The following is a 185,416-nucleotide window of genomic DNA, read 5'->3' as shown; positions in this document are numbered from 1 at the left end:
GTCGGCGACGGTCCTGCGCTTCACGGCTCAACCCTTCTCATCTGCTGTCCTTGTACCTTCATCACAGCTCCGACGGTGGTGCGCCTGGTAGGGCCCTAAGTCCCGACGGCGATGGTCGTTGGTCAGCGCAGGCGGCGCAGCAGCGGAGACTGTGGCGGAGCGCAGGGCGCGATCCTGATCCGCACGTCCACCGTCGTGGCGCCGTCGGTCGTGACGATGACCGGGTTGAGGTCGAGCTCGGCCACCTCGGGCAGGTCTTCGAGCAGCTTGCTCACCCGTACGAGCTGGTCGGCTAGGGCGTCCACCCGGACGAGCGGCGAGCCGCGGTAGCCGTGCAGCAGCGGCGCGCAGCGCAGCTCCTCGATCATCTCGGCGGCGTCGGTGACCGGAGGGACCCGGAAGGCGCGGTCGGCCAGCAGTTCCGCTGTCACACCGCCCATCCCGACCATGACCAGCGGCCCGAAGAAGGGATAGTTGACGCCGCCGATGATGATCTCGACCCCACCGGGCAGCATCGGCTGGAGGACCGCGCCGGTCATCTCCGGGCCGATGCGTGACGACATTTCGTGATACGCCTGGCGTACCTCCTCGGCTGTCCGCAGATTCAGGCGGACACCGCCGACGTCGCTCTTGTGCACGGGACCTGTCGCCTTGAGTACGGCCGGCAGCCCGAGACGGGCGGCGGCCCCGGCGGCATCGTCCGGCCCGTTCACGTCCGCGGACTCCACCAGGCTCAGGCCGTAGCAGCCGAGCAGCCGGAGAGCGGCGGCGGGGGAGAGCCAGCAGCCGTCCGGGTGCACGGCCAGCTCGGCGTGGACGAGCCGGCGAGCGGCGGCGGTGTCGGCGGGCGGGGGTTCGGCGGCGGGCTCGGCCGGTCGGGTGCACCATTCGGCGTAGCGCACCACGTGGGCGAGCGCCTCGACGGCCTGTTCCGGGAACGCGTAGACGGGGATCCGGCCGTCGATCAGTCCGTCATGGCCGACGACGCAGGCCAGCACGGTTGTGGCGGCGTCCTTGGTCGCGGCGGCGATGGCCTGGCGGGTCTCCTCCAGACCCGAGCCGAACGGCGGGGTGTAGATGACGAGCACCACGTCCACCTCGGAAGCCTCGACGAGCGCTTTGACAGCGTCACCGATCTCGTCGGCGGTCGCGTCGGCGGTGAGGTCGACGGGGTTGCCCAGCGCGGCGGCGGTGCGGGCCGCCAGCAACCCAGAGGGCAGCTCGGGTACGACCAGACCGTGCCGCTCGCAGGCGTCGGCGGCCATCGCCTCCGGCCCGCCGGAGTTGCCGACGATCGCGATGCGGCGGCCTCGGGGCAGTGGCTGCGCGGCCAGCAGCCTCGCGGTGTCGAGCAGCTCACCGACGCTGTCGAGGCGGATCACCCCGGAGGCGCGGGCGAGCGCGTCCACCGCCACGTCCGGCGTGGCCGCCGCCGCGGTGTGCGAGCGCACCGCGCGGTCACCCGCGCCCGAGCGGCCGCTCTTGACCAGCAGGATCGGCTTCTTGGCCGCGACGCGCCGGGCGATGCGGGCGAACTTGCGCGGGTTGCCGAACGACTCCAGGTACAGCGCGATCACGTCGGTGTGCTCGTCGTCCTCCCAGTACTCCAGCAGGTCGTTGCCGCTGACGTCGGCCTTGTTGCCGACCGACACGAACGACGACACCTCCAGCCGTTCCAGCAGCGCGGCCCCCACCGCACCCGATTGCGACATCAGCGCGACGCGGCCCGTGGCGGGGGAGCGCGGCAGGAAGCTGGCGTTGAGGCGGGCGGCGGTGTTGACGATGCCCAGGCAGTTCGGGCCGACCAGGCGCATCCCGGCGGTGCGGCAGATCGTCAGCAGGTCCGCCTCCACATCGCGCTGCCCGCTCTCGGCGAACCCGGACGTCAGCACGACGAGCCCGGCCACTCCCGCCTCGGCGCAGTCGCGGGCCACCTCCAGCACGTGTCTGGCGGGAACGGCCACGACGGCCAGATCCACGTCATCGGGAACCCTCGCGTGGCAGGTCAACCCGGCCACTTCGGTCGCGTTGGGGTTGACCGGGAAGAGCGGACCGGTGAAGCCGCCGTCGAGCAGGTTGCGCAGCACCCGGTGCCCGACGCCTGACGGGTCGCGGCTCGCGCCGATCACCGCCACCGACCGCGGTTCCAGCACACGGGTCAGGGAGGCCCGCTCGGCCTCGTGGTCCCGCTCCTCGACGCCCGCGGCCAGCCGTGCCGTCGGTCGCGAGGCGATGGTGAGGTGTAGCGTGCCGCCGTCGCAGCGCCGCGTCACGTCCAGGCCGAGGTCGCGCAGGACATTGATCATCGGCCGGTTCTCGGTGAGCACGTCGGCCACCAGTTCGCGCACTCCGTGGTCGGCCGCGTCGATGGCCACGTGTTCGAGGAGGAGCGTGCCGAGCCCGTGGCCGTGTACGGCGTCGTCCAGGAGGATCGCCAGGTCGGCGCTGCCGTCCTGGGCGGGGATGTACTCGGCGACGGCGACCAGCCGCCCGCGCATGGTGGCGACCAGCGCGTGGCCGCCGTACTTCGCCGAGGTGATGCGGTCCATGTAGGAATGGGCGGTGTTGCGGCCGCCGGTGAAGAAACGCAGGTAGGCCGAGCGTTCCGAGGAGCGGTCCACGAGCTTGTGCAGGTCTGGGCGGTCGGTGGGGTGGAGCGGGCGCACGTGGGCGATGCCACCGTCGCGCAACAGCACGTCATAGCCGTCAGGCATGGTGAGTCTCCAGTTCGGTGGCTGGGCGGCGCGGGGGGCGGGCCACGTACGGGCCGTATCCGAACCTGATGATCATTTGGGGGTGGCCGCGCCGGTGGTGCGGGTCTCTGCGGTGGCGCATGTCGCGCAGGTCCAGCGGCTGGTTGAGGAACGCCGCCGACAGCCCGTGCTCGGTGGCGACCAGGAGCAGCCGCTGCGGCGCCTGCCCGGCGCGCAGCCAGTCGAGCGGCCGGTCGCCGGGAGTGGTGAGCACCGCGAGATGCGGATGGCGTTCGAACGGCGCCTTTCCGGCGCGCCGTCCGAAGTCCCGCGTCGCCGCCGAATCCTTGAGGGGACGTGGCCCCTGCACATAGCCCGGGAGGCCGTCGAAGCGGGCCCCTGGCATCGTCCACGCGGCCAGCTCCGCCTGGTAGTCGTGGTCTCGGGCCAGCTCATCCTCGGCCATGGCGGCATAGTCGAGCGTCTCCGCGGCGCCGCGCCGGTCGAGGGGCAGCAAATGCGCGCCCTCGCGGGACGCCGGGCTCCTCATCAGGGTCTGGCAGCAGCCAGACCAGCGACCGCCGCCCGCTCACCCGCACCGCCAGGCGCAGGTTGAACAGGGCCGCGCCGCAGCTCACAAGCTGGGACCGCCCTCGCGAATCGCTCACCCGCAGTCGCCGGTCGGGATCGGCCCGCAAACTGATCTCCTCACCGGACACGGCGAAGCGCCACGACTGGGTGTTGTGCACGGAAGGCGCCTGACCGGCCGCGACGAGCAGCCGCCTGACGCCGAGCTTGGTAGCGAGTGATGGGGACATGACGCACCTCCCGCCATCCACGCTGTCGCAGGTGCCGAGCCCTGCGGTAGTGCCGTCCGGCCCCCGCCTTGGTGCCGGAGGTCCCTGCCCATCGGGTGCGCGGGAAGCGTTCACTGAGGGCCGTCGCATCTAACGGGGCGGGACCTTTGGCCCTGTCCGGCTGCTTCCCCTGTGTGATGCCCTGGTGTCATCACCGAGTGGAGGTGCTGTCATGGCCGCTTGCACGACACAGCATCGAGAGCACGCCATCGAGACGGCATTGAAGGCCGCCCGTTGGGGCCCTTCCGTACACAACACCCAGCCCTGGTCTTTCGGTGTCTCCGGTGAGGAGATCAGTTAGCGGGCCGACACCGACAGGAAGCTGCTCATCGGTCGAGCACACGCGGGCGCTGGGCGCGGAGATCGAGCGCCGCCGCACCCACCGCGCCGGCTTCACTGACCTGCCGGTGCCCGAGCGGCTGCTCGAAGCGCTGGTCAAGGACGCGAGCAACGAGGGGGCCAGGCTGACGCCGGTCGGTTCGCCCGTTGCGGTGAGCCTCATCGCGGGGCTCACTCAGGCCGCGCAGGCGGTGCAGTCTCAGGACAGGGTGCTCACCCTGGAGGTGATCCGCTGGGCCCGCCTGCCGGGCAGCGCCCGCAAGGACGGCGTGCCGGCCGAGGGCTACCCGCGGCAGGCGGCCCGGACCGGCCCGCACTTCCCGCAGCGCGACTACGCCTGGCGCCACGATTGGGGCAGTCAAGCCGATCAGAGCGCCTCCACGGCGCCCGGAGTTGGGGCCCTGCTCACCACCCCGGGCGACACCCGCCAGGAATGGACCGCGACGGGGCAGGCACTGCAGAGCGTTCTGCTGCGTGCTTGGGTGTACGGGGTCAGCGCCGCCTTCCACACCCAGGCGCTGGAGATGTACCACCTGCGCGAGTTCCTCAGACAGGAGCTGTGCTCGCAGGAGTACCCCCAGATGATCATGCGGCTCGGGATCACCTTCGACGACAAGGAATCGGTCCGCCGCCCGCTGTCTGACACGCTGGAGTGAGAGCCGAGCGCTTATCGACCCGTGGGAGGTGGTCGTGGGCGTGTCGCGGTGTAACACTGATCTCCATGACGGAAGGCGAGCATCGCCCGTTGATGCCGAACACGCGGCTGGATGAGTTGCTGGCCGAGTTGCAGGTGCGGCTGAACGCCGTGCTGTCGACCCGCGACCGGGTGCATGCGTTGCTCGAAGCCGTTGTGTTGGTGGGCAGTGATCTGGATCTGGAGACGGTGCTGCGCCGGATCGTGGAGACCGCGACCAGGTTGGTGGACGCCAGCTACGGCGCGCTGGGCGTGGTCGGGCAGGAGAACACGCTCGTCCAGTTCATCCCGGTCGGGCTGAGCGAGGAGGAGATCGCCCGCATCGAGCACTGGCCGCACGGACTCGGTCTGCTCGGGCTGCTGATCAAGGACACCCGCCCGCTGCGGCTCGGCCGCATCTCCGACCATCCCGAGTCCTATGGGTTCCCTTCCGGGCATCCGCCGATGGGCACCTTTCTCGGGGTGCCGGTACGGGTGCGCGATGAGGTGTTCGGCAACCTTTACTTGACGGAGAAGCGGGGCGGGGCGGAGTTCGACGAGGAGGACGAGGCCATCGTCATCGCCTTGGCCGCCGCGGCCGGCGTCGCCGTGGAGAACGCCCGCCTGTATGAGGAGACCCGGCGGCGCGAGACGTGGCTGCAGGCCTCCTCCGAGGTCACCACCAGCCTGCTGTCCGGGGCCGACCCGCGCGAGGTGCTCACTCTGATGGCGGCCCGCGCCCGCCAGATGAGCGATGCCGACCTCGTGAAGATCCTGATGCCGGAGGCGGGCGGCCGGTCGCTGGTGGTGGAGTACGTCGATGGCGAGCACGCCGAACAGGTGGCGGGCCTGACCTTCGATCTGGCGGCCACCGCGGCGGGTCAGGTTTACACCCGAGGCGAGGCGGTGTCGGCGGAGGACCTGAATGAGACGAACTCCCCGTTGCGTCATTTGGGCTTCGGCCCGGAGCTGCTGATGCCTTTGGGGGTGGGGGAGAAGGTACGTGGCGTGGTGGCGGTGGCGAAACGGTCGGGCCGGCTGCCGTTCAGCGCCGCGGATCTGCGCATGCTGGGGGCATTTGCCGGGCAGGCCGCCATCGCGCTGGAGCTGGCCGAGGCCCGCAAGGACGCCGAACGCCTCGGCCTGCTCGAAGATCGCGACCGTATCGCCAAGGACCTGCACGACGTGGTCATCCAGCGGCTGTTCGCGATCGCGATGACGCTGATGAGCACGGTCCGGCTGGTGGACAAACCCGAGGTGTCGAACCGGATGCAGTACGCGATCGACGAGCTGGACGCGACCATTCGGCAGATCCGCTCGACCATCTTCGCCCTGCAGGGGCCGCGCGAGACGGCCGGGCCCAGCCTGCGCGCGCAGATCGTGGAGTTGGGGGAATCGGCTCGTGGCCATCTCGGCTTCATGCCCGGCCTGCTGATGGAGGGCCAGCTCGACAACCGCGTGCCCGAACCCATCGCCGAGCACCTGCTGGCTGTTCTGCGCGAGGCGCTGTCCAATGTGGTCCGCCACGCCAAGGCCTCCAAAGCAGATATTTCTGTCGAAGTGGCGGATGACGTTCTCACGCTGGCCGTTCAGGACAACGGCGTCGGGCTGCCCGCCGGTGGCAGGCGCAGCGGCCTGCGCAACCTGCACGAGCGTGCCACCACGCTTGGCGGCTCCTTCGACGTCACCTCTCCGGAGGCAGGGGGGACCGCTCTTCGCTGGAGCGTCCCCCTCTGACGCTGGGCCTGCCCTTATCGGCGAAGGTCTCGCTCATTCCCGCCGATCTGCGCGCAGCCGTGCCGCGAGTGCCGCTGCCTGAGTACGGCGTTGCATGTCGAGCTTGGACAGCAGGTTGGACACATAGTTCTTGACCGTCTTCTCGGCCAGGAACATCCGCTCGCCGATCTGCCGATTGGTCAGCCCCTCGCCGATCAGGTCCAGGATGTGCCGTTCCTGCTCCGACAGCGCCGCCAGCGGGTCCCTCCTGGCGGCCTGCTCCCGCGGCCGCTGCAGCATCGCCGCGGTGGTCTGCGGATCGAGCAGCGACTGCCCCGAGGCGACCGTACGCACGGCGCCGACCAGGTCGGAGCCGTGGATCTGTTTGAGCACGTAACCGGCCGCGCCCGCCATCACCGCCTCGAACAACGCGTCATCGTCGGCATAGGAGGTCAGCATCAGGCACGCCAGCTCCGGCAGCCTGGAACGGGCCTCGCGGCACACGTCCACACCATTGCCATCCGGCAGCCGCACGTCCAGCACCGCCACGTCCGGCTTGAGCGCCGGAATACGGGCGATCGCCGACTCCGCGGTCCCGGCCTCGCCGATCACCTCGATGTCGTACTCGGAGCCCAGCAGGGCAGCCACGCCCCGCCGCACCACTTCATGGTCATCAACGAGGAACACCCGAATCATGCTCCGACGCTAACCGGCCGGGCCCACCACAGAGAAGGGACCATAGTCCCTAATCAGCAGCACAGCGGTTTCCCCGGGGTCGCGAGCTCGTTCCTCCGAGCCTTCTCATGGCCGCGTGTTCTTCGTCTACGGGGCCTTCGGCGCTACATCCGCACCTCCCAGAAAGACAGAGCGCCAATGACGTCTTTCACCGTGATCGGCATGTCGGACCCTCCTTCGGATACGTCTCGATCCCACAGCCAGGCGCTCTGGACTGACAGGGGCGGAAGTCCCAGAGCATCCGGTCCTTGGTCCGTACGGCGGATGCGGTGACGGTGAAGAACCACACCGAAACCGGCTTAGCCGTACGAAGTGCCAAAGGTCCCGGTATGGCGGGCCGTATGGCACTGCCCGCCGGTCACCGGAAACGGTGTGATCGGGGTGTGAGCAGAGCAGCCCATCCGCATGGAAAGGGGGCCGTCATGGCGACCACACGTTCAACCCCCATGAACGTCGACACGAGGGACAACGCCACTCGCCCAGTCGACTATGTCTGGGCGATCGCCCGGATCTCGATCGGCTGGATCTTCCTGTGGGCGTTCCTGGACAAGACCTTCGGCTGGGGCTTCGCCACCCCCGCCAACCGCGCCTGGATCTCCGGCGGCAGCCCCACCACCGGCTTCCTCAAGGGCACCGGAGAAAACGCGCTCGGCGGGCTCTTCTCCGGCCTGGCCGGACAGCCCTGGGTGGACTGGCTGTTCATGCTCGGGCTGCTGGGCATCGGCCTCGCGCTGATCCTGGGTGTCGGCCTCCGGGTCGCGGCCGTCACCGGCGGCCTGCTGCTGGTCCTGATGTGGGCGGCCGAACTGCCCCTGGACACCAACCCGTTCATGGACGAACACCTCATCTACGCCGTCGTCCTGATCGGCCTCGCCCTGGCAGGTGCCGGCACCACCCTGGGCCTCGGCAAGCTCCCCATCATCCGACGCAACCCCTACCTGAAGTAGTGCGCCCCGCGCTCGTGCCCACCCTTCGGCCCAGGGTGGGCATCGCGCTGTGCCGCTCCCAGCACACACCCGTTCACGGATAGGCATAACGGCGAGCCGTCCGGGACCTTGTGCCCTGGCCGCCTTGCCGGCCCGAGACGACGGTGGGGGCACGTCGACGAACACAGAGGTGAGACGGTCATGGCCGATCACATGAGCCCGCTGGATGCGGCATTCCTGGATCTCGAAGACGAGGAGCCCGAGGTGTCCATGGCGATCTCGTCGGTCGCCGTCTTCGAAGGGCCGGCGCCCGTCCCGGAGGAGTTCCTCGCGGCGATCAGGGCCCGGCTTCCGCTGGTGCCGCGCTACCGGCAGAAGGCCCGCCAGGTGCCGCTCGACCTCGGCTCGCCGGTATGGGTGGACGACCCCGCGTTCGATCTGAGCTATCACGTCCAGCGCGTGGCCCTCGCTCCACCGGGTGACGACACAGCGCTCCACGACCGGATCGGCGACATCATGTCGCAGCGACTCGATCGCGCCCGGCCTTTGTGGGAGTACTGGGTGATCGAGGGGCTGTCCGGCGGCCGATGGGCACTTGTGTCAAAAGTGCACCTTTGCATGGTCGACGGGGTGTCCGGCACGCACCTCTACCAAGTGATCCTCGACGAGACACCTCAAGGTGGAGCGGAGCCGCCACCGGACGTGTGGGCTCCGGCACCCGAGCCGTCCACACTGAGCCTGACCGCGGGCGCGCTGCGCGACCTGCTCCTCAATCCGGTCGAGCAGACGCGCATGATCGGCCGAGCGCTCGCCGCGCCGCGCGCCACCGTCAGGCGCGTCGCGAACACCGCGCGCGGGCTGATCGCCCTGACCAGTGCGCTGTGGCCCGCGAGCGCCTCCACCCTGACCGGCCCGATCGGCGAGTACCGGCGATACGCCGTGGGCCGCGGATCGCTGACTGACGTCAAGGAGATCGCTCATCGGGCAGATGCCACCGTCAACGACGTGGTGCTGTCCGCGATCAGCGGCGCTTTCCGCCACCTGCTGCTCCAGCGCGGCGAGGAGCCGCACGCGCACGCGGTGCGCTCGCTGGTCCCGGTGTCGGTACGTGCCCGCGGGGAGGAGGGCGTGTGTGAAAACCGGGTGTCGCTGATGCTGGCGTTCCTGCCGGTACACGTGGCCGATCCGGTCGCGCGGCTGCGCGCCGTACACGAGCACCTCGCCGAGCTGAAGGCGAGCGGGGAGGCTCAGGCGGGGGAGGCGATGACCGCGCTGGCTGGCCACGAGCCCTTCCTGCCCATCTCCTGGGGGTTGCGGCTGGCCGCGCACCTGCCACAGCGCCACGTCGTCACGGTCACCACGAATGTGCCCGGGCCGCGCGGGCCGCTGTACCTGCTCGGCCGGCGGGTGCTTGAGATCCTCACGTACGTCCCGATCGCCTTGCGGTTGCGTACCGGCGTGTCGATCTTCACGTACGGCGATCAGGTCACTTTCGGCGTCACCGGCGACTACGACAGCGCGCCAGAGGTCGAGCCGCTCGCCCGCACCATCGAGAACGAAATTCAAGCGCTGAGCCTCGCCTACCGCCCAGGCCCCGCCCCGCCGGTGGTCACGCCGCTGCGTCCCAAGGGCGGCCGGCCACGAAGGGCGGTCGGGCGTCTGGCTCGCCGTGGACGACGTAGGTGACCAGCGCCTGGCCGCCGACTGGGGCCGAGCGCAGGCCTTGGCGGGCAGGAACCCGGGCCGGGCCTCGCTCCATCCTCGCCTGTCGGCCGGAAAGGCCGAAAGCCTCCTTGAACAGGGACTTTCGCCGCTGTCGACGGGTGCGTTCCGTTGCGACCCTGACCTTGAGCGGAGGCTTCGCTCAAGGAGGAAGACACTTAAGGAGGATGACATGGGAGTCATGATTTCCCCCGCCGGCCCTTGGAACGGATGGAGCCACATGTGGGGCAGTGGATCGGGATTGATGTGGGGCGGCTTCATGATGCTGCTCTGGATCGGCCTCATCGCCCTGGTGGTATGGCTGGTCGCGCGGGCGTTCACAGGCCAGGACCTCAGCTCGTCGCCCGAACGCTCTGGTCTCGAGCGGCGCATGAGGTGCTCGCCGAGCGGTACGCCAGCGGCGAGATCTCCACCGATGAATACCGGGACAGGCTCGATCATCTCGACCATACGGGATAGCCCGGCAAGGACGTGGACGTGATCGTCCGGGTTTCCGCCTCAGGAGACGAGGGGTGAGATCGTCGCCGGTTCGACAGGTTCACCATCCCGGCCTGGCGGCGGGGCGGCTGGTGGCCTGGGCCGAATGGTGGGCTGAGGGCGATTTCACCCGGTTAAGCGTCGAGGACGCTGTGTTCCGATAGGGGTCGAAGGTCCCATCCGGGTGGGGACCGTGGCCTCTGAACGCCGAGGCCGGTCCGCCGGACGATGGTGGCATGAGAATCGGAATCAATGGATTCGGCAGGATCGGCCGGGCCGTCCTGCGTCGCGCGCTCCGCACCGACCTGGAGATCGTCGCCATCAACGACATCACCGAGGCGGCCGCACTGGCCCACCTGCTCAAGCACGACTCCACCTATGGCGCGCTCGACCTTCCCGTCGCCGCCTCCACCGACGCTCTGACCGTCAACGGTACGAGCATCGCGATCAGCGCCCACGCCGACCCCGCCGCGATCGACTGGCGTGCCCAGGGCGTGGAACTGGTCATCGACGCCACCGGTCGCTTCCGGACCAGGGATGCGCTGGCCGGCCATCTGAAGGCGGGTGCCCGCAGGGTGCTGTTATCGGCTCCCGGCAAGGGCCTGGACGTCACCATCGTGCACGGCGTCAACGACGCCGCCTACGACCCGGCCCGGCACGAGATCGTCTCACTGGCCTCGTGCACCACCAACTGCGTCGCTCCCATGGTCAAGGTGCTTCACCAGAGCTTCGGCCTGGTGCGCGGGTTCATGACCACCATCCACGCCTACACCGGTGACCAGATGCTGCTGGACGGGCCGCACAAGGACCCGCGCAGAGCGCGTTCGGCCGCGGTGAACATCGTGCCGACCACCACCGGCGCGGCCCGCATGGTCGGCCAGGTGCTGCCCGAGCTGGACGGCAGGCTGGACGGCATCGCCATCAGGGTGCCGGTCGAAGACGGCTCGATCACCGACCTGAGCGCCCAGCTCTCCCGACCGGTCACCGCGCAGGAGGTCAACGACGCCTTCGCCGCCGCTGCCGCGGGCGAGCTGCACGGCATCCTGCGCTACAGCACCGATCCGCTCGTCTCCCGTGACATCATCGGTGACGCCGCCTCGTGCGTGTTCGATTCCGGGCTCACCCAGGCCGGCGGCGATCTGGTCAAGGTGTTCGGCTGGTACGACAACGAGTGGGGTTATGCCAACCGGCTGGTCGAAATGGCCCAGCGAATGGCATGACGCTCGCCTTCTGGTTCGAGACTTTCGTCCCTTCGGTTCACCGGCCGTGGATGCGGCGGCCGGTGATCTGGTGCGGGACGATGCGGATGTAGAGCTGCCGGTCGCCACCGGCCCACGGGGTGACGTCGGAATCGGTGACCTTGGCCAGTTCATCCGGCGGTACGTGGTGGGCGGGGCCCTGGATGAGGACGCTCCATCCCTCACTCTGGGCCTCGTCCATCCTGTCGACCTCGAAACCGATTTTGATCTCCACGCCTGCCAGGCCGGTGCGCAGGTCCTGGTCCATCGGTCCGCCCGGCGAGGTGCGGAACACGATGGCGCCGTCGTGGAGCTTGTAGTTGACGGGCAGCACCGTCGGTCCGTGCGAGCCGTTGAACGCCACTCGGCCGACACCGCCGGGCGCGACCAGGCGCAGGCATTCCGCAGGCTCAAGCACTTCCGGGACCGGGTCGGCCGAGGCGGGGCCACCACCTGGCGGACGATCTTGACCGCCGCCCAGCAGGTCTTGAACGGTGGTCTCCAGCGCGGCGGCCAGGCGGGTCAGTGTTTCGATGTTCGGGGGGCTCAGATGCCCTTCCAGGTACTGGACGTACCCGGTGGACATCTCCGCGCGGTCGGCGACCTGCTCATGGGTGAGGCCCAGCCGCTCGCGATGGTGAATCATGCGACGTCCGAAGTCGCCGGTGCCTGTCATGAACGTCTCCTCGTCCTCGGTGGTGAAGGTGCGGCTGGTGCCGAGTGGCAGGGTGACGCCGTCGACACGTGTTTTGTCGCGATCAACGTCGATGACCAATTGATGGCCGCGGTAGCGGATCGGCAGCGACAGCGCGGCGAGCCGGTCGGGCAGGAGCGGGTTGAGGTGCAGGCCGTCGGGGTGGATCTCCAGGCCCAGGTAGCAGCGCTGCAATATGTCCAGCGTGCCGGCCATCGCGCCGAGGTGGATGCCCTCCGCGGTGGTGCCGCCCTGGATGTCGTTGATGTCGCTGAACAGCGCTTCGGCGAAGTACTGCCACGAGCGGGCCCGGTCTGAGCGGGCGAGTACCCAGGTGTGTACGACGGCGCTGAGGGTCGAGCCGTGGCTGGTGCGGTCCAGGTAGTAGCTGATGGTATGAGGGATCAAGTCCGGCGTGGCCGAGTAGCCGAGCCGGTCCAGGATCGCCAGTAACTCCTCGGCGCTCAGCAGGTAGCACAGCATCAGCGTGTCGGCCTGCTTGGCCGCCTTGTAGCGGTTGACGTCGTCGCCGTCGGCTTCGAGCGCGCGGTCGAGGCGGCGCACGCCGCGGTAACGATCCCAGTCCAGCTCTGATAAGTCCGCGTACCCGGTGAACTGGCTGAGCACGCCGTCGTGGAAGTCGATCCGCATGCGGCGGGTGATGTCCTCCCAGCGCGCCGACTCCTCAGGACCAACCTTCCCGGTGTCGAGCGCGCGCGACAGCAGCCACACGGTCATGACATTGGTGTAGGCATTGTTGTTCAGGCCGGGTGAGGAGGCGCCCGGGTAGGCGGTGTGGTATTCGTCGGGTCCCATGACGCCGTGGATCTCGTACCGTCCCGATGTGGGGTCGAGCACGGACAGCGAGGCGAAGAATCTGGCGATCTCGATGAGCAGTTCCGCGCACCACGTCGGCATCGATCCAGTCGCCAGGTAGTACTGCCACACGTTGTAGGCGATGGCCAGCCCCACATGCCGCTGCAGATGAGACACGTCCGGAAGCCAGCGGCCCGAAGAGGGGTTCAGGTGCAGCGTCTGGGTCTCCTCCTGCCCGTCACTGCCGCTCTGCCAAGGAAACATCGCGCCGTCATACCCCGCGTCGCGGGCCGCTGCCCTGGCTTCGGGCAGCCGCCGCCACCGGTAACGCAGCAGGCCGAGCGAGATCTCGGGGAAACGCAGGTTCAGCCATGGCAGGACGAACAGTTCGTCCCAGAACACGTGCCCGCGGTAGGCCTCGCCGTGCAGCCCGCGGGCGGGCACACCCGCGTCCAGGTCCGCGGTGTGCGGGGAGAGGGTCTGTAACAGGTGGAAGATATGCAGGTGGACGATCTGCGCCAGTTCCGGGCCGTCCACCTCCAGCCGGGCGTCCTGCCACAACCGCTCCCATGCCGCTACGTGCCGGGCGAGTAACTCTTCGAAACGCGGCGCCGGCCGTAGCCGGCGCAGGGCCGCCGAACGGGCGTCGTGGATGGCGGGATCGCGTGAGGTCACCAGCGCCACGACCTTGGTCACCGTCGCGGGCACACCCTCGACGACGTCGAAAACGTGCTCGGCGGTGATCCGGTCAGCCGAGCTGGTCACCTCGGGCACCGCCGGCGCGTCCATGTGCGCGGCGAGCGCGACCGCGATCTGAGAGGAGCGCGTGACCGCGGTGAGCCAGGTCAGCTCGCCTTGCGTACCGGTCGCGTGGCCGGTCAGATGATCGCCGCGCAGGTCACGGTAGCGGGCCACGCCGCTGTTGGTCACCCCGCCGTCCAGGGTGGCGCGGACGCGCAGCGGGCCGGACCAGTTCTCCGCGGTGAAGGTGGTCTCCAGGGCGGCCAGGTATGGGTCGGCCATGGACACCAGACGGCGTTGCCGTACGAGAGTGACGCGGCCCGCCTCGTCACGCCAGCGTAACTCGCGCAGCAGCACCCCCTGCCGCAGGTCGAGCTCCTGCCGGTAGTCCAGCAGGTCGGCCCGCTCCGGGCGGAACCAGTCCGAGCCGGGGGTGGCGAACGTCAGTGGCAGCCAGTCGGGCAGGTTGACCAAGTCCTCGTTGGTGACCGTGCGGCCCGCGACCGTGGAGGCCAGCCGGTCGTAGCAGCCCGCGGCATAGGTGCCCGGCGTCCGCACCTCACCGTCGGGCGTCGCGCCGCGCGTGGCGAACCGGCCATTGCCCAGCGTGCACAGCGCCTCGCGCAACCCCTCCGAAGCCAGGTCGAACCCCTCGTAGGCGAGCGTCCAGGGATTCATCGCCGCAACACTGGGACGCTGCCGGTAACGGCCAGTTCGGCCAGGTCCGTCACCACGATGTCCGCTCCGACGCGGCGCATCGCGGCGCCCTGGGAGCCCGTCCGGTCCACCCCGACGACCAGGGCGAAGCCGCCTCTGCGCCCCGCTTCGACACCGGGAAGCGCGTCCTCCACGATCGCCACTTCGCCTGCCGCACGCTCCAACCGCTGGGCGGCTTCCAGGAACAATGCCGGGTCAGGCTTTCCCGGCAGGCTCAGCCGCGCGGCTTCGTTGCCGTCGACCAGTACGTCGAACAGGTGCGTCAGTCCCGCGGACGAGATCACCGCGCGGCAGTGCCTGCTGGCCGACACCACGGCGGTACGGCAACCGCGCTGCCGCAGCTCGTGCAGCAGATCGACGGTTGAGCCGAAGGCGGCCACCCCATGCTCGGCGATCTCCTGGACGAACAGCGCGTCCTTGGCCAGCCCGAGCCCGTGCACGGTCGGCGTGCCCGGCTTGTCCTGTGGCCCGCCTTCGGGCAGGCAGATGCCGCGGGAGGCCAGGAAGGTGCGGACCCCGTCCAGGCGCGACCGGCCGTCGACGTAGCGCAGGTAGTCGGCGCGGATGTCGAAGGGGGTGGAACGGCCGCGCAGGAAGGCGTCGAACACGTGCTTCCACGCGGCCGCGTGGACCCTGGCGGTGTCGGTGACCACACCGTCGGTGTCGAAGACGACGGCACGGAGCCGCGTCAGGTCGATGGCTGCCATGCCCATGACGCTACGCACCCGTCACTGGGGCGAACAGGGTCCTTCGGCTCTTGCCTGACGGACTTCCGGCCCTGCAACGACGCTCTGGGAGCGAGTCCGATGGGAGGTGACGAAGGAGGGGCAGATCATGATCATCGTAGGGGTGGACGGCTCGGTGACGGCGCGGGCCGCGGTGGAGTGGGCGGCCAACGACGCTCTGCGGATGAGAGAGCCGCTGCGGATCGTGCACGCCGTGGACCGCTCGCCGTACCAGATCGACAGGTTCCCCAATACCGGGCTGCCCGACACGCTGCTGCGCGATGGACAGCGGATCCTGCGCGAAGCGCTGGCCCTGGCCCATGAGCGTCAGCCGGGCGTCGAGGTCACAACGCGAGACATCGAGGGCGCGCCCGCCGAGGTGCTGCGCGAGCAGGCCAAGGAGGCGACCGAGATCGTGGTCGGCAGCCGGGGGCTGGGCGGGTTCGCCGGCGCGTTGCTGGGTTCGGTCAGCACGCACGTGGCGGGCCATGTGGACTGCCCCGTCGTGGTCGTGCGCGGCGATCGCCAGCCGGTGCACGGGGAGATCGTGGTCGGCGTGGACGACTCGCCCGCGTGCGAGCCCGCGCTGGCCTACGCCTTCCGGCAGGCCGAGCTGCGGGGGAGCGCGCTGAGGGTGGTGCACGCCTGGCAGCCGGTGCATGCGTTCGCGCCCGGGGTGCCGTACGACATGGACGAGGTTCGCGCCGCGCAGCACCAGGTGGTCCGCGATCGGCTGGAAAGGTGCATGAAGGACTACCCGCAGGTGACGGTCGTCGAGGACGTCCAGCCGGCGCAGCCGGTGGAAGCGCTCACCGATGCCTCCGCCCGAGCCGATCTGCTGGTGGTGGGCTCGCACGGCCACGGCGCGGTGGGTGCGCTGCTGCTCGGCTCGGTCAGCCGCGGCGTTCTGCACCACGCCCGCTGCCCGGTGGCGGTGGTACGCGCATAGAGGCCCTCTGCCGACGGGGAACGTGGCGCGGTTGATGCACGAGAAGCGGATCAAGCAGCTGCCGGTGATCGATGTGGTCACCGGTCGCCGACTTCCCCTGCACGCGGGTGGTGTCGTCGTCCAACCCGTCGAGGATGCCTGATACAGGCTTGTGTCATAATCTGGCGAATCTTCATGTACGGCACAGCCCGCCCGGCCAAACTCAGTCATGACAGCCAACGCCCACCGGCACACCATGACCATCACGACATGACCATCACGATGGGGCACCCAGCACAGGGTCCGGTGCGGCGAGGTCGGCGATTGCTGGCGGCGTGTTCCACGCCTGTCAGGCTCATGCCGGTGTCCGTAGTTCTTCGCGTGCGTAGCGTTCGACGAGGACCGGGATGAAGTCCCTGATGGGGCGTCCGTCGAAGCGGTGGTGTACCCGCTCCACGGTGCGGGTAACGGTGTCGCTGCCGAGAGTGCCGCCATAGGTGTGCCTGAGACGTTCGTTCACTGCGCTCATGGCCTGCTTTTCGCGTCGTTCCTGATCGACGCCCCTATCGTGACCCGTGGCCCGGTCCTGGCGAGTTATCACATCGACTCCCGTCCATCTCAATGAACACGACACGGTGTGGTTCATGCGCCGCTTGTGTAGCGGTCTTGATCGCAGCCCTGACGCGCCCACCCGGACCAGCACGCCTTGTTGTACTGCTTGACGGTCCGTACCGCCAGCGCGAGCACCAGCACGGCCGCGATGGTCACAGGGATGGTCCAGCCGTTCATGACAGGCTCCGTTCGGCCCGCAGGGCCCACAGCGCCGACGCTGCCGTTGCGGGCGGCCCGCTCTGCCTCCCCGCTGGAGGCAGCTCGGGCCGTGCCCCTGCAGGCGAGCCTGCTCTCCTTCGGGCCTGCGCGACAGAGTCGAAGGTCCCGCGGTGCGGCAGAGCTGATCGTGCGGTCGAGCGCGGTACCCCCAGCCCAGAAGCGGGGGCTCATGGCGGATTGAGGTCTTTCGGCCCTATGGTCGTCGCCCTTGGACCCCTGCCGGCTGCTGGTGCGCGGCCGAGGATAGGGAGCATGCGGCACTCAGCGGACGGTGACAGTCCAGGGCTCGTTTCAGCTTCTGTTCCGCGTGATCGGCTGCGGAAGCCGGTCGAGCCGGACACCGATATGCGCGGATTGTCGGCGCGGGAGGCGGAGCGTCGCCTGGCGGTCTACGGGCCGAACGAGGTCAAGCGACAACGACGCTCCTGGCTTGGCCGGGAACTGGGCCGTCAGCTGATCCATCCGCTGGCGCTGCTGCTGTGGGGGGCCGCCGCGCTGGCTTTTGCCGCCCAGACCTCGACTCTGGGCTGGGCGATCGTGGCGGTCATCGTGCTCAACGCCGCCTTCGCTCTGTTGCAGGAGCGTCAGGCCGAGCGTGCGGTGGAGGCTCTGGCCCGGCTTGTGCCCGAGCAGGCGCACGTGGTGCGTGACGGCGGCCGCAAGCTGATCGAGGCGCGTGAGCTGGTGCCGGGCGACATCATCGTGCTGGATGAGGGCGAGAAGGTCCCGGCTGATGCCCGGCTCCTGCAGGGCGCGCTGGAGGTCGACCTGTCCATGCTGACCGGCGAGTCGGCCCCGGTCGAGCGGATGGCCGGCCCGAACCTGGATGGCCTGGCCCCGCTGAACGAGCTGAACCTGGTCTTCAGCGGGACCACCTGCGTCGCGGGTCAGGGGCAGGCGCTGGTGCTCGCGACCGGTGGCCACACCGAGCTTGGCCGTATCGCGGCCCTGACCCAGCACACCCGGCGCGAGCAGAGCCCGCTGGAGCGGCAAGTCAAGCGGGTCGCCTGGCTGATCGCCGCGGTAGCCGTCGGCATGGGCGTGCTGTTCCTGCTGATCGGCGCCGCCGCCGGGCTCCCGCTGACCGACGCACTGACCTTCGCCATCGGGCTCTTGGTGGCCAACGTGCCTGAAGGACTGCTGCCGACGATCACCTTGGCGCTGGCGCTCGGTGTGCGCGTCCTGGCCCGGCACGGCGCGGTCGTCAAGCGGCTCAGCGCGGTGGAGACGTTGGGTTCTACCACCGTCATCTGCACCGACAAGACCGGCACCCTCACCCAGAACCGGATGCGCCTGCAAACGCTGTGGACACCGCAGGAGGGATTCACCCCCGGACCGAGGCAGCAGCCGCTCATCCAGGCCATGGCCGAGTGCACCACCATCGCCCAAGACGACACCGGCACGCTGCAGGGCGATCCGACCGAGATCGCTCTGGTCGAGGGCGCCGCACGCCTGGGCGTGCCGGTGGATCTCAACGGCCGCGACACGCGGCGACGCGCCCTGTTCCGCTTCGATCCCCGGCTGCGGCTGATGTCGACCCTCGCTCAGAACGGCGACCACCTGACCCTCACCGTCAAGGGCGCACCCGAAGCGGTGCTGGCACACACGGTCGAAGGGATCGATGCCGCAGCGGTACTGGCCGCGGTGGATGAGCTGACCCATCGCGGACTGCGGGTGCTGGCGATCGCTGTGCGCGAGCTGCCCGACGGGGCACCCGTACCCGAAAGCCGTGAACAGGCCGAGAGCAGGCTGCGCCTGCTGGGGCTCGCGGGTCTCTACGACCCGCCGCGGCCCGAGGTGGTCGACGCGGTAGGACGTTGTCACGATGCCGGGCTGCGGGTGCACATCGTGACCGGCGACAACGGCGCTACCGCGGCTGCGGTGGCTCGTGAGGTGGGCATCGGCATCCCTCGGCTGCAGGTGGTAGCCGAAGCGGAATCGATCCAGGATCACGAACTGGACGAACTGCTCACCCTCGACGCCGAGATCGTCTTCGCCCGCTCCTCACCGGAGACCAAGCTCCGAGTGGCCGACGCGTTACGCGCCCACGGACAGATCGTGGCGATGACCGGCGACGGCGTCAACGACGCGCCCGCATTGCACCGCGCCCACATCGGCATCGCCATGGGCCAATCCGGCACCGACGTCGCGCGCGAGGCCTCCACCATGGTCTTGACCGACGACAACTTCGCCACCATCGTCACCGCGGTGGAATCGGGCCGCCAAGTCTACGACAACGTACGCAAATTCATCCTGTACATCTTCGCCCACGCCATTCCCGAGATCGTTCCGTTCCTGATCTTCGCGCTCAGCGCCGGCGCCGTACCCCTGCCACTCACCGTCCTGCAGATCCTGGCCATCGACCTCGGCACCGAAACCCTGCCCGCCCTGGCCCTGGGACGCGAAGGAGCCGAGCCCGGCCTCATGACCCGCCCGCCCCGCTCCACCCGCCAGGGCGTCATCTCCCGCGACATGCTCATCCGGGCCTGGGGCGTGCTGGGCCTGACCTCAGCCGCCCTGGTCACAGGAGCCTTCTTCTACGTGCTGTGGAAGGCGGGCTGGCACCCGGGCCAGGCCACCGGGCCCGGTACCACGCTGCACCACGCCTACCTGACCGCCACCACCGCGACCTTCGCCGGAATCGTCACGTGCCAGATCGGCACCGCCATGGCCGCCCGCACCGACCACGCTTCACTGCGCCAGATCGGGCTGTTCACCAACCCGCTGCTCCTGGCGGGCATCGCCTTCGAGCTGGTGTTCACCGCGCTGCTGGTCTACCTGCCGCCGCTGCAGAGCCTGTTCGGCACCGCCGCCCTGCCCCTGGACGTCCTGGCCCTGATCAGCACCTTCCCCTTCCTCGTCTGGGGCATCGACGAACTCCGCCGATGGGCACGCCGCCGCCGGGCGGCCGCCCTACCACCGGCCTCCGCCCGATCCGACAAGCGCCTCCAACGGGTGGATGCCGACATCGCTCACATGTCCACGGGCGGTCTGCCGGACAGCCGCTGAACAAGGGGTGCCAGGCAGCAGCAGACAGGCCGGGGGTGGCGAACCAACCGTTCGCTGTCAGGGGGAGCCCGGGGTTGATGCTGGAGGGAGCCGTTGATCAAGTGATCTGTATTCGGTTCCGCTGCTCAAGTGTTGGTCACTCGGAGTGATCATTGGGCGTAGCGGTTTCAGGTTCCGCCTGTGTCAGCCGCAAACTGGGTGCGCAACCTTCACGCCGTCCAGGGGCGGCCTGGGGCGCCCCTGATCTGGCCGGTCACGCTGTGGTGGCTGGGTATCCTCGTCCAGCCGATCGGACCCATCGCTTACCTGATGTGCGGGCGGCGGTCCCGGTGCGGGCGCTAGGCCGGCTGCAGACCCGGCTGGTCAACCCGATCGTCGCATGGGTGTTGCGGACTCCGTTGCACGACCTGCTGTCGCGATGGGTGGTGCTCGCGGAGATCACCGGCCGCAGGAGTGGAGCGAGGCTGCTCGTGCCGGTCCAGTACAGCCAGGAGGGAGACACACTCACGGTAATCAGCCGCGGCTCCCGGCTGTGGTGGCGCAACCTGGAGGGTGGCGCACCGTTGCGGGTCACCCTGCGCGCGATCGGTGACAGCATCGGCCGTACCGAACTCGGCGTCCCGCCTGATGATGCCGTCGCTCTCACCATCCGCCTCGACCCAGCGACGCCGGTGGCGAGGCTGGGGATGAAGCGGCTGTGGCGGCGCTGGTTCGCGGCCGTCACGGTGGGCGAGGTCGCGGGGTTTCGCCGTCCCGGCCGTTGTGGGCGCGCTGGCGGCGGGCGTGCAGTGGGGGGTGCTCGGCATCGGGCCGCTGCTGCAGGGCGCCACACTCGTGGCCGCGGGGCTGGTGGAGGGCACGGTACTCGGCCTGGCCCAGGCATATGCGCTCCAGGCCGCTCTGCCAGGGATCGGCACCGTGGCATGGGTACGGGCAACGGCGGGGGCGCCGGGATCGCGTGGACCATCGGGGCGTTGCCCGTCGTACTCGGTGAGCGGGTCATGAGCTGGCATCCGGCGGTGCTCATCGTGCTGGGCGTGGTCCTGCTGGCCTCGATGGGGTTGTTGCAGTGGCGGGTGCTTCGCCCGCACGTGCGAGGCGCCTGGCGGTGGGTGGCGGCGACCGCGGGAGCGTGGCTGGTCGCGCTCGGCGCGTTCGCGGCGGTGACCACGCTGTTGTGGCAGCCGGGGCAGCCGGGGCAGCCGGGCCGGCTCATCGCCGCCATAGGCGTGCTCGGCGGTGCGGTCATGGCGGCCACGGTCGCGGCGCTCACCGGTGCCGCTTTGGTGCGCCTGCTGCGCCGTGGCCAACAGCTGTAGGACGACGGGGACAGTTCGTCGTCGTGCACGCGTGAGAACGCGTGCCGTGGACAGGGCGCCGAACGCTCGATACTCGCCGTATGACGAGTGGGCGTGCGCCACGGCCGACTCCGGTCGGCTTGGCGTGCCTCAGTCGCTGGGAGCCAGGCTGGCTGATGTGTGGTGAAGGTTCTCCACGGCCCGGACGAGCGCGAGGTTCGCGGCGGTCAGCGTGCGGACGAGCTCCTCGAGCTTGTCGACCCGCCTCTTCAGCGACAGCAGTTCGGCGTCGAGCACCGGCGACTCCATGATCATTCGTCCGCCGATCATGATCGGTTCACCTCCATAAAACGGTACAAGCACATGGTGGGCGCCCGCCGCCGTCGCGCGACAGCGGCGAATGTCCCCGGCAGGCAGGACCAAAGACACTGACCGCACAGATCCGGCGGGCGGACACTCAGGGGGAAAGGAAGTGGCAGTGATGAGACTGACCTGGAAGGACGCTCTGGCGACAGTGGTCGCCGCGGCGAACGTCGCCATCTACGTCGCCTTCACGCAAGGCGCGGACGTGCCCGTCATCGACGGCGTACGCGGTGCGGCCGGGGCGATCCTGCTGCTGGGTATGGTGGGCGGCTAAGGTCCTCTGAAGTGGGGGCCTTCGGCTCACACGCGCCCGGCGTCGATGATCTGGTGGAGGCATGTACGCGATCATGCAGGCGCCCTGGAGGGCTGAACGACAGGCAAGCCTAGACGTTAGAGCGCGGCCGGGCCGTGGCTCACCCCGCCGCTGTGCGACGCGGTCCACGGGCTCACCACGGCTGGCAAAACAGGGCCGATCGCCCTTGACGGGTAGGGACTTCGGCCTCTGGGGCCGGGGAAGGCGCAGGTATGTCCTGAAGGTGTGGGAATCGGAACCACACAAGGAGGCTGTGATGAACCTGCCGGAGCGTAGGGACATCAGAATCCCGTTCCCGGAGCTGTTCGAGTGGATGGAGAGCCCGATGTTCGGGTTCCGGCCGTTCGGACAGATCGTCCGGGTCGAGGACTACATCGCCGACGGCCGGTACGTGCTGCGCGCTGAGCTGCCCGGCATCGACCCCGACAAGGACATCGAGGTCACCGTGGGTGACGGCGTGCTCCACATCCGGGCGGAGAGGACGCGCAAGGTCTCCGAGCCGCACCGCTCGGAGTTCTCCTACGGGTCGCTGTCGCGGTCGGTGACGCTGCCGGCCGCGGCCAAGACGGATGACGTCAAGGCCACCTACAACGGCGGCGTCCTGGAGGTCAGTCTGGGGCTGGCCGACGGCAAGAAGGCGGAAGGCCGGCGGATCGCCGTCGAGCACTGACGTCCGGCCAGGCGCGGGCGGATGAAGCCTAGGCTCCCGCCCGCGCCCACCGCTCGGAGGAGGTCGACGATGAAGAGGCCGATCCCGGCCGGCGTCGACGGATCCGCCGACGCGGCGCCCGCTCTGAAGTACGCCCTGAGCCAGACGCCGGCCCGCCACGCGCGGTTCCCCTTGGTATACGGCGTGCGACCTCCGGTGCTGGCGCCGCACCACGCCGGGGGTACGGGCCGGTCTCGCAGGAAGTCCCGGACGGACCGGCCAATGGCCGGCGCAGATGAGGCGGCATCGGCCGGGGTCCGAGAGCAGCCCGCTTCCGGGTACGGCCGAGCGTCACAGGCAGTGCCGGACGGCCCGTGGGTTGGTGCCGAAAGTCCCTGCCCAGCGCAGGGGGCCGCGAGGAGAGTGGTGGTCATGGCCATCCTGTCCCGGTCCTGTGGGGGGCTCAGCGCCGTCGAGGCGGCCGAGCGGCTGGCCGCCAATGGCCCGAACGCGCTGCCTGCGGCTCGCCGCGTCTCTCCTGTGGTGTTGCTGCTGCGCGAGATGGTGCATTTCTTCGCTCTGCTGTTGTGGGGGGCGGCCGCGCTGGCCGTGGTGGCCGGGATGCCGCAGCTGGCCGTGGCGATCGCGGTGGTCGTGTTGCTCAATGGGGGCTTCGCCTTCGTCCAGGAGTATCGCGCCGATCGGGCCACGCAGCGGTTGCGGGAGCTGATCCCGGCCAACGTGGTGGTCCGGCGGGATGGCAGGCGCGTGCTGATCGGCGCGGCTGAGCTGGTGGTCGGGGACGTCGTGCTGCTGGAGGCGGGTGATCGGATCTCGGCCGACCTGGAGTTGGCCGAGGTGCATGCGCTGGCCGTCAACGAGTCCATGCTGACCGGGGAGAGCCGTCCCACCCGGCCACGGGAGGGCGGCCCGGCCTATGCGGGCACGTTCGTGGTCGAGGGGAGGCCGAGGCCGTCGTGGTGGTCACGGGGGCGCGTACCCGGCTGGCCGCTATCGCCAAGCTCACCCGGGAGGCGATCAGGCCGCCCAGCCCGCTGGCCGTGCAGCTCGGCAAGGTGGTCAAGGTCGTCGCTGGGATCGCGGTGGCGGTCGGCACCGTGTTCTTCGGGCTGGCTGTGCTGCTCGGGATGGAGCCGGGGCAGGGTTTTCTGTTCGCCATCGGTGTCACGGTCGCGCTGGTGCCCGAAGGGCTGCTGCCGACCGTCACGCTGTCGCTGGCCCGCGCCGCCCAGCGGATGGCCGCCCGCAACGCCCTGGTACGCCACCTGGAGGCGGTGGAGACGCTCGGCTCGGCCACGTTCATCTGCACCGACAAGACCGGCACGCTGACCCGCAACGAGATGACCGTGGCCGAGGTGTGGGCGCCGTCGAGCTCGCCCGCCGAGGTCATGCGTACGGCCGTGCTGAGCTCCAGCGGCCGCCTCAGCGGCGGCAAGCCCGTGGGCGACCCCATGGAGGTGGCTCTGCACGTCGAGGCCCTGCGTCTCGGCGCCGACGTGGAAGGGCGGGTCACCCGGCGCTTCCCGTTCGATCCGGCACGGCGCCGCGCCTCCGTCCTGGTGGACGGCGGACTGCACCTGAAGGGCGCACCGGATGCCGTGCTGCCGCTGTGCCGGGCCGCACCCGGAGCGATGACGAGCTGGCCCGGATGAGCGACCACGGCCTGCGGGTGCTCGCCGTCGCGCGGTCGCACGGCCGAGGAGTCGGAGCTGGAACTTCTCGGCCTGGTCGGGTTGCACGACCCGCCGCGTGAGGATGTGGCCGAGGCGATCGGGAAATGCCGTCTCGCCGGGATCAAGCTGGCCATGCTCACCGGTGACCATCCGCGCACCGCCCGCGCCATCGCCGCCGAGGTCGGGCTGCTCGGCCCGGACGAGCTGGTGGTCACCGGCGCCGAGTTGCCCGCCGACGACGCCGCGCTGGGCGAGCTGCTCGACCACGACGGCGTGGTGATCGCCCGCGTGACGCCGGAGGACAAGCTGCGCATCGCCCGGGCCTTGCGCGGGCGCGGCCATGTGGTGGCGATGACCGGCGACGGCGTCAACGACGCGCCGGCGCTGCGCGAGGCCGACATCGGTATCGCCATGGGCAAGTCGGGCACCGACGTCGCCCGCGAGGCCGCCGACCTGGTGCTGCTGGATGACCACTTCGCCACCATCGTCGGCGCGGTCGAGCTGGGCCGCGCCACCTACGCCAACGTGCGCCGCTCCTTACGTACCACCTGACCGACAACGTCGCCGAACTCACCCCGTTCGCCATCTGGGCGCTGTCCGGCGGCACCATCCCGCTGGCCCTGACCGTGCTGCAGGTGCTCGCCCTCGACATCGGCACCGACCTGCTGCCCGCCCTCGCCCTGGGCGCCGAACCGGCCAACCCACGCACCATGCACGGCCCCGCCCGCACCGGCAACCTCATCGACCGCCGCCTGCTCATCCGCGTCTTCGCGATTCTCGGCCCCGCCCAGGCCATGGCCGAGATGGGCGCGTTCGTCGGCGTCCTGCTGCTCGGCGGCTGGCACTTCGGCACCGCCCCGAGTCTCGGCCTGCTCGCCGCCGCCTCGGGTACGGCCTTCGCCGCCGTTGTGCTCGGCCAGCTCGCCAACGCCTTCGCCTGCCGCAGCGAATCCCGCTGGATCGGGCGCATCCGCTTGCGCACCAACCCCCTGCTGCTCGGCGCGATCGCCGTCGAAGCCGTGCTGCTGCTGGCCTTCCTCGGCCTGCCACCCGTCTCGCACCTGCTCGGCGGCGCCTTCCCACCCGCCGCGGGATGGGCACTCGCCGCGATGGCGATCCCCATCATGATCCTGGCCGACACCGCGCACAAGGCGTGGCGGGCCAAGCACGCGCGTGAAGACGCGGGCTCTCGATCGGATACGACCCGATCAGTGTCTGATATGGCGGCACCGCCACCTGGTAGGAGGCAACGGCCATGAACCACATCGTGCTCGGCTACGACGGCTCTGACTTCTCCGTGCAGGCGCTGGACGAGGCCGAGCTCAGGAAGATTCCGCTGACCGTGGCCCACGCCTGGCAGTGGCCGTACGGCGAAGGCCAGCTGCTCGCCCCCGCGCGTCCAGGGCCGATCGTGGTCGCTGACAAGGAACCGACCGCCTCAGTCCTGGAGTTCGCTGTCGGCGAGGCGGACATGCGCCGACTCGCGCTGGTCACCACCGCCGAACCTCAGACCTGGCAGGAGAGCCATCCGAACGCCGCCCGCAGAGTTCAGGAAGCGCACGAGACGCCGACGCTCGTTGTGGCCGGTCGCAAGAGGGCCGACCATCTCGCCGGGCTTGCCGTCACGGCCGATACGCTTGCGGGAGAATCCCACCCGACCACCTTGACCATGAGACCCGCTGTCACGGTGGGGGATGACTGGTCACTCGTGGGCACCAGAATCATGCCGTCTACCTGCGATTTTACGCCGAATCCTCGTGGTGGACAGGTAGTTCGAGACGTCGAAATCGGCGCTGAGAAGAATCACGCGGGGTCGTCTCGCTCACTGGAACAGGCCCGTTGAACGAAACAGGACATTGGCCTGATTATCACTTAATGTCCCTTATCTACCCGTCGTCGTCTCGCCTCCCCGCCCCCGATGCCGGCGGTGAACCCCAGCCGGTGGCGATCGCCTACCCGGCCGAGCCCGACGGCTCGGCGAACAGCGTGCTGGGCAAGGTGCGGCTGATCCTCGAGGCGTTCGGCCCGGATGACGAGAGCCTGGGCCTGTCCGAGATCGTCCGCCGCACCGGCGTCGCCAAGGCGTCGGTCCACCGGCTGGCCCAGGAACTGCTGCAATGGGGCCTGCTGGAGCGGCGCGGCTCCGAGTACTGGCTGGGCATGCGCCTGTTCGAGATCGGGCAGCGCGTGCCGCGCCAGCGGATCCTGCGCGACGCGGCGCGGCCCTTCATGGAGGACCTCTACCAGGCGACGGGCGAGACCATCCATCTGGCGGTGCTGGACGGGCTGGAAGTGATCTACCTGGAGAAGGTGTCCGGTCACGGTCAGGTGTCCAGGCCGTCGCGCATCGCCGGACGCATGCCGCTGCACTGCACGGCGACCGGCAAGGCCCTGATCGCCTTCGGCCCTGGGGCGCTCTTCAGCGATGTCGTGTCCACCTCGCTGGCGCGCGTGACCCCCCGTACGATCACCGCGCCCAAGTTGCTCGCCCAGGAGATCCAGCAGGCGCGCAAGGTCGGGTACGCCATCGAGCGGGAGCAGACCCGCGTCGGCTATCTCAGCGTGGCCATCCCACTCACCGGCGCCACCGGAACGGTGGTCGCGGCGCTGTCGGTGACGGCGCCGACCTTCCGCGCCGACGTCAACAAGTACGTGGGGCTGTTGAGCATGGTGAGCAGGCGCATCACGAAGTCGATCATGGTCGCCGACGGCGGCAGAAGCTGACGCCGTCGGCGAGGCGCCGTCAACTGGCCGGCCCGACTGTGAGCGGCCTGCTGGTCGGGAACGCCGACTATGAGACGCCCTCGACTGGCGTGCCCGTCAGGAATCTCGTCACGATCCCGGCCACCTCCGCGGCCTTGTGCTCCATGAGCGGGATCATGCCGCCGTCGACTACGGCCGACGTCACGCTCAGCGCTCCGGTGAGGTTCTCCCGGAGCGGGGCCATGGCCGGCAGCGCGAACGGGTCCGCAGCGGCGCCCAGCAGCAGCACGGACGTCTTGACCGAGCCGATCTTGTCCTCCATGTAGTAGCGCGCGCACGCCCGATGTCCCTCCGCGGGATCGACTCCGGGAGCCAGGGCGTCGTGGACGAACCGGTCGAGCAGGCCCGTGGCCGGCTCGGGATAGTACGGCTGCCGCAGCCGCCACAGCGTGAGCAGGTGGTCGCCGCCGGGGGAGTGCACGGCCTCGTCCACCCCCGGACCATCCGCGTGGGACCGGCGGTATCGGGAGTCGGTCCACGGAGTCGAGGACAGGACGAGCAGCCCGACCCGCTCGGGCGCGGACGCCGCCAGCTCGACGGCCACCACGCCGCCGGTGTGGTGGCCCAGGACGTCGGCGCACTCGATGTCCAGGGCGTCCAGCAGCGCCAGCGCGCCGGCCGCGAGGAGCTCGATCGTGTGGGGCGCCGGGGCCTTCGCGCTGGCCCCGAAACCGACCATGTCCATGGCGATGACGCGCCGGTGCGGCGCCAGGAGGGGGATCAGCTCCCGGAACTCCTCCCAGGATCTCGGGGTCTGATGCAGCAGCAGGAGAGGGCGGCCCGCGCCCTGCTCGGCGTAGTGCAGCTGGCCGAACGGCGAGTCGGCGTACCCGAATCGAAGGGGCGGCGTAATGTCCAAAACGTCCTCTTATGTCGGCCGGAGGTAAGGTTGGCTTTCCCATCCGGAGTCTTGCCGGGCGCATCGGCGATCACTACCGGAGGGGACCGGTGACCGGACCGGCGTGAAGGAGTCCCGATGTCGTCACAGATGTTCGCTGAGGCGTCCGGCTCCGGCGATGACGCGGACTATCCCAACTCGGTGCTCGGCAAGGCCCAGCTCCTGCTGGGCGCCTTCGAGTCGGGGGCCTTCGAGCTCCGGCTCACCGAGCTCAGCCGGCGCTCAGGGGTTCCGAAGGCGTCGGCGTACCGGCTCGCGCAGGAGCTGGTGCAATGGGGGCTGCTCGAACGCAGGGGGGAGGTCTACCAGCTCGGCATGCGGGTGTTCGAGCTGGGGCAGCGGGTGCCGGTGGCGGCGGTGCTGCGTCGGGTTGCCCGGCCCCTGCTCATCGACCTGTTCGCCGCCACCCGGGCGACCATCCACCTGGCGGTCCTCGACGGCGGCCATGTGCTGTACGTGGAGAAGGTCGCGGGGGAGGCGAACGTCCATACGCACTCCGCGGTGGGCGGGCGACTGCCCGCGTCGTGCACGGCGACGGGGAAGGTGCTGCTCGCGACGTGCCCCGACAGGGAGGAGCGGCTCCGCCGCCTCGCGCTGACCGGCTGGCCGTCCCTGACGCCACGGACGGTCGGCTCCGTCGAAGACCTGCGGCGGCAGCTTGAGGTGGTCCGGGAACGCGGGTACGCGGTCGAGACGGAGGAGATCCTGCTGGGGTTCGGCAGCATGGCGGTGCCCGTCGCGCGCGCCGACGGAACGGTCGTCGCGTCGGTGTCGGCCACGGCGCCGGTGGCGCGCCTGGTGACCAGGCGGCTGCTGCCCGAACTCCGCTCGACCGCCGCTGGCATCGCCCTGGCCATCGACCGCCGAACATGACCTGGCCGAGGCCGAGGACCGCCTCGGCCTCGGAGGCTCAGGGGACGCGGTCCCGGCCCGGCCCCGCTTCAGAAGAGCTCAGGCGACGCGGTCCCGGTCGGCGGCGAGTTGGAGGGCCACGTCGATGATCATGTCCTCCTGCCCGCCGACATACCCCGCCTCACCGACCCGCTGCAGGATCTCGTGCGCGGGCACGTCGTACCTCAGCGCGGCCCGCTCGGCGTGCAGCAGGAAGCTGGAGTACACCCCGGCGTACCCCTGGGTGATCGCGGAGCGGTCGGCGAACGGCAGGCGCGGCAGGAACGGCTTGACCACGTCCTCGGCGGCGGCGAGCGCACCCTGGACGTTCACGCCGGTCGGGACGCCGAGCCGTTCGAAGGTGGCGACCAGCACCTCGGTGGGCGCGTTGCCCGCGCCCGCGCCGAGCGCGCAGAGCGCTCCGTCGATCTGGCGGGCGCCGTTCTGGGCGGCCAGGACCGAATTGGCCACGCCGAGGGACAGGTTCTGGTGGCCGTGGAAGCCGACCTGCGCCTCGTGGCCGATCTCGGCGACCAATGCGCTGACGCGCGCCTGCGCCTCGCCGAGCACGAGGGCGCCGGCGGAGTCCACCACGTAGACGCACTGGGCGCCGCCGTCGACCATGATCCGCGCCTGCCGGGCCAGCTCGGCCGGGCCGACGCGGTGCGACAGCATGAGGAAGCCGACGGTCTCCATGCCCAGCTCGCGCGCGGCCGCGAAGTGCTGCAGGGAGACGTCCGCCTCGGTGCAGTGGGTGGCGATCCTGGCCACCGACGCGCCCGCGCCGTGCGCCTGCTTGAGGTCCTCCACCGTGCCGAGGCCGGGCAGCAGGAGTACGGCGATCTCGGCGGAGACCGCCTCGTCCACCGCGGCGGCGACCAATTTGATGTCGTCCTCGAGAGAGAACCCGTAGTTGAAGGACGAGCCGCCGAGACCGTCACCGTGCGTGACCTCGATCACCTCCACCCCGGCCTGGTCCAGGGCGTGGACGACACCACGCACCTGCTCCTCGGTGAAGCGGTGGGCCATGGCGTGGCTGCCGTCCCGCAGGGTGGAGTCGGTGATCCTGATCTTGTCACCAATGCTCTTGTCGGTCACGATCTTGTCGGTCACGCGGAGACCTTTCCGAGCGCGAGCTGCTCGCCCACGCGGGCGGCCGCGGCGGTCATGATGTCGAGGTTGCCGGCCCACGGCGGCAGGTAGTCGCCGTTGCCGCGGACCTCCAGGAACACGGCCACGCGGGCATGACCGTTCCAGACCTCGCGCGGGCCGTCGAACTGGGGATCGGCGCGCAGGGCGTACCCGGGCACGTACGTGGCGACGTCGGCCACCATCGCGTGGATCGAGGCGGCGATGGCGCCGGTGTCGGCGTCGGCGGGGATCGCGCAGAACACGGTGTCCCGCATGATCATCGGTGGGTCGACCGGGTTGAGGATGATGATCGCCTTACCGCGGTCCGCGCCGCCGACCCGTTCGATGGCGCGGGCGGTGGTCTGGGTGAACTCGTCGATGTTGGCCCGGGTGCCCGGCCCGGCCGAGCGCGAGGCGATCGAGGCGACGATCTCGGCGTACGGCACCGGCACCACGCTGGAGACCGCGTGCACGATCGGGATCGTGGCCTGCCCGCCACACGTGATCATGTTGAGGTTGGGCACGTCCGACAGACCAGCCAGGTTCACCGGGGGGCACACGAACGGTCCGGCGGCGGCGGGCGTCAGGTCGATGGCCTTGATCCCGGCCTCGGCGTAGCGCGGGGCGTTGGCCAGATGCGCCTTGGCCGAGGTGGCCTCGAAGACCAGGTCCGGCAGCCGGTCCTGGGCCAGGAGCCAGTCCACGCCGCCCGCGGACGCCTCGACGCCGAGGGCGCGGGCACGGGCCAGGCCGTCGGAGGCCGGGTCCACCCCGACCATGGAGTGCACGTCGATCGCTTCGCTGCGCAGCAGCTTGACCAGCAGGTCGGTGCCGATGTTCCCGGGGCCGACGATGGCGGCGCTCAGCCTGGTCAAGCGATCTCCTCCTGGAAACGGGCGGTCACGGTGCCGATCCCGGCGAAGGTGGCGCTGACGATGTCCCCGGCGGTGACCGGGATGGCCACGGTGATCGAGCCGGGCAGGACGACGTGTCCCGCCTCCAGGGCGACACCCTGCTCGCCGAGGGTGTTGGCCAGCCAGACCAGCGCGTTGAGCGGGGAACCGAGCACGGCGCCGCCCGCCCCCGTCTGGACCAGGTCGCCGTTGCGGTGCAGCAGGCAGCCGGCCAGCGCCAGGTCCACGGTCTCCAGCCGGATCGGGCGGGTGCCGAGCACCACGCCGCCGCTGGAGGCGTTGTCGGCGATGGTGTCGGCCAGGGTGATCCGCCAGTCCGCGATCCGGGAGTCGATGATCTCCAGCGCGGGCAGCAGGAAGTCCACCGCCGCGACGGCCTCGGCCGTGGTCACCCCGGGCCCGGACAGGGGGCGCTTGAGCACGAAGGCGATCTCCGGCTCGATCCGCGGCTGCAGGAAGCGGCGGGTGTCGATCGGGGCGCCGTCCAGGTGGAACATGGAGTCCAGCAGGTGTCCGTAGTCGGGCTGGTCCACGCCGAGCTGGCGGCGCATCGCCGCCGAGGTCAGGCCGACCTTGTGACCTTTGACGACCGCGCCGTCCGCGACCAGGGCGTCGATCTGGTGGCGCTGGATGGCGTACGCGTCCGCCACCGACAGCTCCGGATAAGTGGTGGTAAGTGGCTGGATCGGGTCGCCGGTACGGTATGCCGCCAGCAGATCGGCGGCGGCCTTCTCCACGGAGCCTGGCTCCACAATCGCTCCTCTCGCAGTTCTTGACATGGGTCGTTCAGAAGTGCCCCAGAGTGCCGGCGCGGCCGAAGGGCGCCGCGCCGGCGGTGGGCGTCAGCCCTGGGCCTGCGAGGGGAACGTGCTGTGCATCCAGCGGGCCGACACCTGAGCGCTCTCGTAGGGGTCGGCGATGTCGGGACGGTCCACCTCGACCATCAGCCACCCGTCGAAGTCGCCGGGCAGGTTGGCGATGATGCCGGGCAGGTCGAGCTCACCCCGGCCGGGTTCGACCCACAGCCCGGCGAGGACGGTCTGCTGGTAACCCCAGTCCTTCTCGCGCCCTTCGGCGGCGACGCTGAGTCGGCAGTCCTTCACGTGCACGAACGGGATCCGCCCGGCGTAGTCCTTCACGAACCGGCCGACGTCGGCGCCGGCCCACGCCAGGTGCCCCGTGTCGGGCAGGAAACCGAGCCGGGAGGCCGGAATGGCGTCGAGCACCGCCCGGCCCTCCTCCTCGGTCTCGATCCAGGTGCCGACGTGCGGGTGCAGCGACGGCCGGACGCCCTCGGCGACCATGGCGTCGGCGATCCGCCCGATCAGCGCCGTCACCGCCTCGACGCGGGAGTCGTCGGCGTCGTACGCCTGCGCGGGGTGCGCCACCCGCGGCTTGTCCTTGCCCATGCCCATGCCCAGACCGATCTCGGTCATGCCGAGCCGGGCATGCTGGCGGGCGGTCTCGGCGGCGCCGGCCACGACGTCGTCCTCGGTGCCGTCCCTGCCGTCCGAGCGGCAGACGAAGTAGCCGGGAGCGAGCGTCAGGCCGGTCTCGTCCAGGAGCGCCTGGTACTGCTCCACGGTCCAGCCGGCCGGGACCTCCGCCATGACGACGTCGAATCCGGCCTGCTTGATCAGGGACAGCCGCTGCTTCGGCTCGGGCGCGAGGGACGGGTCCAGCCATCCGTCGTCGCTGGCCATCCATTGGATCGGGTTGAGCGCGATCTTCGGTGTGCCGGACATATGGCTTCCTTTCAATAGATGGGGGGTCAGGATTTGGGGGCGAGTTCGCCGGCGAAGTGGCAGGCGGCCCGCTGGCCGGTGGCCGTGAGGGTGAGCTGGGGGTCGACCTCGGTACAGATCGTCCGGTCCGGGTTCGCCAGCGGGCCGATCGGGCACCTGGTACGGAACCGGCAGCCGGAGGGCGGGTTCGCCGGGCTGGGCAGATCACCGGGCAGCACGATGCGCTCGCGCGAGCGCGCCGAGACCGTGGGGACGGGCGACGACGACAGCAGGGCGGCGGTGTAGGGGTGCTGCGGGTTGCCGTAGACGTCGGCGGCGTCGCCGTGCTCCACGATCCGGCCGAGGTACATCACCGCGACGGTGTCGCTGAGGTGACGTACGACGGACAGGTCGTGGGCGATGAACAGGTAGCCGAGCCCGAGTTCGTTCTGCAGCTTCTCCAGCAGGTTGATGATCTGCGCCTGGATCGACATGTCCAGCGCGGAGACAGGCTCGTCGAGGATGAGCGCGCGCGGCTGCCGGGCCAGCGCGCGGGCGATGCCGATGCGCTGTCGCTGGCCGCCGGAGAACGCGTGGGGGTAGCGGTCGAGGTACTCGGGGCGGAGCCCGACCTGCGTCATCAGGGATCGCGCCTCGTCCTCGCGCTCCCGTCGGCCGATGCCTCTGAACGCGAGCGCCTCGGCCAGCGACTGCCGGATGGTGCGGCGCGGGTTCAGTGACGCGTACGGGTCCTGGAAGAGGTACTGCACCGAGGAGCGGACCCGGCCCAGATTCTCCTCGCCCAGCGCGCTCACGTCGGCGCCGTCGATGAGGATCGACCCGTCCGCGACCTGGTTGATGCCGACGATGCTGCGCGACAGCGTCGACTTGCCGCAGCCGCTCTCGCCCACCAGCCCGAGAGTGCGGCCCTGGTGCACCGTCAGGCTCACCGAGTCGACCGCGTACACGGGTGGTTCGCGGTGGAACAGCCCGCGCCGCCGGGATCCGACGTCGACCTTCAGGTCCCGCACTTCCAGCACGGCCGTGGCCGCGCGGGGAGCGGCCTGCTCGGTCTGTACGGTGACGGTGGATTTGTCCCCCACGTCCGCCACGGGCGCGGCGGGTTCGTCGACCGAGATGTCGACGGCCCGCTGGGCGACGAAGCAGGCCGCCGCCTGACCCGCGTCACCGATCTGGAGCAACGCCGGTGGCTCCTGCTCGCAGGCTTCCTCGGTGAAACGGCACCGAGGGGCGAACGGGCAGCCGGGAGGCGGTGCTGCGGGGTCGGGCGGCGCTCCCGGGATCGCGGGCAGCGGCTGGCCGATCCGGTCGTCGTCGAGGCGGGGCATGGCCGCCAGCAACGCCGCGGTGTAGGGATGGCGCGGACGCTCGAAGACCTGCTCGACGGTGCCCTTCTCGACCGTGCGGCCGCCGTACATGACGACGACGTCCGTGCAGAGCTCGGCCACCACTCCCATGTCGTGGGTGATGATCGCGATGGCGATGCCCAGCTCGGTGCGGAGCCTGGCCAGCAGGCGCAGGATCTGCGCCTGGATGGTGACGTCCAGAGCCGTGGTCGGCTCGTCCGCGACCAGCAGCGCGGGGTCGTTGGCCAGGGCGATCGCGATGACGACACGCTGGCGCATGCCGCCGGAGAACTGGTGCGGATAGTGGTCGATCTTCGTCTGGACGTCGGGGATGCCGACCTGTTCCAGGAGCTCGATCGCGCGCTCGCGCGCCGCCCGCTTGTCGACGCCGTGTACCGTCATGGCCTCGACGATCTGGTCGCCCACCTTCATGACGGGGTTGAGCGCGGACTGCGGGTCCTGGAAGACCATCGCCACCTTGCTGCCGCGCCGGCGCCGCATCTCGCGTTCGGGCAGCGTGAGCAGGTCCTCGCCGTCGAAGCGGATGGAGCCGGCGACGACCTCGCCCGGTGGGCGGAGCATGCGCATGATGGAGCGCGCTGTGACCGACTTGCCCGAGCCGGACTCGCCGACGATGCCCAGCACGTCGCCCGGGTAGATGTCGAAGCTGACGTCGTTGACGGCCTTGACGCCGCCCTTCTTCAGGCGGAACTCCGTACGCAGGCCCTCGACCCGCAGGAGCGGCACGCCCTTGCTCGTCGCCGGAATCGGTGACTCGGTGGTGTTGGGGGAGGTCATCGGCGGTTCACCGCCTCGTTGAGCGCGTCCGACAGCAGGCTGAACCCGATCGCGAGCAGGAGAAGGAGCAGGGCGGGGCCGATGATGTACGTCGGCGCCTGGGTGACGAAACGCAGGCCGTTGTTCAGCAGCACGCCGAGCGAGGGCGTCGGCGGCTGCACGCCGAGGCCGACGATGCTCAGCCCGGCCTCGATGTAGACGCCGACGACCATCCAGACGGCGCCGTTGACGACGATCGCGTCCATCGCGTTCGGCAGGACGTGGCGTACGAGCAGCTGCCGGCGCGAGACGCCGATCACCCGGGCGGCCAGGACGTACTCCCTGCTCTGCTGGCTCAGCCACGCGCCGCGGGCCAGGCGTCCGGCGGTGGGCAGGCCGCTGATCAGGATCGTCAGGAAGAGCGCCGGCCAGCCCGGCTGGAGGATGGCGACCAGGCAGATCCCCAGGATCAGGCCGGGGAAGCCGATGATCACGTCGAGCAGTCGCTGCACGGCGGCGCCCAGGCGTTCGGAGATCGCGCCGGTCAAGCCGAGCAGCGTGCCGATCGCCATGCTGAGGGGGACCGCGGTGAGGATGAGGCTCAGGTCGATGCGCAGGCCGTAGACGCTGCGGACGAAGATGTCGCGGCCGAACTCGTCGACGCCGAAGATGTGCGCGCCCGACATCCCGGTCAGCGACTGCGGGCCCTGCTGATCGTAGCCCCCCGGGAACAGCACGGGCGCCAGCAGCGCGGCCAGTCCCAGGAGGAGGAGCATCGACAGCCCGACCACGCCCTTCGGCGTACGGAAGGCGGACAGGTAGCGAGCCAGGGTCGGGTTCAGCCGCCGGCGGGCCTGTGGCGGCGCCGCGTCGGAGGTGGTCAGGGGAAGGTCTGCCATCCCTACTCTCCCAGTTTGATGCGCGGGTCGAGGGCCGCCAGGACGACCTCGGTGAGGATCTGACAGATCACCGCCACGAAGACGATGGCGAGGATCAGTACCTGCAGCACGGTGAAGTCGCGGGTCTGCACGCTGGAGACGGCCAGCTGGCCGAGGCCGTTGCGGTTGAAGATCGCCTCGATGATGACGGCGCCGGCGAGCAGGTTGCCCACCTGGAGCCCGACGGCGACGACCGCCGTGCCCACGCTGTTGCGCAGCACGTGCCGGACGGTGATCCGCGCGGCCGACGCGCCCTTGCTCAGCGCCAGGTCGACGTAGTCCTCGTTCTTGGCGGCGAGCATCTCCGCCTGCAACAGGCGGGCGACGACCGCCGCCGAGGGCAGGGCCAGCGCGATCGCCGGCAGGATCAGGAACTGGAAGCCGATCACCGGATCGTCAACGAAGCTGACCTCGCCGCTGACGGGCAGCCAGCGGTTCAGTACGCCGAAGACGAGGATCAGCGCCAGCCCGGTGAGGAACGACGGGATGGCGACGAAGAAACTGTTGATCAGGTCGAGGCCGGCCCGCGCCCAGCGGCGTCTGGCCGAGCCGACCAGGACCCCCAGGAGCGTTCCACCCAGGATGACCAGCAGCGTCGCGAACACCGACAGCTCGACGGTGCTCTTGAGCCGGTCGCCGATCAGGCTCGCGACGCTGCGATGCAGGAGGTAGGACTCTCCGAGGTCGCCCTGGAGCAGCCCGGCGATCCAGTCCCAGTACTGGAGCACGAGGGGCCGGTCCAGCCCCAGCTGCTCCCGGATCGCGGCGATGGTGGCCGCGGTCGGATCCGTGCCGGCGAGGGTGACGGCGACATCCCCCGGTGCCAGGCGAGGCAGGGCGAAGGCGACGATCGAGCTCGCGAAGAGCACGAACACCAGCGATGGGATCTTGCGTATCAGGAACCGGACCATCGTCTCGATACCGCCAGTCGGTCTATAGGTCGATTACTTGGACAGCCAGGCCCGGCTGATGTCGAGGAAGCCCATCTGGGTCGGCGCGAGGCCGTTCAGGGCGTTGGAGCGCACCGTGAGGGTGGGGCGCGTGATCAGCGGGAGCACGAACGCCTGGTCGGCGAAGTAGGCGCTGTAGTCGTGGAGCGCCTTCTGCTGGTCAGGCGTGGTGCTGGCGGTGGTGACCGCCTTCACGAGCTTGGTGTACTCGGGGCTCTTGAAGTGCGAGACGTTCTCGTCCGCCAGCAGCTCCGGGCGGCTCACGACGGCGCTGGCCGGGGAGAGACCGTTGCTGTTCATCATCAGGAAGGCGGGCGTGCCCATGTCCTTGGCCGCGACCTTGGCGTCATAGTCGGCCGTGGCGATGACCGGCTTGGCCTCCAGCCCGACTGCGGCCAGGTTGTTCTTGACGATCTGGAAGACTCCGGTGGCCTCGGGCGTGTTCAGCATGGTCACCTCGAACGAGGTGCCCGCCTTCACACCCGCCGCGGCCAGCATCTGCTTGGCCTTGTCCGGCTGGTAGGTGTACTGCTTGGTCTGCGCGGCGTCATAGCCGATCGTGGAGGGCCGCCACGGCAGGTTGGTCGCCTGGGCCTGCCCGCCTTCGACCTGCTGCACGATGCGGTCGCGGTCGATCGCGTAGTGGATCGCCTGGCGCACGGCCTTGTTGTCGAAGGGTGGCTTGGTCACGTCGAACCCGAGCGGGATCGCCGCGCCGCCGGAGGACACGAGGGAGAAGCCCGGCTGCTGGCTCAGGCTTCTCGCGTCCAGCCCGGCCAGGCCGACGCCGTACTGGACCCGGCCGCTGCGGATGGCCGCGACCATCGCCGTCGGGTCCTTGATGAGGTTGACCTCGATGCTGTCCAGACGGGTGTTCTGGACATCGCGGTACTTGGCGTACTTGCTGAGCTGGAGCTTGCCGCCCGGGGTCCACGACTTCCACTCGAAGCGCCCGGTGCCGTCCACCTTCGTGCCGGCCGCGTAGACGGCGTAGGCGTCCTTGTTCGGGATCGGCATCGTCTCGAAGAGGTCGAAGATGTTCGGCAGCGGCTGCTTGAAGGTGAGCGTCAGCTCGTAGTCGCCCTTGGCCTTCATCTCGGAGATCTGCGCGGCGATCGACTGGTTGGCCGCCCCGGTCTTCGGGTCCTGGACTTTCTCGATGGCGAAGGTGACGTCGGCCGCGGTCAGCTTGCGGCCGCTGTGGAAGGTCACGTCGTCGCGGAGCTTGATGTCCATGCTCTTGCCGTCGGGAGCCAGGGTCCACGACTTGGCCAGGACACCGTTGGGCTGCCCGGTCTTGGTATCGATGAGGGTCAGCGTCTCGAAGACGGCGTACTCCCACAGGATGTTGCCGAAGGAGGTCTTGAGGAAGGAGCCCGGCTCGGCTTCGGTGGTCTGCCCGACGACCAGGTTGCCGCCCTGGCTCACCGGGCCGGCGGACGCGGAGTTCCCCGGGGCGCCCTGGGTGGCGGCGCTGCACGCGGCGGACGCGAGCAGCGCCGCGCCGGCGGCGCTTGCTGTGAGCCGGCGGCGCCAATTCGTCACTGACATCGATACTCCTCGAGACGTTCTGGGGGGTGTGTATGCCGGGGTGTCGGGAATTGTACAGTCGGCCCGATTTGTCCCCTGGCGAGGAGCATGGTTCGCGACTCAGACAGGCACAACCCGCCGCTTTTAGTTTTGTTCCCGTCATAAAGGGAGCGTTTTCGGTACGGCCACGCCATCCGTAGCCGAGGACGGCCGAGATGATCACCAGGTGCCGAACGGGTGTCGGCAGCGTGATCGCCAGGCATTCGCACCGTCGCGTCACCGTCCTTCAGGTGGTGGCCTCACACCCTAGGACCGGAGGATTCCGACGTACCCCCGTGCCGGTTCGCTCACCGGAACAGCCCATTCGTGGTCCCCGGCCCGGCTCGCCGGTTCACTGACCGAGACAGGGCGCCACGCCGGTCGGCCGGAGCCGGGTAGCCTCCGGGATCATGCCTCTGACATACGCGTTCATCGAGTACGGCGGTCCGGACGTCCAGCGTTTCCTGGACGTTCCCGCGCCCGAGCCGGGAGAGGGCGAGGTGCTCGTCGAGGTGCGCGCGGCCGGCGTCAACCCGGTGGACTGGAAGGTCCGTGAGGGCATGCACCGGGCCTTCCTGCCGCTGCGGCTGCCCGCGACCCTCGGCCGCGAGGTCGCGGGGACCGTGGTGCGGACCGGCCCCGGAGTCGTCGGCTTCGCCGCCGGTGACCGGGTCTTCGGCAGTACGGTCGGCGGCAGCGGCGGGTACGCCGAGCTGGCGCTACTTCCTGCGGCAAAGGCGGCGCGCATGCCGGACGGGCTGTCGTTCACGGACGCGGCGGCGCTGCCGATCGCGGCGGGCACCGCTTATGAGAGTCTCGCCGAACTCGGCCTGGCTCCGGGGCAGAGGCTGCTGATCCTGGGCGCCGGTGGGGGAGTGGGCACGATCGCGGTCCAGCTCGCGGCCATGGACGGAGTCGCCGTCGTGGGCACCGCGAGCGCGGCGAAGCGCGCCTTTCTCCAATCCCTCGGCGCCACGGCGATGGCCTACGACCGCGACGACGTCGCCGACCGGCTCCGGGACCTGCTTCCGGCGGGCGCCGACGCCGTGCTCGACCTGGTCGGCGGTGATGCGCTGTCCGGTGTGGCCGGCGTGATCACCGAACGGACGCGGGTGACCACCGTGGCCGACGAGAAGATCGCCGTCCGCTTCGGCGCGCGCTCGCTGAAGCGGACGGGTGGTACGGGGACGCTGCCGGCCTTGGCCGAGCTCGTGGCCGCCGGGAAGCTGGATCCGTGCGTCGGCCGGGTGTTTCCGCTGGCCGAGGCGGCTGAGGCGCTGGCGCTGGTGGAGTCCGGCCACGTGTCCGGCAAGGTCGTGCTCGACGTCGCCGGGCGTCGCTGAACCTCACTTACGCTTTCGCCGGCGGCTCGTTGAGAGTCGTGCTCACCAGTCCGCGCAGAGCCGTTCGGTCGCGCGGAAGGCGAGGGCCATGATCGTCAGGACCGGGTTGACGCCGCCGTTGGTGACGTGCACCGAGGCGTCCACGACGTAGAGGTTGTCATGGCCGTGGACCCGGCCCCACCGGTCGACGACCGACGTCCGCTCGTCGTCGCCCATCCGGCACGTACCCGACTGGTGCTGTCCGCCGTGCAACGCCAAGGGAACCGGCCCGCTCCACGTCCGGCGCGCGCCCGAGGCGACGAGCCATTCGCCGGCCCGTTCCCGGAGGTGGGCGGCGGTCCGCAGGGTCTCAGGATGAGTCGTGCCGGACAGGCGGGCGACCGGGATGCCCCAGCGGTCGCGTACGTGGCGGTCGAGCCGGGTCCGCGCGTGCGGGCTGGGGATCTCCTGGACAGGTCCCCCCACGCGCATGACGCGGCGGTAGTTGTCACGCATGTACCGCTTGTTGAGCGCGCCCCAGCGGGGCAGGTCCGGCGGCAGGTTCCGCGCCCAGAAGGCGATGGGCAGCACCGTGAACTCGTCCGCGAGCATCGCACCGCCGACGACGCCGTCGTTGTGATGCGCGAAGTCGAGGGTCGCGACCGAGACCCCAGGGCCGCGTCCGTCGTGCATGGGCTCGTCCATCTCGGCCAGCGCCCAAACGTAGGCATGGCCCTGCAGATGCCGCCCCACCTGATCGTGGTTGTTGCCCAGCCCGTACGGCTCGCGCCGGGTCGGTGAGTTCTGCAGCAGCCGGGCGGTCTCGATCGCGCCGGCCGCGCAGACCACCACCTCGGCCTCGACGACGTGACGCGCTCCCGAGCGGTCCACCCAGCGGACGCCGGTGACGCGGCCGCCGGCATCGCAGATGACGCGTTCGGCGACGGCCTCCGGCCGCAGCTGGGCGTGGCCGGTGGCGAGGGCGCGGCGCAGGACGGTGTTGTGCGAGCCGTTCTTGGCGTCCACCGGGCAGGCGAAGCCGACGCAGTGCTGGCAGCGGGTGCAGGCGGCCCGCTCGGCGTACGGCACCGAGTTGATCAGCAGGGGGACCGGCAGCACGTCCCAGCCGAGGGCGGCCGCGCCGCGCCGCAGCGCCGTGGCCTGCGGGCCCTCGGGAAGCGGGGGCATCGGGTACGCCTTCGCGCGCGTCCAGTGACGGCTGCTCGCCACGTGGTCGCCGCACACCCCGATCTCCCATTCGGCGCGCTCGTAGTGGGGTGCCAGGTCGTCGTAGCCGATGGGCCAGTCGGCGAGGCTGCTGCCCGCGGGGACGCCGTACGCGCCGGCCATCGTGAAGTCGGTGGGCAGGAAGCGCCACGCCTGGGCCCCGTAGAGCCGGGTGCCGCCGCCGACCAGCGTGGCGTTGCCGTGGAAGCCCGGCTCATGCGCTCGTACCAGACTCTCGCGGCCCGTCATGTCGACGGCGATGCGCGGGCTCCCCTCGAGGTCCGGTCCGGAGCGGTGCGGATAGCGGGCGATCCGGTGATTGCGCAGGTGGTCGCGGCCGATCTGCTCGTAGGTGAGGTCGCGACCGCGCTCCAGGACGAGCACCCGCTTGCCCGCCTGAGCGAGGACCGCGGCGGCCACCCCGCCCCCGGCGCCCGACCCGATCACCACCGCGTCCACCCGCTCGCCTCGCCCGGCGTCTACGCGCATCAGTCGCTCACCTCGAACCCGATCATCCGCCATGAGACGGCGTCGCGGTTGCCGCCGTTGCCCGGATCGCCGTAGAAGCCCTCCATGACGTGCTCCACCACCGTGCTCACGAACGCCGGCGCGTCGAACGGCCACGGCGTGCGCGTCTCCCCGGCTTCGACGGCGCGCAGCAGACCCTCCCGCCGGTCGGGTTCGAGCAGGCCGAACCGCACGCCGTACGCCTGGCCGGCCTCGGCGTCGAGGGCGTCGAGGCCGGCGCCGTAGTATGCGCGCAGACCCGCCAGGTCGCGCCCGAACTGCCCCTCGAGGTAGTCGAGGACACCGGCCTCGACGCCGCCCGGATGCTCATCAGCGGGGACGATCGTGTCGACGACCGCGCTCAGGGTCGCGACCTGCGCTGCGGTCAGGTCCGCCAGCACGGTCAGCCCTCGAAGCGGCCCGCCGGACGTTCACACGTGCTCTCCAAGGTGACGACCTGCGCGGATCCGTCGATCGCGGAGAGCGCCTCGAGCACGTGGAAGGCGAACGCGGCGTTGGCGCGGTGCGGGCCGCCCTCGATCGCGTCGGCCAGATCCCGTACGCCGAGCCCCCGGCGAGCCTGCTCCTTGGTGCCGACCGCGCCGAACAACTCCACGACCGGCGGAAGGACGGTCCAGTCCGCCTCGCCGTGCCGCCGCACCCGGACGTCGCCGTCGAAGTGGTTGGGGTTGGGCACCGACAGCGTGCCTTCGGTGCCGTAGATCTCGATGGCGGGCAGATCGCTGTCCCAGACGTCGAAGCTCATCAGCGTCGTGCCGATGACCCCGGAATCGAAGACGAGGACGCCTGAGGCGTGGGTGGCCACCTCGACGTCGATGTGGTCCACGGCCCGGTCCGGCGCGGTCACCGTGCGTACCGGGGCGCCGATGCGGGCGGCCCCCGCCACGGACCTGATGGGGCCGAGCAGGTTCACCAGTATGGCGAGGTAGTACGGGCCCATGTCCAGCACCGGGCCGCCGCCGGCCTGGAAGAGGAAGCGCGGGTCCGGATGCCAGGTCTCTGCCTTGCTGTGCCGGATGAACGCCGACGCGCCGATGGGCTCGCCGATCAGCCCGTCGTCGAGCGCCTTGCGCGCGGTCTGGCTGGCGCTGCCGAGGAAGGTGTCCGGGGCCGAGCCCAGAACGCGCCCGCTGGCCGCGGCCGCCGCCAGCACCGCCTTAGCGTCGGCGACGGTCGTGGCGATCGGCTTCTCGACGTAGACGTGCTTGCCGGCGTCGAGCGCCCGCATGATGGTGCTCGCGTGGTGCGCCGGCGGGGTCAGGTTCACCACGATGTCGATCGAGTCGTCGCCGTAGAGCTCGTCGGCGTCCCCCCACCCCGGGATGCCGTGCTCGCCGGCGGCCCGCTTGGCCCGGTCGACGTCGATGTCGCCGACGCGGACGATCTCGAGCTCCGGGTAGCGGGCCATGCCGGTGACGTACCGGCTGAAGATGTTGCCGCTGCCGAGGATGCCGATGCGGTGGTGTGTCGCCATGTCTTCGCTGTCCTTCCTTAGGGGATTCAAAGGTGCCTGATCGTGAGGACCTGCCTCACATGCGTGCTCGGGCCCGCTCGACCACGGTCCAGGCGAGGCTGTCGTTGGCACGCAGCACCGCGTCGATCAGGTGCGCTGAGCGGACACCGTCCGCGGCCGTCGGCAGTCCCTCCACCTGATGGCCGGCCATGGCCGAGTAGGCGTCGTCGACGAACGCGCGGAAGCAGTCGCCGTACCCCTGGGAGTGTCCCGGCGGAAGCGTGGCCAGGCGGCGCTGCTCGGCCGAGCCCCGGCCCGGGTCGCGTACGAGCAGCCGGGCGCCGTCGGCGTCGCCGAGCCACACCGACTCGGGGTTCTCCTGATCGAAGACGGCGCTGCCGTCCGCGCCGTCGAGCTCGAACCAGAGGCGGTTCTTGCGTCCGGCGGAGACCTGCGACACCGTCAGCGAGCCCAGGACCCCGTCGGCCGTCCGCAGCAGGACGGCGGCGACGTCCTCGGTCGAAACCGGCCGCAGTTCGTCCGCTGCCGCTCCGTTCGTCCCGCTCTCCGGACCGTCCGGACTGCTCGTTCCAGTGTCCGGACCATTCGCACTAAAAGTGTCGCCGCTGCCCGCCGGGCGCGCCGGGATGGTGACGCCGAGCCGGGCCGTCACCTCGTGGAACCGCACCCCGGCCACCCACTCGACGAGGTCGCACCAGTGCGACCCGACGTCGGCGAAGGCGCGGGAAGGCCCGCCCCGCGCGGCGTCGACGCGCCAGTTCGTGGTGCCGGTGTCGAGCATCCAGTCCTGCAGGTAGCTGCCGTGCAGGAGTTGCCAGGCGCCGAAGTCGCCGTTCATCCGGCGGGCCCGGATCTCGCGAACCAGCGGGTGGTAGCGGTAGACGTACGGGACGGCGAGTGTGCGGCCGGTCTCGGTGGACACCGCGGCGAGCCGCTCGGCGTCGGCGAGCGACGTCGCGATCGGCTTCTCGCAGATCACGTGCTTGCCGGCCCGCAACGCCGCCTCCGCCTGGTCGGCGTGCAGCGCGTTCGGCGTGCAGATGTGCACCACGTCGACTGTGTCATCGGCGAGTACGGCCGCCAGGTCCGGGTAGCGCGCCGGGACGTTCCACTCGTCGGCGAGCGCGGCCGAACGGCTCGGGGTGGAGCCGACGACGCCGCGCACGGTCGCGCCGACGCCGCGCACGGCCGCCGCGTGGACCGAACCGATGAAGCCGGCGCCGACGATCACGGCTTGGATATGCGGATGCGCCACGTTCAGACCTCCGGACAGGTGTATTGCCGTATAAGAGCATGATTGAGGCCATTGACAGCCACAAGATGCCGTCTTTAGTTTCGTCGCATGCAAAAAGACGACGAGCACGGGCCGACACCTGTGGCCATCGCGCTGCGCAAGGTGCTCCGCATGATCGCCACCGGCGAGGCGACCAGCCGCGCGGCTATCGCGCGGCTCACCGGCCTGGCCCGATCGACGGTGAGCCAGCAGGTGGACAGGCTGATCGAGCTCGGCATCGTCGAGGAGACGGAGTCGAGCCAGTCCGTGCGTGGGCGGCCACCCCGGGGGCTCACCATCAGCCCGCGCGCCGGGACCATCGCCGTGGCCGACGTGGACGTGTCCGCGACCCAGCTGGCGATCGCCGACCTCAGCGGCACCGTCATCGCCCGCGACACCGTCGACATGTCCGTCGACGGCGGCCCCGAGAAGCTGCTGGCCGTGGTGGCGGAGCGGCTGCGCTCGATGCTCGACGAGCACGACCATGATCCGGCTCGGGTACGCCACGTCGTCGCGGGCCTGCCGGCGCCGGTCGACTTCCAGCGCGGCTGCGCGGTACGCCCGCCGATCATGCCCGGATGGGACGCCTACCCCGTCGGGGACTACCTGCGCGGGCAGTTCGGCGCCGCGGTCACGGTGGACAACGACGTCAACCTGATGGCCCTGGGCGAGGCGACCCAGGAGATGGCCGACACGCCCCTGCTGTTCATCAAGGTCGCCTCGGGCATCGGCGCCGGCATCGTGACGGCCGATGGCTCGGTACATCGCGGCGCCGACGGCGCGGCCGGCGACATCGGGCACATCCGGGCGCCCACGCGCCGCGACGTCGTCTGCAGATGCGGCAAGACCGGCTGCCTGGAGGCCGTGGCCAGCCATCGGGCGGTCCTCGCCGACCTCGGCATCACGCCGTCCTCGTTCGACGACCGGCTGCACGCCTCGCGCGAACTGGCCCGCCTGGTCGCCGACAGCGACACCAGCGCACTGCACCGCATCCGCCAGGCGGCCACCGACATCGGCGAGGTGGTGGCGATGCTGATCCACACGCTGAATCCGCGCACGCTGGTGCTCGGCGGCCCGTTGAGCGAGCTGCAGGACGAGATCCTGTCCGGAGTACGCGCCGCGGTGTACGAACAGGCGTTGCCGCTGGCCACGCGCAAACTCATCATCATGCCGAGCCAGCTCGGCGCCGACGCGGGCATCTTCGGCGCGATCGCGCTGGCCAGCCGGGAGGCCTTCAGTCAGGCGGGGGTGGGGCGCCTGCTCGCCGAGGCGTGACCGTTCGCGGACACCCTTGGCTACGGATCATCTCTGACCACCGTCGTGTCGAGCCGGTTCGTCGCGGCGCCGTACCCCGTCGAGAACGATGTGGAGCAGGTGCCGGGCTCGGCTGTCCCACTCGCTCTCCTCAAGGCGGGTCAGATAGCCCATGAGGAGTATGACGTCACGGGCGTCGACGTCGGAACGGATGGTTCCATCCGCCTTGCCGGCGTCGAGGAGAGTGGTCAGCGCATCACCGATCGGGCCTAAGCTGTGCGCCGCGAGGCCCTGCCACACCGACGCTTCGACGGCGGCGAACACCCCGCGTTTGACCTGCGCGTAGTCGACGACCCGGTCGAACCAGCGAGCCAGCGCCGTGAGCGGCTCGTGCTCGCCGAGCAGTGCCGGCGCTACCGCCACCAACTCGTCGACCTCCTCCCGGTAGACCTCGACGAGCAGCGCCTCCCGGGTTGGAAAGTGGCGATAGAGGGTGCCCTGCCCGACCCCTGCTTGCTTGGCGATCGCATTGAGCTTGATCTCGTCCGCGTTCGCGATGACCGCTCGTGCGGCCTGAATGATCCGGTCGCGGTTGTCGGCGGCGTCGGCTCGGCGCCCGGTTGGGCTCATCGCTCCCCCTACTTTGCTAATCGGACACGTGTCCGGTAGCTTCGGATTAAGCGGACACGTGTCCACTTTATCGGAAGGGATTCCTATGACTGCCATCGAGGGCCAGGTCGTCGCCATCACCGGAGCGAGCAGTGGCATCGGTGAGGCCACGGCACGCCTGCTCGCCGAGCGCGGCGCGGCGGTCGTCCTCGGCGCGCGCCGGACAGAACGCCTCGACCAGCTCGCACGGGACATCCGCGATCGTGGCGGACGTGCCATCGCCTGCGCCACGGACGTCACCCGGCGCGGGGACCTCGAACGACTTGTCGGCCAGGCCGTGGCGGAGTTCGGCCGGCTTGACGTGCTGGTGGGCAACGCCGGCATCGCCCGGATCGGCCCCGTGAGCGACCTCGACGTCGACGGCTGGGACGCGATGATCGACGTCAACCTGCGGGGAGTGCTGTACGGCATCGCCGCCGCCATGCCGGTATTCCGCCGGCAGGGCCACGGCCATCTGGTGACCACGGTGTCGACGTCGGGCCTGAAGATCGTGCCTACGCAGGCGGTCTACGCGGCGACGAAGAACGCCGTACGCACCCTGCTGGAAGGACTGCGGCAGGAGTCGACCGATGGCGTGCTGCGGACGACGGCGATCTCGCCGGGCTTCGTCCGTACCGAACTCACCGGCTCGATCGACGACACGCAGGTCCGCGAGCAGATCCGCCGCAATATGGATGGGTTCGGCATCGAGCCGGAGGCCGTCGCCCGCGTTGTCGCCTTCGCCATCGAACAGCCCCGGGATGTCGAGATCGGCGAGGTCACCATCCGCCCGACCGTCCAAGGCTAGGAACGCTCTGGCCCGCTGAGCCGGTGAGCGATAGATGGCCCGCCGAAGTGACAGCCGGCGCGCGTCCCCACTGGGCCCACCGGCGTGTGCCCCTGCGCCGCCGGCCCAGCCGTTACGGGGGAGTGAGCGGTTCGGCCTGGTACGCCCGGCGCAGGGTCGCCTCGAAGGCCGGCGCGTCGGGCAGAGGCACGGAGCCGATTCGACGCACTGGTACGGCCGACGTCCACGAGTTCATCACCACGGCCCCGGCCATTCCTGGCAGGTCGGCAGGCCGGATCTGCTGAACGCGCTGGGGAACCCCGAGCCGGTCGAGCTGCCGGCGGACGATGCCCATCGTGGTCCCGGTCAGCATCTCAGCTTCTGGCCACACCACCGCTGTCCCGTCCCAGAAGGCCAGGTTCCAGATCGACGCTTCGCTGAGCCGCCCCCGGCGGTCGATGAAGGCGGCGTCGTCGAAGCCCTCCACGACGGCTTGGCGGAGATAGTACGTCTTGGCCACCTCCCCGACGTGCTTCACCGCCGGAAGCACTCGTTCGTGCTCCACCACCGCCAGCGCCAGCGGCCCCCGGGGGCCGGACGCCGCTGGTCCGGTACGGACGAGCAACTCGGGCTCGGCGTCCGCCGGTGTGTACTCTCCTGCGGGCGAGAACACCGTGGCCGTCAGAGAGAGGTCAGCCGGTCCGGCCTGGACGGCCGCCCGCAACAGGGCTCGCACCCGGTCGTCGGGCACCGCGCGCCCGAAGAGCGTCGCGGAGGCCGTCCGCAGCCTTTCCAGGTGCAGGTCCAGCCCCCGGACCCGGCCGCCGCGCACCTGCATGGCGGTGAAGTGGGCGTACCCGGCGAATGCGAGCGGCGCAAGGTCCACGGCGTCGGCCACCCGACCGTCACGTTGCACAACGAAAGAAGACATACCTCGCTCCAGCAGTATGGAATGTGCGTTTCCCGAGCGACGTTAAGGCTTGACATCGATGGCAAGGTCAACCTGGGAGTGGAGTCGGCGCATGCTGATCGGTGAGTTGTCGCGGCGCACCGGGGTCAGCACACGGCTGCTGCGGTATTACGAGGCACAGGGAGTGCTGGAGGCCGGTCGCGGCGCGAACGGCTATCGCTTCTACGACGAGAACTCCGTGGTCACCGTGCGTCAGGTGCGCGCGCTGCTGAAGGTGGGTCTGTCGACCGAGGTGATCCGCGTGGTGTTGCCGTGCGTGCGCGGCGAGCGTCCGGACTTCGAGTGGTGTGCCGAGCTCTGGGAAATTCTGACCGGCGAGCTCGAGGCCATGGATAAGCGCATTGACGATCTCCAGCGCAGCCGCGGCGCCCTGGCGGGCTTCCTCACCCGGCCCTGACCGATCAGGACGGCGGCACTCGCTGAACGACGGGACTCCGGTCACCGCCCGACTCCTTCGTTCGGGTGCGTTCTCTGGCACCAGGAAGTGGGGCGAACCTTTCGCTCGCCCCGAACTTTCAAAATCCCGGCGCGACGGGAGGAATGTCATGCACAGTGTGATCATGATAAATCGCCGGTAACCCCGGACCACCACCTGATGCAGAAGCACCGCCTCTGCCGCTGGACGGCACGAGTCGGTAACCGACCGTATCGGAGCACGAGATCAACACATCACATCGCCCTGGCATGGACGACCGGCGCCGCTTCCCGTTAGCCCGCGCGTTCGCCCGGAGTTGGCTCTCCGCCGCCCTCGCACTCGCCTTCCTCGCGGCCGCTCTTTCCACGAGTGTCGTCCCCGGCGACTTGCGTACGAGCGGGGCGGAAGAGAGCGTCAGCGCCATCGACGCCCGGCCCAACGACGGCTCCGGCTACTGGCCGGACTTCTCGAACACCGGCTATGCCAACACACCGGCCAACGCCGGAGGGCTGGGCCTGGGCGCGTACCCGGGCAAGCTCACCGACTACGCGTCGGGCATGAGCGCCGACAAGCCGCTGAGGCTCGAGTTTCCGGACAACAGCGTCATCTCCTACAAGCGCTTCCTGGGCTTGAAGGTGCTGATCTACGGCGACAACCTGACGTTCGTCGGCTGTCTGTTCGAGGGCACCAACCCCAACGACAACCTCGTCCAGATCTACTCCGACAACAACATCAAGTTTCTCTACTCGACGTTCAAGCCGAACTCCTACGCGATGCCTCCCGGCAACGACGGCACCGTCTCGTCGTCCCACTCCAAGCCCGGCACGCCCTTCGACAAGTCCTGGCAGTTGGCCACGACGATGAAGGAAGCCGTGGCCGTCATGGACCACAACGACATCTGGGGCAACGCGGGCATGATCATGGTGACGGGATTCCCGGGCCGCCCGTCAACCTGGACGAACAACTACATCCACGACATGGCCGACACCTCGCATGACGTCTACCACCACGACGGCATCGGCCCGCAGAGCGAAGGCGACGGCGGTCCGATGATCGTCGACCACAACACCCTGGCCTCCGTGGGGAACACCAACGGCCTGGCCCTGCAGGGCAGCGGCGTGTACGACCACATCTCGGTCACGAACAACTACGTCTCCGGCTGGGGTTACGCGCTCTCCATAGGCGTGACCAACAACGCCACGAACATCACCGTCACCGACAACGTCTTCTCGGCGGAGCTCGAGCAGCTGTACGGCTTCCTGTACGGCAACATCTGGGGCGGGTCGGCGCGCGGCTCCACCTGGCGCCGCAACCTCATCCAGGCCCGTACGGGAGACGACAACCGCACCTATACGACGGCCGACCACGGCAAGTATCTGTGGCCGACCGGCCAGACACATACCACCGACTACACGGGCTGAGACTCTTCCCATGTGACGCCCGCGGGACCACTCGCTGCTCTTCGTGATCCACACCGCCTCGAAGAGCAGCGAGGCCGCGGCGCTTTCCGGAGCGTCCTGACGGAACGGACGCGCCGACCGGTCGATGATCGACGACCTTTGCCGACCGATGAACTACAGTCGTCCGCCATGGCCGAATCCTCCTCCTATCTGACCGCGACGGCGGACGCCTACGACGCCGTCGCCGACCTCTACGCCGATCTCGCCCGAGACTCGCTCGACCGCCTGCCACTGGATCGCGCGATCGTCGCCGTGTTCGCCGAACTCGTACGGGCCGCCGGACCCCGGTCCGTCGCCGAGGCCGGCTGCGGTCCCGGGTACATGACGGCACACCTGCGCAACCTCGGACTGGACGCCTTCGGCGTCGACCTGTCTCCCGCACTGATCGACATCGCCCGCAAAGACCATCCCGACCTGCGTTTCGAGGTCGGTTCGATGGGCGCCTTCGACGTGGCCGACGGCGAGCTGGGCGGTCTGCTCTCTTGGTACTCCCTCATCCACATCCCACCACCGGAACTGCCGCCGTACTTTGCCGAGTTCCGCCGGGTGCTGGCCCCGGGTGGGTACCTCCTGCTCGGTTTCTTCGAATCCGAGGGCGGTCCGGTGCTGGAGTTCGACCATAAGGTCACGCCGGCCTACCGGTGGCCGATCGACGACTTGGCCGACCTGGCCCGCAAGGAGGAGTTCGTCGAGGTGGGGCGGATGTTGCGCGAGCCTTTGGCGGATGAACGATTCCGCCGCGGCCACTTGCTGATGCGCAGACAAGCCGCCGCCATGTGCTGATGCCCGCACTTTAGGCCTGGGGCCGCTGGCCGGAGAGCAGGTCGCCGCGACCACTCTCAAGGTGGCTCAGAGTGACCAGAGGTCCCGCCCTCCGGCAGCGGGAAAGCTGCTCGCACCGCGTAGCCGCTCTCGGGAGGCGGACCGGCGGTGCGAGCGCCTCAGCGAATCGACACCCGGTAGAACCGCGGCCGGTAGATGCTCGTGTCGCGGTAGAGGTCAGCGGAGTCGACCACGCGGTTGTCCAAGCTGTTGACGTTGTAGGAGATCAGCAGCGAGCCCGCGGAGCTCTGCTCGTAGTGGACGCGGGCGACACGCATCGCCTTGTCGGTCTGTGCGTCGCTGACGCCGTGGACGTAGGTGTAGCCGTCCCCGCTCCTGCTGGCGGGCAGGATCGCGGACCCCCAGGCCACGCCGCTGTCGGAGGGCAGCTTCTCGACGCTGGCCGGGGTCTTCAGGTTGCTCAGCGAGAAGGCCGCCACGACGTTTCCGTCGAAGGCGAACTGCATGGGCCCCGTGCCCGCCTTCCGGTATCTCTGGTAGATCACCTGGAGCCGGGCACCCACGATGAACCCGTCGCCGCTCCAGAACCAGTGGCTGTCGTCGGGCGGAGGCATGATCGCCTTGGGGGCGGAGGCCGTACCCACGTGGACGGTGGTGAGTTCGTCTCCGTCCTGGATCACGAACGTGTTGTTGATCAGCTTGGCGCCGGTGGGCCTGGTCGAGTTCGCGTTGAGCGGCCCGAGGAAGGTGCCGGAGAACAGCCAGAGGGTCCTGCCGTCGGGCATGCGGACCGAGTAGGTGGAGTCTCCGCCGGTCCAGCCGTCGGGTGTGGTGGCCGCGTAACCGTTGAACGCGGAGCCGAAGGGCGCGGGTGGCTGTTGCACGCTTACGAGCTACTACGTCGCCGGGGCCCGGGGTGCCTCGGCGGGTCGCTGGTTGACGCCGCCAAGAGGGGCCGCAGCCGGAACGTCAGCCTGCGCCGCACCAGTAGGCGAGTTGCGCGCTTGCGCTTTTGACCACCCGTGGGATGGACTCAGGCTGTGGCCAGATCTGCAGCAGATAGCGATCTTCCGCTTCCGACTCCTCGTCCATGTTCACGGCGTGATAGCGCAACCGATACCACCCTGGTCCCGAGGGCAGTTCGGGAATTTCGTGAACGCCTTCGCCTCCCCACTCGCATAGCGAGAGCCGTCCGGCTTCGGACCGAAAGCTGATCTCCACAATGTCCTCATATCCGTCCGTGTCCGCTCCCGGGTCTTGGTCGGCCACGGTCGCCGAGAAGCCGAGGGTGCCCGTGTGTGTGCCCGTGAGCAGGAGAGCAGCGCCTTCCTCCACGCGGATGATTCCGACGGGGTGATCGGGATGGTCATCGGCGAAAGACGCGTAGCCTCTGTTGCCGTCGGTCTCGTCGACGAGATATGCCTGCCCGTAGTGAACCCAAAGGTCGAACGAGACGGTGCGAGTAGTGGTCATGGTCGGCAAGAGTATGATCATGTACTGACATTTCTTGCCGGGTCGACGTATCTGATCTTGAGGTGGTTGAGGACCCGGTTGGTGAACACGGCCGATGAGCCCGAGCCGCTCACCCGCGACTTGATCGTCTCTCTTCGGTGCCCTGGCTTGCGCTTCGGCGCCTCTACCGGATGGCGACGTGCGCCATGTCAGGGAGTACTGAAAATCGCCAACTCCGATGAGACAAGATTCCTCCCAAACGGTATAAACCGACCGGGCAACCGTCGGATCGACCGAGAATCCGCCATGTGGACGCCCGGAATCGCTGGGACTTCGCCAGCTCGGCCGAGAACGGACACGTACGCGCGCCAACTGACATCTCCGATGGCCTACTGCCAAGCCCTCTGACACCTCCTGTGCCGTACTGACATCTGCGAGTGCCTCGGTCTGGCGCCACGGAACATGACAGCGGGGTCCGGCGGAGCCTCCAGACGGGTGCCTCCTTCCGTTCTCTCACTGCGAGCGGCGGCGCAGGAAAGATCGGCCGGCCAGGAGCAGCCCATTCACGCCACGGCGCACGAGTGTCCGGTCAGCGGCTGTTTCGTCGGAACCTTCACGAAGGCGATACGGAAACGATACGCCGTACGAAAATGGAGTTCCGCTCTTGTATCCCACGCAGCGCCAGCGCCCCCTCGACCCGCCCGACGAAGCGACCGAACTCGGCCGCGCGGCCCCGTGGCACCGCCTTACCTACGCCGACGGCCACCTCCACGACTACGAGGCGGCCATGTGGACCCCTTTGATCACAGTTGGCAGTACCCAGCCGAAGATCAAGTGTCATGAGCGTGCGTGGTCCTGGTTATGCTGCGCGAAATTCGAGCGGCTACTCCTCGCACATGGGGATCTGAGCCAAGGCAAGCGAGAGGCTGGTCCAGCCCAACGGTTTGCAGGTGGGGGTTGATGATGCGGGCCACGCGTCGTTGCGTCGGCTGGATTGTGGCCGGGCCGTCCAGCAGGCCTTCGAGGCACAAGGTGAACAGCGACTCGATCGAGCGCCCGCCCCCGGCCCCGTGACCTGGGCGATCAGCGGACCGACCGCAGGTGTGCACCAAGCTACGCGGCTCCTGCTCCCGTCACTACCGGCGGGACCTGCCCAAGCTGCTGCGCGCGGTCATTCCGGCGAGGACGCGACTCGCGGCGGACCTGTCGCCGACCAATTGTCATCACCTCTCATCGCGGGTGGATGCGATCGAGCCGCCGACACTGATCGTCGCTCAGTCGCAGGTTCGCCGCGCCGACGTTCTCTTCCAGGTGCCCGATCGTGCCGGTGCCAGGAATGGGCAGCATGACCGGCGAACGGTGCAACAGCCATGCGAGCGAGACCTGCGCCGCCGTGGCGCCGAGTTCGGCCGCCACGGCGGCGATTTCCGCCGTCGCCTTCGATACCGCGGGATGGATGGGCCGCCAAGGCAGGAAGGCGATCCCCGCCGGGGCACAGGCGTCGAGCACGGCCTCGTGTTCGCGATCGAGTATGTTGTAGCGGTTCTGCACGCTCGCGATGTCAACGATCTGCCGCGCCTCCTCGAGCTCGGCGACGGTGACCTCGGACAGGCCGATGTGGCCGATCTTGCCCGCGACCTGGAGCTCGCGCAGCGCCCCCAGCTGGTCGGCGAGCGGCACCGTCGGATCGATGCGATGCAACTGGAGCAGCTCGAGCCGTTCGACCCGTAGCCGACGCAGGCCCTGCTCGACCTGATCGCGCAGGAAGTCTGGCCGTCCGCAGATCGCCGCGTCGTGCAGGGGGTTCGGCGGCGCGACCCCGACCTTCGTCGCGATGAGCAGGTCGTCCGGATAGGGATGCAGTGCCTCGGCGAGGAGTTCCTCGTTGGCGCCCCAGCCGTACAGGTGCGCGGTGTCGATCAGCGTGACGCCCAACTCGACGGCGCGCCTGGCAACAGCGATGGCGGCCTCCCGAGCGGGTCGGGGTTCGGTCGGCAGCTGCATGGCCCCGAAGCCGACCCGCTGCACGCTGAGCTCACCCCCGATGCGGAACGTGCTCAATGTCATGTGTTGGTTTCGCCTGTCACTAGAAGTTGATCACGAAAAGAGCGTGGGTGATCGTCACCTTGTGGTTCGCGTTCCTGGTCACCGGCCACCCGCCGATGCGTCAGGGCCTCTGCCGCGCCCCTGGCTCTCACCGACCTGGCCACCGGAGCAGCCCACCGGGAACAGGCCGTCCAACGAACGGCGGAATTCTCGGCAGGCGACCACCCGCGGTCAGCCGTTGACGACGCGGAGCGTGCCGAGGTGACGGCCGGCCAGGCGATCGAGCGCGGCCGACGACGCCTCGTCCGCCGGAAGGTAGACGATCAGGCGCTGGTCGTCGGCGAGTTCGAGGGCCTCGTACGCGAGGCGCAGCTCCCCCGCCTCAGGGTGCGCCCAGCGCTGGACGCCAGCCCGCTCGGGGAGGCCCGGCGTCGTGAGCCGCTCGACGAAGGGTCCGCCGGCCGTGATGGTGAGCTCGTCGGCGAGGGCCGCCACGTGCGGGTCGGCGAGGCCGGCCGCGTGCTTGAGGATGGCCACCTGCTGGCTCGCGACGGCGTCCCAGTCGGGGTAGATGTCGCGGGTGCGCGGGTCGGTGAACACGAATCGTACGAAGCTGGGCTCGGCAGCGTCCAGGAGGCCAGTAGGCCGGGCCAGGCGCTCGAAGCCCGTGGTATACGCGAGCACCTGCGTCATCCGGTTGATCAGCACCGCCGGGGCGGGTTCCAGCTTGTCGAGCAGCGCCCGCACCGTCGGCCGGATGGACACGACCGGCGGCTGGGCCGAAGGGCAGATGAAGGGGCTGCCGCCTTCGGTCGCCTTCGCCAGGAGCCTGAGGTGGAAACGCTCGTCGGTGGACATCCGCAGTGCGTCGGCGAGCGCGCCGAGCACCTGCGGCGACGGATGCCGGTCGCGGCCCTGTTCCAGCCGCGCGAGGTACTCGACGCTGATCCCCGCGAGCGTGGCCAGCTCGGCGCGGCGCAGCCCCGGTGTCCGCCGCCGGTATCCGGTGGGCAGCCCTACGTCGGTGGGACTGATGGCCTCCCGGCGGCTCCGCAGGAACGCGCCCAGTTCGTTCTCACTCACACCCGCAACCTACCGATCCTGGGCGCGCTCATCGTCGCCCTGTCAGGGCCAGCCTCAGCCCGGCCTCCCTATGTGCCGCCGGCCGGGCCAGGTTTGGGGGCATGACTTCCAAGACCATCGCGACGACCCCGACCGCTCTGCCGCTCACCGCCGGGCAGTGGACCCTCGACCCGTACCACTCGGCGGTCGGCTTCACGATCCGTCACCTCGGCATCTCGAAGGTGCGCGGCCAGTTCGGGCGTTTCGCGGCCGACCTCACCGTCGGCGACACCCTCGACAGCTGCTCGGTCACCGCCACCGTCGCGCTCGACTCGATCGACACCGGCAACGCCGACCGAGACGCCCACGTCAGCGGCCCCGACATGCTCGATGTCGCCAACCGGCCCGCCATGGCGTTCCGCTCCACCAGGATCGAAAGCCGGGGCAGCGACTGGATCATGGAGGGCGACCTCACCATCGGCGAGGTGACCCGGTCCGTCACCTTCGACGTCGAGTTCGGCGGGGTCGAAGACTCCATCGTGGACGAGCGCAGGCACGCCGGATTCGAAGCGAAGGGCGAGATCCGCCGGAGCGACTTCGATCTCGGCTTCGCCCTCGCCATCCTCGGTGACTCCGTGAAGATCCAGCTCGACATGCAGTTCGTCGAGCCCGAATAATCCGATCAACCCACGACGCGAACGACTCGCCGCACGCCGGTGCCACCACCAACGTCAGCCGCCGGGGCCGGACCGCCATCATGTCCCGGGCCGAACCTCCTGCCGTACACGCCCCTACTGCCAACCCCCATGGCCCACTGCCATGTCCACTTCCATCTGGCGTGACGCACTTCCATCTGCAAGGCCGTCAGACACCCACTCAGAAATGAAGCCGCCCTTGACGAATCAAATGAACGGTCGTTTAATTTGATCATGGGGCGTATCGCGGGCGTCACCGCCGCCGAGACGCGTGAACGGTTGCTGCGAGCGGCTGCCGAGGTGTTCGCCGAGCGCGGGTACGGAGGTACGCGCGTGGCGGACATCGCCGCGGCCGCCGGGGTGAGCAACGGCGCGTTGTACGCGCACTTCGGGTCCAAGGCCCAGCTGCTCGTGGCCGCGCTGCGCGCGCACGGGCCGCGGCTGCTGGCCGATCTGCTGGCCGCCGATCCGGACCGGTCGATCGCGGAGCTGCTCGTCGTGGTCGGTCGGCGGCTGCCGTGGAAGCGTGATGCCGGCGGCTATCTCATCGTCGAGGCGCTGGTCGCGGCCCGTCGTGATGAGGAGGTCGCGCAGCCGATGCGCGACTACATCGGCGAACGCGCCGACTGGCTGGCCGGGCTCGTCGGCATCGCCGAGCGTGATGGCGAGCTCGACCCGGCGCTGTCGGGGAACGCGTTCGCCCACTTCTGCCTCGCGCTCGCGATGGGCAGCGCGCTCATCACCCCGGACCTGCACGCGGTGGACGACGAAGAATGGACCGCGTTGCTCACCCGCGTCGTGGCCGCCCTGGCCCCCGTCGACACCACAGAACAGACCACAGACCATCGAGACCACGGCTCAGAGGGGAGCACCACAGTGAAAGTGCGGATCGACTCCGAGCGCTGTCAGGGGCATGGTCGCTGCTACGACCTCGCCCCCGACCTGTTCGGTGAGGATGACGAGGGCTACGGGCAGGTGATCGGCGAGGGGATCGTGCCGCCGGACAACGAGCGCGCGGCGCGCCTGGCGGTGTCCAACTGTCCCGAACGAGCGATCGAGATCCTCTAGGAGGGTAGATATGACCGTGGACGACCGCTTCAACCAGGAGTACCGGGGGACGCTGGAAGAGCCGCCCCCGGGTTCGCGTAACGAGGTCATCACCGGGCCCGTCTCGGACTGGGCGACCGATTTCTCCCATGCGGAGCCGGAGTGGGCGGCCGACCCGTACCCCATCCAGGACGAGCTGCGGCAGCGCTGCCCGATCGCGCACACCGAGCGGTTCGGCGGCGGGTGGCTGCCGACCCGCTACGAGGACGTCGCGGCCATCGCCTACGACACCGAGCACTTCTCGTCGCGGGCGATCATCATGAGCAACTTCCGGCCGCCCGTCGAGCTGGCCCCCGTGGGCACCGCGCCGCCGATCTCCTCCGACCCGCCCTTCCACCACCACGCGCGCAAGCTGCTGCTGCCGGCGTTCACCAAGTCCGCGGTGGCCAAGCGGGAAGCGGGGACCAGGGCGTACTGCCACGCGCTCATCGACGCGATGGAGGGGCAGGACGTCGTCGACGCCGCCGCCGACTACGCCCAGCACATCCCGATGCGGGTCATCGCCGAGATGCTCGGCTTCCCGCCCGAGGACGGGGCGCAGTTCCGGGTGTTCGTCGAGAACGCGCTCGAAGGCATCAACCTGCCGCCGGAGGAACGTTTCGCCCGTTCGCAGCAGCTGTTCGACTACCTGCTCGTGCAGATCCGCGAGCACGTCGAGCACCCGCGCGACGACCTCACCAGCTACCTGATCGACGCCGAGCTCGACGGTAACAAGCTCGACCCGTCCCACGTGGCGGGCACGATGGCGCTGCTGCTCATCGCCGGCATCGACACGACCTGGAGCGCGATCGGCGCGTCATTGTGGCACCTGGCGAAGACGCCCGCCGACCGAGAGCGCCTGGTTGCCGAGCCGGAGCTGCTGCCGACCGCGATGGAGGAGTTCCTGCGGGCGTACGCGCCGGTCACGATGGCTCGGCTGGTCAAGCAGGACATGCACTGGCGCGGCGGCGACATGAAGGCCGACGATTGGATCCTGCTGTCGTTCCCGGCGGCCAACCGCGATCCGGCGCAGTTCGACCGGGCGGACGAGGTCGTCATCGACCGTGAGGTCAACCGGCACGTCGCGTTCGGCCTGGGCATTCATCGCTGTGTGGGCTCGCACCTGGCGCGCATGGAGCTGCGGGTCGCGCTCGAGGTGTGGCTGGAGCGGTTCCCGGACTTCAGTCTGGCCGACCCGGACGCGGTGACCTGGGCCGCCGGTCAGGTCCGCGGGCCGCGTACCCTTCCGATCCGCGTCGGCTGACCGACGCGCATCGGCTGGCCTATGCGCGTCGGCTGACCTCCGTCCGGTACGCCCTACCGGACCGCTAACACGTGAAGGGCGTAAGGGAACGGGTCATCGCGACGCCGTCCGCCGGGTTGTCGTGTACGTACTTCGTCGCGACGATCTCGGCGGGCGCCGCTCCGCGCTCGACCCAGCTCACGATCGGGGTCAGCGTGTCGAAGACATTCGGGCCGGGGCCGCCGCCGCAGTGGGCCATGCCGGGGACCATGAACAGCCGGGCGAACTCCCGCGTCCGCGCGACCGCCGTGCTGCCCGCCTGACGCTCACCGGAGGTGGCGCGAACCACCTGACCGTAGTAGTCGATGGTGTCGTGGGCGGAGACGACCGGATCGGCCCAGCCCGTGTACATGATGAGCTTGCCGCCACTACGCCGCAACGGCCTCAGGTCCGGGTCGGTGGCGTTGATGATCGGGCCGAGCTTCTTCTGGGCCAGGCGCAGGTCGCGGTGGAAGTCGAAGGTCCACCAGTTCCAGTTGGGATCGTTGAAGACCCAGTAGCGCCAGAAGTTCGCCCGTGCCGGCTCGGTGGCGCCCCAGTAGGAGCTCCAGCCCACCCGCACGGTGCCCGACGCGTCCACCACGGGTGCTTCGCTGCCCACCGGCCAGCCGGGGTAGATCTGCTCGCCGGTACGCGGGTCGCGGGCGCCCGCGTACATCTCCCGCAACGCCTGGACCTGGCGCTTCGTCAGGCAGGTGGGAGCGTCGCCGGCGGGACAGCGGAGCGAGGCGGGATCGAAGGAGCAGCGTCGCGGATCGGTGAGGAAGTCGTCGGTCGCCAGACCGCCGTCTTTGCCCCGGCATCGCTTGACGGCCGCGTTCGTCAGCAGCGGCAGCTTGGCCGCCGGGACGATCGGGTCAGAGGTGCTTCCGGCGGTGTGATTGCGGAGGAACTGCCAGAGGAAGCCGGCGTTGAGCGCGACGCGGTTGTTGCCCGGGGCGCCGGCCACGATGCCGTCGAAGTCGTCCGGGTAACGCTGGGCCTCCATCAGCGCCTGGTGGCCGCCGGTGGAGCAGCCGATGAAGTAGGAGTAGCGCGGCTTGGCGCCGGTGTACGCCTCGACGATCGGCTTGGCGTTGACGATCGTCTCGTGGACCGCGCGGTGGCCCCAGTCGACGATGATCTCCGGATTGGCGGCGCCCTGGACGAACACGTCAGGGTCGTCACCGGTGTGCCCGGTGTCGGTGCCGACGGTGGCGTACCCGGCCGCCAGCGCGGGGCCGCCCATGGACGGGAAGTCGATGGCCGAGCTGTATCCGCCGTTGCCGAACATCAGCAGCCGCTGGTTCCACCCCTGCTCAGGGATCCACACCTCGAAGCCGATGCTGGAGTTCGGCACCGGCTTGGCGACGCCGTGGACGCGGCAGAACGCGGGCACGGACGGCAGGACCCGGCCGTCGGGAGCGGTGTGCCTGCCCGCCGGGACCGATTCGGCGAGGGTGACGGTCGTGTGGGGGAGTGTCACGGCGGTCAGGCTCTCGCACGTGCCGCTCTCGGCCACCGCAGCGGCGGATGGCTGCGCGTTCAGGGGGATCGCCATCGACAGTACGGTGGCGATCGCGGCCAAGAGCCTCCCGAGGTGGGACAAGCGGGCGTTCTTCCTGGCGGGCGTCCTGAGGCGGGTCAAGGGGGCGTCCCCTGTCCTGAGCCGGATCATTGGACGTCCTTCCCCGTGAGCGTGCCGAGCCGGATCTCGGTGCCGCCGGATCCCACCCGCAGGTGGACCCGGCCCGCCGGGGCGTCGGAGTCGATCTCGGGATAATCGTCGCTGGACACGGTCACGCGGAGGCTGTGGCCGGCGCTCAGCCGGTAGTGGGTCGGCCAGGTGCGGATCTCCAGGTCATACGTCTTGCCCGGCCGGACGGGGACGGCGCGTTCGTGTCCGTACCGGTGGCTCGCCTTCAGCCAGCCCTGGGTGATGCGGACGGCCGTACCGTCGGGGGCGACGTCCTCGACCACGACCGCGATGTTGCCGTCAGTGGCGCTGAAGGCGGCGCGCACCTTCGCGGCCACGTCCCCGGCCAGGATGGTGTCCTGCTGATAGGGCCGCGCCTGGAAGGTGAGCCGCTCGTCCGGGGTCGCGGGGGTCGTCTCGACGTTGACGGTGAAGGCGAGGGTGGCCGGCTTGGCCGATCCGGTCGTCAGTGCGCCGTCGGCGCTCAGGCCGAGGCGGGTCTGCCGGGTGCCGGGAGGGGGCCAAGTGGCGAACTGCTGCCAGCCGGTGCTCGGCACCTGATAGGAGGTCACCTTGGCGGCGGGCAGCGGCGCGTCGGCGCGGCCGGCCAGCCAGTGGTCCCACCAGGCGAGATAGGCGCCGTTGCCGATGTCGGCGGGCTGGCCCGACGGCCAGCCGTGCTGCCAGGGGCCGGCGACCAGCCAGACGTTCTTCGGGCGGGCCTGGAAGTTCGCCACCATGGCGGCCCGGTATCTGTCGTACCAGCCGGCGATCTCCAGGACCGGGACGTCCAGGTTCTTCCAGCGGGCCTTGACGCTGCGCTCTCGCCAGTAGTCGTCATAGAGCGGGTGCTCGGCGTAGGTCACCAGGGTGTCGGGCGCGACGGCGCGCTGCCAGTCCCGGATCCTGGCCGAGTAGATGCCGCCTCGGTAGATGGTGTTCTCGTACCAGTCGCTGATTCCGTCGACGGGGATGATCGCGGCCAGGTGGGGCGGCTTGTTCACCGCGACCAGGAGGGAGGAGTGGCCGCCGTAGCTGACGCCGGTCTGCCCGATCTTGCCGGTGGACCAGGGCTGGCTCGCCAGCCACTCGATGAGGTCGTAGTTGTCGCGTTGTTCCTGCGCGCTGAACGGGCTCGGGCGCCTGGGTGAGGCGCCCGTGCCGCGGGTGTTGCACACGGCGGTGGTGTAGCCGCGGGTGACGAAGAAGGCCGTCGCCTGGCCCTGGGCCTGCAGTTGATCGTAGGTGTTGTAGTCTTGACGTGCTCCTCGCCCTGAAGAGGTGAAGATTCCCGTGCTGCTTACGCAGCAGTCCATGCCGTAAGCAGCACGAGCTGTGGAACGGGATGCTTGACGCTTCACCGACCCACCTACCGGCAAGTCTCCACGTCCTGTCACCGCCCGCCCGGCGGCCTCGTTATACCGATGAATCCAGGAAGTGATCTCACGGCCAGCTTGGTTATCGCTTGCCCGTTCGATCACGAAAACCTTACCGTACGTGATTGATACGTCGCAAGCAGTTCCGATCACTGCACGTGGGCAACAGGCTGTCAGCGTGTGCGGGGGCGGGCACCGCCGAGAGGGTAGATAGGGGGACAGAGCGGCGGCGATCCTGCCGTACTTCATGGGGGGTCCTCGCGCGGTCAGAGGGAGATGGCACCGGTCAGGAGCGCGGCCACGGTCATGACCAGGGTGGTGGCGAACGCCCAGCCGAAGATGAAGCGCTGGTGCTGGCCGAGTTGTACGCCGCTCATGCCGACCAGGATGAACGTCGCGGCGGTGAGCGGGCTGAGCGGGAAGCCGGTGGTCATCTGGCCGAGGATGGCGGCCCTGGCGACCTCGGCGGACTCGATGCCGAAGCCGCCGGCGGTCTGGGCGAGCACGGGCAGTACGCCGAAGTAGTAGGCGTCGGGGGTGAAGACCAGGCTGAGCGGCATGCCGGTGATCGCGACCAGCACCGGCAGGTGGCCGCCGAAGGAGTCGGGGATGATGTTGACGAACGCGGTCGCCATCTCGTTGATCATCTTGGTCCCGGTGAGGATTCCGGTGAAAACCCCGGCGGCGAAGATCATCGTGGTGACCAGGACGACGCTCTTGGCGTGCCTGTCGAGCAGTTCCTGCTGCTTCTCCCAGGAGGGGTGGTTGACCAGCGCGGCGATCGCGAACCCGACCACGAACAGCACCGGAAGCGGCATGACCTGAAGGATGAGGCCGACGAGCAGCGCGACGGTCAGCGCCAGGTTGAAGACGGTCAGGGCCGGGTGCCGGCGCGGCGGAGCCAGGGGCGTCCCCGGCCCGTCTCCGGCGACGAACTCGGCCGTGGGTTCCGGTGCGGGCTCGGGCAGGGAGACCGTGCCGAGGCGACGGCGTTCGCGCAGGCCGATCAGGTACGACGCCACCAGCACCCAGACGATGCCGATGACCATCGCGGGCAGAACCGGGGTGAACACCTGCGAGCTGTCCAGCTTCAGCACCGCCATCGCCCGCGCTGTGGGGCCGCCCCAGGGGATCATGTTCATTACGCCGGCACCCAGGCAGACGACGCCGGTGAGCACCAGCGGGCTCATCCGCAGCCTCTTGTAGACGGGCAGCAGAGCGGAGACGGTGATGAGGAAGGTCGAGGCGCCGTCGCCGTCCAGGGCTACGCACATCGTGATCACGGCCGTGCCGACGGCGATCCGCAGCGGGTCGTCCTTGGCCAGGCGCAGGATGCCGCGGATCAGCGGGTCGAACAGCCCCGTGTCGATCATCAGACTGAAATACAGGACCGCGAAAGCGATCATGATGCCGGTGGGCGCCACCTTGCCCAGCCCGGCGAGGATCATCGGGCCCATCTCGGCGCCGAAACCGCCGGCAAGCGCCGTCAACACCGGGACCAGCACCAACGCGGTGAGGACCGACACGCGCCTGGTCATGGTGAGCACCAGGAACAGGCCGATGGTGAGAAAGCCGAGGAGCGCGATCATCGAGGTCCTTTCGGAGGGTTACGGAGAAGTTTCCGAGCGCTGACCTTTCACGTCCACCATCAAAAGTGGATTTATCCATGCGGTATGTGCATAGGTTGGGCTCATGGACGCTACTCTCCGGCAACTCGCCGCCTATGTCGCCGTGGCCAGGGCGGCGAGCTTCACCGCCGCGGCGGCGCAGCTGCACGTCTCGCAGTCGACGTTGAGCCGCGCGGTCGCCGACCTGGAGCGGGTGCTCGACGCCCGCCTGCTGGAGCGCGACACCCGCAACGTCCAGCTCACCGCGGCGGGCCTGGAGACCCTGCGGGTGGCCGAGCAGATCGTCGGCGCCCACGAGTCGGGAATGAAGGAGCTGCGGCGCTACCTGCTCGGCGAGTCGGGCGTGGTGGCCGTGGCCACGCTGCCCTCGGTCGCGGCGGTGCTGCTGCCGCGCATGATCTCCGCCTTCCGGCGGCAGCGGCCGCAGGTGGCGGTGCGCATCATGGACGGGCTCGAACGGGCCGTGCTCGGCAGGGTGCTGTCGGGTGACGCCGACTTCGCGATCACCACGGTGGGCGCGTCGCCGGATCGGCTCGACCATCGTCCGCTGATCCGCGACCAGTTCCACGCCGTACTGCCCGAGGGGCACCCGCTCGCCGAGGGTGACGAGGTCACCTGGGAGGAGCTGGCCGCCGAGCCGTTCCTGGCCGTCGGGCCGCAGTCCAGTGTGCGCAGGCTCACCGACGCGGCGTTCGCCCAGGCGGGCGCCGCGGTGACGCCCGCGGCGGAGGCGAGCAACGTGGCGACGGTGGGCGGCCTGGTCGCCGCTGGTCTCGGCGTGTCGGCGATGCCCGCTCTGGTGCTGCCCCTTTTGGGTCCGGGGCACGTCGTGCACCGCCGGTTGACCGGGCCCGTGGTGGAGCGGCGGCTGGACGTCGTGGTCCGGGCGCGGCGAACCCTGCCGCTCGCGGCGGCCGCGTTCCTGGACGTGCTCGAAGAGTTTCGTACGGAGCTGCCGCCGGGCGTCTCCTGGATGGGTTAATGCGTAAATAGCATGAATTTATTGACTTCTTGTGCTGGACCCGCATTTCTCGCCTTGGGCAGGATGACAGCACCGGACAGTGCGAAGGAGCTCATGCGTGGCGACCGAACAGGCGACGGAACAGGCGAGCGGACAGGCGACCGAACAGCAGCACGGCCAGGGGCAGTTGCGTGGTCTGAAAGTGGTGGAGTTCGCCCATGTGGTCGCCGGGCCGCTGGCCGGGTCCATGCTCGCCGACCAGGGCGCCGACGTGATCCACGTCGAACCCCCCGGCGTCGGTGACGCCGCTCGCGCCATGGGCCCCACGCGCGACGGCGTACCGCTGTGGTTCAAGGTCGCGGGCCGGAACAAGCGCTCCGTCACCCTGGACCTGCACGACCCCGACGGCCGGCAGGTGGCGCACCGGCTCGTGGCCTGGGCCGACGTCGTGATCGTCACGCTGCGCCCCGGCCGGCTGCGGGCCTGGGAACTGGACTGGGAGGCCGTGCACCGGATCAACCCCAAGGCGGTCCTGCTGCAGATCTCCGGGTTCGGAGCGACGTCCTCGCGGGCCGACGCGCCGGGCTTCGGCAAGGTCGGCGAGGCCAGGAGCGGCGTGGTGCACCTGACCGGCTTTCCCGACGGGCCGCCCGTGCACACCGGGTTCTCCCACGGCGACGCCGTGACCGGGCTGATGGGCGCCTACGCCGTGCTCGCCGCCCTGCACCGGCGGGCCAACGACCCCGCCTTCGACGGCGAGTGGATCGACCTGGCCCTGTTCGAGCCGCTGTTCCGGCTGGTCGAATGGCAGGTCATCACGCATGACCAGCTCGGTGTCGTACCCGGCAGGTCCGGCAACCAGCTGGCCGTCGCACCGGCCGCGGTCATCAACACCTACCTGTCCGGCGACGGCGACTGGATCACCGTGACCTCCGCGACCCTCCGCTCGGTCCTGAACGTCGTCCGGCTCCTGGGCCTGCCCGAGGAGGAGTACGCCACGACGCAGCGGCAACTCGCCGGCCGGGAACGGCTGGACCAGGGACTGCGCGAATGGGTGGCCGCGCGCGGGACCGCCGAGTGCCTGGACGCGTTCGCGGAGGCCGAGGTGGTCGCCTCTCGCGTCTTCACCGCCGAGGACATCGCCGGCGATCCCGTGTACGCCGAACGCGGCGACATCATCACCGTCGACGACCCCGACCTCGGGCCGGTCCGCATGCAGGCCGCCCTCCCGCACTTCCACCAGAAACCCGGACACGTCTGGCGCACCGGACCCGCGCTCGGGCAGGACAACGCCCTCGTCTACCGGCAGTGGCTCGGGCTCGGCGCCGACCAGCTCGCGGATCTGGAGAAGCGCGGTGTCATCTGACCGGCCGCCGCTGCGCTCCCTGCTCTTCGTCCCCGGCACCCGTACCGAATGGCTGGCCAAGGCGGCGGCCGCCGGAGCTGACGCGGCCATCCTCGACCTGGAGGACGCCGTCCCGCAGGCCGGCAAGGCCGCGGCCCGCGCGCGCGTGGCCGAGGCCGTCGCCGGCGCGACGGGTGACATGGCGCTCTTCGTCCGGATCAATCCCCTCGACGGCTGGGCGTCCGCCGAGGACCTGCGCGCCATCACGCACGCCCGCCTGGCCGGGGTGGTCCTGCCCAAGGTCGCGGACGAAGGGGACGTACGCCTGGCCGACCGGCTGCTGAGCTGGTGCGAGCGCGAACACGGCCTGCCCGAGGGGCACATCGCCCTCGTGCCGCTGCTGGAGAGCGCCGCCGCGCTGCGTGCGGCGTACGACATCGGCCGGGCCGCGCCCCGCGTCGCCTACCTGGGCGCGGTCACCGGCAAGGGGGGCGACGTCGAGCGGGCGGTCGGCTACCGCTGGAGCCCTGAGGGCACCGAGACGCTGGCCCTGCGCGCCCGTGTCCTGCTGGACGTGCGGGCGGCGGGCGCGCCCTGCCCGATCGCGGGCCTCTGGACGAACATCGCCGACCTCGAAGGACTGCGGGCGTTCGCCGAGCAGAACCGCTCCCTGGGGTACGAGGGCATGATGGCGATCCACCCCGCCCACGTCCCCGTGATCAACGAGGTCTTCTCGCCCACCCCGGAGGAGCTCGCCCGCTACGCGCGGATGATCGCCGCCGTGGAGGAGGCACAGGGACACGGCGCCGGGGCGATCACCTTCGAAGGGGAGATGGTGGACGAGGCCATGGCCACCCGGGCGCGAGTTGTCCTTGATACATACGGAAAGAATCCAGAAACTTTCGGAACTTCTCAGCGGCCGTAGGGGGCGGTGCTCCCTCGCACCACGAGTTCGGTGGCGAGCTCGATCCGGTTCTGCGGCACGGGCTCGCCGTGCGTGAGCGCCACCAGCATCCTGGTGGCCGCGGCGGCCATCTCGGTGAGCGGCTGGCGGATGGTGGTCAGCGGCGGGATGGCCCACCGCATCGGCGGCAGGTCGTCGAAGCCGATCACGCTCAGGTCGTCGGGGATGCGTAGCCCCCGCTCGTAGGCCGCCCCGTAGACGCCCGTGGCCTGCCCGTCGTTGCAGGCGAAGATCGCGGTGGGCGGATCGGGCAGCCGCAGCAGCCGATGGGCCATGGCCAGGCCGCCCTCGACCAGGAAGTCGCCCGCGCAGATCAGGTCCGGGTCGACGGGCACGCCGGCCATGTCCAGCGCCGCGCGGTAGCCGTCGAGGCGGGCCCGGCTGGACAGCGCGTAGTCGGGGCCGGTGATGATGCCGATCCGCCGGTGGCCGAGCTGCAGCAGGTGACGGGTCGCCGACAGGCCGCCGTTCCAGTTGCCGGCGCCCACCGAGGGTACCTGGTGGCCGGGCTCGCCGCTCGGATCCAGCAGGACCAGCGGGATGTCGCGGCTGGCCAGCTGGTGGCACTGGGCGTCGGTCAGGCTGCTGAACACCGCGATGACACCGGTCGGACGGCGTCTCATCACACCCTCGATCCAGCTCCGGCCCGGTACGTGGTGGTGCTGCAGCTGGGAGAGCACCAGCGCCAGGTCGTGTTCTTGCGCCACCCGCTCGACGCCCTTGATGATCTCTATCGGGTAGTCGCCCTCCAGCGCGTGGAAGACCAGCTCCACCAGGGCGGCGGGGCTGTCGCGTCGCCGCTGCCGCCGGTAGCCGTGCTCGCGGATGAGTCCCTCGACCAGGGCCCGGGTCTCGGGCGCGACCTCGGAACGGCCGTTCACCACTTTGGAGACCGTGGCCGTGGACACTCCGGCCAGCTCGGCGAGCTGCGCGATGGTCAGCGGCTGGTTGGGCGCGGTGCCGGCTGCGGGGCCGGATGCGGGCGGCTCCTGGGTCGCGGTCATGGGCGCAGTCTAACGCCACGCTTTCAGGCTCCTGTCCGACTGTTTCGGCAATCTTGCGACCAGATTATTGACGGGTTTCGCGTGAAGTGCCTAAAGTCCCCGATTAACGATCGGCCCTAGTTACGAAAATTTTAGGCGCAGCGACGAACTCCACTCCCATGGGCGCGCCGCCGTCAGTCCGTACCAACTCTTCAGCACCGACCCCCAGGGGAAGAGATCGCCGTGAAGCTCCGCAACGTAATCCCGGCCGCGCTCGCCGCGGCACTCGCCCTGACCACGGCCGCCTGCGGCGGCGGAACCTCCACTCAGGCGACCGAGAGCGGCGGCAAGTCGTTCGACTTCTGGTCCTTCAGCGGGATCAACCAGAAGGCCGCCGTCGAGGACTACCAGAAGAAGAACCCCGGCACGCAGGTGAAGCTGACCGAGGTCGGCAGCTCCGTAGAGACGGCGCAGGCGCTGACGACGGCGCTGGCCGGCGGCAAGGTGCCCGACCTCGTCCTCATCCAGGGCGACGACCTGCCCAAGTTCGTCCAGCAGCCGCAGAACTTCAACGACCTGCGGCCGATGGGCGCCGACAAGATCAAGGGCGACTACCTCGACTGGGTGATGAGCCAGAGCACCGCCAAGGGCGGTGAGATCATCGGCATCCCGACGGACGTGGGCGGCATGGCCGTCGCCTATCGGACGGACCTGTTCAAGAAGGCCGGGCTGCCGACCGACCGCGAGGAGGTGGGCAAGCTCTGGCCCACCTGGGACGCCTTCATCGAGACCGGCAAGAAGTACACCGCCAAGACCGGCAAGGCGTTCGTGGACAACGCGGCCACCAGCGTGTTCTACCAGGCGGTCAACCAGGGGCCGCAGAAGTACTACGACCCCTCGGGCAACGTCGTCTACAGCACCAGCCCGCAGGTCAAGACGGCCTTCGACCTGGCGATCAAGACCGCGCAGGCCGGGATCACCGCCAAGCAGAGCTCGTTCTCCGAGGGCTGGAGCGCGGGCATGGGCAAGGACCAGTTCGCGGTGATCTCCGCGCCGTCGTGGATGCTGGGCGCGATCCGGCGGAACGCTCCGGACACCAAGGGCAAGTGGGACGTCGCCGTGATCCCCGGCGGGGCGGGCAACTGGGGCGGCAGCTACCTGGCGATCCCCAAGGGTGCCAAGAACCCCAAGGCGGCCTGGGCGTACATCACCGCGACCCAGTCGCCGCAGGGCCAGCTGGGGCACTTCGTGGATTCCGGCTCGCTGCCCACCACCCCGTCGGTCTACGAGGACCCCAAGCTCACCGGGCTGAAGGACGAGTTCTTCTCCGGCGCGCCGATCGGGACGATCTACACGGACTCGCTGCTCGGCCTCAAGCCGTTCCTCATCGGCCCGGACAGCTCGGCCATCGGCCAGGAGCTGCAGAACGCGATCACGAACGTCGAGCAGGGCAAGGGCGACCCCGTCAAGGCGTGGGACACGGCCCTGGCCAACGTCAAGACGGCCATCGGCAAGTAGGACGAGCGTGACGACAAGCCTCAGCACGGCGCGGCCGGCCGAGACGCCGCCCGCGCTCACGATCCGGGTGCGGCAGGGCATCGGCGAGCGCATCGCCCCATATGCCTACATCGCCCCGTTCTTCCTGATCTTCGCGGTCTTCGGGCTGTTCCCGCTGCTGTTCACCTTCTACGTGGCGCTGTTCGACTGGAACCCCATCGGCGAGCACGTCTTCATCGGCTTCGGCAACTTCAGCCGTCTGTTCGACGACGCCCGGTTCTGGAACGCGGCCGGGAACACGATCAGCATCTGGCTGCTGTCCACCGTGCCGCAGCTGGTGCTGGCGCTGGGCCTGGCCCACCTGCTCAACCACGCCCGGCTCCGGCTGGCGGTGTTCTTCCGGATGTCGATGCTGGTGCCGTACATCACCTCGGTGGCGGCCACCACGATCGTCTTCGCCCAGATGTTCGACCGCGACTACGGCCTGCTGAACTGGCTGCTGGGCTTCGCCGGCGTCGAGCCGATCGACTTCAAGCAGTCGGTGTGGGGCAGCCACGTGCTGATCGCGGTCATGGTGACCTGGCGCTGGTTCGGCTACACCACGCTGCTCTACCTGGCCTCCCTGCAGGCGATCCCGCGCGCGATCTACGAGGCGGCGGCCGTGGACGGCGCGGGCGGGTGGAAGCAGTTCCGCCACATCTCGGTCCCGTCGCTGCGGCCGGTCATCGTGTTCACGATCGTCACCTCGACGATCGGGGGCCTGCAGATCTTCACCGAGCCGCTGCTGGTCTCCCGCAGCGCGCCGCTCACCTGCGGACCGATCCGGCAATGCCAGACGCTGACGCTGTTCCTGTACGAGCAGGGCTTCGGCCAGTTCCAGTTCGGGTACGGCGCGGCGATCGGCGTGGCCCTGTTCGTGCTGGTGGTCGCGGTCGCGACGCTCAACTACGTCCTGTCCACCCGTATCCGGCCGGAGCGATGATGACCAAGACGATCCGGCGCTCGGGCGAGCGTGTCCGCTGGTGGACCTACCTCCTGCTGGGACTGGCCGTCTTCGGCTGCCTGTTCCCGCTGTACTGGATGTTCGTGGTGGCCACGACCGACACGGCGACGGCCACGCAGCTGCCGCCCGAGATCGCGCCCGGTGGCAACTTCTTCCACCTGGCCGGCCTGGTGTTCACGACGGTGCCCTTCGTCCAGTCGATCGTCAACAGCCTCATCGTGGCCGGGACGATCGGCGTCGGGCACGCCCTGCTCTGCTCGCTGGCCGGGTTCGCCTTCGCCAAGCTGCGCTTCCCCGGCCGCAACGCGCTGTTCCTGATCGTGGTGCTCACCATGACGGTGCCGACACAGCTCGCCGTCATCCCGCAGTACATGATCATCTCTGCGCTGGGCTGGGTGGACACCCTCCAGGCGCTCATCGTGCCGGGCCTGGCCAGCGCGTTCGGCATCTTCTGGATGCGCCAGCACCTGTCCACCACGATCAGCGACGAGATCCTCCAGGCGGCCCGCATCGACGGCGCGACCAGCTGGCAGATCTTCTGGCGCATCGCGTTCCCGCTGGTGCGACCGGCCGCGTTCGTGCTCGGGCTGCTCGGGTTCGTCACCGCCTGGAACGACTTCCTGTGGCCGTTCATCGTGCTGAAGTCGCCGGAGATGTACACCGCGCAGATCGCCATCAAGGCCCTGCAGAACAGCCTCGACGTCGACCTCGGGCTCGCCATGTCGGGCTCGTTCCTGGCCACCGTCCCGCTGCTGGTGCTGTTCGTCTTCGTGGGCCGGCGCATGGTGGCCGGGATCATGGACGGCGCCTTCAAGGGCTGATCTTCACGCGTTTAATTTGCTCAGGGAAAGGAACCGCTCAACGTGCGGATGTACGACAACCCGGTGATCGGCGGGTTCCACCCGGATCCCAGCGTGTGCCGGGTCGGCGAGGACTACTACCTCGTCTGTTCCAGTTTCGAGTACGTCCCCGGCGTCCCGATCTTCCACAGCCGCGACCTGGTGCACTGGCGGCAGCTGGGCAACGTGCTCGATCGGCCGTCACAGCTGGAGCTGCCCCCTGAGGTGCCCGCCTCGGGCGGGATCTACGCGCCGACGATCCGCCACCACGACGGCCGGTTCTACCTGATCACGACGAACGTGAGCGGCCGGGGCAACTTCATCGTCACCGCCGAGCGCCCCGAAGGCCCGTGGTCGGACCCCGTCTGGATCGACCTGCCGGGCATCGACCCCGACCTGGCCTGGGACGAGGACGGCTCCTGCTGGTGCGCCTTCTCCGGTACGCGGGTCGCGCGCATCGACCCGGTGGCGGGCAAGGTCCTGGAGGGCCCGTATCCCGCCTGGTCAGGCGTCGGCATGAAATATCCGGAAGGGCCGCACCTCTACCAGGTGGGCGACTGGTGGTACCTGCTGATGTCCGAGGGCGGCACGGAGCGCGCCCACAGCGTCTCGATCGCCCGCGCCCGCTCGCCACGCGGCCCGTTCGAGGCTGGCCCGGCCAACCCGATCCTGTCGCACCGCGGCACCGACCGGCCGATCCAGAGCACCGGCCACGCCGACCTGGTGGAGGCGGCCGACGGCAGCTGGTGGATGGTCCTGCTCGGCACCCGCCCGCGCGGCTACACGCCGGAGTTCCAGGTCCTCGGGCGGGAGACGTTCCTCACCCCGGTGGAATGGGTGGACGGCTGGCCCGTCGTCGGCCCGGTCCTCGAACGCCATCCGGCGCCCACCGCCTGGCATCCCCTTCCTGAAACACCGCCGCGCGACGACTTCGACGCCGACGCGCTGGCGCCGTACTGGATCTCACCGCGCAGCCGCCCGGACGGCTCCTGGTCGCTGACCGAGCGCCCCGGCCGGCTCACCCTGCACGCCACCGGAAGCACGACGGACCGCCCGGGATGCACCTTCGTCGGCCGCCGCCAGCAGCACCACGACTGCCGCGTCGCCGCTCTCCTGGAGCCGGGATCGGCCACGGCCGGGCTGTCCGTGCGCCTGGACGAGGCCCACCACTATGACCTGGAGGTACACGAGGGGCGGGCGCGCCTGATCGCGCGGATCGGCCCGGTGCGCCAGTGCGTGGCGGACCAGCCCGTACCTCCGGGGCCGGTCACGCTCGCCATCGACTTCCGTACGCGCGACCTTCTGCCGCCGTCCGTGACCACGCCCGCGTCTGCATCCACGCCCGCGTCTGCATCCGCGTCCGCGCCTGCGTCCGCTTCGGTGGACGCGGACGTCGGGGAGCCGGTTGGCGTCGGCGCCCGTGGCCCGGACACCATCGCCTTCTCCGCCGGCGGCGTTCTCCTGGCCGAGCTGGACGGCCGCTATCTGTCCACGGAGGTGGCGACCGGCTTCACGGGGCGGGTCATCGGCATGTACGTCACGGACGGCACCGCGAGCTTCGACTGGTTCGACTACGAGGCCGGCGATCACGAGGGGCGGATCAAGGCTTGAACAGCAGCCGGTTCGGCGTGGAGAGCGGGTTGCCATTGACCGCGAGCTGGGTGGCCCACTGGATGATCAAGGCGTTGACCACGCTGGACGACATCTCGCCGTACCGGTCCTTGATGAGGGCGGCCACCCCGGCCACCGTGGGGGCCGCCATCGACGTGCCGCTCAGGACGCTCGGGTAGATCCCGGCCAGCGGGACGGACGGGATGCCCACCCCTGGTGCGTAGAGGTCGACGCAGGGTCCGAAGTTGCTGAACCAGGCCTTGGTGTCGTTGATGTCCGAGGCGGCCACGGTCAGCGTGTTCGGGGCGCTCGCCGGTGATCTGGTGCACGCGTCGGCGTTCTCGTTGCCGGCGGCGACCGAGACGAAGACGCCGGAGTTGGCCAGGGTGGTCACCGCCGTATTGAGCGCCACGGACTGGGGGCCGCCCAGCGAGAGGTTGGCCACGGCCGGGTGGATGGCGTGGGCGGTCACCCAGTCGATGCCGGCGATGATCGCTGAGGTCGACGTGTCACCGCTGCACTCGGGGAACACCTTGACCCCGCGCAGTCGCACCAGCTTCGCCACACCCCAGGACTCGCTGCCCACCGTGCCGGACACGTGCGTGCCGTGGCCCTGGCAGTCGACTCCGTCGCCACCGAAAGCGTCGAACACGTTGATGGCACGGTCGCCGAACTCGCCCTGGTCGGTCTGGATACCGGTGTCGATCACATAAGCGCGAACCGACGCGCCGGTGTATCGGAATATGTACCGATTATTCAAGCCAAATCGCTGGTCGATGCGGTCGAGGTTCCACGGTGGGCTGAACTGCTGGTACCAAGGGAGTTCGGCTTCGGCGCTCGGCGCGGGGTCCAGTTTGACGGGCTTGTCCGCCTCGATCGCTATGACGTCCGGGTTGCCGCGGAGCAGGGCGATCTCTTCCGGGGTCAACGTGGCGGAGAAGCCGTTGACGGCGTGGTGATAGATATGATTCGGCGAGATATACGCCGGTATTTCGGCGCCTTCTTTCAACGTCACGATGTAGTTGGCGGACGACGGGAGAGTGGCTCCGATGGCTTCGCCGTCGGTGGCCCGCGCCGGATGGAAGGCGACCGCCGGCGCGAGGGCCAGCAGCATGCCTGATATGCCCGATGCTAGATACTTTCTCACCAAGGTGCCCTTTCGAGTGCATGGGCGATGATCTCCTTAGTGCCATTTCTCCAGTCGCGCATATAGCGATTCGTTCGCTTGAGTACGCGGAGTGAAAAGTGCTTTATCAGTGGGGTGTTTTACGGGGGATTGCCGAGGAAGGCCCGTGCGGGAAATGGGCTCGATGTCCGGGTCGTCCGCGGGCTACCGTCGGAATGTCACGTCTACGGGGAGCCGCCCGATGACCAGCTCAGCTCCGCCCTGTCGTCTTTCCGCGCCCGTCGCCCTGATCATGCGTCGTGGCCCGGCCGGTTGGTGGCACCTGCTGGAGTGGGACCTGCGGCTGCGTGAAGTGAGATCCGGCGCCTGGCTTCGCGGGACGCTGTACCCGCGTCGATGCGACTTATCGCCCGACGGGCGGCTTCTCGGGTACTTCGCGCTCGGGCACGGGGAGTCTTCGTGGGACACCTATTTCGCCGTGTCCAAGACGCCGTGGCTCACCGCGCTCGCGGCCTGGCACACCGGCGGCACCTGGACCGGCGGCTGCGCGTTCGCCGCGGACAACCGGCTGACGATCTCCGGGCGGACTGGGACGATGAGGGGCGGCTGCTCATGGCCACCCGGGACGGCGCCGTCAAGATCATTGAGCGGCGGTCCGGCACGTGGACGCAGACCTGGTTCCACGACCTGCGCGACCTCACCCCGGACCCGACACCGTCCCCTTCCTGGGCCAGGGCCTGGTAGCCGCACCGCGCCGTTCTTCCCAATCGCCAGTCGCCGGATCGCCGGATCGCCGGATCGCCAGGTCAGGTCGCCGGTCGCCGACCGGCGCGGCCGGATGGTGCCGGTGGCCGGTGCTGAGCGCGGTCTCCCGTCGCGGCGGGGGACCGCGCTCAGGGTTCGGTCGTCAGATGGAGATCCGACCGGCGCCGGTCATGTTCGATCTTCGCCTACCGGTAGGTGATGTCCGAGCTGGAGTAGAGGCAGTTGACGCCGTCGGCGCCGCTGCCGATCTTGGTGGGTTCGCCGCTGGTCACGCCCTTGTACTTCTCGCAGATCACGATCTTCTTGCCGGAGTCGCCGACGATCGTGATGCCGGAGAACCTGGCGGTGTCGCCGTAGTTGGTGTTGATGCCGGCCAGCGTCTTGCCCGAGTACGTGGCGGTGACGTTGGAGATGACGACGTGGCGCGCGTACTGCTTGGAGCAGTTTCCGCAGGAGCGGTAGAGCTTGCCGAAGTTCGTCACCTGGAAGTTCCTGATGTACATGGTGCCGGGGCCGTTGTGCTGGAAGACCTTGTCGCTGGCCGCCTTGGCGCCACCGCCGTCGATCGTCATCGTCTGGGACGACGAGGTGCCCTTGAAGGTGGCGGCGTCCTCGCCGACGTCCTCCCACCAGACGTTCTGGAGGGTGCAGGTGCCCGTGCAGTGGATGCCGTCGGCCGCGGGGGAGCCGAGGATGACGTTCTTCAGCACCGCGCCGTTGGCGAGCTTGAAGATCGGGCTCTGGCCTTCGTCCTGTCCGCCGCTGCCCAGGTCCCCGGTGCCGTAGTAGCGGATCATCTTGCCGTCGACCGTGCCGGATACGTTGATCGTCGCACCGACGGCCTGCTGGCCGCTCGGCGTCGGCCAGGCCGCGGCGGATGCCGACGGCCCGCTGGCGATGCCGCCGGCCAAGGCCAGCGCGGCGGCCACTATCGCCACTATCCGGGCCGGGATCGTCTTTCTCACGATTGCCTCCCTGCGGATGCCTTCGCCTGTCGTACACGTATGTGAACGAAAGACAGGTGAGTGAATGACCGTCAATGTAGGAAAGCGCTTTCCGGTCGTCAACGAAGACGTGATCTCCGGCGTCCGGTGGGAAGGCGTCGTGGCTGGCCAGGGCATGACAAGGCCGTTTGCTGGGAGTGAAACTTTCAGTTCTCCCGCTGTGGTTCCAGTAGGTCCGCCAGCGAGGACGTCATCGCCGTGACCAGGTCCCGGTGCGGGTTGATGAGCCACTGGAGTTGAAGTCCGTCCCACAGGGCCACCAGGGACTCGGCGATGCTCTCGGGGGCCCGGCTGTTGGAAACGCGGCCCGCGTCCTGGTCGCGCCGGATGGCGATCGCCAGCGTCTCGATCAATCTGTCGTACCTGTCGCGAAACCACTCATGCGCCGGATGGTCCGCAGCCGACGACTCCGCGGCCATGAGGGCGAGCAGCCTCAGCATCTCGGGGCGTTCGAGGTTTCGGTGAACGTACTGCAGCACGGCGTACGCCACACCCTGCTCCCGGCAGTCCGCCGTGAAGGAGCCGGCGTGCGCGGAATCGGCGTTCTCGAGTACGGCCACGAGAAGCGCGCTCTTGCTGGGGAAGTGATGGACGACGCTGGTCAGGCTGAGGTCCAGCTGCTTCGCGATCTCCCGCAGTGACCCGCCTCGGTAGCCGCGGGCGGAGAAGACGGAGGTCGCGGAGGCGACGATCTCGGCCTGGCGGCGCGCGCTCTTGGCATAGGGGCCCCGCCGCGTGCCGGGTCGGCTCGCCGTCTCTTCGGTCATGCGATCAACCCTATGGGCCCTGCGTCCGTTGCAGGGGGAATTCGGCCAACGAAATTATGGCAACTGTTCGGTTTTTGGGATAACGTCTCGCTCACCCACGCCACGACTTGCGGAGGAAGCGGTGGAGCTTCCCTCGGGTGGAGAGGACCGGGACCCACAAATGTTCATCTCGCCAATGCTCAGCTCAACCAGTGCGAAGTCACTCGTCGGCGGCCTGACCGTCGCACTGCTCCTGACCGGCTGCGGTCGGTCCGACGCCCGCCCGGCGGAGCAGTCCGCGGCGGCCGCCCCGATTGACGCCAAGCCTGCCGACGGCGCCATCACCGTATGGGCGATGGGAACGGAGGGCGAACTCCTGCCCAAGCTCGCCGCCGAGTTCAGCAAGGCGAACCCCGGCGCGAAAGTGCAGGTGACGGCGGTTCCCTGGCAGGACTACGCCAAGAAGGTACAGACCGCCATCGCCTCAGGAGACACTCCGGACGCCACCATGGTGGGGGCGGTGGACCTCGCGGCGTTCGCGTCCACGGGCGGGCTGGAGAAGGTCCCATCCAAGCTCGTCGACTACGACTCCTTCTACCGCGGCGCCGTCCAGAGCACCCTCTTCGAGGGCGCCGAGTACGGCGTCCCCTGGTACGTGGAAACGCGCTCCCTGTTCTACCGCAAGGACATGGCCAAGGCCGCCGGGGTCTCCGCACCCAAGACCTGGGAGGAGTACGGCCCGTTCCTCCAGGCCCTTCAGAAGCAAGGCGCCAAGTGGGGGTTGTCCCTGCCCACCGGTGCCACGGCGACCTGGCAGGGCGTCGTGCCGTTCATGTGGCAGGCCGGCGCCCAGATCATGAGCGAGGACGGCACCAAGTTCGCCTTCGACACGCCGGAGGCGCTCAAGGGGCTTGAGTTCTACCGATCGTTCATCAGCTCGAAGATCACCAGCCCGAACGGCCCGGTGAGCCTGGGCGAGATCGAGCCGCAGTTCGTCGCCGGGTCCACTGCCGCGCTCATCGCCGGCCCCTGGGAAGGGAGCCTGCTGAAATCCGCCGGAGGCGCGTCGTTCGTCGACGACAAGGTCGGCATCACCCCGCTCCCCTCCGGGCCGAAGTCCAACGCCAGCTACATCGGCGGCGGACAGTGGGCGGTGTTCAGGGACGCCAAGAACCGGGAGGGCGCTTGGAAGTTCATCCGGTGGATGGCCGGTCCTGACGCCCAGAAGACCTGGTACGACCTGTCCGGAGACCTTCCCGCCGTCGAGTCGGCCTGGAACGAGGGCAAGCTCGCGACCGATGCGACGTTGGCCGTGTTCCGCACGCAGCTGAAGACGGCACAGCCCGGACCGACCACCACGACGTGGCGGCAGGTCACCGCGGTACTGGACGCCGAGTTCGAAAAGGTGGCCAAGGGCGTCTCCTCGCCGCAGGCGGCCTTGCAGGAGATCCAGAAAAAGGCGTCGGCGATCGGAACCGGGGCGTAGAGATGGCCTCTCCTGCCACCATGCGCTCCTCGTCGGGCCGGGCTGCCAGGCCACCGCAGGCTATGTCTGGACATTCCCGGCGCACCCTGGTCGCGTGGGCCTTCTGCGCGCCCTTCATCGCACTCTTCGCCACCTTCGGCCTATGGCCGGTGCTCTCCTCGTTGTCGATGAGCGTCACGGACATCACGAACCGGGACGTACGGGCACCCTTCAGCGTCAACTTCGTGGGCGTTGAGAACTACACCAGCCTCTTCGGGGACCCGATTTTTCTCCGGGCAGCTCTTAATACGGTCTACTTCGTCGTCGCGGGAATCCCGCTGACGATGGTCATCGCCTTGGGTCTCGCCGTCGCGCTCAATTACGGGATCCAGCGGGCGAAGGGACTCTTCAGGGTCGCGTATTTCGCGCCCGTGGTGACCAGCATCGTGGCGATAGCGGTGGTGTGGAGATACCTCTACGAGGAGGACGGAATGATCAACTCCGCCCTCGCCGTCGTGGGAATCCACGGCCCGGACTGGTTGAACGACCCGAACTGGGCCATGCCCGCGCTCATCCTCATGGCGGTCTGGCGCCACTTCGGCATCCCGATGGTGATCTTCCTGGCCGGACTGCAGTCCATTCCCGAGGAACTGCGGGAGGCGGCCCACATTGACGGTGCCACCCGCTGGCGCACTTTCCGCAGCGTCACCCTGCCACTGCTCAGACCGGTCACGCTGGTGGTCGCCGTGCTGCTGAGCATCGGTTACCTGCAGTTCTTCGAGGAGCCGTTCGTGATGACGAGTGGTGGCCCGCTGGACAGCACCACGTCGATCAGTTACTACGCCTTCGAGCAATTCGGCTTCGGCAACTATGGCACGGCCGCCGCCGCCTCGTACGTGCTGGTGGCCGCGATCGCGCTGCTCAGCCTCCTGCAGTTCCGTATCTTCCGAGCGAAGGCGTGATATGACCACTGCGAGCGCGAGCACCGGTGCGGCCACGTCCGGCATCGGCGTACGCATCCGACCTGCCCGCATCATGCTCTACGGCGCCCTCGTCATCGGCCTGATCGCGACGCTGGCACCGTTCGCGTGGATGTTCCTGGGATCGGTCAAACCGACCGGGGAAATCGTCGCCTATCCGAGCTCCTGGCTTCCCCGCTCTCCGACGCTGGACAACTTCGAACTGCTGCTGTCGAAGCAGAGTTTCGGCCTGTACTTCTTCAACAGCGCGCTGGTCGCCGCGGTATGTGTCATGGGCAATCTGCTCTTCTGCTCCATGGCGGGGTACGCCTTCGCGAAGATGGAGTTCGCCGGAAAGCGGCTGCTGTTCGGCCTCGTCCTCACGATGCTGATCATCCCCGGAACCACGACTTTCGTGCCGCTCTTCGTCCTCGTCAGCAACATGGGACTGAGCAATTCCTACCTGGGATTGATTCTGCCCTTCCTCGTGACACCGCTCGGCGTGTTTCTCATGCGCCAGTTCATCCAGGACATTCCAGATTCGCTGGTCGAAGCGGCCCGGCTCGACGGTGCCGGGGAAACACGCATCTTTCTCCGGGTGATCGTCCCGCTCTGCCGTCCCGCTCTGGCCACGCTGGCGATCCTGACCTTCCTCGCCCAGTGGAACAACTTCCTGTGGCCGCTGGTGATCGCGCAGACCGAAGATCATTACACGCTGCCTGTAGCGCTCGCCCTGTTCTCGGTGGGCGCCAACGGCACCAACTACGGGCTGCTGCTCGCCGGTGCGGTCACCGTCGTCACCCCGATCCTGGTGCTCTTTCTGTTCCTCCAAAGGCAGTTCGTTCAGGGCATCGCCAACACCGGCATCAAATAACCACCGCGTGAATCACCGCGCGGAGAAAAGGAGCACCGACCATGCTTCGCCCGCAGGACGGCCCCACCCGCGAACGCCGCTCCCTGGCCGGCTTGTGGAGGTTCCGGCTGGACGCAGAGGGAGCAGGCCGCGCCGAAGGCTGGTGGCGCTCGCCCCTCGCGGAAGCCGTGGACATCCCGGTACCGGCCAGCTACAACGACATCTATCCCGACGTAGCAGTCCGGGACCACGTCGGCGACGCCTGGTACCAGACGAACGTATGGATACCGGCCCAGTGGACAGGACAGCGCATAGTCCTGCGGTTCGACGCCGCCACCCACCGCGCGACCGCCTGGGTCAATGACACCGAGGTCGTCACCCACGAAGGCGGCTACACCCCGTTCGAAGCGGACGTGACCGCACACCTGCGGCCGGGAGCCGAGAACCGCCTCACCGTCGTGGTCAACAACGAACTGAGCTGGGCGACGATCCCGCCGGGCACGATCGAGGAACGTCCCGACGGCCGCCGGGTACAGCGATACTTCCACGACTTCTTCAATTACGCGGGCCTGCACCGGCCGGTCTGGCTCTACACCACACCCCCGGAGCACATCAGCGACATCACCGTCACCACGGCCTTCGACGACACCACCGGCGTCATCGGCTACCGGGCGGACAGCACCGGGGAGACGGACTCGATCCGCGTGTCGCTGCGCGATGCCTCGGGTGCCGAGGTGGCCGCCGCCACGGGCGCGGTCGGCACCCTGCGCGTGCCCGACGTACATCCTTGGGCACCTGGCGACGGCTACCTGTACGAACTCGAGGCCACGCTGCTCAGCGCGTCCGGTGAGGTCACCGACAGCTACCGCCAGCCGGTGGGCGTACGCACGGTGGAGGTACGCGGGAAGCAGTTCCTGATCAACGGAACCCCCTTCTACTTCAAGGGGTTCGGCAAGCACGAGGACGCGGCGGTGCGCGGCAAGGGGCACGACGACGTGCTGATGGTGCATGACTTCGCGCTGATGGAGTGGATCGGCGCGAACTCCTTCCGCACCTCGCACTACCCGTACGCGGAGGAGGTTCTCGACTACGCCGACCGGCACGGCATCGTCGTCATCAACGAGACGGCGGCCGTCGGGCTCAACCGCAACATCGGCGGCGGCGTCTTCAGCTCCGGCGAACGGGTGCTCACCTTCTCCCCGGACGCGGTCAGCGACGAGACTCAGCGGGTCCACCTGCGGGCGCTCCAGGAACTGGTGGCGCGCGACAAGAACCGTCCCAGCGTCGTGTTGTGGTCCGTGGCCAACGAACCCGACCACGTCCAACCCGAAGCGCGCGGCTACTTCGCCCCGCTCGCCGCGGAAACCCGCCGCCTCGACCCGACCCGGCCCGTGGCCTACGTCAACGCGCTGCTCGCGCCGCCGGACCAGTGCGTGGTCACCGACCTGTTCGACGTGGTCCTGCTCAACCGTTACTACGGCTGGTATTTCGGTCCCGGCGATCTGGAAGCGGCCGAGACCGCGCTGGAGACCGAACTGCGGCAATGGGCGGCGCTGCACGACAAGCCCATCGTCATCACCGAGTACGGCGCCGACACCTACCCCGGCCTGCGCAGCGTCGTGCCCAACCCGTGGACCGAGGAGTATCAGGCGGAGCTGCTCGACGTGTATCACCGGGTCTTCGACCGGGTCGACGCGGTGGTGGGCGAGCAGGTGTGGAACTTCGCCGACTTCGCCACGACGCCGGGCGTCTTCCGCGTCGACGGCAACAAGAAGGGCGTTTTCACGCGCGACCGCCGCCCCAAGACCGCCGCCTTCCACCTGCGCGCCCGCTGGCGCAAAGAAGAGTGAACCCGGCCCTAATAGTCAACGGCCTCGGGTGCCTGGCCGATTCGGCGCGCCAATTCCTCTTCGTCATAGCGCACGTCTATGCCGTGTTGTTTCATCACCGAGACGAGTTTCTTCAGCGGAATGTGAATATCGGTGTGGCCGACCTCCTGCCACCCCAGGTTCGCCCCATTGTCTGATTCCGCGGACATGATCGTGAAAGGAACCTTGGCCCATCCTATTTCCGAGCACATGATCGCACCTCCGTCCGAGGTGCTGCCGCACTTGTAGATACGTACCTCTTGGAGGAAGTCGCCGGGCATGCTGAGCCTCCGAAGTGTGTCGACGTCGCGGAGCGCCAAGTTGGTGGTCGGCCCGGTGGCAGGAGGAGTACCCCGGCGCCGACCTCGGAATACGATCACCGCGGTCAAGATAGTCAAGATCACAGACTGCTTGACGACCTCATCGGAACCGGGCCTGCTCGGATTCCTCGGGTATCAGCCACCGAAGCACGATGTCCGAGAACAGGTCGGTGCCGATGCTCGCCTGAATTGTCGATATGCCGCTAGAGCAACTGGGGGAGCGCTGTCGTGCCTCGCCGGCACGGCTGGATCGGGAGTCGGTCAGGGTGGCCGGACCGGGGCTTCATCGAGCGGAGTGGATGGCCGTGAGGAGGTCGTCCGTCGTCACGATGGCGTGGGCGTAGGTGGGCCCGTTCAGCTCGTGAGCCGCACGGAGCATCTCCGCTGAGAAGGCCGCGGTCGCGTCCCGGACCAAGGTCACGTGGTATCCGAGCTCCATGGCGTACCTGCCGGTCGATTCGAGGCAGGTGTTGGCGATCAGGCCGATGAGGACGACGTGGCTGATGCCGTGCTGTCGGAGCAGCAGGTCGAGGTCGGTGTTGGCGAAGCCGCTCTGTGCCCAGTGCTCTTTGATGACGATGTCGTTGTCCTGCGGGACGAAATCGGGGTGGAACTCGCCGCCCCAGGTGCCTTTGGCGAACGTATGGCGTTCCTGGATCCCGCGCTGGGTGTGGTTCGGGTGCTCCCAGTCGTCGTAGTCGCCGGGCTCCCACCGCCTGTGCGGGACGATGAACACCCGGATCCCCGCGTCCCGGGCCGCCGTGACCACCGCGCGGAGATGGTCGAGGAGCCCCACGCTCTCGGCGACCTCCTTCAGCCGGGGCCAGGTCTTGCCGCCCTCGGACAGGAAGTCGTTGTAGGGATCTACCAGGAGGATGCCGGTCCGGCTGATCTCATAGGACGTGCCAGTCATCATTGCGCGGACTCCTTGTCATGCCGCTTGTGCCCGTGGACGTACCCAGGTCACGGCCTGAGCTGGGCAGCGCGGTCAAAGCCTTGGCAAGGTCTTCTCCTTGGCGGCGACGGCGCGGGCCAGTTCTCCTGGGCCCACCACGACCGCGCTCGAACGTACCCTTGCCAAGGCCCTCACGGAGATCGTCATCGGGCTTGATCTCAGCGACGACGATGCCATCACGCCGGAGGCCGCGACGGCCGTACCGGAGCCGGTGATCGCCCTCCTACAGGACCTCCCCGAGCTGAACCGGCGAGCCTCGTCGGGCTGATCAACCAGTGCGCGGGAGGAAAGCTGACCATGATCGGCATCTGACGGCCTGGGAAATGCCGGAAACCCTGGGACCTCCCGCCCAGCCTCCGGATCCCCACCAGCGGTGCGCCGCCGGTCCGGCGCGTCGAACCGGCGGCTCACCGCTGTTTATGCTCGGAGACATGACCATTCAGCGGATGGACAATGTCGCCATCGTCGTCGACGACCTGGACGCGGCTGTCGCGTTCTTCACTGAGCTCGGCATGGAGCTGGAAGGTAAGGCGCAGATCGAAGGCCTTTGGGCGGACCGCACCGTCGGACTCGACGGAGTCCGGAGCGACATCGCGATGATGCGGACCCCGGACGGCCACAGCAAGCTGGAACTGACGAAGTACCACAACCCCCTGGCGGTCGGCGCCGAGCCGGAGAACCCGCCGCCCAACACGCTGGGCCTGCATCGCGTCATGTTCGCCGTCGACGACATCGACGACACCGTCGCCCGCCTGCGCGCCCACGGCGCCGAACTCCTCGGCGAGGTGGTGCGGTACGAGAGCATCCTCCGGCTCTGCTACCTCCGCGGCCCAGCGGGCATCATCGTCGCCTTGGCCGAACAGATCGGTTGACACGAGCCCGCCGCGGGACGGCGGTTGAACCCTGATCGGCGCGAGGGCGAAGCCCTGGAGGTTCGCTCCATTGCGGGAGCGCTTACTCAAGAATGCCTCAGGACCCTGTCCGGCCTCCCACCTGCTTCTGAGATCGCTCGCCTTCCCGGGAGCGGCAACTCGCCTCAATGCCCTGCCCGAACCAGCCTGTCGAGCCGTTCCGAGCGTCCCGACGGGCCCACGGCGACGATCGCCATCCTTGGCACTTCCGCCACGAATCGATCATCCACCTGATGCACGACGGGCCGCCGGCGCCTTTCGCCCATGACAGAACATTGTTCGGTAGTGTTGTTGCCTATGACGGACATATTCGACGACCTCAAGGCCGAGTACGAGCAGTTGGACGCCGTCCTCGCCGGTCTCACCCCCGCCGAGTGGTCCCAGCCCTCGGCCGCCGAGGGCTGGACCGTCTCCGACGTGGTCCTCCACCTGGCCCAGACCGAGGAACTCGCCGCCGCCTCGCTCGCGGGCGAGGACGTCACGATCAGGCGCGGGCCCACCGTAGACGGCGGGCCCGGTCGGGAGCCCGGTGGCCCGTCCGGCCGGGCGTCTGGCAGAGGCGAGTCCGGCAGAGGCGAGTCTGGCGGAGGCGAGTCCGGCAGGGGGGTGGACGCGGCGGCGGACGCCATGGTGGCCGCCCAGCGGGACATCGCCCCCGCCGATCTCCTGGCCCGCTGGCGCGGGGCCGCCTTCGCCACCCCCGCCGCGCTACGCGCCCAGCCCAAGGGCACCCGGCTGTCCTGGGTGGCCATCCCGCTGTCCCCGGCGACCCTGGCCACCACCCGGCTGGCCGAACACTGGGCTCATGCCTACGACATCACCGCGCCCCTCGGCATCCCCTACCCCGACACCGCGCGCCTGCGCCACATCGCCTGGCTCGGCCACCGCACCCTGCCGTACGCCTTCGACGTCGCGGGCGTCGAGGGCGGGCCCGTCTACTGTGAGCTGACCTCACCGGACGGCGAGCTCTGGCGCTTCGGCGACCCCGCCGCCGCCTCCACCGTCACGGGCCCCGCCGCCGACTTCTGCCGCGTCGGCGCCCACCGCCTGGCCCCCGCCGACTCGATGCTGAAAGCGACGGGCCCGTACGGCGCCAAGGCGCTCGCCGTCCTGCGCAACTACGCCCTCTGACGGCTCCCGTCAGCGACTTCCATGCCTGAGAGCAAGACCACCGCACGGCCGACGGAGTCTGGGAGGACCGTCGCATGGTGGACGGAGTCTGGGGAGGGCTGCCGCATGGTGGACGGAGTCTGGGAGGAGGGCTGCCGCACTGTGGACGGATCAGCCGAACGTGGTCGACAGTTCGTCGGCGAGCCGCTCGATCGTCTCCCGGCCCTCCAGCGGGCGTGACCACGCGGCCGGGAACGCGGCGCTCCCGTGCACGGCGCCCAGGAGGTTGCCGCAGACCGAGCCCGTGGAGTCGCTGTCTCCCGAGTGGTTGACCGACAGCAGCATCGCCCGTTCCACCGACGGCTCCACCAGCGCGCAGTAGACCCCGATGGCCAGCGCCTCCTCGGCCACCCACGCCCCGCCGAGCGATTCGACCGCCTCCGGCGTGTGCTCGCCGCCGCGGGCCAGCTCGATCGCGGCGTGGAGCGCGCCTGTCGTCTCCTCGTGCCGCGGGTAAGCCGACGTCAGATCCAGGACATGCTGTACGGCGTGCGCCAGCGGTCGCCCCGCCGCCAGGAGTGCGACGATCGCCGCGAATGCCCCGGCGGCCAGGTAGCCCGTCGGATGCCCGTGGGTGATCTGCGCGCAGGCGGCGGACAGCTCGAAGGCGGCCCGAGGGTCCCTGACGGCCAGGCCGAAGGGGGCCGAGCGCATGACCGTTCCGCACCCCTTGGAATCGGGGTTCACCGGGCCTGGCTCGCCGAGGGGCGCCGGCCCGGGGAAGTGCCGGTGCAGGCCCGACAGGCAGGCGTTGCCGGGTGCCCGCCGGGAGTACAGCCAGCTCTCCTCGCGCAACCGGCCCGTACGATGCGGACCATCCGGCGGCGGAGGCGCGGGATGGTCCTGGGTGTCCAGCCAGCGCTGGTACGCCTGGCGTACCGCCTCCACGGCGTCGGCCGAGGCCTCGGCGCGGGTGAGGCCCTCCACGGTGAAGAGCGTCATCTGCGTGTCATCGGTGACCAGTCCGCTTTTGCCACGCCAATCAGTGACATATCCGGGAATACCGCCTTTGCCGTGATGCTTGCGGATCTCCCTGAGCGACTGGAACTCGATCGGCGCCCCCAGCGCGTCACCGATCGCCCCACCGAGCAGGCAGCCTCGAACTCGATCCCGGAAGTCCATAGGAAGATCCTGCCACTTCCTCCCGACCTCCCGACCGGCCGACCTCCTGACTTCCCGACCTCCTGACTTCCCGACCGGCAGGCGGCGGACCGGCCGTACCGGGGGACCGGCTGTACCGGCGGACTGGTCGTACCTGCCATACCGGCGAATCGGCAGACCGGCAGACCGGTGAGGTCACCCACGGCCGTCGCGAAACCCCTCAGGTGGTGACGAAGTCCGCGATGACCACGGTCGCGTCGTCCTTCGGCTCCACGGCGGCCATCTCGTCGAACACCCTGTCCAGGCACGCGGCGGGAGACGGACCACCGGCGAAGAGCTCCGTCATCCGCGAGGCGCCGAGCGCCCGGATCGCCCCGTTCGTGATGATGACGACGCGATCACCAGGACGGAGGGACACGCTGCCGACCTGCGGAGACAGGGTGTGCGCCAGACCGAGCCCGCGCTGCGGCGAGCCGTCCTCCAAGGAGTACGGCGACCCGTCCTCGAAGGAGTGCGACGTGGTGAGCGGCTGCGGCCGCGCGCTCTTCGGGCAGTGCCAGATCGCGCCGTTCCCGACATGGGCGAAGCGCAGGCATGGGCTGTCCGCCGCGTCGAGGATGATCAGATCCAGGGTGTTGACCAGGCCGGACGTGCCGGGGTCGAGCTGGGCGGCGGTGTGCACGGAGTGGTGTACCGCCTGGGCCCAGCCGTTCATGTCCACCTTCCGCGCCTCGCCGTACCGGGGCCGGGCGGCGACCACGGCGCCCAGGGCCACAGCGGCGGCGGAGACGTCGCCGAGCTGCCCGCCGCCCCGCCCGGCGAGCTGCCCACCATCATGGCCGCCGAGCTGCCCGCCGCTGGCCGTCGCGATCAGCCGCTCCTGGATGACGTACGCGTCGGACGGCCGGCCGTGCGAGCCCTCGTACGTACCGCCGACCGCCGACAATCGCGGCCGTGCCACCGGCATCCCGGGCGGCCAGGTTCCTCGTTGACCACGGATCGCCATCACGGACAGGCAGGTGATCAGGATCGCGATCACGATGAAGGTCATGAGGTCCCCTCTCGTCGCGGTCATCGCGACATGTGCCCCCGTAGCCGCGGTCATCGCGACACGCGCCCCAGTACACGCTCGCGCGCGGTGATATGACTGACGGCCGATCGGCCGTCATGCGGCGCGGTGGCCGGGGGTTCAGGGTGCGTAGGACGCGGTGCATCCCGCAGTAGAGCCGGCCCGAGGAAACAGCAATGCGGACCCATGACCCCATCCGCCGCCACGAGCGGAGAAAGCCGATCCGTTCACTTTCGGTGCGTTATCGTGAGACCCGTTTTGTGCTCCCATCGCGAGCGGACGGCGCATGGCTCTCCCCGGTTCCACGAGGTACGACTCGGCGGCCAGGCAGCTGGAGCAGGCCATCGCTCGTACAGGTGCGGCGGCCCGAGTCGCCGTCGGCCTGGTGGCGGTCGTCGCCGCCGCGCTCGGCGCGGTGCCGCCGGTCTCCGTCGCGTGGCTGGTGCCGATGCTGGCGGTGGACCTCGTGTGGACGGCGCTGTTCGCCCGCCTGGTGTGGCGCAGGGAGCTACTGCCGAAGTGGCTGGCGGCCGGTGACGTGGCCATCACCATCACGTTGTGCCTCTCGCAGCGCCACCTCGTGGCCAGGGAGGCGCTCGAGGACGGCGCGAGCTGGATCGCGGGGCTGGTCACGATGACCATCGTCGTCGCCGGGGTCGCCTGGCCGCCCAAGGTGGCCGTCCCCACCGGCCTGGCCGTGTCGGGGGCGTATTTGGCGGGGGCCCGGCTCGCCTCTCCTCCCCAGGACGTGAGCATCACGCTGGGGACGCACGTCGTACAGATCCTCTCGATCGTGGTGCTGATGCTGCTGCTGCGCCGCTCGGCCGCCTCGGCGGACGCCTTCCTGCGGGAGAGCGCGCGCAGGGAGATCACGCTCATTGTGGAGCGGCTGCGGCGCGAGGACGAGCTGCGGCAGGTCGGCAGCATCCACGAGACGTCGCTGCACACGCTGACCATGGTCGGCCTGGGCACCTACGACGAGCCCTCGCCCACCCTGCGCGGTCAGGCGGCGAGTGACCTGTCGGCGCTGGAGAAACTGCGGGACACCCCGCGCGCCGCCGCCGGTTCCATCGCCCTGGACGCCCTGCTGGACGAGGTGGCCGAGCGGGTGACGGGCCTGGAGGTCCATCGGAGCCTGACGCCGGAGACGGTGCCGGGGGAGGTCGCGGAGAGCTTCGCCCGCGCCGTCACCGAGGCCCTGGCGAACGTCGCCCGGCACTCCGGCGTACACCAGGCGGAACTGCTCTCCAGCAGGCGCGACGGCGAGATCCGCGTGGAGGTCGCCGACGAGGGCCGCGGGTTCGACCAGGACCGGCTGCCGCCCGACCGGTTCGGCGTACGCGGCTCGATCCTCGACACGATGCGGTCACTGCCGAACGGCGGCGCCGAGATCTCCTCCGGCGGCCAGGGGACCCGGGTGAGCCTGTGGTGGCGGCCGTGACCGAAGAGATCGAGCAGGTCGCGCAGCGCTACGCCCGCTACACCGCGATCGGCGCCGTGATGATCGCCATGCTCTGGCACACCGGCTACGACCTCACGGTCACGATCACCGGCTGGTACGACTTCCGCTGGCCGGTGGTCGCGGCGGCGGCCTGGCTCCTGTACACCGCGATCGCCGTACTGGCCGCCGTGGCCCTGCTGCGCACCTCCAGCGGCCCGGCACGGGGACGCGAGCTCGCCGTGCCCGTGCTGGCCCTGGACATCGCGGTGATCGTGGCCTGCTACCCCAAGGACCTGATCGGCCCCATCAACTGGGGCTGGGGCTCGGTGGGCTGGCTCGGCGTCATGCTCCTGTGGAACCGGCCGCGCGGGCGGGGCGAGCTGTTCGTCTTCCTCGCCGCCAACGCCGGCATCATGCTGGCGGCGATGGCCGCGACCGGGACGCTCGACCGCGTCTCCATCGCCAAGTACCTGATGGTCGAGGTCGGCAGCATCACCCTCCAGCTCGGTTACCTGGCCGGCTGCCACACGCTGCGCGTGCGCGCCGAGGACGCGGTGCTGCTGGCCCGCCGGCTCGCCGCCGACGACGCCTGGCGGGTCTCCGCCCAGCGCATCCACGCCGACCGGCTGCGCAGGTACGACGCCATCCGCGACGTGGCCGAGTCGCTGCTGAAGCAGTTGGCCGACGGCGCCGATCCCGGCGATCCCCGCGTCCGCGCGGACTGTACGGCCGGCGCCATGCGGCTGCGCCGCCTCATCACCGAGCGGGAGGACGTGCCCGACGCGCTGGTGTCGGCGTTGCGCGAGCGCATCGACGCGGCCGAGCGCCGCCAGGTCCTGGTGACGGCGCCGCCGTTCGGCGAGAACCTGCCCGACCTGCCGGAGGGCGTACGCGAGGACCTGCTCAGGGCGCCGCTCCGGGCATTGGACGGCGCCAGGTCGCGGGCCAGGGTCACCGTGTCCGCGATGTCCACCATGATGAGCGTGGCGGTCGTGGCCGACAATGATGATCTGCCCATCAGCACCACCCCGGTACACGAGCCGAGCGGCGTCGTCGTCACCTATCAGCGGCAGGGAGGGGAGTTATGGGTCAACAGCATCTGGCAGGGCCCGTGACCGTCGCCCTGGTGGAGGACCACCAGGTCGTGGTGGACGGCGTCAGGTCGTGGTTCAGCCCGCCGGGCCCGGTGTGCCTGGTCGCGGAGGGGTCCACGATCGAGTCCGTCCGCGGCGTGGCCGCCGACGTGCTGATGCTCGATCTCAACCTCAACGGCACCTTGGTCGTCGACCGGGTCGCCGAGTTATGCGGGGGTGGGCAGCGGGTCATCGTCTTCTCCGAGCACGAGGAGCCGGAGATCGTGCGCGCCGTGCTGGACGCCGGGGCCTCGGCGTTCATCGGCAAGGGACGGGCCACGCGGGAGTCCTGCTTGGAGACCATCCTGGAGGTGGCCGCCGACAAACCGAGCATGACGCCGCCGATGGCGCAGGCGATCGCGACCGATGAGGGCCCGCACCGGCCGCAGCTGTCGGACAAGGAGCGGGCCGCGCTGCTGTTCTGGTTCCAGTCGATGTCCAAGGCGTCGGTGGCGGCGCGGATGGGGATCAAGGAGCGGACCGTACGCCAGTACATCGACCGGGCCCGCGTCAAGTACGCGGCGGCGGGGCGGCCCGCGCCCACCAAGGAGAAGCTGCTCATCTGCGCCATCCAGGACGGCCTCGTCCGTCCTGACGAGGTGACCGTCTACACCTCACTGGCCGCGCGGTCAGGAGAGGTGACCTAGGAGAGCCGGACGAGACCCCTTCTCGATGGGGTGATGCCGTTGCACCATCGAGAACATGCCCGCCCTTGTTCCCGGCGACCCGCGCCAGCTCGGTGAATACTGGCTCGCGGGCCGGCTGGGGGAGGGCGGCCAGGGTGTGGTCTATGAGGCGTACGACCCCGCCGGGCAGCGGGTGGCGATCAAGGTGCTGCATCCCGGCGCCGGGGCCGAGCTGCGGGACCGGTTCGCCAAGGAGGCCGCGGCGACCCGGCAGGTGTCGGCGTTCTGTACGGCCCGGGTGCTGTCGGTCGAGCTCGACGACCCCCGCCCGTACATCGTCAGCGAGTACGTCGGCGGCCCCAGCCTGCGCCGGGCGGTCGCGACCGCCGGGCCGTACCGGCCGGACGACCTGCACCGGCTGGCCACCGGCATCGCCACCGCGCTGACCGCGATCCACGAGGCCGGGGTGATCCACCGCGACCTGAAACCCGACAACGTCCTGATCGGCCCCGACGGCCCCCGGGTGATCGACTTCGGGATCGCCAGAACGTCGGAGATGTCGCTCACCCCGACCGGCCAGGTCGCCGGGACGCCGGCGTTCATGGCCCCGGAGAGCGTCATCGGCCAGCGCGCGAGCCCGGCCGTGGACATCTGGGCGTGGGGCGCCGTCGTCCTGTACGCGGCGACCGGCCGGGACCCGTTCACCGGCGAGAACCTGGCTGGGCTGCTGCACCAGATCCTCGCCGCCGCCCCCGACGTGTCCGGCCTGGCCGAGCCGCTGCGCGCCCTGGTCACGGCGGCCTTGGCCAAGGACCCGGGCGAGCGCCCCAGCTCCCGGAGCCTGCTGCTGGCCCTGGTCGGTGGCCGGGACGTCGTCTCACGCGACAGCGGCCGGGATGTCGTCCCGCCTGACGGTGGCGGAGATGTCGTCCCGCGTGACGGTGGTGGCGGGGGTGTCGTCCCGCGCGACGACGACGGCGGGACGCGGGCGCTGCTGGCCGAGGGCAGCCGAGCCGCCGACGTGATCAGGCCGCCCGCCCTGCTCGCGCAGCCGCCCTTGGAGCTGGTGGCCGAGCAGATCTACCGGCGGCTGCGCGGCACCGACCAGGCGGTGGTGCCGCAGATCATGCTGCGCCTGGTCACGCCAGGCGAGGGCGCCGAGGACATGCTGCGCAAGGTGCCGGCCGGCGAGCTCGACGACGGGGTCGTCGACCCGCCCATGCTGGACCGGGTGCTGCTCGGGTTCACCCGGGCCGAGCTGGTGGTACGCGACGGCGACACGGTGGCGCTGGCCAACGCGGCCCTGCTGCGCGCCTGGCCGAGGATGCGCGGGTGGATCGACGCCGACCGGGCGGGCCTGCGCATCCACCGCAGACTCGGCGAGGCCGCCCAGCGGTGGGACGCGCACGGCCGCCGTACCGGCGACCTCTACCAGGGCGGCTCCCTGGAGGCCGCGCTGAGCTGGGCCGCGACAGGCCGTCAGCACGTGACGCTGAACCTCGTCGAGAACGCCTTCCTGGAGGCGGGCCTGGCCTACAGCCGGGTCCGGGGCCGTCGCAGACGGCAGGTCATGGCGGCGCTGACCGCCATGCTGGTCGTCGCGCTGGCCGCCACGGGCGTGGCCGCCGGGCAGCGGGCGGCGGCCGTACGGGAACGGGACATCGCGGTGGCCCGCAAGACCGCGATGCTCGCCGAGACGCTCCAGACCTCCGACCCCGTCAAGGCCATGCTGCTGAGCGTGGCGGCCTGGCGGATCGCGCCGGTCCAGGAGGCGCGGGCCGTGCTGTACAGCGCGCTGGCGCAGCGTGAGCTGACCGTGCTGCCACCTCCGGCCGCCGGGGCGGACGCGCGCTTCGACCTCAGCGCCGACGGCCGCGTGTTGGCCGTCGCCGACGCGGGCCGGGTGACCCTGCGCGAGGCCGGCCGGACGATCCGCACGGTCGACGGCGTGGGTACGGGAGTCCGCGTGATCGCCCTGAGCGGCGACCAGACGAAAGTCGCCGTGTGCGGCCCCGATGGCGTCCGCGTCTGGGACGTCGCGACGGGCCGGGCGGGCCCACGCAGCGCCGGGACCGCGCTCGGCGCGGTGCTCAGCCGCGACGGGCGGCTGCTGGGCCTGGCGACGGCTGAGGGCAGGGGCGAGGTCCGGGACGCCCGTACCGGCAAGCTGGTCATGGGCACGCGGGACGAGCGGATCGACCGGATCACCCTGTCCGACGACGGCCGCTACGCCGCCGCCACCTTCACCGACTCCCGCTACGAGCTGTGGGAGCTGGGCTCGCGACGCCGGATCGGGGGAACGGGCAGCGCGGTCGCCTTCGGGCCCGGCACGGCTGCGATCGCCACGGGCGGCGAGATCCGGCTGTGGGACCTGGCCGCCAGGCGGTTCCGTACGGACTCGCTCGTCGACGGCATCACGGCCGCCTGGCTGTCCTTCAGCGCGGACGGGCGGCTGCTCATCTCGTACGACCGCACGGCCATCGCCGTCTGGGACGTCGCGACCGGCGAGCCGACCCTTCACTACCCGCTGACCGACACCTCCGGCATGCCCTCGGCCCGGCTCGACGCCGGGCACACGCGGCTCAGTTACCTGCTGGGCAGGGGCGCGGTGGCGGTGCTCGACCTCACGGCGGGCGTCCATGTGGCCGGTGCGGCCGCCGCCGCGGCGTTCGACCCCGCCGGACGGTTCGCCGCGCTGCAGACCCCCGGCGGCCTGGTGCTGTGGGACGTCGCCGCCGGCCGGTCACTGGGCACGCTCGGCCATCGCCGTCCCGCCGCCGACGCCCCCGACCACGCTGAGGACACCGCCGACGCCCCCGACCACACCGCCGACCCCGCTGACCACGCCGGGGACGCTGACGCCGCCGCTGACCACGCTGACGACGCCGACGGCGCGTACGCCCTGGCGTTCAGTCCCGACGGCCGGACACTGGCGGCCGGATCGGCCGGGACGACCACGGTGACCTTGTGGGACGTGGCGAGCCGGACCGATGTCGCGCGGCTGCCGGTCGGCGGCCGCCAGTACATCGACGGCCTGGCCTTCAGCCCCGACGGACGGACCCTGGCCGTGTCCCCCGCCGAGGGCCGTGCCGAGCTGTGGGACGTCAGCGGTCACCGGCGGCTCGCGGACCTGCCGAGGGACGGGTTCGACGCGATGGCCTTCCGGCCCGACGGCAAGACCCTGGCGATCGGCGGCAGCGACGCCGCCCTCATCGACCTCACCGCCGGGAACGTCCTGCGCGACCGGCCGTTCGGCGGCAGCGTCGATGGGGCGAGGTCGCTGGCCTACGCTCCGGACGGCGCGACGATCGCGGTCGGCTTCCGCCAGCTCGGCGTCGACCTGTGGGACGGGCTCGGCCGCCGTCAGCTGGGGCGGCTGGCGCCGGGGCGCGGCGAGTTCGACACGGTCATGGCGATCGCCTTCCAGCCGGGCGGCGCCATCCTGGCCACCGGCGGGAGCAGCGGCCGCGTCCAGCTGTGGGACGTGGCGGCCCGTACCTCTCTGGGCGATCCGTTCAAGGCGCACGCCGGCGGGGTGCTGGCCCTGGGATTCTCCGCCGACGGCCGGCAACTGCACAGCATCGCGGCGGACGGCACCATCCACGCCATCCCCGTCGACCCCACCCTGGCCGTGGCCCGGATCTGCGCCCGCGCGGACGCCGACCTGACCCCGGCCGAGTGGGACAGGTTCATACCCGAGATCCCCTTCAGAGAGGTGTGCTGATCATGGCGATCCCGAGGACCACCCCGCGGACGATCCTGTGGAAGCTGCTGCGCGACGACGGGATCATCGAGTCGATGGACATCACGCCGACCCCGGTGATCTCCGGAGCGCCGCTGGTCATCGAGGTGGCGACCGCCGGCGTACGCCGCCTCGACGGCCGCCTGTACGGCCCCGGCGGGGAGCGGGAGAGGCTCGCGTTCGAACACGTCGAGAGCGGCGAGTTCGGCGACCTGTGGCGGGCGGAGGCCGTGGTGAAGACCGTGGGGGTCTGGCGGGCGCGGGTCGGCGCGCGCGGTGACGCCGTGGAGGACACCTTCACGGTGGCGACCGACGACCAGGCGGGCGCGGTGACGCGGATCGACGCGTTCAGCCTGGCGCCCGATCCGGTGCCCGAGGGCGACGAGCTGACCTTCACCGGGGTCCTGCGAGCAGACGACGCGAGACTCGGCGGTCGGCCGATCCTGCTGGAGTTCCGCGCCGACCAGGAGTTCGCGTGGACCGAGATCACCCGTACGGAGACGGGGGAGGACGGGGAGTTCAGGGCGGTCGTCATCGCCCAGAACTCCGGCTTCTGGCGGGCGGAATTCCCCGGCTCCGGGAGGCCCGACTCCGGGACGCCCGGCACGGGGAGCGGTCTGTCCGCCGACGCCGAGGCGCTGCGCGGCTCGCGCAGCGCCCAGCAGCACTCGGAGGTGGAGAAGAAGGGCCTCTACCAGGTATCTCACACGGTCAGCGGCCAGTCGGTCCCGAAGAACACGACCATCCGGCACACCGGCACGGTACAGAAGCGCGACAGCGTCAACGACCCCTGGAGCACGCTCAACAACGAGACGGCCGAGCTGTTCTTCAAGGGATCCGGCACCAACCGCAAGAGCGTCACCAAGGGCAAGGGCAGATACCTGATCAAGGCCAAGGCGGTGAGCAGCGGTGCGTGGGGTGTGAAGATCTCCAGCTCCGCGAACGAGTTCGCGGAGATCAGGGTGACCGTCAACTGAGTCCGCCCAGGCGCCGGCCCGGTGCAGCCACATCGGCTGCACCGGACCCGCACCGGCTGAGCGGGATCAGTCGCGATAAGTCCTGATGTAGTCGAACCGGGCAACGGCGCCTGACTTGTTCATCGAGACCAGCCCGATCTTGAGTCGCTCCTTGGCCGGCAGCGTCCACACGCCGTTGTAGACCCAGTGCTCGCCGTCCCTGCTGGTCGCCGCGCGCACCTCGGTCTCGCCGTGCGCGGTGTCGGCGTGGCGGGACAGCCGCAGCCACATCGTGTCAGCGGTCGGGCCGCCGAACATCGGGCCGTTGAAGACCGCGGTCGGCGGGGTGGTCGTCGGCCGCTCCCCTTCCTTGGCGAACTCGCTGAGCCGGACCACCGCCCCGTTGCCCCGCTGCAGCGGGACCACCGAGTGCACCATCTTGAAGTACCGGTCGTCATTCTCGTACAGCAGGATCCCGGCCTGCTGACCCGCTTGCGTGGGCGCGAAGTCGATCTTCGTCTCCACCATGTAGTCGCCCTCCGGCGCGTCCCGCAGCAGCACTGACGCGGTGTTGGTGCCCTGGTACAGCTCGGCGTTCTGGGTCGGCCAGGACAGCGCGCCGCCGGTCATGGTGGCGCCGGCCGCCGGGCCGCGTACCCACTGCCAAGGCGAGCCGGGGACGGTACTGCGCCTGGTCGATGTTGCCCGTGGGGCAGGCGGTCGACGACGGCAACACGTCACCCGCGTCGGTCCACGGCCCGGTCGGGGTCGGTGCCGTCGCCAGCCCGAGATCACCCCCGTTGGAGGACACCGAGGTTCTGGGTGCCGTAGGCGTACCAGAACCCGTCCTTGCCGTGGATCATCGTCGGGTCGGGGAAAGTGTCGACCACGCCCGCCGACACCGGGTTGGCGTACGTGCTCGGCGCCTGCGCCGCCGCCGGCGGGCCGATGACCAGCCCGGACAGCAGGACGGTGAGGCCGAGGGCCCGGCTGAACCGCGGCAAACGATCACGGGGTTGGGACATGCCGCAGAGTCTGTCGACGCCATATTTTTCCGTCAATAAACCGGATAAATACGCTAAACGCACTCTGCGGGCGGTGGCGGCGCGCAAGGCCGCCGGAGCGGAAACGTGATCCCGCCCGCCCCGCTCAGGGTTCTATCTGGTCGGCCACACACGGGTTGCCGGTGCTCGAGCGGCGACCGACGCTAGGACTCTCTCCCAGGTCATGTCCCCGATTCACGCAGCCATCGACCGGTCCGAAAGACCTTCCCTGAGGTGGGATTTGCAGGTCCCTGTCCGGAAAGCGGTGGATTTGGCATTGACGAGCTCGGCTACCGGGCGGGCGACGTCGAGCCGTCGTGCGAGGGCTGGGCGCGGATCTGCAGCAAGGAGCCCACTTGGTCCAATTCCAGGTGGATGATCTCGTTGGTGCCCGTTTCGAGCAGGGGTGCCGGGATGTACAGGGTCTGCTGAGGTCCTTGCTTCCAGTAGCGGCCCAGCAGGACGCCGTTGATCCAGACGTATCCCTTGCCCCAGCCGGGCAGTGCCAGGAACGCGTCCCCGGGCTCGGCCACCTCGAGTGTGGTGCGGAAGAACGACAGCGGCTCGCTCGTCGTTCCCGGCTGGAATCTCAGTCGCGATAGGTCCTCCAGCGGGATCGGCCGCGCCGTGTATCCGTGCACGTATTGGTGGTGGTGCAGGACACCGCCGAGGATCCCCTTGCGCTCGCCGAGCAGCGGACCGTAGTTGGGTCGTCCCATCGACTCCACGAGGATCTCCAGGGCGGCATGCCCGGCCGCGACCAGCGCGGGGGGATCGGCGTCCCGCTCGACGACGCCCGCGAGGCGGCCGTCGACGAAGACGTGCGCGCGGTCGCGTACGTCGCGCAGGGTCAGCGGGTACGGCCCGCGCGGTCCAGGAACGGTCGCCCGGTACAGGACCAAGCCGTGCTCCAGCCCCAGCTCCTCGAACGTCGGCGGCATCGGCGCGGTGGTCTCCGGCCGCGCGATGGCGTCCAGTGCCTCGAACAGCCGCACCGAATGCGCGGGGCGCAGCGTGGCGGGAGGCAGCGTGGCGGGCACGGGCGGCACGTCGGGGAGCTCGCCGCCGTAGCGGGAGAGCACGTCCCGCAGCCGCCAGTACTTCTCGGTGGGGGCGCCGCGCTCGTCGATGGGCGCGTCGTAGTCATAGGAGGTCACCGTCGGCCGCCATGGGCCGGCGCTGTCGTCCCCGGTACGGTTTGCGCCCGCCCAGGTGCCGAAGCTGGTGCCGCCGTGCGCCATGTACAGGTTCACCGACGCCCCCGCGGCCAGGATCCGCTCCAGGACGTCCGCGACGTCCCGCGGGTCGCGGGTGACGTGTTCGTGCCCCCAGTGGTCGAACCAGCCGCACCAGAACTCCGCGCAGAACAGCGGGTCGTCCGGCCGGTGGGCGCGCAGCGCGGCGAAGGCCCGCTCAGGATCGGAGCCGAAGTTCACCGTGGCCAGCACGCCGTCGATCGTGCCACCGCTCAGGTAGTGGTCGGCCGGCCCGTCGGAGGTGAACAGGGGCACCTCGATGCCGCGGCTGATCAGGCCGTCCGCCAGGTGGCGCAGGTAGGCGTGGTCGCTGCCGTAGGAGCCGTACTCGTTCTCCACCTGGACCATGATCACGTTGCCGCCGCGGGTGACCTGACGCTCGGCCACCTGGGGGATCAGCCGGTCGAAGTAGCGGTCGACGTGAGCCAGGTAGCCAGGGTCGCTTGCGCGGAGGGCGCCGGTCAGCCAGGTGGGCAGCCCGCCGTTGTCCCATTCGGCGCAGATGTACGGCCCGGGCCGCACGATCGCCAGGAGCCCTTTGGCCGCCGCCGCGTCGAGGAAGGCGCCCAGGTCGTCCAGGCGGCGGAAGTCTCCCGGCCGCGGCTCGTGCAGGTTCCACGGCACGTACGTCTCGACCGTGTTGAGGCCCATCGCGCGCACCATGGCCAGCCGGTGCTTCCACTGCTCAGGATGCACGCGGAAGTAGTGCACCGCGCCCGACAGCACCCTGAACTCCGCGCCGTCCAGCCGGAATGAGCCGCCATCGACGGAGAAGGTACGCATCTCGCGGATCACCTGCTGATTCCGGCGGTCATGCCGTCGACGATGCGGCGGCCCAGCCAGATGTAGAGCACGATCATGGGGTAGACGAGGATCACGATGCCGGCGAACATGCCGCCCCAGTCGGAGCTGTACTGCATGCTGCTGTACAGCCCGAGGAGCGCGGCGGGCAGGTTGCGTTCCTCGGGGAGAGGGGCGATCAGCAGGGCGAGCAGAGTCTCGTTCCACAGGCCCATGACGTTGAGCACCAGCACGGTGGTCAGGCCCGGCCTGGCGACGGGCACGATGACCTGGACGAACGCGCGGAGCGGGCCCGCGCCGTCGATCTCGGCCGCCTCCTCGATCTCGTGCGGCAACGAGCGCATGTACCCGGTGAGCACGAACACCGCGAAGGGCACCGACAGCGCCACCTGGAAGACCAGCAAGGTGATGCGGTTGTCCCACCAGCCGGTGACCCAGTCCTCCATGAAGGTGTAGACCGACAGTTTGATCACCACGATCGGCACCAGGATCGTCTGGATCGGGATGCTCAGCCCAATCGCGAAATAGTTGATCGCGTGGCCGGCGACGCGCCGGCTCGAGCGGGCCAGCACATAGGCGGCGGGGGCGGACACCGCCACGATCATCGCGGATCCGAACAGGGTCAGCACCACGCTGTTCATGGCCGCGGCGGAGAACTCCGCCGCCTGCCACGCCGAGCCGAAGTTGTCCCAGCGCAGGGTCTTCGGCAGGCCGAACGGGTCCTGCCACACCTCGCCCGAATCCTTCAGCGACTGGATGCCCACCCACCCGACCAGGGCGAGGTTGAAGGCCACCCAGGCCCACAACGCGATGGCCGTGGCCCGGGGCAGCAGGATGTCCCCGATCAGACGTCTCATGACAGCTCCACTCGGTCACGTCTGGTGATGCGCCGGGTCAGCACGATCAGTACGGCCGTCACGAGGAGCGTCATCACGCCCATGGCGGCCGCGCTGCCGAGGTCCGGCAGGCCGGCGCCCTTCACCACGATGTACTGCTGCACCGCGATCGTGCGGGCGGGGATCGGCGGTGCGGCGGCGGTTCCCGCGGTGGTGAAGGCCAGCACGATGTCGAAGATCTTCAGGCTGCCGACCACCCAGAGGACGGCGGCGACGGCGAAGACGTCCCAGGTCAACGGCAGCGTGATGTGCCGGAACTGCTCCCATTTGGTGGCCCCGATGAGCAGGGCGTCCTCGTACACGTGGGTCGGGATGGCGTCGGCCGCCGACATCATCAGCGCGACGTAGAAGCCGGTGCTCGACCACACCAGGCCGCCCACGATGCAGCGGAACACCATCTCGGGGCCGAGCCAGGGCTGGGGATCCAGGCCGATCCACTCGAGCACGGTGTTGACCGCGCCCTCGGGGTTGAGCAGGAAGCCCACCGCCGCGCCGATCGCGATGATCGAGATCACCATCGGCAGGAAGACGACGGCCCGGATGAAGGCCCGCCCCTTGAGCTGCCTGAGCACGACCATGGCGAGGAAGGTGAAGCCGAAGACCAGGGCGCCGCCGACGGTCGCCATCACGAAGGTGTTGGTGAAGGCCGTGACGAAGACCTGGTTGTGCAGCAGCGCCACGTAGTTGTCCAGCCCGCGCCAGGTCATCTCCGAGCCGGGCCCTGACCATTTGGTGAAGCCGACCCAGATCCCGAACAGCGAGGGCGCGACGAACAGCAGGGTGTAGACCAGAAGGGCGGGCAGCAGGAAGGGCCAGAAGGCCCGTTCATAGGTTTTCACCCGGTCGCCAGGTGCTCGGCCGTTTGCTTCTTGCCCTCGCGGACGAACGTGGTCGCGTCGATCTTGCCGGACAGGAGCTTGTCGCTCAGCGGCAGGAACATATCGCCCCACCAGATCTTGTCGGCACCCGCGTAGTCGTAGCTCAGGTGCGTCTCCTTGGCCTCCAGCACCGCCTTCTGCACGTCCGCCATGTGCGCGGGCGCGGGCACGTCGCCGCGCGAGGGGATGTTCAGGGCCACGGTGGAGAACTGCTCCATGTACTTCTTCTGCAGCGCGAAAGCCAGGAACCTCTTGGCCGTGGCGACGTTCTTGCCCTTGGCGTTCACGCCCCAGCCGAGGGTGCCCACCTCGATGGAGTTCTTACCGCCGGTGGGAAGCTGGAACGAGGCGATCTTGAAGCCGGGAGCCAGCTGGGGCTGGACTTCGCTGGCCAGCCAGGTGCCGTTGAGGTTCAGGTCGTATTTGTCCTGCGCCCAGGAGTTCTGCGCGGCGGGGAACTTGGTCGCCATGAAGTCCCGCTGGAAGTAGCCGCCCTTGGCGAGTTGCTCGACCTTCTTCGCCGCGTCGAGCACCTGCGGCTTGTCCCAGTTGGCCGGGTCCTTCGCCAGCTCGGCGAGGCTCCCCGCGCCGTTGGCGCCCACCAGCAGGCTGTAGAACCAGTAGACGTTGTAGAAGGCGATGGTGCCGTCCTGGCCGATCGGGGTGCGGCCGGCCTTCTTGGACTCATCGAGGAAGGCGATGAACTCCTCCCAGGTCCGCGGTTTCAGCCCGGGGTGCTTGGCCGCGTTGTACCAGACGGCGGTGGAGATGATCGTGTGCGGAACATAGGCCAGGCCGTTCTTGCCGGAGGAGGCCCGCCGTACCGGCTCGGGGAGCACCTCCTTGACGGTCTTGCCCTCGCCGGGGACCTGCGCGTTCTCCACGTCGTCCATCGGGCCGACGATCTGCTGGGCGGTCAGCGTGTCGATGTCGCCGGTGGTGGTGTCGAACAGGTCGGGGCCCTGGCCGGAGGCCATCTCGGCGTTGAGGTTCTCGTTGCCGGTGCGGCCGACGAACTTCACGTCGACCTTGGTGCCCGTCTCCTTGGCGAAATCGTCGAAGATCGCCTTGATGATCTTCGCCTGGGGTTCCGCCGCGCCCCAGGACGAGCGGTAGGACAGTGACTGCTGAACGGGTTCGCCGCTGTTCTTCTTGCCGCAGGCGGCCAGGCCGAGGGCGCCGATCAACAGGACAGTCGTCAATTTACGCATGGTGGGGGGCCTTTCCTATCGAGACGACGGTTCGGGTGTGTCTGGCCTGTTCGGCGGCCCAGACCACCCGGTGCGTGGCGAGGCTGGCCTGCGCGTCGGTCGGGATCAGGGCCGGGTCGTTGTCGCGCACGGCGGCGACGAACGCCTCCAGCAGCGCCCCGTCACCCCCTCCGTGCCCGGAGGCGGCTGAGGCGCCCCCGGTGGCGAGGGCGTCGATCACCGACACCTCGTTGGTGAGGAAGTCGTGGACGCGCAGCGTCTCGCCGTCGCCCTCGATCGAGCCGTGCGTGCCGAAGATCCTGGTCTTCCTGTGCTCAAGCGCGCCGAACGCGGTCACGGTGCAGGTGGCGCTCGTGCCGTCCGCGAACTCCATGATCACCACCTGGCTGTCGACCACGTCGTTGTCGCAGGCGTAGACGCATCTGCCGTACGGGCCCTCGCGCAGCGCTGTGAGCACGCCGTCCTCGGTGAAGTCGCGGGTGACGGCGCCGAGCGGCCAGTAGTGCCGGGCCGGATCGGCGAGGCAGTCCATGTACAACCGTTTGGCCGAGTAGGGGCAGGTGGGCTCTATTGAGCAGTCCAGGCATCGATCGGCCGCCGCCGCGGGCCTGCTCTCCTTCGTGAAGTGGACGAGCTTGCCGAAGGAGGAGACTCGCTCGGGCACCTCGCCCTTGATGTGCACGATCCAGTCAAGATCATGGCACGCTTTGGCGAGAAGCATCGGGGCCGACTCGGCCTCGTTCCGCCAGTTCCCCCGCACGAAGGAGTGCGCCTGGTGCCACCAGCCGACCTGCTCCAGATGCTGAATGTTCATGATCTGGCCGATCCGGCCCTCGTCGAGGAGCTGCTTGAGCCTGGTGGTGTAGGGCGCGTAGCGCATCACATGGCAGACCGCCAGGATCACGCCGTTGCGGTCCGCAGCCGCGGCGATGGCCGCGGCGTCCTCCTCGGTCGGCGCCATCGGCTTCTCCAGCAGGATGTGGTAGCCCAGCTCGGCCGCGCGTACGGTCGGCTGGAGGTGCAGGCGGTCCTGCGTGGCCACGATCACCGCGTCGGCCAGCCGTTCGCCGGCCAGCAGGTCCCGCCAGTCGGCGAAGGCGCGCTCGGCCGGGATGCCGTGCTCGGCCGCGAAGTCCGCCCGCCTGTCCTGGTCGGGCTCGGCGACGGCCACGATCTCGGCCAGCCCGCCTTCGCGAGCCAGCCTGGCGTAACCGGTGCCGCGCAGGCCCGCCCCAATCACGGCAAGAGTGAGCATCCGCATCCCCCAGAGGTTGTACATTACTAATGAAGGTTGTTTTTATTTCTCCGCCATAGCATCTGTCAAGGGGGCATGCGTGACCATTCGCGGCGGCGACACCTCGCGGCTTCGCCGGATCAATCTCGTGACGACGCTCCGCACGGTTCGGTCGCGGGGGCCGCTCGGACTGACCGACCTCGCCAAGGAGGCCGCGCTTTCCAGGCCGACCGTGGAGGGCCTGGTCGAGGAGTTGCTGGCGGCGGGCTGGCTCAAGGAACTGCCGCCGGAAAGCGGCCAGATGGGCCGGCCGGCCAGGTTGTTCGCCTTCCACGTGGCGGGCGGTCACGTGCTCGGGATCGACATCGGCTCCTACACGCTCCGGGCCAGCGTCGCCGATCTGGAGGGCACGGTCGTGGCCGCGCACGACGAGCGGACCGCCGCCACCGCCGGCCGCGCCGAGCGCCTGGCCGGCCTCAGGAGGGCGATCGAGGGCGTCCTGGAGACCGCCGGGCTGACCGCCGACGGCATCGCCGCTGTCTGCGCGGGCACCACCGGTGTGGTGACCCCCGAGGGCGTGGTGAAACTGTCGGTCGGCCTACCCGAGTGGACCGGCCTCGATCTGGCGGGTGAGCTGCGGGCGAGCTTCGACTGCCCCGTGCTGGTGGAGAACGACTGCAACCTGGCCGCGCTCGCCGAGCGTTGGCGCGGCCAGGCCCGCGACATCGACGACCTGGTGTTCGTGTTGTCCGGCGTGCGCACCGGCGCGGGCATCCTGGTGGACGGCAAGCTCCTCAAAGGAGCCAGGGGCGGCGCGGGCGAGATCGGCGCGCTGCCGCTGATCGGCTGGCACCGCGCGCCCGTCCATCTGACCGGTTTTCAGGGCCTGCCGCCCGGCACGGCGCCACAGGACGCCGCCGCCCAGGTCTTCGCCGCGGCCAGGTCCGGCGACCCGGCCGCGCAGTGGGCGGTCGATCAGTACGCGCGCGACCTGGCCGAAGGCATCGCCGCGTTGGTGCTGACCGTCGATCCCGAGCTGGTGGTCATCGGCGGTGGCGTCTCGCGCTCGGGCAACGTGCTGCTCGCGCCGGTGCGACGGCACCTGGACCCGTTCTGCCTCGAACCTCCCGTGGTGGCGATCTCCGATCTGGGAGAACAGGCCGTGGCCCTGGGAGCGGTACGGCGCGCGCTCGATCACGTCGACGCCCGCCTCTACGACTTCGACGCCCCCCTGCCCAAGCCATCCGCTTGACGATCACCGCTCTCGCGGTACCGCAGATGGCGCCCGTCGCCTGACCCAGGCGACGGGCGCGCATCCGCTTCTCACCGGAGTGCCCGGTCGTGACTACCCGGTCTGGCCGCTCGTCGCCGAACGCACCGTCGGCAGGTTGTAGAGCTCCAGCTCATAGACGGCGTACATGCTCCAGCGGGTGTAGTTCGCGTCGTTGATCTTCAGGCGCAGCTTCCTGACGCCTTGCAGGTCGGGAAGATCGGCGGCCGAATACTCCATGACTCCGTCGTCATCGTCGTGCGTCCACCGGAACGAGACGCCCCGCGCGGCGGTCGTCCAGTCGGTGCCGTTGGCCGAGACCTCGACGTCGATATCGGTCAGGCCCTGCGGAATGCCACCACGGGTCGCGACCACGAGCGTGTTGAACGCCTTCGGCTCGTTCCAGTCCAGCACGATCTCGTGCGGGAACGGATTGGCGTCGGTGTAGCCCTGCTTGGCGGCGAACATCGTGCCGTATTCGCCGTCGACCATCTTCTGCGGGCCGTACTGCACGCCGCCATCGCCATCACGGGCCGCCGACGCCGACACCGCCGAATGGCCGCGGGCGATGTTGGCCTCCGCCGTGTTCACCGCGCCCTTCACGAGCGTGAGCTCATAGGTCTTCGCGGTCTTGCCATCGCTTGCCAGCGTGCGGATCTCGACCTTGTTCTTGCCGTCCGCCACGTTGAGGTCGACGGTCGCGCCATTGGCGACAGGGCTGCCGTCGACGGTGATCGTGCCGCCGGCGTCGGTCAGCGTCGGGGTCAGGCCGACGGTGCTCGCCCCCTGGTTGACAAGCAGCGCGTAGTTACCGCGATGTCCCTCGAAGGTGAATTCCGAGACGTTGGTCAGCTTCAGGTCCGTCAACGTCGCGTCGAAGTGCTGCTGCCCAGGTGCGAGCCGCACACGGAATCCGTCGAACCGCACCTCCTTGTTCTCGACGTTGGTGATTTCGATCCGGTGCTTGCCCGGTGTCAGTCCAGTCTTTCGATAGGCGGTGAAGCGGTCGTACTGGACCGCCTCGTAAAGGTCGATCACCGTCGCCGGCCCGCCGTCGACCGACACGGACACCTTTCCGGTCGTTGTGTTCTTCTCGAAGAACGCGTCGACGCCGGTGCCCTCGAACTCGTAGGTCGCCTTGTCGCCGGCGGTCTTGCCGATGTGGACGCTGCCGAGGTACGCGGACTGCCGCTGCCGGGGCGCCCAGCCGGCGGAGTAGCCGATGTTGTCGTCGGTGCTGTCGACCAGGAATGTACGGGGGACATCCTGCCCCTCATATGGGCTGGTCGGCTGGGGAATCGCGCCGACGGTCTCGCCCGCGGCCGCCCGCACGATGTAGCTGTGCAGAGCATCGAGATATGCCGGGTCGAGTGTGTAGCGCCGCGGGTCCTCCGGACTGATCGCGCTGTCGACGATCTGCTTCGCCAGAGCCGGGTTGCGCTTCTTCAGGATGTAGAGGAGCTCGTAGTCCTCGAGACCATCGCGCTGTGCCTCGAGACGCAGGCTGCTCTTCACCGTCAAGTTGGCCTTGTCGGGATAGACGATGTAGGAGTCGCCCTTCCAGGGACCCACGTACCACGCGTTCCACGCCCAGTGCAGATGGCCCTGCACGCCCTCGCGCTCGAGGTCCCAGAACAGCATGCGGCCGGTCATCGTCGGCTGCGTCCAGAACCGGTTGAGCCATGGGGGAGTGTTGACCTCGCACGTGTAGACCCACAGGTCCTGACCCGCGGCCTGCTGTGCCTTGTAGCCGGCCTTCTTGCGCTCGAACGCCGGCGTCAGCGGAACCCAGGTGTCGACATAGGGCTTGGTCCTGTCGTCGAGCAGGATGCCGTCGGGGTCGGCGTCCATGGTGCGGAAATCGGCGCCGAGGTCGGCGTTGATCTGCTTGATCTTGCGCGCGACATAGGTCCAGAGGTTGCGCTGGTCGGCGGTGATGGGCTCGTCACTGATGTGCTGATACCACGTCAGGCCGTTCGTATAGCCCTTGCTCTTCAGGTGCTTGTACAGCGCGGTCAGATAGTTCGTCAGGAAGGCGTCGGTGACCGGCAGGCTGTCCGGCAGCTTGGTGTTCCAGCTGTCGTTGGGCTTCTCGTTGTCCGGCATCTTGTTCAGCGTGTGAACGAGATGCTGGTTGGCGAAGTTGGTGATCCCGTGCCGCTTGAACGTCTCGACGTAGCGGTCGAAGTTCGTCCAGTCGATGTCGCTCGGGATTCCCTTGACGAAGTCCGACAGCTCCGTGCCGGTGGACTGCAGGAACAGGTCGGTGCGGAGCCAGACCATGTTGGTGCGATAGTCGGCGAGCTTGCGGGCGAACTCGTCCATGAGGCGGAACCACGCGTCGCTGTAGGTGTCGACGCCGTAGTAATACTTGCCGACGTCGTAGGCCTGGCTGGCCGCGCCGTTCCAGCTCAAGCCGTCCCAGGTGAAGCCGTTCGTCATCGTCCAGTGGTAGTTGGTGAAGGGTGACTTGTCGATCGTGGGGACCTCGACGTTGTGCACACTGAACTGGATCGGGACCGGGTAGGTGCCACGAGTCGTCTCGACCGTCGCCGTGCCGCGATAGGTGCCGGGCGCCGTGCCGCGTGGCACGAAGCCGGTCACGAAGACGGGCTGAGTCTGGCCGGCCTCGACCCAGGTCGCCTGGTCGTTGGACAGCGGGTCGGGCATGGCCGACTCGGGATAGAGCAGGTTGCCCTCACGGTCGGGGAAGAACGGGTTCGCCGCGACCTTGCTGTCGTCCTTGTAGGCGACGAAGTGGTAGCTCAGGTTGGCTCCCGCGATCCGCCGGTTGCCGTCCGCGGTCAGGTTGCCGAACCGTACGCGCTCGATGCGCAGCCGTTCTTTGGCGCGCACGGCGATCTGCGCGCTCTCGTACTCACCGCGGGCGGCTACGAGATTGATGGAGGTGCTCGGACTCTGCGGGAGAGTCGTCGTGCGGTAGACGGTCTTCTGCGGACTCTCGACCCACAGCTGTGCAGCGTTCGGACCAGCCATGGCAGCTGGAACGAAGGGGGTGAAGGGCGCGAGCAGCAGGGTGGCGCAGAGTAACGGGATGGCTCGATGTCGCATGGCCACTTATCATGGGTTCTTGTGTAAGTCTGGGTCAAGAGGGAAAAATCTCCCCCGGCATGAGATTTGGCACCCCCCGTCCGGATAGCCAGGAATTGGGGGATGCGAATGTGGGAACGCGATCGGGAATGGCACTGTGTCGAGAGCCTGCTGCGCACGATAGAGGGGGGCGCGGCCGGGACGCTGCTGGTGGACGGCGAACCGGGGGCGGGCCGGACCCGCCTGCTCGCCGAAGCCGCCCGCGCCGCGGGCGAGCGCCACATCAGCGTGCTCCAGGGCGGCCCGGGGGAGCTGGGCGAGCTGATCCCCTGCGGAATGCTGTACCAGGCTCTCGACCTGCGCTTCGAGCCCGCCGCCGGCGGTGATCCCGGCGACTCGCGGGCGCGTACCCTCGAACGCCTGAGATCCGGCCTCGAGGAACGGGCCACGGGACCGGTGCTGGTCGTGCTCGACGACCTGCACTGGGCGGACCCGATGACGCTGATGGTGCTGCGCGCCCTGCACCACGTGCTCGCGTCCCGGCCCATCGGCTGGCTGCTGAGCCGATCCACCGCCGTGGAACAGGGCCAGGCCGCTTTCCTGTTCGACCTCCTGGAGCGAGAAGGGGCCGCCAGGGTCGAGCTCACGCCGCTCTCGCCGGAGGCGGTCGTCGGGCTGATGACGGAGACGCTCGGGGCGCCGCCCGAGCCGGCCCTGCTGGCACTGGCGGGCGGTGCCGGCGGTAATCCGCTGCTGATCAGCGAGCTGCTCGCCGGTCTCCGGGACGAAGGGCGGCTGGGAGCCGGAGCCGTCCTGCCGCATGGGTACGTTCCCCACCGGCTGCGGATGGTCGTCCGCCACTGGATCGAGGCCCTCAGCACGGGTGCCAGGAATCTGGTGGAGACCGTCGCCGTGCTGGGCCGGTCCTTCTCGCCGGAACAGGCCACGTCACTGCTGGGCACCACACCGGCCGCCCTGCTTCCGTTGGTCGAGGAGTGCATGGCGGCAGGCATCCTGGCCGCGACCTCACAGGGCCTCACCTTCCGCCACGAACTGGTCAGGTTCGTGGTCGCCACGCGGGTCCCGCAACCGGTACGGCACGCGCTGCTGGACCAACTCGGCGTCCGCACCCACGCCGAACCGGCGAGCCGGCCTCCGGATGTCTACGCCGGACCTTCGAGTCGGCCATCGGATGTCTATGCCGGGCCGGCAAGCCTGCCACCGGACATCTACGCCGGACCGGCGAGTCGGTCACTGGACGTCTCCGGCCCCGGCCCCGACCATAGCCCCGGCCATGGCCGCAGCTCCGGCCACCTGGTTGCTCTCATCGACACGGCGATCGCCGGGGGGCGGCTGCAGGAGGCCGAGCGGCTGGTCAACGGGGGCCTGGCCGATCGCGACCCGGCGGACGACGCGGCCGAGCTGCGCTGCCTCCTGTCGGACATCATGTATCTGACCGGCCGGATCGACGAGGCCCGACGGCAGGCTGAGTCGGTGCTGGCCGTGCCCGATCTGCCCGGCCACGTGCGCGATCGGGCGGTCCTGGTCCGGCTGTACGCCCTGACGCGCCTGCGGGATGCGGGCACATCCGCCCGGGAGTACGCGTACGAGGTCCTGGAAGGCGGCGCCCGGCACGGTCCGGTGGCCACGGTCGCGGCCCTGGTGGCGCTCGCGGTCACCGAGTGGGAGGAGGGCCGGCTCTCCGAGGCGCTGGCGTTCGCCGAGGATGCCCGGCGGCTGGCCGTCACGGACGAGCGGCCGGCCGGGACGGACGAGTTGCCTGTGCATCGCTACGAACCCCTGCTCGTCTCCGCCGCGCTGCTCATGGACATCCACCGGCTCGACGAGGCCCGCGCCATCCTCCGGGAGGCCCGTGCGGACATGTCCGCCGACGGCCACCTGACCTGGACCGCGGACGCCTCCGCTCTGGAGGCCTGGGCCGAGCTCGCCGCGGGCCGTTTCGCCGACGCCGTCACCGAGGCGGAGAGAGCCCTGGACCTGGCCACCACCTTGGGCACCCCACTGCCCGCCACGGTGGCCAACGCCGTCCTCGCCACCGTCGCGCTGCGACGCGGCGACCTGCGCGCGGCGTCACGGTACGTCGCGGACGGAACAGGCGGCCCTCTCGACGGCGATCCACGGCACACCCTGCTGACGGCACAGGTCGCCGAGGTACGCGACGGGCCACTGAGCGCGATGACGCTGCTCGCGGCCCTTCCCGCCGCACGCGGGCAGGCGGATCTTCCCGCCACTGGCGGGCAGGCGGACCTTCTCGCTCCAGGCGGGCAAGCGGACCTTCCCGCCCCACTCGGGCTCGCGTACATCCCCATACCACTCGGGCGACTGCGCTCGATGCTCGCCGTGGACCCCACGGCGGGTGCGTGGATGGTCCGCGTCGCCCTCGCCGCCGACGACCGTCCGGCGGCCGAGGCGGCCGTGGCCACCGTCGAGGCGCTCAGCAAGGGCAACCCGGAGTTCGCCGCGCTGGTCGCCTCGGCCGCGCACGCCCGTGGCCTGCTCGACGGCGACTGCGACGCCCTTGCCCAGGCCGCCGAGCGGACGGACGACGCGTGGGCGCGGGCCTCGGCCGTGGAGGACCTCGGCATGGCGCTCGTCGCGGCCGGGCGGCACGAGGAAGCGGCCGGCAACCTGGATCGCGCCCTCGCGATCTACCAGGACCTCGGCTCCGTCAGGGATTCGGCGCGCGTCCGCAAGCGGCTGCGCGGCATGGGCGTCCGTCACCGCCACTGGAGCTACGCCGAGCGGCCGGTCTCCGGCTGGGACAGCCTCACCGAGACCGAGCGGAACATCTCGCTGCTCGTCGCCGACGGATGGACCAACCGGCGGATCGCCGAGCAGACCTTCATCAGCGTGCACACGGTGGCCTTCCACCTGCGGCACGTCTACCGCAAGCTGCAGATCAACTCCCGCATCGAGCTCGTACGTCTCGTGGTGTCGCAGGGAAGGATCGAGCCCGGCCCGTCCGGCGTGGCGAGAGCCTGAGCCCGGATGACCGCACAGACAGTGATGACTACACATCTGGGGGATGTGGCGGACGGATGCCCGGTGAAGCCTCGAAAGCGTACGCGCTCGCAAGCGTACGCAGAGATATCCCGCCTGAACGCGAGGAGGAGCCGTGTCTCTAGCATCCCCGGGCCCGATCACCGCGAACCGGGTCCCGGTCGCCAGTTATCCGACGTACGCCGAGGCTGAGAAGGCCGTGGACTTCCTGTCCGACCACGGGTTCCCCGTACAGGGAACGCTCATCGTAGGCGTGGGACTGCGCTCGATCGAGCGGGTGGTCTCGCGCATGACGTACCTGCGCGCCGCCGGGTTGGGCGCCGCGTCCGGAGCCTGGTTCGGTGTGCTCATCGGCCTGTTCCTGGGGATCTTCTTCGCGCCCAGGCCCTCGGCCATGCTCGGCCTGCTGCTGTGGGGCCTGCTGTGGGGGCTGATCGCCGGAGCGATCTACGGCCTGATCTCGCACGCGGTGCACGGCGGCCGCCGGGACTTCGTCTCGGAGAGCGGGCTGGTAGCCGACAAGTACGACGTTCTCGTCGAATCCGAACACGTGGCCAGGGCCCAGGAACTGCTCGGCAAGACAAGCGGCTAGCAAAAAGAGCGGCTAGCAAAAAGAGCGGCAAGCAAAAAGAGCGGCAAGCAAGAAAAGTGGCTAGGGGGAGCTCGCCATGGCGAAAGCAGTCGGCATCGATCTCGGTACGACCAACTCGGTGATCGCCGCCACGGAGGACGGTCAGCCCACGGTCATTCCCAACGCGGAGGGGTCCCGGACGACACCGTCGGTGGTGGCGTTCACCGACCAGGGCGAGCGGCTGGTCGGCCAGCTGGCCCGCCGGCAGGCCATACTCAACCCCAAGGGGACGATCTACTCCGCCAAGCGGTTCATCGGCCGCCGCTACAACGAGGTCGAGAGCGAGATCCACGCGGTCTCCTTCGACGTGGTGGAAGGGCCGGACGGATCGGTACGCTTCCAGGTCGGCGACAAGCAGTACGCGCCGGAGGAGGTCTCGGCCCTGGTGCTGCGCAAGCTCGCCGCCGACGCGGCCAAGTACCTCGGCGAGAAGGTGACCGAGGCCGTCATCACCGTTCCGGCCTACTTCAACGACGCCCAGCGCCAGGCGACCAAGGACGCCGGGCGCATCGCCGGGCTGGAAGTCCTGCGGATCATCAACGAGCCGACCGCCGCCGCGCTGGCCTACGGGCTGGACAAGAAGTCCAACGAGACCGTGCTGGTCTTCGACCTGGGCGGTGGCACCTTCGACGTCAGCATCCTGGACATCGGTGAGGGGGTCGTCGAGGTACGTTCGACCTCCGGCGACGGACACCTCGGCGGCGACGACTTCGACCGGCGGATCGTCGACTACCTGGCCGATGAGTTCCAGAAGGACCAGGGCATCGACCTGCGCCGCGACCCGCAGGCCCTGCAGCGGCTGTTCGAAGCGGCGGAGAAGGCCAAGGTCGAGCTGTCGGCGGTGACCCAGACCACGATCAGCCTGCCGTTCATCACGGCGGACGCCGCGGGGCCGAAGCACCTCAACACCACGCTCATGCGCTCCACGTTCGAGCAGATCACCGCCGACCTGGTCGAGCGCTGTGTCCATCCCGTGGAGCAGGCGATGCAGGACGCCAAGCTCAGGCCGTCGGACATCGACGAGGTGATCCTCGTCGGCGGGTCGACCCGCATGCCCGCCGTGCAGAACCTCGTACGCAGGCTCACCGGCGGCAAGGACCCCAACATGACGGTGAACCCGGACGAGGTCGTGGCCATCGGCGCGGCGATCCAGGCCGGCATCCTCAAGGGCGAGGTCGAGGACGTCGTCCTGCTCGACGTCACGCCCCTGTCGCTGGGCGTCGAGACGCTCGGCGGCGTCATGACCAAGGTCATCGAACGCAACACCACGATCCCGGCCCGCCGGACCGAGACCTTCAGCACCGCCGACGACAACCAGAACGCCGTCGACATCGTGATCCTTCAGGGAGAGCGAGAGCGCGCGGCCGACAACCGGGTGCTCGGGCGCTTCCGGCTGGAGAACATCCGCCCTGCGCCGCGCGGAGAACCGCAGATCGAGGTCACCTTCGACATCGACGCCAACGGCATTCTCAACGTCACCGCCCGCGACAAGGACACCGGTGCCGAGCAGAAGATCACCATCAGCGAGAGCTCCAACCTGGACAAGCAGGACATCGAGCGGATGGTCAAGGACGCCGAGCAGCACCGTGACGAGGACGCCCGGCTCCGGGAGGCTATCGACGCCCGCAACGAGCTGGACTCGGTCGCCTACCAGGTGGAACGCCGCCTGCAGGAGCTCGGCGACGGTGTCCCTGTCCACGAGAAGGCGCGTGCCGAGCAACTCGTCCAGGACGCCCGGCAGGCGGTCAAGGAAGAGGCGCCGCTCGACCGGCTGCGCGGCCTCAGCGGCGAACTCCAGCAGGTCTACCACGGGCTCGCGGTCAGCGGCCGGCCGGAGGGCCAGGCCGGCGTACCGCCGCAGGGCAGGACGGAGGCCGCTGCCGGCCGGGACGAGGACGTGATCGACGCCGAGTTCACCACATCCGACTCGGAGTGACATGAACGGCCACGAGGACCGGACGGACCAGGCCGAAGCACCGGCTCGGCAGGCACCGGGCGCGCCCGCGAAGGCGGATGCGCCCAGGCCCACGCCCGCCGACGTGCCCGCGAAAGCGCCTGCGGCGGAACCGCCTGCCGGGGGGCCTGCGGAGACCTCCGCCGACGCGTCCGCGGAGACCGACGCGAAGCTCGCCGAGCTGGAGGACCGCTGGCTGCGTTCGGTCGCCGAACTGGACAACGTACGCAAACGCATCGCCCGCGACGCCGAAAGGCTTCGGGCCGAGGAGCGGGACAGGGTGGCGGCCGAGTGGCTGCCCATCCTGGACAATCTGGAGCTCGCCCTGGGCCACGCGGCCGGTCAGAAAGGCGAGGCGCCAGCCATCACCGAGGGGGTGCGGGCCATACGGGACCAGGCCCTGGCGGTGCTGTCCCGTCTCGGGTACGCCCGCCACGACGAGAGGGACGTGCCCTTCGACCCGGTCCACCATGAGGCGGTGGCCACCGTCGAACGGGACGACGTCGCGCCCGGCACCGTCGTCGAGGTGGTGCGTCCCGGCTACGGCGACGGCCAGCGGCAGCTGCGCCCCGCGGTGGTGGTCGTGTCGAAGAAGGCGGAGTGATGGTCGTCCGGCGGGACTTCTACGAAGTGCTGGGCGTCGACCGGAAGGCCGACCAGGACGAGATCCAGCGGGCCTACCGCAAGCTCGTACGCGCCAACCATCCCGATGTCAACAAGGATCCCGGGGCGGAGGACCGGTTCAAGGAGATCTCGGAGGCGTACTCCGTACTGTCCGATCCCCAGACGCGCCGCAGGTACGACGCGTTCGGGCCTGATTTTCGCCAGGTGCCGCCCGACGTGGACCCCGAGCAGTACGCCCGCGCCCGCGCCGGGGGCGGCCGCCAGTGGCGTCCGGCGGGGGGAGAGGGCTTCGAGGGCGGCATCGACATCGAAGACCTGCTCGGCGGCATGTTCGGCGGCCGAGGCGGCCGAGGCGCGCGCGGCTGGGGGCCGGTGCCCGGTGCCGACCAGGAGGCCGAGCTGACGCTGACGGTCGAGGAGGCGTACAAGGGCGGGCGCCGCACCATCACGCTGCCCGGCGGCCGGCGGCTGGACGTCACGATCCCCGCGGGCGTCACGAACGGCCGGCGCGTCAGGCTCGCCGGTGAGGGCGGCCACGGGAGCGGCGACGCGCAGCGGGGTGATCTCTACCTCATCGTCCGGATCGCCGACCATCCGCGTTATCGCGTCGAGGGACGCGACATCCATGCCGTTCTGCCGCTGGCGCCCTGGGAGGCCGCGCTGGGCGCCACGGTCGCCATCGACACGCCGGGCGGCGAGGCGAAGCTCAAGGTGCCGCCGGGCACCCCGACCGGCCGCCGCCTGCGGCTGCGCGGGCGCGGCATGCCCGACCCGCGCGGCGGCGGCGCCGGCGACTTCTTCGCCGAGGTCCGCGTCATGGTGCCGCCCCGGCTCACCGAGGAGGAGCGGCGGCTGTTCGAGCAGCTCGCCGCCGTCTCGGCCTTCGACCCGAGGGGGCGTTCATGACCTACGCACTCGTACGGCCGGCGCACCTGGACCTGAACTCCTACGCGCGCGCCACCGGCCTGCACCCGGAGGCCATCCGCCGGCTCGTGGCGCTCGGCCTGCTCGAACCGGTCAGGGACGCCAGGGGGGAGCTGTGCTTCCCGCCCGCCCAGGTGGCCGCGGCCGCCCGGATCCAGCGGCTGCGCCACGGCCTGTCGATCAACTACGCCGCCATCGGCCTGGTGATCGACCTGCTCGACCGGATCGAGGAGCTGGAAGCAAACCTGCGGCGCTTGTCGGAACGACACTAGGGGGCTGGAGTGGACCCGAACCGGATGACGCAGAAATCGCAGGAAGCCCTGCACGACGCACAGACCAAGGCCATACGCCACGGGCACACCGAGGTCGACGCCGAGCACCTCCTGCTGGCCTTGCTCGAACAACCGGAAGGGCTGGCGCCCCGGCTGCTGGCGGCGGCGGGGGCGAACACGGACAGCCTGATCACCGACCTGGAGGCGGAGCTTTCACGCCGGCCCAAGGTCAGCGGGCCGGGGACGACACCCGGCCAGGTCTTCGTCACCCAGCGGCTGTCGCGGTTGCTCGACAGCGCGGAGCGGGAGGCGAAGCGGCTCAAGGACGAGTACGTCTCCGTCGAGCACCTGCTGCTGGCCATGATCGAGGAGGGGACCTCGGGCGCCTCGGGACGGCTGCTGCACGGCCAGGGACTGACCCGCGACCGCTTCCTGGAGTCGCTCACCGCCGTCCGGGGCAACCAGCGGGTCACCTCCGCCATGCCAGAAGTGGCCTACGAGGCACTGGAGAAGTACGGTCGCGACCTGGTCGCCGAGGCCCGCGCGGACAAACTCGACCCGGTCATCGGCCGTGACTCGGAGATCCGCCGGGTGATCCAGATCCTCTCCCGCAAGACCAAGAACAACCCCGTCCTGATCGGTGACCCTGGTGTCGGCAAGACGGCCATCGTCGAAGGGCTCGCCCAGCGGATCGTGCGCGGTGACGTCCCCGAGGGACTGCGCGACAAGACGATCTTCAGCCTGGACATGGGCTCGCTGGTGGCCGGCGCCAAGTACCGCGGGGAGTTCGAGGAACGCCTCAAGGCCGTGCTGAACGAGGTGAAGGCGGCCGAGGGCCGGATCCTGCTGTTCGTCGACGAGCTCCACACGGTGGTCGGCGCCGGGGCGACCGAAGGCGCCATGGACGCCGGCAACATGCTCAAGCCGATGCTCGCCCGCGGCGAACTGCACATGATCGGCGCGACCACGGTCCAGGAGTACCGGCAGCACATCGAGAAGGACGCGGCCCTGGAGCGGCGCTTCCAGCCGGTGCTGGTCGAGGAGCCCTCCGCGGAGGACGCCATCTCGATCCTGCGCGGGCTGCGCGAGCGGCTGGAGGTCTTCCACGGGGTGAAGATCCAGGACAGCGCGCTCGTCGCCGCGGTGAATCTGAGCCACCGCTACATCGCCGACCGGTTCCTGCCGGACAAGGCGATCGACCTGGTCGACGAGGCGTGCGCGATGCTCCGTACCGAGATCGACTCCATGCCCGCCGAGCTCGACGAGCTGACCAGGCGGGTGATGCGGCTGGAGATCGAGGAGGCCGCGCTGGCCAAGGAGGACGACGCGGCGAGCCGGACCCGCCTCACCGATCTGCGCAAGGAGCTGGCCGACCTGCGCGCCGAAGCCGACGCGATGCGGGCGCAGTGGGAGGCCGAGCGCTCGGCCCTGCGCAAGGTCCAGGCCCTGCGGCAGGAGATCGAGTCCGTACGGCGGGAGGCGGAGCTGGCCGAGCGTAACTACGACCTCAACCGCGCCGCCGAGCTGCGCCACGGCAAGCTCCCCGAGCTGGAACGGCGGCTGCGTGGCGAGGAGGAGCGGCTGGACACCCGGCAGCACGGGCACCGGCTGCTGCGCGAGGTCGTGACCGAGGAGGAGATCGCCTCCATCGTCTCGCGCTGGACCGGCATCCCGGTGAGCCGGCTGAAGGAGGCGGAGCGCGAGAAGCTGCTGCGGCTGGACGAGATCCTGCACGAGCGCGTCATCGGCCAGGAGGAGGCGGTGCGGCTGGTGGCCGACGCCGTCATCCGCGCCCGCGCCGGCATCAAGGACCCCAGACGTCCCATCGGATCCTTCCTCTTCCTCGGGCCGACCGGTGTCGGCAAGACCGAGCTGGCCAAATCGCTCGCGGCGGCGTTGTTCGACACCGAGGACAACATGATCCGCATCGACATGAGCGAGTACCAGGAGCGCCACACGGTCAGCCGCCTCGTCGGCGCGCCTCCGGGCTACATCGGGTACGAGGAGGGCGGCCAGCTGACGGAGGCGGTGCGGCGCAAGCCGTACTCGGTGGTGCTGTTCGACGAGATCGAGAAGGCCCACGCGGACGTGTTCAACACGCTGCTGCAGGTCCTCGACGACGGGCGGCTGACCGACGCCCAGGGCCGTACGGTCGACTTCCGCAACACCGTGGTCATCATGACCTCCAACATCGGCTCCCAGTACCTGCTCGACGGGGTCACCTCCGACGGCGAGATCAAGCCCGAGGCGCGCGAACGGGTGATGGGGGAGCTGCGCCGCCACTTCCGGCCCGAGTTCCTCAACAGGGTCGACGACATCGTGCTGTTCAAGCCGCTGACCGAGAACGAGATCGAGCAGATCGTCGACCTGATGTTCGACGACATCAGGCAGCGGCTGGCGGACCGGCGGCTCACCCTGGAGGTCACGGAGGCAGCGCGGCGGCTGATCGCCAACCAGGGGTACGACCCGGTCTACGGCGCCCGGCCGCTACGGCGCTTCATCGCCCGCGAGGTCGAGACCAGGATCGGCCGCGCGCTGCTCAGCGGCGACGTCCCCGAGGGCTCGACCGTCACGGTGGATGTCGACAAGGGCGAGCTGACCGTCACCTTCCACGGGTCAGGGAGTGAGCCTTCAGGTCGGTGATCCCGCGGCCGTGTGGTCCTCGTCGTAGATGTCGGACGCCGACCTGACGATGAGCGGGTCCGGGGTGCCGACCACCTCGTGGTCCTTGTTGTCGTAGTCGAAGCGGCTCAGCACGTGGCGCATCGCCTCCAGGCGACCCCGCTTCTTGTCGTTGCTCTTGATGACCGTCCACGGGGCCTCGCGGATGTCGGTGTTGAGGAACATCTCCTCCTTGGCGCTGGTGTAGTCGTCCCAGCGGTCCAGCGAGGCCAGGTCCATCGGCGACAGCTTCCACTGCCGTACGGGATCGACCTGCCGGATGATGAACCGGGTGCGCTGCTCCGAGCGCGTCACCGAGAACCAGAGCTTGACCAGGTGAATGCCGTCGCGCACCAGCGCCCGCTCGAACTGCGGCACCTGCACCATGAACTCCCGGCACTCGGCCTCGGTGCAGAACCCCATCACCCGCTCGACACCGGCGCGGTTGTACCAGGACCGGTCGAACAGCACGATCTCCCCGGCCGCGGGCAGATGGGCGATGTAGCGCTGCAGGTACCACTGGGTACGCTCGCGCTCGGACGGCTTCTCCAGCGCCACCACGGTGGCCCCGCGCGGGTTGAGATGCTCCATGAACCGCTTGATCGTGCCGCCCTTGCCCGCCGCGTCACGCCCCTCGAAAAGGATCACCAGGCGCTGCCCGTTGGCCTTGACCCAGTACTGCAGCTTCAGCAGCTCGATCTGCAACAGCCGCTTGTCGTGGTCGTAGTTCTCCCGCGGCAGCCGCTCGGGGTAGGGATAGTGCTCACGCCAGGTGTCGACCCGGCTGCCGTCCGGCCGCAGCAGCACCGGATCGTCGTCGTCGCTGTCGTCCACCAGCAGTCCCGGGGTGGAGTCCAGCAGAGAAACCCGCTCCATAACAACCGACTTGCCCAAAAAACGCCCGGTAAAGCGGTATGTGCGAGGCGGACAGTTGAACGCTTGATGTCCGTCCGAGGTCGCCCATTCGACCGGCGGGGGCGGCGCTATCAGGGGCGGCGCCGTCAGGGGTGTTAATCGCGCTGACCGACGCGGCGGGCGCTCAGGCGGCCAGGGTCCGGCCAGTGCACGCCGTAGGCCCAGCCTGCCAGCTCGAACCAGCGGATCAGCCGGGCGCTGGGGTCGAGCTGGCCGCTGAGCACCCCGTGCCGCGCGCAGGTCGGCTCTACGTGGTGCCAGTTGTGCCAGCCCTCGCCGAGCGTCAGCAACGCCACCCACCGTACGTTCGACGAACGGTCCCGGGTACGGAACGGGCGCTCGCCGAAGGTGTGCGCGATGGAGTTCACCGACCACGTGACATGGTGTACCACGGCGTAGCGGACCAGCCCGCCCCAGAACAACGCCGTCCACGCGCCCGCCCACGACATGGACCACAGCCCGCCCACCGCGGCAGGCAGCGCGAACGACAACGCCGCCACGGCCGGATAGGCGGCGTCGAACCGCCGCACGTCCGGGTCGGCCAGCAGGTCGGGCACCCAGTGCCGGCGGCTGGAGCGGTCGCGTGCGGTGTAGAACCAGCCGATGTGGGCGTGCGCCATGCCGCGCAGCAGGGCCAGGCCGCTGTCGCCGTAACGCCACGGCGAGTGCGGGTCGCCCTCGCGGTCGGCGTACTTGTGGTGACGGCGGTGCTCGGCCGTCCACAGGGTGACCGGGCCCTCGACCGCCATGCCGCCGGCCAGCATGAGCGCAACGCGCAGCGGCCGGTTGCACCTGAAGGCGCGGTGGGTGAAGAGCCGGTGGTAGCCGATGGCGATCCCGAAGATGCTGACCAGGTACATCACCGCCGCGATCACCACGTCACGCGGGCTGACGCCCCATCCCCAGGCGGCGGGTACGGCCAGGACGGGAAGCAGCACGGGCAGCACCACCAGGACGATCAGATAGACGGTCCGGCGGCCGGTGGTGGCCGTCACCATCTCCGCTCTGTCCGAATCCGTCCTGTCCGAATCCGTCCTGTCCGAATCCGTCGTGCCCGAATCCGGCTGCGGGATGGATGACGAGCTCACACTGCCTCCCATGATCGGCGAGGACGATTGGGCTCCTCATTCAACGGCCGCGTCCCCAGCGCACGGCAATGACCTGGAAGTGACGAATCCGTCACTCAGAGGAATCAAAACACTCCATACGGTAGTCACCAAGAAATGGGTATCGCATGCCTAGTTGCGGCTACAGACCGTAATGATCTTTGTTCGCTCCGGCGTCGGACAGAAGGGCCATACGGCATGGGTGCTGTCGATCAGACAACCACGGGCGGCCATCTGGAGAGATATGACGAGGCGCTGGCGCGTGATCCGATCTCCGCGTTCGGCCTGGTCCGGGAGTGGTTGCGCAGCGACTGGCGGGCCCTGTTCGCCGAGCTGCGCGAGCGGCGCCCCATCTTCGTCACGCCCGCCTTCACCGTCGTGACCCGCTTCGCCGACGTCACCGAGGTGCTCTCCCGCGAGACGGTCTTCTCCGTACGCGCCTTCGGTCCCCGCCTCGACGCCGCGCTGGGCGGCCCCTTCATGCTGGGCCGGGACGCCACCCCGATGAACTGGCGGGACAAAGGGCTGATGCAGGTCATGCTCGACCCGCGCGACGTGGCCGGGGTACGCGAGCTGGCCGGGCGCCTGGCCGACGAGCGGCTCGACATCGCCTGGCCGTCCGGCGGCGTCGAAGCGGTCCACGGGCTGTTCCGCCCCGTCGCCCTGGGCGTGTCCGCGACCTACTTCGGCTTCCCCGGCCCCGACGCGCAGACCCTGTCGCGATGGACGCGGGCCATTGTCACCGACGGCTTCGCCAACTTCCTGGGCGATCCGAAGATCCAGGCCGCGTCGGTCCGTGCGGGTTCGGAGATGATCGCCTACCTGCGCGAGCGGCTCACCGAACGCCGGGCCGCGCTGCGGACGGGACGGCGCCTGCCCGACGACGTCTTCACCCGGCTCGCCGCCACCGCCCTGCCCGCCGAGATCGGCGTGGACGACGAACGCATCCTGATCAACATGGCCGGCCTGCCGCTGGGGTTCGTGGAGAGCGCGCCCGGAGCCATGGTCGAGGCGGTCGAGCAGCTTCTGCTGCGCCCGGAGGTGCTGGCCCAGGCCATCGAGGCCGCCGGCGACCCCGACCCCGCCCGCTTCGACCGTCATGTCTGGGAGGCGCTGCGGTTCAACCCGTTCTTCAAGCTGCTGCCCCGGCTGTGCGAGCGCGACCACGTCCTGGCCGCCGGCACCCCCCGCGCCACGATGATCCCGGCGGGCACGCTCGTGCTCGCCGCGCCGGCCTCGGCCATGTTCGACGCGGACGTGGTGGCCGAGCCCGAGGAGTTCCGCCTCGACCGGCCGGGCCACCATCAGCTGTTCTTCGGTTTCGGTCAGCACGCCTGCCTGGGCGTGCATCCGGCCAGGGCCGTCATCTGCGAGGCCGTACGCCGCCTGCTGCTGCGTCCCGGGGTGCGCCTGCTCCCGCCGCCGGAGGGGCGGGTCGTCCGGGCCGGCGGGATCTTCCCCGACCGGTTCGTCCTCGGGCTCGGCGCCGAAGGCCAGGAACAATGACGATGGCGAAGAGCGGGACCACGGCCGAGAGCGGGACGACGGCGCGGAGCATCGCCACCGACGGGGCCGTCAACCGGCTCAGGTTCCTGGCGCTGACCAACGGCCGGCCGTTCTGGGATCTCGTCCAGTCCATCCGGCCCGTACGGCGGCGCCTCAACGCCCTGCTGATCGACCAGGCGGTCCGCGAGATGCCGCCACGGCCGGAGCCGCTGAGCACGATGGCCGACTACACCTCATGGGCCTCGCTGACCGACCGTACCTACAGCGGCAGGCACCTGCCCCCGCTGGCCGTGCCCGAGAGCGCCCGGCCCAGCCCCGAGAAGGCCGCCGACCTGTTCACCCGTGGCGAGAGCATGATCCCGTGCCCGCGCTCCACGGTGCTGTTCGCCTACTTCGCCCAGTGGTTCACCGACGGCTTCCTGCGCGGTGACGTCCACATCCCGCGCGACCCCCGCAAGAACAGCTCCAACCACCACATCGACCTCAACCAGGTCTACGGCCTGCACGAGACGGCGACGGCCGCACTCCGTACCTTCCATGGCGGGCTGCTCAAGAGCCAGTTCATCAACGGCGGGGAGTTCCCGCCCTACCTGTGCGAGAACGGCAAGATCAAACCGGAGTTCGCCGCCCTGAGCGTCATCCGCTTCGCCGAGCTCACCGACCAGCAGCGCGACACCCTGTTCGCGACCGGGAGCGACCGGGGCAACATCCAGCTCGGCTTCACCATGCTGACGGTGCTGTTCCTGCGCGAGCACAACAGGGTGGCCCGCCTGCTCGGCCAGCTCTGCCCGCGCTGGGACGACGAGCGCCTGTTCCAGACGACGCGCAACATCCTCATCGTGCTGCTGATCAAGCTGGTCGTCGAGGAGTACATCAACCACATCACGCCCTACCACTTCCGCTTCACCCTGGACTCGCGGCTGTCGGCGATGCTGGCCCACGTGCCCTGGCACCGCGAGAACTGGGCTTCGGTGGAGTTCAACCTCGTCTACCGCTGGCACAGCCTGATCCCCTCCCAGCTGTCGGTGGGCGGCCACGACCTGCCGATGGCGCGGACGTTGCTCGGCGGTGCGCTGATCCCGGAGCACGGCCTCGGCCGGCTCTTCGAGGACGCCTCCCGCCAGCGCGCCGGCCGCGTCGGCCTGTTCAACACCGACCCCCTCCTGAGGGAGGTGGACGTGGCCAGCATCGCCGACTCGCGCACACTCGGCCTGGCCCCCTACAACAGCTACCGCGAACACTGCAGGTTCCCCCGGGTGCGCGGTTTCGACCAGGTCTCCGGCGACGAGCGGGTCAGCGGCGCGTTGCGGGAGCTCTACCGAAGCGTCGACGACCTTGACCTGTACGTCGGCCTGTTCGCCGAGGAGCCCGGCAGCCCGGACGCCATCCTGCCGCCGCTGCTCACGAAGATCATCGCCATCGACGCCTTCTCCCAGGCGCTGACCAATCCGCTGCTGGCCCCGCGGGTGTCCAACGCCGCGACCTTCTCCCCGCACGGCATGCGGATCATCGCGAGCACACGGACGCTGTCGGACGTACTGCACCGCAACGTCCCGGAGGATCCGAGCCCCCGCTTCGTCAGCATGACGCGACGGACGGCCCGATGAGCGGCCCCCCGGACGGCTCGATGAGCGGCCCTCCGGGCGGCCCGGTGGGCGGCCCAACGGGCGGCCCGTCGAGTGCCTCGGTGAGTGGTCGGGCGGGCGGCTCGGTGAGGGGCGGGAGCGACCCGGCCGCCGGGCCGCTGCGTGCCGCCGCCTGCGAGCTGGTCGACATCGGGGTCACGATCCGAAAGGCGGCGGGCCACGCCACGGCCGCGCTCACCGACGGCGCCCTGCTGCGCGCCCTGCCGCAGGCCCCCTCGGCGGGCTACCTGGCCCACCGCGCGCTGCTGCGCGCCATCACCAACGGCGCGGGCCTGGGCTACGCGCTCACCGGCGGCCCGCTGGGCACCCTGGCGGCCAAGCTCGGCGGCATGGCGGGCGCGGAGAGCCTGGCCGTACGCGTGCTGGCCACCTCGCTGCGGCTGCGGATCGCCGCCGTCGCCCTCGACCATCCCGAGCTGAGCACCGACCCCATGCTCGGCCGGCTCATCGAGGCCGCCGCCGCCGACCGCGACCTGGAGGCCGTCCGCGCGCTGCGCGCCCTGCTCAAGGACCGCGGCGCCGTACGCGCGCTCAGCGCCCTCGCCCCGGTCTTCGGCGAGGTCCTCGCCCTGCGGGCGCTGCTCGACGAGAACCCGCTCAACGACGACACCGCCTGGCTGATCGCGACGGGCAAGGGCTACGCCACCGCCGACCCGATCACCGGCATGAGCAACAGGATGGTCGCCGTCCTCGACACGGGGGAGGGGGCGGCGCGCCGGGTCGAGCTGTCCGCGGCCGAATCCGCGCGGCTGAGCCCGCAGGGTTCGCTGCTCGGTTTCCTGCGCAACATCAGCGTGGTCGGTACGGCAGGACGGGTGCTCATCCAGAGCGTGGCGGGCCTCGACGGAGCGGTGCGTCACGTCGTCCAGGCGCCCGGCATGCGGGCGGGACGGCTCGACGGCGAATCGCCCCAGGACCTGCTCGGCGCCTTCAGCAGCGCCGTGCTGGACAGCAGCCCCTACAGCCGCGCGCTGGCCAAGGCCATCGACGACTACGGTCTGCCCCAGGGCGCCGAGCTGGCTCTCATCGGCCACAGCGCGGGTGGCGCGGCCATCATGAACCTGGCCCAGGACGCGGAGTTCTGCGCCCGCTACACCGTCACGCACGCCGTCGCGGTCGGCTCGCCCGTCGACTTCAAGCGGCCCGCCGACCCGCGCACCTGGGTCGCCAGCGTCACCAACCAGCACGACATCGTCCCCACCCTCGACGGGCAGGGCGCGGGCACCTGCTTCGACCTGCATCCCGACTGGTACGTTGTGGACTACTTCGACGCCACCCACCTGTTCCCGCTCTGCCACAGCATCGAGCACTACATCGCCAACATCGCCGACGACCTGCCCGAGGCGCGTCGCCGGATCGACGGGCGGCTCGGGCCGTTCCGGGGACAGGTCGTCCGCTCACAGGCGTACCGGCTGTCCGACCGCGCCCCCCGCCCCGCCGGCTCGCCCTTCCTCACGGTGCCCACGTATGCCATGAACGGGATCGAGCTGCCGATCAGGTGCCACAACGGCAGCGGCCTCACGGCCTACTTCGCCGCGGACCCGGCGGGGGCGGCGGCACTGCTGGAGGGGACCGGGTTCGGGCCTGCCGTACAGATCGCGGGGCGAGCCCTCGTCGCCCTGCACGCCTCCTGGGACCGGCGTACCAGCGCGGGCGGCTACCGCGAGCTCCACCTCGGGATCGTCGTACCCGGTCCGTGGCGGTCGAGGTCGCCGCGCGTCTGGCTCGATCTGCTGCGCGGGGCCGACCGTCGGCGCTCGGGCAGCTTCCTGGCCGGCTCCGTGATCGACGCCGCCGCCCTCGGCGCCGTGGCGCCACGGCTGTGGGGCGGCGAGCCGTACCTGGTGCCGCTGGAGTTCGAGCTCACCACCGGCTACGCGCGCGTCGCCGTCGGCGGCCTCGACGACCGGCTGCTCACGCTGAGCGGGGTCCTCGGCCCCTGGCTGCCCGTGAGCGACCGCGACCTGGTCGGCTACGCGCGGGGGGCGGAGGGCGGCGCGCTGCGCGCCTGCGTACGGACCCGCGGGCTGGGCCGCCTGCATCCCGTGCCACGGCTCCGGCTGGCCGTGGCACCAGGGTCGGCGCACCCGCTGGCCCGCCGGCTTCGGGAGCTCGGCCTCGACGGCGCCCGCCCACTGCTGTGCCTGTCGGCCACCGCCCGCCAGACACTCCGCGACGCCGCCGTCCCACTACCGAATCCCTGACCGGCCGGCGCGCTTGAGCGGCCAACTGCCTGCGCTACCGACGCCCCTGAGCGGCCGACCCCCGACCGGAGGACCGATGCCAGCCGATCCCGCGGCGATCGCCGCCCACGCCGCACTCCTGCAGGCCGACATCCGCGCGCTGGCCGACTGCGCCGTACGCCTGCGCGAGATCGAGGCCAGGCTGGCGACCGGCGGGGCGCCGCCATGGTTGCGTGAGGCGATCGACGCCCACGTCGCCGCCTGCGCGGCGGCCGCCGCCGACCTGACCACGGCGGCGGCGCACCTACGCCAATACGCCGAGCGGGCGCGCCGCTGACGCGCCCGCTCGCTGAGTCCGCCTCGCGTCTGGCGCGGACCGCACTCAGCCCGCCTCGCGTCCGGCGCGGACTGTGCCCAGCCGCGCCTGTCCGGCGGGGACTGTGCTCAGCCCGCCTCGTGTACGGCTCGTGCCGCGCTGAGCCCCGACTCCAGGGCGCCCTCGATCCATGCGTGCCACAGTGAGCAGTGCTCGCCGGCGAAGTGCACGCGGCCCTCCGGCGCCATGATCGCGTCATGCAGACTGCTCTGCTGGTGCGGCTCGAACAGGGCGAAGGCCCCGGCCGCGTAGGGGTCGTTGTACCAGGCGTGCGTGACGCCGAACTCGAAGTGGTCGTAGATGTGAGGATGGATCTTGGCGACGTCCTCGAGGGCCTGATCGATCCGCTTCTGCGAGGACATCGCGCCCCAGCGCAGCGCGTCCTGGCCCCAGGTGTAGCTGGCCAGCAGGATCGAGCGTTCGTCGGGGACGGGATGCGAGGGATAGCAGATGCGCCGGATCGGCAGGTCGGTGACCGTGGTGCCGCCGATGATGCCGTCGGTCTGCTCCCAGAACGGCCGCTGCACCTGGAAGAGGATCTTGGTGGAGGCGTTGTAGTTGAGCTCTCGGATGGCGCGCTGCTTGCGGCGGGAGAAGGCGGGCCGGGTCTCGACGTCGCGCAGCACCGAGAACGGGATCGTGCAGATGGCGTAGTCGCCGGTGAGCGTCGTCCGGCCCGATCCGGTCTTGAGGTGCAGGGTGACCGAGTGATCGTCCTGCTCGATGGCGGAGACCTCATGACCGAACCGGATGTGGTTCCTGAGCTCGTGGTAGAAGGCGGTCGGCAACCGGTCGGCGCCGCCCTCGATCTCCTGCATGTCCTCGAACGCGCGCCCGATGATCTCGCGGAACTGCTCGATGACCGCCGCGTTGAGGTTGGCCTCCCGGAAGCTCATAACGCCGTAGAGCTCGATGGCCCCCTCGGAGAATCCACGCTCGCGGAGGAAGCTGCGGATGGAGTAGCGATCATATTCGGCGCAGATGCGGTCGAGCGCGTTCTCGCCCTCCTGCGCGTAGAGGTCGTGGATCTCCTGGGTGGCGGTGCGCCACAGGTCCTCGTAGGTGCGGCCGTGCTCGTGCTCGGCCAGGCCGAAGTCGATGATGTCGGGGTTGTCGTTGAGCTCCTTGATCGTGGTCCTGACGCCCTGGATGTAGGCCAGGGCGCGGGGGTTGCCCATGACGAACGGCCGCAGGGTCAGCCCGAACCTCTCGCAGTAGGCGAGTGTGAGGTCGTGCACGCGCGGGATCCGCATCGCGCCCGCCTCGGCGTAGAGGCCGGGCGCGAATCCGCGCAGGGTGAGCACGCGCCCGCCGACCCGTTGCTGGGCCTCCAGGACGATGGGCTCGTGCCCCTGCCGCATCAGCTCGTAGGCGGCGACCAGACCGGCCATTCCGCCACCGATGATCAGTACGCGTTTGTGCGGCCGGCCGCCGGCGGCCAGCCCGTGCTCGGCCGCCGCGACCAGGTCCGCGGGCACTCTGAGGTCGTGACTCGGTCGTGGCGCTCCGGCGGCCATCAGCTCCGCGGGCATGGCCGAACCGAGCGCTGTCGACGGGTTCTCTTCCAGGGCGTCACACTCCTTTGTCGTCACCTAAGGCACATATATGATCGCTTTAAGTGACGATGATCGCCAGGGGTGAGTTCGTACGGCAGCGGGCGGCCGGTCCACACTTCGTAGACATAGCGCTGGATATATGGGCAAACTAACAGTGGTTATATTCCGCGGCGGACAGTAGTTCGTCGTGGAGAGAGGCGAAGGAGGTGGGCCGATGAACGCGGCCGCATGGGGCTTGGGCGCGGCGGTGCTGCTGGCCTCGATCGTGGAGATGGTGGAGGCTCTGACGATCGTGATGGCGATGGGCGTGACGCGGAGCTGGCGCTCCACGCTCGCGGGCGTGGCCGCGGCCCTCGTCGCGCTGGCCGCCTTCACCGCCCTCGCCGGGTACGCGCTCACGACCTGGCTGCCGGCGGCGGCACTCCAGCTCTCCATCGGCGGCCTCCTGTTGATCTTCGGCCTGCAGTGGCTGCGCAAGGCGATCCTGCGCTCGTCCGGGCGCAAGGCCATGCACGACGAGGATCAGATCTTCGCCGAGGAGGTGGCGGCGGCCGAGAGCGCGGGCGCGGTCACGGCCAGGGGTCTCGACTGGTTCTCGTTCATGATCAGTTTCAAGGGCGTCTTCCTCGAGGGCGTCGAGGTGGTCTTCATCGTGATCACCTTCGGCCTGAGCGCGGGCGACATGCCCGTGGCGATCGGCGCCGCCGTCATCGGTGTGCTCCTCGTCCTCGCCGTGGGCATCGCCGTCAGGGGACCGCTGTCGAAGGTGCCGGAGAACACCATGAAGTACGGCGTCGGCCTGCTGCTCGCGGCCTTCGGCACCTTCTGGTCGGTCGAAGGGCTGGGCATCTTCACCGGCAGCCGCCAGAGCCTGGAGTGGCCGGGCGCCGACCTGGCGATCCCGGTGCTCATCGCCGCGTGGTTCGGGCTGTCGCGGCTGATGATCCACACCCTCCGGCGACCCGCCGTCCCGAGCACGTCTATCTAGGAGCGGAGCATGGGTTTCATCCGAGGATTCGGGCAGTTCTGGTACGACCTGATCATCGGCGACGACTGGAAGATCGCCGTGGCCGTCGTCACCACGCTGGCGCTCGGGACGGTGGTCCTGCTGGTGTTCGCGGTGCCGGAGCCGGTGCTGACGCCGGTGCTCGGCCTGTGCCTCATGGCCGCTTTCGTCATCGCCCTGCGAATCGACGCGCGTGACTAGAAGTGCGCGCGGCTAGAAGATGGCGCTGTCCTCGGCCTCGTAGACCGAGGTGGCGAACTCCTCCAGCGTCTTCGCGCAGTCCTCCAGCGCCTGGATCACCTCTTTGCCTCGCGAGGCGCCCAGGACGTCACGCGCCTTGACCTTCTCGTACCAGCCCTTGAGCTTGGTGAGGTCTTCCTCGTTCTCCTCCAGCTCGCCATAGGTGAAGTGCCGCGCGGTCACCTCTTTGGCCACGCCCGCGTGGAAGTCGACGCACTTGTCGAGGATCTCCTCGTATTCGTCGTCGCGGGCGGCGTTGTAGAGGGCGACCAGCTCGGTCTCCCCGATGATCGAGGAGGTGCTGACCAGGAACGCCTGGCCCGACATCGACTCGACGATCTCGTTGCGCAGCGCCCGCAGCATCCGCTCGCTCTGCGGCGTCCGAGGTGCGGCGGCCGCGGAGTTCTGCAGGTAGACGGCACCGAGGTTGCGCAGCCGCCGCCAGACCGCCGCGCGCAACCGGGTCGGCTCACTGGGCACCCGGTAGATCAGCATGAGCCAGGTGACCGGCTTGGCGGCCTCCTGGCCCTCGGGAGTGTGGCCGGTCTTCGGCCTTTCGGTGCCCGGCACGACCCGCCTCCTCCGCACAGCTCGACGAGTCGATCGTAGCCGCCCTCACGGCACCCGCGACCGGCCGCGTCGTGGTCAGGGGCGGATGGCGCCGAGGAGGCGGGCGCGCCAGTAGTCGTCGAGGTCGACCACCTTGACGACGTCCCCGGTCTGCGGCGCGTGGACCATCTTGCCGTTGCCCACGTACATCCCCATGTGGCCCAGCCCTCTGCTGAAGAGCAGGTCGCCGGGCCGCAGCTTGTCGAGTGACACGCGACGGCTCGCGCCCCAGCTCCACTGGGTGTACGTCGTGCGGGGGATCCCGACCCCCGCGGCGCGCCAGGCGGCCTGGGTGAAGCCGGAGCAGTCGTAGGAGTTCGGACCCGTGGCGCCGTACCGGTACGGCTTGCCGACCTGGGCGAAGGCGAACTGCAGCGCGGCGCGGGCGTTGCCCGAGGCCGGGCCGGTGTACTTGAGACCGGTGCTGTTGGGGTTGCCCGACTGGAAGGCGCCCAGCTTCCGCAGGATCTTGGTCTGCTCGGCGATGAGCTTCTCGACCTCCGTCTTCTGCCCGCGCACCTTGTCGCGCGCCGCGTCGCTCTCGGCCAGGACGGACTTGGCGTCGTTGCGCCGATCACGCAGGTCCTTGGTGGTCGCCTCGAAGGCGCGGAGCTTCGCCGCTCTGTCCTGCGCCATCTGGTCGAGGGCGGCCATGCCGCCCAGGGTCGCCTCGGGGGTGCCCTCGACGACGAAGCGTTGCCAGCCCGCGAACTCGCCGAACTGGTAGTTGCTCACCGCCACCGCGGCGAGGTCCCTGCGCAGGGCGTCGGCCTGTACGCCCTTGCGGCCGACTTCGGCGTTGAGGGCGTCGTACTTCTTCTTGGCCTTCTGGTAGCTCTCGGTGGCCTGGTTGTACACCTCGACCACCTTGTCGGCCTGCTCGTTCAGCTTGACCAGCTTGGCTCTGGCCTTGGCCTTGGCCTGCGGGGTGGGCGCCGGCTCGGCGACGGCGCTCCCCGGGGCGGCGGCCCATGCGAGCGACGCCAGCGCCGCGGCCATAGCCATCCGCCCAAGCCTTGTCGGCACGGCCACTACGATGCCTCCTCGTAACAGTCCACCGTTGGCCGGAACCGTACAGAAGTGATGGCCTGTTCGGCGCAGGGACGGCCTGCGTGGTTCCGTACTAACGGCGATAGGGGTTTGGTGCGCCGACCCATGAGGAGATACGCGCGCGGACCCCGAGACGTTCAGTGGGCAACCGAGCGGACATGAATGCGCCCCGGCATCGCGGGTGCGATGCCGGGGCGCTAGGTGCTGCTATCAGCTTCGTGATGCTGTCAGCTTCATGCTGCCGTCAGGAGTGGGACTTGACCCGGAAGGTGTCCTCGATGCCGCAGGACGGGCCGTTCTGTCCGCCGATGCGGACGGAGTCGAAGAAGTCGCGGTAGGTGGAGAAGAAGTTGCCCTTGCCGCCCGGAGACGTCACGGCCGAGCAGCCGCCGTAGTTGGCTTCGGAGTAGAGGTGGATGTAGGAGCTCGTCCGGTTCCAGTCGGACTTGCCCCGGTCGGCCATGTTCAAGGCGGCCAGATCCGGCGTGTCGCTCTGGATCTCGATGATGTCGCCCGTGCCGTCGAGGCCGGAGAACATGCAGTAGTTGCCGTCATGGCACCGGTCGTAGCCCGTGGCGGCCTGGGCGGGAATGGTCGGCAGGATGGCCAGCGCGGCGGCTGCGATCGGTAGCGCGAGCATCTGAAGCTTCTTGCCCATTGCCCCTCTTCACGTGAAACTTTCCTTCGATGACGGGTCGAACATACATGATGCGATCTTCCCGGCGGAAGGGTTGTGATCGAGAGAAGGGCCGTGTCACACGGGCATACGCGACTCCGGCGTCACGGGCCGGGGTGCTTCCGGGGCCGCGAGGTCGGCCAGCCGCCCGGCCAGCAGCGCGGCCAGGATCACCGCTCCGGTGACGAGCATGAACACCCAGAACGGCGTGCCCCAGAGCGCCAGCTGCCCCTGGACCAGCGACAGGAAGAGCACCGCGAGCACGGTGCCCGCCACGCCGCCCCGCTTGCCGTGCACGCTGATCCCGCCCAGCAGGACCGCGGCCAGGGCCGTGAAAGTGGTGGTCCAGCTCGAAATGGGGCTCGCCGCGTGGAGGCGGGTCAGCAGCGCCACTCCGCCCAGGGCGGCGAGCAGGCTCGACCCGCCCAGTCCGACGAGGGCGCCGAGCCACACCGACTTCAGGCGCAGGGCGCTCCAGGCCAGCGCGCCGCCCAAGGACACGATGACGAACAGCACGAACCACAGATAGCCCGGAAAATCACCGCCGAGCTGGAAGCTAATGGTCTGGCCGTCCGCTATGGCGACGACCATTGCCTCGCAGGCCACGGCCGCGCCGAGAGTCACGGCCCACGCCGGAGCCGAGAGCGCGGCGACGAACAGGCCCAGCACGAGCCCGCCGACCGTGGCGAGCACGATCGCGATGATCGCCGCCGTCCAGCCCAGTCCCTGCGTCGCCAGCGACGCGGTGACCATGCCGGTGAGAGCGGAGATCGACCCGACGGCCACGTTGGGCGTCCCGGCGCGGAACGAGAGAGCCAGCCCCGTCGCCACCAGCCCCAAGGGCCCGGCCTGTGCCAGCACGTTGACCAGATGCACGCTCGGCGCGCTCAGCAGCGCCACCACGATCATCCCGATGGTGGCGAGTCCGAGCAGACCTTCCCAGACGAGAACGACAACTCGCATACGGGCGATCATCCTCGCGTGTATGACCGCAATTCAAGAGCGTTGGGGCGGGTTCGCGGGGAGGGCCGGCTCCGGGTAGCCCCGCCGGCGGGCGTCGTCACCGGCGACGCCACAGCTCGACGCTCCGGCCGGCGACCGCGAGTGTCGATCCGTCGGGGCTGAAGGCCACTGAGCGTACGGCGCCGCCGTCGCCCGTCAGGCGGCGGAGGGAGGTGCCCCGGCGGACGTCCCACAACAGCACGCTGTCGTCGGCGCTGCCGCTGGCCAGGGTGCGCCCGTCGGGGCTGAAGGCCACCGAGTAGACGGCGCTCCTGTGGCCGGTCAGCGGCCGGCCGATCTCCCGTCCCGTGCGCACATCCCACAGCCGTACGTAGTCGTCTTGGGTTCCGGCCGCGAGTGTCGATCCGTCGGGGCTGAAGGCCACTGAGCGTACGGCGCCGCCGTCGCCCGTCAGGCGGCGGAGGGAGGTGCCCCGGCGGACGTCCCACAACAGCACGCTGTCGTCGGCGCTGCCGCTGGCCAGGGTGCGCCCGTCGGGGCTGAAGGCCACCGAGTAGACGGCGCTCCTGTGGCCGGTCAGCGGCCGGCCGATCTCCCGTCCCGTGCGCACATCCCACAGCCGTACGTAGTCGTCTTGGGTTCCGGCCGCGAGCGTCGATCCGTCGGGGCTGAAGGCCACCGAGTACACCCAGCTCGTCCGGCCGGTCAGCAGCCGTCCGGTCTCCCGGCCCGTGCTCGTGTCCCACAGCCACACGCGCCCGAGGCTGCTGCCGGCCACCCAGTCGCCGCTGGGGCTGAGCGCCACAGAGGTGAGGTTTCCGGTGGGCCCGACGAGCCGGCGTATTCGTGCTCGTCGCAAGAAGTCCCACAATTCGATGGTGGCGTCGTCGCCGCCGATGACCAGAGTTCTGCCGTCGGCGGCGAAGTTCATGGCCGAGATCGCGTGGGCGCGGTCGGTGAGTTCGCCCGCGGCTTTCGCCTGGCCCCATGCGTCGGGTTCCGGGGCGAAGGAGGGTCGGCAGACCAGCAGAATCGCGGTGAAAGCCGCCGCCAGGGCGCCTCCGGCGGCGGCGACGCGGAGCCTGGGTCGTTTCAGACCGCCGCCGGCCGCAGTCGGCGTGCGGGCGAGCGGGACCCGCTGGTCGCTCGCCGCCGAGGGCGGCGCTCCTGATTCGGGCGGCGATGGCCGTGGGAGATCAGGAATGCCCAGATCGTCGATGACCCCGAAACCGGTGGCACATCGTCTCTGGAGAATGGCCTCGGCGGCGTCCAGCACGACGCGCGGGGCCGGTTGACCGCACGCGATGGTGTAGCTCAGTTCGAGGACGGCCCACGCGATATCGGGTCTGACCTCGGCGACCGCGCCCCGATCGATGAGATATTCCAGCATGCCGGCCGGACGGCCGCTGCACACCTCGTTGATGATCATGGCCGCGCCATCCACCGTGGGGGCGGTGAGTTGCGTGGTCCGAATGCCGCGCCACAGCTCCAGGGCGTACGTGGACGCCGCGTCGGCCGATGGCACGCGCTCGTCCCACTGGATCGCCCGGTGCGGCGGCGCCTGATCGCGAGCCGTCTCCGCGGCACCCGGAAAGGCCACCTCCACGGGAGGGGCGAACTCGGGGGGCGGCTCACCTTCTCCCCAGGCCCGGCAGAGCCACACCAGTCGGAGGATGAGATCGTCGACCGTCCCTTTCGCGGGCGTGACACCGGCGGCCAGGCGGAAATCTATCTGCGCCCGCACGGCTTCCGGAGTCTGCTCCTGTATTTCCGCGACGACCGCGTCGCCGAACGATGACTGGTGCAGCAGCTCATCGAAATGTTCCCGCCCGAATTCAGGCACCGCCTCTTCGGCGGAAGCCGGACGGGAGGCGGAATCTCGGGAATTCAACGAATCTCACCTCTCCCCTCACCTGCGTCGCTCGGGTCGGGCGGGTTGAGCGGATTGGGGCGTTGTCTGAATCTCGCGAGCCGCCGCTCGGCGGCCTTCTCACTCAGGCCGGTCTCGGCGGCGGCCTCTCGCTGGGTATAACCAATGGCTCGGAGCCCGACGACCCGCCGTAAATCCCGATCCTCCATCGATCTGATCGCGCGATGTACCAGATCCCCCATTACGGCATTCTCCTCGGGATCGACCGTCCTTGACTGGACCGACACTTTCGCCGATTCGAGATCGTCGATGCAGGCGTAGTGCAATACCCCGTCGGTAAGCGTCTGTTCGCGCCACCAGAGCCCGTAGACCTTGCAGAAGGCGCATATGCATGAGCCGACGAAGTACGTCTTGAGGCTGGCGCCCTTCTCCGGCTTCCACCGCTCGGCCTGGAGCTGGCGGCGGAAGATCTCCACGCCTTCCAGCACCGTGTCGGTGGCTATCTGCCGGCGATCGTCGAGTGTCCAGTCTCGCGCGGCGGCATGGTGTTTGACGGGGCAGCGGCACCTCGACGCGACCCTCCGGAAGATCTCTCCGGTACGCAGCCAGTGGAGCAGGATCGGCCATCCGTAGCCGGCCATCGCGCTGGCCAGGCGCTTGAACTGGGGGCCGGCGAAGTTCTCCGTCTTCAGCAGGGCGACCAGCCGGCGGTCGGCTTCGAGCCGGCGCTCGCGCTCCTCTTTCCCGTCCTCGTCTCTTTTCGCCTGGGCTCTCCTCTCCTGTGCATGTGTTGCGAGATCGCGCTCGACCGCGTCGATCGCCTCGTCCAACTCGGCCCCGATGTCCTCGCCAATGAGTACGTGCTCCGCTTCGAGAAACTGGTCGGCATGATCCGGCCGCCCGTTCCCAGGCGGGGACACATGCACCTCCGGGCCAGGTCGGGAAGCATCCGACATGCTCGGCTCCTAGGGGGGAAGTGGAGGGCGTGCGCCCCAGACGAAAGGTTGTCGTCTTAGATATAAGGGCGAGCATCGTCTTTTTCCCCCATGTTCGATGCGGTCTTTTCTACTGTCCGATATGGGCACATTGATATGAAATGCCGAGGAATGAACCCAGTGGTGACCCCAGGTGGAATGGGCATCGCCTTGGTATAGGCGAGCGCGGCGGATTTCCCCTCGCCCGCTGCCGAAAATCGGCGCGGAATTTAGCCGGAGGGCAAACGGCTCGGTGGCCCCCTACATCCTCTTCGACAGGCTTCGCCGCTGAACTGGATGTGAGGGTTGAACGTGAAAGGGCTTCAGATCCGCCGGACGCTCGTCACCTGGCTCGAAGACCGCGCAGTCGCGGTGACCGCCACTCTCCTGTCGCTGTCGATCGGCGTCCCGCCGGCGCTGTGGGGGGTGGACGCCGTCATCGCCTGGACACATCGGTTCGGACCGGGCGTGGGTGTGGTGGCGGCCATGGTCACCGCGGCCGCGGCCGGCGCCCGGTGGTTGAAGAGACGGGGACCGCGCTCAGCCGGAGAAGTGCAGGATGACGTATTCGTACTCGCCCGGCGACGCTCGTTTGAAGGTCCCGTCTCCGTCCAGGTCGATGAAGACGGTCAGATACAGATCCTTCTGCTGGGCGGCCAGGAGCGTCGAGGCGCCGTCCTTGAAGACCGTGGAGAACAGGACCGAGTCCTGGGAGGCGGAGCTGTGCCCGACCCGGTCGCCGATCAGGTAGTTGTGGCCGCGGTTGTTCAAGTACAGCGTCCCCGACCCGTGCTCGTAGTCGGCGATGCCGGTCCCCGGCCTGAAGCAGGGATGGTCGGCCACCTTGCCGCCGTCCTTCACGGAGAAGACCGAGTCGTCCGTCCACGCGCAGACCTGGGCCGCCGTGTCCTTGGGGAGGGTGGGGAAGCGCAGTTCGAACGGCCGGCGCTTCATGGTGACGGTGGTGACGGGCCGGTCGAGGTCGCTGATGGCCATCGGGCCGGCCACGTTGTCCTGCCAGAATTCCAGCCCCAGGCGCGGTGAGCGGGCCACCTGCGCCGCGGGGCTGGGTGTGGGCGTGGCAGTGGCACCAGCCGTCGCAGTCGGGGACGTCGCCGAAGCCGACGGGCTGATGGGGGTCTGCGGTGTCCAGTCCCGGGTGATGGCGACGGCCGCGGTCACCGTGAGGGCGATCACGAGGGCCCCCGCGAGCACCGCGCCGGCGATCACGCCGCCACGCGCACGGCCCGGCTGCGTCGGGGTGGGCGTGGCCGGCTGCGGCGTGACCGGCCAAGGACCCTGCCGGGGCGCCGGTGGTGTCCCCTGAGACGGTGATGTGCCGTGCGAAGCGGGAAACGGTGTCCCGTACGAAGGGGGACCCGGCTGCTTGTTCATGAGTCCCAGCAGCACCTGCCGGGCGGTCGGCCGCCACGACGGGTCCTTGTGCAGGCAGGCGGCGACGAAGCCGCGTAAGGTCCCGGTCAGCAGGCCCAGATCGGGCTCGGCGTTCAGGATGCGGTTGATCACGGCGGGCAGCGGTTCGTGCCCGAACGGCGGCCGGCCGTTGGCCGCGAACGCCATGGTGCACCCCCACGCGAACATGTCCAGCGGCGGACCGGCGGGGTGGCCGGACAACTGCTCGGGCGACATGTACGCCGGGGTGCCCACGACCCCGCTGACCGTGGCGGCGGTGGCGTCGATCGGGCGCGCGATCCCGAAGTCGATGACCCGGGGACCGTCGGCGGCCAGGAGCACGTTCGCGGGCTTGAAGTCGCGATGCACCACCCCCGCCGCGTGGATGGCGCCCAGCGCCGTGGCGGTCGCGATGGCCAGCCGGTCCAGATCCGCGCCGCCCAGCAGCCCGTTGTCGCGCACCGCGTCCTGCAGCGACGGCCCCTCGATGTACTCGCTGATGACGTACGGAGGGTCGGCGTCGGGGTCGGCCCCCAGGACGCGGGCCGTGCAGAACGGCGCCACCCGCTGCAGGGCCGCCAGCTCCCGATGGAAATGCCGCCGAGCGTCGAGGTCGTGGCCGAAGGGGGCGTGCAGGAGCTTGACGGCCGCCTGCTGCCCGCTGGGGGACGTGCCCAGGAACACCGTGCCCTGCCCGCCCTGGCCGAGCCGTCCCCGCAGGACGTATCCGGCGACTTCCCGGGGATCGTTCGAGCGGAGAGGTCGCATCAGGCCCTCTCGTGCGTCTGCATAGAGCCGATTGTGCCGGATCACGGTGTTGTGTGCCCATGCTCCCCCGGTGCCACGAGGTCAGGGGAGTGTCGCGCGCCACATCCACTCGGGACGTCACTTCCGCGTAATCCGTATATGTCATGATCCACGGGATTTTGTGGACCTTGTGACAGGAGAAGGATGATCGCACTGGCACGTCGTATGCTGCACGCCGTTCTCGCGGGCGGCCTGGCCGCCGCGGCGGCCTGGACGGCGGGCGCACCGGCGGAGGCGGCAGTGGCCGCCACCGTCTCGGTGGACTTCACCCAACCGATCCGGACGATCGCCCCCACCGACTTCGGCATCGGGATCACCGGGTACGGCGAAGGCTCGTACATCACCAACGACACCCAGCACCGCGACCGGCTGCGCGCTCTCGGGGTCGGCCGGATGCGGATCGAGCTGCACTACCAGGAGCCCGGCAACCATGACAGCCCGATCGTCTGCGGCGGCTACAAATGCGCCACGGAGGTCTCGGGGGACGCCTGGATCACCGCCATCCGCGACCTTGGCGCCGAACCGGTCGTCATCCTCCAGGTGGACGGGCGGCAGAGCGCGGAGGTGAACCGCGGCGACGCGGTGGCCCTCTACGAGCACTTCGCGGCGACCGGTAAGCCGGTCCAGCGGTTCATCCTCGGCAACGAGCTCAACTGCACGTGCACTCCCGACAAGCCGGAGATGACGGCGGCGGAGTACAGCAGACGCTTCAACCTGATCACCGACGCCCTGCGGGCCGAGAACCCCGCGGTCAAGGTGGGCGGCCCGGCTACGGCCTGGGACGACCGCGCCTACATCAAGACGTTCCTCGAAGGCTCCGGCAGCCGCGTCGACTTCGTCGACTACCACGACTACGGCTCCGGCGACGATCAGATCACCGACGAGCAGCTCCTCGGCAGCGTGATCCGCACGTACGAGACCGACATCAAGGAGGTGAGCGCGCTCGCGGAGTCCATACTGGGCCGGAAGATCGACATTCAGATCGGCGAGTTCAACTCCGACCACAAGGACGACGACGGCCACCGTACGCTCACCCACTTCAACACGGTGTGGGGCGCGGCGGCGCTCGGGCAGATCCTGCACGCGGGCGCCAGCGCCTACCAGTACGGCGACAAGAACGGGCAGCTCGGCCTGACCAGCGAGAAGGGTGAGGGCAACATTCCGCGCAACGAGCCCCTGCCCATCTACCACGGCATCGGCATGTACACCGGTGAGGGACTGTTCCGGCCCTTCGGCAAGACCATCGTCCAGGCGAGCGCGAACAACGACAAGCTGCACGTCTTCGCCTCGGACCAGAGCAAGAACGTGGTCCTGGTCAACGTCGGCGCCGACCCGATCGACGCCGCTCTCGCGCTGACCGGGCTGACGGCGGGGACGGCCGCGATCTGGCAGAGCACATCGGACGCCTGGACTCCGCACCGGACCGGAACCGCCACGATCACCGGAGGCAAGGCCACGGTGACGCTCCCGGCGGGCTCGGCGACGACGCTGGTGATCGACCAGCAGGGGCTGTCGGCGACGTACTTCGACAACGCCGACCTCACCGGCGCCACAGTCACCAGGATCGACCCCACCGTGAACTTCGACTGGGGCTCGGCCGCGCCGGCCCCCACCATCGGCGCCGACACCTTCAGCGTGCGCTGGACGGGGAAGGTCGTGGCCGACAAGGCGGAGACGTACACCTTCGTCACCACCAGCGACGACGGCGTACGGCTGTGGGTGGACGGCAAGCCGCTCATCGACAACTGGACCGACCACTCCAAACGCGACGACACCGGCCAGATCGCCCTGACGGCGGGCGCGCACGACATCAAGATGGAGTTCTACGACAGCGGCTACGACGCCATCGCCGAACTGCGATGGGAGAACCCCACCCTGCCCCGCCAGATCATCCCGACGGAGAAACTGCTCGCCGGATAGGCAGCCCCGCGCCCACCCCAGCCCGGGGGTGGGCCCGAACCGGCTTGTATCGGACCGTCTTCTTCCTCGCCCCCGAGGGGTGTCCGTCCTTGGGGCCCTCTGCCACGACGGGCGGTCTCCTTTCTCGGCCCCCGGAGGGGGTATCCCTCCCAAGGATCTCAGCCACCACGGACCGTCACAGGGATCGGGACGGTCGTGTGACGAACCATCTGGAGGTCACCGCACTTGACGCCCCGATCCGGGGGTAGGGCTTTCTTGCCCCGGAGGAGAGGTGCCCGGATGATCACCAGCTTGACCCGGCTCTGCGGCCTCGGTGTCGAGGCCGCGGAGACGTTCGCCCGCAACGGCCTGCTCCGCCCCGTGCCGCCCGCGAACCTGGCGCGCATGATCGAGGCGTTCCGGCACTTCCACGTCACCCCGGCCACAGGCGTGGCCATGGCCGCCGCGCGCTGGCCGGATCGCCCCGCCATCCACGACGAGGACGGCTCACTGACGTGCGCCGAACTGGACGCGCGGGTGGCGGCGCTGGCCTCGGCCCTGTACGGCCGGTTCGGCGTACAGCCGGGTCAGACTGTGGCGATCATGTGGCCCAACCACCGCGGCTTCGTCGAGGCGCTGGCGGCCGTGTCGCGGCTGGGCGCGGACCTGCTGCTGCTCAACACCGGCCTGGCCGGCCCGCGCCTGCGTGAGGTGCTGGAACGCGAGGACGTACGCACCCTGATCGCCGCGCCGGAGCTCCCGCCGGTGGACTTCGCCGGGACCCGCGTCAGCGACCTGGACGAGCTGATCGCGACCGCCGACGGCCCCGAGCCTCCGGCGCCGCGCCGGCCGGGACGGCTGGTGCTGCTCACGTCCGGGACGACCGGCGTGCCCAAGGGCGCGCCGCGCCGGCTGTCGCTGAGCGCGCTGGCCGAGCCGTTCACCTCGATGCTGGCCACCGTGCCACTGCGCAGCGGCGAGCCGATCCTCATCGCGCCGCCGCTGTTCCACGGTCTCGGCCTGCTCTGGTACGGCGTGGCGCTGGTGCTCGGCTGCCCGGTCGTGCTGACGCGGCGCTTCGATCCCGAGACGGTCCAGCGCGTCCTCAGACGCCATCGGGCCACGGCGATGGTGGCCGTGCCCGTCATGCTGAGACGGCTGCTCGCCCGCGGCGGAGTCCCGTCGCTGCCGGATCTGCGCGTGGTGGTCTCCGGCGGGTCGGCGCTGCCGCCGGACCTGGCCACCGCCTTCATGGACGCCTACGGTGACGTGCTCTACAACCTCTACGGCTCCACCGAGGTCGGCTGGGTCACGCTGGCCACCCCCGCCGACCTGCGTGCCTTCCCGGACACCATCGGGCGCCCCGTGCGCGGGACCACGGTCCTGATCGCCGGCCCGGACGGCCGCGAGCTGCCCCCGTACGAGGTGGGCCGGGTGCTCGTGGGCGGCGGCCTCACCTTCAGCGGTTACTCGGGCGGCGGTGGCGGCGGGGCCGTCACGGAGGCCGGTGGACTGTTGAGCACCGGCGACCTCGGGCACCGGGAGGGGCGGGGGCTGCTGTTCATCGACGGGCGCGAGGACGACATGATCGTCTCGGGCGGCGAGAACGTGTTCCCCCAGGAGGTGGAGAACCTCCTGGGCCGCCAGCCGGGCGTCGCCGACGTGGCCGTCCTGGGCGTACCGGACGAGGAGTACGGCCAGCGCCTGGCCGCCTACGTGGTCCGGGCGCCGGGCGCGAAGCTGTCGGCCGACGAGCTCAAGCAGGCGGTCAAGTACGAGCTGGCCGGGTTCAAGGTGCCGCGCGACATCGAGTTCGTGACCACCCTGCCCCGCAACCAGACGGGGAAGGTGGACCGGCGGAAACTGGCCGGTGGCACGATGAGCTCATGACGATCCCATCGCTCGGTCTCGATGAACTGCTCACCACAACACGAAGCGTGCGAAAGCGTCTCGATCTCGACCGTTCCGTCCCCATCGAACTGGTGCGGGAGTGCCTGGAGATCGCGTTGCAGGCGCCCAGCGGTGGCAACCGCCAGGGCTGGCACTGGATCGTGGTCACCGATCCCGAGCTGCGCGGGCGCATCGGGGACTACTACGCGCGCTCGGCACAGGCGTACTTCGCCTCCGGGAGCGTGACCGCGAGCATGTCCCAGGACGACCCGGCCCGCGCCGAGGTGCAGCAGCGCGTCGCGGCGAGCGCCGTCCACCTCGCCGAGCACATGGGCGAGGTGCCGGTGCTGGTGATCCCGTGCATCCAGGCGTCCCGGCTCCCCGAGGGGAACCAGGCCGGCCTGTGGGGGTCACTGCTGCCGGCGGCCTGGAGCTACATGCTCGCCGCACGGGCGCGCGGGCTGGGCACGGCGTGGACCACCCTGCACCTGGCTTATGAACGGGAGGTGGCCGAGCTGCTCGGCCTCCCCGACGACATCCGGCAGGGCGCGCTCATCCCCACCGCCTACTACACCGGGGACGGCTTCAAGCCCGCCTCGCGCCTGCCGCTCGACGACGTACTCCATCTGGATCGCTGGAGCGGGCCGGGTACCCAGACCGGCTGACGCAAACCGATCTGACGCCCTCAGAAAGGGCGTGTACAACAGTGCCTATGTCAGAGGGGCCTTTGCCAGAGGGGAATGTGGAGAACCGGGAGGACCTGTCCGCCGTCGTCGCGGCGGTCCTCACCGGCTCGCGCCTGCTCGTCGCCATCGCCGTCCGCTCGCTCGGCGCGGTCGGGGACAAGGTCACGCTGCCGCAGTTCCGCATGCTCGTGGTGCTGGCCGGGCACGGGGCGACCAAGCTCGTCGCCATGGCCGAGCTGCTCAACGTCAACCCCTCCACGGCCATGCGGATGGCCGACCGTCTCGTCGCCGCCCGGCTGATCGTGCGCGAGGCCAACCCGCGCGACCGCAGGGAGAGCCTGATGCGCCTGACCGCCGAGGGACTGCAGATCGTGGACCAGGTAACCGCCCGGCGCGGTGCGGAGATCGCCGCGATCGTCTCGCGCATGCCGGCCGAGCAGCGCCGGGCGCTGGTCGCGGCGATGACGGCCTTCAACGAGGCGGGTGGTGAGCCGCCGGAGAGCGCCCTGCATCCGCTCGTCTGGCCGGACGTCTGAGAGAAAATCTTTGCTCAGGGCAAAAATTGCATCCTGCTATGAACGGCACCGCCCACGCCTGCGTACCTCCTTCTGAACAGTCCAGATCCAAAGGGGGTGACGACGTGCGACTGCGACACCGCCGTCCCGTTCTCGTCATCAGTGGCGTCGCCATGATCCTGGCTCTCGGCGCGTGCGCCGGTCTGCCCGGCGCCCAGATTCCCAGCGCGACGGTCGTGCCGACCGGTGGGAGCGCGCCGCCCCCCGCCGCGGCCGCGACGGTGAAGGACGACAGTACGTGGGCGACCAAGTGGGGCCCGTTGTCGGCGGCCGACCGGGAGCTGATCACTAAGGTCCGGCTCGCCACCCTGTGGGAGATGACCATGGCGCAGCAGGCCCAGACGCGGGCCAGCACCGCGCGGGTCCGGCAGGTCAGCAAGGAGATCGCCGCCCAGCACAGTGTTCTCGACGAGCAGGTCCTCGCTCTCGCGGCCAAGCTCAAGGTGCAGCTGCCGATCAAGCCGACCGACCTGCAAAAGGAATGGATGGATGACATCTCCAGCCGGTCCGGCAAGGAGTACGACTCGACGTTCGTGAAGTGGCTGCGCCTCGCGCACGGCCAGATCTTCGGCCTGATCGGCGCCGTGCGCGGCAGCACGCAGAACACCCTGGTCCGGCCCTTCTCCGAGAAGGCCAACGCGGCGGTGCTGAACCATCAGCGGCTGCTGGAGAGCACCGGCCTGGTCGACCCCGACGCCTTCCCGTCCCCGCCGGCCACCTGAGCTCCCGGTCAGGGCAGGCGCCCGACCTGGGTGGGCGCCTGCCCCGGCCGGGTCACAGCAGGTAGCCGACCCGGGCGAGCGCCTGCCCCGACCGGGTTACGGCAGACGGCCGACCTGGGCGAGCGCCTGCTTCAGCAGCACCCCCTGGCCGCCCGTCATCTCCTGCTGGACCAGCGGGGACGCGGCCTCCTCCGGCGTGAACCAGACGAAGTCCAGCGCGTCCTGGCGGGGCCGGCAGTCACCGGCGACCGGGACGATGTAGGCGAGCGACACGGCGTGCTGGCGGGGGTCGTGGTAGGGCGTGACACCCGGCGTCGGGAAGTATTCGGCGATCGTGAACGGCTGCGGCGACGCCGGGACCTGGGGCAGCGCCGTGTGGCCGAGGTCCTTCTCCAGATGCCGCAGGAGCGCGTCGCGGACCCGCTCGTGGTGCAGCACGCGTCCCGAGACCAGCGCCCGGCTGACCGTCCCGTCCGAGGCGATGCGCAGCAGCAGGCCGACGCGGGTCACCACGCCGGTTTCGTCGACTCGCACGGGCACGGCGTCGATATAGAGGATCGGCATCCGCCCCCGAACCGACTCCAGTTCCTCCGGAGCGAGCCAGCCGGGCACAGTTTCGGTCTTTTCGGTCATCTGCCGATCGTACGTCCCAGCGTCCCATGATCCACGCGGACCCGCCAAGCTTCGGTAAAGCGTCTTCGGTTCCCTGTGTTACCTAAGTAAAACGGACATCGGCGTAGTCTCGTCGCACCCGACCGTGGCCGGGAAGTGATCTGGTGGAAGCCGAAGCCGCGTCCGTCCGGCAAGCCGGGCAGACCGTGGGTGAGAACCGCGTTGTCAGGGCCTGACTGCGCACTGCTGGAGGAAGTGCGCCTCTTGGGCCACTGCCCCGCCGGACGCTGTCCCGTTGATGCGGACACCAACAGGGGCGGGGACCGAGCGCCAGTCAGGCACCCGGCTGTGACGGAAAATTACCCCACGATTACCATCCGTTGCAACTGATCGAGCCAGAGAAATTCAACAATAGTTCTCACGGTAACCACCGGCTCGCATGGCGAATGCCGACGACAGTTCATACCCTGTGGCCCGAGGCGTCAGGCGCGCGACCGTTCGGTAAGGAATCAGTTCATGAGCGATGTGTGGCGCCGGACCCCGATCAGCGCCGACGGCGTGATCGGCGCCGCCGCCGAGCATCCAGGGCGGTGCGACTCGCGCTACCTCGGCCGGCGCCGCGCGTTCGCCGAACTGGCCCGCGGCCACCGGGTGGGGGACCCGTCGCCGCCGGTGGACTACACCGAGAGCGAGCACGCCACCTGGCGCCGGGTCCATCGCGCGCTCGACGGCGCGCACCGGGCCCACGCGTGCCGGGCCGCGCTGGAGGCGCGGGAGGAGATCCGTGTCCCCGCCGACCGCATCCCGCCGCACGCGGTGGTCGGCGCCCGGCTGCGGCGGCTGACGGGGTTCGACTTCACGCTGGCCGGGGGAGTGGTGGAGAACAAGCGCTTCCTCGGGTCGATGGCCCGGGGCTACTTCCACGCCGTGCAGTTCGTCCGCCACCCGGCCGTGCCGCTGTACTCGCCGGAGCCGGACATCATCCACGACGTGTTCGGCCACGGCATCCACCTGGCCGCGCCGGAGTTCGCCGCGATCTACCGGCTGATCGGCAACGCCGCGACGCGGGTGGAGACGGAGAAAGCCCTCCAGATCATCAGTGACCTGTACTGGTTCACTCTGGAATATGGGGTTCTGGAGGAGGGCGGGGGTCCGAAGGCGTACGGGGCGGCACTGCTGTCGTCGTACGGCGAGATCGAGCGGATCGGCCGCAGCCGGATCCGCGACCTCAACCCGCTCGACGTGCTGGCCACCCCCTACGAGATCTCCGGATACCAGCCCGTGCTGTTCCGCGCCCGCTCCCTGCCGCACGTCGCCGACACCCTCGCGGCCTTCCTCGACACCTTCGATGACGACGCGGCGGCGCGACTGCGACCGCGGAACTGAGAAGATCTGTCCGCCGACATCACGGCAGCTGTTTGTCGTACAGCCACGCCGACAACAATGGCCCGACAGGCAGGGCGGTGTGCCGCCGCATGTGGGCGATGAAAGCCTCGGTGGAGACGTTCCCGTGCCGGTGAGCGGTGGTCCAGTCCCGCAGGTGCCAGAAGAACGCCTGGTCGCCCAGCATCCGCCGCAGCGCGTGCAGGGTGAGGGCCCCGCGCTTGTAGACGCGGTCGTCGAACATCACCGCCGGCCCCGGGTCGGCCAGCACGAAGTCCTGGGGGAGCACCTCCAGGCGGCGGCGCCAGCGGGCGGCCAGCTCGTCGGCCGTCTGCCCGCCGGACGCCTCCGACCACAGCCACTCGGCGTACGTGGCGAAGCCCTCCTGCAGCCAGATGTCGTTCCAGGTGGCCACGGTCAGGCTGTTGCCGAACCACTGGTGCGCCAGTTCGTGCGCGACCAGCCGCTCGTGCCCGCGCCGGCCGTCGACGTGGTTGCGCCCGAAGATCGCCATGCCCTGGGCCTCGACCGGGATGTCGAGGTCGTCGTCGGCCACCACGACGGTGCAGGTGGCGAACGGGTAGGGGCCGAACCGGTCGGTGAACAGCGCCATCATCTGGTCCTGGCGGCCGAAGTCGTGGCGGGCGCGCGTCCCGAGCCGGGTGGGGTGGGCCAGGCGCGTGCGGCCCACGTCCGTGAACTGGTAACGCCCGACCTGCACGCTGGCCAGGTAGCTCGCCATGGGCTCGGCCTGCTCGTACACCCAGGTCGTGGTGCCCGCCGACCGGGACTTGCCGGCGAGCACGCCGTTGGCGACCACCTGGTACGGCGAGGCGGTGGTGACCGTGATCCGGTAGGACGCCTTGTCGTCGGGCCGGTCGTTGCACGGGAACCAAGAGGGCGCGCCGATCGGCTGACCGGCCACCAGCGCGCCGTCGCTCAGCTCCTCCCAGCCCAGGCCGCCCCACGGGCTCCGTACCGGCCGGGGACTGCCCGTGTAGCGGACCTCCACCGTGGCGGTGTCCCCGGCGAGCAGCGTCGCGGGCAAGCCGACGCGCAGCTTGCCGTCGCGATGCGTGTAGCGGGCGCTGACGCCGCCGACGGTGACGCCGACCACGCGGAACTGGCCGAAGTCCAGGTCCAGGCCGTCGAGCGGCTCGTGCGCGAGCACCGACAGCCGGGCCGTGCCGTCCAGCCAGTTGGTCGACACGCGGTACTTAAGCGCCAGTTCGTAGTGCGCGACCCCGTACCTGAGGTCGCCGTGCGAGGGGAAGTACGACGTCATCGCCAGGCCGCGATGGGATTGCCGAACCATCGGGAGCCGTCGGGAACGCCCTCTCCGCGCATGACCAGCGAGGCGGGACCGATCGTGGCGTCGGCGCCGACCCGCGCGGCGGGCAGGATCACGCCGTGCGGGCCGAGTGTCGCGCCTCCGTCCAGCGTGACGGTGTCCATGCTCATGACCCGGTCGTGGAACAGGTGCGTCTGCAGCACGCAGCCCCGGTTGACGCTGGCGCCGTCGCCGACGCTCACCAGGTCCGCCTCGGGCAGCCAGTAGGTGTGAAGGGTGACCCCATGCCCGATGCTTGCCCCGAGTGAGCGCAGCCACACGTTCAGGGGTGCGGTTCCCAGCCACGGTTCGGCGAACCAGGGTGCCGCCAGCACCTCCACGAAGTTGTCCGCCAGCTCGTTGCGCCAGACGAACGAGCTCCACAGCGGCCGGTTGCCCGCCGCGATCCTGCCCACCAGCGCCCACTTGGCGGCGGTCGCCACGGCCGCCGCGACCACTCCGGCCACGAGGAACAGCACCCCGCCGAGCAGCGCGGCCACCGCGAAGCCGTACGACGCCGCGAGCCACTCCACCGCCCCGGCGGTCAGTACGGCCAGCGCCACCGTGCCCATCGCGGGCACCACGCGGCAGAGCTCGACCAGCGCGCGGGCCACCTTCAGCCGCGCGGGCGGGTCGTAGGTGCGGCTCCGGTCGCCCTCCTCGGTGGTGCGGCGCAGCTCGACGGGCGGCATGCCCAGGTACGACGAGCCGGACTTGGCCTTCTTCGGCGTCGCCGACAGCACGCCCACCAGGCCGTCCTTGGGCACCTTGCGGCCCGGCGCGGTCATCCCCGAGTTGCCGAGGAAGGCCCGCTTGCCGATGCGCGCCGTCGCGATGTGCATCCAGCCGCCGTCGAGCTCGTACGGAGCCACCATCGTGTCGTCGGCCAGGAAGGCACCGTCGCCGACGGAGGTCATGGTGGGCAGCGCGAGCACGGTCGACAGCTCCACGCCCCGGCCCACCTTCATGCCGAGCGCGCGCAGCCAGGCCGGCGTCAGCACGCTCGCGTACAGCGGGAACAGCCAGACCCGGGCCGCGGACATCAGCCGGCCCGTCGCCCACGCCTGCCACGCCTGGCGGCTGTGCACCGGATGGTGGCCGGGGCGCAGGCGGATGCCGAGCAGCCGCACGCTCACCAGCGTGACCAGGGCGAACACCGCCATTCCGACGACCGTCGCGAGCGGCACGCCGATCAGCGCGCCGGTGAGCGCCGCGCCGAGGGTGCGCGCGTCCCCGGCGTAGCGGGCCAGGACCGCCAGGCCGGACACGACGGCGACCGCGGGGAGCAGGCTGAGCACGATGGCCGACAGGCCGTACACCAGCACCCAGCGCCGGGAGCGGACGGCCCGGTCGGACGGCCGGGACCGGCGCGACTTGCCCTGCCGGGAGGCCGGGGCCCCGGCCCAGCGCTGCCCGGCCGGTACGCTGCCCGCGACCGCCGAGCCCGGGGCGATCTGGGCGTTCTTTCCGATCTTGGTGCCGGGCAGCAGCGTCGACCGGGAGCCGATCGTGGCGCCCGCGCCGATCCGGATCTCGCCGACGCGCACGACGTCGCCGTCGTACCAGTAGCCGCTGAGATCGACCTCCGGCTCGACCGAGGCGCCGCCGCCCAGCCGGAGCAGCCCGGTCACCGGGGGAGCGGAGTGCAGGTCGGCGTCGGGGCCCACCTGGGCGCCGAGCATCCGGGCGTACAGGCCCATCCAGGGCGCGCTGGCCAGGTCGGGGACGCCGAGCCTGGCGGCCAGCTGTTCGGCGAACCACAGCCGCAGGTGCACGCCGCCGCCGCGTGGATGGCGGCCGGGCCGTACGCGGCGCAGCAGCAGCCGGGCCGACCCCGCGGCCAGGCCCATCCGTCCCGGCGGCGTGACGAAGACCAGCCAGCCCAGCGCCACCCACCACCACGACAGGGCAGGCGCCCAAGGCGGCGCGAGCAAGTTGCCGAGCGTCGCCAGCAGCACGATCCAGCGCATGGCGCCCGCCGTGAGCAGCGGCACCATCAGCGCGGCCTGCGCCACCGAGGCCCGCACGGGCATCGGGGTCACCGCCCGGCGCGCCGACTTGGCCGGGCCACGCGTGGCCAGCAGCTCCGCCAGCCCGGCCAGTGTCGGGTGCGCGTAGACGTCGCCCACGGCCACGTCCGGGTAGTCGGCCCGCAGGACCGACACGAGCCGGGCCGCGGCCAGGCTCGTACCGCCGTCGGTGAAGAAGTCGGCCTCCGGCCCGTCCGGCGCGACGCCGAGGACATCGCTCCACCGCTTGGCCAGCCAGCTCTCGACCGGGCTCAGCTCGCCGGGTGTGGCGGCCGAGGTGCCCGGGTCGGTCAGCGGCCAGGGCAGCGCGTCACGGTCGATCTTGCCCGAGGTACGTGTCGGGAGCGCCTCGACCTTCGCCAGCCGGGGGACCAGCGCGGCGGGCAGTGATTCGGCCAGCAGCTCGCGGGCCTCCGCGAGGTCGAACCCGTCGCCCGCGACCAGGTAGCCGACGAGCAGTTGGTGGCCGCCACCGGCGGTCCGCACCGCGGCGGCCGCCCCCGTGACACCCGGCAGCGCCTGCAGCGCGGCGTCCACCTCGCCCAGCTCGATCCGCCGGCCGCCCAGCTTCACCTGGTCATCGGCCCGGCCGAGGAAGTAGAGCCCTTCCGGCTCGGCGCGTACGAGGTCGCCGCTGCGGTAGGCGCGTTCCCAGCCGAGTGAGGGCAGTGGCGTGTACTTCTCGGCGTCCTTCGCCGCATCCAGGTAGCGGGCCAGGCCCACGCCGCCGATGATCAGCTCTCCGGTCTCGCCCATGGCCACCGGGTCGCCCGACTCGCCGACCACGGCCAGATCCCAGCCGTCGAGGGGCAGCCCGATGCGTACGGGCTCCGCGCCGGTGAGCCGCGCCGCGCACGCGACGACCGTCGCCTCGGTGGGGCCGTAGGTGTTCCAGACCTCTCGTTCCGGTACGGCCAGCCGCTCCACCAGCTCGGGCGGGCACGCCTCGCCCCCGAAGATGAGCAGCCGGATGCCGTCGAGCGACTCGACCGGCCAGAGCGCGGCCAGGGTCGGCACCGTCGAGACAGCCGTGATGCCCTGCGCGGCCAGCCAGGGTCCCAGGTCCATGCCGGTACGCACCAGCGACCGGGGGGCGGGCACCAGGCAGGCGCCGTGCCGCCAGGCCAGCCACATCTCCTCGCAGGAGGCGTCGAAGGCGACCGACAGGCCCGCGAGCACCCGGTCGCCGGGGCCCAGCGGGCGGTCCTGGAGGAACAGGCCGGCCTCGGCGTCGACGAACGCGGCGGCGGAGCGATGCGTCACGGCGACGCCCTTGGGCTTGCCGGTGGAACCGGAGGTGAAGATGATCCAGGCGTCGTCGTCCGGCTCGGGCGGTCGCGGAGCGTGATCGTCGCGGGGGGCCGGCGACTCGGGCGACATGGTCCGTACGACCAGTCTGCCGGTCAGCTCGTCCGCCGGGTCGTCCGCCGGCTCGTCGCTCGCTCTGCTGGTCACGATCGCGGAGACGGCGGCCTCGGTGAAGACCAGCTCGGCGCGCTCCTCGGGGTCGTCGGCGTCGACGGGCACGTACGCGGCGCCGGCCGCGAGCACGGCGAGGATCGTGACGTACAGCTCGACGGTGCCGGACGGCACGCGTACGCCCACCCGGTCGCCGCGGCGGACCCCGGACGCCGTGAGCTCGTCCGCCACCCGCGCCACCTCGGCCCGGAGCCGCCGGTAGTCGAATCGGGTGGTGCCGTCGTCTAGCGCGGGTTCGTCCGGGTGGACGCGCGCGGTCTCGTCGAGGATGTCGAGCAAGGTGCGAGGCGCCGAGGCCAACGGGCCCGCCGGATAAACGGCCCGTGAAGCAATCCTTAACGGCTCGAAACGGTCAATGTCTTCGATATGATCGACGTGTAGGAGATCGGCTGCGTGTGGGCGCAAATACTGCTCCTCAAGTCAGGCGGAGCCGACCCTGCCGCATTCTGCCGCCCTTGAAGGGCTCTGAAGGGCACACGCTGCGTCCGCCGCCTTTGTGGCTTTTGCGCCACCGCGAGTCCAACAGTCGCACATCGGCCGTATATTCCGATCCTGCGGTGCCTGCGGGGGCGCGCGAGTAGGATTCTACTTTGTAAAGGCGGCGGGCGCGGCTGGTCCCGCGCTCATGCACGTTTGGCGATGGCGGTGATCCACGGCTGGACCAGCCGCGCCGCCAGCGGCCCGAACGCGGCCAGGATCAGCACATATGCCGCGGCCAGCGGCCCGAGATCGGGGTGGGCGCCGGCGCCTACCGCCAACCCGGCGATCACGATGTTGAACTCACCGCGGGGGATCAGCGAGATCCCCGCTCTGGCCCGTCCGGCCTTGCCGATACCGGCCCGGCGGGCGGCGTAGAAGCCGGTCAGCAACTTGGTAACCATGCTGACCACGGCCAGCAGCACGGCCAGTCCGGCCACCGGGCCGATCTTCGTCGGGTCGGTCTGCAGGCCGAAGAAGACGAAGAAGACGGCCGCGAACAGGTCACGCAGCGGGGCCAGCAGCGCCTGGGCGTCCTCCGCCAGCTCCCCGGACAGCGCGATGCCGACCAGGAACGCGCCGACCGCGGCCGACACCTGGAGCTGCTGGGCCACGCCGGCCACCAGCAACGCCAGCCCGACCACCTTCAGCAGCAGCACCTCGGAGTTGGGGCTGCGCACGAACGCCTCGATGAAGCGGCCGTAGCGCAGCGCGACCAGGAGCACCACGCTGACCGTGCCCAGCGCGATGGCCACGGTGATAGCGCCGCCCACCAGGCTCAACCCGGCCAGCAGCGCGGTCAGGACGGGCAGGTAGACGGCCATCGTCAGGTCCTCGAAGACCAGGAGCGACAGCACCACCGGCGTCTCCCGGTTGCCGATCCAGCCCAGGTCCGACAGCACCTTCGCGGTGATGCCGGAGGACGTGGCGTAGGTGACCCCGGCCATCGCCACCGCCGCCACCGGGCCCCAGCCGAGAAGTAAGGCGCAGATCGCGCCCGGTGCCGCGTTCAGCACCAGATCCACGAGCCCGGCCCGGGCGTTGCCCTTCAAGCTGGTCACCAGCTCGTCGGCGTTGTACTCCAGGCCGAGGGTGAGCAGCAGCAGGATGACGCCGAGCTCGGCGCCGACGGAGATGAACTCCTCGCTGGTGGCCAGTGGCAGAATGCCGCCGGTGCCGAAGGCGAGTCCGGCGATCAGATAGAGGGGGATCGGGGAGATGCCGACGCGCAGGGCAAGCGCTCCCAAGATGCCAAGCCCCAGCAGAACCGCGCCGAACTCCAGGAACAGAATCGCCGTGTGATGCACTCGCGGCCCTACCCGTTGATAAAGATGTCGGCCACCGCGGCGGTGCTGTCAGCGCTGCCCACCACGACGACGATGTCGCCCGCCGCCAGGACGAAGTCCGGGCCCGGGCTGACCAGGACCTGGCCGGCGCGTACCGCAGCGACGATGGAGGCGCCCGTACGGGTGCGCACCCGCGCGTCTCCCATCGGCCGGCCCGCGTACGGCGAGTCCTCAGCGATCGGCAGCTTCTCGCTGACCAGTCCCTCGACCTCGCGGTGCAGGTCGTTGAGCCGCTGGATCACCCGCGGCGCGCCCAGCAGCTCGGCCAGCGCGTCGGCTTCCTCGTCGTTCAGCTTGACGGTCTCACACGCGCGGTCGGGGTCGGCGGGATCGTAGATCACCAGATCCCGGCGGCCGGTGCGGTGCGAGACGATGCCGATCCGCCGCCCGGACCGCGTGGTGAACTCGTGCCGCAGCCCGATCCCTGGCAACGCCGTCTGTTCGATCTCCACCGCTACCCCATCCGGTCAAGATTTCGATTACTTGGTCAAACCGTATCAATCCTGCGGGTTGACAGCGGGGGGTCGTCTGGGGGGAGAGGCAGGCGGGACGGCGTCAACGCCGTGTTATCGTCCCACACCTGAAAGTCGCCGCTAGACCATCGGGGGAGCCATGGAACGCAGGTTCGCCGTGCGTGAGCAGCTGACGGGTGTGGTACGGGCGGCCCTGGGGGCCGAGCGCCGGCTGGCCGACGTCACGCGCCTTAGAGGTGGCACGAAGAAGGGCGTGTACCGGCTCCTGCTCGACGACGGTTTCACCGCCATCGCCTACATCTGGGACGCGGCCGAGAACTACTGGCCCGGTCTTCAGGTCGACGATCCCGCGGACCCGTTCTCGCCCGCTTCCGGTCTGGAGTTGTTCGAGGCCGCTCATCGGCGGCTGGACGGCGCCGGAGTGCGGGTGCCACGGGTCTATCTGGCCGACCGGAGCAGGGAGCTCTATCCGGCCGACATCGCGGTGGTCGAGGACGTGCCGGGCGGGACGTTGGAGACGCTGCTCCAGCGTGATCCGCGGGCGGCGGCTCCGGTACTCGCGCGGCTGGCCGAAGCGCTCGAGGAGATGCGCGGTCAGGTGGCGCCGGGCTTCGGCAAGGTGGCCTGGGTCGACCGTGGCGGGGTCTCCGCGGGCCGGTCGTGCGAGCAGCTGGTCTTCGACCGGGCGCTCGTCGACCTCGAGGACGGGGCCGCGCGGGACGGGCGGCTCGCGGCGGCTCGTGATCGGCTGGCGGGCGTGGTCCGGGAGCTGGCGGCGGGCGTGCGGCCGCGCTCGGCGCACGCGCTGGTCCATGGGGAGCTGGGGCCGGACCACGTGCTGGTGGACGCCGCCGGGCGGCCGATGCTGATCGACATCGAGGGGCTGATGTACTTCGACGTCGAGTGGGAGCACGCGTTCCTGCGCCTGCGCTTCCACGAGCATTATGAGTCGCTGCGCTGGGAGGGGCTGGATGAGCGGCGGTTGTCGTTCTACACGCTGGCGATGCGTCTGTCGCTGGTGGCCGGGCCGTTGCGGTTGATCGAGGGTGATTTTCCGGGGCGTGAGTTCATGCGGGGGATCGCCGAGCACAATCTGCAGCAGGCGCTGGCGTTCGTCGGCGGGTGAGCCGTCAGGCCGACTTGCCGTGGCGTTCCGGGCGGCGGCTGGGGTGGTCGTGGGGCACCAGAGTGGGATTGACGTTGTCGAGTACGGTGTCGCGGTCGATGACGATCCGGGCCACGTCGTCGCGGCTCGGCATTTCGTACATGAGATTGAGCAGTGTCTCTTCGAGGATGGCGCGGACGGCCCTGGCGCCGGTGCGGCGCAGGAGCGCCTGGTCGGCGATGGCGGCGAGGGCTTCGGCGGTGAATTCGAGGTCGATTCCGTCGAGGGCGAAGAGCCGCTGATACTGCCTGATGACCGCGTTGCGGGGTTCGGTGAGGATCCGGATGAGGTCCGCGCGGTCGAGCGGGTGCAGGGTGGAGATCACCGGTAGCCGGCCGACGAGTTCGGGTATGAGACCGAAGGTCAGCAGATCGGCGGGGGTGACGTGAGGTCGCGGGCCGGTTCTCCGGGTGGGGGCGTATCCGGCGCTGCCGCGGCCGGTGCGTTGTCCGATGAGGTCGTCGAGACCGGTGAAGGCGCCACCCGCGATGAACAGCACATGAGTGGTGTCGATATGGATGACTTCCTGGTGAGGATGTTTGCGGCCGCCTTGGGGCGCGACGCCGACGGTGGTGCCTTCCAGGATCTTGAGCAGTGCCTGCTGGACGCCTTCGCCTGAGACGTCGCGGGTGATGGACGGGTTGTCGCTCTTACGGGTGATCTTGTCGATCTCGTCGATGTAGACGATGCCTGTTTCGGCCTTCGCGATGTCGTTTCCGGCGGCCTGAAGGAGTTTGAGGAGGATGGTCTCGACGTCTTCGCCGACGTAGCCGGCTTCGGTCAGCGCGGTGGCGTCGGCGATGGCGAAGGGCACGTCGAGCATTCTGGCGAGGGTCTGGGCGAGGTGGGTCTTGCCGCTGCCGGTGGGCCCGATGAGCAGGATGTTGGATTTGCCGAGTTCGAGGTCCTCGGTGTGCCGGACGCGTTTGTAGTGGTTGTAGACGGCGACGGCGAGTGTTCTTTTGGCGGCGTCCTGGCCGATCACGTAGTGGTCGAGGCGTTTGTGCATGTCCCGTGGAGTGGGCAGGTCAGGGGGCGGGGTGCGCTCGTCGGCCTCGATGAGTTCGGTGCAGAGTCCGATGCATTCGTCACAGATGCAGATGCCGGCGGGGCCGGCGATGAGCTTGCGGACCTGCCGCTGGGTCTTGCCGCAGAAGGTGCATGTCGGCTGGTCGCGGACCACTGAGGTGTCTCCTTGGCGATCAGAGGGTCGACGATCAGAGGGTGACGGTGAGGGCGGCCAGGCGCCAGGTGCCGGGGTCGGGGGCGCGCGGCGCGGGCTCGGCCAGCGCGAGGCCGGGGTGGCGGCGCAGCAGGGTGGTGAGGGCGACTTCGGTCTGTACGCGGGCGAGGGCGGCGCCGACGCAGAAGTGCGGGCCGTGGGAGAAGCCGAGATGCCCGGGTTGTCCGGCGGGCCGGGTGAGGTCGAGGCGGTCCGGGTCGGCGTAGGCGCGGGGGTCGCGGTGGGCGGCGGCGATCGAGGCGGTGACGGCGTCTCCCTTGGCTATGGGAGTGCCGCACAGTTCGGCGTCTTCGCGGGCGTAGCGGGGAATCGTCAGCAGGGTGGGGCCGCACCAGCGGATGAGCTCTTCGACGGCGCCCGGCATGAGGCCGGGGTCGGCGCGGAGCGCGGCCAGTTGCTCGGGGTGGGCGAGCAGCGCCTCGACGGCGTTGGCGATGAGGTTGGTGGGGGTCTGGCCGGCCATGACCAGATGCCAGATGAGGGTGACGAGCTCGGTGTCGCTGAGCCGGTCGCCGTCTTCCGCCTGGGCCTCGATGAGGTCGGAGATCAGGTCGTCGGCGGGTTCGGTCCTGCGGCGGGCGACGGCCGCCCTGGCGCCTTCGATGATCGCGGGTATGGCGGCGGCGAAGGCGGGGCCCGCGCTGGTGACGACGGTGGCGCCGTACTCGCGCCAGCGGAGGCGGTCGGGCGCGGGGATGCCGACGAGCTCGCAGATCACGTCCATGGGCAGCGGCCGGGCGAAATGGGTCATCAGGTCGACGGGGCCGTGGCCGGGCAGGTCGTCGAGGAGCGCCTCGACGATCGGCGCGACGCGCGGGGCGAAGTCGGCGGCGCGGCGGGCGGTGAAGGCAGGGGCGGCCAGCCTGCGTAGCCGCAGGTGCTCGGCGCCGTTCATCTCCGACATGGTGCGCATGTACGGCCGGTAGTCCTCGGGGACGTCGGGCCGCATGAAGCTGTCGCTTCTGATCTCGAATCGGGGGTCGCCGAGCATCGTCTTGATGTCGGCGTGGCGGGTCACGACCCACATGGGGCCGAAGCCGGGGGCGCCCACGCGGGCGATGGGGGAGATCTCGCGGGCGCGGCCGTAGGCGGCGAAGGGGTCGCGGTGCACGTCGGGGTCGGTGAGGTCGATGTGCGGTACGTCGCTGGTCATGTGTCCTCCACGCTGAATTTCGAATGATCTCATCATACGAATGGTGAAGGTATCTTGATGATGGATGTTCGGCAAACTCCAACAGGTCGCGCAAAATCGGTTGCCCGGCCCGGCGGCCGTCTGTTGTACTCCCTCCCGGCAACCAGTCCACCCAACCCAAGGAGCACACCGATGAGGCCAGCGTTCGTGTCCCCCGCGACGGCAACAGCCACCTATCTAGAGGACAGAACGCTTGAAACGCACGTTGAACTTGGGGATCTTGGCGCATGTAGACGCCGGTAAGACCAGCCTGACCGAGCGGCTGCTCTACGCCGCCGGTGTCATCGACGAGATCGGCAGCGTCGATGACGGCAGCACCCAGACCGACTCGCTGGCCCTGGAACGACAGCGCGGCATCACGATCAAGTCCGCCGTCGTCTCCTTCGTTATCGGCGACGTCACGGTCAACCTGATCGACACGCCCGGCCACCCCGACTTCATCGCCGAGGTCGAACGCGTGCTGAGCGTGCTCGACGGCGCCGTGCTGGTGATCTCCGCCGTTGAGGGTGTGCAGGCCCAGACCCGCGTGCTGATGCGCACGCTGCGGCGGCTGCGGATTCCCACCCTGCTGTTCGTCAACAAGATCGACCGCCGTGGCGCCCAGGACGACGGGCTGCTGCGGGCCATCGCCGAGAAGCTGACGCCCGCGATCGTGGCGATGGGCTCGGTGCGCGATCCGGGCACTTCAGACGCGGCCTTCCTTCCGTACGGGCCCGGCGACGCCGCCTTCACCGCGCGGCTGACCGAGCTGCTGGCCGACCACGACGACGCCTTCCTGGCCGCCTACGTCCATGACGAGACGGCCGTCTCCTACCGGCGGCTGCGGCGCGAGCTCGCGGCGCAGACCGGGCAGGCGCTGGCGCACCCGGTGTTCTTCGGCTCGGCGATCACCGGCGCGGGCGTGGACGCGCTGAGCGCCGGCATCGCGGAGCTGCTGCCCGCCGCCCAGGGCGAGCCCGGCGACCCCGTCTCGGGCACGGTCTTCAAGGTCGAACGCGGTCCGGCGGGGGAGAAGATCGCTTATGCCCGGATGTTCGGCGGAACGGTACGCGTGCGGGACCGGCTGCGGTTCCACGACGGTCAGGGCGAGCCCCGCGACGATCAGAAGGTCACCGCGCTGAGCGTGTTCGAGCGCGGCGCCGACGTCCAGCGCCCCTCGGTCGCGGCGGGCCAGATCGGCAAGCTGTGGGGCCTGGCCGACATCCAGCTCGGCGACACGATCGGCGAACCGCGCGAGGACGCCGGCCGCCACCACTTCGCCCCGCCCACCCTGGAGACGGTCGTCGTCCCCGCGAGCCCCGCCGCGCTGGGCGCCCTGCGCGTGGCCCTCGCCCAGCTCGCTGAGCAGGATCCGCTGATCGACCTGCGCCAGGACGACATCCGGCAGGAGATCTACGTCTCGCTCTACGGCGAGGTGCAGAAGGAGGTCATCCAGGCGACCCTGGCCGCCGACTTCGGCCTCGAGGTCGGCTTCCGCGAGACGACCACGATCTGCGTCGAACGGCCGATCGGCGCGGGCGCGGCGGTCGAGTTCAACGGCAAGGCGCCCAACCCGTTCCTGGCCACCGTCGGGCTGCGCGTCGAGCCCGCCCCGGTGGGCGCCGGCGTGCGCTACCGGCTGGCGGTCTCGCCCGGGGCGCTGCCGCTCGCCTTCCACAAGGCGGTCGAGGACACCGTACGGGAGAGCCTGAACCAGGGCCTGTACGGATGGCAGGTCACCGACTGCACGGTCACCATGACGCACTCCGGCTATTCGCCCCGCCAAAGTCACTCCCACGCCATCTTCGACAAGAGCATGTCGAGCACCGGCGCGGACTTCCGCCACCTGACGCCGCTGGTGCTGATGGACGCGCTACGGCAGGCCGGCACCAGGGTGCACGAGCCGATGCACCGCTTCACTTTGGAGGTCCCGGCCGACACGATCGGTGGCGTGCTGCCGGAGCTGGCCCGGCTGCGGGCCGTCCCCCGCACACCGGCCATGCGAGGCGCGTCCTGCCTGGTCGAGGGGGACATCCCGGCGGCCCGCGCACACGAGTTGCAGCAGCAGTTGCCGGGGCTGACCCGCGGCGAAGGCGTGCTGGAGTCGGCCTTCGACCGCTACCAGCCCGTCTCCGGCGCGCCACCGGCCCGGCCGCGCACGGACCACAACCCGCTGGATCGCAAGGAGTACCTGCTGCACGTCATGCGGCGGGTCTGATCAGAGGTCAGGGATGCTTTCGACGGATCAGTGGGGGCAAAGGGGTAGATGTCGCTATTGTTGGGCCCGCGCGCCTCAGAGTCACCTCCGGCGCCTCTGGTAACCACGGTCACCGAGGCAGAGCCCGAGAGACAGGCGAACGGGACAGCCACGGGGAAGGCGCGCTGCACGGCGTCCCGTCCGCCGAACGGGGATAGGGACCGGGTCGCTTGTCCCATGCGGCGATCCATGAAGGACGGGATTGGTCATGGCCACGCGGCGCGAGCGTCTTCGCTATTGGTTCGACAACACGATGTCGAGGGGCACTCCGGCCCTGATCGGCTGGCTCGCGCTGGTGACCGTGGTCATGGTCGGCAGTTTCGGCGTGCTCGTCTATGTGCTCGCGGGGGACGACCTGCCGCACAAGAGCTGGAACGAGGCGCTGTGGGGCATGCTCATGCGCGCGATGGACGCCGGCACCGTGGCCGGCGACAACGAGGGCAGCGCGCTCTTCACCGTCCTGGGGTTCACGATCACGATCGGCGGCCTGCTCATCGTCAGCAGCCTCGTCGGTGTGCTCACCACCGGGCTGGACAACAAGCTGACGGAGCTGCGTAAGGGCCGCTCCAGGATCGTGGAGTCCGGGCACACGACGCTGATCGGCTGGTCGGACCAGATCTTCACGATCATCCCCGAGCTGGTGGAGGCCAACGAGAGCGAGTCGAAATCCTGCGTGGCGATCCTGGGGGACCGCGACAAGCTGGAGATGGAGGAGGAGCTGCGCTCGCGGCTGGGCACCACCGGCAAGACCCGGATCGTCGTCCGCTCCGGCAGCCCGACTGAGCCGACCGACCTCGACCTGATGAGCCTCGACACGGCGCGGGCGGCCATCGTACTGTCCCCGCCCGGTGACGATCCCGACGCGCACGTCGTCAAGACGCTGCTGGCGCTGACGAACCGCAACTGGCGCCGGCGCCGCCCGCCGATCATCGCCTCCGTCACGGACACGACCAACCTGGTGGCCGCGGAGCTGGCCGGGGGCGGTCATGTGCAGGTGGTCGACACCGACGACATCGCCTCCCGGCTCATCGTGCAGTCCTGCCGCCAGTCGGGCCTGTCGGTGGTCTGCACGGACCTGCTGGACTTCGGCGGCGACGAGATCTACCTGCGGCCCGAGCCGAAACTGACCGGCTTCCCCTATGGTGAGGCGCTGTTCGCCTACGAGACCGCCTCGCTCATTGGCATCCGGCACGGCGACGGGTCCGTGGTGCTCAACCCGCCGATGAACACCGAGATCACGCCGGACGACCAGATGATCGTGGTCGCCGAGGACGACTCCGCCATCCGGCTCGTCCGCAGCTTCCCGCCGATCGTCGAGGGCGCGATCACCCGCCCGGTCCGCCAGGCGACGCCGCCGGAGCGGACGCTGCTGCTGGGCTGGAACAGTCGCGCCCCGAAGATCGTGCAGGAGCTGGACCACTACGTCTCGCCCGGGTCGACCCTGCACGTGGCGGCCACCGCCGTCGAGGAGAGCGACAGCCTGGACCGGGCGAAGGTGGCCCTGCGCAACCTGGCGGTGAACGTCAAGGAGTGCGACACCACCGACCGGGTCACCCTGGAAGCGCTGGACGTGGGCACCTTCGACCACATCATCGTGCTGGCCGACGACCGGCTGGAGCCGCAGCACGGCGACTCACGCACGCTGGTGACGCTGCTGCACCTGCGCGACATGGCCTCGAAGTCCGGGCAGCGGTACGCGATCGTCAGCGAGATGAACGACGACCGTAACCGCCGGCTGGCCCAGGTCACCAAGGCCGACGACTTCGTCGTCAGCGACAAGCTGATCAGCCTGCTGATGACCCAGCTGTCGGAGAACCCGCACCTGGGGCAGGTGTTCCGCTTCCTGTTCGACTCCGCCGGGTCGGAGATCTACCTCAAGCCGGCGACGGACTACGTCCAGCCCGGAGTGTCGGTCAGCTTCGCCACCGTGATCTACTCCGCGCGGACGCGTGGCGAGACCGCGATCGGCTACCGCGTGCTGGCCGAGGCCGCCTCGCCACCCGCCTACGGTGTCGTACTAAATCCCGGTAAGTCGGCCGCTGTCACGTTCGGCCCCCGCGACCTGGTGATCGTCCTCGCTGAGGACTGAAGTCATCGGATGAGTTGACCGCCCGGAGGGCAGTGTTTCTTGACTCTGGGCTCTGTCTCGTGTATTCGTCGGAGGTCTGAGAGATCAGCCTTGTTGGCGTTACCCCCCGTCAGCCCAACGAGAGAGCGATCGCCATGCAGCGCCGCCGAACCCCCTCCAGAGTCTTATCCGCCTGCGCCGCCCTCCTTCTCGCCCTGACCGCCTACATCGTCGGCGCTCCCGCCGCCGGCGCGGAGGTCGAGCACCCGCGGCAGCAGTGGCTGCGCGACTCGACCGCGGGCCTGTTCCTGCACTGGGGCATGTTCACCGCGCCCCGCCACCTCGACTGCGCCGCCTGGGAGCGGGACGTCACCGGCGGTGGCTGGAGCCCTGACTACTGGGTCGACGAGGCTCGCAAGCTGGGCGCCTCCTACATCGTGCTGGCCACCTTCCACAGCAGGCTCGGCTACGCCCGGCCGTGGCCGTCGAAGATCCCCGGCAGCTGCGCCACCCAGCGCGACCTGCTCGGCGAACTGGTGAAGGCGGGCCAGGCCAAGGGCGTACGGGTCATCCTCTACATGACCGACGACCCGCAGTGGCACAACGAGCAGGGCGTCGAGACGCTCGACTCCGCCGCCTACTCCGCCTACAAGGGCCGCTCGGTCGACCTGACCACCAGGAACGGGTTCGGCCAGTTCAGCTACGACCTGTTCTTCGAGGTCATGGAGAACTATCCGGACCTGGCCGGGTTCTGGATCGACAACGACAACGAGTACTGGGAGCAGAACCAGCTCTACGAGCAGATCCGACAGAAGCGCCCGTCCTGGTTGCTGAGCAACAACAACGAGGACACCCCGATCATGGACACGGTCAGCAACGAGCAGAAGACCGGCATGACGCCGGCCTACGACTACCCGCAGGCCGCCTTCACCCCGATGCCGCGCCTGACCGAGGCCGACTACAAGCTCCCGACCACCGGCGACTGGTGGTACGACGGCGGCAGCCACCCCGTCGACTTCCGCCTCAGCACCGGCCGCTACGTCACCAACGCCGGTTCTTCGATGAAGTCGCTGATGGCCGAGACCCCGATGGTCAATGGCAAGTTCCCGCCGCAGCAGGAGGAGTTCAACAACTTCATGGCCGGGTGGGTGCCGCCGATCCGGTCCTCGCTGCAGGAGACCGAGGGCGGCGGCTACATGTACGGCGGCATGCAGCCGGGCTTCTGGAACGACGGCGCGCACGGCGTCGTCACCGTCGAGCGCGGCGCGAAGGTCCAGTACGTGCACGTGGTGACCAGGCCCAGGACCGATCAGGTGCGGCTGCGCGACAACGGCTACCGCGTGTCCGCGGTGAGCGATCTGCGTACGGGCGAGCGGATGCGGTTCGCCCAGTCCGGTGGTTACCTGTCGATCCTCGGCATTACCAAGTGGGACGACTACGACACCGTGTTCAAGGTCGAGACCCGTGGCCAGGAGCACTTCTATCCCCAGAGCGCGCTCAAGGCGACCGCCACGTCCACCCGCGCGGGTCACCCGGCCGGCGCCCTGGTCGACGGCAGCTTCCAGAACTACTGGGACGCCGACGCCAAGCTGCCCGTCTCGCTCACCCTCGACCTCGGCAAGCGGCGCGAGGCCGCCTACCTGGCGGTCAACCAGCGCGAGTGGTCGCCGACGTACGCGCGCGAGACGTTCGGCCGCCCCGAGGACTCGGCCCGGATCAAGGACTATCGGGTCTACGCCAGCGACGACGGCAAGCACTGGGGCAAGCCCGTACGTTCCGCCGCGATGCGCAGCGCGCGCGGCGCGCAGTTCATCGACCTCGGCGGCACCCGCGCCCGCTACCTGAAGCTGGAAGTCCTCAACACCTGGGGCGGCCCGCAGGCGCCGCGCTTCTACCAGGAGCTTCAGATCGACGAGATCAAGGTGGCGTCGGCCTACCCGGTGGGCCTCGGGGCGGCGATGCCGCTGGAGGCGGAGAGGCAGGCCAGGAGCGGCTCGGCCCGGCCGGACCTGTGCCAGGCGTGCTCCGGCCTGGCCCGGGTGGTGGGGCTCGGCGGCGGCCCGCGCAACGCGGTCACCTACCGCGACGTCACGGTGCCGACGGCCGGGACGTACCGGCTCGAACTCGATCACACCGCAGCCGCGGCCACCTCATTGTCGGTGAGCGTCAACGGCGCCGCGGCGGTGCAGGTGCCGGTGAGCGGCGACAACGCCGACGTTCCCGCCGCCACGGCGCTGGCGGTGCCGCTGAACGCGGGCGCCAACACGATCACGCTGTCCAGTACGGCCCGGCAGGGCCCCGGGCTCGACCGGATCGCCGTCGCGCCGATGCCGCCGGCCTCGGAGGTCCCGAAGACGACGATGACCGTGGACCCGTCCGGCCTGCAGTGGGTCGGTCCCGGGCAGCAGTCGATGAAGGTGTCGACGAAGCTGCGGCTCGACGTCGACGACGCGCTCGACCAGGTCAACCTGGCCCCGGTGGTGCCGACCGGCTGGACGGTGACGGGCGCCGCCGCGACCGCCGCCACGCTGCGGCTCGGTCAGACGCTGGAGGGCACCTGGACCCTCACCTCGCCGCCCGGCCAGGACGTCACCGCGGCCGACATCCCCATCACCGCGTCCTTCCAGGTGCTGGGCCGCGCCAACCAGGTCACCAAGCAGCTGCGAGTGCGGCTGCGCCCGGCCGACCGGGTGTTCATGCGGGAGGCCGAGGACTCGCGCAACCGGCTCGGCAGCGCGGGCATCACCAGCTGCTCGCCCTGCTCGGGTGGGCAGAAGGTGCGCAACCTGGGCGGGGCGGCGGACGCGTACGTGCTGTTCGAGGACGTCACCGTCGACACGGCCCGCCAGTACACGCTGTTCATCGACTTCACGGTCAACGGCGACCGCTCGTACTTCGTCACCGTCAACGACGCCGCGCCGATCGAGGTGAAGGTGAGCGGCGTCGGCAACAACACCCCGTACACGACGTCCGTGCCCGTCACCCTGCGGGCGGGCGCCAACACCATCAAGATCCACAACGACACGGAGGCCGCGCCCGACCTGGACCGGCTGTCACTCGGCTGAGGCCGGCGCCCGCCCCGTACCGCCGGGCTCCCCGGCGGTACGGGGCGGCTGCCAGGGCCAGCGGCCGTCCAGCTCGACCTGGAGCGAGACGCTCAGGAACGTGCGGACCGCGACGATGATGGCCAGCACCCCGAGGCTCTGGAAGGTGGGGGAGACCGCGACGGTCTTGATGATGTCGGCCCCGACCAGGAACTCCAGTCCCAGCAGGATCGAGCGGCCCACGCCCCGCCGGTAGGCCTGGTAGAGGCCGGCCACCTGGCGGGACCGGGCCAGGCTCACGCCGTAGGTGATGGTGGCGATGACCAGGCCGGCCGCGATCACGGCCACGCCCGCGATGTCCAGCACCGTGCCGATGAGCTCGATGATGTCCTTCACCTGCACGCTGTCCCTCTCCCCGGCTCACCGATACGTCCGGATCATGGTCGCATACACCCGTCACGTGAGCAGCAAGGCGAGTGCGAGGGTCAGCAGCAGGGAGTCCAGCCGGTCCAGCAGCCCGCCCGCGCCCGCCAGCCACGACGCCGAGTCCTTGACCCCGGCCCCGCGCTTGACCATCGACTCCAGCAGATCGCCCAGCGGAGCACCCATCGCCACCGCGATCGCCAGCGGGACGGTGAACGCCCCGAGCAGCGCCAGCGCGCCCAGCCCCACGGCTGCCCCGGCCAGCGCGCCGCTCCAGCGCTTGGCCGGGGACAGCGGCGACAGGGACGGCCCGCCCAACGACCGCCCGGCGAACGAGGCCGCGATGTCGCCCATCGACACCGCGACGAACACCGCCAGCACGACCGGGCCGAGCAGCACCACCCCCACCAGCGGAAGCAACCAGACCACCCCGAACACCCCGAGCGACGCCCTCCTGAGCCCGCCCGCCGCGTCACCCCCGAGCAGCGGCACGAGCACGACGACCAGGACGGCGGCGACCAGCACCCGCGGCAGGTACGGCAGCGCCAGCCACGCCACCGGCGGCAGCGCGCCCGCGACCGCCACGAGCACGACCCGGTCGGGTATGGCCAGTCCCACAAGCCCGCCGTACTCGACGGCGAGCACCGCCCCGGCCACGGCGGCGAGCACCGCGGCCCCACCCGGCCCGGCGTACAGGGCGGCGACCACCACGGGCACGGCCACCGCCCAGGCGCACCAGCGCAGCATGTACTCCCGCCGGCGCGACAGCGCGACGGCGACCCCACCGACGACGAGCGCGACGGCGATGTACGGGAGGGCCGTGGCAGGTGTGATCACGGGGTGGCCCGCAGGCGGTCCAGTGCGGTGGCGACGGTGGTGGCGACGCGGTCGTTGGCGTCAGGGTCGCGCACTGTGATCCGTACCGTCCGGCCCTCGAAGGCGGGGGACAGGGGCGACAGGTCGCGCAGGAACACCCCGTCCCGCCGGCACGCTGCCACCAGACCGGCCGCGGTCGGCCCGGACCGGGGCAGCGTCAGCAGGACGAAGTTGGCGGCCGACTCGTGGACCCGCAGGTCAGCGCCGAGGCCGGCGAGCCGTTCGGCGAGGCCGGAGCGCAGGGTACGGGTCCGGGCCCAGCATCCGGCGTAGTAGCCGGGGTCGCGCAGGGCGTGCACGGCGGCGATCTGGGCGGGCAGGCTGAGCCCCCAGGGCGGGGCCCAGCGGCGCGACTCGGCCGCCAGTTCCGCCGGTCCGGCGAGGTAGGCCGCCCGCAGACCGGATAAGGCGTACATCTTGGATAGCGATTTGCACACCACGGTATTGCCCGAGGCAGCGGCGTACCGCTCCAGCGACGGCGACGGCGACGGCGACGGCGACGACTGCGACGGCGAATGCCCCGAGTCGGCGTACTCGACGTACGCCTCGTCGATCCAGAACCGCGTCCCGCCCGGCGCGTCCGCGATCACCCGGCGCAGGTCACCGGCATCGGTGTGCACGCCGGTCGGATTGTTGGGGTTGACGATGACCACCAGGTCATAGCGCTCGCGCAGCGCGTCCCGCAGGCGGTCGAGGTCCGGCCGCCAGCCGTCGGCCCGGCGCAGCGGGAACCGGTCGGCGCGGCAGCCGATCACCTGCTCGACGACGTGGGCGTACTCCCCGTAGACGGGGTCGGGCAGCAGGACGCGGGAGGAGGCGTCCAGCCAGCCGCGGAACGCGCGGAAGATCAGGTCCGACGAGCCCGCCCCGGTCGCGACGGCGTCCGGGGGCAGGTCGCGGCGTTCGGCGATCTCCTCGACGAGCCCTTCGGGGTAGGCCGGGGGAGAGGTGCGGGCGAGCCAGCCCTGGTCGCCGCCCAGCAGCTCGACCACGGCGGGAGCGGGCGGATACCAGGCGTCGAGCACGTCGGCGGGTACGACGTCGTCGCGCGCCGGCAGGCTGTCGAATCGGCGGCCCACCACCCCGATCGAGGCACCACCGTGCTGGCAGGCGGGCGGTCCGGGCAGGAACGGCATCTCCAGACTCCAGCGCACCCTCGGCTCAAGGGCGCGCAGCAGGGGGCCGTGGTGCCGTCGCGCCCGTTCGGCCAGCTCGCTCACCTGCCCGGACAGCACTTCGAAGGTGACGGCCCCCGCGTGTACCCGGGTACCGGTGCCGGTCAGTCCGGCGGCCAGGTACATCCCGAGGATCTCGGTCCGCCCCAGCGCCGCGACGACGCGGCCGCCGTGCGCGGCCACCCAGCGCATCGCCGCGTACATGAGCAGCGGCGCCGCCGCCGAGCCTCGCCAGCGCGGATCCACGGTCAGGATGCGGATCTCGAACAGGTCCTCCCTGCCCAGGACCGGATGCCCGGCGCGGCTGAGGTACTTGTCGATCGAATAGCGGCCCGCCAGGGCGGCGTGACGCTGATGAACCCCACCGGCCGGTCGCCGTGGGCCGCGACGATGTAGACGTTGCCGTCGTCGAGGGCGTCGCTCAGCCGTTCGGCCTGGTTGGGCGGGTGCTGGCCGAGCTCGTGCGCGTAGACCTCGTGCCGCAGCCGGTAGATCCACTCTCTGTCGGATGCGGACCCGGGGCGGATCTCCAGCATGACCATGTCTAGTCCGACGTACGCCGACACCAGCCGGGTTCCTGGTGAATGCTAGGGGTGGGCGGCCAGCAGGCGGGCGCGGCTGTTACTCAGGTGGACGCGGGTCGCGGCGCGCGCGCCCTCGCCGTCCTGGCGCTCGATGGCCGCGTAGATGTTCTCGTGCTCGACCACGATCTGCTCGAAGTGCCCCTGCCCGGCGGGCGACAGCCGGTCACGCGGCACGATGATCATGGAGGGGCCGAACGACGTGATCAGGTCGGCGAAGTAGCGGTTGCCCGTCGCCAGCGCGATGCGCAGGTGGAACTGGAAGTCGGCGTTCACCGCCGTGCTCGGGTTGTCGGCGCTCGCGGCGAACCGGTCGAGCGCCGCCCGCAGGTCGTCCAGGCGGGGTCCCCCGCCCCGGCGGGCGGCGAGCGCGGCGGCCTCGACCTCGAAGGCCATGCGGAAGTCGAGCAGGTCGACCACGTCATCGACGGTCAGCTCGCCGCTCTGGCCGAACTCGAACCTGGCCGAGCCCGGCCGCGCCAGGACGAAGCTGCCGCGGCCGTGCTGGGTCTCGACGAGCCCGGCGGCCTGCAGCCGCGAGATGGCCTCGCGTACGACCGTCCTGCTCACGCCGTACGTCTCCACCAGGCTGCTCTCGGTCGGCAGCTTGTCGCCGGGGTGGATGACGCCTTCCTGGATGCGCGCTGTCAGATCGTCGACGAGGGTCTGGGTCAGGCTCGCCATCGCGGGTTCAGTCCTTTCTGGTGCCGAACTCGCACTGGTCCGCGGTCCACTTGGCGGCCTGCTCGCTCGGGGTAAGCCCGAGGCCGGGGCGGTCGGGCACGATCATCCTGCCATCGCGGATCTCCAGGCGCTCCTCGAACAGCGGCTCCAGCCACTCGAAGTGCTCGACCCAGGGCTCCAGCCCGTAGGCGGCGGCCAGGTGCAGGTGGATCTCCATCGCGAAGTGCGGGGCCAGCTGCAGGCGGTTGTGCTCGGCCAGCGCCGCCAGGCGCAGGAACGGCGTGATGCCGCCGATGCGCGGCGCGTCGGGCTGGATGACGTCGGCCGATCCCAGGCGGATGAGCTCGGCGTGCTCGGCGACGCTGGTGAGCATCTCGCCGGTCGCGATCGGCGTGTCGAGCGAGGCGGCGAGCGCCGCGTGGCCGGCGCTGTCGTAGGCGTCCAGCGGCTCCTCGATCCAGACCAGCCCGAACTCCTCCAGGGCCCGGCCCATGCGCTGGGCAGCCGGCCGGTCCCATTGCTGGTTGGCGTCCACCATGAGGGGTACGCCGTCGCCCAGGTGCTCGCGCACCGCGCCGACCCTGGCCAGGTCGATCCGGGAGTCGGGGTGGCCGACCTTGAGCTTGATGCCGCCGATGCCGCGTTCGAGCGCGGCGCTCGCGTTCTCGATGACCTGCTCGATCGGGGTGTGCAGGAAGCCGCCGGAGGTGTTGTAGCAGCGTACGGAGTCGCGGTGGGCGCCCAGCAGTTTGGCCAGGGGGAGTCCGGCGCGCTTGGCCTTCAGGTCCCACAGCGCGACGTCGAGTGCCGCGATCGCCTGCGTGGACAGCCCGCTGCGCCCGACCGACGCGCCCGCCCAGACCAGCTTCTCCCACAGGCGGGCGATGTCGCTGGGGTCCTCGCCGAGCAGGTCCGAGGCGATCTCCCTGGCGTGGGCGTACTGGCCGGGGCCGCCGGCGCGCTTGGAATAGCCGAAGCCGAAGCCCCGATGCCCGCTCTCAGCGCCGATCTCGGCGAACAGGAAGGCGATCTCGGTCATCGGCCGCTGCCGCCCGGTGAGCACTTTCGCGTCACTGATCGGGGTGGCGAGCGGCAGATAGACCGAGGAGAGCCGGATCCAGGAGATGCGGTCGGAGGTAGTCATGGCGGTCATCGTACAACTCGCCATGTCGTCATACAACTACTAGAACTCGGCAGTCCCCGACAGGTCCATGGGGGCCATGCGCTCGATGGCCAGCCTGGTGCGCTCCATAGACTCGGTGATCTCCTTCGTCCGTTCCTCGGTGAGGTTGGCGATGGGCACCGAGCAGCTGATGGCGTCGGTCGGCGGGCTGGTGTAGCGCAGCGCGAAGCCGAAGCACATGACGCCGGCGTAGTTCTCCTCGTCGTCGATGGCGTAGCCGCGCCGGCGCGTCAGCTCCAGATCCCGGGTCAGGGCGTCGCGGTCCACCAGCGTCTTGGGCGTCAGGGGAGTGAGCTGCGCGGGGATCGGCACCTCCAGGCCGGTGCCGAGCCGCTCGGCCAGCAGCGACTTGCCCATGGCCGTGCTGAAGGCGGGCAGCCGGCGCCCGACCCGGCTGAAGGGGCGCAGATACTGGCTCGACTCCTTGGTGGCCAGGTAGACGATGTCGCCCCGGTCCAGGCGGCCGAAGTGGATGGTCTCGTCGAGCAGCGCGCTGAGGTCGTTGATGTGCGGCTGGACGATGCGCAGGTAGGGATCGGTGTCGAGATAGGTGGTGCCCGCCAGCAGGGCGCGGATGCCGATGCTGTACAGCGTCCCGCTCGCGTCGGTGCGCACCCAGCCGCGCTCGACCAGCGTGCGGATCAGTGCGTAGATGCTGCTGCGCGGCGCGCCGAGCGCGTCGCTGAGCTCGCGCAGCCGGGCCGGCCGGTTCTGTCGCGAGGCGAGGAGCTCAAGGAGTTCGACCGTGCGGGCGGCGGACTTCACGCCCCGCACGCCGCTCTGCGCCGTGCCCTCGGCCTCGTCTAGGGGGAGTGTCATCGCACCTCATCTGTCGGGGGACGGCCTGTTGACACATTACCAATTTTGGAGCGAGACTGCTCGCCACGTAACAGGCATCTACATATGGAGACAGGATGACCGCTACGTATACAAGTGATGATGTACGCGCCAGGCTTCGGCGGGGCATGGAGACCGGCGTTCTGTCGTTTCCGCTGACGCCGTTCGACGCCGACGGGGCCCTGGACATCGACGCCTTCCGCGCCTACCTCCGCGACCAGATCGCGGCCGGTCCCGGCGCGGTGTTCCCGTGCTGCGGGACGGGGGAGTTCTTCTCCCTGGCCGAGGACGAGTACGAAAGGGTCGTCACGGCTGCGGTCGAGGAGGCGGCCGGAGCGCTGCCGGTGGTCGTGGGGGCCGGTTACGGCTGGGCCCAGGCCGCCCGGTTCGCCGCCATCGCCGAGCGGGCCGGGGCCGACGCGTTGCTGCTGATGCCGCCCTATCTGGTGGAGGCGCCCCAGGAGGGCTTGGTCGAGCACGTACGGCGGGTCGCCGCCAGTACCTCGCTGCCCGTGATCGTCTACCAGCGCGCCCAGGTGAAGATAGCGGTGAGCAGCATCGCCGGGCTGGCCGCGATACCGAACGTGATCGGCCTCAAGGACGGTCACTGCGACCTCGACCAGTTGCAGCGGCTCAAGCTGGCCGCGCCGCCGGAGTGGCTGTTCTTCAACGGCGCCGCGACGGCCGAGATGCAGGCCCGCGCCTACCGGAGCATCGGCGTGCCCGCCTACTCCTCCGCCGTGCACGCCTTCGCCCCCGAGATCGCCAAGGACTTCTTCCGCGCCTTCCACGCCGACGACCACGAGCGGGTCGAGCTGCTGCTGAGCCGCTTCTACGTCCCCCTGGTCGAGCTGCGCGACAAGGGCATCGGCTACGGGGTCTCGCTGGTCAAGGCCGCGGCTAAGCTGCGAGGACTCCCCGTGGGCTCCGTACGCGCCCCGCTCGCGGACCCCCCTCCCGAGCACCTGGAACAGCTCCGCGCCCTGCTGGACACCGGCCTCGACCTCGTCCGGTAAGGAAGGAATCCCCATATGTCGCAACCCATCCCTCGGATCGTCAAGGCGACCGTCACGCCGATCCTGATCAGCGACCCGCCGCTGCTCAACGTCCTCGGCGTGCACCAGCCGTACACCCCGCGCACCATCGTCGAGCTCGAGACCGACAGCGGCGCCACCGGGGTCGGCGAGACCTACGGCGACACCGAATACCTGGAGGTGGCGCGCAACCTCGCCAAGGCCGTCATCGGCCGGCCGCTGACCGCGCTGAACGGGCTGCACGAGCTGGCCTACGACTCGGCCGGGCTGACGCCCGGCACGATCAACGAGTTCGACCCGGCCGGGCTGCGCGGCAGCCGTACCAACGAGAAGATCGTCCGCAGCGTGGTCTCGGCGTTCGAGGTCGCCAGCCTGGACACGCTCGGCAAGACGCTCGGCCTGCCCGTGCACGCGCTGCTCGGCGGCAAGGTGCGCGACCGGGTCGACTACAGCGGCTACCTGTTCTACCGCTGGGCCGAGCACCCGATGGAGGACGCGCCGCGCGACGACTGGGGTGCCGCCCTCGACCCCGAAGGCGTCGTACGCCAGGCGCGGCGCTTCACCGACACCTACGGATTCCGCTCCTTCAAGCTCAAGGGCGGCGTGTTCCCGCCCGAGGAGGAGATCGCGGCCATCAAGGCGCTGGCCGAGGCATTCCCCGACCACCCGCTGCGCCTGGACCCCAACGGCGGCTGGTCGCTGGAGTCGAGCGTGCGCGTCGCCGAGGAGCTCGACGGCCTGCTGGAGTACCTGGAGGACCCGACCACCGGCATCGACGGCATGGCGCAGGTGCGCGCCAGGACCGGCGCGCTGCTGGCCACCAACATGTGCGTCACCACGTTCGGCGAGATCCCCGAGGCGTTCGCCAAGGACGCCGTCCAGGTGGTGCTGTCCGACCACCACTACTGGGGCGGCCTGCACGCCACGCGCGAGCTCGCGGCACTGTGCCGCACCTATGGAGTCGCGCTCTCGATGCACTCCAACACCCACCTCGGCATCAGCCTCGCCGCGATGACCCACGTCGCCAGCGTCATTCCGGACCTGGAGTACGCCTGCGACAGCCACCGGCCCTGGCAGACCGAGGACGTCATCACCGAGCCGCACCGCTTCGTCGGCGGCGCCCTCGAGGTGTCCGACGCCCCTGGCCTCGGGGTCGAACTCGACCGCGACGCCCTGGCCACCTTGCACGAGCGCTGGACCGAGCTCAGCGGTTTCCGCGACAGGGACGATGTGGCCGCCATGCGCGTGGCCGACCCCACGTGGGTCCAGCCCCCGCTTCCACGCTGGTGAAAGAGAGAACACTCTGATGAGAATGTCATCCACGATAGGCCTGCGCATCGGTGGCGCCCTGCTGGCAGTGGTCGCCATGTCCGCCTGCTCGGTCAAGGGCGGCGGTGCCGGCGACGGCGCCGCCTACCCCAGCAAGGCCGTGGAGTTCACCGTCCCGACGGAGCCGGGCGGCAGCACCGACCTGGTCACCCGCGCCCTGGCCAAGAGCATCGAGAAGCCGCTCGGCAAGCCCGCCGTAGTGGTCAACAAGCCGGGCGCCAACGGCAAGATCGCCGGTAAGGACGTGTTCAGCAGCAAGCCCGACGGCTACCGGGTGGCCGTGATGCCGCAGTCGCTGTTCGCCATCGGGCCGCTCATGGTCCAGGACCCCGACGCCATCAAGCTCGAGGACATGACCTTCGTCAAGGGGCTGGCCGTCGAGGACTACGCCCTGGTCGTGCCGGCCACCTCGCCGTACAAGTCGCTCAAGGACCTGCTCGCGGCCGACGGCATCAAGTACGGCACCACCGGCGCGGGGACGGGCAGCCAGCTGTCGCAGGCCCTGCTGTTCGGGGTGGCGAAGGTGAAGGCGACGCCCGTGCCGTTCGACGGCGGCGCCCCCACTATCACCGCGGTCCTGGGCGGCAAGGTCGACGCGGCGTCCGTGCAGATCGCCGAGGCCGCCAAGCACGTCCAGTCCGGCAAGCTCCGGGCGCTGGCCGTGTTCGGCACCAAGCGCGTCGAGGCGCTGCCCGACACGCCGACGGCCACCGAGTCCGGCTATGACGTCGTGGTGGACCAGCGCAGGTTCGTGGCCGCGCCCGCCGGGCTGCCGGCCGACGTACGCGACAAGCTGGCCGGCGCCATCGACAAGGCCATCGCCACGCCCGAGTACGGCGAGCTGCTGAAGTCCAACTACATCGGCCGCTGGGAGGTCGGCGGCGACGAGGTGAAGACGCAGCTCACCAAGGCCCAGGGCGAGTTCGCCGCGCTGACGAAGAAGCTCGGGATCGACCTCACGGGCCAGCAATGACCAGCGTCGTACCCGAGGAAGGCGTGCCGGAGGAGGACGGGCTTCCCACCCCGCCGACTCCGGCCTACGCCCGCCGGCAGAACATCGTCGCGGCGCTCGTCCCGCTCGCCATCGGCGTGATCACCGGGATCATGTCCTGGAGCCTGGGGGTGGGCACGCTGTCCAACCCGGGCCCCGGGCTGTGGCCCCTGGCCGTCAGCGTCGCCATGGTCGTGACCGCGGCGGTGCTCGTGCTGCGGTCCGGGCCGACCGGCGAGGAGGAGACCTTCACCCGCGAGGCCCTGATCGTCGTCGTCGCGGCCGTGTCCCTCGTGGGCTACGCGCTGCTGTTCGAGCGGATCGGCTTCGAGATTCCCACCGTGGCGCTGCTCGTCCTGTGGCTGAAGGGACTCGGACGAGAGGGCTGGCGGATGACCGTGATCATCTCGCTCGGCTCGACCGCCGTCCTCTACCTGCTGTTCGTCACCGGGCTGGGCGTGTCACTCCCGCACATCCTGCCCTTCTGAACCAGATCGGCTGACCATGGATTTCTTCTCCCCGGTGATCGCCGGGTTCGGGGTCGTCTTCCAACCGGAGAACCTGTTCTACTGCCTGCTCGGCGTCACGCTGGGCATGCTCGTGGGCGTCCTGCCCGGCCTCGGGCCCGCCGCCACGATCGCGATCCTGCTCCCGGTCACGTACAACATCGAGCCGACGGCCGCGATCATCATGCTCGCGGGCATCTTTTACGGCGCCCAGTACGGCGGCACGATCACCTCGGTGCTGCTGCGGCTGCCGGGCGAGGCGTCCAGTGTGGTGACCGCGATCGACGGCCACGAGATGGCCAGACAAGGGCGGGCCGGCTCCGCGCTCGGCATCGCGGCGATCGGCTCCTTCATCGGCGGCACGGTCGCGGTCATCGCGCTCACCTTCGTCGCCCCGCTGGTGGCCGGGTTCGCGCTGGACTTCGGCCCCGCCGAGTACACGGCTCTGGCCCTGCTGGGCATCCTGCTGGTCTCGACGCTCGGCACCGGTTCCACGACCAAGAGCATCCTGATGGCCACTGTCGGCCTGCTCCTGGCGACCATCGGCCAGGACCCGCTGGCCGGCACCTCGCGCCTGACGTTCGGCAGCGACCAACTGCTCGACGGCATCGACTTCGTGATCGTCGCGATGGGCCTGTTCGGCGTCGGCGAGATCCTCTACAGCCTGGAGTCACTGCGCGGTAAAAGTGCCCCGGCGCCCAGCGTCGGCTCCGTCTATCCCTCGCGCAAGGACCTCGGCGAGTCCAAGGGGGCCATCACCCGCGGCTCGCTGGTGGGCTTCATCCTCGGCATCCTGCCCGGCGGCGGGGCGACCATGTCGTCGATGGTGGCCTACGCGGTGGAGAAGAAGACCGCCAAGCACCCCGAACGGTTCGGCAAGGGCGCCATCCAGGGCGTCGCCGGACCCGAGACCGCCAACAACGCCGCCGCCACGTCCTCCTTCATCCCGCTGCTCACCCTGGGCATCCCGGCGAACGCGACCATGGCCATCATGTTCGGCGCGCTGCTGCTCCAGGGCATCACGCCGGGGCCGCTGCTGGTGCAGGAGAAGCCGGACCTGTTCTGGGGCGTGGTCAACTCGATGTACGTCGGCAACATCCTGCTGCTGGCCATGAGCCTGCCGCTGATCGGGATCTTCGTCAAGATCCTGCGCATCCGGGCGGCCATCCTGGCGCCGCTGACGATCCTGATCACCATGATCGGCGTCTACACCGTCCGCATGAACGTCTTCGACATGTTCCTGATGGTCGGCCTCGGGATCGTCGGCTACCTGATGAAGAAGGTCGGCTTCGAGCCGGGACCGCTGGTGCTGGCCTTCGTTCTCGGCAGCCTGCTGGAGTCGTCCTTCCGGCGCTCGATGCGGCTGTTCGACGGTCAGCTGACCGGCTTCTTCGGCCAGCCGATCGCCGCGACGCTGCTGGTGGCGATCCTGCTCATCATCGTCGTCCCGCCGCTGAGCCGGGCTCTCCGTAAGCAACGCAGAAAGGCCACAGCATGACGGTCATCGTGGGATATGTGCCCAACCCGCTGGGCCGGGTCGCGCTCGAGCACGCGATCGCGGAAGCCGCGCTCCGAGGGGCGCCGCTGAAGATCCTCAACGTCTCGCGGCCCGGCGCCTACGTCGACGCCTCGACCGCGGACGCGGCGGAGATCAAGCGCCTGGTCCCGGAGGCGGTGTCCTACGACTTCGAGCAGGTGGCCGAGGACGACGTCGCCGAGGCCGTGCTCGCGGCGGCGCAGGCAGCCTCGGCGAGCCTGATCGTCATCGGGCTGCGCAGGCGCTCACCGGTCGGCAAACTGATCATGGGCAGCAGCGCCCAGCGGATCCTGCTCGAAGCCGGCTGCCCGGTGCTCGCGGTCAAGGAGCCGGCTGCTCAGTGACGGTCCCCGCCGGGTTGGCCCGGCATCCATCCCGGGCCGGTGATGCGGCCGGGATGGATGCCGGTGACCGGGAAGCCGTCACGGTGGGCGCGGTCGAGCAGGCGCGCCTCGATGGCGGCCTTCTGCCGGCCGTTGTACGCGATCGGCCTCAGTACTCGTAGGCCCCGGCTTCGATGGTGCCGTTCCCGCCCACCGGGGCTCCGTCCAGGTCGATGGGGTTGAACTTCTTGACGCCGAGACCGATCGCCGGACTCCCGCTCAGCAGCCGCAGGGGCCTGTTCGGGTCGGTGTCGAACTTCGGGTCCTTACGCACGTTGGCGGTGCCGGCCGTCATCTGGTACTGGCCGCCGTAGAAGACGTTGTGGTCGTTGGCGGTGAAGGTGGAGTCGGCGTAGGCGCTCTTCTTCCCGGCCACGACGATGTTCTGCGAGAGCTTGAAGTGCGCGTTCGTGCAGCTCGCGTAGCAGACGACGCCCTCGGCGTCGGGGTTGGGCAGGTTCATCGAGTTGTTACGGAACACGGTGCCGAACACCGGGCCGTTCGTCTCGATCTCGCCGTTGTCCTTGACCGGGCCGCGGGTGACGATGCCGGAGCGGGTCTTGTCTCCGTAGATGCCGTTGTACTCGAAGACGTTGCCGGAGGTCCCGTCGGGGTCGTTCGTCGATCCGTCGTCGTTGCGGCTGGTGCCCAGCTCGGTGAAGGTGTCGTTGTCGAGCGCGAGGTTGTGGTGGACGTAGTTGCGGGAGCCCATGAAGATCTCCACCGCCGCGCCGTCGAACTCGTAGTCGTAGCTGAAGGCCACCGATCCGGTGATGGTGTTCCAGCCGATGTTGGAGTCGTCGCCCTGCACCAGCATCGCGAACGCGCCGGAGTCGTCGTTGTCGTTCTCCTCCTGCGGCGTGAGCTTGCTCATGAAGTTGTTGTTGACGAACTCATTGCTGGTCACCGAGGTGTACTGGGCGCTCGTCTCGATGTAGACGCCCGCCGCCGCGCCGGTGATGTAGTTCTGCTCGATGACGTTGTTGCTGCCGCCTACCTTGATCCCCGCCCACGAGCAGCGGCCCTGGTCCGAGTCCACGCCGATCTGCAGGTTGTAGACCTCGATGTGGTTGCCTCCGAGGTACAGGCAGGCCTCGTTGTCGTCCTTGAGCACCGGACGGGCGCCCGTGCCGTAGGCGTCGACGACGATCGGGTTGTCCGCCTCGCCCGACTTGGTGATGGCCAGCTGCCCGGACCACGTGCTGCCGCGGCTGAGCATGAGTTTTTCGCCCGGCTCCAGGTCCGCCGTGGAAGCCTTGGCCAGCGTCTTCCACGCCGTTTCCGGGGAGTCGCCGGCGGCCGAGTCGTTGCCGTGGACGCTGTCGAGGTAGTAGGTGTCGATGTCATCCGCGGAGGCGGGGGCCGCGACGGCCCCCGCGAACGCTAACGCGAGGGCCGCCACACCCGCCGCGTACGGCGTCATTCGGGTAGATAAGTTCCAGGCGCGCAACTGAGTTCTCAGCCTCCTGATCGCGGTGACGAAGAAGCCGGATGAAGATCATCTGGCTTGCGGGGTCACTGTAACCGCGATGCCTGGATAATTTCGACACCCAAAATGACCATTTTGTATCCGGAACGTGTAAGGAAGCCGAATACCCTCCCCAAAGGGGCGTTAGACGATCACCCTGCACACCAGGGCGTCGGACGTGCCCCGCCTGGCGCTCATGACGACCTCCGTGGTGAGGAACTTGCACGCCAGGTAAGGGTCGCCGGATCCGGCGTACTGCGGCGGGCCGCCGGTGCCGCTCGCGTAGCACCTGAGGCCGCCCGCCTCGTAGAAGCCGATCCACGAGGCCGAGCTGACCTTCGCGTGGCAGTAGTCGCCGATTGATGTCGGCCCGAAGGTGACGTCCATTTCGGCCGCCTGGGCGGGCAGGGCGAGGGTGATCAGGGTGGCGGCGGCGACCGAGGTCAGGGTGAGGACACGACGAAGCACGGCGACTCCAGATTCGGGGGGTGAACACTCAATCCGGAGTATCTGTTAGGAAAGTTTCTTGTGCAATAGGTGGTCCATAACGGAAAACTCCCGTCATTCGGTGGAAAGCCGGTACCGTACCAGCCATCTCTGACGGATCACCGCATTTCGCAGGCCGACAAAACAGCCCGCGAACGGCTCGCCACCCCACCCCCGTGCGCGCCGTCGGAGCCTCTGGAGGACCGCGAACGGGTTTGTCGGTCGGGGTCGCTAACGTTCGGCGCAGTTGCACAGCAGGGGCTGGAAAACCCCTGCTCATTCGACGTTCGTGCACGGTGAAAGGCGGGGACCGTTGGGTTGGCTGGCAGCGGGCGACGGGTATGAGGTCGCCCTCATAGAGGGCCGGGTGGCGGCGCGAGCCACCTCCGGCCGGGCGGCGGGACGGCAGCTGAAGTCGCTGCCGAAGGCATTGCGCGATCACCCCGAGGTGGACCGGCTGCGCCGCTTCGCCGAGTGGCTCGACCGGCACGCCACCGCGTGCGTGGCGCAGGTGGACCTCTGGATGGTCTCCTCCCTGCCGGTGCCGACCGGGCTGCTGGCCCGTGTGTGGCCGGACGAGGCGTGGCAGTCGGCCCTGCGGGACCTGGCCGTGGTCGGTGACGACCCCGACGAGGTCGGCTTCCTGCGGGACGCCACCGACACCGGAGAGCTGCGGGTGGTCAACCTCGACGGCGAGACCGTACGCCTGTCGCCGCGGACGGTGACCCTGCCGCATCCCGTGCTGCTGCCCGATCTGGACGACCTGCGGGAGTTCGCCGCGGAGCTGGGCGTGGTCCAGAAGGTCGAGCAGATCCACCGGGCCACCTGGCGCAAGCCCGCCGACCTCAAGGCGACGGAGACGGCCGTGTCGGAGTTCTCCGGCGGCACCTACGACTCCAGGTTCGGCCTGGCCGCGCGGGCCACCGCGCTCGGCTACCGGGTCTCCGGCGGCTACGCCACCTGCCGGGTCCGCGACGAGGGCAGCCTCTCGGAGGCGACCGTGTGGATCGGCGAGCCCTACTGGGACGGCGAGATGACGACGGGCGACCTGAGCTGGCAGGACCTCGACGGCAGGACACTGCCGCTGCGCGAGGTCGGGCCGGTGGCCTGGTCGGAGGGGATGCGGATGGCCGCGGCGCTCTACGCCGGGCGGCGGGTCGAAGAGGGGAAGGACGCGTGACCATGTCTCAGACCGCGGAACCGCAGGAAAGGTCTCAGGCCGCAGGGCCGCAGAAGGCGTCTCAGGCCGCTGAGCTGCTGAAGGCCGGGGGCGTGCTGCCGCTCGGCACCGAGGGCGGCGGCGAGCGGGCGGTGCCGATGACCGCCCGTACCTACCGTCATCCCGGGCTGGACGACCGGGTGGTCGTGCGGCTGGTCGCCGGGGAGCTCGGCTCGGCCGAGGACCTGGCCGCGAGCTTCCTGGGCCTGGCGCCCGACGGGGAGCCCGCCGAGGTCGGCCTGGGGCTGCGGCGCTCGCTCGGCTTCCCCGAATGGGTGCTGGTGCACCACCCCGAAGACGGGCACCACGCGCTCGCCGTCGTGCCGGAGCTGGAGCGCGCGGCCCGGCAGGCGAAGTCCAAGCCGAAGGCCGCGCTCGACGCCTACCAGCAGCTGGCCGCTCAGCTGGCCGCGTCCGTGCCCCACTTCCTGCCCACGTTCTACGAGCAGAGCGGCCGGGTGTTCCTGGGCGTCGAGAACGCTGTCTACGCCGCGCAGATGTTCGCCAGCGCGCGCCGGGCCGAGGCGCAGCACGGGCTCGCCGTGGACGAGGACCGGCTCGACGAGGTGTTCCTGGAGTTCGCGCTGGCGGGGGCGCTGCCGGTCAAGGTACTGTCCGGCTACGCCAAGGAGCTGGCCACCCGGGTGCCCGCCGACGAGGCGCTGCGCCGCTTCACACGGCTGTGCGTGCGGCGCACCGCGGGCGGGCTGCCGCCGTCGGCGCAGATGACGACGGACCTGCGCCGCCTGGCCAAGGCCGCCGGGGTGGACGTGGATGAGGGGGAGCAGGCCTACCTGGCCGAGCTGCTCGCCCTGCCGGCCGCCCATCGGGCCGCGACGGGCTGGTGGAAGGCCCACCGTACGGGCATCGCGGCCTTGGCCTCGCGCGAGCCCGAGGTGCGGGTGACGTTGCTGAACATCATGCCGCAGGCCCGGGACGACGAGCTGGCGGGCCTGTGGCTGGAGATCCTCGAGGCGTCCGGCGCCACCGCCGGGCTGGTCTCCGGCGAGGTGCCGGAGCGGCCCGGCGACGGCACCGTCGGCTGGCTCGAACGCTTCCTGAAGGCGCGCAACTACGGCTGGCGGGTGCCGTCCCGCCTGCCCGCCCTCTACACGCTGGTGGAGCGGGCGGCCGACCAGCTGCGCGCCGAACTGACCGGGCAGAAGCGGACGCTGACGGTCACTTACGACGTCGACCTGCTCGACCTGCTGCTGGCCCTCGACATTCCGGTACGCGATCCCGATGACGGCGACTCGCTGCGGCTGGAGCCCTGGGCGAAGGGGGAGGGACAGCGCGACCTGGTCGCCCTGGCCGCCGACGCCCGGTTCCGGCCCTCCTTCGAGCGCGCGGCCGACGGCTTCAGCGACGACGAGGACGGCCGGCGGGCCGTCCGCCTGCTGGCCACCTCCCCCGGCGGCCGGCCGATGCTGGCCGAATGGACCCGCAAGGTGGCCCTGCGATCCACCGCCGCCGGACTGCCGGACCTGCCCGACGCCCTGCGGCGGCTGGCCTGGCTGCCGGGCGAGGCGCTGGTCCTGGCCGAGGACGAGGTACGCCGGGCGGCGGCGGCGCAGATCGCGCCGGTGCTCGGCCGCACCCTGCGGGCCGGGCTGTTCGACGAGCTGGGCTGGCCGGCCTGGGAGGAGGCGGCCGCGTCGCTCGTGCCGAAGAAGGACGTCGACGACATCGTCGTCGCCGACGCCTGGCCGTACCTGCTCACGGCGGGCGCCGCGCAGGCCCGGGTGCTCGGTCCTGAAGGCACCGTGCTCACCCATGACCTGCGCATCCCGGCTGGAGACACCTGGAGCGACATCGGCCTGCACTATGTGGACGGCGAGTTGCTCGTCTACTGGCAGTCCCGCGACCTCGACTATCGGCTGCGCGGCTACTGGCACACCGCCCCTGACCGTCTCCACCCGATGGAGGGTGCCACCAACACCCGCGGGACGCGCATGGACTGGTACCGCGGCGACGACGCGGTCACCCTGCCCCTGCCCGGCGGCGGACGGACCACCGGCCAGGGGGTGCTGCACCGTGGCGACACGGCACTCCCCGAGGAGGCATCGGTGATCACCGACGGCACCTCCTACTGGGTGTGGACCTGGGACGGCTCCGATTACGGCACCAGAGACTGGTACGAGTACGACCCGGTCAGCGGACAGGTGGGCAGGAAGGGCATGCCCGCCTTCCTCGCCGACGCGCTCCGCGACGCCCCGGCCGGCAGCGAGTTCCACGCGGGATGGGTGCTTCCCGCGCCCTCGGACGAGGCCACCCCCGTGGGCACTCCCGTGGGCGGGCTGTTCGGCTGGCGCGTGGTGCGGCTGCCCGACGGGTCGATGCGCGGTGAGGACGTCTCCGGCCGTACGTTCACCCTGGCGCCCGACGCCGGGACGCCGGCGCGCGCACTGATGTTCCCCGGGGACGACCGGCCGCGGACCATCGTCAAGGGGGGCTACCGGCTCAACCTGGTCGATCCGGACGGCGTGGTCACGGCCGTGGCCCGCACGGACGACGCCCCCGGCCACTTCGCCATGGGCAGCCTTATTTTGCCGCCGGTGCGCTACTGGTGCTACCTGCGCCCGAGGGATCCGGAGGGCTCCGCGGCCCTGCGCGCCCTCGACCCGGACACCGCGGCGGCCCTACTGGCGGTCGCCGGGGAGGAAGACCTGGAGGCGCGGGTCCGTACCCTGCTTCCGCAGGTCAGCCATGACGCGCTCGTGGCCGGCATCGCGGGGGTCGTCCGCTTCGCCGGGACCCAGCAGACCTCGCTGCACACCGTCGCGGCCAGGCTCTCCGAGGCGCTCGCCGGCGGACACCAGGAGCAGGCGCCCGCCGGTCCTACGGACTCTCTGCTCGACCAGGCGCTCCGGGGGCTCGGCGACTTCGTCGAATACTCCTGGCGCCTTCGGGCCGACGGCGCCTTCCAGCAGATCCAGACAATCGGGCGGCGGCTGGCGTCGGCGTCGGCTCCGTCTGAGTCGGGCGCTTCTGAGCCGGGAGTCTTGGCGTCTGGAGTGTCGGCGTCCGGAGGCTTGGCGTCGGGGCGTTTGGAGCCGGGCCCCGCAGGGGCGGCCTCGTCCTCGTCGAGGTTGGGCCGCACTCACCTGGACCTGCCGGAACTGCCGGGCTCGGGCCTGCGATGGGACCCCCTCCTCGACGAGGCCGCCGCCCTGGCCTTCCGCGTCGCGACGGTGACGGCCGAGGAGGAACACCGCGCCACGCTGCACGAGTTGCTCCGCGTACTGAGCGAGCTCGGACTGCCCACCACGGCCGATCCGTCCCGCTGGCGACGGATGGACCTGCACCTCGACAAGCGCCTCCTGATCAAGCCCGACGGTAACTGGCGCGACGGCAACTGGCTCGGGACCCTGCCGCTGGAGGATGGCGCGTTCCTCGCCTTCGTGAGCTCGGGATCCCCGGACGACTCCGGCTGCGTATGGACGGTGCTGTTCCACGACCCGGCCGGGCGGTTCGACGTCCCCCACCCCTATACGGCCCGGTCCTCGGTCCCGGTCGGGGTGGCGCGGGAGGCGGGCTGGCTGGAGGCGCTCTTCACCGAGCTGGCCGCGCGGGGACCGGCGCCCTGGCGGCCCGAGGCGGCCGAGGAGTTCGCCCGGCTCACCGGCGTCTCCGAGACGATGGCCCGGCTCATCGTGGCGGGTCTGCCGTCCGTGGACACGCACGAGCGCAACTTCCTCACCAAGGAAATCCGTACCACGATCGGCGTGAAACTGGCCGATGCCACCGTGGCCAGGGACGAGCTGCGCAAGACGGACGCCGGCATCCGGCGGGCGGTCGTCGCGGCGCTCCTGCCCGGCGACCCGGCCCGGCTCTGGAGCGACGGCCCGGACGTGGCCGCCGCGGCGGCGCTGTGGAACGACAAGGTCGGGCCGCAGGCGGCGATTCCCGAATGGCTGCTCGGAGAGGCGGCTCGCGCGGTGCGAACCGGCTGGGACACGAGCCGGGCACTGCGGGCCCTGCTCGACCCGGCCGCCTCGCCGGAGCTGAGCCACGACCTGGCCTGGACCGTACGCGGTGACCGGGTCGCACCCGTCGACGACAACGCCACCGGGTTCACCACGAGCTCGCTGGTCGCGGCCGTCACCACCGCGCGGTGGCTGGCGTACCGGCTGCCCGCCGGAGATCCGATCCGGGCCGCGCTGCCGGCGGCGCTGGCCGCGGTCCGCGACCGGCTGGCCAACCCGGACCTGATGCTCGACCTGGGCCGATACGTCGACCTGCCCGCGTTCAGGAAGGCAGCGGGAGCCCCGACCGAGACCGGCCAGGGCTACGAGAGATACGGCGCCGTCGTCATGGCCACCCATGACGACAGACCCGCTCCCGGCATCCGCGTGGCGTTGCTGGACGCGGCAGGTGAGGATCCGTACCTGCGCGCGCTGCTCGGCACCGAGGAGCCGTTCCCCGTCGAGATCGCCTTCCGTACCGCCCGCGACCCGCGGTTCGCGGCGCTGCTCGCCGATCCCGGCGACCCGGCGCAGGGGGAGCGGGACGCGGACGGGACGTGGTGGCCGCAGGATCCCACCCGGTCCGTGCCCGATCTGGTCATCGAGGTGGCGAAGGAGTACGGGCTCGGCGAGGACGCCGCGGCCCACTACCTGATGCTGCTGGCCCTGCCCGACCCCACCGACCGCAACATCGCCCGGTGGACGGGCTGGAAGCCCGCCCGCCTCAAGGCGGCCCGCGCCGAGCTGGCCGCGACCGACCTCGTCGTCGAGGCGAGCCGGAGCCGGGCGGCGCGCACGCTGTTCCTGCCCGGCGGATGGGCGGAGCAGTCGGCGCCGCTCCTTCCGCTGGAGCAGTGGAAGCTGGCCATGTTCGACCTGACCACCTTTGATGGCATCCCGATCGAGCCCGTCGTCGACCTCTACGCCAAGGCGTGGCAGCGGGTGCGCGACGGCGACGTTCCGCGCTTCGAGGAGCTCAAAGTCAAGCGCGGACGGCGACGCTGAGCCCGCACCCTCCCCGACTCTCTTAAGGACTTCACCTCATGACTTTGACCGAAGACCGGGCTCCGGCCCGGCAGGTGCTCCCGGCCGAAGAGCGATACGCCGACGAGCTCGCCTTCCTCGCCTCCTACGATGACGGCCCCCGTCCGCCCGGCTGGGCGCTGACCCCGCGCGCGGTGGTGACCTTCATCTGCGGCAGCGGCGAGGAGACCCTGCAAGGGCCCACGTCCCGCATGAAGGTGGCCACCAAGTTCGTCGGCGAACGCGCCCTCGTCGAACGCTGCGTGGTGACCCTCGCCGGCGAACGCGGCCTGCTGCTGGTCGGCGAGCCCGGCACCGCCAAGTCGATGCTGTCGGAGCTATTGGCCGCCGCCGTGTGCGGCACCAGCGCGCTCACCGTGCAAGGCACCGCGGGCACCACCGAGGACGCCTTCCGCTACGGCTGGAACTACGCCCTCCTCCTCGCCCAAGGCCCCAGCCCCGCCGCGCTGGTCGACTCCCCGGTGCTCATGGCCATGCGCTCCGGCCGCGTCGCCCGGGTGGAGGAGATCACCCGCTGCCTTCCTGAGGTACAGGACGCCCTGGTGTCGATCCTTTCCGACCGGCGGGTCAGCGTACCCGAACTCGCCGGCACCGAAGACGCCCAGGTGGCGGCCTCGCCCGGGTTCACCGTGATCGCCACGGCCAACCTGCGCGACCGCGGCGTCTCGGAGATGTCGGCCGCCCTGAAGCGCCGGTTCAACTTCGAGACCGTCGACCCCATCTCCGACGCCGAGGCGGAGACCACCCTGGTACGCCGCCAGGCCACCGCCGTGGTCCAGCGCGCGGGCGCCGCCTTCGGCGTGGACGACGCGGTGCTCGACGCGCTGGTCACCGTCTTCCGCGACCTGCGCTCCGGGCGCTCGGCCGAGGGCTGGGACGTGGAGCGCCCCGGCACCGTCATGTCCACCGCCGAGGCCGTGCAGGTCGCGGCCTCGCTGGGGGTCGCGGCGGCGTACCTGCCCAGGGGGGACGTCCTCGACCTGGTGCCGGGGCACCTGCTGGGCGTCGTACGCAAGGACGATCCCGCTGATCACGGGCGGCTCCTCGGTTATTGGGACGGGCCGGTGCGACGGCGGGCCGAGGACGGCTCCGCGATGTGGCGCCGCCTCTGGGACCTGCGGGAGAACCTCCGTTGACCATCCAGGACATCGATCCGCCCGCCAAGTCCGCGGGCGCCGTCCAGACAGGCCGGTCCGCGGGGTCTGTTCGGTCTGGCCAGATCGCGCGATCCGTACAGACCGCGCAGTCCGTTCAGGGAGCCGACGACTGGGGCGATGATCCCAGGCGAGTGGTCGACGCACTGGCTGCCTCCGCCCGGCCGTACCTGCTGGGAGTGCGGCACCACAGCCCCGCGCTGGCGGTGGTCCTGCCCGCGCTGCTGGACGCCGCCGACGCCGAAGTGGTCTGCGTCGAACTGCCCGCGGATTTCCAGCCGTGGCTGACGCACCTGGCCGACCCCGGAACCGTTGCACCGGTCGCCCTCGCGGGGGCACGTGGCGACGGGGGGTTGGGTTTCTACCCGTTCGCCGACTTCTCGCCGGAGCTGGCGGCCATTCGGTGGGCTTGGAAGCGCGGCGCCGAGGTGCTCTGCTGCGACCTCCCGCTGTCCGACCCCGGCTGGCAAGCCACCAACCAGGCCCCGCTGCTACCGGACCCGGCCGAGGGCTCCGGCACGTCGCACGGGACGCCGATGGGTACGGCTGAGGAGCCCAGCACGTCATCGGATATGGCGGATGAGTCCGGCATTGCGAATGCGGCGGAGGATCCCGGTACACAGCCGGGGGCGTCGGCGGGTGGCGTGGGCTCACGAGGGATGTCCTTCGCCGAGGCGCTGGCCGCCGCGGGGACCGGCCGCGATGGGGACGACATGTGGGACCGGGCCGTGGAGGTCCTCGCCCCCGGTTGCGAACCCGAAGCGGTCCGCCGCGCCGCCCTCGGCGTCGGCTGGGCATTGCGCCGGGACGCGGCGGCGGCAGGCGGCGTCCCTGCCATGGATCTGGCCCGCGAGGCGCACATGCGCCGCGTCATCGCGGGCGCCGCGACCGGCGGTCGGCGAGTCGTCGCCGTGGTCGGCGCTTTCCACGCACCCGCGCTGACCTGGCCCGACACGGATGGTGCCACCGGCTCGTCCGCAGGTGACGGAAGTGCCGGCTCGTCTTCGGGCAGCGGAATCGCTGCTTCGTCTGCGGGCGACGGTTCGTCGTCGGTCACTTCGCTGGTGCCGTACGCCTTCGATCTGCTCGACTCGCGGTCCGGCTATCCGGCGGGCATCCGTGACCCGCGCTGGCAGCAGGCGGTGTTCGCGGCGGGTGGCGATCCCGAGCGGGTCAGGGACGGCGCCGCCCGCGCCATCACTGACCTGTGCCGGGAGCTGCGCGCCGCCGGGCACACCGCGGGCACGGGGGAGGCCGTCGAGACGCTGCGGCTCGCCTGCGACCTGGCCCGGCTGCGCGGCCTGCCCGCCCCAGGCCGGGGCGAGTTGCTGGAGGCGGTGACGACCGTGCTCAGCCAGGGCGAGCCCCTGGGCAGGGGACGGGCTCTGGCCAAGGCGCTCGACACCGTGTTCGTCGGCACCGAACGCGGCCGGACCGCGCCTGGCACACCACGTTCGGGGCTCGGCCCGGCCGTCGAGGCGGATCTCGCCACCCTCAGGCTCCCGTGCCCGGACGATCCCGAACGCCGTGAGCTACGTCTCGACCCGCTCCGCTCCGACCTGGACGCGCGCCGGGAGGTTCTCCTGCGGCGCCTGCTGGTCTGCGGCGTCGGCTACGGCGAGCCGATCGAGGTGGTGGGTACGGGCGATTCCACCGCGCTCACCACCAGATGGCGGATGGCCTGGACCCCGGCGGTACCAGCCCTGCTCGACCTGGCGGGCGTACGCGGCGTGACCCTCGCCCAGGCGGCGGCCGGCACGCTGCGGGAGACGTTCCGCCGCGAATCCGCGGAAGGGGGACCCACCTGCGCCCTGATCCTCGACGGGCTCCGTGCCGCGGCCGGCTGTGACCTGCCCGACCTGGTCGCGGACCGCCTGGCCGACGCCGCCGTCGCGCTGCCCGCCACCGCCACGCTCACCGAACTGCTCGATGCCCTCGACCTGCTGGAGGCGCTGCGCCGGCAGCACCTCCCCGGCACCACGCCGGAAGACCGCGAGCACGCCACCGAACTGGTCGGCACCTTGCTGGAGGCCGCGGTCCGCGCTCTGCCCGGCCTGGCGGGCAGCGACCAGGCGGAGGACGCGGTCGCCCTGGTCGCCCTCGCCTCACGGGTCGGCGAAGAGCGCCTCGGGCTGCGGATGGACGACGCCTTGGCGGTGCTGGCGCGTACCGCGTCCCCGCTCATGCAGGGCGCGGCCCTGGCCGCCCGGGTGCTGCTCGACCTTGACAGCGCCGACGCGCTCGGCGACCGGGCCGCCGGCTGGGTCGACACCGCCACCGGCCCGGACGGGCGCCTGCGCCTGAGCCGCCTGCTGACCGGCGTACTCACGGCGGCGGGGCCGCTGCTCCAGTCGGCGCCGGCGGCGCTCGACCCGCTCATGGACCGCGTGGACGGCTTGTCGGACAAGCAGTTCCTCGACCGGCTGCCGGCGTTGCGCGGCGGGTTCGACACACTCAGCCCAGCCGGCCGTACCCGGTTGCTGGGGGCGGTGTCGGAGCGGCTCGGCGACCGGCTCGACCTGGCACTGGACGCGCCGCCCGCACTCCTCGCCCTCTGGACCGCCGCCGACTCCGCCGGCCTGGCCGCCCTGAACGCACTCCGGCTCCCCATGCCCGCCGTGACGGGGGTGGCATCCGACAAGCCGGACGGGCAGACCGTACTGGCTAGGCGGGACGCGGAGGCGGAGGCGGCTCACCGTGAGGAGGCGGACGCGGTCCTTCCCGTGCCGCGGTCGTCGCTGGGCGGCGAGGTGGACCCGGCTCTCTCCGAGCCCTCGCTCCCGGTCGACGAGGACGGGCGCGCTGAGCGGAGGCTGCTGCCGGCCGACCGGTGGCGGTTGCTGCTCGGCCGGGAGTCCGAGCGGCTCCCGGCCAACGCTCGCGCGTACGCGCGAGCCCTGGACGAGCTGTACGGCGCGGGGCGCGGGGAAGGCGCCAACGACTTCGGGCCGGGCGGAGACTCCGGCGGCAGGGAGCACCCGTTCCCCACCGCCCGTGAGTGGGGCGAGGAGCTGGAAGCCCTCTTCGGTACCGAGGTACGGGAAGAGGTACTGGCCAAGGCAGCCGATGCCGGGCGCATCGACGTGCTCAGCGAGCTCGACCCCGCCTCGGTACGGCCGTCCGTCGAACTGCTGACCTCCGTACTCTCGCTGGCGGGCGGCCTGCCGGAGCAACAGGTGGCCAAGCTTCGGCCACTCGTACGCCGCCTGGTGGAAGAACTCACCAAGGAGCTCGCGACGCGGATGCGGCCCGCCATGACCGGGCTGGCGACCCCGCGCCCGACCCGCCGTCCGGGTGGGCGGCTCGACCTGCCGCGCACCCTGCGAGCCAATCTGTCGCACACGCGCCGCCTCGAGGACGGCCGGCTCGTGGTCGTCCCGGAACGGCCGGTGTTCAGCACCCGTTCCCGGCAGGAGGCCGACTGGCGGCTGATCCTCGTGGTCGACGTGTCCGGGTCGATGGAGGCGTCGGTGGTGTGGTCCGCGCTGACGGCCGCGGTGCTGGCGGGCGTGCCGACGCTGTCCACGCACTTCCTGTCGTTCTCCACACAGGTGATCGACCTGACGGACCGGGTGGCCGATCCGCTGTCCCTGCTGCTCGAAGTGCGGGTCGGCGGGGGTACGCACATCGCCGCGGGACTCGCCCAGGCCCGGTCGCTGGTCACGGTGCCGAGCCGTACGCTCGTCGTGGTCGTCAGCGATTTCGAGGAGGGCTACCCGATCGGGGGCCTGCTCGGTGAGGTGCGGGCGCTGGCCGGGTCCGGTGTCCACCTGCTGGGGTGCGCGGCCTTGGACGACAGTGGCGTACCCCGCTATTCGATTCCCGTCGCCCAGCAGCTCGTGGCGGCCGGGATGCCCGTCGCCGCTCTCAGCCCGCTCGCCCTCGCCCGATGGGTCGGCGACCGACTCAGGGGAGAGAACCGGTCAACGACCCCCTCCTGCTGAAGGAGGGGGCTTGAGGTGCCGTCAGGTGCTTTGAAGCCCCGTGTTGACCAGCCCTAGTCATCACTGTTGGAGGTGTAATCCAGATGGCTACCTTTCACGCAGGACCGCAGACCCACCAGCGAATGCTTCCTCAGTTCGCTGCTCTGGAATCCGTGGGAGCAGACACGCCCG

The 185,416-nt window shown here is 70.0% G+C and carries 150 protein-coding genes and 1 pseudogene; 79 read left to right on the top strand and 72 right to left on the bottom strand.

From position 1 onward, the window contains the following. Positions 1-122: 122 nt before the first annotated feature. Entirely contained in the window at positions 123-2,714 is a 2,592-nt protein-coding gene (locus AB0L53_RS40365; RefSeq protein WP_364006050.1) for a GNAT family N-acetyltransferase, read from the bottom strand. Next, complete coding sequence (locus AB0L53_RS40360; protein WP_364006047.1) at positions 2,707-3,243, bottom strand: hypothetical protein; 537 nt, start codon at positions 3,241-3,243, stop codon at positions 2,707-2,709. Before AB0L53_RS40360 ends, AB0L53_RS40365 begins: the two co-directional genes overlap by 8 nt. Positions 3,244-3,834: 591 nt before the next feature. Between AB0L53_RS40360 and AB0L53_RS40355 the strand changes: the two genes are divergently transcribed. Together AB0L53_RS40355 and AB0L53_RS40350 are read left to right on the top strand one after the other, a co-directional pair. Continuing rightward, positions 3,835-4,545 carry a nitroreductase family protein gene (locus AB0L53_RS40355; protein WP_364006044.1) on the top strand — a complete coding sequence of 237 codons (711 nt, stop codon included), beginning with the start codon at positions 3,835-3,837 and terminating at the stop codon, positions 4,543-4,545. 65 nt (positions 4,546-4,610) lie between these two features. After that, entirely contained in the window at positions 4,611-6,299 is a 1,689-nt protein-coding gene (locus AB0L53_RS40350; protein ID WP_364006041.1) for a GAF domain-containing protein, read from the top strand. A gap of 33 nt (positions 6,300-6,332) precedes the next feature. On the opposite strand, the gene AB0L53_RS40345 is transcribed toward AB0L53_RS40350, so the two are convergent. Further along, positions 6,333-6,974 (bottom strand): response regulator transcription factor, encoded by a 642-nt coding sequence (locus tag AB0L53_RS40345; protein ID WP_364006038.1) that lies wholly within the window; start codon positions 6,972-6,974, stop codon positions 6,333-6,335. A gap of 461 nt (positions 6,975-7,435) precedes the next feature. Here AB0L53_RS40345 and AB0L53_RS40340 point away from each other — a divergent pair, with 461 nt between their 5' ends. From AB0L53_RS40340 to gap, 3 genes are all read left to right on the top strand, one after another. Then, positions 7,436-7,960 (top strand): hypothetical protein, encoded by a 525-nt coding sequence (locus AB0L53_RS40340; protein ID WP_364006035.1) that lies wholly within the window; start codon positions 7,436-7,438, stop codon positions 7,958-7,960. Between the two features lie 180 nt (positions 7,961-8,140). Beyond that, positions 8,141-9,625 carry a wax ester/triacylglycerol synthase family O-acyltransferase gene (locus AB0L53_RS40335; RefSeq protein ID WP_364006032.1) on the top strand — a complete coding sequence of 495 codons (1,485 nt, stop codon included), beginning with the start codon at positions 8,141-8,143 and terminating at the stop codon, positions 9,623-9,625. 749 nt (positions 9,626-10,374) lie between these two features. Next, positions 10,375-11,358: a type I glyceraldehyde-3-phosphate dehydrogenase gene (gene gap, locus AB0L53_RS40330; protein WP_364006029.1), complete on the top strand. Its 984-nt coding sequence runs from the start codon at positions 10,375-10,377 to the stop codon at positions 11,356-11,358. 37 nt (positions 11,359-11,395) lie between these two features. Here gap and AB0L53_RS40325 read toward each other — a convergent pair whose 3' ends face one another. Then, positions 11,396-14,305: a pyridoxamine 5'-phosphate oxidase family protein gene (locus AB0L53_RS40325; protein ID WP_364006026.1), complete on the bottom strand. Its 2,910-nt coding sequence runs from the start codon at positions 14,303-14,305 to the stop codon at positions 11,396-11,398. Beyond that, a complete protein-coding gene (locus AB0L53_RS40320) occupies positions 14,302-15,051 on the bottom strand; it encodes an HAD-IA family hydrolase (protein ID WP_364006023.1) in 750 nt (249 codons plus the stop codon). The genes AB0L53_RS40325 and AB0L53_RS40320 overlap by 4 nt, the downstream gene beginning before the upstream one ends. Positions 15,052-15,178: 127 nt before the next feature. Here AB0L53_RS40320 and AB0L53_RS40315 point away from each other — a divergent pair, with 127 nt between their 5' ends. Further along, positions 15,179-16,018, top strand: coding sequence for a universal stress protein (locus tag AB0L53_RS40315; RefSeq protein WP_364006020.1), 840 nt, complete (start codon positions 15,179-15,181; stop codon positions 16,016-16,018). 334 nt (positions 16,019-16,352) lie between these two features. Here AB0L53_RS40315 and AB0L53_RS40310 read toward each other — a convergent pair whose 3' ends face one another. Both AB0L53_RS40310 and AB0L53_RS40305 read right to left on the bottom strand, forming a co-directional pair. Then, on the bottom strand, positions 16,353-16,526 hold the full coding sequence (locus AB0L53_RS40310) for a three-helix bundle dimerization domain-containing protein (protein ID WP_364006017.1): 174 nt from the start codon (positions 16,524-16,526) through the stop codon (positions 16,353-16,355). Between the two features lie 113 nt (positions 16,527-16,639). Next, positions 16,640-16,786 carry a hypothetical protein gene (locus tag AB0L53_RS40305; protein ID WP_364006014.1) on the bottom strand — a complete coding sequence of 49 codons (147 nt, stop codon included), beginning with the start codon at positions 16,784-16,786 and terminating at the stop codon, positions 16,640-16,642. A 294-nt stretch (positions 16,787-17,080) separates the two neighbouring features. Between AB0L53_RS40305 and AB0L53_RS40300 the strand changes: the two genes are divergently transcribed. Together AB0L53_RS40300 and AB0L53_RS40295 are read left to right on the top strand one after the other, a co-directional pair. Beyond that, positions 17,081-19,837, top strand: coding sequence for a cation-transporting P-type ATPase (locus tag AB0L53_RS40300; RefSeq protein WP_364006012.1), 2,757 nt, complete (start codon positions 17,081-17,083; stop codon positions 19,835-19,837). A gap of 311 nt (positions 19,838-20,148) precedes the next feature. Next, a complete protein-coding gene (locus AB0L53_RS40295) occupies positions 20,149-21,156 on the top strand; it encodes a hypothetical protein (protein WP_364006009.1) in 1,008 nt (335 codons plus the stop codon). A 129-nt stretch (positions 21,157-21,285) separates the two neighbouring features. Here the strand turns inward: AB0L53_RS40295 and AB0L53_RS40290 are convergent, their stop codons facing one another. Continuing rightward, positions 21,286-21,465 carry a hypothetical protein gene (locus tag AB0L53_RS40290; protein WP_364006007.1) on the bottom strand — a complete coding sequence of 60 codons (180 nt, stop codon included), beginning with the start codon at positions 21,463-21,465 and terminating at the stop codon, positions 21,286-21,288. A 151-nt stretch (positions 21,466-21,616) separates the two neighbouring features. On the opposite strand from AB0L53_RS40290, the gene AB0L53_RS40285 reads away from it, so the two are divergent. From AB0L53_RS40285 to AB0L53_RS40255, 7 genes and pseudogenes are all read left to right on the top strand, one after another. After that, positions 21,617-21,772 (top strand): hypothetical protein, encoded by a 156-nt coding sequence (locus AB0L53_RS40285; RefSeq protein WP_364006004.1) that lies wholly within the window; start codon positions 21,617-21,619, stop codon positions 21,770-21,772. Positions 21,773-22,067: 295 nt separating this feature from the next. Further along, positions 22,068-22,481, top strand: coding sequence for an Hsp20/alpha crystallin family protein (locus AB0L53_RS40280; RefSeq protein WP_364006001.1), 414 nt, complete (start codon positions 22,068-22,070; stop codon positions 22,479-22,481). A 21-nt stretch (positions 22,482-22,502) separates the two neighbouring features. Then, positions 22,503-24,133: pseudogene (locus AB0L53_RS40275) on the top strand (HAD-IC family P-type ATPase). 81 nt (positions 24,134-24,214) lie between these two features. Then, positions 24,215-24,706 (top strand): HAD-IC family P-type ATPase, encoded by a 492-nt coding sequence (locus AB0L53_RS40270; protein WP_364005998.1) that lies wholly within the window; start codon positions 24,215-24,217, stop codon positions 24,704-24,706. Positions 24,707-24,789: 83 nt separating this feature from the next. Further along, a complete protein-coding gene (locus AB0L53_RS40265; protein WP_364005995.1) occupies positions 24,790-25,413 on the top strand; it encodes a cation-translocating P-type ATPase C-terminal domain-containing protein in 624 nt (207 codons plus the stop codon). Further along, positions 25,410-25,997 carry a hypothetical protein gene (locus tag AB0L53_RS40260; protein ID WP_364005992.1) on the top strand — a complete coding sequence of 196 codons (588 nt, stop codon included), beginning with the start codon at positions 25,410-25,412 and terminating at the stop codon, positions 25,995-25,997. The genes AB0L53_RS40265 and AB0L53_RS40260 overlap by 4 nt, the downstream gene beginning before the upstream one ends. A gap of 32 nt (positions 25,998-26,029) precedes the next feature. Next, the gene (locus tag AB0L53_RS40255; RefSeq protein ID WP_364005990.1) at positions 26,030-26,878 is read left to right on the top strand and encodes an IclR family transcriptional regulator; all 849 of its coding nucleotides are present in this window, start codon (positions 26,030-26,032) and stop codon (positions 26,876-26,878) included. Between the two features lie 67 nt (positions 26,879-26,945). On the opposite strand, the gene AB0L53_RS40250 is transcribed toward AB0L53_RS40255, so the two are convergent. Next, a complete protein-coding gene (locus AB0L53_RS40250) occupies positions 26,946-27,776 on the bottom strand; it encodes an alpha/beta fold hydrolase (RefSeq protein WP_364005987.1) in 831 nt (276 codons plus the stop codon). Between the two features lie 117 nt (positions 27,777-27,893). Here AB0L53_RS40250 and AB0L53_RS40245 point away from each other — a divergent pair, with 117 nt between their 5' ends. Continuing rightward, entirely contained in the window at positions 27,894-28,688 is a 795-nt protein-coding gene (locus AB0L53_RS40245) for an IclR family transcriptional regulator (RefSeq protein ID WP_364005984.1), read from the top strand. A 78-nt stretch (positions 28,689-28,766) separates the two neighbouring features. Here the strand turns inward: AB0L53_RS40245 and dmpG are convergent, their stop codons facing one another. The 8 genes from dmpG to AB0L53_RS40205 form a co-directional block, all read right to left on the bottom strand. Next, a complete protein-coding gene (gene dmpG, locus AB0L53_RS40240) occupies positions 28,767-29,819 on the bottom strand; it encodes a 4-hydroxy-2-oxovalerate aldolase (protein WP_364005981.1) in 1,053 nt (350 codons plus the stop codon). Further along, positions 29,816-30,712, bottom strand: coding sequence for an acetaldehyde dehydrogenase (acetylating) (locus tag AB0L53_RS40235; RefSeq protein WP_364005978.1), 897 nt, complete (start codon positions 30,710-30,712; stop codon positions 29,816-29,818). The genes dmpG and AB0L53_RS40235 overlap by 4 nt, the downstream gene beginning before the upstream one ends. Then, positions 30,709-31,503, bottom strand: a complete 795-nt coding sequence (locus AB0L53_RS40230) for a 2-keto-4-pentenoate hydratase (protein WP_357954326.1) — start codon at positions 31,501-31,503, stop codon at positions 30,709-30,711. The genes AB0L53_RS40235 and AB0L53_RS40230 overlap by 4 nt, the downstream gene beginning before the upstream one ends. Before the next feature lie 90 nt (positions 31,504-31,593). Then, positions 31,594-32,496 carry a sugar phosphate isomerase/epimerase gene (locus tag AB0L53_RS40225; protein WP_364005975.1) on the bottom strand — a complete coding sequence of 301 codons (903 nt, stop codon included), beginning with the start codon at positions 32,494-32,496 and terminating at the stop codon, positions 31,594-31,596. Positions 32,497-32,522: 26 nt separating this feature from the next. Then, a complete protein-coding gene (locus AB0L53_RS40220) occupies positions 32,523-34,640 on the bottom strand; it encodes an ABC transporter ATP-binding protein (protein WP_364005972.1) in 2,118 nt (705 codons plus the stop codon). Then, positions 34,637-35,518 (bottom strand): ABC transporter permease, encoded by an 882-nt coding sequence (locus AB0L53_RS40215; protein WP_357954319.1) that lies wholly within the window; start codon positions 35,516-35,518, stop codon positions 34,637-34,639. The genes AB0L53_RS40220 and AB0L53_RS40215 overlap by 4 nt, the downstream gene beginning before the upstream one ends. Positions 35,519-35,520: 2 nt before the next feature. After that, the gene (locus AB0L53_RS40210; protein ID WP_357954316.1) at positions 35,521-36,468 is read right to left on the bottom strand and encodes an ABC transporter permease; all 948 of its coding nucleotides are present in this window, start codon (positions 36,466-36,468) and stop codon (positions 35,521-35,523) included. Between the two features lie 33 nt (positions 36,469-36,501). Next, complete coding sequence (locus AB0L53_RS40205; protein ID WP_364005967.1) at positions 36,502-38,058, bottom strand: ABC transporter substrate-binding protein; 1,557 nt, start codon at positions 38,056-38,058, stop codon at positions 36,502-36,504. Positions 38,059-38,486: 428 nt separating this feature from the next. Between AB0L53_RS40205 and AB0L53_RS40200 the strand changes: the two genes are divergently transcribed. Next, entirely contained in the window at positions 38,487-39,419 is a 933-nt protein-coding gene (locus tag AB0L53_RS40200) for an NADP-dependent oxidoreductase (protein ID WP_364005964.1), read from the top strand. Positions 39,420-39,461: 42 nt separating this feature from the next. Here the strand turns inward: AB0L53_RS40200 and AB0L53_RS40195 are convergent, their stop codons facing one another. From AB0L53_RS40195 to AB0L53_RS40180, 4 genes are read right to left on the bottom strand one after another with little or no spacing between them, the layout of a single operon-like run. After that, positions 39,462-41,114: a GMC family oxidoreductase gene (locus tag AB0L53_RS40195; protein ID WP_364005961.1), complete on the bottom strand. Its 1,653-nt coding sequence runs from the start codon at positions 41,112-41,114 to the stop codon at positions 39,462-39,464. Next, positions 41,114-41,533 (bottom strand): gluconate 2-dehydrogenase subunit 3 family protein, encoded by a 420-nt coding sequence (locus AB0L53_RS40190; RefSeq protein ID WP_364005958.1) that lies wholly within the window; start codon positions 41,531-41,533, stop codon positions 41,114-41,116. Before AB0L53_RS40190 ends, AB0L53_RS40195 begins: the two co-directional genes overlap by 1 nt. A gap of 2 nt (positions 41,534-41,535) precedes the next feature. Further along, positions 41,536-42,627: a Gfo/Idh/MocA family oxidoreductase gene (locus AB0L53_RS40185; protein WP_364005956.1), complete on the bottom strand. Its 1,092-nt coding sequence runs from the start codon at positions 42,625-42,627 to the stop codon at positions 41,536-41,538. A gap of 55 nt (positions 42,628-42,682) precedes the next feature. Continuing rightward, entirely contained in the window at positions 42,683-43,882 is a 1,200-nt protein-coding gene (locus AB0L53_RS40180) for a Gfo/Idh/MocA family oxidoreductase (protein ID WP_364005953.1), read from the bottom strand. 87 nt (positions 43,883-43,969) lie between these two features. Here AB0L53_RS40180 and AB0L53_RS40175 point away from each other — a divergent pair, with 87 nt between their 5' ends. Then, positions 43,970-45,175, top strand: coding sequence for an ROK family transcriptional regulator (locus tag AB0L53_RS40175; protein ID WP_364005950.1), 1,206 nt, complete (start codon positions 43,970-43,972; stop codon positions 45,173-45,175). A 27-nt stretch (positions 45,176-45,202) separates the two neighbouring features. Here the strand turns inward: AB0L53_RS40175 and AB0L53_RS40170 are convergent, their stop codons facing one another. After that, on the bottom strand, positions 45,203-45,784 hold the full coding sequence (locus tag AB0L53_RS40170; RefSeq protein ID WP_364005947.1) for a TetR/AcrR family transcriptional regulator: 582 nt from the start codon (positions 45,782-45,784) through the stop codon (positions 45,203-45,205). An 85-nt stretch (positions 45,785-45,869) separates the two neighbouring features. Between AB0L53_RS40170 and AB0L53_RS40165 the strand changes: the two genes are divergently transcribed. Continuing rightward, positions 45,870-46,610 (top strand): SDR family oxidoreductase, encoded by a 741-nt coding sequence (locus tag AB0L53_RS40165; protein WP_364005944.1) that lies wholly within the window; start codon positions 45,870-45,872, stop codon positions 46,608-46,610. Positions 46,611-46,722: 112 nt separating this feature from the next. On the opposite strand, the gene AB0L53_RS40160 is transcribed toward AB0L53_RS40165, so the two are convergent. Beyond that, entirely contained in the window at positions 46,723-47,520 is a 798-nt protein-coding gene (locus AB0L53_RS40160) for an aminotransferase class IV family protein (RefSeq protein ID WP_364005941.1), read from the bottom strand. A 91-nt stretch (positions 47,521-47,611) separates the two neighbouring features. On the opposite strand from AB0L53_RS40160, the gene AB0L53_RS40155 reads away from it, so the two are divergent. The 3 genes from AB0L53_RS40155 to AB0L53_RS40145 all read left to right on the top strand — a co-directional run bounded on the left by AB0L53_RS40155 (position 47,612) and on the right by AB0L53_RS40145 (position 50,217). Further along, positions 47,612-47,956 (top strand): MerR family transcriptional regulator, encoded by a 345-nt coding sequence (locus AB0L53_RS40155; protein WP_358184157.1) that lies wholly within the window; start codon positions 47,612-47,614, stop codon positions 47,954-47,956. 287 nt (positions 47,957-48,243) lie between these two features. Then, positions 48,244-49,395: a hypothetical protein gene (locus tag AB0L53_RS40150; RefSeq protein WP_364005937.1), complete on the top strand. Its 1,152-nt coding sequence runs from the start codon at positions 48,244-48,246 to the stop codon at positions 49,393-49,395. Between the two features lie 168 nt (positions 49,396-49,563). Then, positions 49,564-50,217, top strand: coding sequence for a class I SAM-dependent methyltransferase (locus AB0L53_RS40145; protein WP_364005934.1), 654 nt, complete (start codon positions 49,564-49,566; stop codon positions 50,215-50,217). Between the two features lie 158 nt (positions 50,218-50,375). On the opposite strand, the gene AB0L53_RS40140 is transcribed toward AB0L53_RS40145, so the two are convergent. The 4 genes from AB0L53_RS40140 to AB0L53_RS40125 all read right to left on the bottom strand — a co-directional run bounded on the left by AB0L53_RS40140 (position 50,376) and on the right by AB0L53_RS40125 (position 54,798). After that, positions 50,376-51,101 (bottom strand): hypothetical protein, encoded by a 726-nt coding sequence (locus AB0L53_RS40140; protein WP_364005932.1) that lies wholly within the window; start codon positions 51,099-51,101, stop codon positions 50,376-50,378. Between the two features lie 85 nt (positions 51,102-51,186). Next, entirely contained in the window at positions 51,187-51,690 is a 504-nt protein-coding gene (locus tag AB0L53_RS40135) for a hypothetical protein (protein ID WP_364005930.1), read from the bottom strand. Between the two features lie 1,209 nt (positions 51,691-52,899). Then, complete coding sequence (locus tag AB0L53_RS40130) at positions 52,900-53,736, bottom strand: aldo/keto reductase (RefSeq protein WP_364005927.1); 837 nt, start codon at positions 53,734-53,736, stop codon at positions 52,900-52,902. Between the two features lie 210 nt (positions 53,737-53,946). Further along, entirely contained in the window at positions 53,947-54,798 is an 852-nt protein-coding gene (locus AB0L53_RS40125) for a helix-turn-helix transcriptional regulator (protein ID WP_364005924.1), read from the bottom strand. Positions 54,799-54,899: 101 nt separating this feature from the next. Between AB0L53_RS40125 and AB0L53_RS40120 the strand changes: the two genes are divergently transcribed. The 3 genes from AB0L53_RS40120 to AB0L53_RS40110 all read left to right on the top strand — a co-directional run bounded on the left by AB0L53_RS40120 (position 54,900) and on the right by AB0L53_RS40110 (position 57,822). Next, on the top strand, positions 54,900-55,454 hold the full coding sequence (locus AB0L53_RS40120; RefSeq protein ID WP_364005921.1) for a YceI family protein: 555 nt from the start codon (positions 54,900-54,902) through the stop codon (positions 55,452-55,454). 252 nt (positions 55,455-55,706) lie between these two features. Beyond that, positions 55,707-56,540 carry a TetR family transcriptional regulator gene (locus AB0L53_RS40115; protein WP_364005918.1) on the top strand — a complete coding sequence of 278 codons (834 nt, stop codon included), beginning with the start codon at positions 55,707-55,709 and terminating at the stop codon, positions 56,538-56,540. Positions 56,541-56,550: 10 nt separating this feature from the next. Further along, a complete protein-coding gene (locus AB0L53_RS40110; RefSeq protein WP_364005915.1) occupies positions 56,551-57,822 on the top strand; it encodes a cytochrome P450 in 1,272 nt (423 codons plus the stop codon). Positions 57,823-57,886: 64 nt separating this feature from the next. Here AB0L53_RS40110 and AB0L53_RS40105 read toward each other — a convergent pair whose 3' ends face one another. The 3 genes from AB0L53_RS40105 to AB0L53_RS40095 form a co-directional block, all read right to left on the bottom strand. Then, on the bottom strand, positions 57,887-59,518 hold the full coding sequence (locus AB0L53_RS40105; protein ID WP_364005912.1) for a tannase/feruloyl esterase family alpha/beta hydrolase: 1,632 nt from the start codon (positions 59,516-59,518) through the stop codon (positions 57,887-57,889). Next, a complete protein-coding gene (locus tag AB0L53_RS40100; RefSeq protein ID WP_364005910.1) occupies positions 59,515-60,852 on the bottom strand; it encodes a CocE/NonD family hydrolase in 1,338 nt (445 codons plus the stop codon). The genes AB0L53_RS40105 and AB0L53_RS40100 overlap by 4 nt, the downstream gene beginning before the upstream one ends. A gap of 326 nt (positions 60,853-61,178) precedes the next feature. Further along, positions 61,179-62,501, bottom strand: a complete 1,323-nt coding sequence (locus AB0L53_RS40095; RefSeq protein WP_364005907.1) for a citrate:proton symporter — start codon at positions 62,499-62,501, stop codon at positions 61,179-61,181. Positions 62,502-62,604: 103 nt separating this feature from the next. Here AB0L53_RS40095 and AB0L53_RS40090 point away from each other — a divergent pair, with 103 nt between their 5' ends. The 3 genes from AB0L53_RS40090 (at position 62,605) to AB0L53_RS40080 (ending at position 65,771) form a co-directional block, all read left to right on the top strand. Next, positions 62,605-63,522 carry a LysR substrate-binding domain-containing protein gene (locus tag AB0L53_RS40090; RefSeq protein ID WP_364005904.1) on the top strand — a complete coding sequence of 306 codons (918 nt, stop codon included), beginning with the start codon at positions 62,605-62,607 and terminating at the stop codon, positions 63,520-63,522. Positions 63,523-63,619: 97 nt separating this feature from the next. Continuing rightward, complete coding sequence (locus tag AB0L53_RS40085; RefSeq protein ID WP_364005901.1) at positions 63,620-64,867, top strand: CoA transferase; 1,248 nt, start codon at positions 63,620-63,622, stop codon at positions 64,865-64,867. Then, positions 64,857-65,771 carry a CoA ester lyase gene (locus AB0L53_RS40080; RefSeq protein ID WP_364005898.1) on the top strand — a complete coding sequence of 305 codons (915 nt, stop codon included), beginning with the start codon at positions 64,857-64,859 and terminating at the stop codon, positions 65,769-65,771. Before AB0L53_RS40085 ends, AB0L53_RS40080 begins: the two co-directional genes overlap by 11 nt. Here AB0L53_RS40080 and AB0L53_RS40075 read toward each other — a convergent pair. Continuing rightward, on the bottom strand, positions 65,759-66,814 hold the full coding sequence (locus AB0L53_RS40075; RefSeq protein WP_364005895.1) for a LacI family DNA-binding transcriptional regulator: 1,056 nt from the start codon (positions 66,812-66,814) through the stop codon (positions 65,759-65,761). The two genes, AB0L53_RS40080 and AB0L53_RS40075, sit on opposite strands and share 13 nt — an antisense overlap. Positions 66,815-67,036: 222 nt before the next feature. Here AB0L53_RS40075 and AB0L53_RS40070 point away from each other — a divergent pair, with 222 nt between their 5' ends. Genes AB0L53_RS40070 through AB0L53_RS40055 form a run of 4 tightly spaced genes read left to right on the top strand, consistent with a single transcriptional unit; the run spans position 67,037 to position 71,743 of the window. After that, complete coding sequence (locus AB0L53_RS40070; RefSeq protein ID WP_364005892.1) at positions 67,037-68,311, top strand: extracellular solute-binding protein; 1,275 nt, start codon at positions 67,037-67,039, stop codon at positions 68,309-68,311. Positions 68,312-68,318: 7 nt separating this feature from the next. Continuing rightward, on the top strand, positions 68,319-69,272 hold the full coding sequence (locus tag AB0L53_RS40065) for a sugar ABC transporter permease (protein WP_364005889.1): 954 nt from the start codon (positions 68,319-68,321) through the stop codon (positions 69,270-69,272). Beyond that, a complete protein-coding gene (locus AB0L53_RS40060; protein WP_364005886.1) occupies positions 69,269-70,114 on the top strand; it encodes a carbohydrate ABC transporter permease in 846 nt (281 codons plus the stop codon). Before AB0L53_RS40065 ends, AB0L53_RS40060 begins: the two co-directional genes overlap by 4 nt. 48 nt (positions 70,115-70,162) lie before the next feature. Further along, a complete protein-coding gene (locus AB0L53_RS40055; protein ID WP_364006057.1) occupies positions 70,163-71,743 on the top strand; it encodes a glycoside hydrolase family 43 protein in 1,581 nt (526 codons plus the stop codon). Here AB0L53_RS40055 and AB0L53_RS40050 read toward each other — a convergent pair. Beyond that, on the bottom strand, positions 71,733-72,857 hold the full coding sequence (locus AB0L53_RS40050; RefSeq protein ID WP_364005884.1) for a S8 family peptidase: 1,125 nt from the start codon (positions 72,855-72,857) through the stop codon (positions 71,733-71,735). The two genes, AB0L53_RS40055 and AB0L53_RS40050, sit on opposite strands and share 11 nt — an antisense overlap. Positions 72,858-73,361: 504 nt before the next feature. Between AB0L53_RS40050 and AB0L53_RS40045 the strand changes: the two genes are divergently transcribed. Further along, a complete protein-coding gene (locus tag AB0L53_RS40045; protein ID WP_364005881.1) occupies positions 73,362-73,613 on the top strand; it encodes a hypothetical protein in 252 nt (83 codons plus the stop codon). A 206-nt stretch (positions 73,614-73,819) separates the two neighbouring features. Here the strand turns inward: AB0L53_RS40045 and AB0L53_RS40040 are convergent, their stop codons facing one another. Next, positions 73,820-74,599 (bottom strand): pectate lyase, encoded by a 780-nt coding sequence (locus AB0L53_RS40040; RefSeq protein ID WP_364005878.1) that lies wholly within the window; start codon positions 74,597-74,599, stop codon positions 73,820-73,822. 185 nt (positions 74,600-74,784) lie between these two features. Then, a complete protein-coding gene (locus tag AB0L53_RS40035) occupies positions 74,785-75,405 on the bottom strand; it encodes a TetR/AcrR family transcriptional regulator (RefSeq protein ID WP_364005875.1) in 621 nt (206 codons plus the stop codon). 175 nt (positions 75,406-75,580) lie between these two features. Between AB0L53_RS40035 and AB0L53_RS40030 the strand changes: the two genes are divergently transcribed. From AB0L53_RS40030 to uidA, 4 genes are all read left to right on the top strand, one after another. After that, positions 75,581-76,870, top strand: coding sequence for a sugar ABC transporter substrate-binding protein (locus AB0L53_RS40030; protein WP_364005872.1), 1,290 nt, complete (start codon positions 75,581-75,583; stop codon positions 76,868-76,870). Between the two features lie 62 nt (positions 76,871-76,932). After that, positions 76,933-77,811, top strand: a complete 879-nt coding sequence (locus tag AB0L53_RS40025; RefSeq protein WP_364005869.1) for a sugar ABC transporter permease — start codon at positions 76,933-76,935, stop codon at positions 77,809-77,811. Position 77,812: 1 nt separating this feature from the next. Beyond that, entirely contained in the window at positions 77,813-78,682 is an 870-nt protein-coding gene (locus AB0L53_RS40020; protein ID WP_364005866.1) for a carbohydrate ABC transporter permease, read from the top strand. A 41-nt stretch (positions 78,683-78,723) separates the two neighbouring features. After that, positions 78,724-80,511 (top strand): beta-glucuronidase, encoded by a 1,788-nt coding sequence (uidA, locus tag AB0L53_RS40015; protein ID WP_364005863.1) that lies wholly within the window; start codon positions 78,724-78,726, stop codon positions 80,509-80,511. A gap of 8 nt (positions 80,512-80,519) precedes the next feature. Here uidA and AB0L53_RS40010 read toward each other — a convergent pair whose 3' ends face one another. Together AB0L53_RS40010 and AB0L53_RS40005 are read right to left on the bottom strand one after the other, a co-directional pair. Continuing rightward, the gene (locus tag AB0L53_RS40010) at positions 80,520-80,810 is read right to left on the bottom strand and encodes a hypothetical protein (protein WP_364005860.1); all 291 of its coding nucleotides are present in this window, start codon (positions 80,808-80,810) and stop codon (positions 80,520-80,522) included. A 322-nt stretch (positions 80,811-81,132) separates the two neighbouring features. Then, a complete protein-coding gene (locus AB0L53_RS40005; RefSeq protein WP_364005857.1) occupies positions 81,133-81,765 on the bottom strand; it encodes an isochorismatase family cysteine hydrolase in 633 nt (210 codons plus the stop codon). A gap of 97 nt (positions 81,766-81,862) precedes the next feature. On the opposite strand from AB0L53_RS40005, the gene AB0L53_RS40000 reads away from it, so the two are divergent. From AB0L53_RS40000 to AB0L53_RS39990, 3 genes are all read left to right on the top strand, one after another. After that, the gene (locus AB0L53_RS40000) at positions 81,863-82,072 is read left to right on the top strand and encodes a hypothetical protein (RefSeq protein ID WP_364005854.1); all 210 of its coding nucleotides are present in this window, start codon (positions 81,863-81,865) and stop codon (positions 82,070-82,072) included. A 178-nt stretch (positions 82,073-82,250) separates the two neighbouring features. Beyond that, positions 82,251-82,676: a VOC family protein gene (locus AB0L53_RS39995; protein WP_364006053.1), complete on the top strand. Its 426-nt coding sequence runs from the start codon at positions 82,251-82,253 to the stop codon at positions 82,674-82,676. 336 nt (positions 82,677-83,012) lie between these two features. Continuing rightward, the gene (locus AB0L53_RS39990; RefSeq protein ID WP_364005851.1) at positions 83,013-83,846 is read left to right on the top strand and encodes a maleylpyruvate isomerase family mycothiol-dependent enzyme; all 834 of its coding nucleotides are present in this window, start codon (positions 83,013-83,015) and stop codon (positions 83,844-83,846) included. A gap of 150 nt (positions 83,847-83,996) precedes the next feature. On the opposite strand, the gene AB0L53_RS39985 is transcribed toward AB0L53_RS39990, so the two are convergent. Next, positions 83,997-85,007: an ADP-ribosylglycohydrolase family protein gene (locus AB0L53_RS39985; protein WP_364005848.1), complete on the bottom strand. Its 1,011-nt coding sequence runs from the start codon at positions 85,005-85,007 to the stop codon at positions 83,997-83,999. Positions 85,008-85,206: 199 nt separating this feature from the next. Further along, positions 85,207-86,037: a SpoIIE family protein phosphatase gene (locus AB0L53_RS39980; RefSeq protein WP_364005845.1), complete on the bottom strand. Its 831-nt coding sequence runs from the start codon at positions 86,035-86,037 to the stop codon at positions 85,207-85,209. A 304-nt stretch (positions 86,038-86,341) separates the two neighbouring features. Between AB0L53_RS39980 and AB0L53_RS39975 the strand changes: the two genes are divergently transcribed. The 5 genes from AB0L53_RS39975 to AB0L53_RS39955 are packed head-to-tail and all read left to right on the top strand — an operon-like array spanning position 86,342 to position 93,974. Beyond that, positions 86,342-87,496 carry an ATP-binding protein gene (locus tag AB0L53_RS39975; RefSeq protein WP_364005842.1) on the top strand — a complete coding sequence of 385 codons (1,155 nt, stop codon included), beginning with the start codon at positions 86,342-86,344 and terminating at the stop codon, positions 87,494-87,496. After that, a complete protein-coding gene (locus tag AB0L53_RS39970) occupies positions 87,493-88,611 on the top strand; it encodes a hypothetical protein (RefSeq protein WP_364005839.1) in 1,119 nt (372 codons plus the stop codon). The genes AB0L53_RS39975 and AB0L53_RS39970 overlap by 4 nt, the downstream gene beginning before the upstream one ends. Next, entirely contained in the window at positions 88,581-89,276 is a 696-nt protein-coding gene (locus AB0L53_RS39965; protein WP_364005836.1) for a response regulator, read from the top strand. The genes AB0L53_RS39970 and AB0L53_RS39965 overlap by 31 nt, the downstream gene beginning before the upstream one ends. Positions 89,277-89,331: 55 nt before the next feature. Further along, positions 89,332-92,979 (top strand): serine/threonine-protein kinase, encoded by a 3,648-nt coding sequence (locus tag AB0L53_RS39960; protein ID WP_364005833.1) that lies wholly within the window; start codon positions 89,332-89,334, stop codon positions 92,977-92,979. Between the two features lie 2 nt (positions 92,980-92,981). Then, positions 92,982-93,974, top strand: coding sequence for a hypothetical protein (locus AB0L53_RS39955; RefSeq protein WP_364005830.1), 993 nt, complete (start codon positions 92,982-92,984; stop codon positions 93,972-93,974). A 66-nt stretch (positions 93,975-94,040) separates the two neighbouring features. Here the strand turns inward: AB0L53_RS39955 and AB0L53_RS39950 are convergent, their stop codons facing one another. The 7 genes from AB0L53_RS39950 to AB0L53_RS39920 all read right to left on the bottom strand — a co-directional run bounded on the left by AB0L53_RS39950 (position 94,041) and on the right by AB0L53_RS39920 (position 101,299). Continuing rightward, a complete protein-coding gene (locus tag AB0L53_RS39950) occupies positions 94,041-94,694 on the bottom strand; it encodes a DUF1349 domain-containing protein (protein ID WP_364005827.1) in 654 nt (217 codons plus the stop codon). A 50-nt stretch (positions 94,695-94,744) separates the two neighbouring features. Beyond that, entirely contained in the window at positions 94,745-94,978 is a 234-nt protein-coding gene (locus AB0L53_RS39945; RefSeq protein WP_364005824.1) for a hypothetical protein, read from the bottom strand. 308 nt (positions 94,979-95,286) lie between these two features. Beyond that, positions 95,287-97,047 carry a beta-galactosidase family protein gene (locus tag AB0L53_RS39940; RefSeq protein WP_364005821.1) on the bottom strand — a complete coding sequence of 587 codons (1,761 nt, stop codon included), beginning with the start codon at positions 97,045-97,047 and terminating at the stop codon, positions 95,287-95,289. After that, the gene (locus AB0L53_RS39935; protein WP_364005819.1) at positions 97,044-97,910 is read right to left on the bottom strand and encodes a carbohydrate ABC transporter permease; all 867 of its coding nucleotides are present in this window, start codon (positions 97,908-97,910) and stop codon (positions 97,044-97,046) included. Before AB0L53_RS39935 ends, AB0L53_RS39940 begins: the two co-directional genes overlap by 4 nt. Further along, positions 97,907-98,788: a sugar ABC transporter permease gene (locus AB0L53_RS39930; protein WP_364005816.1), complete on the bottom strand. Its 882-nt coding sequence runs from the start codon at positions 98,786-98,788 to the stop codon at positions 97,907-97,909. Before AB0L53_RS39930 ends, AB0L53_RS39935 begins: the two co-directional genes overlap by 4 nt. After that, complete coding sequence (locus AB0L53_RS39925; RefSeq protein ID WP_364005813.1) at positions 98,785-100,029, bottom strand: extracellular solute-binding protein; 1,245 nt, start codon at positions 100,027-100,029, stop codon at positions 98,785-98,787. Before AB0L53_RS39925 ends, AB0L53_RS39930 begins: the two co-directional genes overlap by 4 nt. 1 nt (position 100,030) lies before the next feature. Then, positions 100,031-101,299 (bottom strand): Gfo/Idh/MocA family oxidoreductase, encoded by a 1,269-nt coding sequence (locus AB0L53_RS39920; RefSeq protein WP_364005810.1) that lies wholly within the window; start codon positions 101,297-101,299, stop codon positions 100,031-100,033. A gap of 73 nt (positions 101,300-101,372) precedes the next feature. On the opposite strand from AB0L53_RS39920, the gene AB0L53_RS39915 reads away from it, so the two are divergent. Continuing rightward, positions 101,373-102,524: an ROK family protein gene (locus AB0L53_RS39915; protein ID WP_364005808.1), complete on the top strand. Its 1,152-nt coding sequence runs from the start codon at positions 101,373-101,375 to the stop codon at positions 102,522-102,524. A gap of 93 nt (positions 102,525-102,617) precedes the next feature. Here AB0L53_RS39915 and AB0L53_RS39910 read toward each other — a convergent pair whose 3' ends face one another. Continuing rightward, entirely contained in the window at positions 102,618-105,614 is a 2,997-nt protein-coding gene (locus tag AB0L53_RS39910; protein ID WP_364005806.1) for a glycoside hydrolase domain-containing protein, read from the bottom strand. Between the two features lie 102 nt (positions 105,615-105,716). On the opposite strand from AB0L53_RS39910, the gene AB0L53_RS39905 reads away from it, so the two are divergent. From AB0L53_RS39905 to clpB, 7 genes are all read left to right on the top strand, one after another. Then, entirely contained in the window at positions 105,717-108,596 is a 2,880-nt protein-coding gene (locus AB0L53_RS39905) for an AAA family ATPase (RefSeq protein WP_364005803.1), read from the top strand. Between the two features lie 133 nt (positions 108,597-108,729). After that, on the top strand, positions 108,730-109,206 hold the full coding sequence (locus AB0L53_RS39900; RefSeq protein ID WP_364005800.1) for a general stress protein: 477 nt from the start codon (positions 108,730-108,732) through the stop codon (positions 109,204-109,206). Positions 109,207-109,282: 76 nt separating this feature from the next. Further along, on the top strand, positions 109,283-111,181 hold the full coding sequence (gene dnaK / locus AB0L53_RS39895; protein WP_364005797.1) for a molecular chaperone DnaK: 1,899 nt from the start codon (positions 109,283-109,285) through the stop codon (positions 111,179-111,181). Between the two features lies 1 nt (position 111,182). Beyond that, complete coding sequence (locus tag AB0L53_RS39890; RefSeq protein WP_364005794.1) at positions 111,183-111,803, top strand: nucleotide exchange factor GrpE; 621 nt, start codon at positions 111,183-111,185, stop codon at positions 111,801-111,803. Further along, positions 111,803-112,729, top strand: a complete 927-nt coding sequence (locus AB0L53_RS39885; protein ID WP_364005791.1) for a DnaJ C-terminal domain-containing protein — start codon at positions 111,803-111,805, stop codon at positions 112,727-112,729. The genes AB0L53_RS39890 and AB0L53_RS39885 overlap by 1 nt, the downstream gene beginning before the upstream one ends. Further along, positions 112,726-113,019, top strand: coding sequence for a chaperone modulator CbpM (locus AB0L53_RS39880; protein WP_364005788.1), 294 nt, complete (start codon positions 112,726-112,728; stop codon positions 113,017-113,019). Before AB0L53_RS39885 ends, AB0L53_RS39880 begins: the two co-directional genes overlap by 4 nt. A gap of 9 nt (positions 113,020-113,028) precedes the next feature. Beyond that, positions 113,029-115,662 (top strand): ATP-dependent chaperone ClpB, encoded by a 2,634-nt coding sequence (clpB, locus tag AB0L53_RS39875; protein WP_364005785.1) that lies wholly within the window; start codon positions 113,029-113,031, stop codon positions 115,660-115,662. Here the strand turns inward: clpB and ppk2 are convergent. Together ppk2 and AB0L53_RS39865 are read right to left on the bottom strand one after the other, a co-directional pair. Beyond that, positions 115,651-116,556 (bottom strand): polyphosphate kinase 2, encoded by a 906-nt coding sequence (ppk2, locus tag AB0L53_RS39870; protein ID WP_364005782.1) that lies wholly within the window; start codon positions 116,554-116,556, stop codon positions 115,651-115,653. The genes clpB and ppk2 overlap by 12 nt on opposite strands. A gap of 134 nt (positions 116,557-116,690) precedes the next feature. Then, positions 116,691-117,593 (bottom strand): acyl-CoA desaturase, encoded by a 903-nt coding sequence (locus AB0L53_RS39865; RefSeq protein WP_364005780.1) that lies wholly within the window; start codon positions 117,591-117,593, stop codon positions 116,691-116,693. Positions 117,594-117,899: 306 nt separating this feature from the next. Between AB0L53_RS39865 and AB0L53_RS39860 the strand changes: the two genes are divergently transcribed. From AB0L53_RS39860 to AB0L53_RS39845, 4 genes are all read left to right on the top strand, one after another. Further along, positions 117,900-119,207 carry a cytochrome P450 gene (locus AB0L53_RS39860; protein ID WP_364005777.1) on the top strand — a complete coding sequence of 436 codons (1,308 nt, stop codon included), beginning with the start codon at positions 117,900-117,902 and terminating at the stop codon, positions 119,205-119,207. Between the two features lie 2 nt (positions 119,208-119,209). Then, positions 119,210-120,814 carry a peroxidase family protein gene (locus tag AB0L53_RS39855; RefSeq protein WP_364005774.1) on the top strand — a complete coding sequence of 535 codons (1,605 nt, stop codon included), beginning with the start codon at positions 119,210-119,212 and terminating at the stop codon, positions 120,812-120,814. Continuing rightward, a complete protein-coding gene (locus AB0L53_RS39850; RefSeq protein WP_364005771.1) occupies positions 120,811-123,057 on the top strand; it encodes a hypothetical protein in 2,247 nt (748 codons plus the stop codon). The genes AB0L53_RS39855 and AB0L53_RS39850 overlap by 4 nt, the downstream gene beginning before the upstream one ends. 76 nt (positions 123,058-123,133) lie before the next feature. Beyond that, a complete protein-coding gene (locus AB0L53_RS39845; protein ID WP_364005768.1) occupies positions 123,134-123,373 on the top strand; it encodes a hypothetical protein in 240 nt (79 codons plus the stop codon). A gap of 107 nt (positions 123,374-123,480) precedes the next feature. Here the strand turns inward: AB0L53_RS39845 and AB0L53_RS39840 are convergent, their stop codons facing one another. Next, positions 123,481-125,004, bottom strand: coding sequence for a flavin monoamine oxidase family protein (locus AB0L53_RS39840; protein ID WP_364005765.1), 1,524 nt, complete (start codon positions 125,002-125,004; stop codon positions 123,481-123,483). 178 nt (positions 125,005-125,182) lie between these two features. Between AB0L53_RS39840 and AB0L53_RS39835 the strand changes: the two genes are divergently transcribed. Further along, positions 125,183-125,956, top strand: a complete 774-nt coding sequence (locus AB0L53_RS39835) for a hypothetical protein (RefSeq protein WP_364005763.1) — start codon at positions 125,183-125,185, stop codon at positions 125,954-125,956. 9 nt (positions 125,957-125,965) lie between these two features. Further along, the gene (locus tag AB0L53_RS39830) at positions 125,966-126,175 is read left to right on the top strand and encodes a hypothetical protein (protein ID WP_364005760.1); all 210 of its coding nucleotides are present in this window, start codon (positions 125,966-125,968) and stop codon (positions 126,173-126,175) included. A 12-nt stretch (positions 126,176-126,187) separates the two neighbouring features. Here AB0L53_RS39830 and AB0L53_RS39825 read toward each other — a convergent pair whose 3' ends face one another. The 7 genes from AB0L53_RS39825 to AB0L53_RS39795 all read right to left on the bottom strand — a co-directional run bounded on the left by AB0L53_RS39825 (position 126,188) and on the right by AB0L53_RS39795 (position 134,537). After that, positions 126,188-126,784, bottom strand: coding sequence for a Chromate resistance protein ChrB (locus AB0L53_RS39825; RefSeq protein ID WP_364005757.1), 597 nt, complete (start codon positions 126,782-126,784; stop codon positions 126,188-126,190). 75 nt (positions 126,785-126,859) lie between these two features. Continuing rightward, the gene (locus AB0L53_RS39820) at positions 126,860-127,849 is read right to left on the bottom strand and encodes an NlpC/P60 family protein (RefSeq protein WP_364005754.1); all 990 of its coding nucleotides are present in this window, start codon (positions 127,847-127,849) and stop codon (positions 126,860-126,862) included. A gap of 268 nt (positions 127,850-128,117) precedes the next feature. Continuing rightward, complete coding sequence (locus AB0L53_RS39815) at positions 128,118-128,531, bottom strand: peptidase inhibitor family I36 protein (protein ID WP_364005751.1); 414 nt, start codon at positions 128,529-128,531, stop codon at positions 128,118-128,120. A gap of 96 nt (positions 128,532-128,627) precedes the next feature. Next, positions 128,628-129,512 (bottom strand): hypothetical protein, encoded by an 885-nt coding sequence (locus AB0L53_RS39810; protein WP_364005748.1) that lies wholly within the window; start codon positions 129,510-129,512, stop codon positions 128,628-128,630. Between the two features lie 97 nt (positions 129,513-129,609). Next, positions 129,610-131,355: a WD40 repeat domain-containing protein gene (locus tag AB0L53_RS39805; protein ID WP_364005745.1), complete on the bottom strand. Its 1,746-nt coding sequence runs from the start codon at positions 131,353-131,355 to the stop codon at positions 129,610-129,612. 44 nt (positions 131,356-131,399) lie between these two features. Further along, the gene (locus AB0L53_RS39800; protein ID WP_364005742.1) at positions 131,400-132,338 is read right to left on the bottom strand and encodes a hypothetical protein; all 939 of its coding nucleotides are present in this window, start codon (positions 132,336-132,338) and stop codon (positions 131,400-131,402) included. Between the two features lie 558 nt (positions 132,339-132,896). After that, positions 132,897-134,537 carry a serine/threonine-protein kinase gene (locus AB0L53_RS39795; RefSeq protein WP_364005740.1) on the bottom strand — a complete coding sequence of 547 codons (1,641 nt, stop codon included), beginning with the start codon at positions 134,535-134,537 and terminating at the stop codon, positions 132,897-132,899. Between the two features lie 183 nt (positions 134,538-134,720). Between AB0L53_RS39795 and AB0L53_RS39790 the strand changes: the two genes are divergently transcribed. From AB0L53_RS39790 to AB0L53_RS39770, 5 genes are all read left to right on the top strand, one after another. Beyond that, positions 134,721-136,496, top strand: coding sequence for a PA14 domain-containing protein (locus AB0L53_RS39790; RefSeq protein ID WP_364005737.1), 1,776 nt, complete (start codon positions 134,721-134,723; stop codon positions 136,494-136,496). A 279-nt stretch (positions 136,497-136,775) separates the two neighbouring features. Continuing rightward, the gene (locus AB0L53_RS39785; RefSeq protein WP_364005734.1) at positions 136,776-138,365 is read left to right on the top strand and encodes an AMP-binding protein; all 1,590 of its coding nucleotides are present in this window, start codon (positions 136,776-136,778) and stop codon (positions 138,363-138,365) included. 47 nt (positions 138,366-138,412) lie between these two features. Continuing rightward, a complete protein-coding gene (locus tag AB0L53_RS39780; RefSeq protein WP_364005731.1) occupies positions 138,413-139,030 on the top strand; it encodes a nitroreductase family protein in 618 nt (205 codons plus the stop codon). A gap of 77 nt (positions 139,031-139,107) precedes the next feature. Continuing rightward, the gene (locus AB0L53_RS39775) at positions 139,108-139,587 is read left to right on the top strand and encodes a MarR family transcriptional regulator (RefSeq protein WP_364005728.1); all 480 of its coding nucleotides are present in this window, start codon (positions 139,108-139,110) and stop codon (positions 139,585-139,587) included. 104 nt (positions 139,588-139,691) lie between these two features. Further along, positions 139,692-140,348 carry a DUF4142 domain-containing protein gene (locus tag AB0L53_RS39770; protein ID WP_364005725.1) on the top strand — a complete coding sequence of 219 codons (657 nt, stop codon included), beginning with the start codon at positions 139,692-139,694 and terminating at the stop codon, positions 140,346-140,348. 96 nt (positions 140,349-140,444) lie between these two features. Here the strand turns inward: AB0L53_RS39770 and AB0L53_RS39765 are convergent, their stop codons facing one another. Continuing rightward, positions 140,445-140,981, bottom strand: a complete 537-nt coding sequence (locus tag AB0L53_RS39765) for an NUDIX hydrolase family protein (protein ID WP_225296815.1) — start codon at positions 140,979-140,981, stop codon at positions 140,445-140,447. A gap of 495 nt (positions 140,982-141,476) precedes the next feature. Between AB0L53_RS39765 and AB0L53_RS39760 the strand changes: the two genes are divergently transcribed. Next, positions 141,477-142,346, top strand: a complete 870-nt coding sequence (locus AB0L53_RS39760) for a phenylalanine 4-monooxygenase (protein ID WP_364005722.1) — start codon at positions 141,477-141,479, stop codon at positions 142,344-142,346. Positions 142,347-142,365: 19 nt separating this feature from the next. On the opposite strand, the gene AB0L53_RS39755 is transcribed toward AB0L53_RS39760, so the two are convergent. From AB0L53_RS39755 to AB0L53_RS39740, 4 genes are all read right to left on the bottom strand, one after another. Next, the gene (locus tag AB0L53_RS39755) at positions 142,366-143,658 is read right to left on the bottom strand and encodes a M1 family metallopeptidase (protein WP_364005719.1); all 1,293 of its coding nucleotides are present in this window, start codon (positions 143,656-143,658) and stop codon (positions 142,366-142,368) included. Then, a complete protein-coding gene (locus AB0L53_RS39750; RefSeq protein WP_364005716.1) occupies positions 143,625-147,461 on the bottom strand; it encodes a Pls/PosA family non-ribosomal peptide synthetase in 3,837 nt (1,278 codons plus the stop codon). The genes AB0L53_RS39755 and AB0L53_RS39750 overlap by 34 nt, the downstream gene beginning before the upstream one ends. Before the next feature lie 344 nt (positions 147,462-147,805). Continuing rightward, positions 147,806-148,966, bottom strand: a complete 1,161-nt coding sequence (locus AB0L53_RS39745; RefSeq protein WP_364005713.1) for a cation:proton antiporter — start codon at positions 148,964-148,966, stop codon at positions 147,806-147,808. Between the two features lie 8 nt (positions 148,967-148,974). After that, positions 148,975-149,457, bottom strand: a complete 483-nt coding sequence (locus AB0L53_RS39740) for a cation:proton antiporter regulatory subunit (RefSeq protein ID WP_357954113.1) — start codon at positions 149,455-149,457, stop codon at positions 148,975-148,977. 160 nt (positions 149,458-149,617) lie between these two features. Between AB0L53_RS39740 and AB0L53_RS39735 the strand changes: the two genes are divergently transcribed. Next, entirely contained in the window at positions 149,618-150,604 is a 987-nt protein-coding gene (locus tag AB0L53_RS39735) for a phosphotransferase (protein ID WP_364005710.1), read from the top strand. Between the two features lie 4 nt (positions 150,605-150,608). Here the strand turns inward: AB0L53_RS39735 and clpX are convergent, their stop codons facing one another. Together clpX and AB0L53_RS39725 are read right to left on the bottom strand one after the other, a co-directional pair. Then, positions 150,609-151,826, bottom strand: coding sequence for an ATP-dependent Clp protease ATP-binding subunit ClpX (clpX, locus tag AB0L53_RS39730; protein ID WP_364005707.1), 1,218 nt, complete (start codon positions 151,824-151,826; stop codon positions 150,609-150,611). A gap of 34 nt (positions 151,827-151,860) precedes the next feature. Next, entirely contained in the window at positions 151,861-153,039 is a 1,179-nt protein-coding gene (locus AB0L53_RS39725) for a cytochrome P450 (RefSeq protein ID WP_364005704.1), read from the bottom strand. Between the two features lie 232 nt (positions 153,040-153,271). On the opposite strand from AB0L53_RS39725, the gene AB0L53_RS39720 reads away from it, so the two are divergent. From AB0L53_RS39720 to AB0L53_RS39710, 3 genes are all read left to right on the top strand, one after another. Next, the gene (locus tag AB0L53_RS39720) at positions 153,272-155,275 is read left to right on the top strand and encodes a translation factor GTPase family protein (RefSeq protein WP_364005701.1); all 2,004 of its coding nucleotides are present in this window, start codon (positions 153,272-153,274) and stop codon (positions 155,273-155,275) included. Between the two features lie 247 nt (positions 155,276-155,522). Further along, entirely contained in the window at positions 155,523-157,403 is a 1,881-nt protein-coding gene (locus tag AB0L53_RS39715; RefSeq protein ID WP_364005698.1) for a potassium transporter TrkA, read from the top strand. Between the two features lie 134 nt (positions 157,404-157,537). Then, on the top strand, positions 157,538-160,447 hold the full coding sequence (locus tag AB0L53_RS39710; RefSeq protein WP_364005695.1) for a CBM35 domain-containing protein: 2,910 nt from the start codon (positions 157,538-157,540) through the stop codon (positions 160,445-160,447). Here the strand turns inward: AB0L53_RS39710 and AB0L53_RS39705 are convergent. The 7 genes from AB0L53_RS39705 to AB0L53_RS39675 are packed head-to-tail and all read right to left on the bottom strand — an operon-like array spanning position 160,436 to position 166,167. Then, positions 160,436-160,828, bottom strand: a complete 393-nt coding sequence (locus tag AB0L53_RS39705) for a DUF1622 domain-containing protein (RefSeq protein ID WP_364005692.1) — start codon at positions 160,826-160,828, stop codon at positions 160,436-160,438. The genes AB0L53_RS39710 and AB0L53_RS39705 overlap by 12 nt on opposite strands. A 54-nt stretch (positions 160,829-160,882) precedes the next feature. Continuing rightward, entirely contained in the window at positions 160,883-161,686 is an 804-nt protein-coding gene (locus tag AB0L53_RS39700; RefSeq protein ID WP_364005689.1) for a phosphatidate cytidylyltransferase, read from the bottom strand. Then, on the bottom strand, positions 161,683-163,146 hold the full coding sequence (locus AB0L53_RS39695; protein ID WP_364005686.1) for a histidinol-phosphate transaminase: 1,464 nt from the start codon (positions 163,144-163,146) through the stop codon (positions 161,683-161,685). The genes AB0L53_RS39700 and AB0L53_RS39695 overlap by 4 nt, the downstream gene beginning before the upstream one ends. A 2-nt stretch (positions 163,147-163,148) precedes the next feature. Continuing rightward, a complete protein-coding gene (locus AB0L53_RS39690; RefSeq protein WP_364005683.1) occupies positions 163,149-163,466 on the bottom strand; it encodes a hypothetical protein in 318 nt (105 codons plus the stop codon). Between the two features lie 21 nt (positions 163,467-163,487). After that, positions 163,488-164,165, bottom strand: a complete 678-nt coding sequence (locus tag AB0L53_RS39685; protein ID WP_357954095.1) for a FadR/GntR family transcriptional regulator — start codon at positions 164,163-164,165, stop codon at positions 163,488-163,490. A 7-nt stretch (positions 164,166-164,172) separates the two neighbouring features. Continuing rightward, positions 164,173-165,309 (bottom strand): mandelate racemase/muconate lactonizing enzyme family protein, encoded by a 1,137-nt coding sequence (locus AB0L53_RS39680; protein ID WP_364005680.1) that lies wholly within the window; start codon positions 165,307-165,309, stop codon positions 164,173-164,175. A 39-nt stretch (positions 165,310-165,348) separates the two neighbouring features. Beyond that, the gene (locus tag AB0L53_RS39675) at positions 165,349-166,167 is read right to left on the bottom strand and encodes an IclR family transcriptional regulator (protein WP_364005677.1); all 819 of its coding nucleotides are present in this window, start codon (positions 166,165-166,167) and stop codon (positions 165,349-165,351) included. A 95-nt stretch (positions 166,168-166,262) separates the two neighbouring features. On the opposite strand from AB0L53_RS39675, the gene AB0L53_RS39670 reads away from it, so the two are divergent. The 6 genes from AB0L53_RS39670 to AB0L53_RS39645 are packed head-to-tail and all read left to right on the top strand — an operon-like array spanning position 166,263 to position 171,926. Continuing rightward, positions 166,263-167,201: a 5-dehydro-4-deoxyglucarate dehydratase gene (locus AB0L53_RS39670; protein ID WP_364005674.1), complete on the top strand. Its 939-nt coding sequence runs from the start codon at positions 166,263-166,265 to the stop codon at positions 167,199-167,201. A 15-nt stretch (positions 167,202-167,216) separates the two neighbouring features. Further along, complete coding sequence (locus AB0L53_RS39665; RefSeq protein ID WP_364005671.1) at positions 167,217-168,509, top strand: glucarate dehydratase family protein; 1,293 nt, start codon at positions 167,217-167,219, stop codon at positions 168,507-168,509. A 22-nt stretch (positions 168,510-168,531) separates the two neighbouring features. Continuing rightward, positions 168,532-169,521, top strand: coding sequence for a tripartite tricarboxylate transporter substrate binding protein (locus AB0L53_RS39660; protein WP_357954085.1), 990 nt, complete (start codon positions 168,532-168,534; stop codon positions 169,519-169,521). Beyond that, a complete protein-coding gene (locus AB0L53_RS39655) occupies positions 169,518-170,027 on the top strand; it encodes a tripartite tricarboxylate transporter TctB family protein (protein ID WP_364005668.1) in 510 nt (169 codons plus the stop codon). The genes AB0L53_RS39660 and AB0L53_RS39655 overlap by 4 nt, the downstream gene beginning before the upstream one ends. Before the next feature lie 16 nt (positions 170,028-170,043). Then, complete coding sequence (locus tag AB0L53_RS39650; protein ID WP_364005665.1) at positions 170,044-171,543, top strand: tripartite tricarboxylate transporter permease; 1,500 nt, start codon at positions 170,044-170,046, stop codon at positions 171,541-171,543. Further along, positions 171,540-171,926: a universal stress protein gene (locus tag AB0L53_RS39645; RefSeq protein ID WP_364005662.1), complete on the top strand. Its 387-nt coding sequence runs from the start codon at positions 171,540-171,542 to the stop codon at positions 171,924-171,926. The genes AB0L53_RS39650 and AB0L53_RS39645 overlap by 4 nt, the downstream gene beginning before the upstream one ends. A 148-nt stretch (positions 171,927-172,074) precedes the next feature. Here AB0L53_RS39645 and AB0L53_RS39640 read toward each other — a convergent pair whose 3' ends face one another. Together AB0L53_RS39640 and AB0L53_RS39635 are read right to left on the bottom strand one after the other, a co-directional pair. Beyond that, on the bottom strand, positions 172,075-173,388 hold the full coding sequence (locus AB0L53_RS39640) for a hypothetical protein (RefSeq protein WP_364005659.1): 1,314 nt from the start codon (positions 173,386-173,388) through the stop codon (positions 172,075-172,077). 189 nt (positions 173,389-173,577) lie between these two features. Then, positions 173,578-173,901 carry a hypothetical protein gene (locus tag AB0L53_RS39635; protein WP_358551906.1) on the bottom strand — a complete coding sequence of 108 codons (324 nt, stop codon included), beginning with the start codon at positions 173,899-173,901 and terminating at the stop codon, positions 173,578-173,580. Between the two features lie 331 nt (positions 173,902-174,232). Between AB0L53_RS39635 and AB0L53_RS39630 the strand changes: the two genes are divergently transcribed. The 4 genes from AB0L53_RS39630 to AB0L53_RS39615 are packed head-to-tail and all read left to right on the top strand — an operon-like array spanning position 174,233 to position 185,245. Further along, entirely contained in the window at positions 174,233-175,099 is an 867-nt protein-coding gene (locus tag AB0L53_RS39630) for a DUF4132 domain-containing protein (protein ID WP_364005656.1), read from the top strand. 2 nt (positions 175,100-175,101) lie between these two features. Beyond that, entirely contained in the window at positions 175,102-180,108 is a 5,007-nt protein-coding gene (locus AB0L53_RS39625) for a DNA-binding protein (RefSeq protein ID WP_364005653.1), read from the top strand. Positions 180,109-180,146: 38 nt separating this feature from the next. Continuing rightward, positions 180,147-181,283, top strand: coding sequence for an AAA family ATPase (locus tag AB0L53_RS39620; RefSeq protein ID WP_364005650.1), 1,137 nt, complete (start codon positions 180,147-180,149; stop codon positions 181,281-181,283). Continuing rightward, the gene (locus AB0L53_RS39615; RefSeq protein WP_364005647.1) at positions 181,280-185,245 is read left to right on the top strand and encodes a DUF5682 family protein; all 3,966 of its coding nucleotides are present in this window, start codon (positions 181,280-181,282) and stop codon (positions 185,243-185,245) included. Before AB0L53_RS39620 ends, AB0L53_RS39615 begins: the two co-directional genes overlap by 4 nt. Positions 185,246-185,416: the final 171 nt, after the last annotated feature.

Origin of the sequence: Nonomuraea sp. NPDC052129 (genome assembly GCF_040680095.1) — a bacterium.
Lineage (GTDB): Bacteria > Actinomycetota > Actinomycetes > Streptosporangiales > Streptosporangiaceae > Nonomuraea.
The sequence above is the reverse complement of the archived record's forward strand: the minus strand, read 5'-3'. Positions and strand labels throughout refer to the sequence as shown.

What these genes read in the sequence shown, in the direction of transcription:
- AB0L53_RS39765 (WP_225296815.1), bottom strand. Translation starts at nt 140,981, where the DNA reads ATGACCGAAAAGACCGAAACTGTGCCCGGCTGGCTCGCTCCGGAGGAA.
- AB0L53_RS40130 (WP_364005927.1), bottom strand. Translation starts at nt 53,736, where the DNA reads ATGACATTGAGCACGTTCCGCATCGGGGGTGAGCTCAGCGTGCAGCGG.
- AB0L53_RS39675 (WP_364005677.1), bottom strand. Translation starts at nt 166,167, where the DNA reads ATGACACTCCCCCTAGACGAGGCCGAGGGCACGGCGCAGAGCGGCGTG.
- ppk2 (WP_364005782.1), bottom strand. Translation starts at nt 116,556, where the DNA reads ATGGAGCGGGTTTCTCTGCTGGACTCCACCCCGGGACTGCTGGTGGAC.
- AB0L53_RS39995 (WP_364006053.1), top strand. Translation starts at nt 82,251, where the DNA reads ATGGACAATGTCGCCATCGTCGTCGACGACCTGGACGCGGCTGTCGCG.
- AB0L53_RS39860 (WP_364005777.1), top strand. Translation starts at nt 117,900, where the DNA reads ATGGGTGCTGTCGATCAGACAACCACGGGCGGCCATCTGGAGAGATAT.
- AB0L53_RS39910 (WP_364005806.1), bottom strand. Translation starts at nt 105,614, where the DNA reads ATGCGACATCGAGCCATCCCGTTACTCTGCGCCACCCTGCTGCTCGCG.
- AB0L53_RS40135 (WP_364005930.1), bottom strand. Translation starts at nt 51,690, where the DNA reads ATGACCACTACTCGCACCGTCTCGTTCGACCTTTGGGTTCACTACGGG.
- AB0L53_RS39945 (WP_364005824.1), bottom strand. Translation starts at nt 94,978, where the DNA reads ATGTCCCAACCCCGTGATCGTTTGCCGCGGTTCAGCCGGGCCCTCGGC.
- AB0L53_RS40165 (WP_364005944.1), top strand. Translation starts at nt 45,870, where the DNA reads ATGACTGCCATCGAGGGCCAGGTCGTCGCCATCACCGGAGCGAGCAGT.
- AB0L53_RS39810 (WP_364005748.1), bottom strand. Translation starts at nt 129,512, where the DNA reads ATGCGAGTTGTCGTTCTCGTCTGGGAAGGTCTGCTCGGACTCGCCACC.
- AB0L53_RS40025 (WP_364005869.1), top strand. Translation starts at nt 76,933, where the DNA reads ATGTCTGGACATTCCCGGCGCACCCTGGTCGCGTGGGCCTTCTGCGCG.
- AB0L53_RS40195 (WP_364005961.1), bottom strand. Translation starts at nt 41,114, where the DNA reads ATGCGCGTAGACGCCGGGCGAGGCGAGCGGGTGGACGCGGTGGTGATC.
- AB0L53_RS39905 (WP_364005803.1), top strand. Translation starts at nt 105,717, where the DNA reads ATGCGAATGTGGGAACGCGATCGGGAATGGCACTGTGTCGAGAGCCTG.
- AB0L53_RS39935 (WP_364005819.1), bottom strand. Translation starts at nt 97,910, where the DNA reads ATGAGACGTCTGATCGGGGACATCCTGCTGCCCCGGGCCACGGCCATC.
- AB0L53_RS40155 (WP_358184157.1), top strand. Translation starts at nt 47,612, where the DNA reads ATGCTGATCGGTGAGTTGTCGCGGCGCACCGGGGTCAGCACACGGCTG.
- AB0L53_RS40105 (WP_364005912.1), bottom strand. Translation starts at nt 59,518, where the DNA reads ATGATCCGGCTCAGGACAGGGGACGCCCCCTTGACCCGCCTCAGGACG.
- AB0L53_RS40145 (WP_364005934.1), top strand. Translation starts at nt 49,564, where the DNA reads ATGGCCGAATCCTCCTCCTATCTGACCGCGACGGCGGACGCCTACGAC.
- AB0L53_RS39785 (WP_364005734.1), top strand. Translation starts at nt 136,776, where the DNA reads ATGATCACCAGCTTGACCCGGCTCTGCGGCCTCGGTGTCGAGGCCGCG.
- uidA (WP_364005863.1), top strand. Translation starts at nt 78,724, where the DNA reads ATGCTTCGCCCGCAGGACGGCCCCACCCGCGAACGCCGCTCCCTGGCC.
- AB0L53_RS40110 (WP_364005915.1), top strand. Translation starts at nt 56,551, where the DNA reads ATGACCGTGGACGACCGCTTCAACCAGGAGTACCGGGGGACGCTGGAA.
- AB0L53_RS40050 (WP_364005884.1), bottom strand. Translation starts at nt 72,857, where the DNA reads ATGCTGCTGGCCCTCGCGCCGGCGGTCGCCTTCCATCCGGCGCGGGCC.
- AB0L53_RS40325 (WP_364006026.1), bottom strand. Translation starts at nt 14,305, where the DNA reads ATGAATCCCTGGACGCTCGCCTACGAGGGGTTCGACCTGGCTTCGGAG.
- AB0L53_RS39965 (WP_364005836.1), top strand. Translation starts at nt 88,581, where the DNA reads ATGGGTCAACAGCATCTGGCAGGGCCCGTGACCGTCGCCCTGGTGGAG.
- AB0L53_RS39710 (WP_364005695.1), top strand. Translation starts at nt 157,538, where the DNA reads ATGCAGCGCCGCCGAACCCCCTCCAGAGTCTTATCCGCCTGCGCCGCC.
- AB0L53_RS39735 (WP_364005710.1), top strand. Translation starts at nt 149,618, where the DNA reads ATGGAACGCAGGTTCGCCGTGCGTGAGCAGCTGACGGGTGTGGTACGG.
- AB0L53_RS40120 (WP_364005921.1), top strand. Translation starts at nt 54,900, where the DNA reads ATGACTTCCAAGACCATCGCGACGACCCCGACCGCTCTGCCGCTCACC.
- gap (WP_364006029.1), top strand. Translation starts at nt 10,375, where the DNA reads ATGAGAATCGGAATCAATGGATTCGGCAGGATCGGCCGGGCCGTCCTG.
- AB0L53_RS40260 (WP_364005992.1), top strand. Translation starts at nt 25,410, where the DNA reads ATGAACCACATCGTGCTCGGCTACGACGGCTCTGACTTCTCCGTGCAG.
- AB0L53_RS39660 (WP_357954085.1), top strand. Translation starts at nt 168,532, where the DNA reads ATGTCATCCACGATAGGCCTGCGCATCGGTGGCGCCCTGCTGGCAGTG.
- AB0L53_RS40300 (WP_364006012.1), top strand. Translation starts at nt 17,081, where the DNA reads ATGCGGCACTCAGCGGACGGTGACAGTCCAGGGCTCGTTTCAGCTTCT.
- AB0L53_RS40150 (WP_364005937.1), top strand. Translation starts at nt 48,244, where the DNA reads ATGGACGACCGGCGCCGCTTCCCGTTAGCCCGCGCGTTCGCCCGGAGT.
- AB0L53_RS39790 (WP_364005737.1), top strand. Translation starts at nt 134,721, where the DNA reads ATGATCGCACTGGCACGTCGTATGCTGCACGCCGTTCTCGCGGGCGGC.
- AB0L53_RS40360 (WP_364006047.1), bottom strand. Translation starts at nt 3,243, where the DNA reads ATGAGGAGCCCGGCGTCCCGCGAGGGCGCGCATTTGCTGCCCCTCGAC.
- AB0L53_RS40100 (WP_364005910.1), bottom strand. Translation starts at nt 60,852, where the DNA reads ATGGACTGCTGCGTAAGCAGCACGGGAATCTTCACCTCTTCAGGGCGA.
- AB0L53_RS40090 (WP_364005904.1), top strand. Translation starts at nt 62,605, where the DNA reads ATGGACGCTACTCTCCGGCAACTCGCCGCCTATGTCGCCGTGGCCAGG.
- AB0L53_RS39975 (WP_364005842.1), top strand. Translation starts at nt 86,342, where the DNA reads ATGGCTCTCCCCGGTTCCACGAGGTACGACTCGGCGGCCAGGCAGCTG.
- AB0L53_RS40210 (WP_357954316.1), bottom strand. Translation starts at nt 36,468, where the DNA reads ATGGTCCGGTTCCTGATACGCAAGATCCCATCGCTGGTGTTCGTGCTC.
- AB0L53_RS39725 (WP_364005704.1), bottom strand. Translation starts at nt 153,039, where the DNA reads ATGACCAGCGACGTACCGCACATCGACCTCACCGACCCCGACGTGCAC.
- AB0L53_RS40035 (WP_364005875.1), bottom strand. Translation starts at nt 75,405, where the DNA reads ATGACCGAAGAGACGGCGAGCCGACCCGGCACGCGGCGGGGCCCCTAT.
- AB0L53_RS40205 (WP_364005967.1), bottom strand. Translation starts at nt 38,058, where the DNA reads ATGTCAGTGACGAATTGGCGCCGCCGGCTCACAGCAAGCGCCGCCGGC.
- AB0L53_RS39800 (WP_364005742.1), bottom strand. Translation starts at nt 132,338, where the DNA reads ATGTCGGATGCTTCCCGACCTGGCCCGGAGGTGCATGTGTCCCCGCCT.
- AB0L53_RS39815 (WP_364005751.1), bottom strand. Translation starts at nt 128,531, where the DNA reads ATGGGCAAGAAGCTTCAGATGCTCGCGCTACCGATCGCAGCCGCCGCG.
- AB0L53_RS39855 (WP_364005774.1), top strand. Translation starts at nt 119,210, where the DNA reads ATGGCGAAGAGCGGGACCACGGCCGAGAGCGGGACGACGGCGCGGAGC.
- AB0L53_RS40075 (WP_364005895.1), bottom strand. Translation starts at nt 66,814, where the DNA reads ATGACCGCGACCCAGGAGCCGCCCGCATCCGGCCCCGCAGCCGGCACC.
- AB0L53_RS39655 (WP_364005668.1), top strand. Translation starts at nt 169,518, where the DNA reads ATGACCAGCGTCGTACCCGAGGAAGGCGTGCCGGAGGAGGACGGGCTT.
- AB0L53_RS39845 (WP_364005768.1), top strand. Translation starts at nt 123,134, where the DNA reads ATGCCAGCCGATCCCGCGGCGATCGCCGCCCACGCCGCACTCCTGCAG.
- AB0L53_RS40020 (WP_364005866.1), top strand. Translation starts at nt 77,813, where the DNA reads ATGACCACTGCGAGCGCGAGCACCGGTGCGGCCACGTCCGGCATCGGC.
- AB0L53_RS39885 (WP_364005791.1), top strand. Translation starts at nt 111,803, where the DNA reads ATGGTCGTCCGGCGGGACTTCTACGAAGTGCTGGGCGTCGACCGGAAG.
- AB0L53_RS40315 (WP_364006020.1), top strand. Translation starts at nt 15,179, where the DNA reads ATGATCATCGTAGGGGTGGACGGCTCGGTGACGGCGCGGGCCGCGGTG.
- AB0L53_RS39850 (WP_364005771.1), top strand. Translation starts at nt 120,811, where the DNA reads ATGAGCGGCCCCCCGGACGGCTCGATGAGCGGCCCTCCGGGCGGCCCG.
- AB0L53_RS40175 (WP_364005950.1), top strand. Translation starts at nt 43,970, where the DNA reads ATGCAAAAAGACGACGAGCACGGGCCGACACCTGTGGCCATCGCGCTG.
- AB0L53_RS40285 (WP_364006004.1), top strand. Translation starts at nt 21,617, where the DNA reads ATGAGACTGACCTGGAAGGACGCTCTGGCGACAGTGGTCGCCGCGGCG.
- AB0L53_RS40365 (WP_364006050.1), bottom strand. Translation starts at nt 2,714, where the DNA reads ATGCCTGACGGCTATGACGTGCTGTTGCGCGACGGTGGCATCGCCCAC.
- AB0L53_RS40055 (WP_364006057.1), top strand. Translation starts at nt 70,163, where the DNA reads ATGTACGACAACCCGGTGATCGGCGGGTTCCACCCGGATCCCAGCGTG.
- AB0L53_RS40160 (WP_364005941.1), bottom strand. Translation starts at nt 47,520, where the DNA reads ATGTCTTCTTTCGTTGTGCAACGTGACGGTCGGGTGGCCGACGCCGTG.
- AB0L53_RS39865 (WP_364005780.1), bottom strand. Translation starts at nt 117,593, where the DNA reads ATGGTGACGGCCACCACCGGCCGCCGGACCGTCTATCTGATCGTCCTG.
- AB0L53_RS40350 (WP_364006041.1), top strand. Translation starts at nt 4,611, where the DNA reads ATGACGGAAGGCGAGCATCGCCCGTTGATGCCGAACACGCGGCTGGAT.
- AB0L53_RS40340 (WP_364006035.1), top strand. Translation starts at nt 7,436, where the DNA reads ATGGCGACCACACGTTCAACCCCCATGAACGTCGACACGAGGGACAAC.
- AB0L53_RS39830 (WP_364005760.1), top strand. Translation starts at nt 125,966, where the DNA reads ATGGGTTTCATCCGAGGATTCGGGCAGTTCTGGTACGACCTGATCATC.
- AB0L53_RS39645 (WP_364005662.1), top strand. Translation starts at nt 171,540, where the DNA reads ATGACGGTCATCGTGGGATATGTGCCCAACCCGCTGGGCCGGGTCGCG.
- AB0L53_RS40305 (WP_364006014.1), bottom strand. Translation starts at nt 16,786, where the DNA reads ATGAACGGCTGGACCATCCCTGTGACCATCGCGGCCGTGCTGGTGCTC.
- AB0L53_RS40005 (WP_364005857.1), bottom strand. Translation starts at nt 81,765, where the DNA reads ATGATGACTGGCACGTCCTATGAGATCAGCCGGACCGGCATCCTCCTG.
- AB0L53_RS40255 (WP_364005990.1), top strand. Translation starts at nt 26,030, where the DNA reads ATGTCCCTTATCTACCCGTCGTCGTCTCGCCTCCCCGCCCCCGATGCC.
- AB0L53_RS39990 (WP_364005851.1), top strand. Translation starts at nt 83,013, where the DNA reads ATGACGGACATATTCGACGACCTCAAGGCCGAGTACGAGCAGTTGGAC.
- AB0L53_RS39640 (WP_364005659.1), bottom strand. Translation starts at nt 173,388, where the DNA reads ATGACGCCGTACGCGGCGGGTGTGGCGGCCCTCGCGTTAGCGTTCGCG.
- AB0L53_RS40290 (WP_364006007.1), bottom strand. Translation starts at nt 21,465, where the DNA reads ATGATCGGCGGACGAATGATCATGGAGTCGCCGGTGCTCGACGCCGAA.
- AB0L53_RS40320 (WP_364006023.1), bottom strand. Translation starts at nt 15,051, where the DNA reads ATGGCAGCCATCGACCTGACGCGGCTCCGTGCCGTCGTCTTCGACACC.
- AB0L53_RS39960 (WP_364005833.1), top strand. Translation starts at nt 89,332, where the DNA reads ATGCCCGCCCTTGTTCCCGGCGACCCGCGCCAGCTCGGTGAATACTGG.
- AB0L53_RS40245 (WP_364005984.1), top strand. Translation starts at nt 27,894, where the DNA reads ATGTCGTCACAGATGTTCGCTGAGGCGTCCGGCTCCGGCGATGACGCG.
- AB0L53_RS40335 (WP_364006032.1), top strand. Translation starts at nt 8,141, where the DNA reads ATGGCCGATCACATGAGCCCGCTGGATGCGGCATTCCTGGATCTCGAA.
- AB0L53_RS40170 (WP_364005947.1), bottom strand. Translation starts at nt 45,784, where the DNA reads ATGAGCCCAACCGGGCGCCGAGCCGACGCCGCCGACAACCGCGACCGG.
- AB0L53_RS39955 (WP_364005830.1), top strand. Translation starts at nt 92,982, where the DNA reads ATGGCGATCCCGAGGACCACCCCGCGGACGATCCTGTGGAAGCTGCTG.
- AB0L53_RS40220 (WP_364005972.1), bottom strand. Translation starts at nt 34,640, where the DNA reads ATGACCTCCCCCAACACCACCGAGTCACCGATTCCGGCGACGAGCAAG.
- AB0L53_RS39795 (WP_364005740.1), bottom strand. Translation starts at nt 134,537, where the DNA reads ATGCGACCTCTCCGCTCGAACGATCCCCGGGAAGTCGCCGGATACGTC.
- AB0L53_RS39985 (WP_364005848.1), bottom strand. Translation starts at nt 85,007, where the DNA reads ATGGACTTCCGGGATCGAGTTCGAGGCTGCCTGCTCGGTGGGGCGATC.
- AB0L53_RS39620 (WP_364005650.1), top strand. Translation starts at nt 180,147, where the DNA reads ATGACTTTGACCGAAGACCGGGCTCCGGCCCGGCAGGTGCTCCCGGCC.
- AB0L53_RS40185 (WP_364005956.1), bottom strand. Translation starts at nt 42,627, where the DNA reads ATGGCGACACACCACCGCATCGGCATCCTCGGCAGCGGCAACATCTTC.
- AB0L53_RS39880 (WP_364005788.1), top strand. Translation starts at nt 112,726, where the DNA reads ATGACCTACGCACTCGTACGGCCGGCGCACCTGGACCTGAACTCCTAC.
- AB0L53_RS39835 (WP_364005763.1), top strand. Translation starts at nt 125,183, where the DNA reads ATGAACGCGGCCGCATGGGGCTTGGGCGCGGCGGTGCTGCTGGCCTCG.
- AB0L53_RS39980 (WP_364005845.1), bottom strand. Translation starts at nt 86,037, where the DNA reads ATGACCTTCATCGTGATCGCGATCCTGATCACCTGCCTGTCCGTGATG.
- AB0L53_RS40280 (WP_364006001.1), top strand. Translation starts at nt 22,068, where the DNA reads ATGAACCTGCCGGAGCGTAGGGACATCAGAATCCCGTTCCCGGAGCTG.
- AB0L53_RS40010 (WP_364005860.1), bottom strand. Translation starts at nt 80,810, where the DNA reads ATGCCCGGCGACTTCCTCCAAGAGGTACGTATCTACAAGTGCGGCAGC.
- AB0L53_RS40225 (WP_364005975.1), bottom strand. Translation starts at nt 32,496, where the DNA reads ATGTCCGGCACACCGAAGATCGCGCTCAACCCGATCCAATGGATGGCC.
- AB0L53_RS39755 (WP_364005719.1), bottom strand. Translation starts at nt 143,658, where the DNA reads ATGGTTCGGCAATCCCATCGCGGCCTGGCGATGACGTCGTACTTCCCC.
- AB0L53_RS39650 (WP_364005665.1), top strand. Translation starts at nt 170,044, where the DNA reads ATGGATTTCTTCTCCCCGGTGATCGCCGGGTTCGGGGTCGTCTTCCAA.
- AB0L53_RS39665 (WP_364005671.1), top strand. Translation starts at nt 167,217, where the DNA reads ATGTCGCAACCCATCCCTCGGATCGTCAAGGCGACCGTCACGCCGATC.
- AB0L53_RS39715 (WP_364005698.1), top strand. Translation starts at nt 155,523, where the DNA reads ATGGCCACGCGGCGCGAGCGTCTTCGCTATTGGTTCGACAACACGATG.
- AB0L53_RS40200 (WP_364005964.1), top strand. Translation starts at nt 38,487, where the DNA reads ATGCCTCTGACATACGCGTTCATCGAGTACGGCGGTCCGGACGTCCAG.
- AB0L53_RS40215 (WP_357954319.1), bottom strand. Translation starts at nt 35,518, where the DNA reads ATGGCAGACCTTCCCCTGACCACCTCCGACGCGGCGCCGCCACAGGCC.
- AB0L53_RS39680 (WP_364005680.1), bottom strand. Translation starts at nt 165,309, where the DNA reads ATGACTACCTCCGACCGCATCTCCTGGATCCGGCTCTCCTCGGTCTAT.
- AB0L53_RS39760 (WP_364005722.1), top strand. Translation starts at nt 141,477, where the DNA reads ATGAGCGATGTGTGGCGCCGGACCCCGATCAGCGCCGACGGCGTGATC.
- AB0L53_RS39920 (WP_364005810.1), bottom strand. Translation starts at nt 101,299, where the DNA reads ATGCGGATGCTCACTCTTGCCGTGATTGGGGCGGGCCTGCGCGGCACC.
- AB0L53_RS40095 (WP_364005907.1), bottom strand. Translation starts at nt 62,501, where the DNA reads ATGATCGCGCTCCTCGGCTTTCTCACCATCGGCCTGTTCCTGGTGCTC.
- AB0L53_RS40030 (WP_364005872.1), top strand. Translation starts at nt 75,581, where the DNA reads ATGCTCAGCTCAACCAGTGCGAAGTCACTCGTCGGCGGCCTGACCGTC.
- AB0L53_RS40060 (WP_364005886.1), top strand. Translation starts at nt 69,269, where the DNA reads ATGATGACCAAGACGATCCGGCGCTCGGGCGAGCGTGTCCGCTGGTGG.
- AB0L53_RS39685 (WP_357954095.1), bottom strand. Translation starts at nt 164,165, where the DNA reads ATGGCGAGCCTGACCCAGACCCTCGTCGACGATCTGACAGCGCGCATC.
- AB0L53_RS39890 (WP_364005794.1), top strand. Translation starts at nt 111,183, where the DNA reads ATGAACGGCCACGAGGACCGGACGGACCAGGCCGAAGCACCGGCTCGG.
- dnaK (WP_364005797.1), top strand. Translation starts at nt 109,283, where the DNA reads ATGGCGAAAGCAGTCGGCATCGATCTCGGTACGACCAACTCGGTGATC.
- AB0L53_RS40345 (WP_364006038.1), bottom strand. Translation starts at nt 6,974, where the DNA reads ATGATTCGGGTGTTCCTCGTTGATGACCATGAAGTGGTGCGGCGGGGC.
- AB0L53_RS40115 (WP_364005918.1), top strand. Translation starts at nt 55,707, where the DNA reads ATGGGGCGTATCGCGGGCGTCACCGCCGCCGAGACGCGTGAACGGTTG.
- AB0L53_RS40310 (WP_364006017.1), bottom strand. Translation starts at nt 16,526, where the DNA reads ATGAGCGCAGTGAACGAACGTCTCAGGCACACCTATGGCGGCACTCTC.
- AB0L53_RS39625 (WP_364005653.1), top strand. Translation starts at nt 175,102, where the DNA reads ATGTCTCAGACCGCGGAACCGCAGGAAAGGTCTCAGGCCGCAGGGCCG.
- AB0L53_RS39670 (WP_364005674.1), top strand. Translation starts at nt 166,263, where the DNA reads ATGACCGCTACGTATACAAGTGATGATGTACGCGCCAGGCTTCGGCGG.